This window comes from Micromonospora sp. CA-248212 (genome assembly GCF_050948405.1).
Classification (GTDB): domain Bacteria; phylum Actinomycetota; class Actinomycetes; order Mycobacteriales; family Micromonosporaceae; genus Micromonospora.
The window spans coordinates 57672-282333 of record NZ_CP192023.1; the positions used below are offsets into that span (position 1 = coordinate 57672).

The following is a 224662-nucleotide window of genomic DNA, read 5'->3' on the forward strand; positions in this document are numbered from 1 at the left end:
TTCGCCGACCCACCCGTCGAGGCGGCGTCCGGACCGGCGGCCGGGGCGGTCGGACGGCGGTCGGCGGCCCGTCGGTGGCCGGCCCTCTCGGCGAGCCGGGCGACCAGTATCGAGCCGCCGACCCCGGCGATCACCGCGTACGGGGCGATGAGCTGGGTCGAGAACTGTGCCGGGCCGGGGGTCGCCCACCTCGGCACGGTGGTCAGGTAGGCGAGCGCGACGAGCAGCGGGCCGGCCGCACCGGAGGCCGCCGCGCCCACCCGGTGTCCGCCCGGACGCGCGGCGCCGCGGGCGGCGAGGGCACCGATCAGAAGCGCGGGTACGAGTGCCAGCAGCGCGCCCGGCCAGTAGATCTGGCCCCCGATCCAGTACCGCCCGTGGTCCGGGTCGAGCTGCCAGGTGCCGAGTTGGGCACCGGTCAGCCCGCGTCCGACGCGTACACCGTCGATGACCGAGACCACGGCGAGCAGCCACAGCCAGGCGGCCGTCGCGGTGATGTTCACCGCGACCGTGCGGGAGCGCAGCGCCCAGAGCGCGACGAGGACGCCGATCAGGATTCCCAGCGCCGCGTGCAGGGCCGCGACCCGCTGCGGCGCGCCGGTGTCGGCGCCTGCGGCGACCCGCGCCGGTACGGCGACCAGCAGTACGGTGACCAGTCCACCGAGCCCGGCACCGAGCGCCAGGGACAGCCGGCGGAGCAGACCGGGGTGCTCGACGGTCACCGGTTCGGCCGGATCGATGACCGGCCGATCCTGCGGCACGTCGGCGCCCTCGGCCCAGGTCGGTTGGCCCGGCGTGAGCGCCGGCGACTGCGGCAGGTCAGCCTCGTCCGCCGCTGCGGCGCCGGTCGTCGGCGTGGGCGTGGGCGTCGCACGCTGGTGCAGTCGCTGCGCGCAGACAGCTCCCAGCACAGTGGAGCTGGCGGCGAGCCAGGTGGCCCAGGCGAGGCCGTCGGCCCAGGCCGTGCCGTTGGCCCCGGCCTCGGTGGGCGTCCAGGTGATGACGCCGAGCCCGTAGCCGAAGCCCAGTTGCGCGGCGCCCGCGCCGGCAGCGACCCCGACCGCCGTCGCGATCGATACTCCCCAGCCCCGTCTGGCCATGCCGGGCAGCGTAACGTCCCGTCGTCGGTGCGGCGAGTCGCGGCGACCCGCCGGTACGGACCGTCGGCACAACGTGGTGGGCGGCGAACGGTACGGTCGCCGGTGATGAGGCGGTGGACGGTATGACGGACGCGAACACGGGTCGGCAGGAATCCTCCGGTGGCCGGGACGGCGGTGACGGCCGCCGAGCTGGCGTGTTGCTCGGTGGCGGACTGGTCGCGGTGCTCCTCGCCGTGGTCGGCGCGACCGGCGGTTGGCTGCTGGCCGGCGAGGACGACGAGTCTCCGGGGACCCCGCAGGCGGTCGCCACCACGGCAGGTACACCGACCGAGGAGGCCACCTCGTCTCGACCGACCACCGGCCGGACCACCCCGTCCGCTCCCCGCACGACCGCCTCCGCGACGAAGGGGACCGGGCTGACCGTGCCCCCGGTGGTCGGGACCGACTTCCTCCAGGCGCGCGAGATGCTGCGCGAACAGCGGTTGGGTTGGCGGCTGGTCTTCGGCGTCGGCACCGGACGCAGGGTGGAGAGCGCCTCGCCGGCGGTGGGCACCCCGGTGACCCGGGGTACCACGGTTCAACTGCAGATCGCCGGGCCACCGCCGGCCGCCGAAGTGCCGGACGTGGTCGGCGACGACTGCGCCAAGGCAGCGGAAGAGTTGGTCGAGGAGGGGCTCTACCCGAGTTACCGCAGCGGGCGCAGTGGGAAGGTCAGTCGGCAGGAACCGGCCGAGGACGGTCCGGCACGCTGGAACGACGAGGTCAGCATCTGGTGCGGCGCGGCTGCCCCACCGAGCCAGCCGACCGCGAAGCCCACCCCCTGACCCGAGCGGCCCCGACCCGCCGGCGGCACGCGGTTCGTGCCACCGATACCGGCCGATGTCGACCTGGGCGGTTAGGTTGACGTCGAGGGCCAGGGCGCCCGCCCGGTTCGGGAAGGGACGTGCGATGAGCGACGACCGCCAGGAGCCCCCCGCCGGGACACCGGACGACGACCGCACGCGCCCTCTGCCGCCCACCGGCGGCGACCGCCCGCAACCGCCCGCGTCGACCGACGAGACGATGCCTATCGACCGGGCCGCGTCCGGCGGTGGCGCGTCGCCGGACGAGACGATGCCCATCGACCGGGCCGCGTCTGCGTCTTCGGCGGATCGGACGGCGCGGATGCCGGCCGAGCGGTCGACGCCACCGTCGTGGTCGGGGCGGGCCGAGGTACGGGCACCTCGACCGGCCGAGCCGTCCGCGGACTGGTACGTGGAGGAGCAGGGCGGCCGTCGGTGGTGGCTGCCGATCCTCTGGGGCGTACTCGCGTTGTTGTTCGCCGCCCTTCTCGGCGCGGCCCTGTGGGTGGTGTTGAGCGCGCGGGAGGACGACCCCGACGACCCGGCCACGCCGTCCGTCCCGCCGACCAGCGTCACCGCCGCGCCGACCAGCAGCGCCCCGACGTCGGCGGCGCCCACCAGCGCGACGCCGAGCAGCCCGGCGGCCACCACCGAGGGGGCGCAGCTACCGGTGCCGCCGCTGACCGGCCTCGGGCAGTCCACCGCCGAAGGACTGCTGGAGCGACTGGGCCTGAGCTACCGGGTGGTGTACCGCCCGTCCGAGCTGCCGCCGGGCACGGTGGTGCGGACCGATCCGGAGGCCGGCACCCTGGTGCCGACCGACCAGGAGGTGCTGGTGGTGATCTCCCAGGCCCGGCCGTCGCCGGGCGGCAGCTCGACCAGCCCGAGCCCGACGGCGACGGCCACGCCGTGACCGGTTCTCACCACCTACGGCGGCGGGTGCCGACGAGGCCGAGGCCGGCGAGCGAGATGGTGAGGCCGAAGATCCCGGACCAGAAGAGCGACCGGCGTACGTCGGTGCCGTGGTGGCCGCCCGACGTCGTCCCGGCGAGTGCCTGCTGACCGTCGGCCTGACCGCCGGCGCCGGAACCGGTGGCCGGGCCGGTCGCGTCGGCCGCCGCCCCGGCGTACCCGTCGGGGGTGTCGGCGCCGATCCAGCCGTACTCGTCCTCGGGAGGCTCGGAGCCGGCCACGGTGATCTCCGGCGCCGGTACCGGAACGGCCAGCCGGGTGGACGACGACGCCGGATCGTGGACCAGGACCACGACGGTGGTCAGGGCCCCGAGGAGGGCGAGCAGTCCGAGAGCGTAGGTGATACTCCAGCGGTGGTGCCGCCGCACGGCGGGCTGATTGACCATGACCATCCCAGGCTCAGGGTCCTGGACGTGCGGGTGGAACGGTGCCGGGGTGGGCGTACCGATTCTATGGCGACGGCACGCCTACCCGCGGCGGATCGCGCTGGTCAGCCGACTCTGACCGGCGTACGGGTAACCGGTCGCCGGGTCCGTACGGTGTGCGGGCGGGGCACCGGCGCGGCCTGCACCTGTTGCAGCCCTTCCCGCTGTACGAAGATCGACCGGCGGTTGACGGCGTCGCCGGCGGCGTTGAGCTCGTAGCCGTCGAGCCAGAGCCAACCGTCGTAGGTCGGCCAGTCGAGCACCCGGATCACCCGGAACATGATCGGCCTGAGGAACTGGACACTCGCCGCGCGAGTCACGTGCAGAACGTCACCGGAGCGGGGAAGCACATGGGCTCCTGGGGAGGGTAAGCCGGCGGCATGCCGGCGGTGACTGGTCTGGGATGTCTCGGCCCGGTTGCGGGATCGCGCCTCGTGGACCGTCTGGTGCTGGTGGTGGTCGGGCCGTACCCGCTGGTGGCGTGCCGCCACCCGACCATCACCTGACTGCTGCCGGGAACCGCGCCCACCGCCGCAGTCAGCTGGCTTGCAGCGGTGGGGTCATTACCCCGGCGCAGGTCCGGGTGTCGCTGGCCGGGCCTGCGTTCGGTCCGGCTGCCCGGGGTCGGTGGGTTCACCACTCCCGGAGAGCGGACCGGAACGCTGAGTGATCCGAGCCATACGGACAGAGTGCATCAGCGACGTGCTTCATGCAAGTTGCACGTCGACTTTTGCCGATACGTGAGTTCGCCACGCAAAGCGGCGCTTGAAGCGATCCGCGTGTGGGCGGCACACTGAGGGCCGGTTTCGCCCGTCGCGGCCGGCCGATGACCGGCACCATCCCTCGTCGCGAACGCTCGCCGGGCGACGGTCGCGCCCCCGGCAGGCGACAACCAGTGGCGCGGCGACCGGAGGTAGCCCGAGAGTGGGGTCGAGCAACCAGCGGCAAGAAACAGAAGTGTCGAGGCCGCGCGATGAGTGAACGGCGCAGCCCGACGATCCGACGGCGACGGCTCGGCGCGGAGTTGCGCCGGCAGCGGGAGTCGGCCGGGATCACCATAGAGGTGGTGGCCGAGCAGTTGGAGTGCTCGGCGTCCAAGGTCTCCCGCATCGAGACGGGCCACACCACGGCCACCCCGCGCGACGTGCGGGACATGCTGCGGATCTACGGCGTCGTGGGCGCCGAGAGCGACGAGCTCGTGCAGATCGCCCGCGAGGCGCGGCAGAAGGGCTGGTGGCACCCGTACAGCACGGTGCTGGTCGGGGCGTACGTCGGCCTGGAGGCGGCAGCCAGCTCCATCCGGGCGTACGAACAGCAGGTCGTCCCCGGCCTGTTGGAGACCGAGGAGTACGCCGGGGCGATGATCCGCGCCGCCCGTCCGGACTTCACGGCCGATCAGGTACATCAAAGGGTGCGTGTCCGTCTGGGCCGTCAGTCGTTGTTGACCCAGGACGATCCGGTCGATCTGTGGGTGGTGCTCGATGAGGCGGTGGTAAGTCGGCCGGTGGGCGGGGACGAGGTGATGCGCGGCCAACTCAGGCGGTTGGTCGAGGTGGCCGAGTTGCCGAACGTGACGCTCCAGATCCTCCCCTTCGAGGTGGGTGCGCACGCCGGCATGGACGGCACCTTCACGATCCTCAGCTTCCCTGAGCCCGGTGATCCGGATGTTGTGTACGCGGAGAACGCCACGGGTGGGCTTTTCCTCGAGAAAAGCGACGAACTGCAGAAGTACAGCTTCATCTTCGATCACATCCGCGCTGCGGCCATTCGTCCGGAGGAGTCCGTCGCACACATCGCAAAACTGGCAGAGGAGCCGAAATGGCGACCAAGAGGTTCCCCGTGGACCTGACGCAGGCGACGTGGTTCAAGAGCTCGAAGAGTGGGCCCAACTGCGACAACTGCGTGGAAGTGGCGTACGTGACCGGTGCGGTCGGCGTCCGGGATTCGAAGGACAAGGCCGGTCCGGCCCTGGTCTTCGCTCCCGGCGACTGGCGTGCCTTCGTTGCCGGAGCCAGGGGTGGTGTGTTGGGCTCGGCCTGACCGAGTGGTCGATGAACGTCCCCGTCCGGTCCTCGACCGGGCGGGGACGTTCCGTGTCCGCGCTCCTCGCGGCCGGCACGGCGAGGTTCCGCCGGGATTCCCGTCGCCACAGCGAGCCCGCCTCGTTGAACCCGTCGGTACGGCGTTGGTCGATGGCCCCCGCCGTACCGACCGCAACCGAGCGAGGTAGGCGAGACGGATGACGATCGGTTCAGAGAACCTCACCAACGGTCCGGGCAAGCCGGAGCGGTTCGGTGGCAAGTACCGCGGGGCGCGTCGGGACACCGTACTGACCGAGGTGGTCTCGACCGACCAGGAGTTGAACGGGCGGGACGTGTCGGCCCCGGACGCCGGGGACGCGCCGCTCTCACTGCCGTCGCTGGACCCGAACCCGCTGGTCGAACCGTCGTTCCCGCCGACCGGCTGGCCGATGGAGCCCACCGGTTCGCTCGCGGACCACCCGCTGCTGCGGGGCCTGCTGCTGGAGCTGCCGCCGAAGGGCAGCGTGCCGCCGCCCGGCTGGCTGGACCGCTGGTTCGAGGCGACCCGGGCGATCCTGGAGCTTCTATACGTGCAGGGGATCGGCCGCTCGCGCTGACCGCGTGGCGGCGGCGGTGGGCTGCGCCCGCTCGATGAGCCGGCTGTGTCGCAGCGCGTGCCGGACCCCGATGGCCGCCACCGCCAGTGCGCCGACGGTGATCGCCGGGCCGGTGATCCCGGGCTCGGCGCCGAGGTCCGTGCCGGCCGCCGCGATCACCGCCGGAAGTGTCGCCAGGGCGGTGACCTGCAACGGCACGCCGACGAGCGGGTGGGCCGCGGCGGCCCGCAGCCCGTGCGGGGCGGGTGTGCCGGGTGCGCTGTCGAACGCTCCGGCCCCGGCCCGCAGCCGGCGGATTCGCCGTATCGAGCAGACGGCCACCACGAGCGCCGGGCCGGTGGCGAGGGTGAGCCCGGCGCCGGCACGATCGATCGGCGCGGCCCCGGCGCTCGTCAGGCCGCCGACGGCCACCGCCGCGATCAGCGCGAGGCCGACCAGCGCGAGCGCCAGCAACCATCCGGTACGCCGACGGAGCGCACGCGCGTCGCGCAGCCGGGGCAGTCGGTCGGCCAGGACCCCGGCGGCCAGCCAGACGGCGGCGACCGGCAACAGGATGGTGAGCTGACTCTCCATGTCGGAGAGTCTTTCCCGTTCTTCGGTGCGGTGAATCGGGGCCGGACCCCCGTTGGCCCCGGAGGTCGGGCCCGTAGGGGCATCCCATCCGGGTGATGGACGTTTCGACATGTTTATCTGTCGCACCGGCGGACCTACTCTCAGCGAGATCGGCAGTTGTCGATCGAAGGTGCCGGTGGTCGCGCTTCGCCGCCGGTCGGAGGGAGGTAGGGAGATGGGTCTTCCACGCAGGTTCGCACTGGTCGGGGTGGCCACCGCGACCGTGCTGGCCGTCGGTGCCCCGGCTCTGGCCGCCGAGCCGGTGGGCGTCGTACGGGAGGCTGGCGGAGCCACCGCCGTGCCGGACAGCTACATCGTCGTCCTCAAGGACGGCACCGTGGCGCCCCACCAGGTCGGCGACACCGCGCAACGGCTGACCGGCCGGCACGGCGGGAAGGTCGCCCGCACCTACGGCACCGCACTGCGGGGCTTCGAGGTCACCGTCAGCGCGGCGGCAGCGGCACGGATCGCCGCCGACCCGGCTGTCGCGTACGTCGAGCAGAACCACACCGTGTCCATCTCCGGAACGCAGGCCAACCCGCCGTCCTGGGGCCTCGACCGCATCGACCAGCGCAACCTGCCGCTGGACAGCTCCTACACGTACCCGAACACGGCGAGCAACGTGCACGCCTACATCATCGACACCGGCATCCGCTTCTCCCACAACGACTTCGGCGGCCGGGCCACCTCCGGCTACGACGCCGTGGACGGCGGGTCGGCCGACGACTGCAACGGGCACGGCACGCACGTCGCCGGCACTGTCGGCGGCTCGACGTACGGGGTCGCGAAGGGCGTCCAGTTGGTCGGCGTACGCGTGCTGAACTGCTCCGGCAGCGGCACCAACGCCGGTGTGATCGCCGGCGTCGACTGGGTCACCCAGAACGCGATCAAGCCGGCCGTGGCGAACATGAGCCTCGGCGGCGGGGCGAACAGCTCGCTGGACACCGCCGTCCGCAACTCGATCGCCTCCGGCGTGACGTACGGCCTCGCGGCCGGCAACGACAACGGCGCGAACGCCTGCAACACCTCGCCGGCGCGGACCACGGAGGCGATCACGGTCGGCTCGACGACCAGCTCGGACGCCCGCTCGTCGTTCTCCAACATCGGCACCTGCCTGGACATCTTCGCGCCCGGCTCGTCGATCACCTCGGCCTGGTACACCAGCAACACCGCGACCAACACGATCAGCGGCACCTCGATGGCCACGCCGCACGTGGTCGGGGCAGCGGCCCTGGTGGCCAGCGCCAACCCGAGCTGGACCCCGGCTCAGGTACGCGACCAGTTGGTGTCCAACGCCACCCCGAACGTGGTCAGCAATGCCGGCTCGGGCTCACCGAACCTGCTGCTCTATGTGGGCAGCGGCGGCACCACCCCGCCGCCCACCGGCTGCACCGGCACCAACGGCACCGACGTCTCGATCCCGGACGCGGGCGCGGCGGTGACCAGCTCGGTCACCATCTCCGGCTGTGGCCGCAACGCCTCCTCGGCCGCCACGGTGGCGGTGAACATCGTGCACACCTACCGCGGTGACCTGGTGATCGACCTGCTCGCCCCGGACGGCAGCTCGTACCGGCTGAAGAACAGCAGCACCTCGGACAGCGCCGACAACGTGAACGCCACGTACTCGGTCAACCTCTCCGGCGAGGCGGCGGACGGCACCTGGCGGCTCCAGGTGCGCGACACCTACTCGGCGGACACCGGCTACATCAACAGCTGGACCCTGACCGTCTGACCTGTTCCCCAGGGACGAGGCCCCATCCGGACGATCCCGGTGGGGCCTCGTGTCGTCCTAGACCGCGAAGGTGGCCGGCCGCTCGGTCGCCGGGGCCGGCGGGCGGGCCTTCCACAGGCCGGTCTTCTGGCCGGCGAGCCGAGCCAGGTAGGCCGGGTTGAGGATCACGTAGCGACGCCAGAGCCGCTTCGGCTCCAGCCCGAGCCGCCAGAACCACTCCAGGCCGGCGCGCTGCATCCACGGCGGAGGTTGGCGCAGCAGCCCGGCGTGGTAGTCGAACGCGGCGCCGACCGCCATCATCGGCATGTCCAGCAGCGGGCGCATGGCGTACGTGAAGACCTCCTGGCGCGGGCAGCCGAGCCCGACCAGGACGAGCCGGGCGCCGCTGGACCGGATCCGGTCGGCGATCTCGGCGTCCTCGCCCGGCTGGACCGCGCGGAACTTCGACGGCTCCACCCCGGCGATCTTCAGGGCCGGGAACATCCGCTCCAACGCCGGGATCAGCTTCGCCAGCGTCTCCTCGGTCGAGCCGTACAGGTAGACGGGCAGCCCCTCGTCGGCGAACCGGGAGAGCACGTGCAGCGTCAACGTCGGCCCGTAGACCCGGTCGGTGAGGCCGGCGCCGTGCAGCAGGTTGAGCGCCCAGCGCACCGGCTGCCCGTCGGGGGTGACCACGTCGAAGGAGTTCAACCGGGCGTTGTGCGCCGGATCGAGCACCCCGGTCATCACGCCGTGCACGGCCAACGCCGTCAGCGCCAGGGGCCGCCGCTCGTGCGCCGCGGTCACCACCGCGTCGGTCGCCGAGGCGTAGTCGGTGGCGTCCACGAGGACGCCGAGCACGTTGCGCTTGGTCTGCGGAGTCATGGCTGCGGCACCCACTTGTCCACGTTCGCCTCGTAGATCTCCCGGAGGATCATCGGCACGTCGTACGTGATCTTCCAGTCCGGGTACTGCGCCTCGAAGCGGGCCATGCTGCTCACGTACCACTGGTGGTCGCCGGTGCGGTTCTGCTCGACGTAGTTGATCCGCGCCTCACGGCCGGTGATCTCCTGGGCGATCGCGAACGCCTCGATGTGGGAGGTGTTGGAGTGCCGGCCGCCACCGAGGTTGTAGACCTCGGCCGAGCGGGGGGCCCGGAAGAACGCCTCGAACGCGGTCAGCACGTCGTGCGAGTGGATCGCGTCGCGGACCATCTTGCCCTTGTAGCCGAACAGGTTGTACGTCCGGCCCTCCATGACGCAGCGCATCAGGTACGCCAGGAATCCGTGCAGCTCGGCGGCCGAGTGGGCCGGGCCGGTCAGGGTGCCGCCCCGGAAACAGGCGGTCCTCATGTCGAAGTAGCGGCCGTACTCCTGCACCATCACGTCCGCGGCCACCTTCGAGGCGCCGAAGACCGAGTGCAACGAGTGGTCGATCGACATCTCCTCGGTGATGCCCTCGTACCAGCGGTGGTCCTCGGGCAGCTCGTACCGGGTTTCCAGCTCGACCAGCGGCAGGCTGTTGGGCCGGTCGCCGTAGACCTTGTTGGTCGAGCAGTGGATGAACGCCGCCTCGATCGCGTGCTGGCGGGTGTTCTCCAGCATGTTGAGCGTGCCACCGGCGTTCACGTCGAAGTCCGTGTACGGCTCCTTGGCCGCCCAGTCGTGGCTGGGCTGGGCAGCGCTGTGGATCACCACGGCGATGTCCGAGCCGTACTTCTTGAACACCTGCTCCAGGCCGTCCCGGTCCCGGATGTCCACGGGGTAGTGGGTGTAGGAGTTACCGAGGTCGCGGCCGAGCCGCTCCAGGCTCCACGAGGTGGAGCCGTCCTCTCCGAAGAAGTACCGGCGCATGTCGTTGTCGATGCCGACGACGTCCAGACCGAGGCCGGCGAAGTGCCGGACCGCCTCGGAGCCGATCAGACCGCCCGACCCGGTCACCAACGCGACACTCACACGCCACTCCTGGTCCATCGGAGGCAGAAACCATCGGAGCATAGCGTGACGCCCGGCACGCCCCGATATGACGGAAGGGCCCCGCATCAAGCGGAGCCCTCGCCTTTTGGTGGGGATGGGGGGAGTTGAACCCCCACGCCCTTTCGGGCACACGGACCTGAACCGTGCGCGTCTGCCATTCCGCCACATCCCCGTGGCACGACCCGGGACACTATAGCCGCCCCGAACCCGCTGTCTCCAACAGGCCCCGGGAATACTACGCTGTCCCAGACGCTCGCCACGAGCGGTTACCGTTCGTGGCGGACGAAAGATTAGCACGGTGGTCCCGGTCCTTCCGAACGGGTCGGGAGCAGGCGGCCGAGCGGCGTGTGAGCTGCGCGCGCGCCGGCCGGATACCATCATGTCCTCGGGACCCGAGGAGGAGCCGGTGAGCGTGCTGCAACGCTTCGAGAAGCGTCTGGAAGGCCTGGTCGAAGGGGCTTTCGCCAAGGTCTTCAAAGGGGTGGTCCACCCCGTGGAGATCCTCAACGCCATGCAGCGGGAGGCCGAGGCGCACAAGGCGATCCTGGCCGGTGGGCGCACGTTGGTGCCCAACCGCTACGTGATCGATCTCTCGCCGTTCGACCACAGTCGTCTGGCGCCGTACGCCGCCGCGCTGGCCCAGGAGTTGGCCCAGTCGCAGGCGGAGTTCATCGGCGAGCAGGCCTGGACGGTCTACGGCGACGTGATCGTGGAGATCGAGCGGGGCGAGGGCCTGGACACGGGCATGTTCCGCGTCACCGCCGAGGTCTACACCGGCGGCGAGGTCGCCCCGGTGTCGGCGCCCGGCTACGACGCCGGTCCGCCCGCCTACCCCGCGTACGACCAGGGTGGCGGCTACGGCCCGCCGCCTGGGCACGGTGGCGGTCGCAACGTGCGGCTGGTCTCCGGTGACGGACGCACCTACCCCCTCCAGATGGGGTCGACGGTGATCGGTCGCGGCGACCAGGCGAACCTGCGCCTGCCCGACGTCGGTATCTCCCGGCGACACGCCCGACTGGATTTCGACGGCGGCCAGGTTGTGCTGACCGATCTGGGTTCCACCAACGGCACCATGGTCAACGGGCAGCGGGTCTCCGCCGTCGCGCTGAACCCGGGTGACATGGTCCAGCTCGGCACCACGACGCTGACCTTCCGCGTGGACGGCTGAGCCGCCTTGCCGGCACTGGTCATCACCGTTGCCCGGTTCGGGTTCCTGATCCTGCTGTGGATCTTCGTGTTCACGGTGGTCGGCGTGATCCGCCGAGATCTCTTCGCGGGAGCCCGATCCGGTCGCCTGGTGGCGGCACCGCGCGCGGTTGGCGCCTCGACGGGGCAGGCGGCCAAACCGGCGAAGGCGAAGCGGGGTAGGGCGGCCCACCAGCTGGTGGTCACCGCCGGTCAGTTGGCCGGCACCCGCATCACTCTCGGTGAAGCGCAGATCACCATCGGTCGGGCCGAGGACTCCACCCTGGTCATCACCGACGACTACGCCTCCGCGCGGCACGCGAGACTCCTACCGCGCGAGGGTCAGTGGTTCGTCGAGGATCTCGGCTCGACTAACGGCACGTACCTGGATCGCGCTAAGGTCACCGGACCAACCCCCGTACCCCTCGGCGTGCCGATCCGGATCGGCCGCACTTCCCTCGAATTACGGCCATGACTCTGACCCTGCGCTATGCGGCCCACAGCGACCGCGGTCTGATCCGTGACGGCAATCAAGACTCCGTCTACGCCGGGCCGCGGCTACTCGCCGTTGCCGACGGCATGGGCGGCATGGCCGCCGGTGACGTCGCCAGCAACATCGTCATCGGTGCCATGGCGCCGCTCGACGAGGATGTCCCCGGGGACGCCCTCGTCGACGCGCTGCGTTCGGCCGTGGGCACCGCCAACCAACAGCTCCGCGACACGGTGGACGCCAACCCGCAGCTGGAGGGGATGGGCACCACACTGACGGCGACCCTCTTCTCCGGCAGCAAGCTGGGGATGGTCCACATCGGTGACTCGCGGGCCTATCTGCTGCGCAACGGTGAGTTCGCGCAGATCACCAAGGACGACACGTACGTCCAGATGCTCGTCGACGAGGGCCGGATCAGCGCCGAGGAGGCCAGCAGCCACCCACAGCGGTCGCTGCTGACCCGCGCGCTGGACGGCCGGGACATCGACCCGGAGTACTCGGTGCGCCAGGTGCTCCCCGGTGACCGCTACCTGATCTGCAGCGACGGCCTCTCCGGGGTGGTGAGCGCCGAGACCATCGGCGAGACCCTGCGCGAGTACACCGACCCGCAGCAGTGCGTCGAGCGGCTGGTGCAGCTCGCGCTTCGCGGCGGCGGCCCGGACAACATCACGGTGATCATCGCCGATGCCACCGACCACGACATCGTCGAGGCGACCCCGATCGTCGGCGGTGCCGCCGCCCGGGACCGGGGCATGGCCACCTCCGCCGACGACTCGACCCCGGCCGCCCGGGCCTCGGCGCTCTCCGCGCCGCGCCCCGCCGCGCCCGAGGAGCCCGCCGCCGCGGACGACGAGCCGGAACCGCGCAAGCGCCGGCCGGTACGCGCCACCGCCATGGCCGTGGCCCTTCTGGTGATCCTCGGCGGCGGACTCTTCGCCGGCTGGACGTACACCCAGCGCCAGTACTACGTGGGCGCCACCGACGAGGGCCAGGTCGCCGTCTTCCGCGGCATCCAGGGGCAGATCGCCGGGATGGACCTGTCCACCGTGCACCGCACCAGCGGCACCCGGTTGGACGACCTCACCGTCGCCGCCCAGGACACGGTCAAGGTGGGCATCCGCGCCAAGAGCGAGCCGGACGCCGAGCGGCAGCTCGCGGAGCTGACCAGCGACACGCCGACCAACCCGAACCTGAAGCCGCTCTGTCTGCCCGATACGGGCGCGGTGACCGGCTCGCCGACGCCCACTCCATCCCCGACCCCGCCCGCGACGTCCCCGACGCCGGCCACCAGCCCCAGCGCGTCGGTGAACGGGGTCCTCAGCGCGAGCCCGACCACGGCGGCCACCGCCGGCGGGACCGATCCGACCACCGCACCCGACGCCACGCCCTCCGACTCGGCACCGCCGGCGCTCGACCCGGCCGGCTGCCGGTCTCCTGAGTGAGCGTCGACTGAGATCCCAAGGACTCCACCCGTGACCGTAGCGGCCACACCGGCATCCTCGCCCGCCACCACGGGCGGGGAGTCCGGCGTACGCCTGGCCCGGTCCCGGCGCAACGCCGAGCTGTCCCTGTTGCTGCTGGCCATGGTGCTGGTGGCCGCGTACATGGCGACCGTCGAGGCGAACCTCCTGGACACGGTCACTCCGGACTTCTGGATGCCCGCCGCCGCGCTCGGGGCGGTCTTCCTCGGCCTGCACCTGGTCATCCGGTTCCTCGCCCCGTTCGCCGATCCGGCTCTGCTGCCGGCGGTGGCCCTGCTCAACGGTCTCGGCGTGGGCTTCCTGCGCCGGATCGACCTGGGTGAGGCCGCGCCGGTGGACCGGGAGGACCTGGCCACGTTCGCCGGCATCGGCGGCCGGCAGCTCGCCTGGACGCTCGCCTCGGTGATCCTCGCCGCGGGCCTGCTCGCGATCATGCGCGACCACCGTTCGGTGTCCCGGTACGCGTACACCCTGGGACTCGCCGGCATCGTGCTGGTGATGCTCCCGGCGGTGCTGCCGCGCAGCATGTCCGAGATCAACGGCGCCAAGCTGTGGATCCGCCTCGGCGGGTTCTCGATCCAGCCGGGTGAGTTCGCCAAGCTGGCGCTGCTGGTCTTCTTCGCGTACTACCTGGTGCGCAAACGCGAGGTGCTCTCGCTGGCGAGCCGGCGGTTCCTCGGTATCGACTTCCCGCGCGGTCGGGACCTCGGTCCGGTGGTCGTGGTCTGGTTGATCAGCCTCCTGGTGCTGGTCTTCGAGAAGGACCTCGGCACCTCCTTGCTGTACTTCGGCATGTTCGTGGTGACCCTCTACATCGCCACCGAACGGGTCAGTTGGCTGCTGATCGGTCTACTCCTCTTCTTCGGCGGGGCCTACCTCGCGTACGTCCTCGGTTCGACGGTCGGCGGGCCGTTCGCCAACTTCTACGTGCGCGCCGAGATCTGGCTGGACCCGTTCGCCGACCCGACCGACAAGGGCTATCAGCTCGTCCAGGGCCTGCTCGCCCTCGGCACGGGCGGGCTCTTCGGCGCGGGACCGGGCGGCGGTCAGCCGGACATCCTGCCCGAGGTGCAGAACGACTTCATCTTCGCCGGCATCGGTGAGGAGATCGGCCTCTTCGGTCTCTCCGCGCTGCTGGTGGTCTACCTGCTGATCGTGGAGCGGGGTCTGCGCGCCGCGCTGGCGGTCCGTGACTCGTTCGGCAAGCTGCTCGCCGGCGGTCTCGCCTTCACCCTGGGCCTCCAGGTCTTCGTGATCGTCGGCGGCATCAGCAAACTGATCCCGCTGACCGGCCAGACCACGCCGTTCCTGTCCGCCGGTGGCTCGTCGTTGATGGCGAACTGGCTGCTCATCGCGGTCCTGCTGCGGGTCTCCGACGGGGCCCGGCGGCCGGTTACCGGTGGCGCCGGCAAGGCGGCCCGACCGGCGGGTGGTCCGCCCGAGCAGTTGCACGGTGCTCCCACGGAGGTGATCAAGCCGTGAACGCACCCCTGCGTCGTGTCGGTGTCGTCGTCATGGTCCTGTTCGGTCTGCTCTTCGCGAACCTGAACTGGATCCAGGCGTACAAGGCCGACGAGTACCGCACCAGTGACTACAACGGTCGGGTCCAGGTCGCCGACTACAAGCGCAAGCGCGGCAACATCGAGGCCGGCGGCACCGCGTTGGCCACCAGCAAGGAGACCACCGGCAAGCTGAAGTTCCAGCGCACCTACCCGGGCGGCGCCAAGTACGCCCATGTGCTCGGCTACAAGCCGGTCAACCTGGCCGACACCGGCATCGAGCAGTTGGAGAACGACTTCCTGGCCGGCACCAGCGACCAGTTGATCGGCGACCGGTTCAAGGACATGTTCACCGGCGACGAGACCGCCGGCGGCAACGTGCTGCTGACGCTCTCGAAGCGGGCGCAGGACGTGGCGTACGACCAGATGCGCAACAACCAGGTGGAGGCGAAGAGGGGCGCGGCGATCGCCATCGACCCGCGCACCGGCGCGGTGCAGGCCCTGGTGTCGATGCCCAGCTTCGACCCGAACCCGCTCGTCAGCCACGACACGACCGCGGCGGCTGCGGAGATCAACAAGCTGGAGCAGAACCCGGACGGTCCGCTGAAGAACCGCGCCCTCTCCGAGACGCTGCCCCCGGGCTCCACCTTCAAGATCGTGGTTGCCGCGGCGGCGTTGGAGAACGGCGTCACCAAGTCGACCCCGATCCCGGCCGGGTCCAGCTACACACCGCCCACCTCGGGCAGCCCGATCCGTAACGCCGCAGCGTCGATCTGCCCCGAGCCGCAGGTCACCCTCCAGGAGGCGGTCACCGAATCCTGCAACACGGGCTTCGCGCAGCTCGGCGTGCGGCTCGGCGCGGACAAGGTCAAGGAGAAGGCCCGTCAGTTCGGCTTCGAGCAGGAGGACCTCACCGTCGGCCAGCTCGGCGAGGGCGGCCTGCGGACGGCGGCCAGCCGGACCGGCGACATGCAGAACCCGGACGGCAGCACCGACCCGGCCGCGCTGGCCCAGTCCTCGATCGGTCAGAACAACGTCCGGATGACCCCGTTGCAGGGCGCGATGATCGCCGGGGCGGTCGCCAACGGCGGCAGCCAGATGCGGCCGTACCTGGTCCGGCAGCTCCTCGCCCCGGACCGGACCACCAGCTACTACACCGCGAAGGCACGGGAGCTGCGCCAGCCCGTCGAGCCGCAGGTCGCCTCCGACCTGCGCGACATGATGGTCAGCGTGGTGCAGAAGGGCACCGGCCAGAAGGCGGCGATCAGCGGTTACACGGTTGGCGGCAAGACCGGTACGGCGCAGTCGGCGCCGGACCGCCCCGACCACGGCTGGTTCATCGGCTTCGCCCTGGACAAGAACGGCAACCCGGTCTCGGCCGTGTGTGTCGTACTGGAGCAGGCCGGCAGCGGTGGCAGCGCAGAGGCGGCCCGGATCGGTGGCCAGATCATGCGGGCCGCCATCGCCGACCCGGGGGGCCGCTGACATGCTCAGCCCCGGCGTCCAGCTCGGCAACCGCTACCGCCTCGACGAGCGGATCGCAAGCGGCGGCATGGGCGACGTCTGGCGCGGCACCGACCAGGTGCTCGGCCGGACGGTCGCGGTGAAGAGCTTGCTCCCGGCGTTGCTCGACGACCCGGACTTCGCCGAGCGGTTCCGGGGCGAGGCCCGGACGATGGCCACGATCAACCACCCCGGAGTCGTCGACGTCTACGACTTCGGCAACGATCAGCAGATCGCGTTCCTGGTCATGGAGTACGTCGAGGGCGACGCCCTGTCCTCCACGCTCAGCCGGGTCGGCCGGCTCACCCCGGCCCGCACCATGGCGCTCGTCGCGCAGGCCGCGGACGCCCTGCACGCCGCGCACGAGAAGGGCATCGTGCACCGCGACGTGAAGCCGGGCAACCTGCTGGTCCGGCCGAACGGCACGCTCGTGCTGACCGACTTCGGCATCGCCCGCTCGGACATCGTCGGCCAGCTCACCGCCGCCGGCTCGGTGCTCGGCACCGCCTCGTACATCTCGCCGGAGCAGGCCACCGGGCAGGTGGCCACCCCGGCGTCCGACGTGTACGCGCTCGGCGTGGTCGCCTACCAGTGCCTCGCCGGCCGGCGACCGTTCGAGGGGGACAACCCGCTCGACATCGCCATGCGGCACGTCCGGGAGACGCCCCGCCCACTGCCCAACGACATCCCGCCGCAGGTCCGGGCGGTCGTCGAGCGGGCGTTGGCCAAGGACCCGGCCGCCCGCTGGCCGAGTGCCGCCGCCCTCGCCTCGGTCGCCCGGCAGCTCAAGGCCGCGCTGTCCCAGCAGGCCCGGTCCGGTGGTCACTCCGCGCCGATCTCCGGGGCGCCGTCCTCGCCCGCCGCCCCCGGGCGGGCGCAGGTGCCGCAGGCGCAGCAGTTCCGCCCGCCGGGCGCGCCACACCGGCAGCCGTCCGTCGGGCAGCGACCGACCGCGGTCACGCCGGCCCAACAACCCCGTCCGACCGCGGTCGCGCCGGCCGTACCGCACGCCCGGCCGCCGGTCGCCCAGGCCGGCTATCCGCGCGGCGCCGCGGCGGTGCCGCCGGCACAGACCCGGCAGGAACACCCTCCGGCGTACGCCCGGCCGGCCGGTGCGGCGTCCGAGCCCAGCCGGTCCCGACCCGGGATGGTGCTCGTCGCCATCCTGCTGGCCTTACTGGTCCTGCTCTGCTCCGGCGTGATTTCCTACAAACTGCGGAAGGCGTCGCAGACGGGTACGTCCGGGGCGACGACTTCACAAACCGTGACGTCCGGCGCGCTGCGGCTCGACGGACGCGACGATGCGACCCGGACGTCGTACCGTCGTGAGGTACGACTCCGGCCGGGTGACGGCGGGACGACGACGAGCGAAGGACGACAGACGCGATGACAGCGCAGGCCCGCCTGCTCGGTGGCAGGTACCAGGTCGGCGAGCTGCTCGGCTACGGCGGCATGGCCGAGGTGCATCGCGGTCGCGACCTCCGGCTCGGTCGGGACGTCGCGATCAAGATGCTCCGTACCGACCTCGCCCGGGACGCGACGTTCCAGATGCGCTTCCGCCGGGAGGCGCAGAACGCGGCGTCGCTCAACCACCCGGCGATCGTGGCGGTCTACGACACCGGCGAGGAGACCGCCCCGACCGGCGAGACGTTGCCCTTCATCGTCATGGAGTTCGTCAACGGACGGACGTTGAAGGAGGTCCTCGGCGTCGAGGGCCGGTTGCAGCCCCGCCGTGCGCTGGAGATCTGCGCCGACATGTGCGCGGCCTTGGAGTTCAGCCACCGGCACGGGATCATCCACCGGGACATCAAGCCGGGCAACGTCATGCTCACCCAGACCGGCCAGGTCAAGGTGATGGACTTCGGTATCGCCCGGGCACTGGCCAGCGGCGCGACCACCATGACGCAGACCAGCGCGGTCATCGGCACGGCTCAGTACCTGTCGCCGGAGCAGGCGCGCGGTGAGGCCGTGGACGCCCGCTCCGACGTGTACGCGGCCGGCTGCGTCCTCTTCGAGCTGGTCTGTGGTCACCCGCCGTTCGTGGGTGACAGCCCGGTCAGCGTCGCGTACCAGCACGTCCGGGAGACTCCGCCGACCCCGAGCGACATCAACCCGGACGTCACTCCGGCGGTCGACGCGATCGTGCTCAAGGCGCTGTCGAAGAACCCGCTGAACCGCTACCAGAGTGCCGGTGAGATGCGCGCCGACCTGCTGCGTGCCGCCGCCGGGCGACCGGTGCTGGCCACTCCGGTGCTGCGCGAGGCGGAGACGGTGGCGATGGCCCCGGCCGGCGGCGGTGCCGCCGGCTACCCGCCGGCCGCCACCGGGCAGCAGACCCGGCAGATCCCGGCCCGGGTCGGCGACCCGCGTCAGCGTAAGGCGTCCTCCTGGCTGATCGCCCTGTTCAGCGCGGTCGGCGTGCTGGCGGTGATCGCCCTGGTCGCCGCGCTGCTGTGGAGTCAGCAGCAGGACAAGGACCTGAAGGCGGTGCCGACGCTCGCCGGCAAGACACGCGACGTGGCGGTCACCGAGATCCGCAACGCGGGCTTCAACCCGGTGGTCGGCGATCCCGTCCTGGCCAACGACTGCACGAAGGGCACCGTCGCCAAGCAGGACCCGGCGGCGGGCGCCCGGCTGAAGCAGGCGAGCACGGTGACCGTCCAGATCTGCGACGGCAAACCCGACGTCACGATTCCCCCGGGCCTGGTCAACTCGCAGTTCGAGAACGTGAAGCCCCAGCTCGAAAGGTTGGGCTTGGTCGTGGAGGAGAAGGCCGTCGACAATCCCGCGCAGAAGGGCATTGTCGTCAAGGTCAATCCGCCATCTGGGTCCACCGTCGCCCAGGACACCAAGGTGACCGTCGAGGTCTCACGCGGCAATGTGAGCAAGGTGCCGAACGTCGTCAACTCCACGAAGGACGACGCCGCCGCCGAGCTCCGCGCGGCGGGTTACGTGGTCAGCTTCCGCGAAGGCGACGAGGTGCCGGCCGCCGAGGCCGGCCGGGTTCAGAAGCAGAACCCGAAGGGCGGCACCGAGCTGGCCCAGGGCAAGACGGTGACCATCGAGGTCGGCATCCCGGAGCCGGTCGAGGAGACGCCCACGCCCCCGGGGTCGCCGACGCCGACGCCGAGCGGCACGCCGACGCCGCCCGGCGGCGGTGGCGGCACGGGCCAGCCGATCTTCCCGCCGTTCCGGATGGACGGGGAATAGCCGTCCGCATCCGGGTGCCGGGCCTGTGGACACCCGTCGACGACCGCCCACCGGCGGCGGGTCGCTGGCGACGGCGGCTGCGACGCGTGGCGGTCCTGGGCGTGGTCGTGCTGGCGCTGAGCAGCGTCCCGTGGCTCTGGACGACGATCGGCGCGCACGGGCACACCCACGACGAGGCGGGGGCGCCCGCCGCCGACGTCGTGATCGTCCTCGGCACGGCGGCGGCAGCGGACGGACGGCAACCGGGTGACCGGCTCGCCGGCCGTCTGGAGACCGCCGCCGAGCTGGTGCGTACCGGTCGGGCGCGGGCGGTGTTGGTGTCCGGGGACGGGGGCGGCACCTCCGGCGATGAGCCGACGGTGATGACCGCGTACCTGACCGAGCGGCTCGGCGTCGACCCGGCACGGGTGGTGGCGGACCCGTTCGGCCTGGACACGTACGACAGCTGCGTCCGCGCCCGGGACGTGTACGGCGTCGAGCGCGCGCTGATCGTGACGCAGTCCTACCATCTGTCCCGGGCGGTGACGCTCTGCCGGCACCTCGGACTCGACGTCGACGGGGTGGCCGCCCGCTGCGACGGGTGCGGTTCCGTGATGCTCGCCGGTAAGGCGGTCCGGGACTACCTGGCCAGCGGCAAGGCGGCCTGGGACGCGTTCCGGGAGCGGCCACCCGCCGTCCGGTCACCCGCGAGCCCGGCCGTGCGGGACGCCCTCCGGAGCTGACCGGGCGTTTTCAGGTGGTGGCGAAGGCGGCGAGCCGCCGGGCGTCCACCTCGGCGGCCAGCGCCGGCGCGCGCTCCAGCGCCTCGGTGTGACCGCAGCTCGCCAGCCAGTTGGCGAGCATCAGGTGGCCGCCCTCGGTGAGCACCGACTCCGGGTGGAACTGCACACCCTCGATGGGCAGCGTCCGGTGCCGCATCGCCATCACCACTCCGGACCCGGTCCAGCCGGTGACCTCCAGCTCGTCCGGCAGCGTCTCGGGCAGGACGGCCAGCGAGTGGTAGCGGGTGGCGGTGAACGGGTCGGGCAGGCCGGCGAGTACGCCGACGGAGTGGTGGCGTACCTCGGAGGTCTTGCCGTGCAGCAGTTCGGGGGCCCGGGTGACGGTCGCTCCGAAGGCCTCTCCGATGGCCTGGTGACCGAGGCAGACGCCGAAGATCGGCAGCTTGCCCGCGTACTCCCGGATGACGTCCAGGCAGATGCCGGCGCGGTCCGGACTGCCCGGACCGGGTGAGAGCAGGACGCCCGCCGCGCCCAGCCGGCCGACGTCGGCGACGTCGATCTCGTCGTTGCGGCGCACGTCGCAGTCCACGCCGAGCTGGCCCAGGTACTGCACGAGGTTGAAGACGAACGAGTCGTAGTTGTCGATCACCAGGACGCGCATCGTCACCTGCTCGAAGGGGTCGGCTCGGGGTTGTTCCGTTCCGTGTCGTACGGCAGGTCGTGCTCGTCGTCGGTCGGCGTGTCGCCGGTCACCGCATCGCCGTCGCTCGGCTCGCCGGGAACGCCGGAGTCCTGGGTGACCTGGACGTCGTCGAAGGGCAGCAGGGGCTCGGCCCACGGGAAGGCCACATACCAGAGCAGGGCCACCGTGGCGGTCGCGAGCAGCACCGAACCGACGAGCTTGCCGGCCAGCCCGAACGGGAGCTTGCGCCAGATGAACGCGTACACCGGGTCAGCCTCCCAGCTCGGTCGGGCGACCCGCCGACTTGGGCTGGGTCCGGTCCAACTCCGCGTGGATGATCAGGCGCTGGTAGTTGTCCCACTTGGGGTTGCAGGTGGTCAGGGTGAGCATCCGCTTGGTCGGCTTCTTGTTCGGCTCGCCGGGCACGGGCGCCACCACCTCGACCTGCGTCGGCTTGACGATGCGGGTCTGTGCCACCCGGTAGACGTACCAGTCGGTCTTGCTCTCGACCACGATCGCGTCGCCGTCGTGCAACTCGTCCAGCCGCCAGAAGGTGGCCCGGTTCCGGTGGCCGGCGACGGAGAAGTTGCCGACCTGGCCGGGCAGCGCGCTGGTCGGGTAGTGGCCCGGCGCGTAGCGGATGTCGTCCTGGGTGACGCCCTCGACCACCACCCAGTTCTTGTCGAGCTTGGGGATGTAGAGGCCGGCGATCGGCTTGCCCCGCACCGGCGGGGACGGCTTGGCGCTCGGGGCCTTCGACGGGACGACCGTCGGGTCGTCGGTCGGGCCCCACTCTCGTGCGAGTTGGCTGCTGAGGTCGTTCTGGTGGGCGTCCACGACGGCGGACTTGCCCCACACCTCGTAGCCGGCGAAGAGGAGCACCACCAGGCCGAAGGTGATCAGGACTTCGCCGGTGGCCCGGATGCCGGTCCGGAGCCGGGAGGCGATGGACGGACGGGTCAGCTCCGAGTAGACGCTCTTGTAGCCCTCGCCGGTCTGGTGCGGCCGGAGTTGGACGACCCGCTCCCCCCGACGCGGCCGCGGCGGCTCGGCGGCGCTGTCGCCCTCGCCGGCCGACCCCTCCGGAGCCGGCGTACGGGGAACGGCACCCATCAGCGCCGTCGTGTCGATGGACGGGGGCCGGGGTGTCGGCCTGGCGGTCACGGTGGGGATGAGCGTGGTGGCGTTCGGGTCGGCGGTGCCGCCGGGGGCGGCCGGGGAAACCGGGGCGCCCGAGGCGCTTGCCGTACGCGTGGACCCGGGGGTGACCTTCGGAATGAACGCGGTCGGCGCATTGCCGCCTGCTGAAGGGACACCGGGGGGCGGGGAGGCGCTCGGTGGCGTGGGCGTGTTCGGGGGTGTGGAGACAGCCGGGGCGTTACCGGGCGCGGTCGGCGCGTGTGTGGGGTCGGTGCCCGGGGCTGTCGGCCGGACCGGCCCCGGTGGGGCCGCTGCGCTCGGTCGGCTGGGAGTGGCGACGAGGGGAGGCCCGGACTCGGCGCGCGGCGCCGCGTTACCCGGCCAGCGCGGCGGCGCGGTCGGCGTCGGGCGGTCGGGGCTGCCCTGCGGGTCAGGCCGTCCGGCGCTCGGTGCCTCGAAGGCGGCGGGCGGGCCCGTCGGCCGTGACCGGCTGGGCAGCACGGGATCGGGCCAGTTGCCGGTCGGCGTCCGCCCCGGAGTCGGGTCGGGCCGGGACGGCGACGACTCGGGTCGACCTCCGGTGGACTCGGCCTGGCCCGGGGAGGATTCCACCGGGCCCGCAGGCGGCTCGGCGCGACCCGGCTCGGGCCGGTTGACCTTCGGCAGGAAGGCCGTCGGCTCGTCGGCCTGGTCCCGGTGTCGGCCGTCGCGGCGCTCGTCGGGGCCGCTCACTTGGGCACCGTCGCCGAGCGCAGGGCGGTCGAGTCCTCGAAGGCCGGGACGGTCACGGTGGAGACGGACTCCTTGTAGCCGAGTTGGTAGTCGTCGACTGCGTCCTTGAACAACCGGACTCCCTCAGAGCTGGCGAGGGCCTGCTGGAGGGCAGCGGGATCGCCGATTGCTACGATCTTGAACGGTGGGGAGTACACCCGACCATGAAGCAGCAGGGTGTTACCGACGCAGCGTACCGCGCTGGTTGCGAGCACGCGGACGTTCATGATTGACATGGCCTCCGCACCACCCGCCCAGAGCGCGTTGACCACCGCCTGCACGTCGCCCTGGTGCACGACCAGGTCGTCGTTGGTGGCGTCGGAGTGGGCCTCGTCGTTGTGCTGGGGCGCGTCGTTCAGCTCGACCGTGACGGCCGTGCCCGTGACGGGAGTGAACCCGGCCGCCGCGAGGCTGCGTTGGGCTCGGTTCTGCTGGGCCTTGATCGGGGCGTCCGAGTCGGCCAGCGTGTTGGTGCGTTGCTCGACCTCGCCGCGCAGGGTGGCGGCGCGGCGCTCGCTCGCCGTGACCTGCTGCTGCCGCTCCTCGATGAGCTGGTTGAGCTGGGGCCGCCGGTCCTCCCGGAGGGCGGTGCCGCCGGCGGTGGTCGCGGTGGTGGTGAAGAGCAGTCCCGCCGCGGCGGCGATCAGGGGCACCCCGATCGACCAGCCCGGTCGCCGTTGGCGTGGCCGCCGGGGCAGCAGCCCGGCGACGGCCCGTCGGAGGACCTTCTGCCAGGAGGCGGCGCCGGATGTGTACTCCACCGAGCGTTCCTTCCGAGTGTCGGGGATCGGTTCGTGACGACTGGGCCGCGATACGAACAGTCCCGCCCTTTTCGGTCACTCCATGTACCTGCCTGACCCCATTCGTGGTCCAGGCGGCCGTTCGGGACTACGCTAGCTGTCGAACATTATTGGCCATGAACCGTCGCCTCCGCGTCCGGTTGTCAGGCCGGACGAGGTTGTCACCCCCTCTGGAGAGCGCCGTGCCCAAGTCTCAGGTCCGCAAGAAGAAGGTGTACACCCCGCCGACGGACGTCCGTCCGACGACGACGGCGGCGTCGCGCAAGCCTAGCCCGGTGTGGCTGCCGATCACCGCGGTCGCTCTGATCGTCGCGGGCATCGGCTGGCTTGTCGTCTACTACCTCTCCGAGCAGGAGTACCCGGTCGCCTCGTGGCAGTACTGGAACCTGGCGGTCGGCTTCGGCGCGATGGTCGCGTCGCTGGTGCTGCTCTCCCGCTGGCGCTGAGCCCGGTCGGGCCGCCGCCGCACCGCGCGATCCACCACCGGACCGCAGGATCTCCGTCACCCGCCATCCCCCTGCCCGGCACGACCGGGCCGGGCACCCTATGGTGTCCGCAGGCGGCGTGGCCTACTGCGAGATGACTCACGTTACTGCTGGGTAACCTTGCGCGTAGGCTGCACTGCATGACCGAGCGGAGCGAGGTCATCGACCGGTCCGGTCGCAGGTGCGGCGGCGGCGCGACGCTGTCCTACGCCTGTCCCGGCCCCGGTTGCTGAACCGCTCGACGAGCAGCAGACCGGGGAGGCCAACTCGATGGGCAGCGTCCAGATCGTCACCACGATCCTCGCGGCTGGCATCACCGCCGTGGCGGTGTGGCTGGCGGTGCGCGCGGTCATGAAGATGACGGCCGTGATCCGGCTGGGGCAACCCGCTCCGGAGCGGTTCGCCGACAAGGGCGCCCGCACCAGGAAGATGCTGGTGGAGACCGCCGGCCACACCCGGATGCTCAAGTGGGGTGTGGTGGGCGCCGCCCACTGGTTCGTGATGGTCGGCTTCATCGTGCTGTCGCTGCTGGTGCTCGAGGCGTACTTCGAGGTCGTCACGCCGACCGGTGGCCTGCCGATCGTCGGGCACTGGACCGTCTTCGGGCTGGCTACCGAGATCATCACCGTGCTGGGGTTGGTCGGCATCCTGGTGCTGATGGCGATCCGGCTGCGAAACCGGCCGAACCGGCCCGGCGGTCGCTCCCGCTTCACCGGCTCGACCATGTGGCAGGGCTACTTCGTCGAGTGGGTCGTGCTGCTGGTCCTGATCTTCGGCCTGGTGATCCGGGGCTTCAAGGTCGCCACCGACCACTTCGAGTACCCGGTCTGGGCGACCCCGGTCAGCCACGCGGTCGGCGCGATCCTCCCGGACTGGTCGGACGGGGCGAGCGTCGCCGCGCTCATCAAGATCGTCATCTCGATGACCTGGCTGATCGTCATCTCGCTGAACGTCACCATGGGCGTCGCCTGGCACCGCTTCCTGGCGTTCCCCAACATCTTCTTCAAGCGCGACCCGGAGAAGCCGGCCGGCTCCGGGCTGGGTCCGCTGCGTCCGATGACCAGTCAGGGCAAGCCGCTCGACTTCGAGGAGGCCGACCCGGAGAAGGACCAGTTCGGCGTCGCCCAGGTCGAGCAGTTCACCTGGAAGGGCCTGCTGGACTTCAGCACCTGCACGGAGTGCGGCCGCTGTCAGTCGCAGTGCCCCGCCTGGAACACCGGCAAGCCGCTGTCGCCGAAGCTGCTCGTGCTCAGCCTGCGCGACCACGCGTACGCGAAGGCGCCCTACCTGCTGGCCGGCGGCGGCAAGGACCTCACCGGCGAGGAGAAGGCCACCCAGGCGCAGCTCGCGCACCTGGACGTGCTGTCGCTCGCCGAGGGTGACAAGCCGCTGATCGGCACGGCCGAGGAGGGTGGGGTCATCGACCCGGACGTCCTCTGGTCCTGCACCACCTGTGGCGCCTGCGTCGAGCAGTGCCCGGTGGACATCGAGCACGTGGACCACATCGTCGACATGCGGCGCTACCAGGTGCTCATCGAGTCGAGCTTCCCCTCCGAGGCCGGCGTGATGCTGCGCAACCTGGAGAACAAGGGCAACCCGTGGGGTGCGCCGCAGAACACCCGCGAAGACTGGACCAAGGGCCTCGACTTCGAGGTGCCCCGGGTCGGCGAGGTGGACGACTTCGAGTACCTCTTCTGGGTCGGCTGCGCCGGCGCGTTCGAGGACCGGGCCAAGAAGACCACCCGCGCGGTCGCCACCCTGCTCAACGAGGCCGGCGTGAGCTTCGCGATCCTCGGCGAGGGCGAGACGTGCTCCGGCGACCCGGCCCGCCGGATCGGCAACGAGTTCGTCTTCCAGATGCTCGCCCAGCAGAACGTCGAGACGCTGAACGAGGCGTTCGAGGGCCGCGAGAAGACCAAGCGCAAGATCGTCGCCACCTGCCCGCACTGCTTCAACACGCTCGGCAACGAGTACGGCCAGCTCGGCGGCGAGTTCGAGGTGGTCCACCACACCCAACTGCTGGCCCACCTGGTCTCCACCGGCAAGCTGACCCCCGTACAGCCCGTCGACGGCGGTGTCACCTACCACGACCCCTGCTACCTGGGCCGGCACAACCGGGTCTTCGCCGCCCCGCGTGAGGTGCTGGGCGACTCGATCCAGGGCGAGCTGACCGAGATGCCGCGCAACAGCGAGCGCTCCTTCTGCTGCGGCGCCGGCGGCGCCCGGATGTGGATGGAAGAGAAGATCGGCAAGCGGATCAACGTGGACCGGGTCGAGGAGGCCATGGCCACCGGGGCGAAGACGGTAGCCGTCGGTTGCCCGTTCTGCTCGACCATGCTCAACGACGGCGTCAACGGCAAGGGTGCCGGCGAGCAGGTCGAGGTCATCGACGTGGCGAGCGTCCTGCTGCGCTCGGTCAAGCCCGAGCAGCCGCGCGGCGGCGACAAGGAGTCGACGCCGGTCGCCGGCTGAGGCGTACCCCTCGGTTCCGAACATCGGTGGCGGCGGCCCGCAGGGGCCGTCGCCGCCGTGCAAGAATCTCGCCGAGGTGAGGGGACATCGACGGCCTGCTCTTGATGACGCTGCTGCCGCTGGTCGGGTTCGTTGCGCTGACCGCCGGCAACGCGTTCTTCGTCGCGGCCGAGTTCGCCCTGGTCACGGTCGACCGCGCGGAGATCGACCGGCGGGCCGCCGCCGGCGACGAGGCCGCCCGGACGGTACGCACCGCGCTGCGCGAGCTGTCCTTCCAGCTCTCCGGGGCGCAGCTCGGGATCACCATCACCGCCCTGCTCACCGGCTACCTGGCCGAACCGGCGCTGGCCCGGATCTTCACCCCGCTGCTGCGTCCCGTGGCCGGGGAGAGCACCGAGCGCTTCACCCCGTTCCTGGCGCTGGCCCTGGCGACGCTCCTGTCCATGCTCTTCGGTGAGCTGGTGCCCAAGAACGCGGCGCTGGCCCGGCCGATGCCCGCCGCGCTGGCCACCGCCGGGCCGATGCACACCTTCTCCCGGACGTTCGGCTGGTTGATCCGGGGCTTGAACGGTTCGGCGAACCGGCTGGTCCGTGCGCTCGGCGTGGAGCCGCAGGAGGAGTTGGCCAGCGCCCGCTCGCCGGAGGAACTCGGGCTGCTGGCCGCCATCTCGGCCCGCGCGGGCGCGCTGCCGCCGGACACGGCGATGCTGCTGCGGCGCACCATCCGGTTCGGCGACAAGCGGGCGGCCGAGGCGATGACCCCGCGGGTCGACGTGGTCGCGCTACGGGCCACCGCGACGGTGGCCGAGCTGCTGGAGGAGTCCCGGCGGACGGGACGGACCCGCTTCCCCGTGTACGAGGAGACCCTCGACCTCGTCACCGGCGTGGCGGGCGTGCCGGACGCGCTGGGCGTGCCGCTGGCCGCGCGGGCGTCGACGGTGGTGGCAGCGGTGGCCCGTGAGCCGGTGTACGTGCCGGAGAGCCTGGACCTGGACGGCGTGCTGGCGGCGTTGAAGGCGGCCGGGGCCGACCTGGCGATCGTCGTCGACGAGTACGGCGGCACCGATGGCGTGGTGACGATCGAGGACCTGGTCGAGGAGTTGGTGGGCGAGATCGCCGACGAGTTCGACCCGGCCAGCGTGGACGATGTCGAGCCGTTCGAGCTGACCGTTCCGGGCGGCGAGCGCACGGTGCTGGTCGACGGGGTGCTGCGCTCCGACGAGTTGGTCGAGCAGACAGGCTTCCGGCTGCCCGAGGGGCCGTACGAGACGCTGGCCGGGTTCCTGCTGGCACGGCTCGGGCACATTCCGCTGCCCGGCGAGACGGTCGACGCCGACGGCTGGGAGTTCACCGTGGTGGAGGTGGAGCGGCACCGGATCGAGCAGGTCCGGGTGCTGCGACCGGCGGAGCCGGACGCCGATGACTGAGCTGCTGGTGGCCGTGCTGCTCCTGCTCGGCAACGGCTTCTTCGTGGGTAGCGAGTTCGCGCTGATCGCGTCCCGTCGGACGGTGATCGAGCCGTTGGCAGCCGGTTCGAAGCGGGCCCGCTGGGCGTTGTCGGCGATGAACCAGATCCCGCTGATGATCGCCGGCGCGCAGCTCGGCATCACGGTCTGTTCGCTGGGCCTCGGCGCGATCGCCGAGCCGGCGTTGGCCCATCTGCTCGAGTCGCCGTTCCACGCCGTCGGTCTGCCCGAGCGCGCGGTGCATCCGGTGGCGTTCGTGCTCGCGCTCGGTGTCGTCGTCTTCCTGCACACGGTGGTCGGCGAGATGGTGCCCAAGAACATCACGCTGGCCGGTCCGGAGGTCTCCGCGCTCTGGCTGGGCCCGGCCATGCTGGCGTTCTGCGTGGCCACCAAGCCGCTGCTGCTGGCGATGAAGTGGGCGGCCCGCCGGGTGCTGGCCCTCTGGCGGATCGAGGCGACGGAGGCCGTGAAGACGGTGTTCACGGCCGAGGAGTTGGCGGGCCTGGTGTCGCAGGCGCGTACGGAGGGGCTGCTCGACGCCGAGGAGCACGCCCGCATCACCGGCGCTCTGGCCCTGCACACCCGTACCGCGGCGGACGCCCTGCAACCGTGGTCGACGGTGACGACGGTCGCCGAGGACGTCTCACCGGCGTCGCTGGAGGTGCTGGCGACCCGTACCGGCCGGTCCCGGTTTCCGGTGGTGCAGCGGTCCACCCGGCGGGTGCTGGGCTTCGTGCACGTCAAGGACGTGCTCGGGTACGCCGGGCAGGGCCGCCGCGCCCCCGTGCCGGAGGCGGTGTACCGGCCGTTGGCGGTGGTCCCGCCGGACCGTACGCTCGCCGATCTGCTGCTGGCCATGCGCAGGGAACGGCGGCACATGGTGCTGGTCAGTGACGGGCGCCGACCTCTCGGTGTGGTGACGCTCGATGATGTATTGACCGCAATCGTTGGTTAATTGACCAACACCCTTGGTGTGCAAGTGGTTGCGCGACAGTGACGGTGACTCGGCTCGCCTTGAATTCGGTCCGGCGCTTCCCTAATGTGGTGCACCGACCGCTGTGGGTCGTCTGCCTCGGCCCTTCCCTCACGCGAGGCGCCCGGCGGTCGGTTGCAAAGGAGTCGGTGCCGGTGGCAACCATGCCCCCTCATCGTCACGCACCAGGGTCGCCCGTTCGACCGCGTGGTCTGCGCCGGGTCGCACGTCGCCTGATCGTGCTGGTCGCCGCCGCCGCGGTCGGTGCCGGCATGATCGCCGTGCCGGCGCAGGCCGAGCCGACGGTCGACGAGATCGAGGCGCAGATCGACAAGAAGTGGGAGGAGTTGGAGCCCACGATCGAGAAGTACAACAAGGTGCGGGCGCAACTCGCCGTCAACCGCAAGAAGTCGTCTGAGCTTCAGAAGAAGATCGAGCCGCTGGCCCTGCAGAGCGAGCTGGCACTCAACCGGGTCGGCGACCTCGCTTCCCGTTACTACATGTCGGGCCCCTCGCAGGAGATCGGCGCGCTGCTGGTCAGCGCCAAGCCGGACACGCTCACCGAGCAGCTCACCCTCCTCGACCGGCTCGCCTCCCAGGAGCGCAAGCAGGTTGAGGGTGTGCTCGCCGTCCGGGCCAAGTACGACGGCGAGAAGCAGAAGCTGGACGCGCTGATCGCCACCCAGACCAAGCAGCAGAGCGAGCTGGCGGCCAAGAAGAAGCAGATCGACGCCGAGATCAAGAAGCTCGAAGCGTCGATGCCCAAGACCACGGTCAAGACCGCCGGCTGCCCGACCATCAACGGCGTGGTCTCTGTGGCGGCGCAGAAGGCGATCAAGACCGCCTGCCAGCAGGTCGGCGATCCGTACGTCTGGGGCGCCACCGGCCCGAACTCGTTCGACTGCTCGGGCCTGACCCAGTACGCCTACAAGTCGGCCGGGATCTACCTCACCCACCACACGGGTGATCAGTGGAACGAGGGCAAGGCCGTCTCGCGCGCCGACGCCCGTGCCGGTGACCTGGTCTTCTTCTACTCGGGCCTGAGTCATGTCGGGCTGTATCTGGGCAACAACCAGATGGTGCACGCGCCACGCGCCGGTAAACCGGTGCAGGTGTCCAGCATCAACACCATGCCGGTCGCCGGGTTCCGCCGACCTGGCTGATCCCCAGCACGCACGACGACGGCCCCCGGTCACCTCGACCGGGGGCCGTCGTGGTTCCTCAGCGGGGTGCGCCCACCGGGGACGGCAGCAACTGCACGTCGGCGAGGTCGACGTACATGACGCGGTGGCCGAACTGGATCTGCGCGTACCGGTTCTGGCCCCGGATCACCGTCCAGTCGCCGGGCGAGGAGCCGTCGAACGTGCTGGCCCGGTAGTACTCGCCGGGCAGCACCGCGCCGACGGCGTACCGCTGGCCGGCGGCGAGGGTGTACTGCAACGGTGAGATCGCCTGGTACGGCACGCCGGCCGGGTAGGCCGCCTGCTCCGGGTACGCCCGCCCGTAGACGGGGATCGTGGCCCGGCCGGGCTTCGGGGTGACCACCATGCCGACCGTCCAGGTGGCCGTCGGCGCGGACGCGGGGTTGTGGAACCACGCCCGCTGCCCGAGGTACCAGATGGCCGTCCAGTCGCCCTGTCGACCGGCCAGCGCGTACGTCTGGCCGGCGGACGCGCGGGCACCGTGGTCCGACACGTCCATCGTGTTCGGGGTGCCGTCGGGGCGCAGCGCGATGTCGTTGACCAGTGGCGCGTCCGGAGCCGGCGCGGTGCGTAGCACCACCGACGAGGAACCGCGGGGCGCGCACGGTGCCCCCGGGGTGACGCATCCGGTGAACGCCGGCTGGTTTGTCGCGTAGTCGGGGTCGATCCGGACCAGCCCGGTGGCCGGGGTGCCGGTGTCCAGCCGAGGGGCGTGCAGCAGGTCGAAGTAGTGCGTCCAGTCCCAGTACGGCCCCGGGTCCCAGTGCATCCCGCGGACCGTCGCCGCCGTGGTGCCGGGCACGTTGTCGTGGCCGATGATGTGCTGGCGGTCCAGCGGGATGCCCAGCCGCAGCGCGAGGTGCCGCACGAGCTTCGCCGACGTGCGGTACATCGCCTCCGTGTACCAGGTGCCCTGCGCGGCGAAGCCCTCGTGTTCCAGCCCGATCGACTTGGCGTTGACGTACCAGTTGCCGGCGTGCCAGGCGACGTCCTTGGTGCGGACGTGCTGGGCGATGTGCCCGTCCACCGAGCGCAGCGAGTAGTGCCAGCTCACGTAGGTTGGGTCCTGGACGAGTTGCAGGGTGGTCGCCCAACTCGCCTCGGTGTCGTGGATGACGATGTACTCGATCTTCTGCCGGGCGGGCCGGTCGGACAGGTCGTGGTTGCCGTAGTCGCCGTCGCCGAACGCCGCGTAGGGTGCCGGGATCCACTCACAGGACACGGTGCTCGGGCACTCCAACCCGTCCGGGCGGGCGAGTCGCCGCAGCCCCAGTCGGTCCAGCCAGGACCGCTCGGGTCGTACCGCCCGGGCCGGCAGCGTGACCCGCTGGCCGTCGTCGGTCACCCGCGTCTCGCCCGCGCCGATCGTGGTGAAGACCTCGTCGGCGAAGGCCGCCGCGGCATCGGCGCTGTCCGCGCCGGCATAGCGGGCCACCGCGCCGTACCAGGTGCCCGGGTCGGTGCCGACTCCGACCGGGGCGCCGACCTCCCGTTGGTACGCGGCCAGCAGCGCCGCCCCACCCCGGAGGTTCGTCGTCGGGTCGGTGCGCAGCGCCTCGGCGGTGGCGCCGGTGAGCGCGGCGGCGGCGTCCACGGTCTGCAGCGCGGCGCTGGGCGGCGCGTTGCCGGTGGCGGGCGCCGGTGCGAGAGGACGACGGGACTCGTCGCCGCGCGGATCCTCTCCCGGGGCGTCGTGGTGACCGCCCCGGGGCAGGGCGGTCACGTGCCGGGCGTCGGTCAGGTGCATCGGGCCGTAGCCGCCGCTGGTGCTCGGCGTGCCGGCATTGCTGTCCCAGCGGGACTCCAGGTAGGAGACGCCGAGTAGTACGTCGATGGGTACGCCGTACTCGGTCGCCGCGGCGGCGTACTGCTGCTGGCGGTCGGCGGCGGGGGCCGCGGTGGCCGGGCCGGCGGACAGCGGCACGGCCGCCGTGGCGGTGACGAGCGCGACGGCGAGCAGGGTCGGACGTTTCATCGAACCCCCTACATGTGAACTGGTGTCGGTGCCGTCACCTTCGTCCTGCTCGGGAGCCCACGTCAATACCTTTCCATGTTTCGAAACGTACGGAAGGAAATCTTCACGTCCGCTCGATGGCCCGCCGCAATCGGTACGGAGTGTCACGGCCGCACGGGTTGCGGATCGGTAACGGCCGTCTCTACTCTGGTCATTCGTCGGCCCGGTAGCAGGTCTGCCCACCCCGGGCGGTAACGGACCGACACCGCCGAGTCGCTCGCGAGCGAGCCGGGGACCCAGGTTCCTCGGGGTGAATCCGCAGTTCCTGCGGTAGGGCGCCCACTTCCCGCCCGAACCCGTCAGCTAACCCGGTAGGCGGTCAGGAAGAAGGAGTACGGAACCCGGTGGCCCTCCAAGCCCCGCGGCCGTCGTCCGGACGGTCGGCCCCGGCCGACCCGACGTCGACCGTGCCGCGTCCACGCTGGTCCCGCTTCACCACCGCCCTCGCCGCCCTGGTCGGCGTCGCCGTCGTCCTGACCGGTAGCGCCACGGTGGCCCACGCCGACCCGTCCGTCGCCGAGATCGAACGGCAGATCGACGACGACTGGAACAAGCTCGAACCGATCATCGAGCGGCACAACGCCACCCGAGCCGACCTGGCCCTCAAGCGCAAGCAGGCCGACACGCTCGCCGCCCGCATCGCGCCGCTGGAGCGCCAGGTCGACGCCGCGATGGACAAGGTCAGCGCGCTGGCCGTCCGCGCGTACATGGGTGAAAACCTGTCGACCGTCAACACGATGCTCGGCAGCCGGTCGCCCAGTGAGATGGTCGGTCAGCTCGAAATGCTCGACCGCTTCGCCCACAACCAGCAGGAGGACGTCCGCCAGGTCGCCGACCTGCGCAACGAGCTGGCCCGGCAGAAGGCGCCGCTGGACGAGATGGTGGTCCAGCTGACCCGCACCGAGGCCCAGTTGGCGGCGAAGAAGAAGCAGATCAACGAGGAGATCGACCGGCTACAGAAGCTGCGCCTCAAGGTGTACGGCAACGGCGGCGGCGGTTCGCTGCGTCCCGCGCCCTGCCCGGCCAGCTACCCGGGTGGCGGTGCCGGCATCGCGGTCAAGTTCGCCTGCGCCCAGATCGGCAAGCCGTACGTGTGGGGCGCCGAGGGTCCGAACTCGTACGACTGCTCCGGGCTGATGCTGGCCGCCTGGGCGAAGGCCGGTGTGTCGCTGCCGCACAACGCCGCCGCGCAGAGCCGGGTGACCAAGAACGTCAGCAAGGGCGACCTGCGCCCCGGTGACCTGGTCTTCTACTACAGCGACATCCACCACGTCGGGATGTACGTCGGCGACGGCTGGGTGGTGCACGCCTCCCAGGCCGGTGTGCCCGTCAAGATGAAGAAGGTCGACGACGGGCCCATCCACAGCTACGGCCGCCCCGGCTGAGATGTAAGGAAGGGCCCCCTTCTAACGCCTCAGGTATAGAAGGGGGCCCTTCCTTACATCGCAAGGGCGGATCAGCGCGTCGGCCAGGCACGCCAGTTCTGCCAGGAGCGACTGGGCGTCGGGCCTCGCTGACCCTGGTAACGCGAGCCGTAGACCACCGAGCCGTACGGGTGTTCGGCGGGCGACGAGAGTCGGAAGATGCAGAGCTGACCGATCTTCATGCCCGGCCAGAGGGTGATCGGCAGGTTCGCCACGTTGGACAGCTCCAGCGTGACGTGCCCGGAGAAGCCCGGGTCGATGAACCCGGCGGTGGAGTGGGTGAGCAGGCCGAGGCGGCCCAGCGAACTCTTCCCCTCCAGTCGGCCGGCGAGCTGGTCGCCGAGCGAGATCACCTCCAGCGTCGAGGCGAGCACGAACTCTCCCGGGTGCAGCACGAACGGCTCGCCGTCGGGCACCTCGACCACCGAGGTCAGGTCGTCCTGCTGCATGGCCGGGTCGATGTGGGTGTAGAGATGGTTGTTGAAGACCCGGAACAGCCGGTCGAGTCGTACGTCGATGCTGGAGGGTTGGACCAGGGTGGGCTCGAACGGCTCCAGGCCCAGCGTGCCGGCCTTGATCTCGGAGACCAGGTCACGGTCGGAGAGCAGCATCGGACCACCATAGCGAGGTGGGCGGTGACCAGCGTGTCGAGGTCGCTCCTCGTACATTTGTTCGATAGAATGCTCGCATGGCTTCCTGGTCCGATTTCGCCGTCGACGAGCCCCGCCTCGCCGACGGCATCCGCGTTCTCCTGCAGCAGTACGGGCCGGGCTTCGGCTATCTGGCCACGGTCCGTGCCGACGGTGGGCCCCGGGTCCATCCGGTCTCCCCGGTCATCACCGACGAGGGTCTGTTCTGCTTCATCATCGACTCGCCGAAGCGCCGGGACCTCGAACGGGACGGCCGATACGCGCTGCATTCGTTCCCTCCGGAGGAGAGCGACGACGAGGCGTACGTGGCGGGTCACGCCTGGCCGGTCACCGATCCGGTCCGGGTGGCCCGGCTGGCGCAGAGCGCTCGGGCCGAGCCGCGGGCCGACTGGCGGCTGTTCGAGTTCACCGTCGACGTGGCGATGCTGACCCGTCGTGACCAGCACGGCCTGGGCATCGCCGTGGGGCGTCCGGCCGTCCAGGTCTGGCTCGATCCGCAGACCCCGCCCGCGGCGGCCGCGCCCGCGGCCGTACCGCAGACGCGCCCGACCCGCCGCAGCCGCGACGTTCAGTGCACGGCCGCCTGACCACGGCCCTGGGGGCAGAGACGCCGGTGCCGGCTCCGTCGTGACGGAGCCGGCACCTGGTGTACGCGAGGAGCTAGGCCGCGCGGTACGCGTTCCACGCGGTCAGCATGCGGCTCGCCTGACCCGCGGTGAACTGGTACATGCACGAGTCGTAGGTGTAGTCCATGAAGTTGGTGATCGGGTCCAGGCCGGCCGCCGAGCAGGTGTTCCGGCCGGTCGGGCACTCGTACGCGGGCGACGCCTCGGCCGGGGTGTCGCTGACGCCGTCACCTGAGCCGCCGCAGCCACCCTGGAAGGTGTGGTAGAGGTTCAGCCAGTGGCCGACCTCGTGGGTGCCGGTGTCGCCCTGGTTGTAGTTGGTGGCGGTGCCGCCCGGCAGCGACTCGTTCAGCACGACCACGCCATCCATGCTGCTGAGCCTGCGCTGCGGGAAGGTCGCCCAGCCCAACAGGTCGTCGCTCAACTCACCGAGGTAGATGTTGAGCGTGTTCTTGCCGCCCACCCGTAGCGACGACTTCATCGACCGCTCCGCCGACGAGCCGTCGACGATGGGATACCAGGACGGGTTCGTCACCCGGTCGATCGAGTCGAGTCGGAAGGCGAACGCGGTGGCCGCGCCGCCGGTCCCACCCGCGTAGGCCTGGTTCAGCACGCTGATCTGCGAGGTGATCATCGAGTCGGGGATGTTTCCGCCGGCCCGAGTGCTGTTTTCCTGGATCACGTGCACCACCACCGGGATGGTGACCGTAGCGGCCAGCGTCGTGGCGCCGGCGCCGGCCCGGTAGTTGGCCCGCTCGCGCAGCGCCGCCGCGAGGTCGGCGTCCCGCTCGCGGACCTGCTTGGCGGTCAGCTCGTTCGGCTCGTGCAGGGCCCCCGCGCCGGGCTTCGCCCGGGCGTTGGCGTGGCTGTCGACCGGCTGCGCGCAGGCGCCACCCGGTGCTGAGGAGAAGGCCGAAGCGGCCGGAACGACGCCCACCGCAGCGGTGCTGAGCAGCAGCGCGAGAGTTGTCGACGCGACACCGGCGACGCGCCGGGTCAGCAGGTTGGGACGGAGTCCCATGGGCCCACCTCTTTCTGGCGGCGCGGCAGGGGGTGTGTCACGCCGTGGCTGGGAACGTGTGGCCGACGTTACAACTCATCGATGCATTTGAGAACGGTCATATGTTGCCGTCTGGAAACTTCTTCGGGCAGGAGCGGGGGCGGTCGGCGCGTGGGGGTGGTTGGGTGCATGGCTGCGACGACTCGGGTACAGTGGTGCCGCCCGCGGGTGTAGTTCAATGGCAGAACATCAGCTTCCCAAGCTGACAGTGCGGGTTCGATTCCCGTCACCCGCTCCACGTACGGAAGCCCTGGTCAGGACAGATGTCCCGCCAGGGCTTCCGTGGTTCTAGGTCATGCTGAAACAGGGATGGGCCATCAGCGCGGCACGCGGGCTGTCGTGCCCCATCCGCGCCATGACGTCGCGCAGGCTCGCCCCGGGTGCCCGCGACGCGAGCGTGTTGCCGGTATGCCGCAGGTGACCCCCGGGGCACCTGGGCGCCCAGATGCCCCGCGGTCCGGTGCGCGGGCTACCCGGTGGCGCAGTTGACGTTGTTGAGCGTGAACGCGATCGGCACCGCGTCGCTGGCCTGCCAGGTGCCCAGGACGCCGAAGACCACCGAGGCGCCCGGCGTCACCAGGGGGTTGTAGCTGAGGTTCCGGGCCGTGACGGTGGCACCGCTCTGCTGGGCGGTGGCGGACCAGGACTGGGCGATGTGCTGGTCACCGCGGAAGGTGAAGCTGAGCGTCCAACCGTTGATCGGCGCGGTGCTGGTGTTCATGATGGTGATCTGGGCGGTGAAGCCTCCCGGCCACTCGCTCCCGGTGCGGTAGCTCACGGTGCAGGGCGCCGCCTGCGGCGGGCCGATCGGCACCGTGTCGGTCCGGGTGAGCAGGGTGCCGGTGGCGTCGTCCCCGACCCGGGCCGTGACCTCCAGGCCGGTGGCCGTACAGCCGGGGGACACCAGGTAACCCATGCTCCAGCTGAAGGTCGCGCCCGGATCGACGGTGACCGCCCGGCCAGGCAGCGGGTCGAGGGCCCGGCAGCCGGTGGGGAGGCCGGGGGTGGAGCCGACGAACCGGGCGTAGATCACCGTGGAGAACTGTTTCTGTTGGGCGGTGCAGTTCTGCCCGAGGGCCGTGGCGGTGATGGCCTGGCCCGGAGCCCCCCGCGGCGGGTCGAAGGTGAGCGACTGGAGCTGGACGGTACCGGCGCAGCCGTCGGCCGGGACGGTCGCGCCGGCCGGGGCGGTGCCGGCCGGATCGGCCTGCGCCGCCGCTGCGGGGACGGCCAGTGCACCGGCGGCGCAGACGGCGGCCGCGGCGAGGGTCAGGAGCGTACGCAAGAGGGTCCTCCTGGGTGAGCCGGGGGATACGGGCGCCGTCAGCGGACCGTATCAATCAATGTATGTCAATTTACCGGATCGGCGGTCGTCTCCACCATGCCCTGCCCTGCCCTGCCCTGGCCTGGCCTGGCCCGCCCCGGCCTGGCCTGGCCCGCCCCGGCCTGGCCTGGCCCGCCCTGGCTCAGCCCCACATCTGGGGCAGCTCGACAGGAGTCGAGGACACCGTCAGCCCTCGACGGGGAACTGTCGGTACGACGCGACCGATCGACCCCGTCCGGCAAAGGCATCTCGAACCCTCGTTCGTGACGTTGCCGCCGTGCGCCTTTGGGGGAGACATGCTGAGCCTCTTCGCCTTCCGCTGGCTCGCCGGGTTCGAGAAGTTCGCGCTGCGTCACCGCCGCCAGAACAGCAGGTGGGTGACGCCGCTGGGGCTGGGCACCGTGTCCAGGTGGAAGCGGTCGAGCAGGTCGGTGTGGCTGTCCCACAGCCGTTCGCCCCGGTGCAGGTCGACGGGGGCGACGGCGATGTGCATCGTGTCGACCAGGTCGGCGTCGAGGAACGCGCGGATGGTCGCCACCCCGCCGCCGAGGCGTACGTCCCGACCGTCGGCCGCTTCTTTCGCTCGGGCCAGCGCCTCGGCCGGGCTGGCGTCGAGGAAGTGGAACGTGGTGTCGGCGAGGGTGAACGACGGCCGTACGTGGTGGGTGAGCACGAAGACCGGCGTGTGGAACGGCGGGTTGTCTCCCCACCAACCCTGCCACTCGTGGTTCTCCCAGGGCCCACGCTGGGGGCCGAACTTGTTGCGGCCCATGATCTCCGCGCCGATGTTGTGCTCGGCGTCGCGGGTCAGGTAGTCGTCCAGGCCGCGGGTTCCGCCGGGCTCGGTGCGGTAGACGAAGCTGGCGGTGGCGGCACGCCAGGAGAACAGCGCGGTGGGGTCGGCGTGGCCGAAGGGCCGTTCCAGGCTCTGCCCCTCCCCGGTGCCGAACCCGTCACGTGAGACGTTGAAGCACTGCACCCGCAGTAGCTGTGGCATGGGAACTCCCCGATGTCAGTTGGTGGTCGCCGTCGGTCCGCCGCCGCGACCCCGGTCGTCGAGCACGAGCGGGGCGCGACCGTCCACGACGTACCGGATGTGGGTGACCTGCGGCGTAGGGATCACCCGGGTGGGCGTCAGCTCGATCGCCTCCTTGTCGCCGAGGTCGAGGTCGGCGTCGAGGAGCCGCAGGCCGGTGCCGAGCACGACCGGCACGACGTGCAGCTCCAACTCGTCGAGCAGGCCGGCCTTGAGTACCTGTCGTACGAGGCCGCCGCCGCCGGCCACGGCGACGTTCTTGCCGCCGGCCACGGCTCGCGCCTGCTTGACCGCGCTGGCCACTCCGTCGGTCACGTAGGTGAAGCTCGTGCCACCGCCGCGCAGCAGGGTTTCGCGGGGTCGGTGGGTGACGACGAAGACCGGTGCGCGGAACGGCGGCTCCTCGCCCCACGGCACCTCGCCGCCGTCGGCCATCCGCCGACCCATGACGTACGCGCCGGCCGCCTCGAACGTCTCGGCCATCACGTCGGAGTTGGCGTCCCGCTCGCCGCCGGCGAAGCCCTGTCGTTCGCGCCAGGCCGCCGCTTCGGTGGCCCAGCGGGTGATCCGGAAGAAGCCGGCGGCCTCGGCCGAGTCGATCCAGTCGCCGTCGCCGTCGAACTGCGGGCCGGCGTAGAACCCGTCGACCGAGACGGACAACTGTGCGGTCACCTTCGTCATGCGTTCGTTCCTCTGCTCGGGCGGCACCCCTCGGGTGCCTGCTCGCAACGAGGTCGGAGCCGAGCAGGACGCCCCTACGGGGGTTACCTGTGACCTGGATCACATTAGAGTCCCGGTAGGCTGGCGATCATGCGGATTGGCATCGTGATCCTGCCGGACCAGCGCTGGAGCCAGGCGCAGCACCGCTGGCGGCAGGCCGAAGAGTGGGGCTTCGACCACGCGTGGACGTACGACCACCTGGGCTGGCGGGACCTGGTCGACGGCCCGTGGTTCGACTCCATGAGCACGCTGACCGCCGCCGCCACCGTGACGTCCCGGATTCGACTGGGCACGCTCGTGGCGTCGCCGAACTTCCGCCATCCGGCCGCGTTCGTCCGTCAGATCACCACGGTGGACGACGTGTCGGGCGGTCGACTGCTGCTCGGTCTCGGTGCGGGCGGGATCGGGTTCGACTCGGCGGTGCTGGGTGGCGAGACGCTGCCGCCGCGCCAGCGGGTCGACCGGTTCGCCGAGTTCACCGAACTACTCGACCTGATCCTGCGCGAGGACGGCACCACCTGGCGGGGTGACTGGTTCGCCGCGGTGGACGCCCGCAACAACCCCGGCTGCGTGCAGCAGCCCCGGGTGCCGTTCGTGGTGGCCGCCAACGGGCCGCGCTCGATGCGGCTGGTGGCCCGCTTCGGGCAGGGGTGGGTGACCACCGGCACCGGCGACGACAACGACCTGGCGAGCTGGTGGACCAGCGTCTCGACGCTGTCCGAGCGGATGGACCGGACGCTCACCGAGGCCGGCCGCGACCCGGTGACGCTGGACCGTTACCTCCTGCTGGACTCCGCGCCGGTGTTCTCGCTGACCAGCGCGCAGTTCTTCGCCGACCAGGTCGGTCGGGCCGCGGAGCTGGGCTTCACCGACGTGGTGACGCACTGGCCGCGCGCCAGCAGTTGGTACGCCGGCGACGAGGCCGTCCTGGTCGACGTGGCGACCCGACTGCTGCCCGAGCTGCGCGGATAGCGCCGGCTCAGGTGCCCAGGTCTCCGGTGGCTACGCCGCCCTCGCCGCCGGAGACCAGCCGCAGGCGCAGGCAGACGATCGGGGTGTCGTCGTCGACGGGGGTGCCGAGCCGCGCCCAGTAGGCGGCGTGCCCCGTCCGCCACTCCTCGATCGAGCGGTCGCCCTCGCCCTCGGCGCGGGCGAACTCCCAGGGCACGTCGCCGAAGCGGACCACGTCGACACCGGTGATCTCGACCATGCCGGCCAACGCGTCGTCGTCGTCGACGAGCGCCAACCGTTCGCCGACCTGCTCCAGCTCCTCGCCCTCCTGCGCGTACTCGGCCAGCCGTCCGGCGGTCGCGGTCTTCACTCCGGCCAGCACCAACGTGTTCAGGGTCGTCCGCAGCTCGCCCGGCGTGCCGAGGGCGAGCGTGCGTAGGTCACCGATCCGAGGCCACATCCTGCCGAGGCTAGGCCAGCGCGGCCGGACGCGCCGCCGTAATCCGCCCCGCGCGGCTCAGATCAACTGCACGGCGTAGCCGGCGGCGTCGAGCAACCGCTGGTCACCGGTGGCCGCGTGGGCATCGAGGACCGCGTCGGCCAGCTTGACCACGTGCTCGTCGCCGTGCCGGACCGCCCGGGCGAAGACCTCCTCCGGGGTCCCGGCGGTCACCGACGGCGGCTTCACCGCGTCGCTCGAGGCGTACACCGAGGTCACGGCCGCCGTCGCGGCCCAGGCCGCGGCGAAGCTCGGCGCCCAGAGCCCCCGGTCGAGTGCCGGCAGGGTACGCAGCACGGCGGTCGGCGCCGTCACGGCGTGCACCAGCATGACCGGCTCGGCGTGCCCGAAGCGCAGGTAGTCGAGACCGGCGCGGTACACGAGCGTGTGGAGCCCGCGCTCCGCCTCAGCCGGCGTCCGCGCGGGGCGCAGCGCCGTGAGCGCCGGTTCCCACCGGGGTACGCTCACCAGCCGCCCCAACCGCTCGCGGATGCCCCCGGTCCGGTCGTCGATGCGGGGCAGCCCGGCCAGCGCGGCGACCACGTCCGGCTCAGCGGTGCCCGGGTGGCCCGACGGGACCGAGCTGAGCAGCCGGTCGGCGCCGGGCACCTGCTGCCAACGGGCCGCCCAGTAGCCGAGGGCCTGGCCCAGTTCGGTGAGCCGGGGCGGGTTCGCCCCGTACAGGTGCAGGGCGCGTACCGCGTGCCCGACCCGGATCACCCCGTGGGTGGCGCCCGCGGCGATGCCGGGCAGCAGTCGGGGCCACCAGGTGCCGAGCACGTCCCGCCACGGCGCCTCGCGCAACTGCCGGTCGAAGTACGCCAGCCAGTCGCCGGTCCGCTTCGCGTCGCCCAGCGCCGCCCGCCAGTCGTCGATCGGACGCAGCCCGCGCGGCAGCTCGTCCAGTCGGGTGAGGTAGTCGTCCAGCCAGCGGTGCACCTGTCGCTCGTGTCCGTGCCGGGCCAGCGCCTCGACGGCCATCGGGCCGTGGTTGGAGAGCCAGCCCTCGAACTCGGGACCGGTGTGGTGCAGCCGTTCGTACGCCTCGTCGAGGATTCCGTCGCTCATGCGTCGATCGTCGAAGGTGAAGTGCGCTTCAGGTCAACCCGGCAACTCTTCACCGCTGATCAGGCCGGTGATCCGCAGCGCGGCGGCGGTCTCCGGCGGGCAGTCCACGGCCACCACGGCCGCCCCGAGGACCTGTGCGCCGCGCAAGGCGCAGATGTCGTAGAGGGCGCGGATCTGGGCGCCGGTGCGTACCCAGTCGTCCACCACGAGCACCCGGTCTTCGGGGCCGAGGTGTCGCTCCCGGACGGCCAGGTCGACCTGCCGGCCCCGGTAGTCGGGCGGGCTCTGCGCCCAGGTGAGCGGGCCGGCCGGCAACCTGCCGTCGCCGGGTTTGTGCGCGGCCACGAAGCCGACCCCGAGGGCGGTCGCGGCCAGCGGTCCGAGCAACAGGCCGGTGACCGCCGGGGCGAGCACCACCGTCGGTCGGGCCTTCCGGTACGGGGCGACCAGGGCGGGGCCCAGCTCGGCCAGGACCGTCGGGTCGCGCCACCAGCCGGAGATGTCGCTGACCAGGTGGCTGACGTCCGGGCCGGGGTCGATCCAGCGGAACAGGTCGGCCAGACGTCCGGTCAGCTCGGTGGGCATCCGTCCATCGTGCGGCACGGGCGCTCGGCGCGTCCGCACCTGGGCCGCTCGACCCACCCCGCCTCGGATGATCGGCTATAGCTACTGGGGCAAATACTGGCATACCACCATGATCACGTTGACTTCGGAAGTGCTTCTCTCGTTACGGTCCGACCCGGTTTGTTCAATCGACGAAAGGACCGGGCCGGTGGCAGGTAGGCACTCCCGTACCCGCATCTTCTCCTCCCCGGCGGGCATCGCGGCCACCGCGGCGGTCGGCGTCGCCCTGGCCGTCGGCGGTACCGTCGGCGCCGTCCAGCTCACGTCGGGCTCCGGCCAGTCGGGGCAGGCGGCGCTGGACTTCACCCCCACCACCGCCGCCAGTCTCACCCCCGCCTCCCCGAGCGTCTCGCCGAGCGCCAGTGCCACCGCGACACCCAGCGTGACGGCGAGCCCGTCCGCCAGCCGATCGCCGCAGGCCGCCTCCCGGGGCAAGGCCCGCACCGCGTCGCCGAAGCCGAGCCCCAAGGCCAAGAAGACCACGGCGGCGGCGAAGGTCCTGGAGAGCGGATCGTGTGGCGCGTCCTTCTACTCCGACGGGCAGCTGACGGCCAACGGTGAGTCGTTCAACCCGAACGAGTTGACCGCGGCGCACAAGACCCTGCCGTTCAACACCAAGGTCCGGGTGACCAACCCGAGCAACGGCAAGTCCGTCGTCGTGCGGATCAACGACCGTGGGCCGTTCATCGACGGTCGCTGCCTCGACCTGTCCCGGGCCGCCTTCGCGACCATCGCCTCGGTCGACGTCGGAGCGCTCACCGTTCGCTACGAGGTTCTCGGCTGAGCGTATTCGAGAACGCCGATCCGGCCGCCAGCGTGGGCCGGGCGGACAGAACATCCTCGGACGACGGGCCAGGTTCATTCACCGGTTCACGTCGATCAGGCATGCTGTCCCTCGTACCCACGCGACTCCTCCAGTCGGGCCGTAGCCCGCTGAGCCCCGGATCCCGCGCCGGCATCGGCGCGGCCGTCGTCCTGCTCGCGATCGTCTCGGTGCTGGAACTGGCCGACGGCCGCCGGGCCCACTATGTCGCGCTCCTGGCCGCCGCCCCGATCCTGGCCGCCGCGCTGGCGGCCTGGCGGGTGGTGCTGGGCGTGGGCGCCGTGGCGACCGTGATCGGGATCGCCTTCGCGGCGACCGACCCGAGGATGATGTTGGTGACCTCGGTCAACATGGTGGCGGTCGGGATCGCGAGCGGGCTGGCCGTGGCGGTGGCCTGGGTACGACAGCGCCAGGCGGAGCAGATCGCCGAGCTGACCAAGCTCGCGTCGGTGGCCCAGCAGGCCGTGCTGCGGCCACTCGGACCGCAGGTCGGCATGCTCTCGGTGGCCGGCCGCTACATCTCCTCCACCGCCACCGCCGAGATCGGCGGGGACCTGTACGAGGCGATCGACACCCCGTACGGGGTCCGCATGATCATCGGTGACGTACGTGGCAAGGGTCTGGACGCGGTCCGCCTGGCCAGCATCGTCCTGGGTTCGTACCGGCACGTGGCCTACGAGCGGGCCGACCTGCGTGCCGTGGTCGCCGACCTGGACCGCGCGGTGGCCCGCAACGTCGGCGACGAGGATTTCGTGACGGCCGCGCTGGTCGAGGAGCGGGGCGGGACGCTGACGATCGTCAACTGCGGCCACCCCTCTCCGCTGCTGCTGCGCCGGGGCGCGGTGATCCCGTTGGAGCCGCCGGCGCCCGCGCCGCCGCTCGGGTTCATGCCGGCGGTCCGGCCCCGGGTGGAGCGTCTGGAGCCGGGCGACCGGCTGTTGTTGTTCACCGACGGTCTCGGTGAGGCCCGGCGGGACGGCGAGTTCTTCCCCACCGCCGACCGGGCGTGGCGGTTGCTCGGACACGGCACGGTCGCCGACGGGCTCGCGTCGCTCGAGACCGCCCTCGTCGAGTGGGTGCACGGCCGCCTGGACGACGACATCGCGCTGGTCCTCATGGAGTACGTCGGTTCCCGCACCGGGGTCACGTCGGCCGTGCCGAGCTGGGAAGTCGGCGCCGCCGAGAGCTGAGCGCGGCGACTGTGTAATCGCCGTCACTCTACTGATCGGGTTGTCGCTGCCTACCCACGAGTAATACAGTCGGGGTTACTGATCGGTAACACCTGTCCGGAAGCGGGGCCAGCGAGCATGACCCACTACAAGAGCAACCTTCGGGACCTCGAGTTCAACCTGTTCGAGGTCTTCGGGGCGGACCGGTCGTTCGGCCAGGAGCCGTACTCGGAACTGGACACCGACACGGCCCGGAGCTTCCTCGCCGAGGTGGACCGCCTGGCCCGCGAGGACCTGGCCGCCAGCTACCCGGACAGCGACCGCAACCCACCGGTCTTCGACCCGGCCACGCACACCGCGCCGCTGCCGGAGTCGTTCAAGAAGTCGTACCAGGCGTTCATGGACTCGGAGTTCTGGCGGCTGGACCTGCCGCCGGCGCTGGGTGGCACCAACGCCCCGCGTGCCCTCTGGTGGGCCCTCGCCGAGCTGGTGCTCGGAGCGAACGCGCCGGTCTGGATGTACTCCTCCGGCCCTTCCTTCGCGCACGTGCTGCACGTCGAGGGGACCGAGCGGCAGAAGGCCTGGGCCAAGCTCTTCATCGACAAGCAGTGGGGCTCCACGATGGTGCTCACCGAGCCGGACGCCGGCTCGGACGTGGGCGCGGGTCGTACGCGGGCGATCCAGCAGCCCGACGGCAGCTGGCACATCGAGGGCGTGAAGCGCTTCATCACCTCGGGCGAGCACGACCTGAGCGACAACATCGTGCACTACGTGCTGGCCCGCCCGGTCGGTGTGGAGGGCGTCGGCGGCCCCGGCACCAAGGGCCTGTCCCTGTTCGTCGTGCCCAAGTTCCACTTCGACGAGACCACCGGCGAGCTGGGCGAGCGCAACGGCGTCTACGCCACGAACGTCGAGCACAAGATGGGTCTGAAGGTCTCCAACACCTGCGAGATGACCTTCGGCGAGCACGGCGTACCGGCCAAGGGCTGGCTGCTGGGCGACAAGCACGACGGCATCCGGCAGATGTTCATGATCATTGAGTACGCCCGGATGATGGTCGGCACCAAGGCGATCGCCACGCTCTCCACGGGCTACCTGAACGCCCTGGAGTACGCGAAGAACCGGGTGCAGGGCGCCGACCTGGTCCAGCAGGCCGACAAGACCGCCCCTCGGGTCACCATCACCCACCACCCGGACGTGCGGCGCTCGCTGCTGCTGCAGAAGTCGTACGCCGAGGGTCTGCGGGCCCTGGTCCTCTACACCGCCAGCTGGCAGGACAAGGTCGCGCTCGCCGAGGCGGCCGGCGACGAGAAGGCCACCAAGCTGGCCAAGCGGGTCAACGACCTGCTGCTGCCGCTGGTGAAGGGCGTCGGTTCGGAGCGGGCGTACGAGTTGCTCGGCCACGAGTCCCTGCAGACCTTCGGTGGCTCCGGCTTCCTTGCGGACTATCCGCTGGAGCAGTACGTCCGGGACGCCAAGATCGACACCCTGTACGAGGGCACCACCGCCATCCAGAGCCTCGACCTGATCTTCCGCAAGATCGTCCGGGACAACGGCAAGGCGCTGCTGGCGGTGTCCGGCGAGATCCAGGAGTTCATCTCCACCGAGGCGGGCAACGGCCAGCTCAAGGAGGAGCGGCAGGCGCTCGGCAAGGCCCTGGCCGAGATCCAGAACATCCTCGGTGTGCTGACCGGCTGGCTGGGTGAGGCGCAGGCCGGCGACCCCCGCGCGCTCTACAAGGTCGGCCTGAGCAGCCGGCGGTTCCTGCTGGCGATCGGTGACCTGGTCGTCGGTTGGCTGCTGCAGAAGCAGGCCGACGTCGCGCTCAAGGCCCTCGCCGGCGAGGTGTCCGCCACCGACAAGGCGTTCTACACCGGCAAGGTGGCCGCCGCCCGGTTCTTCGCCCGGGAGGTGCTGCCGCGAATCGGCGCCGACCGGCGCATCATCGAGGGCACCGACCTCGACATCATGGACCTCCCGGAGGAGGCCTTCTGACCGCGCCACGGCACGCGTGAGCGGTTCCGGGTCGCACCACCCGGCACCCTCGGTGACGGCCGGTGGGGCCCACGCGCCCCGCCGGCCGTCGCCGTCTCCGAGGGCCACCAGCCGAGCGGTACGACGTGCGGCGCGTGTTGGCCGGGCGCGGTCGGGTATGCCGCTGCCGTGGCGGGTAACCCGCCTCGACCACGGGAACGCCCAGAGCCACCGCACGGGGGAGTGCAGCGCACATGGGTGTAGGAAGCGGCATCTTTCTCATCGCGCTCGGCGCGATCATGACTTTCGCGATCCGGGCCAACGTCTGGTGGATCGACCTGCGCGCGGTCGGCTGGGTGTTCATCCTGGCCGGGCTCGCCGTGCTCCTGACCACCCTCTGGTTCTGGCAGGACCGGCGCAAACGGGCCCGGACCCTCATCGTGGAGGAGAACCGGCTGTCCCATCCCACGGCGATGATGCCTCCGCCGCCGGACCCGCCGCCGCCGACCGCGCCACCGTCCTGACCCCCTGAGCGCGTACGCCTGAGCCACCCGCCGAACGGCGGGTGGCTCAGCCGCGTGCCGTGTGCCGCTGGGCGATCGGCGCTCCACCCCGGTCCCACCGGGTCCAGGTGGCCGCGCTGCGGTGCACCGCCAGTTCGGCGGTCCGCAGCCCCTCCTCGTCCGCCGTCTCCGGATCGAGAAACGCGGAGAGCAGCGAGACGCCCGGATTGTGGGCGATCAACAGCACCACCCGAGCCGCCGGATCGGCCGTCCGGGCCAGCGACAACAGCTCCTCGGGGTGGGCGTCGTACGCGCCGGGCTCGTAACGCACGCTCGGGCGGGGACCGGCCGGCCCGCCCTCCGGGGGCGAACCCGTCATTCCCATCGCCACGCCGTGCCAGGTCTGCCGGGTCCGCAGGGCGGTCGAGCAGATCACCACGTCGGGCAGCAGGTCGTGGTGGGCCAACCACGCGCCGGCCGCCGCCGCGTCGGCCTCCCCGCGGGCGCTCAACGGGCGCTGGGCGTCGTCCGTACCCTCGCTGCCCGGCTCGGCCTTCGCGTGCCGGAGCAACACCAGTGTCCGCGCCTCGGCGGGGCTGTCCGTCATGCCCCCAGCTTGCCCGATTGGCGATCTCCCTGCCGGGGTAAGTCCACGGATGCCGCACCCCCTACCAACGGCCGCGGCGGGTCGTACGCCAGGTTAGAGCCGAGGAGCGAGACATGGGCATTGGTGGCAGCATCTTCCTGATCGCGCTGGGCGCGATCTTCGCATTCGCCGTGGAGGCCGACCTCGGGTGGCTGAACCTGTCCGTGGTCGGCTGGGTGTTGATGCTCGCCGGTGTCGCCGGCTTGCTCGTCACCCTGTACTTCTGGAACGGCCGCCGTCGTACCGTGGTCGCCGCGCCGGTCCGCGAGGACGTGGTGGTCGACCGGGTGGTGCCGGTCCAGGACGACCAGGTCATGCGGGAGTACCGCGAGGTGCGTCGGCCGGGCCGTCCGGTCTGACCCGCAACCGCGTCAGCCGGGGCCCCGCAGCGTGGCGGGGCCCCGGCTCGCGTCTGCGGGGTCGGCAGCTCAGGCGAACAGCGCGAAGTAGATCGCGACGTGGTGGCACAGCGCGGCCACCAGCGTGCACGCGTGGAAGAACTCGTGGTGGCCGAAGACCGTCGGCCACGGGTTGGGCCGGCGCAGCGCGTAGAACACCGCGCCGACGCTGTAGATGGCACCACCGACGATCAGCAGCACCAACGCCGTGACACCGCCGCCGTGCAGGATGTCCGGCAGCATGGCGACCGCGACCCAGCCGAGCGCCAGGTAGAGCGGCGCGGACACCCAGCGCGGCGCGTGCGGCCAGACGAGCTTCAGCGCCACGCCGCCGAGAGCCCCACCCCAGACCAGGGCCAGCATGATGGTGGCCTGCCGGGTCGAGAGCAGCATGGTGCAGAGCGGGGTGTACGTGCCGGCGATGAACACGAAGATCATGCAGTGGTCCATCCGGCGCATCACCTGGTAGCCGCGCTCCGACCACACTCGACGGTGGTAGAGGGCGCTGGTGCCGAACAGCCCGCAGACCGTCAGGCTGTAGATGGCGCAGCTCACGAGGGGCGCCCAGCCCGGGCGGCTGGCGGCGATCGAGCAGAGCACGATGCCGGCGACCAGCGCGACGAAGAAGGCGTACGTGTGTAGCCAGCCGCGCATCCGGGGCTTACCGATGTCGACCGGCTTCAGGCGAAGCGGGGCGGAGGTGCTCACGCCCTCAGGTTACGGCACCGTAGGTTACTTTCAAGTAGTCCAACCGGTGACGCGTGGCACGCGCCGATCTTGCGGTTTCGGTGGTGGAAATGAGTGGGCAGCTCCTTTTGTCGCCACAGAAAGTGCAAGATCGCGAGGGATGGAAACGGCACCCGTCGGTGAAGATGGGGCGATGCGGATTCGGCCCGTCGGGGCGCACGCCCTTCTGATCGAGTTCGGCGCACTTGCCGACCTGCCTGCGGCTCACCTGGTCGAGGCGTGGCGGGCCGAGTTGTGGCAGCGCCGCGAACGCGGGGACCTGGCCGCAGTGGAGATCGTTCCCGCGGCCACCACGGTCCTACTGGACGGGCTACCAAACCCCACCGCGACCGCCACCCTGCTGTCCCGCTGGGCACCCGAAGTCACCACGGCGGCGCGCGAAGCCGCCCGCGCCCACCCCGCCGATCTTGCACTTTCTGTCCCGACAGAACGGTCTGATCGGGTCATGTCGACAGCAGAAACTGCAAGATCGACGCACGGGACGGGCGCGACGGAGGTCGTCGTTCCGGTCTTGTTCGACGGGCCGGACCTGTCGGTCGTCGCCGAGCACTGGGGCGTCGACGTGCCGGCGGTGCGGCGTCGCCTCACCGGCACGCCGTTTCGGGTGGCCTTTTGCGGGTTCGCCCCCGGCTTTCCCTACCTGACCGGGCTCCCCGCCGAGCTGGCGTTGCCCCGGCTGCCCACCCCACGCCCACGGGTACCGGCCGGCTCGGTCGCCCTGGCCGGCCAGTACGCCGGGATCTATCCCAGCGCGTCCCCCGGCGGTTGGCTGCTGGTCGGCCGGACCGACCTGACCCTCTTCGACGTCGACAGCGACCCGCCCGCCCGGCTCGGTCCCGGCACCCGCGTACGGATGGTGACGGCGTGACAGGTCCCGCCGAGATCGAGGTGCTACGCGCCGGGGCGCTCACCACCGTGCAGGACCTCGGCCGGCCCGGCTGGGCGCACCTCGGCGTACCCCGCTCCGGCGCTCTCGACCCCGCCGCCCTGCGGCTCGCCAACCGGCTGGTCGGCAACGCCGAGGAGGCCGCCGGCCTGGAGATCACCCTGACCGGCTGCGCGCTGCGGCTGACCCGCGCCTCCACCGTGGCCATCACCGGCGCGCCGGTGGCCGTCCGGGCCGGGGACCGGGCGGGCGACACCGGACGCCCGCTCAGCCTGCCCGCCGGTACGGTGCTGCGCGTCGGCCCGGCCCGTCAGGGCGTACGGAGCTGGCTGGCCGTGGCCGGGGGCATCGACGTGCCGGCGGTGCTGGGCAGCCGCGCCACCGACACCCTCGCCGGGCTCGGCCCGGCCCCACTGCGCGACGGTGACCGGCTGCCGCTCGGCGTACCGACCGGCGAGCCCGCACCGGTGGACGTGACCATCGGTGCGACCCCCGCACCGGAACTGCGCCTGGGCGTACGCCTCGGCCCCCGTGACGACTGGTTCACCCCGACCGCGCTCGACCGGCTGTTCGGCAGCGCGTACACCGTGAGCCCGGTCAGCAACCGGGTCGGCGCGCGGCTCGCCGGCGCGCCGCTGCCCCGCGCGGTGGCCGGCGAACTGCCCAGCGAGGGCATCGTGCTCGGCGCGGTGCAGGTGCCAGCGGACGGCCAACCCCTGATCTTCCTCGCGGACCATCCGACCACCGGCGGTTACCCGGTCATCGGGGTGGTCACCGACGTGACCCCGCTCGCGCAGGCCCGCCCAGGTACTACCGTCAGATTTCATGGACCTCAACGCTGACCTGGGCGAAGGATTCGGCATCTGGCGGCTCGGCGACGACGACGCCCTGCTGGCCCTGGTGACCAGCGCCAACGTGGCCTGCGGCTTCCACGGTGGCGACCCGTCCACGATGCGACGGGTCTGCGAGGGCGCGGTACGGCACGGGGTAGCGGTGGGCGCGCAGGTCGGCTACCGCGACCTGGCCGGCTTCGGTCGGCGACGGATCGCGTACGACTTCGCCGAGCTGCGCGACGAGATCACCTACCAGTTGGGGGCCCTGGACGCGTTCTGCCGGATCTTCCGGACCCGGGTGCGCTACCTCAAGCCACACGGCGCGCTGTACCACGCCGCCGCCACCGACGAGTCCCAGGCGGCGGCCGTGGTCGCCGCCGTCAGCGACCACAACCCCGACCTGCCCGTACTCTGTCTGCCCGGCTCCACGCTCGCCCAACTCGCCGTCGGCGCGGGCCTACCGGTGGTCGCCGAAGCCTTCGCCGACCGCGGCTACCTGCCCAACGGGTCGCTGGTGCCGCGCGGCGCGCCCGGCGCGCTGATCAGCGACCCGGAGGAGGTGGCCACCCGGGCGGTACGGATGGCCACCGAACGGACCGTCGTGGCGGTGGACGGCACCGTGATCCCCTGCCCGGTCGAGTCGATCTGCGTCCACGGCGACACCCCGGGCGCGGTGTCCGCCACCGAGCTCGTACGCGCCAGCCTGATCGACGCCGGCGTGACACTCACCCCGTTCGCGTGAAAGGAAGGGCCCCTTGTTATCGGATTTTGTATAACAAGGGGCCCTTCCTTTCACTTACGCGTCGAGGCCGCGCAGCACCAGGGGCAGCCGGGTCGCGGCGCCGTCGACCACGCGGACCGGGACCCCCCAGTCCTGCCGGGTCAGGTGGCAGGCCGCGTGCTCGACGTCCGCGTCGCAGGTCGCCGCCTGCGCGGTCACCTGGAGCACCCCGCCGGTGACCTCGCCGTTGAGCACCAGCCGGCGGGACAGTTCGGTGCCCGTACCGCCGCCGTCGAGCAGCAGCTCCGGCGGGGACGCCGAGACGACCAGACGGGTGGACGGCCCGTACGTCTCGTCCAGCTTCTGGCCCGGGGCGGGGGTGAAGACGATGTCCAGGGTGACCTCGCCGGCCGCCACGTCGGTCGGCTTGCGCTCGGTGCGGTGCCGAGGGCCGTCCACCGTGCTCGCGCCCGCCGCCGACAGGGCGCCCGGAGCGAGCCGGGTCAGTCGGTGCGCGGCGGACTCCACCACCAGCACCTCACCGGACGGGGTGAGCACCAGGTCGCTCGGCTCGGCCAACCCGTCCGCCACCGTGGAGACCTGGTTGCTGGCCGGGTCGAAGCGGCGCACCGCGCCGTTGTAGGTGTCCGCGATCAGCACCGAGCCGTCCGGCAACGCGCACACGCCCAGCGGGTGTTGCAGCAGCGCCGACTCGGCCGGCCCGTCCACGTGCCCGAAGTCGAACAGACCCTGGCCGACGGCGGTGCCCAGCACCCCGTTCTCGACGTACCGGACGGCGCTGGTCTCGCTGTCGGCCACCCAGAGCCGGACGCCGTCGGCCGAGACGGACAGCCCCGACGGCTGCGCCATCCACGCCTCGGGCAGCGGCCCGTCCCGCAGCGCCTCCACGGTGGTGCCCGCGTACATGCCGGCGGTCCGCTTGATCGGGTCGAACCACCAGAGCTGGTGGATACCCGCCATCGCGATGATCAGCTTGTCGTCGTACCAGGCCAGGTCCCACGGGGAGGAGAGGTCCACGGCGAGCGCGTCGTGGGCGTGGTCGTCGACCGCGGCACGCCACTGCCGGCCGCTGCCGGCGACGGTGACCACCTCGCCGGACTCCAGCCGTACGCCGCGCAGGAGGTGGTTGACGGTGTCGGCGACCACCAGGTCGTAACCGGCCACCTCGGCGACGTGCGTGGGCAGCAGGCACAGGCCCTGCGGCTCGGAGAAGGTCGCCGAGCCGACCGGCCCGTCGGCCCGACCCCGCTCGCCCGAGCCGATCCGGCGTACCGGCGTCTCGCCGTCCGGGGCCACCTCGACCAGCGAGTGCCGCGCCGAGTCGGAGACCAGCAGGTTGCCGTCCGGCAGCAGCACCGCCTTGCCCGGGAAGCGTAGCGCCGTCTCCGGCGCCGGCGGAGGAACGTACGGCCCGTCGCCCCGGTGCAGGGTGCCCTTCGCCTCGTGGGTGGCGATCAGCTCGTCGATCAGCCGGGCCAGCCCTTCGGCGTGACCCTCGCCGGCCATGGTGGCCACCACGTACCCCTCGGGGTCGATCACCGACAGGGTCGGCCAGGCGCGGGCCGCGTACTGCTGCCACATGTCCAGCTCAGGATCATCGAGTACGGGGTGGTGCACCCCGTACCGTTCGACGGCGGCGACCAGCGCGTCGGCGTCCTTCTCGTGCTCGAACTTCGGCGAGTGCACGCCGATCACGACGAGCACGTCGCCGTACTTCTCCTCAAGCGGCCGAAGCTCGTCCAGCACGTGCAGGCAGTTGATGCAGCAGAAGGTCCAGAAGTCGGCAAGAACGATCTTGCCACGCAGGTCCTGGAGAGTCAGATCCTTGCCGCCGGTGTTGAGCCACTGCCGGCCCCGAAGCTCGGGGGCCCGTACGCGCGCTGTCGTTCCCATGCCTGCCAGCCTGCCACGCGGCATCGGTGCGGCCGTCGTGACCCGGACGACATCACGCGCCGGGACCACCCGGACGCGAAGCGGCGGGGCCACGGTCGCCCGTGGCCCCGCCGTCGTCGGTCCTACTTGGTGGCCGGCTTGAGGCAGAGCACCCGGTTGGTGCCCTCGCCGGGTAGCACCACGTGGGGCTGCGCCGGGTCGGCGCACTTGTCCTTCGCATCCACCTTGGAGACGATCGTGAACGCGCCCGCCTCGGCGCAGTTCACCTCGGAGGCGCCCTGGCCGACCTGCTTGACGCAGGTGCCGACCGCCGGGTCGAAGGCTGGCGTGTCGTTCCCGCCACCGAACTTGCCGAGCAACATGAGCAGGCCGAGCGGCACCGCCAGGATGAGCACGGCGGCGATCAGCACCGCGGCCAGGACCCGCCCGTTGCGCACCTTCGGCGTGGGCGGTTCCACCTTGGGCTCGTCCGCGTCCGGCTTGAACGAGTCGAACCGGCCCTGGTCCGATTGGCTGGCCTCCTGGCCCCAGGACGGTGTGGGCTGCGGCGGCGGGAAGGCCGGGAACTGCGCCCCCGGCGGCTGCTCGACGGCTGGTCCGAAGCCCGCAGCGCCGTTCACCGTGGCGGTGCCGGCGGCCGGCGCGCCCGGTCCGAATCGGTCGTCCGGACGCTCGCCGCCGGACTGCGGCCGTACCCCGTTCATCGGCCGGTTGTTGCCCGGCGTGTCGACGAAGGACGGCACACCGGGCGGGAAGGCCGGCGGCGCGGCTGCGGCCGCCGCGGGCGGCTCACCGAAACCGTTCGGCGCGGACGGCGCTTCCTCGCCCCATCCGGGGAAGCCCTGCCGTTCCGGCCCGTTCTGCCAGTCCGGCGGGCTCTGGCGCTCGGGCGCCTGCGGCCAGTCGGGCACGCTGGGACGGCCGGCGTCCTGCTGCCAGTCCGGTACGGCCGGACGCTCGGGTGCCTGCGGCCAGTCGGGGGCGCTGGGGCGGTCGGCGTCCTGCTGCCAGTCGGGCGTGCCCGGGTGCTCGGGGCTCGGGTTGGCCTGGAACGCCTCGGGACCCGCCTGCTGCGGCTCGTCCTCCTCGGGCCGGGACGGACGGCCGTACACCCGGGGTTGGGGCGCGGCCGCGCTGGCCGGCCGCATCGCCTGGTCGGCCGGGGGCATCACGCGGCTGGCCAGCGGCACCGAGGCGCTCGCCGAGGCACGGCCCGCCGCGCCCGCGGCCGGTTCGGCGTCCGCCGCCGGTACGACCGCGCGGCCCGCCCCGGACTCCGGCGACGTACGCGGAGCGGGCACGAGGGCGGCACCCGGCGAGGCCTCCTCGCCCCGGCCCCAACCGACCGGCTCGGCGTCGTGCTGCACGTCCGGGGTGTCCCGCTCGGGGTACGCCGGCTGCTCGGGGAGCGCGGCGAATGGCGTCGGGGGCACGTAGTCGGCCGGTGGGGCGGCGGCGAGGCTCGCACCCGGTACACGCTGCTCCTGCGGTGGCAGCGGCACGGCGTTGGCGGGTGAGATGCCGGGTGCGGGCGCGGGCTGGTACACCGGCGGCTCGTCGCCCCGGTCGGCGTCCCAACCGCCGCGGGCCTGTGCGGATGCCTCCGCCTCGGCGCGGCCCCACACCTCGCCCGCTGACCACGGCTCGGCCTGGGCGACGCCGGGAGCGGCCGGCGCCTGGTTGTCTGGGCCGGCGGCGGCCCAGCCGGGCGTCGCGTCGTTGCCGGGCACGCTGACGCTGGCCCGGGCGGACGCGGGGCCGGCCTGCTCGGCTTGGGGCCATGCGGTCGGTTCCGGATGCTCGACGGGCTGGTCCTGGGACGGAAGCACCCAGTCCGGCTGCTGCGGACGGCTCTCTGCCGCACCCCAGGCGGTGGGCTGCGGGGCGTCGTCCTGCGCGGGCCAGGTACCGGCCGGGACCTGGGCCGCGCCGCGCGCTCCGGCCGCTTCGGCCGGCGCCCAACCAGGGGATGCCTCTTCGGCCTGCCCGGCCGGTTGGCCCCAGGTCTGGGGCAGCTGCTCGGCCGGCGTCCACACGGGCTGGTCTTCCCGGGCGGCGGCGGCCCCGACGGGCCATCCGCCCGATCCGGACGGGTCGTCCTGCTGCGCGGGTACGCCAGCGCGGCCGGCGTGCTGCGCCGGCTCGGCGTGCCACTGGGGGGCTGACGGGCTGACCGGGGCCGCCCCGCCGGCCCATCCGCCGGAGCGGGACGGGTCGTCCTGGGCGGGCCAGGCGGCGGTGGCCGGGGGCACCTGGGCAGCGCCACGCGCGGCCGGTTGGGTCTGCGCCCAGTCGGGCTGCTGCTCGGCCGAGGCGGCGGGCCAGGCGGGGGCCGGCTGCTCGGGTGGCGTCCAGGCCTGCTGCGCGGGAGTCCACTGGGCGGTCGGGGCCGGCTCCGGAGGGCCTCCGGCGGCCCAGGCGGGCTGTGCCGGATCGCTGGGCTGCGGCGCGGCGGCAGCGCCCCATGCGGGGTTCGGTTGCTGCTCCACCTGGGTCGCCCAGGACGGGTTCGGTCGCGCGGGCGGCGGGGGTGGTGCCCAGCCCAGGTCGGGGCCGGCGGCGTTGCTGCCGTTGTCCGGCTGCGCCGGGCGGTCGCCGTACGGCGCCGGTCCGCCGGCGCCCGGTGACACCTCGTCCGGCTCCTGGCCGGGACGGTGCGGGCCCTCGGACGTCATGGGTGCGCCTCCTCCATCACATGTCGGCCGCCGGTGCCGATCGGTCTCCTCGGCATGGCTGCCGGCGTCACCGGCGTACCGCCGTGCCGGCTCCCCGCACCGTATCCGGTGGCCCCTTGGGGCGTCCAAAGGAGCACCGGTCGTCACTGCCCGTCGCCGGGTGGTGTCGAGCAGCTTCTATCGGCTCGGCGTCGGCCGGGCCGGCGGGCGGCGACCGAAGCCCACCGTACCGGGCGCTGCGGCGGTGCGGAATCCCGGTGTCACGTGCGGGCGTCCCGGTGTGACGCACGGGCGGAACGCCGATGGCCCACCCGGTGGGCCGGGTGGGCCATCGATCTGGAGGAGGTGAGGAAAGTTGTGGAGCGTCAGCTCATGTGACGCTGGGCGATGACGAGAAGCTCCTCGCGAACGGCCGGCGAGTTCGCCGAGCGCAACGCGTGCTCGATGGCACGGGCGCGGCGGTTGGCGTCGCGGTGGTTGCGGATTCGCTCGATCATGCTGCTCATTGCTGGGTCCCCCTGGCTATTCGGTTGTCGGCCCCTGATGTGTCTATTCAACCGCAGAAGCCGGCCAACTTCCATCGATTATTAGGTGAGCTGAGACACCTGCCTAACAATCAAAGGTCAACAGGGCTCGCCGCCGACGGTTCCTTCGCCCAACGGACACGGCCGGTGTGCCGGGCGTTAACCCGTGGCACACCGGCCGTGGCTGGCGTCTCGAACCGTCAGGTCCAGGCGAGCAGCGCCGCCTCAGGGTCGGCGAGGAAGTCGCCGATGTCGCGCAGGAACTTCGAGCCCAGCTCACCGTCGATGATCCGGTGGTCGAAGCTCAACCCCAGGGTGGTCACCTGGCGAACCTTGACCTTGCCCTTGTGCACCCAGGGCATCTCCCGCACCGCGCCGAAGGCGAGGATCGCCGACTCGCCCGGCGGCAGGATCGGCGTTCCGGTGTCCACGCCGAACACCCCGACGTTGGTGATGGTCAGGGTGCCGCCGGACATGTCGGCGGGTGAGGTGCGGCCGGACTTCGCCGTCTGCACCAGGCCGTTCAGCGCGTCCGCCAACTCGCGCAGCGAGAGCCGACCGGCGTCCTTGACGTTGGGCACGATCAGGCCGCGTTCGGTCGCCGCCGCGATACCGAGGTTGACGTACTCCTTGACCACGATCTCGTCACCCGCCCAGGTCGAATTGACCATGGGGTGACGCTTGACGGCCAGCAGCACGGCCTTCGCCACCAGCAGCAGAGGCGAGACCCGTACGTCGCGCCACTCGCGCCGGCCCCGCAGGCGCTCCAGCGCCCGCATCGCCCGCGTCACGTCGACGGTCAGGAACTCCGTCACGTGCGGGGCGGTGAACGCCGAGCGGGACATGTTCTCGGCGGTGAGCTTGCGGACCCCCTTGACCGGGATGCGCTGCTCACGATCCGCGCCGAAGCTCGCGGCGCTCGTCGTGGTCGAGGTGGTCGCGACCGACTCGGCCGCCACGGCCCCGCGAGACGCCTGCTGTACGTCCTCCCGCGTGATCGAGCCCAACGGCCCGGACCCGACCACCGCCCGCAGATCAACCCCAAGATCCTTGGCAAGCTTCCGAACCGGCGGCTTCGCCAAAACGCCCGCCCCGCCGGACCCCGCCCCGTCGCGTCGATCATGGACTCGTGGTGTCGTACTTGCGGGAGTTGGGATGGCTTTGTCACCCACCACAATTCCATGATCGACCCCAGCGGGGGTCGCGGGGGTCGCGGCCTGCGCTGGGACGCCGTTCTTGCGGGGGCGACGCTTCGCGCTGGTCGTACGGGGGCCGTAGCCGACCAGGACCGCCGTGCGGCCGCCCGGGGCGGCGCCGCCGATGAGGCCGGGCTCGACCATGCCCTCGGCGGGGGCCACCTCCACGGCCGCCAGCGACGCCGCCGACGGAGTGGGCAGGTCACCGGTGGGCGTGGCCGTGGTGGACGGGACGTCCAGTGGACCCGCTCCCGGGTCGGTGTCGATCGCGATGATCGGCGTACCGACCTCGACCGTGGTGCCCTCGGGGTGGTGGATGGCCTGCACCTGTCCGGCCCACTTCGCCGGGATCTCCACCGCCGCCTTGGCCGTCTCGACCTCGACGATCGGTTGGTTCAGCTCGATGGTGTCGCCGACCTTGACCAGCCAGGCCAGGATCTCGCCCTCGGTCAGCCCTTCGCCCAGGTCGGGCAGGTTGAACGTCTTGATCCGGGACATGTCGCTCACCAGCCGAAGGTGCGGTCGACGGCGTCGAGCACCCGGTCGAGGTCGGGCAGGTACTCCTCCTCCACCCGGGCCGCCGGGTAGGGGGTGTCGAAGCCGGTCACCCGCAGCACGGGCGACTCCAGGGAGTAGAAGCACTCCTCGGTGATGCGGGCGGCCAGTTCGGCGCCCAGCCCGATGTTGGACGGCGCCTCGTGCACCACGACCGCGCGGCCGGTGCGCTTCACCGACTCGTAGACCGCGCCCAGGTCCAGCGGGGACAGCGTGCGGAGGTCGATGACCTCCAGCTCCCGGCCGTCCTCGGCGGCGGCCGTCGCGGCCTCCAGGCACGTGCGCACCATCGGGCCGTACGCCAGCACGGTCACGTCCGTGCCGGGCCGCACCACCCGGGCCGAGTGCAGCGGGTACGCGTCGGACAGCGACGCGTCCAGGTCCACCTGGCCCTTCTCCCAGTAGCGCCGCTTGGGCTCCAGGAAGACGATCGGGTCGTCGGACGCGATGGCCTGCTGGATCATCACGTACGCGTCCTGCGGGTTTGAGCAGGTCACGACCTTCAGACCGGCGGTGTGCGCGAAGTACGCCTCCGGCGACTCGGAGTGGTGCTCGACCGCGCCGATGCCGCCGCCGAACGGAATGCGGATCACCATCGGGATTCTGAGCTTGCCGCCGGAGCGGTAGTGCATCTTGGCCACCTGCGACACGATCTGGTCGTACGCGGGGTAGACGAAGCCGTCGAACTGGATCTCGCAGACCGGTCGGTAGCCACGGATGGCCAGGCCGACGGCGGTGCCGATGATGCCGGACTCGGCGAGCGGGGTGTCGATCACCCGTTGGTCGCCGAAGTCCTTCTGCAGTCCGTCGGTGATCCGGAAGACGCCGCCGAGCTTGCCGACGTCCTCGCCCATGATGACGACCTTGTTGTCGTTCTCCAGCGCGCGGCGCAGACCGGTGTTGAGGGCCTTGCCGAGGGTGAGCGTCTCCGTGGCCATCAGTGGGCGCTCCCCTCGAACGACTCCATGTAGCGGTTGAACTGCGCACGCTGCTCGTCGAGCAGCGGGGAGCCGTTGGGGTAGACGTGGTCGAACATCGTCACCGGCTCCGGGTTGGGCATGCTGAGCACCCGCTCGCGCAGGTGCACCGACTCGCGGCGGGCCTGCTCGTCGACCTCGACGAAGAAGGCCGCGTCGGCGATCTGCTGCTTCTCCAGGAAGGTCTTGACCCGCAGGATCGGGTCCTTCGCCTGCCACGACTCCACCTCGCTGGCGATCCGGTAGCGGGTCGGATCGTCGGAGGTGGTGTGCGCGCCCATCCGGTAGGTGTACGCCTCGATCAGGCTCGGGCCCTGCCCGTGCCGCGCGTTGTCCAGCGCCGTGCGGGTCACCGCGTACGACGCCAGCACGTCGTTGCCGTCCACCCGTACGCCGGGGAAACCGAAGCCGGCGGCCCGCTGGTAGAGCGGGACGCGGGTCTGTCGCTCCAGCGGCTCGGAGATGGCGTACTGGTTGTTCTGGCAGAAGAAGACTAGCGGCGCGTTGAACACGCTGGCCCAGACGAACGCCTCGTTGACGTCGCCCTGGCTGGTGGCCCCGTCACCGAAGTAGGCGATCGCGGCCTCGCCGTCGTCGGTGCCGACCTTGCCGTCCATGGTGATGCCCATGGCGTACCCGGTCGCGTGCAGGGTCTGCGCCCCGATGACGATCGTGTACATGTTGAACTTGAACTCGTTCGGGTCCCAGCCGCCCTGGTCGACGCCGCGGAACAGGCCGAGCGGCATGATCGGGTCGATGCCCCGGCAGTAGAGGACGCCGTGCTCCCGGTAGGTCGGGAAGGCCATGTCCTGGGTACGCAGGGCGCGCCCCGAGCCGACCTGCGCCGCCTCCTGGCCCAGCAGGCTGGCCCAGAGGCCCAGCTCGCCCTGCCGCTGCAACGCGGTCGCCTCGGCGTCCAGCTTGCGGACCAGCACCAGGTCGCGGTAGAGCCCGCGGTACTCCTCGTCGGTGAAGTCGACGCGGTACTCGGTGCCGTCCGGTCCGGTGGCGCTGTCGATCCGCTCGCCTTCGGGGGTGAGCAGCTGCACCAGCTCGGGGTTGCCGGCCGCGCCCTTTCTGGAGCGGGGAGCTGCCCGCCTGCTGCGGGTGGTGCCCCCGGGGTCGCCCTTTGCCATCGGTCTCTCCCTGTCGTGTCTGCGTCGGCACCGGGGGGTCACCCGGCCACGCAACTCGTGCGCCTGTCCGGCTGCTGCCGGACCGGTTCCTGGCGGCCGCGCCTAGCCCGGGTGGGGGTTGCCGCGCGGCGTGAGCCGGGTTCTGGCCGAACCCGGATCGGGAGCGCCGGCGCCGGGCCGCGTCTGCCGCGGGGGTGCGCGGAGGTCGCGGCTGCGTTGCCGTCGTGCTCCATATTCGCAGAGCAGGTGAGCGTGCCCACAGTACGCCCGGGTCGCATTCCGACCGTCTACGGTTTGCCGCCCTTTGTCGCCATCATGCCGCTGCGCGTCCACCGGGTGATCCGGTGCTGATTCGTCACCGTTCGGTCAGTGCCGCGTGTCGACACGCGGTGGGTGTTGGCTGACGGACCGTAACTGGGCGAGGCTGATTACGCAGGATCGCGCCGATCGGGTGATTAGCCGGATTACACCCTCGCGCGGTGCCCACAGCGACCCGCAGGGTCCGACGACGAGGGGTGTGCGGTGGACGAGTCAGGTGACGGGCCCGGCACACCCGTGCTCGGCCGCCACCGTTCGCCGGGCGGCTACCGCCGGGTGATCGGCGCGCACCGGGCATCCGGCGCGGGTGGTCCCTCCCGGGGATACCTGCTCACCGTCGCACTTCTGGCCGGCACCGCGTCGATGCCCGTGCTCGCGGCGATCAGCGCGGGCTCGGCCACTCCCGGCACCTCCGCGTTGCCGGACACCAGCACGCCGTTCATCCCGACCCCGTCGGTCGGACCGGTGGTCATCCCGATGCCGGTGACCAGTCAGCCGCCGTCGCCCGTGCTCCCGTCTCCCGGCCCGCCCAGCGCCGGCCCGACCGCGACCACCGGCTGGCTGCCCGGCGCGCCCCGGCGTGTCCCGGACGACTCGTGGTACGGCCCGCACGTCGACGACCGGGTGCCCACCCGCCGGGTGGTGTCCGCGCCGCCGGCGCCCCGGCCCACCCGCAGCGCCCCGCCGGCCGGGCCACCGGCCAGCCCGTCGCCGGTGCCGTCGCCGACCGCGCCCCCGGATCCGGATCCGGACCCGACCGAGACGTCCACCCCGAGCCCGTCGCCGACCGATCCGACGACCCCCACCGCCACCGATCCGGGAACCCCCGCCACGACCGACCCGACGACCCCCACCGATCCGACGACCCCCACCGATCCGACGACTCCCACCGCCGTCCCCACCAGCACCCTCTCCGCCCCGGCGACCACCGCCCCGCCGTCGCCCACCCCACGCCCATCCCCCACCCCACGCCCATCCCCCACCCCACCCCCATCCGCCACCTCAGCCACCTCACCCGAGCCCACCACCGCGCCGTCCCCGACGCTCGCGCCCGGTCCCGCCGCCGCACCCGGAGACCCCCGCGATCTTGCACTTCCTGTCGCGACATAAGACTCGATACGCCCATATCGACAACCCAAACCGCAAGATCGGCGCGATCGTGGACGCCCCGCCCGGACCCACGACGTCAAGCGCTCCGGCGACCCTGCGCGGCCCATCACCCGCGGAACTCCGGTGATCAAGAGCTTTGCGTCAAGGATCGTGGTCGCGATGACGCAAACTTCTTGATCACCGCGAGCGACCGCGGGGGGCGCGGGGGGTGGGGTGGGGTGGGGTGGGGTGGGGGCGTTGGGTGGGTCGGGCTGGCGGCGGCGGGACCTGTGCATTCGAGGGCCGTCTCGGCGGTACGGTGACGGGCAGGTGCCGCCGAGACGGCGCTGGTCAGCGGTGGCGAGTAGCAGGGGGTGGCGTGGGCGGCGGTGCGGAACCCCGCCCGGTCGCCCCTCGTCCCGGTCCGGGGCTGCGGGTCGCCCGGCTCGTCACCGAGCTGACCGCGCCGGCCGTGCTGGTGTCGCTACTGATCATCACCGTGAGCTGGCACAGCAGTCGGGACAGCGTTCGAGGGCTGGTGTGGGGCCTGCTCGCGACGGTCTTCGTCACCGGCATCCCGTTCGCCTACATCGTCGGTGGGGTCCGCCGGGGGCGACTCACCGACCACCACATCGGCCGTCGGGAGCAGCGCCGGGTGCCGCTGCTGGTCGGACTCGGCTCGGTCACCGCCGGGCTGGCCCTGCTCGTCGTCCTCGGCGCACCACGGCCCCTGCTGGCGCTGGCGGTGGCGGGGCTGGTCGGACTGGTGGTCGCCGTTTCGGTGAGCCACTGGTGGAAGATGTCGATCCACTCGGCGGTCTCCGCCGGCACCCTGGTCATCCTGGCGCTGACCTTCGGACGCGGGCTCCTGGTCGCCGCGCCGCTGTTGGGCGTGGTCGGCTGGGCCCGGGTACGCCTGCGGGACCACACCGTCGCGCAGGTGCTCGCCGGCGGGGTGCTCGGCGCGCTGATCGCCGCCGTCGTCTTCGGTGCCCTGCGCTGAGCGGGCGAAACCACGCGGCCGAGCGGACCCGTCGGGCGGGTGGCCTGGTGCTGCCACCCGCCCGGATGCCGTCAGGCGCCGTCGTCGGCGAGTCGGTGCCGGTTCGCCTCGATCCAGGCGTCGAGCGCGGCCGGGTCGTCCGGGTCCACGCCGTCGGCCATGAGTTGCGCGACGGCCGCCGTGGCCGGGCTACGCCGCTCGCCGGTCGAGTAGAGCCGGGCGAACTCCGGCACCATCTCCTCGATCGCCTCGTCGGTCCGTTCGGCGGCGGCCTCGGGCAGCCCGCGCTGCTGTGACGCGTACCGGGCCCAGGCGCGCAGCACCCGGGGCAGCATCGCCGCGTCGTCCATGTCGAGCACGGCACGGCGGTGCACCCAGTCGAGCAGGAAGAGCCCGGACACCGCCGGACTCCACCGCATCGGGTCGGAGTCGGGGAAGGACGCCGCGTGGTCCAGCAGCAGGCTCAGGCAGAAGTGCAGCGACGCGAGCTCGGGACCGTCGACGCTGTCGAGCCCGAACCGGGCGGCTTCTGGCGACGCCAGGAACCGCCGGACCAGGTCGGTGCGTTCGGCGGCGGACAGCGGTTCGACCTCCGCCGGGCCGGTCGGTCCGGCGGCCATGGGCAGCACCGCGAGCCGGGCGCCCACGAGCGCGCGGTCGGTGGCGAGCGAGCCCTCGCCGGGCAGTTCGCCCAGGTCGTCGGTGACCGAGAGGTGACGGGCCACCTCGCCCCGCAGGCGGGACGGGTCCTCGGTGCGGAACCAGGTCAGCTCGTCGTCCGCGCACATCTGCCGGACCTGGTCCAGGATCCGTTCGGCGGGCCCGCCGACGAAGATGTCCTTGGTGATTCCGATGTTGTGGTCGACGAGGGCCACCAGCGCGTGCTCCGGGCCGCCGGCCGAATCGTCGTACGCGAAGGTGGCGAGGTAGGAGGTCTGGTCGCCGTAGACGTCGCCGTACGCCCAACTGCCGGTGAGGTGCACCCGGGTGAGCTGGCTGGACCAGGCGGGGGCCTGGCTGCCGGGGCGTACCCGCTCGACGCCCTCGGCGGTCGGGACGAGGGCGGCGAAGACCTGGCGGATGGTGGTCGCCGCCGCGATCCGGCGGCGGGCGGTGGCGGCGAGGAAACCGGTGACGAACTCCCGTACGGCGGTGTCGCGGTCGGTCTCCGCGATTGCGTAGACACTGCCCAGCAGCGCGCTGCCGAGCATCTCGGCGTCGAGGGCGGACTCCAGCTTGGTCACGTCGCGTGCGGCGTGCAGCACCGCGTCGTAAGGGGTCTGAGGCGTGGCCATGCTTCGACCCTACGCCGCTCGGGGCGTACGCAGAGGCGTCAGCGGCGGGCAGCCTCACCGAGCGCGTCGCGCGCCTGCGCGTACGAGGTGAGCACGATCCGTACCGGGGCGAGCACGTACTCCTCGCCGACCGAGGCGACCCGGACCGTCAGCCGCTGCCGGGCGCGGGCCCGCGCACGTTGGGCCGCCCAGCGCACGACCGGTCGGGTCAGCGCCGCCGTCAGCAGCCCGGCCAGCAGGCCACCGAGCAGCAGCACGGTCGGCATCGGCACCTGCCCGACCATGGGGTTGTCCAGCGCGGGCAGGCCGAGCGCCCGCAGCGCGTAGCCGAGCGCCAGCCAGCCCAGGCCGACGGCGGCGGCCAGGGTGACCAGCCACTGCACGCCACCGACGACCCGCCACCACACCGGCTGATGGTCGAGGCCGAGGTCCGTGCCGGCGATCGCGCGGTCCAGCGCGTCCGGCAGGTCGTCGAGGCGGGACCGGGCCGCGGAGGTCACCGCCGTCGGCCAGGCGGCGGGCAGGTCGCCGCCGGCCCGGTCGGCCACCGCACGGATCGCCAGACCGAGCGCCGACCGCTGGGCGGCCGTCGGGTCGGGCACCGAGGTCGCCGCCACCAGGCTCTCGGCGGGGTCGGCGTCCGCGCCGGCCGGGCCGGGCAGGTGCAGCCGGCGCAGCGGGTCGGGCCGCAGCCGCCGCCAGCCCCGGACCACCGGCCAGCCGGTGGCCGCGCCGGCCCGATGTCGGTACGCCCGCTCCACCGCCTCGCTCACCGCCGGTACTCCGGCGGCGCCGGCCAGTGCCCGGTTCAACCCGGCGACGGTCGCGTCGTCGGGACCGCCCCCCGGCCGGGCCGAGCCGATCATCTCGTCCAGCCCGGCGACCACGGTGTCGACGTCGCCGGCCAGTCGACGCAGGGCGGCCTGCCGCTCGGCGACCGTGCGCTCCAGCGCGCTGCGCAGCCCGACCATGCCGGCCGGGTCGATGGCGGTGGTGGCGAGCAGGGGTACGCCGGTCAGCCCGTCGGAGTCGAGCAGTCGGCGCAGGTCGTCCAGGACGCGGGGCAGCTCGGCCGCCGGCAGCCGGTCGGCCTGGTTGAGCACGACCAGGGTGACGTCCCGGTGCCGGTGGAACTCGCGCAGGTAGCTGTCGTGAATGACCCGGTCGGCGTACTTCTGCGGGTCGACCACCCAGACCACCTGGTCGACCAGGCCGAGCAGCCGGTCGACTTCGAGGCGGTGGGACCGCTGGACCGAGTCGAAGTCGGGCAGGTCGAGCAGGATCAGGCCGTGCAGGGGCGTCTCGTCGTCGCCGTCGAGCGCGCTCTCGCGGACGAAGCGGTGCCGGGGCAGCACCCCGATCCAGTCGAGCAGCCGGTTGGCGTCCTCCAGTGGCCCCCACACGCACGCGTGCGTCACGCCGGTGGTGGGTCGGCGGACGCCGACCGGTGAGAGTTCGAGCTGGGCCAGCGCGTTGAACAGGCTGGACTTGCCGCTGCCGGTCGCGCCGGCGAGGGCGACGACGGTGTGGTCGCGGGACAGGGCGAGCCGGGTGCCGGCCCGTTCGACCAGGGTGTGCGCGGGCACCAGTTCGGCGTCGGGCAGCAGACCGTCGACGGCGGTCAGGAGGCGGCGTACGGCGTCCAGGCGGGCGATCAGCCCGTCCGCGTCGATCCGCTGGTTGCCGCGGAAGGCTTCGCGTACCCGGCCGGCGATGTTGCTCATCGCGAACTCTCCTCGTCACCGGCCGGCGGGTTGCCGTCGTCGCTGGCCAGGCCACTGCGGTGCCGGGCCAGCTCGACCCGCCCGGCGGCCTGGCGCAGCGTCTCGCCGGCCGCCTTCGTGGGCCGGGCGTCGGCGGTGCGGGTGAGGAAGCGGTCGGCCTCCGCGTCCAGCAGCGTCCGCACCCGCGCCAGGAGGTCGACCCGGGCCTTGGCGGCAAGGGTACGCACCGCCTGGTCGCCGAAGATCGCCTGGAGTACGGCCTGCGCGGCGACCGTCGTGCCGGCCCCCGTCGCCACCTCCAACCCGGTGGGGATGAACGCGGTCGAGGCGAACACGGCGATCATCACGGCCAGCCCGGTGGCGTTCACCGCGTACGCGGCCGTCCGGGCCACGAAGCGCTTGTCGCCGCCCTCGACGCGGACCAGCTCCAGCACCCCGCGCTGCCAGTCCCGGACCATCCGCTCGGCGCGTTCGGGCAGGTCTCCACTCGGGTGGGCGAGCGCCGGATCGAGCAGATCCGCGCCGGCCGGGTGCGCCTTCCACCCGGTGTACGCGGATTCGGCGGCCTCGGACGCCACCCCGCGCAGCAGGGTGACGAGTTGCGACTCGATGGCGTTGCGCAGTTCGGCGGAGGGCGCGGGACGGCCGGTGACGGCGGCCACCACCCGGTCCCGGAGACGCCCGATGCGGGCCTCCAGCGTGCGGAAGAACTCGCCCGTGCCGACGAACTCCTGCCAGCGGGCCAGCACCTCGCCGCGCAACAGTCGACCGTCCCGCAGACCCTGCTCCACGGTCCGTTCGGCACTGCGGTACGCCGCCCGTACCCTCTCGTCCAGCGCGTCGGCGGCGGTGACCTGCTCGTCGGCGGCGTCGGCCAGCTCCTCGACGGCGGGGTGCAGGGCGGCCAGCGCGCCGTCGAGCGTCTGCCGGACCACCGCGGCGCGGGCGTCGGCGTCGGCGGCCAGTCGGGCGAACCATTCGGCCAGCGGCGCCGTGGCCCCCTCGGGCAGCAGCCCCTGACCGTCGACCCAGGTCTCCGGCAGCACGAACAGGGGGGCGCGGTCGAGGCCCTGGGCGGCGAGCATCTCGGCGAGGTGCGCGGCGATCTCGTCGCTGGCCTCGGCGGGGACGCGGTCGAGCACCATGGCGATCACGGCACCCCGGGCCCGTGCGCTGCGCAGCAGCTCCCACGGCACCGCGTCGGCGTACCGGGCGGCGGTGGTGACGAACAACCACAGGTCGGCGGCGGCGAGTAGTTGGCTCGCGAGCGCGCGGTTGGCGTCGACCACCGAGTCGATGTCCGGCGCGTCGAGGAACGCGAGGCCCGGGGGGAGGGCCGGCGCGGTCACCAGGTGCAGGGAGCGCGGGTCATCGCTCGGCTCGGTCGTACGCGTCAACCCGGGCAGCAGGTCGCCCTGCCGGAACCAGGTCGCGTCGGCCGGGTTGCACACCAGCACCGGGGAGCGGGTGGTGGGTCGCAGTACCCCGGCGGCGCTGACCCGGGCCTTGACCAGGCTGTTGACCAGGGTCGACTTGCCCGCGCCGGTGGAGCCGCCGACGACCACGAGCAGTGGGGCGTCCAGCCGGGCGAGTCGGGGCAGCAGGTAGTCGTCGAGTTGGTCGGTGAGGGCGTTGGCGGCCTGCCGGGCGGAGGTGGCCGAGGGCAGCGCGAGCGGATAGCGGGTGGCGCCGATCGCGGCCCTCAGGCCCGACAGCGCGCCGGGGAGGCTGTCGTCCCCGCTGGTGACGGAGGGCTCCTCCGCGGCGTCCGGAGGGACGGTGCGGGCGGCGACGGCGGGCGCGCCGGAACGGGTGGCGGAGTCGCCGTGCGTCGTCACCGCTAAAGCGTGCCCGACCGATGCAAGGGAAGACAACCGGACGGTAATAACGTCTGGGTTGCGTCGGGTCGGCTCAACTCGACTTGACGATTCGCGGACGCGTGGCACTATTGAGTCAAGTTCACTCAACTTGTGGTGGGGCCCGCTGCGGGCGGCGCCCGCCGAGCAGTCGCGGGCGGTGCCCGTCACCTGCACAACCTTACGAAGCGAGGAAGCGAAGATGGCACGTGCGGTCGGTATCGACCTCGGCACGACGAACTCCTGCGTCAGCGTTCTCGAGGGCGGTGAGCCCACCGTCATCGCCAACGCTGAGGGCTCGCGGACGACCCCGTCGATCGTCGCGTTCGCCCGCAACGGCGAGGTGCTCGTCGGCGAGGTCGCGAAGCGCCAGGCGGTGACCAACCCGGACCGGACGATCCGCTCGGTCAAGCGTGAGGTCGGCACGAACTGGTCCGTCGACATCGACGGCAAGAAGTACACCCCGCAGGAGATCTCGGCCCGGACCCTGATGAAGCTCAAGCGGGACGCCGAGGCGTACCTGGGCGAGCAGATCACCGACGCGGTGATCACCGTCCCGGCCTACTTCAACGACAGTCAGCGTCAGGCCACCAAGGAGGCCGGTGAGATCGCCGGCTTCAACGTCCTGCGGATCGTCAACGAGCCGACCGCGGCCGCCCTGGCGTACGGGCTGGACAAGGGCTCCAAGGAGCAGACCGTCCTGGTTTTCGACCTTGGTGGCGGCACCTTCGACGTGTCGTTGCTGGAGTTGGCCGAGGGCGTCATCGAGGTCAAGTCGACGAGCGGTGACAACCACCTCGGTGGCGACGACTGGGACCAGCGGATCATCGACCACCTGGTCAAGACGTTCCGCGGTGAGCACGGCATCGACCTCGGTCAGGACAAGATGGCCCTCCAGCGCCTCCGTGAGGCCGCCGAGAAGGCCAAGATCGAGCTGTCCGCCGCTACCACCACCAACATCAACCTGCCGTACATCACCGCCGGTTCCGCCGGCCCGCTGCACCTCGACGTGACGCTGAGCCGCGCCGAGTTCCAGCGGATGACGCAGGACCTGCTGGACCGCTGCAAGGGCCCGTTCGAGCAGGCCGTGAAGGACGCCGGGATCAAGATCTCGGACGTCGAGCACGTCATCCTCGTCGGTGGTTCGACCCGGATGCCCGCCGTGACCGACCTGGTCAAGCAGCTCACCGGCCGGGACCCCAACAAGGGCGTCAACCCGGACGAGGTCGTCGCCGTCGGCGCCGCCCTGCAGGCCGGTGTGCTCAAGGGTGAGGTCAAGGACGTCCTGCTGCTCGACGTGACCCCGCTGAGCCTGGGCATCGAGACCAAGGGCGGCATCTTCACCAAGCTCATCGAGCGCAACACCACCATCCCGACCAAGCGCTCCGAGGTGTTCACCACCGCCGACGACAACCAGCCGTCGGTGCTGATCCAGGTGTTCCAGGGCGAGCGGGAGATCGCGGCCTACAACAAGAAGCTCGGCACCTTCGAGCTGACCGGCCTCCCGCCGGCGCCGCGCGGCGTGCCGCAGATCGAGGTCGCCTTCGACATCGACGCCAACGGCATCGTCAACGTGCACGCCAAGGACCTGGGCACCGGCAAGGAACAGAAGATGACGATCACCGGCGGCTCCTCGCTGCCGAAGGACGACATCGAGCGCATGCGCCGGGACGCCGAGGAGCACGCGGAGGAGGACAAGCGTCGCCGCGACGACGCCGAGACCCGCAACGTGGCCGAGGCGCTGCAGTGGCAGACCGAGAAGTTCCTGGCCGAGAGCGGCGACAAGCTGCCCAGCGAGAACCGGGAGCAGCTCAACGAGGCGCTCGGCGAGCTGCGGGGCGCCCTGGGCGGCCAGGACATCGAGAAGATCAAGTCGGCGCACGAGAAGCTGGCACAGGTCTCCCAGCAGGCGGGTTCGCTGCTCTACGCCCAGCAGGCCGAGCAGGGCCAGCCCGGCGGCGAGGCCGGCCCGGGTGCGACCGGCGCGACCGGTGCCACGGGTGGCGCCCAGACCGGCGGTGCGGACGACGTGGTCGACGCGGAGATCGTGGACGAGGACGGCAAGAAGTGACTGCCCACCTCCGACACGTATCCACGGCGAAGGGATGAGGTAGCCCCATGACGCAGAAGCCACGAGCCGCCGACTCGGACGACGCCGGGTCGACGCCGGGTGGCTCCGCGCCCACGGAGTCGACCACCGACGCCGAGGAGCGGGTCGTCATCCGCAACAACCGCAAGCTCAGTGACGCGACGGAGCCGGAGGGCACCGCCGCCGACGCGGAGACCGGCGCACCGGCCGAGGGTCTGGTCGAGGACGCCGAGGTCGTGGTCGACGAGATCGAGGCCGAGGTCAACGCCACCGACGGGCCGGAACCCTCCGGTCCGCCGGTGGTGGACGCCCCGGCGCAGCCGGTGGGCGGCACCGGGACCACGCTCGGCGCCGAGTTGGAGGCACTCCGCGCCGAGCTCGACGAGCGGACCAGGGACCTGCAGCGGGTGTCGGCGGAGTACGCCAACTACCGCAAGCGGGTCGACCGTGACCGTGCCCTGGTGCAGGAGCAGGCGACCGGCTCGGTGCTGGCCGCGCTGCTGCCGATCCTCGACGACCTGGACCGGGCACGGGAACACGGCGACCTGGTCGGACCGTTCGGAACGGTGGCGGACCAGCTCACCGCCGCGCTGGGCAAGTTCGGCCTGACCGCCTTCGGCGAGCAGGGCGACCCGTTCGACCCGACCCGGCACGAGGCCGTCGCGCACCAGACCTCGGCCGAGGTCGGCGAGCCGACCTGCGTGCAGGTCATGCGGCGCGGCTACCAGCTCGGTGAGCGGCTGCTGCGCCCCGCGCTGGTCGCGGTCGCGGATCCGGAATAGTGCGAGACGGTGACCGGGCCGTCCCGCCCCCCGCACTGCGGCGGGCGGGACGGCCGGGCCACGACGGTCGGAAGGGGGTGGACCGGTGAGTTCGAAGGACTGGCTCGAGAAGGACTTCTACGCCGTGCTCGGCGTGGACAAGGCCGCCTCCGCGGATGACATCAAGAAGACGTACCGCAAGCTGGCCCGGGAATCGCACCCGGATCACAATCCGGGCGACCCGAAGGCCGAGGAGCGGTTCAAGGCCGTCTCCGAGGCGTACAACGTGTTGTCGGACGCCGGCCGTCGCCGGGAGTACGACGAGATGCGTTCGCTGTTCGGTTCGGGCGCGTTCCGGCGCAACGCCCGCGCCGGCGGCCAGCCGGGCGGGATGCCGTTCGACGTCTCCGACCTGTTCGGCGGCGGAGCGGGCGGCGGCGACCGCCGTTTCGGCGGTGGCGCCGGTTTCCAGGACCTGTTCAGCTCGATCTTCTCGGGCGGGCAGGCCGGTGGGCAGGCCGCGGCGCGTGGTCCGGCCCGGGGCCGGGACGTCGAGACCGAGGTGGCGCTCGACTTCGGCGACGCGGTGCGCGGGGTGACCCTGCCGCTGACGTTGCGCGCACCCGGTGTCTGCGACACCTGTCACGGCAACGGCGCCAAGCCCGGCACCCAGCCGCGTACCTGCCCGGTCTGCCACGGGGCCGGGGTGACGACCCGCAACCAGGGGTCGTTCAGCTTCTCCGAGCCGTGCGGCAACTGCCAGGGCGTCGGGACCGTGGTGGAGGAGAAGTGCCCGGAGTGCCACGGCAGCGGCGGGGTCACCAAGACCCGCACGATGAACGTGCGCTTCCCGGCCGGGGTGGCCGACGGCCAACGCATCCGGCTGGCCGGGCGCGGCGAGCCGGGTGAGCGCGGTGGCCCGGCCGGCGATCTGTTCGTGCACGTGAAGGTTCGACCGGACGAGTTGTTCGGGCGTACCGGAGACGACCTGACGTTGACGGTGCCGGTGACCTTCCCGGAGGCCGTGCTCGGCACGGACCTGCGGGTGCCCACGCTCGACGGCGCGGTGACGCTGCGGGTGCCGCCGGGCACGCCCAGCGGGCGGGTGCTGCGGGCCCGGGGCAAGGGCGTGGTCCGCCGCGACGGGCAGGCCGGGGATCTGCTGGTCACCCTGGACGTGGTGGTGCCCGCCCGACTGACGGACGAGGCGCGGGCCGCGCTGGAGGCGTTCGCCGAGCAGAGTCCGCCGGCGGCGCGGGAACATCTCGACGCGCGTGTGCGTCGGGTCGGATAGTCCGGTGGGATGGACGCGGAGGTGAGCGGGATGTCGGGCGAGTTCCTCGGTTCGGGTGACCCTGCCTACGAGGCCAAGGTGCTCATGATCTCGGTGGCGGCGCGGATGGCGGGGATGCACCCGCAGACCCTGCGCCAGTACGACCGGCTGGGGCTGGTGCAGCCTGGCCGGGCGGCTGGTGGTGGTCGTCGCTACAGCGTCCGGGACGTGGTGCTGCTGCGCGAGGTGCAGCGGCTCAGCCAGGACGACGGGATCAACCTCGCCGGCGTCAAGCGGATCATCGGCTTGGAGCGGCTGCTGGAGCAGGCGCAGCAGCGGGTCGCGCGGTTGGAGGCGGAGTTGGACGCCGCCTACCGCCGGGTGGCCGAGCTGGAGTCGCTGGCGCGCTTCCCGGGTCGGGATCTGGTGCCGACCAACCGCACGTCCACCGCGTTGGTGGTCTGGCGTCCCCGCCGCAACACCGACCGCTGACCCCACGTACCGCTTCTTCGGCCCGGCCCGCGCTCCGATTTCCCGGCGCGGACCGGGCCGCTTCCGTTAACCTGTCGATACGGGGTACAAACGGCTTAATTCGGGCCTACCGGCATGGCGAGGGGGAGCGATGGCGGAGCCGGCGAAGAAAGTCGCTCAGCAGACGGAGGAGCGGTTGGAAAGCCTGGCTGACACCGTCCGCGAGAAGTTCGACAAGGTCACCGAGGGAACGTTCCGCGACCGGATCAAGGAGGGACGGTTCGCCGAGCAGGGCGAGCCGACCCAACCGGAACCGGACCGCAAGCGCGACTGAACCGGCGACCGACGTACGGGCCGGGACCCACGGGGGGTCCCGGCCCGTTCGCCACGCCGCCCCTACCCCGCCGATCTTGCACTTTCGTACGGTGAAATGTTCCGATTCCCGGAGTAAGTCGGCACAGAAAGTGCAAGATCGGCGCAATGAGGGGCGCGGGCTCAGCCGAGGCGGCGGTTCTCGCGGACCAGGCCGCCCTCGCACCAGTCCCGGTAGACGAAGAGATCCGGCCGGGCCAGCAGTACGCGGCCGTTGTGCGCCCAGATCTTCATCAGCTCGTCGCCGTCGCGTTCGGCCTGCTCCACGAGTTTGCGGAAGCGGCGCTTGGGATGGGCCCGGAAGTTCGTCCGGATGCCGTCGGCGGCGTAGATGTAGAGGCAGTGCAGCGCGAAGCGCCGGGCCGGGCACGTCGGGTCCATGGCCAGATCGAAGAGCGTCAACACCAGCCGGTCACCCGAGACCAGCAGGTCCCAGTCGGGTGGCATGGACGCCAACGGGACCGAATCCGGCTGGTACGCCCAAGCTCGCAACTCCGCCGGGCTCGGATCGACGGGGTTCGCGAAGCCGTGGAACGTCGACTCCTGCACGCTCACCGGCCAACCTTCCGCTCTCGCCCGCGGGTGGCAACGCTGCCTGCGGACCCTGGCTGCTGGGGCGAAACGGTAACCCGCCGTCGGTTACTGCGGTAGTACCCGTAAGGCGCAATTCGGCAACCGTTGGCCGGCCCGACCCGAACGGCCGTTCGGGTGCCCTGGCCAGCGCCGCTGTCGCACCTCACCCGGGCAGGACAGCGGCGGCGAACGTCAGTCGTGGACGGGAACCGGTTGACGCCGCTGGGCCGAGGCGCGGTTGCGCAACCACCGCTTGAACCACGGGAAGTCGGGCAGCCGGGCCAGGACCGGTCCGGTCACCACGGTGATCAGGACGTACGTCGCGGCGAGCGCGGCCAACCGCGGCTCGACGCTGCCGGCCGCGACCGCGAGGCCGGCGATGACGATGGAGAACTCACCTCGGGGTACGAGCGCCAGACCGGCCCGCCAGCGACCGGGTTCGGCGATGCCGACCCGGCGGGCCGCCAGGTAACCGGTGAGCGTCTTCGTGCCCATGGTGACCACGGCCAGCGCGAGCGCCGGCAGCAGCACCGGCGGGATGTCCTGCGGGCTGGTGGTCAGGCCGAAGAACACGAAGAACACGGCTGCGAACAGGTCCCGCAGTGGCGAGAGCAGCTCGGTCGCGTGGTGGGCCACCGGGCCGGAGAGCGCGATGCCGACCAGGAACGCGCCGACGGCCGCCGACACCTGCAGCGACGCCGCGATGCCCGCGATCAGCAACGTCAGGCCGAGTACGCCGAGCAGCAGCGCCTCCGGGTCCTTCGCCGACAGGGCGGACGAGATCAGGTGGCCGTACCGGATGGCGACCACCAGCACGATCAGCACCGTGCCCACCGCGACGGTGAGCGCGATCCCGCCGCCGAGCAGGCCGGTGCCGGCCAGTACGGCGGTGACCAGCGGCAGGTAGAGCGCCATCGCCAGGTCCTCGATGACGAGCACCGAGAGGATCACGGGGGTCTCGCGGTTACCGAGGCGACCCAGGTCGGCGAGGACCTTGGCGATCACGCCGGACGAGGAGACCCAGGTGATGCCGCCGAGTACGAGGGCGGCCACCCAGTCCCAGCCGAGCAGCAGGGCGAACCCCGCGCCGGGCAGCGCGTTGAGCACCCCGTCGATCAGACCGGCGGGTGCCGCTGAGCGCAGGTTGCCGACAAGCTCGTTGGCCGAGTACTCCAGGCCGAGCATCACCAGCAGGAGGATCACGCCGATCTCGGCGCCGACCGCGAAGAACTCCTCGCTGGCGTCCAGCGGCAGCAGCCCGCCGTGCCCGAACGCGAGCCCGGCGAGCAGGTAGAGGGGGATGGGAGAGAGGCCGAAGCGGCGACTGAGCCGGCTCAGGAGCCCGAGCAGCAGGAGGAGCGCACCAACCTCGATGAGCAGTGTGGTGAAATCGTGCATCCGCCTCAGCCGTCCGGGTCACTGTCGGCGAGGATGGCGGACACACCGTCGAGACCTCTGCGGGTCCCGACGACGACCACCACGTCACCGGCGGCGAAGCGGAACGAGGGGAGCGGCGAGACGATGACCTCGCCGTCACGCAGCACCGCCACGATGGAGGCACTGGTGCGGGTACGCGCCTTGGTGTCCGCGAGCGGACGGTTGACGTACCGCGACCCCGCCGGGATGGCGATCTGCTCGGTGAGCAGCCCAGCGGCCTGCTCGCGCAGCCCGGAGAGCTGACCGAGCATCAGCGAAGCGCCGAGGATGTCGGCCAGCGCCTCCGCCTCGTCGTCCGTCAGCGGAATGTCCGCCTGGCAGGCGTCGGGATCGTCGGGGTCGTAGAGGACAAGATCACGGCGGCCGTTGCGGTGGGAAACCACGCCGAGCCGCCGGCCGGATTCGGTCACCAGATCGTGACGCACTCCGATGCCCGGTAAGGCAGTCTGTTCCACACGTACTCGCACCCGGGCAAGGCTACCGCTTCGGAGACGCCGATGATCGGACGGATATCGGGTCGGACAGTGGTGCTGCTGCTCGTAACTCTGTTGGCTGCGTGTTCGATCGGCGATGTCCGCCGTAAACCGCCGACCGCGTCGCCCGGGGCAACCGTCACCGCGCCGTCTCCAACGGCCGCCGTCGCGCGGGAGCGCCGCGTCCGGGTCGCCGTTCCCCAGCGGTACGACCCGCCGTACGTCGAGTTCGTCGACGCCGAGCGCGGCTACGCCCTCTTCGCCAACTGCGGCGAGCCGCCGCCCGACGACGCCTGTCCGGCGCGACTGTTCAGCACCGATGACGGCGGACGGTCCTGGCGGGAGTTGCGACATCCCCACCCGGCGGCGGAGAACCACCAGCTCTACGCCGCGCCGGGGGTTCTGACGCTGTGGAGTGAGCCGCACGGCTGGTGGACCTCGACCGACGGTGGCACCTCGTTCACGCACGCGCTGGACGGGCCGCCGCCGCAGTGGGTGGGCGCCCAGAGTCGATTTCAGGTGATCGAGGGCAGTGATCAAATCGGCGAGTGGGACGGCCAACGGCTGCGCCCGCTGGCCGCGCAGCCCCGCGTACCCGGATTGAACGCGGTCGACGCGGGCGACGGCCCGCTGCTGGTCGCGACCGGGGAGAAGGACGGGAAGCTGTACGCGGCTGTCTCCTTCGACCGGGGGCGGAGCTGGCAGCAGACCCCGGTGCCGGCACCCGACGGGCAAATCGCCGCTCTGAACGCCCACGTCGAGGGGGACGGGACGGCCTGGCTGGTCGGGACGCGCCCGGACCGCAGATCCTTCCCGGCGCTCTGGCGACTGCGCCGAGGGTGGGATCTGATCCGCGTCGACGGCGCTCCGCCACAAATCCAATCCGTCGCACCGATCGGCGGCGGGCTGCTCGCGGTGACCGGCCCGGCGGGCGCCGGGGCTGTCGGGGAGGACGGTCGCTACACCGGGTTGCCCTGGCCGATCGGCCCCGACCGCAGCCTGTCCGTGCTGACCGACGGCACGATCGTGGCCATCGGCGGGGACGGTGGGATCCTGCTCGGCGTCGGCTGGGTGACCGAGCGTCGCTGGACGAAGATCATCCTCGACAACGCCTGACGTCTAGCCTGATCGACTCGACGTCACGCAAGTCGGGGTGTCCGGACCTCCAGGACACCCCAACTTCCGGGAAACCGAGTCGATCAGAGCTGCGCGAAGAACTCGCGGATGTCGTCGACCAGGACGTCGGTCGCCTGGTGGGCGGCGTAGTGGCCGCCGACGTCACCGCGCCCCTCCACGTCGGTCCCGTAGGCCGTCCAGCGGACGATGTTCGCGTGGTCGCGATCGGCGAAGCGGCGGATGGACTGGAAGTCACCGGGGAACATGGCCACCGCGGTGGGCGTCGTGGTCGGCTCGGCCGGCTGCTCGTCGGCGTGGGCGTCCTCCCAGTAGAAACGGATCGCCGAGGCGGCCGTGCCGGTGAACCAGTAGAGGGCCACGTTGGCCAGGACGAAGTCGGCGTCCAGGCTCTCGTCGAAGAGTTGCGCGTTCCAGGCCAGCAGCCCGATGGGCGAGTCGGCCAGCGCGTACGCCAGGGTCTGCGGCTGCTGGCTGTGCACCTGGTTGAAGGAGAACTTGTTCTCGTAGAACCACTGGAGGTGCCCCAGCGCCGCCTGGTCCGCCTCGGAGAGGTCGGCGAACTCGGTCGGGTCGCCGGACGGGAACGAGAAGATCTGGGTGACGTGCACGCCGAGCACGTGCTTGCGGTCGATCCGACCCAGCTCCGGCGAGATCAACGAGCCGCCGTCGTTGCCGACCGCGCCGTAGCTGTCGTACCCCAGGCGGCTCATCAGCTCGGCCCAGGCGCGGGCCGTGCGGTGCCGGTTCCAGCCGGCGCTGCGGGTGGGGCCGGAGAATCCGAAGCCCGGCAGCGACGGGATGACCACGTGGAAGGCCGGTGCGGCCGGGTCGCTCGGCTCGGTGAGCGGGCCGATGACGTCCAGGTATTCGAGCACCGAGCCCGGCCAGCCGTGGGTGAGCACCAGGGCGGTGGCGTCCGGCCGGGACGACCTGACGTGCAGGAAGTGGATCTGCTCGCCGTCGATCTCGGTGACGAACTGCGGGTGGGTGTTGAGCCGAGCCTCGACGGCTCGCCAGTCGAACCCGTCGCGCCAGCGGTCGGCGAGCGCGCGGACCCGGTCGCCGCTCATCCCGTACGTGTCGCCGACGCCGGGCAGCTCGGCGGGCCAGATCGTGCGGTCCAGGCGGGCGGCCAGGTCGTCGAGGGCGGTCTGCGGGATCTCGACGCGGAACGGGCGGATCGCGGTGCCGGTCATCTCGGGACTCCTTCGGAACGGAATGTTTCGTTCTGCAATCACGGTAGCAGACCGGAACGATCCGTTCCAGTGGTAGCCTCGACCCATGTCGACGAAGCCCCTGGCCGGCCGCCGCGCCCAGGCCGCCCGCAACGACGAGGTGATCCTCGAAGCCGCCCGCGCCGTCTTCCTCGACGACCCGAAGGCCCCGATCGCCGCCGTCGCCGACCGCGCCGGCGTCGGGATCAGCGCGCTCTACCGGCGGTACGCGGGCAAGGAGGCCCTGCTGCGCCAGCTCTGCCACGACGGGCTGCGCCGCTACATCGCGGTGGCCGAGGAGGCGCACGCCGAGCCGGACGACTGGGCCGCGTTCGCCGGGTTCCTGGCCCGGGTGGTCGACGCCGACGTGCACTCGCTCACCGTCCACCTGGCCGGCACCTTCACGCCGACCGAGGAGATGGGTCGGGACGCGGTACGCGCGGGCGAGCTGGCCTCGGCGCTCGTCGAGCGGGCGCACGCCAGTGGGCGGCTGCGCGCCGACGTGGTCGTACAGGATCTGGGGCTGGTGCTGGAGGGGTGTGCGGCTGTGCGCGTACCCGACGTGGAGCGCACCCGTGAGCTGCGCCGCCGGCAGCTCGCGGTGCTGCTGGGCGGCCTGTCGACGGTGCCGGAGGCGGGCGAGCTGCCCGGCCCGGCGCCGGCCGCCGGGGAGTTCGACTGGCGGTGGCGACCCCGCGAGTGACAGGCGTCACACGGTAAGGTTGAGTGGAATACGCTCAACTCTGGTTGCGTCCAAGACAGTGGACAACGCCGATCCGGGGGAGCCCATGAACACCGAGAAACTCACCACCAAGAGCCGCGAGACCATCACCGGTGCCGTCTCCCTGGCCAACCAGCGTGGCCACGCGACCGTGGAGCCCTGGCACCTGCTGCTGTCCCTGCTCGACACCGAAGGCTCGACCGCCGCCGGTCTGCTGCGCGCCGTCGGGGCCGACCCCGCCGAGCTGCGCCGGGCCACCGATCGTGCGGTCGACGCCCTGCCGGCCGCGCGGGGCTCCAGCATCGCCGAGCCCACCCTGGCCCGCGAGTTCGTCAACGCCATCGGGGCCGCCGAGCAGATCGCCCGCCCGCTGGGTGACGAGTACACCTCCACCGAGCACCTGCTCGCCGGTCTGGCCCGGGTGGGCGGTGCCGTGTCGGCCGCGCTGAAGTCGGCCGGGGCCACCGAAGAGGCCCTGATCGCGGCCTTCCCGACCGTACGGGGCGGAGACCGGCGGGTCACCACCGCCGACCCCGAGCAGACCTACCAGGCGCTCAGCAAGTACGGCGTCGACCTGACCGCCAGCGCCCGCGACGGCAAGATCGACCCGGTCATCGGCCGGGACTCCGAGATCCGCCGGGTCATCCAGGTGCTCTCCCGGCGTACGAAGAACAACCCCGTGCTGATCGGCGAGCCCGGCGTTGGCAAGACGGCCATCGTCGAGGGTCTCGCCCAGCGGATCGTGGCCGGTGACGTGCCGGAGTCGCTGCGCGACAAGAAGCTGGTCTCGCTGGATCTCGGGGCGATGGTTGCCGGCGCGCAGTACCGGGGCCAGTTCGAGGAGCGGCTGAAGTCCGTCCTGGAGGAGATCAAGAACTCCAACGGGCAGGTCATCACGTTCCTCGACGAGCTGCACACCGTCGTCGGCGCCGGCAAGGGTGAGGGCTCGATGGACGCCGGCAACATGCTCAAGCCGATGCTGGCGCGTGGTGAGCTGCGGATGGTCGGCGCCACCACGCTGGACGAGTACCGCGAGCACATCGAGAAGGACCCGGCGTTGGAGCGCCGCTTCCAGCCGGTGCTGGTGGGCGAGCCGACGATCGAGGACACGATCGGCATCCTGCGCGGGCTCAAGGAGCGCTACGAGGTGCACCACGGCGTACGGATCACCGACGCCGCGCTGGTCGCCGCCGCCACGCTCTCCGACCGGTACATCACCGACCGGTTCCTGCCGGACAAGGCGATCGACCTGGTCGACGAGTCCGCGTCCCGGCTCCGAATGGAGATCGACTCCCGGCCGGTCGAGGTGGACGAGATCGAGCGGGCCGTACGCCGGCTGGAGATCGAAGAGATGGCGCTGGCCAAGGAGCCCGACGCCGCCTCCGCCGAGCGGTTGGCCCGGTTGCGCCAGGAGTTGGCCGACAAGCGCGAGCAGCTCACCGTGCTCTCCGAGCGCTGGCAGACCGAGAAGAGCCACATCACCAAGCTCTCCACCGCGAAGGAGGAATTGGAGCGCCTGGGCGGCGAGGCCGAGCGGGCCGAGCGCGACGGCGAGCTGGAGCGCGCCGCCGAGCTGCGGTACGGGCGCATCCCGGCCCTCAAGGTCGAGCTGACGCAGGCCGAGGAGGAGCTGGCCCGGCTCCAGGCCGACGGCGCGATGCTCAAGGAGGAGGTCGGCTCGGACGACATCGCCGCGGTCGTCGCCTCCTGGACGGGCATCCCGGCGGGCCGGCTGCTGGAGGGCGAGACGGCCAAGCTGCTGCGGATGGAGGAGTCGCTCGGCAGCCGGGTGGTCGGCCAGGCCGAGGCCGTCGGCGCGGTCTCCGACGCCGTACGCCGGGCTCGGGCCGGTGTCGCCGACCCGGACCGTCCGACGGGCAGCTTCCTCTTCCTCGGACCGACCGGTGTCGGCAAGACCGAGTTGGCCAAGGCGCTCGCCGGGTTCCTCTTCGACGACGAGCGGGCGATGGTCCGCATCGACATGAGCGAGTACGGCGAGAAGCACTCCGTCGCCCGCCTCGTCGGTGCCCCGCCCGGCTACGTCGGCTACGAGGAGGGCGGCCAGCTCACCGAGGCCGTCCGCCGCCGGCCGTACTCGGTGATCCTGCTCGACGAGGTGGAGAAGGCGCACCCGGACGTCTTCGACGTGCTGCTCCAGGTGCTCGACGACGGTCGGCTCACCGACGGCCAGGGCCGGACGGTCGACTTCCGTAACGCCATCCTGATCCTCACCTCCAACCTCGGGTCGTCGGTGATCAGCGACCTGACGCTGGCCGAGGAGCAGCGCCGCGAGGGCGTCCTCGCCGTCGTCCGGTCGCACTTCAAGCCCGAGTTCCTCAACCGGCTCGACGACATCGTGGTGTTCGCGGCGTTGCGCGGGGACGATCTGCGCTCCATCGTGGACATCCAGCTCGACCGGATGCGAAGCCGTCTTGCGGACCGTCGGTTGGCGCTGGACATCACCGAGTCCGCCCGTGGGTGGCTGGCCGAGCACGGCTACGACCCGATCTACGGCGCCCGACCGCTGCGCCGCCTGGTGCAGACCGCCATCGGCGACCAGTTGGCCAAGGCCCTGCTCTCCGGAACCATCCGGGACGGCAACACGGTCAAGGTCGACCTCAACCCCGCCGGAAACGCCCTGACGGTCACCCCCGCCTGAGCCCCGCGATCAAGAGGTTTGCGTCATCGGGACGTCTTCCCATGACGCAAACCTCTTGATCAACAGGGTGAGAGGCGGGCCGGCGGGGAAAGGAGTGGGGCATGTTCGGGATGAGTAGGTGGGAGCGGGACCTTCGCGCGGCGGTCGACGAGCTGATGACCGCCGACACGCTGGCCTTCGGCGGTGTCGGGTTCGCCGGTGAGGTGCTGCCGGTGACCGAGGCGTACCACCGCGTCGAGGCAGCACTCGACGAGCACCCCGAGGAGGTACGCCGGCAACTCGACCACCTGCTGGCAGAGGGATCGCCCGCCGGCCGCGCGTACGCGGCGACGCTGCTGGAACGAGTCGACCCGGCCGCCGCCCAGGCGACCTGGACGTCGCTGCGCGACGACTCCACCGAGTTCACCACCTTCGTCGGCTGCGTCATGGGTCGCTCCACCCTCGGCGACTACGCCACGCAGCGACTCGCGGCGGCCTGACAATCGCCGCACACCCCCACGCGTTCCGCGGTCCGTCGTGGGTGGCTGAGCTTTCGGTCACGACGCGACTCATTTCGGTGCGCCAGGTTGTTACCGTCTGCGCCGACGTACCTGGGGAGGTGGTCGGGTGGACGGGTCGCTGGCGTCCCTGGTGGGGGCCGTTGTCGTACTCATGACGGTCGTGCTCGTGGCCGTCGTGCGCGCCCGGCGCCGGGCCGCGGCCGGGCCCACCGGCCTCCCGCCGACCCGCCGGCTGGCTCCGGGTGACCGCGTGCGGATCCGCCAGCGGGAGTACGTCGTGAGCGGCACCATCCGACTGGTCGAGGGGGGCTGGACGTGGGTGCAGCACCTCCTCGACGACGCCTCCGGCACGCCGCACCGGCTCTCTGTGGAGGGTGATGGTGGTCCCGAGCTGGAGCTGGTGCTCTGGACCGCCGAGCCCGGCGCGACAGTCACCCCCGGCGCGCCGACCATCGACCTCGGCGGGCGGCGGTACACCTGGGCCGAGACCGGGCAGGCGCGCTACACCTCCACCGGGGAGACCGGCCTGCCGGCGGCGGGGACGATGCGCTACCACGACTACGAGTCGGGCGGGCGTGACCGGCTCTCCTTCGAGGCGTACGGCGAAGAGGGCTGGCGGGTCGCGCGCGGTGACCTGCTAGATCCGGCCGACCTGGCGATCCGACCCGTCGACGACGCGCGCTGAGCGACCTCGCCGGGCGCGCCGCTTTCGGCACGGCATGCCGCAGTGGCCGGTTGCCGATACGGTGTGGGCCCAATCTAGGAAAGGAGAATCGTGGTCGACTCCCCGAGCACGCCGACCCGCCAACGGCCCTCCACCGTGACGATTTCCAGCTATCTGCTCTACCTGTTCCTGGCGTGCCAGGTGATCAGTCTCATCATCACCCTCTCCACCATCGGCAAGACCCGGGACGTGCTCCGCGACGCGTACGCGGGCAGTTCCGCCGACGGGGCGGAGCAGGTCGCGGACTTCTTCTTCGCCTTCGGCCTCGGCAGCGCGATCCTCGTGCTCCTGCTGGCCGTCGTGCTGGGCGTGCTGGCCATCTTCAACAACCAGGGTCGTAACGGCGCCCGGATCACCACCTGGATCGTCGGCGGCATCATGGTCTGCTGCACGGGTGGCACCCTGCTCAGCGGGGCGGCCGGCGGTTTCAACACCGGTGGGAGCGGCAGCGGCGACATGCCGAGCCCCGAAGAGGTCCAGCGCCGCCTCGACGAGGCGCTGCCGTCCTGGATCACCCCGGTCAGCCTCCTGCTCGGCGTGGTCAGCCTGCTCGCTCTGCTGGCGGCACTGATCCTGCTGGCCCTGCCGAAGTCCAACGAGTTCTTCCGCAAGCCCGCCGCCGCATGGGAGCCGCCGACCCCGGGCGCCAGCTACCCGGCCTACCCGCAGGCGTCCGGCCAGCCCGGCTACCCGCAGGCGTCCGGCCAGCCCGGCTACCCGTCGACTCCCGGTCAGCCGTCCAGCGGGGAGCCGGCCTACCCGTCGACTCCCGGCCAGGCGTCCGGGCCGGAGCAGCCGACCGCCCCGCCGGCCAACCCGTCCAGCTCGGACCGTCCGGACGACACGCCGCCGACGGACCGTCCCGACACGACCCCGCCGTCGACGAGTTGATCCACGGATAGGCACGACGCCGACGATCCCTCCGAGTAGGTTGCAACCCGACGCCTACCGGAGGGATCCGTCGTGTCGTACCCCGAACCGGCACCGCCCCGCCGGCCCGCCGTGGTCCCGGCGGCCACGGCCGTGCTGCTGCTGATGGCGGTCGGCGCGCTCGCGTACACCGCCGTCGACCTGGCGGTGCTGGGCCGGACGGTGGGGGAGTTCCGCGCCGTGGCGCGCAACACCTCGGCCAGCCCGCAGCAGATCGACGGTGTGGTGGCCCTGCTGCGCGCGTCGGCGGCGCTGACCGCGGTGGTCGCCGGGCTGTCCGCGCTCGTGCTCGCCGGACTGGCCCTCGGACTGTTGACGGGTCGACGGGGCGTACGCGTGGCCATCTGGGTGGTCTGCGGGCTCGGCCTGCTCGCGGGCTGTTGCAGCGTGGCGGTGCTCGTCGGCGAACGCGCCGCGCCGCTGCGGCTGGGGGCGGACGAGCGGGCCACCGCCGAGCTGTTGGGCCTGCTCTCGGACGCGTACCCGTCCTGGTGGATTCCGCTCAATGCCGGGCTTTCCGTCGGGCAGGCCCTCGGTTACCTTGTGGTAGCCGCGCTGCTGGCCCTGCCGGCGGCGAACGCCTGGTTCGGTCGACACCGCCGCACGGCACCGACCGCGCCGTCCGCGTTCCCGCCCGCGTCGCACCAACCCCCGCAGGCGCCGGCCACGCCCCCGTACCCGCCCAGGTGAGGACCGCCCGTGACGCTCGAATCCACGACCCCCGAGCGACGGGCCCTGATCACCGGCGCCACCGCCGGCATCGGCGCGGCGTTCGCCCGGCGCCTGGCGGCCGACGGCTGGCACCTGGTGCTGGTCGCCCGGGACGCGGATCGACTGGCCGCGATGGCCACGGAGCTGGGCGCCCGACACGGGCACGACGTCCAGACGCTGCCGGCGGACCTGTCCACCGATGACGGCTGCGCCACCGTCGAACAGCGGCTGGCGTCCGACGCTCCCGTTCACCTCCTGGTCAACAACGCCGGCATCAGCCTGAACAAGCCGTTCCTGCGCTCCACAGCGGAGGACGAGGCGCGGCTGCTCCGCCTCAATGTGCACGCCGTCATGCGATTGACACTGGCGGCGCTACGTCCGATGACCGAACGGCGCGATGGGGCAGTGATAAATGTCTCTTCAGTTGCTGGGTTTGGCGCGGTGATGCCCGGGTCGACCTACTCGGCCAGCAAGGCGTGGGTCACCAATTTCAGTGAGTCCGTGGGCCAGTCGGCCCGCCCTTTCGGCGTCCGGGTGATGGCTCTGTGCCCCGGTTACACCCGTACCGAATTCCACGAGCGGGCCGGCATCAACATGTCCAAAACGCCGAACTGGATGTGGCTGCGAGCCGAGGACGTCGTCGAAGAGGGCCTGCGTGACCTGCGCAAAGGCAAGTTGGTGAGTGTTCCGGCGTGGAAGTACAAGGTGGCCGTCGCCGGTCTGCGGCACGCGCCGCGCCGGCTACTCGAAGTGGTCTCGCGCGACACCCGCGGCCGGATCGGTCGCGAGGAACGCTGAGCCCTGGGCGCGTCGTCGCGCCGGAGACGCCGCCGTCGGTCGTTGGCGCACCGCGACCGAGCCAGTCGCTGAGCGTAGTCGGACATCGCCCGTCATCGGTGTCTCACCGCCCTGATTCGGCAGGCCCGTCCACACGGCGTTCAGAGTTGCGCAGTAACCTCTATCGCCATGGGGGACCACGACGACCTGCGCAAATTCATTACCGACCTGGCTGTGGTCCACGGACGGGTCACGTTGTCATCGGGGCGCGAGGCAGACTGGTACGTCGATCTGCGACGCGTCACGCTCCATCACCAGGCCGCTCCGTTGGTCGGTAAGGCGCTGCTCGACCTGACCGCCGACTGGGAGTACGACGCGGTCGGTGGCCTCACCCTGGGCGCGGACCCTGTCGCGCTCTCGATGCTGCACGCCGCCGCTGGAACCGGCCGCGCCTTGGACGCCTTCGTGGTGCGCAAGGCGGGCAAGGCACACGGTCTACAGCGACGGATCGAGGGACCGGAGGTGGCCGGCCGCCGGGTGTTGGCGGTGGAGGACACGTCCACAACGGGCGGAAGTGTGTTGACCGCCGTCGAGGCTCTTCGCGAGGCCGGAGCCGAAGTCGTGGGCGTGGCGGTTATTGTTGATCGAGGCGCCGGCGACGCGGTGCGAGCCGCCGGATTGCCGTACCGGGCGGCCTATACGTTGGCTGACCTCGGCCTTGTGGCGTAAAAGTCTGCCGATTCGTATCTGCTGATATGCAGGCGGATCGATGCTGCTGGTGGAAGGATGGAATACGTGGGAACTGCGTTGGCCGAAATGACTATGCCTCAGATCTCGCCGCTTGCCGGTGAGCCGATCGAACGTGCCGATGCCGAGCGTCTCGCGGGGGTCCTCAAGGCCCTTGCGGATCCCGCCCGGTTGCGGCTGCTCAGCCTGATCCAGTCGGCCCCCGAGGGCGAGGCGTGCGTCTGTGACCTGACCGCGCCGCTCGGCCTCTCCCAGCCGACGGTCAGTCACCACCTGCGTATCCTCACCGAGGCCGGCTTGCTGGAGCGGGAGAAGCGCGGTGTCTGGGCGTACTACCGGCTGGTCCCGAGCGCGATCGCGACGATCGCCGACCTGCTGACCCCGCCGCGTAAGCGGGCCACCAAGAAGGCCCGCTGACGTAAGGCGCTGCGCACCGTCTCGTACCCGGGGCGGTGTCCGGTGGCGAACCAGGGGTGGCGCCACCGGTAGCTGATACCTGCTCGTCCCCGGCCGCACCGCCGGAGGCCGGGTCCGACATGCCGACGGCCGACCCCCACACCAGGGGGCCGGCCGTCGTCGTACCCGGGATCAGCGCTGCTGACCGTTGCCGTGCCCCCCGCGACGGTCGTGCGGGTGCTCGTCGTGGTCGAACTTCTCACGCACCGCGTCCACGGCGCCCGCGGCGCTGGCCGCCGCGACGACCGCGACCGCCTCGCCCCGCTTGCGCGCCCGCCGGTCGCGGAGGAACTCGAAGAAGATCGGCAGCACCGAGATCAGGATGATCAGTGCGACCACCGGCAGGATGTAGTGGTCGATCTTATCGCCGATCGCCTTGTAGATCCGGTCGGCGAGCAGGTAGCCGATCAGCAGGATGCCGTCCACCCAGAGCACCCCGCCGACGATGTTCCACAGCAGGAACTGCCGGGCCGGCATGCCCAGCGCCCCGGCGACCGGGTTGAGGAACGTCCGCACGATCGGGATGAAACGCGCCAGCACCACGGCCTTGGCCGGGCCGAACTTCTGGAAGTAGTACTCGGCCTTCTCCACGTACTCCTTCTTGAAGAGCCGCGAGTTGGGCCGCTCGAACATCCGTCGGCCGTACCGCGCACCGAGCCAGTGCCCCAACTGCGCGCCGAGGATCGCGCAGATCGGTCCCCCGATCAGCAGACCGGCCAGCGAGAGGCGGGTTCCGTCGCCGAAGATAGCGTCCGCCACCGGCGAGGCGGCCACCCCGGCGAGGAACAGCAGCGAGTCGCCGGGGAAGAAGAAGCCCACCAGCAGGCCGGTCTCGGCGAAGAGGATCACCCAGACGCCGACCAGCCCGAAGGTCTGCAACAGGTCCTTGGGATCGAGCGGGTTCAGGGCGACGCTCTCCGTGAGAGCGCGGGTCTTCTCAGCTGTGTCCACGGCCACAAAGGGTACCGAAGCCCGCAGTCCGGGCCGCGCCGGACCGGTGCTCACCACCCGGTTGCCGGATACGACGGTGCCCCGCCGACCAGCGTGGTCGACGGGGCACCGGTACCGCTGGGATGGATCAGGCGACGAAGCGGGTCCGGCGGCGCTTGGCCACCAGGTAGCCGCCGACGCCCGCGGCGAGCAGCAGCGCGCCGAGGCCGGCGAGCAGGCCGGTCGACTGACCGGTGATCGGCAGCGAGCCACCGTCACCGTTGCCGCCACCCTCGCCGCTGGACGAGGCCGGGTTGATCACGATCGTCGCCGTGTTGTTGCCCTTGTTCGGGTCACCGGCGAGCACGGTGGTGACAGCACCCGAGGCGTTCGCGTCGACCTTGTCGATCCGAAGTCGGAACTCGTACGTGGTCACGTCGTCCGGCCAGGTCTCGAGGCTCAGGCACGCGTACTCCTTCGCGCCCGGCTCACCCCAGGCCGCGTCCCACGGGTCCCACGCGGTGCCCGGCTTGAACGGCACGCAGTTGGGGTCGACCTCTACCGCCGTGGTGCCGGCCGGAACGGTCACCCGAACCGGCAGGTCCTCCATCCCGAGGTCCGGCGTGCCCTGGCCGATGTACTCCAGCACCGCCGGCCCCAGGTTGGTGAAGCTCGGCGCGACGGTGACCACGTCGCCCTTCTTGCCACTTGCGGTCGCGCCCTTGGCCGCGAGGTCAGCCGAAGTGTTGCCGGTTACCCGAACGCTCCCGATGGTGACGTCGTTCGACACGTCGACGTCGGTCTGCGGCACCCGTGCTGCCTGCATCGACTGCTCGACCAGGCGGAGCTTGTCGCCGTTGCCGGGCTTGAAGTCCTCCATGGGCGAGTCCTTGGACGCCAGGTCCCAGTCGTCAGTGGTCCACCAGGACAGCGCCACTGAGAAGGTCGCACGGGTGCGTGCCTTCGCGCTCACCTTGATCGGCATGCCGTTCGAGAGCTTGTACGACTTGCCCGGCTCGATCTTCGTGTCGAACGCGCAGACGGCGACCATGCCCCACTCGTCGGACCTGCAGTTCGAGTGGTCGCCGCCGTAGGCGGCGAGTTCCTGGGCCTGCAACACGAGAACGGCGCCATCGATGGCGGTCTCGCCGGTGTTACGAACGACACCCGGCAGTCCTGCCGTGGTGCCCGGGGCGCCGCTGGCCTCGACGGTCGGGTCGCCCGCCAGGTCGACGCCCTCGGCGATGGTGACGCCTGCCGTCGCCTTGGCGGTCTTGCCCCCGGAGGTGATGCTGATCGCCAGGGATCCCTGCTGCCCCGGCTTCGCGTCGTCCTTACCCGAGACCGTGTAGTCGAACCACGGCGGCATGCCGTCCTCGGTTTCGCTCTCGCAGTGCAGCTTCGTCGGCGAGACGTCGCAGGTCCAGCCCCACATCGGCTCCACGATGGCGAAGTCCGCGACTGCGGAGAGGTCGACGTCCACCGAGGTCTCGCCGAACGTCGGCTCGGACTCGTCATCGGTCGGCCGGGCGTAGAGGTAGCCGGACGTGGAATGACCCGGTGCCACGAGCACGTCATGCGTGGCGATATCGAAACGGGCCTCGTCGGCGAGGGCCGGGCTGGCGGAGGCGGCGACGAACGCGCCTGCGACGCCCAGTCCGGCGAGCCAGCGCCGGCTGGAGTGGGTGAGCATGAGGGGGATTCCTCCAGTAGGGGGATTCAGGTGCAGCCTGTGGATCTTAAGGAACCGCTAAGGTTCGGCGTCGTCCCTGATCACCGCCTGGTCAGCAGGACGAACCGAAAGGCTGATCACCGCCACCGCAATGTTCAGCGCGTCCGCTCCCGTCAACTGAAGCAGGAACCCGGGAGGTGCAGTGACGTACGAGGAGTTCGCGGACACGCGGCTTGCCCCGCTGCTGCGGTACGCGGTGATGCTCACCGGTGATCCGCACCAGGCGCAGGATCTGGTGCAGGAGACGATGGTCCGGGTCCAACTGAACTGGCGGCGGGTCGCCCGCGCGGACTCGCCCGAGCGGTACGTGCGCCGCATGCTCACCAACCAGTACGTCGACTGGAAGCGCGGCTCGTGGATGCGTCGGGTACTGCTGCGCGGGGAGCCCGACGAGTCCCTGCCGGCGTCCGCCGACCACGCCCAGTCCGCCGTGGACCGGGACCAGATCTGGACCTGGCTGTCCCGGCTGCCGCGCCGGCAGCGCGCCACCCTCGTGCTGCGTTACTACGAGGATCTGCCCGACGCCGAGATCGCCGACATCCTCGGCTGTGCCGTCGGGACCGTCCGTTCGTCCATCTCCCGGGCCCTTGCCACGCTCCGGGCCGAGTACGTGGAGGTTCCCTCATGATCGAGGATGACCTGCGTGCCGCCTTCGCCCGGCACGAGCCGCTGACCCCGCCGACCGGCCCGCTGCGCGCGGCGATCGACCGCCTGACCATCCGCCGTCGCCGTCGGCGTCGCCGCTGGCAGGCCGGTGGTGTCGCGTTGGCGCTGCTCGGGGTGCTGGGGATCGGGGTGCCGCTGCTGACTCCGGAGCGCGGGGGGCCGCCGCCGGCCGCCGAACTGCTCGGTGAGTCCGCTCGACCGGTGCCAACCGGCGCGCTGAACATCCTGCTGCTCGGCATCGACGGCGACGGGCCGGCGGCGACGCGGGCCGACGCGGTGCTGTTGGTGCACATCCCGGCCGACCGCAGTCGCCCGTACCTGGTGTCGCTGCCCCGCGACCTGGGCGTGTCGATCCCGGGCCACGGCACCGACAAGCTGAACGCCGCTTTTCCGGCCGGCGTCGGGTCGACCCGGCCGGAGATGACCAAGGGGTACGAGTTGACCCGGCGCACGGTGGCCGAGCTGACCGGGGTACGGGTGGATGCCGGCGTGGTGCTGACGTACCGCACCGTGAGCGCGCTGACCGACGCCGTGGGCGGTGTGCCGGTCTGCCTGAGCGAGCGGGTGCGATCCGTGCACACCCGGCGGGTCTTCCCGGCCGGCTGCCAACGTCTCGACGGCGCCGCGTCGGTCGACCTGCTCCGCCAGCGCTACGGTCTGCCCGCGGGGAGCCAGGACCGGGACCGCAACGCCCGTCTCTTCGCCGCCGGTCTCGTCCGCCAGACCACCGACCGGGGCGCACTCACCGATCCGGTACGCCTCGCCAGACTGCTGGCCGCCGTCGGCCCGGACCTCGTGGTGTCACCCGACCGGGCGGCCGTGCTGGACCTGCTGCGGCTCGTGCCCACGCTGCGGTCGGTCGAGCCGGTCGGGCTCGGTCTGCCGGTGGCCCTGCCGAGCGCGAGGGACCGCTCGCTGCGGGCCGACCCGACGTTCGTGCCGGATTTCCTGAAGGCGCTGCGGGAGGACCGCCTCGGCGACTGGGCGGCCCGTCACCCGACGTTGGTCGACCAAGCCCGGTGACTCCGTGGACTGCGACGGCACCCCACCGCCAAGGGGACGAACGACGGCGGGGTGCCGGTCAGGCGGGGTCGGTCAGGCGACGAAGTGGCTGCTGCGACGTCGGGCGATCAGGTACGCGCCGAGGCCGGCGGCGAGCAGCAGACCACCGAGGCTGGCGAGCAGGCTCGTGGGGGTGCCGGTGATGGGCAGCGAACCACCGCCACCGCTGCCTCCGTCACCGCTGCCGCCGCCCTGGCCCGGGTTGACCAGGATCGTGGCCCGGTCGTTGGCCGGCTTGATGTCGCCCCTGAAGCCCCCGCCGGCGGGACACTCACACGGCGCGTTGACCCATACCGTGCCCTTGGCGTTGGGGACGACCCTGTCGATACGTAGGCGGAACTCCACGGTGTAGGTCTCGCCCGCCACCAGGAGCATTTCCGATGCGCACTGGTACGTGCGGGTGCCCGGCCGCAGTTCGCAACTGTCGGGGACTCCGACGGCTGTGGTGCCGGGCGGCAGCTCGACGACTGTGTGTGTGGCGGCCTCGTATTCCTCGCTCACGTTGTCGAGCGTCGCCGGGCCGTTGTTCCGGAAACCGACGGTGGCCGTGACGACAGCGCCAGACCTGCCCTTGAGCGTGGCGCCGATCGCCGCGAGGTCGGTGCCGTTCCTGCCGGTGACCTTGATGATCCAGCCGGTGTGGTCGTAGCCCGGGCCGACGTCGGTCTGGTCGGCCTGCCGCATCCCGCTGGGTGCCCCGGTCAGGGTCAGCTTCGGGCCGCTGCCACGCGCGCCCTCTCGCGCGCCAACGGCTTCGCGAACCCGGGTCAGGTCCGCAAAGTCGGCAACGGTCATGAACTGGGCATAGCCGGACAGGTTGCTCGGGGCGTAGGTGTCCCTGGCGAGTTCGAGGTTCAACGTGGTGGCGAGCCCCTCGCCCGCCGGGATCTCCTGGTCGAACTGGCAGGAGACCAGGTGGTCGTCGGAGTACAGGCAGTTGCTGAACCGATCCTTGGTCCGGATCGCGTACGGAAGGTCGAAGACCGCGACGAAGCCCGTGACGGTCTCGTCGCCGACGTTGGACACGGCCAGCGGCACCGAAACCTTCCCGCCCGGCTTCGAGGAAGGGTAGGTGAACGGCCCGCCGGCCAGGTCGACGCCCTCGCCGATGCGGACCCGCGAGGTGTAGCTGCCCTGCCGCCCGCCCGCTGCCTCGAAGCTGATCACCACGTCGCCGGAGTCGCCGAGCTGCGCGTCCTGAGTGGCGGTCAGGGCCACCCGTTTGGTAGCGCCTCGGTAGATCCCGCTGCCGAGCGGCGGCACCTCGTTCAGGGTGACGCCGAAGGACTCCGCGCAGACGAGAACGCCCGGCTCCGGTGTGGCGCACTCCTGCTGGTCAAAGGGGCCAATAGTGATCTTGTTGGCCAGTGAGCGGTAGTCGTACCGCACGGCGACGTCGCTGAGGCTCGTCGCCTCGTCGGCGTACAGAAACAGGCTTCTGACCTTCTCCGAGCCGCCGGCCAGGGTGGAGTCCTGGAAGTACGGCTCGATCGTTGCCGCGGCGACGGCGGGGGTTGCCGAGGCAACGATCAACGCTCCTGCGGCACCCAGCCCCGCCAGCCAGCGGATCGATTGCTTGAGCATGGGGGTCCTCCCGATGAGACAGTGGTGGCGCTCGCCCAACCTAGGGAGACCCCGACACTTTCGGTGACCCGGTGCTATCGATATTTGTCGAACGAACCGAACGGCTGGACACCTCTGCCCCAACGGACAACGGTCGTGGGGCAGGTCAGCGGTAGTCGTCCTCATCCCCGGTGACCACCCGGGCCTGCTCCATGGCGTCCCAGTCGTCGACCTCCATGCCGCGGTGTGGCTCGCCGTCGACGTAGGCGGGGTCGACCGAGGTGGCCTGCTCGACCGCGTCGGCCGGCTCCGCCTCCGGATCGCGTTCGTCCGCGGCGAGGTGGTCGCCGGGGGTGAAGTCCTCATCGGGCTGACCCATCGTCCCTCCCGGGGTCTCGGGGCACGGCTCCCACCACCGTACGGGCTGCGGCCACTCCGCGCCGGCAAGCCGAGTCGGCCGAATCACCCCGGGACGGCGGGAGCCGGTGCCAGGATGGTGCCGTGGGCTTCCTCATCCGACTGGCGATCACCGCGGTCGCGCTGTGGGTGACCACGCTGATCGTGCCCGGGGTGGACGTGCACGGCCGTTCGGGTGGCAACACCGTGCTCACGCTGATCGTGGTGGCGCTCATCTTCGGTGTGATCAACGCCGTACTCAAGCCGATCATCCGGGTGGTCGGCTGTGTGTTCTACCTGCTCACCCTCGGCCTGTTCGCCCTGGTGGTGAACGCGCTGCTCTTCCTGCTCACCGACCGGATCGCGCGCGGGCTCGACCTGCCGTTCCAGGTGGACGGCTTCTGGGCGGCGTTCTGGGGAGCGATCGTGATGACCGTGGTCACCTGGCTGATCAGCGTCATCGTGCCGGACCGTCTGGACACCCGGTGAGCGGCTGACACCCCCTCGGTTGGTCCTGCGCACCTCACCTGCGGGATACTGCCGGGCGGAGGACAGCGCGGTCCGGCGCACAGACGAACAACAGCGGCCAGCACGGCCGAGAGTGGTAAGTAAGGAGCACATCACATGCCCATCGCTTCCCCCGAGGCCTACGCGGAGATGCTGGACCGCGCCAAGGCTGGCCGGTACGCGTACCCCGCGATCAACGTGACCTCCTCCCAGACGCTGAACGCGGCGCTCAAGGGCTTCGCCGACGCGGAGAGCGACGGCATCATCCAGGTCTCCACCGGTGGCGCGGAGTACCTGTCCGGTCCCTCGATCAAGGACATGGTCACCGGCGCGGTGGCGTTCGCCGCGTACGCGCACGAGGTGGCCAAGAAGTACTCGGTGAACATCGCCCTGCACACCGACCACTGCCCGAAGGACAAGCTGGACAAGTTCGTGCGTCCGCTGATGGCCATCTCGCAGGAGCGGGTCAAGCGCGGCGAGGAGCCGCTGTACCAGTCGCACATGTGGGACGGCTCGGCCGTGCCGGTCGCCGAGAACCTGCAGATCGCTTCCCAGCTCCTCGACGAGGCCGCCAAGGCCAAGATCGTCCTGGAGATCGAGGTCGGCGTCGTCGGTGGTGAGGAGGATGGCGTCGAGAACGCCATCAACGACAAGCTCTACACCACCACCGAGGACGGCCTGGCCATGGTCGAGGCGCTCGGCCTCGGCGAGAAGGGCCGCTACATGGCGGCGCTGACCTTCGGCAACGTGCACGGCGTCTACAAGCCGGGCAACGTCAAGCTCCGCCCCGAGATCCTGAACCAGATCCAGGAGGCGGTCGGTACCAAGTACGGCAAGGAGAAGCCGCTGAGCCTGGTGTTCCACGGCGGCTCGGGCTCCCTGCTCAGCGAGATCCGTGAGGCGCTGGACTACGGCGTGGTGAAGATGAACATCGACACCGACACCCAGTACGCCTTCACCCGGCCCGTCGCCGACCACATGCTGCGCAACTACGACGGCGTGCTGAAGATCGACGGCGAGGTCGGCAACAAGAAGCAGTACGACCCGCGCGCCTGGGGCAAGGCCGCCGAGGCCGGCCTGGCCGCCCGCGTCGTCGAGGCGTGCGAGCACCTGCGCTCCACCGGCACCACGATGACCAAGTAGTTGCTTGAAAGGAAGGGCCCCTTATTAACAGACGTCTGTTAATAAGGGGCCCTTCCTTTCAAGCGGTCAGCAGGCGGACGGCCTCGCGGACGTCGTCGGTGAGGTGGATCGTCGACGACAGGTCACCGAACGGCGAGGCGGCCAGCAGCGGGCGCAGCAGCGCCTCCACCGGCAGCTCCCGCGTCCAGTAGTCACGGTCCAGGAAGATGTACGCGCCGCTGGCCCCGTGGGTGCCGTAGTAGGTCTTGGTGGCCGCCTGGAACACCTCCTGCACCGTGCCCGCCCGCCCCGGCGCGAACACGATGCCGCCCCGGGCGAGGCGCAGAATGGTGTCCTCCCGGATCGCGTTCGAGAAGTACTTCGCGATCCGCCCCGCGAACAGGTTCGCCGGCTCGTGCCCGTACAACCAGGTCGGGATGGCCAGCCCGCCGGCCCGCGCCCAACCGAGGTCGTCGCCCCGCTGGCGGGGTACGCCCGCGTACCGCTGCCGGATCGTCAACGCCACCGCCGTGTACCGGTGGTGGTCGGTGAAGTCGGGCGCGGTGGCCAGCAGGTCGATCGCCGCGGTCAGGTCCGCCGCCGGTCGGTCCGCCAGGAAGGCGCCGAGATTCGCGGCCTCCATCACCCCGGGGCCGCCGCCGGTCACCACCAGCCGGTCGGCCCGCGCCAGCTCCCACCCCAGCACCGCCGCCATCCGGTACGCGGGACTGCCGCGCCGCACCGCGTGACCGCCCATGATGCCCACCACCGACTGTGACCCGTGCGCGGCCAACCAGGCCCGGGTGGCGTCACCCAGCGCGTTGTCCACGCCGTGGTCGTGCAGCCGCTGGCCGAGCGCCTCCTTCACGTCCGGCAGCGCGCCGCCGTGTGCCCGGTAGTGCTCGTACACCCGGGTGTCGTACATCCCGGCGAACCCGCCCTCGACGAACCCGGCGGCAAGGTCGTCCGGGGTGTAGAGGTGCGCCGGCTGGGTCGGGTACGGCAGCCCGGAGAACGGCGGCACCACGTTCGCGCCGCGCCGGACCAGGTCGGCGCCGACCTCCCGGGAGGCGAACCGGCAGCCGACGAAGAGGGCGCCGGTGACCTCGATGCCGGTCAGGTCGGGCACCGGGGCGAGGTCGAGGCGTAGCCCCTGCACGGTCAGCCCGGTCAGCCGGCCGGTGACCAGTTGCCGGTCGAATTCGTCCCGGGTCTGGATCTCGTCGGCGTGCAGGTGCGGTTCGATGACGTCGGTGGGTGGTGGGGTCGGCACCGGGCCATCCTGCCCCTTCGGCGGGGTCGGCCAAACCCCGGACGGCCCCGGGACGCGACAGGAGCCCGGCGGTCGTGGCCACCGGGCTCCTGCGTAACCGGGTCCTGGGGAGGCTCCGGACCATTAGTTGTAGTGGAAAACACCTGGCGGCGGCATAGGCCGCAGGCGTGATGAACTCCTCAGCCGTTCAGCGGGACGCGTCCGCCGACCCGCTCGCATGTCGCCCTGTCCAGCGGGTTGAATGGGGCGATGCAGAACCTTTTGCCGGAGCCACCGGCCACCCTCCTGCCCGCGAACGACGAGGCCGACGCCGCCTTGGCCGCTGCCCAGGAGGCCGGCACCGACGAGGCGTACGCCGAGGTCGCGGCCCGCTTCCCGACCTTCAGCGCAGCGTGGGGCGCGCTCGCCGCCCGGGCGTTCGCGGCCGGCGCGGTGGTGACGGGCTACGCGTACGCGCGCACCGGCTACCACCGTGGCCTGGACCAGCTCCGCCGCAACGGCTGGAAGGGCCACGGGCCCGTGCCGTGGTCCCACGAGCCCAACCGGGGCTTCCTGCGCTGCCTGTACGTGCTCTCCCGGGCCGCCGACGAGATCGGCGAGGCCGACGAGGCGGCCCGCTGCGCCCAGTTCCTGCGCGACTGCGACCCGGCAGCGGCGGACGCGCTGGCCAGCAACTGACCTCATTCCGACGGCCGGCCCGACACCGGGCCGGCCGTCGGCTGCTCAGAGCCCTTCGGCGACCGCTGCGGCGATCTTCAGCCAGGCGTCCCGGGTGGCCGCGGAGAGACCGCCGTACCGGATCGGCTCGCCGCTGTCGATGAGCCGCTCGTACGGCGCCAGCAGCACCGCCCTGGTGCGAGCCGCGAAGTGCTCCTGAATGGCCGGCAAGTCGATCTCCTTGCGGGACGGCGGCATCGACACCACCGTCACCGCCTGCCGGACCAGCCGCTGCCGGCCGCTCTGCTCCAGGTGGTCGAGCATCCGGGCGGCGGTCTCCGCCGAGTCGTTACGGGCGGACATGGTGACCACGAGCTGGTCGGTGGCGTCCATCGACGCCTGCCAGTTCTGCGCCCGTACGTTGTTCCCCGTGTCCACGAAGATCAGCTTGTAGAACCGGCTGACCACCTCGCGGATCTCGGCGAACGCGGCAGCGGTCAACATCTCGCCGCCGGTGGCCGACTCGTCCGAGGCGAGCACGTCGAACATGCCCTCGCCCTGCGACCGCACGTACTGCGACAGGTCGCCGACCCGCCCGTGCGCGCCCTGGAACTGCCCGAGATCACGCAGCATGTCGCGCACCGTGCGGGCATGGAAGTCCTGCTGGGCGCGCATCCCGAGGGTGCCCTGGGTCTCGTTGTTGTCCCAGGCCAGCACGTAGCCGCCGCGCTTCTGACCGAACGTCATGGCGAGCAGCAGGATGGCCACCGTCTTACCGGCGCCGCCCTTCGGGTTGACCACGGTCACCTGCCGCAGCCCGCCGAAGTTGCGGCGCACCATCTCGATGTCCCGCTTGAGCTCCTGCTCGTGCCGGCCCGGAGAGAGCCGGAGCAGGCCCATCTTGTTGACCACCGCCCGTACGCCCATGGTGGCCACCGGGTCGGCGGGCCGGACCTGCCGACGGCGGGCGAAATCCTCCGCCGTCGGCGCGGCCGTGGTCTCCGGCGTCCACGTGGCGTCCGGGTAGCCCGTGGCCGGCACCCGTGCCACCGGGTCGGTCTCCTGGTACTGCTGCGGCGGGACCGGTGGAGCCGCCGCCGCGCCCTGCTGCCAGGGCGGCGGATACCAGCCCGGCGACGGGGGAACGGCCCCGGCGGCGGGGTCGGCACGGCGTCCTGCTGCGGTGGCTCCGCCGGGCCGGCCTGGCCAGGGATCGCCGCCTGGCCGCCGTAGACCTGCCCCGCGTACGTCTGCCCCGCCGCGCCGCCGCTGTCGACGGCGGGTGTCGGGGGTGGCGGAACCGGCGGGGTGGGGATCGGTGGCGGCGGAATGTCGACCTGCTCCGGTGCCGACGGGGTCGGGCTGGCCGGTCGCTGCGGTGGATACGCCCAGGGTGACTCGGCCGCGGGCCGAGCCGCCCCGACGGCAGGCGTGGTCTCCCCGCCACCCTGCGACACCGGTTCCGCTGCCGGCCCTGCGGCCTGGCCGGCCGTGCCGGGGTCTGCCGTTGCCGCGCCGGCTGCGGGCTGCCCTGCTGCGGGTGGCGCTGTTGCTCCGGGGCTTGCGGTGGCCGCACCGTCGGCGGGCGCGGCCACGACCGGCGGGCGATCCAGGGAGAACGGTAGATCCAGGTCGACCCCACCCGACACGCCCGATTGGCCGGGGGGCGGGACGGCGGTGGTGGCCGCCGGGTTCGGCGTGGCGCCCTCGGCGGTCGGCGTGCCGGTGGACGACGGCGACGAGTCGTTGCCGGCTCCGATGAGCCCGCCCACGGCGGGCGGCAGCGGTGGCGTCGGCGGTGCGGGCAGCGCCGGAGGAGCGGGCGACGTCGTCGACGCGGCCGGCGGGTCGGCCGGAGGCCAGCTCGGTTGCGCCGGCGCCCAGCCCGTGCCCGGCCCGCCCGGCCCGTTCGCGCCCCAGCCCGTCGGTGGCGGCACCGCCCCGGTCAGCGACGGATAGTCCGACGGAGACGGCGGCGGCAGGGCCGCCGCGCCCGGCTGCCCGGGGACGCCAGGACGGCCGACCGACGGCGCCGTGATCGGCGGTGCGGCGACCGGCGGTGACACGGCCGCAGGCGCGGACTGCGACGGGGCGACCCGCTGCTCGGCGACCGCCGCCCACGGCGGTACCACCTCTGCGCCCTGCTCGGCCGGATCCGGCGGCCACAGTGGTTCGATGTCCCGCTCCGGCACCGGCTGCTGGCCGGGCACCTGCGCCCGGTCGGCGTTCTTGTCCATTACGGTTCCTCCCCAGTCCTCCTGCGAGGATAGGCCCACCGGCCGACCGGGGCCGGTCGGCGAAACGGGGGTCAGACCACCCAGACCGCCCAGGCACCCGGTTCGACCCACCACGAGCGCTTGCGGGTCAGCTCACCCTCGACGCCGTCGTCGAGGTAGGGCACCTTTCCCTCGCGGGGCAGCACCGACACCGCCCGTCCGCGAGCCCGCCGCACTTCGAGGCGTACCCGCTTGCGACCCCACGTCGACCTGACGACCACCGGAACGGCCACCGCGACCTCGACCTGGCCGTCCGCCGGGTCCGGCGCGGCCAGCAACGTCACGTCGTCGAGCGACGCGTACCCGCCGGCGTTGCCGACCGCGCAGGCCAGCAACGGTTCGTCACCGTTCGTGAGGACGGTGTCGTCGACCTCCACCCGGGCCCGCCAGTGCAGCGGCCGACCCGCGTCGTCGGCGGCCCCGAACAGCGCGCCGTCCAGGGTCACCGAGCCGCCGTCATTGCGCAGCAGATCCAGCCGACGCGGCGTGCCGTCGAGCACCGCGGCCGCCACGGCCGCCGGGTCGCGGGGCAACCCGAACTGCGCGGCCAGGTCCCGCTGGGCGCCGCCGCGCGCCGGGTCGAGCGGGAGTACGGCGACCGGCGGCAGGTCGGGCAGGGTCCGGTCGTCACGCAGGTCCGCCGGGCGACGGCTCGGCGCTGGCGCGTACCGCCGAACGAGCCGGCGCAGCACGGCGCGCAACTGACCGTCGCTGGCCGTGGCGACGACCAGCCGGGTCTTGCCGTCCGCGTCCGGCCAGGTGAGGCCGTCCGGACGGGCCGGGCCGTCGAGCTGCGCGAGTACGGCGTCGATCTCCGCGTCCGAGCGGGCGGTGACCATCTGCACCCGGGCACCCCGGGCGGTCAGCGCGTCGGCGCAGGCCAGCACCGGCACCCGGGGCCGATCGGTGGCGCAACTGTCGGCGTCACCCGGCGTCGGTCCGGTTCCGTCGACGCCCGCGCCGGTCGCGTCCGCGCCGCCGCAGCAGGCCTCGCCGCTGCCGCACCCGCCGGAAGCGTCCCGCTCCGACGAAAGGGTGAGCAGCACCACGTCGTACACCGAAGGAGCCTCCCGCCTCTCGACGCGACCCCTGCCGGTCGCGCCGTCACTACTTGTTAACCTGACACCCCGGGCTCGCCAACCGGTCGCCATCTGGCACCCGAGCCTTCTGGAGGCGGAAGAGATGCCAGCGATCGTGCTCATCGGCGCTCAGTGGGGCGACGAGGGCAAGGGCAAGGTTACCGACCTGCTGGGTGAGCGGGTCGACTACGTCGTGCGCTACTCCGGCGGCAACAACGCCGGGCACACGGTGATCACCCCGGACGGCCAGAAGTACGCGCTCCACCTGATGCCCTCCGGGGCGCTCTCGCCGAGCGCGATGATCGTCATCGGCAACGGCGTGGTCGTCGACCCGAAGGTGCTCCTCGCCGAGATCGACGGTCTCGCCGAGCGTGGCGTGGACGTGTCCCGGCTGCGGATCTCCGGTGACGCGCACCTCATCATGCCGCACCACCGGGCACTGGACCGGGTCGTCGAGCGGTACCTCGGCTCGTCCCGGATCGGTACCACCGGTCGGGGCATCGGCCCCGCGTACGGCGACAAGGTCGCCCGGATGGGCATCCGACTCCAGGACCTGCTCGACCCGGGCATCCTGCGCAAGAAGCTGGAACTCGCACTGCGCGAGAAGAACCAGATGCTGTTCAAGGTCTACAACCGTAAGGCGATCGACCTCGAGGCCACGGTCGACGAGTACCTGGAGTACGCGGAGCGGCTCAAGCCGTACATCGCCGAGACGCGGGCGATGCTCTGGGACGCGCTGGACCGGGGCGACACGGTGCTGTTGGAGGGCGCGCAGGCCACCATGCTGGACATGGACCACGGCACGTACCCCTTCGTGACGTCGTCCAACCCGACGGCCGGTGGCGCCTGCGTGGGCGCCGGCATCCCGCCGACCGCGATCAACCAGGTGATCGCGGTGAGCAAGGCGTACACCACCCGGGTCGGCTCGGGGCCGTTCCCGACCGAGCTGTTCGACGCCAACGGCGCGCACCTGCGCAAGATCGGCGCGGAGTACGGCACCACCACCGGCCGGGAGCGCCGGTGCGGGTGGTTCGACGCGGTGGTGGCCCGGTACGCCTGCCGCCTCAACGGCGTCACCGACCTGGTCATCACCAAGCTGGACGTGCTCACCGGGCTGCCGAAGGTGCCGATCTGCGTCGGCTACGAGATCAACGGCAAGCGGGTCGACGACATGCCGATGAGCCAGACGGACTTCCACCACGCCACGCCGGTGTACGAGGAGTTGGACGGGTGGTGGGAGGACATCACCAAGGCCCGCACCCCCGAAGACCTGCCGGAGAACGCCCGTCGCTACATCGCCCGCGTAGAGGAACTCTGCAACACGAGGGTGAGCGTCATCGGCGTAGGCCCAGGCCGAGACGAAAACGTACTCCAACACCCCCTCCTCCCCTAACCCCCAAACCCCACCCCCACCCCACCCATTCGCCTCGGTGATCAAGAGGTTCGCGTCAGGAATCGGCGCGAATTTGACGCGAACCTCTTGATCGACGGGAACAAGCCTTCTGGGTTTTCCACAGGGGAACTGGGGTTATCCACAGGGGCTTGGGTGCGGGTGTGGCGGTGGGCAGGGTGTGGGGGTGGGACCACACCAGGTGCTTCGTGATGTAGCGGCCGGGCAGGACGGGATCGTCACCCTGGCCCAGGCCCTGCGCGCCGGTCTGACGAGAGACCAGGTCCGACAGTTGTGTCGGTCCGGCAGGTGGCAGGGGCTCCTGCGTGGGTGCTACGTCCCGGAGGCAGCGTCGTCCGATTCGACGCTGCGACGCGCCCGCATCCGGGCAGCGACCGCGAGCCTCGGGCCGGCTGCCTTCGCGGTCCTCGACACGGCGCTCGAGGTGCACGGCATCGCCGGCCTGCGGCGGACGTCACAGGTGCACGTATCGGTGCCGGTCGACAGGCCCCGGCCTCAGCGCGCGCTGGCGCCCTGGTTGGTCGTACACCAGGTCACCGTGGGTCCCGGCGAGATAGCAACGGTCGCGGGTGTCCGCGCGACCGCTCCGCTTCGCACGATTTCGGACGTCATTCTGCGTGCTGATCGATACTCGGCAGTCTCCGTCCTCGATTCGGCGCTCTGCCAGGGGCTCGTCACGCCGGACGACCTCGACGTGATCCCGCGTCTGATCCGGGGTCGGCGGGGTGCGGTCGCGGCACGACCCTGGCTGGCGGAAGCAGACGGCCGTGCACAGTCGCCCCTGGAAACGCGTACCCGGCTGCGATGTGTCGACGGAGGGGTGCCGCCGGACGCCTTGCAGTTGGAGGTACGCGACGACGACGGATACCTGCTCGGCATCGGTGACCTCGGGTGGCGCGCGCCGAGGGTGATAGCGGAAGCCGACGGTCGCAGCGCCCATGACACCCCGGAGGCGGCCTTCGCTGACCGCCACCGTCAGAATCGCCTGGTCAACGCCGGCTGGACGATCCTCCGTTTCACCTGGCAGGACACCCTGCGCCCCGACTACATCCCCTGGACCGTCCGCCGGGCGATCACGAAAAACCAGGACCAACGCCGGTGATCAAGAGGTTTGCGTCAAATCCGCGCCCCTTCCTGACGCAAACCTCTTGATCACCGGGGGGGGCGGGGGCTGGGGGCCGGGGCCGGGGGCGAGGGCCCGGGGGGCGGCGGGGCGGCGGGGCGGGGTGGGGGGTTGGGTGGGCAGTAGGATGGGGCGTTGTGCGGGTTCTCTTGGTGGGTGGTGGGGGGCGCGAGCATGCGCTTGCCCTCGGGTTGGTTCGTGATCCGGCTGTCGACGCGTTGATTGCCGCTCCGGGTAATCCGGGGATCGCCGACGTCGCCGAGCTGAAGGCCGTTACCGCGACCGATCCGGCCGCCGTGGCGGCGCTGGCGGTGGAGACCGCAGCCGACCTGGTGGTGATCGGCCCGGAGGCGCCGCTGGTCGCCGGTGTCGCCGATGCCGTACGAGCCAAGGGCATCGCCGTTTTCGGCCCGTCGGCCGAGGCCGCCCAGTTGGAGGGTTCGAAGGCGTTCGCCAAGGACGTGATGACCGCCGCCGGTGTGCCGACCGCCCGGGCGTACGTCTGTACGGACGAGGAGAGCACCGCGCGTGCGCTCGACGAGTTCGGCGCCCCGTACGTGGTGAAGGACGACGGTCTCGCCGCCGGCAAGGGCGTGGTGGTGACCGACGACCGGTCCGCCGCGCTGGCGCACGCCGCGGAGTGCGGCCGGGTCGTGGTCGAGGAGTTCCTCGACGGCCCGGAGGTCAGCCTGTTCGTGGTCACCGACGGCGAGGCCGCCCTGCCGCTGCTGCCAGCGCAGGACTTCAAGCGGATCGGCGACGGCGACAGCGGCCCCAACACGGGTGGCATGGGAGCGTACGCGCCGCTGCCGTGGGCACCGCCGGGCCTGGTCGACGACGTCATGCGCGACGTGGTGCACCCGACGCTGGCCGAGCTGCGCCGCCGGGGCACGCCGTTCGCGGGCCTGCTCTACGTCGGCCTGGCGATGACCGCCGCCGGCCCCCGGGTGATCGAGTTCAACGCGCGCTTCGGTGACCCGGAGACCCAGGTGGTGCTCGCGCTGCTGGAGACTCCCCTGGGTGGGTTGTTGCAGGCGGCGGCCACCGGCACGCTGGCCGAGCACCCGCCGTTGCGCTGGCGGGACGGCGCCGCCGTCACCGTGGTGCTCGCCGCGCAGGGCTACCCGGCCGCGCCGCGCACCGGCGATGTGATCACCGGCGCGGACCGGCCGGGAATCATCCACGCGGGCACCGCCCGCCGGGCCGGCGACGGCGCGTTGCTGTCCGCCGGCGGCCGGGTTCTCTGTGGTACGGCCACCGGCCGCGACCTGGCGGCTGCCCGGGAGGCGGCGTACGCGCTGGTGGACGGGGTGGAGTTGGCGGGCTCGCAGCACCGCACCGACATCGCCGCGGCCGCGATCGCCGGCCGGATCACGATCCCGGGCTGACCTCTCAGCCGTAGTAGCGGCGCAGCTCGCGGGCGAGGACCTTGCCGGTGGCGTTGCGGGGCAGGTACTTCACGTAGACCACGTCCCGGGGTACGGAGAAGCGGGCCAGGTAGTGCCGGACGTACTCGCGGACCGCCTCGGGGTCGAGCGTCTCGCCGGGGTGCAGGGCGAGGAACGCGGCGAGTCGCTGGCCGTACTCGGGGTCGGGTACGCCGATCACGGCGGCCTCGCGTACCTGCGGTAGCTGGGCGAGCAGGTCCTCCACCTCGGACGGGAACACGTTCTCGCCGCCGGAGACGATCATGTCGTCGGCCCGGCCGTCCACGAAGAGCAGTCCGTCGGGGTTGAGCCGGCCGAGGTCTCCGGTGTCGAGCAACCCGTCGCGGGTCTCCCGGGTGGCACCCGAGGTGTATCCCTCGAAGAGCATCTCGTTGCCGACGAAGATGCGCCCGACCTGTCCCGGCGGGACCGGTTGGCCGGCGTTGTCGAGCAGTTCCAGTCGGGTGCCGTGTGGTGGTCGGCCGGCCGTGGTGGGTGCCTGGCGCAGGTCCGCCGGGTTGGCGATGGACGCCCAGGAGACCTCGGTGGACCCGTACATGTTGTAGAGGACGTCTCCGTACGCGTCCATGAACTTCGGTGCGAGCCCGCCGGGCAGGGCCGATCCGCTGACCGCGACGACCTTGAGCGTGGGGCGTGGGTCCGGTGGGGGCACCTCCAGCAGTCGTTGGAGCATCACGGGTACGGCGAAGAGGGCGTCGCAGCGGTGGGTGACCAGGGCGGCGAGCGTGGCGGCCGGGTCGAAGCGGCGGTGCAGCACGATGGTGGCCCGCAGCGCGAAGCACACCTGGAGCGCGGCGAATCCCCAGGTGTGGAAGATCGGGGCGGCGATCAGCACCCGGTCCTTTGTGTGCAGGGGTATGCGGTCGATGATGGACACGAGCGGCCCGAAGCCGCTGGGTGTGGGACGGCGGGCGCCCTTGGGAGCACCGGTGCTGCCCGAGGTCAGCACGATGATCCGGCCGTCGCGCTCCGGCGGGTGCAGCTCGCCCGGTAGCGCCCCGGCCACCAGATCCTCGCGGGCGCGTTCGTCGAGGCGGGGCAGTTCGGCGGGGAGGCCGAGGACCCGTTCGGCGAACTCGTCGTCGTGCACCAACAGCCGCAGCCGCTGTTCCTCGGCGACGGTGGCGAGTTGGGCGGCGGAGAGGCCCGTGTTGACGAGCACCGCGTCGACACCGAGCAGGGTCGCCGCGACGATCGTCTCGATGAGCCCGTGGTGGTTGCGGCAGAGGACGCCGATCCGGTCGCCGGGTTGTACGCCGAGCCCGGACCGCATCGACCGGGCCATCCGCTCGGCCCGGTCGAGGAGCGCCTGGTAGGTCAGCTCGACGCCGTTTTCGTCGATGATCGCCGGTCGCCCGGGGTCGCGGGCGGCCGCCTGGCGTAGTTCGCCGGCGAGGCTCCATCCCCAGGTACGCAGCGCGTTGAGCTGCGAGGCGATTCGGACCGGGCGGCCCGGGGTGAGCAGACCGCGACGGGTCAGCGTGGTGACGACGAACGGCAGGTCCATGCCGCAGACCTCCTTGGGGGCGGTGCGCGGACAGCCCCATCCGGCGGGGCGTCTTCCTTGATCATGCACCCGACGCGCCGGGCGGCCCAGCCGACGTCGGCGTGGGGTGACGTAGTCGGCACGGTTAGGCAGAAGCAGGATCGCCGGGTACGGGTCTGGCGGCACCGACCTGGGCCCGCGCCGACCGGTCGGGCCGTCGGCCGGAGCGGCCGCCGACCCGACGCTGGTCGGGCGCGAGGAGCGGAGGGTCAGCGGATCTGCATGCCGGAGATCGCTCGGGAGATGACCAGTCGCTGGATCTCGGACGTACCCTCGAAAATGGTGTAGATCTTGGCGTCGCGGTACCAGCGCTCGACCGGGTGGTCGCGCAGGAATCCGGCGCCGCCGAGCAGTTGTACCGCCTTCTCGGTGACGGACACCGCGACCTCGCCGGCCTTGAGCTTGGACATCGAGCCCTCGCCCGCGGTGAACGGGCGGTTGTTGCGGCCCATCCAGGAGGCCCGCCAGACCAGCAGTCGCGCGGCGTCGATCTCCATGCGCATGTCGGCCAGCGTGAACGCGACCGCCTGGTTCTCGATGATCGGCCGTCCGAACTGGACCCGGTCCTTGGCGTAGTCCAGGGCGTACTCGTAGGCGGCCCGCGCCACGCCGAGTGCCTGCGCGCCCACGGTGGGTCGGGACAGTTCGAAGGTACGCATCGCGGCCTGCCCGCTGGCGCGTTGCCCGGACCGGGCTCGTGCCAGGCGTTCGTCCAGGGCGTCCTTGCCGCCGAGCAGGCAGCGGCCGGGTACGCGTACCTCGTCGAGGAAGACGTCGGCGGTGTGCGACGCGCGCAGGCCGAGCTTGCGCAGCTTGCGGGTCGCGGCCAGGCCGGGGGTGCCCGGCGGTACGACGAACGCCGCCTGACCGCGCGAGCCGAGCGTGGGATCCACGGAGGCGGTGACCACGTGCACTCCGGCGATGCCGCCGTTGGTGGCGTACGCCTTCTGGCCGGTGAGCACCCACTCGTCGGTGGCCTCGTCGTAGACGGCGCGGGTGCGCATCGCGCTGACGTCGGAACCGGCCTCGGGTTCGCTGCTGCAGAACGCGGCGACGGCGGGCGAGTCGACGTCGCCGAAGCACTGGGGCACCCACTCGACCATCTGGTCCGGGGTGCCGGTGCCGTAGATGGCGGCGACGGCGAGGGAGGTGCCGAAGATGCTCAGGCCGATGCCGGCGTCACCCCAGAAGAGTTCCTCGCTGGCGATGGGCAGGGACAGCCCGGTCGGGTCGGCCCAGCAGGTGGCGAGGAACTCGAAGCCGTAGAGGCCGACCTTGGCGGCCTCCTGGATCACCGGCCACGGGGTGTCCTCGCGTTCGTCCCACTCGGCGGCGGCCGGGCGCACGACCTCGGCGGCGAAGCCGTGCACCCAGTCGCGTAGATCCCGCTGTTCCTCGTTCAGGTCGAGCGAGAACTCGGCCATGTCAGGCCTTGGGGATGTCGAACAGGTTGGCGATGTTGGCGGCGAGGCCGAGGTCGCCCTTGGCCTTCAGCTTGCCGGTCATGAACATCATGACCGGGTTGGCGCCGCCGGAGACGATCTTCAGGAACTCGACTGGGCCCATGGTGAGGCTCAGCTTCGGGTCGTGCTGCGGGGTCTCGTTCACCTCGCACTTGCCGTCGGCGATGGCCACCTCGTAGGTGTCGCTGCCGCCGTCGGGGCGACCGGTGATGATCCAGTGGATGACCGCGTTGGTGGAGCCGGCCCGGTCCGCGCGGAACAGCGACGGCATCCGGCCGAACACCTCACCGAGGACCTTGCCGCGCAGCTCGCCGGCCATCACCTGGGCGATCTTGTCGTCCGGGGTGGACTTGACCAGCTGGGCGAACTCCTTGGGCCCGACGTTGGCGAAGTTGGCCGGGTCGAAGTCAGTCATGAGACGCGCCTTCCGGAAGATTTGGCTACTCGTGCGTAACCCTACGCACGAGTAGGTATGCTCGCAAGGTGTCCACGCCTCCCGCGTTCAAGCGCCTCCCGCGCGCCGTACGCGAGCAACAGATGCTCGACGCGGCCGTGAAGGTCTTCTCCCGGCGCGGCTTCCACGCCGCCAGCATGGACGAGATCGCGGAGGACGCCGGCATCTCCAAACCCATGGTGTACGCGTACCTCGGCACCAAGGAGGAGCTCTTCGTCGCCTGCCTGCACCGGGAGGGGACCCGGATGATGCAGGCCATCGCCGGTGCCGCCGCCCCCGACCTGCCGGCCGACGAGCGGCTGTGGCGTGGACTCAAGGCGTTCTTCGGCTTCGTGGGCGCGCACCGCGACGGCTGGGCGGTGCTCTACCGGCAGGCCCGCGGCGAGCAGCCGTTCGCCGGTGAACTGGCCACCATGCGCGCCCGGCTGGTCGAGGTGGTCGCCGGGATGCTCGACCACGCGCTGCGCGAGGAGGGTCGCGAGATCGCGCCCACCGACCTGGAGGTCGTCGCGTACGCCCTGGTCGGCGCGACCGAGTCGCTGGCCGACTGGCTCGCCGACCACCCGGAGGCCGACCCGGAGAAGACGGCCACCCGGATGATGAACGTGGCCTGGCTCGGCGCCGCCCAGCTTCTGCACGGCGTCACCTGGCGTCCGCCGGTCGACTGACGGCCTCGGCGGAGAAAGCCTCGGTGTCCGGCGTCGCACGGCGGCGGTTGCGCAGCCAGCGGACCACCTCGACGACCACCGTCACCGTCAGGGCGAGGCCCAGACCGAGCAGGAGACCGCGAAGAGGATCCTGCTCGAACGCCAGCCCGCCGACGTAGCCGACCAGCGCCGAGTAGAGCCCCCACGAGCCGGCGGCGAGCGCGTCGAAGGCCAGAAAACGTCGCCGGGGGAACCGCACCGCACCCATGGTGAGGGTGACCGCGGTCCGGCCGCCCGGCACGTAGCGGGCCACGGTGAGGATCAGACCACCGCGCGTCGCGATTCCCCGACGGGCCCGGTCGATGGCCCTTGAGCGTCGGCCGTCGGCCGGCAGCCGGCCCAGCAGTCGCGCTCCGCCGCCCCGCCCGATGGCGTACGAGACGTGGTCGCCGACGAGCGCCCCGGCGGCGGCCACCACGATGACCGCGGGCAGGTACGGCGTTCCCGAGGCGGCGAACACCCCGGCCGTGATCACCGCCGTCTCGCTCGGCACCACCGGAAAGAAGCCGTCGAGCACGGCGATGGCGAAGAGGGCCAGGTACACCCAGGGCGAGGACATCGTGTCGTGCAGCAGGTCGAGCAGATCCATGATCCTGATGCTGCTGTCCGGGGCGGCCCCCGCCATCGGCCAGTGGTCAGGCGGGCGACACTACTTAGGTAGCTGTCGGCCCGGACGACGGCTCAGGGTGTTCCCCCACCACACCCCCGTCCTGTGCCGCGAGGCGGGCCGGCCCGTCCACCAAGCCCTACGCTCGCTGCGTGGCATCCACCACCGTCGCCGTCCGGCGAGCCTTCCAGCGGTACGCCTCGCTGCTGCTCGCGGTCGTGGTCGGGGCAGCGGTGTGGGCCAGCGCGGCCGGTGACCTCGGGGTCCGCTCGCCGCTGCCGGGCGTCGTCACGCTGGTCCTCGCCGTCGCCTCCGGCTGGGCCAGCGCTGCCGTGGGTACCCGTCGCTGGCCGTTGTTCCTGGTCGCGGCGGTTGGTTGGCTGGTGCTCGCCGCCGCGGCGGCCGGGGTGGTCGCCTCGTACCAGGCGGGGGTGCGGCTGCGGGGCCGCCAACTTGCCGGCTACCTCGTCGGCGTCGCCGTGGTGCTCGGCGGTGGGGTCGTGGTCGGGCAGCAGGTGGGTGGCGTACGCCGGATCACCACCGCGACCACCGGCAACGTGCTGCTGCTCGCCGTCTGCCTGGTCGGGCTTCCGTTGCTCTTCGGCCTCTGGATCCGCGCGCGTCGGGACACTCTCGCCGCGCTGCGGGACCGGGCCGAACGGCTGGAGCGCGAGCGGGAGGCCCACGCCGACCGGGTCCGCGCCGAGGAGCGGACCCGGATCGCGCGGGAGATGCACGACGTGGTGGCGCACCGGGTCTCGCTCATGGTCGTGCACGCCGGGGCCCTGGAGGTGACCGCCGCGAACCCGGCGACCGTCGAGACCGCCGCGCTCATCAGGACGACCGGCCGGGCGGCGCTCACCGACCTGCGTGAGGTGCTGGGTGTGCTCCGCCAGGCCGAGGCGGCGTTGTTGCCGGAGCGGGGGCTCGACGCGCTGGACGAGCTGATCGGGGAGTCCCGTGCCGCCGGTCTGCGGGTGTCCCGGGAGGACGAGGGCGCGCCGACCGCACTGCCCGCGACGTTGGGGCGCACCGCGTACCGGGTCGTCCGCGAGGCGTTGACCAACGTGCGCAAGCACGCGGCCGACGCCGAAACGGTCGTTCGCCTGCGCTTCCTCCCCGACGGGCTGGAGGTCGTCGTGCGCAACGGTCCGTCCGTGGCCGGGCCGGAGCTGCCCGGTGCCGGGCAAGGGCTGCTCGGGCTGCGGGAGCGGGTGGAACTGCTCGGCGGCCGGCTGGACGCGACGTCCGTCGACGGCGGTTTCCTGGTCCGGGCCCTGCTCCCGCTGGCGGGTGTGGCGTGATCCGGGTGCTGGTCGTCGACGACGAGCAGCTCGTCCGCGCCGGGCTACGGCTCATCCTCGAGGCGGCGAAGGACATCACCGTGGTCGGCGAGGCGGCGAATGGCGCCGGCGCGCTGGAGCAGGCCCACCGGTTGCGCCCCGACGTGGTGCTGCTCGACGTGCGGATGCCGGGCGTCGACGGGCTGACCGTCGCGCCGGAGTTGGTCGCCGCCGGCCCGAGGGTGATCATGCTGACCACCTTCGACCTCGACGAGTACGTGCACGGGGCGCTGCGTGCCGGTGCGGTCGGCTTCCTGCTCAAGGACACTCCGCCCCACGAGTTGGCCGCCGCCGTCCGTACGGTGGCCGCCGGCCACGCGATGCTGGCCCCGACGGTGACCCGGCGGCTGATCAGCTCGTTCGCCGAGCGAGGTCCGGCCCGTCGGGACGCGGCTCGCGAACGGCTCGCCGCGCTCACCGGACGGGAGCTGGAGATCGTGCGGGAGGTGGCACGCGGGCACGGCAACGCCGAGATCGCCAGGCGGCTGACGATGAGCGAGGCCACCGTGAAGGCGCATGTCAGCCGGGCGCTGGCGAAACTGCACGTGGGCAATCGGGTGCGGTTGGCGATCCTGGTGCACGACGCCGACCTGCTGTGACGTGCCCCGGTGGCCGGGCGGCGATCACCGGCGGGAGGCCGCGCGCCGGTGTGCCTGGCGGCGTAGCCACCGGATCCCCTCCAGGCCGAAGGTGATGACGAGGGAGACTCCCACCCCGACCAGTACGCCCTTCACCGGGTCGCGTTCGAAGGCCAGCCCGCCGAAGTATCCGAGCAGGCCGCAGTACACGGCCCAGGTGAACGCCCCGATGCTGTCGTAGAGCAGGAACGCGCGGCGGGAGTAGCCCACCGCGCCCATGGTGAGGGTGACGGCGGTCCGGCCACCCGGGACGTACCGGCTGGTGGTCAGGATCATCCCGCCCCGGCGGTCCACCGCGCGGCGGGCCCAGTCGGAGCTGGCTCGCCGGCGGCTGCCGTCGGGCAGCCGGGCCAGCCGGCTCGCGCCACCGCCGCGCCCGATGGCGTACGAGATGTGGTCGCCGACCAGCGCGCCCACGCCAGCGCTGACGATCACGAGGGTGAGGCTGGGGTGACCGCCGCTGGCGGACAGCACCCCGGCGGTGATCACGGCGGCCTCGCCGGGCACCGCAGGGAAGAACGCGTCGACCGCGGTGAGGCCGAAGATCACCAGGTACACCCATGGCGAGGTGACCGTCCCACGGAGGAGGTCGAGCAGGGCGTCCATGCCCCCATGTTTGATGGCTCGGCGGCGGTCGGTGGCGCTTCGCCGACATTGCGCCGAATGGTCATCCGATCACCCCCTTGGCGCGGGCGACGAACTCCCGCACCTCGGGGGCATGGCCTCGCTCACTGCTTCTCGCTGCTGGGCGGAGGGTAGTGGGCGCCGTTGAAGGTGACTCGCAGCGAGTACACCGAGGTTCCGGCGGTGATGAACAGGTGGTTGCGTTTCGGCCCACCGAAGGCGAGGTTGGCTACCGGTTCGGGTAGCAGCAGCTTGCCGATCAGGGTTCCGTCGGGATCGAAGCAGTGCACACCGTCCCAGGCCCCCGCCCACACCCGCCCAGCGTCGTCGAGACGGATGCCGTCGAAACGGCCGAAGTCGCACTCAGTGAAGATCTTCCCACCGCTGAGGCTGCCATCGGCGGTGACGTCGAAGACGCGGATGTGACTCGGGTCCTGTCGGGTGTCCACCACGTAGAGCTGCTGTTCGTCGGCCGAGAACGCCAGGCCGTTGGGGCGGCTGAAGTCATTCGCGACGACGCGCATGTCGCCCGTCCCAGGGTCCAGGCGGAACACGTAACAGGCGCCGTCGAACTCGTTGTCGCCTCTGTTGCCCTCATAGTCGTTGTGGATGCCGTAACTCGGGTCGGTGAACCAGATCGTGCCGTCGGCGCGGACGACCACGTCGTTGGGGCTGTTGAGCCGCTTGCCCTGGAAGCCGTCGGCCAGCACGGTGATCGTGCCGTCGTGCTCGGTGCGGGTGACCCGCCGATTGCCCTGCTCGCACGTGACAAGCCGACCCTGGCGGTCCACGGTGTTGCCGTTGGCGTAGCCCGAGCCGTGGCGGAAGACGCCGACAGCGCCGGTGGTCTCATCCCAGCGCAGCATCCGGTCGTTGGGGATGTCGCTCCACACCAGGTAGCGGCCTGCCGGAAAATACGCCGGCCCCTCAGTCTTGCGTGCGCCGCTGTGTAGCAGTTCGACGACAAAGTCGCCGTCGCAGCCACGGAACCGCTCATCCAGCAGGCGGAATTCAGTGGGAACAGTGTCGGTCATCGCCATCCCTCCCCTTGCGCCGGAGCACCATTCGGCAAAGGCACGTGGAAACCATACCTGGTATGGTAGGCGCGCCGGTCAACCGAATTTCGTTCAACGGAGATGCCTCGGTGGTAGATGACATCGACCGCGCGCTGCTGGCGCAGCTGCAGCGCGACGCCACCCAGTCCTATGCGGCACTGGCCAAGGCGGTGGGACTGTCCGCCGGCTCCGCCCATGACCGCGTACGCAAACTGCGCGAACGCGGCGTGATCCGCCGGACCACCGTCGACGTCTCCCCGGCGCTCGTCGGCCGTGGCGTGTCGGCGTTCGTGATGGTCAGTGCCGACTCCTGGATGGGCGACGCCCGGACCAGCGACGCGCTTGCGGCTATTCCCGAGATCCAGGAAGCGCACATCATCGCCGGCGCGGCATCACTGCTGGTGAAGATCCGTACCGCGACGACCGAAGACCTGCAAGCGGCGCTGCGCCGCATCTTCGGGGTCGACGGCGTCACCGGCACCCAGGCCATGGTCGTGCTGGAGACGTTCTTCGAGCGTTCGGTGAGCGTGCTCGACCAGCCCAGCGAACCGCACCCGCCGGACGCCGACGCGCCGCTACGTTGAGACCGAGCCGACCAGGGCCGGTGGGGCGAGCAGCGGACCGCACGGGATCTTGTCGTCGGCGGTGGGCCCGTGCGAGGTCAGCACCACCGGTGTGGCCAACTCCGCGCCCACCGCCTCGGCCCAGTCGGCCGGAGCGTCGTCGTACACCGGGCGGGAGCGCAGCAGGCGGTCGGTGAGCGCGGCCTGCCGGTCCAGGTCGCCGGGCGGGCCGGGGATGAGCCGGTCGCCGGTGTCGTAACGACGGCAGATCCGCAGGTCGGGACCGGCGAGGTCGAGATGGGTCAGCGCCAGGCCGTCGACCCCGCCGGCCGCCGCGAGGGCGTACCGGTGGGCGACGGCGTCGAAGTGGCCGAACCGGAACCGGCCCTGCCACGGGTTCGTCGGGTTGTGCCCGTCGACGAAGGGCAGCGTCGGGTCCTCGGTCACCAGCGGGCCGGGACCGTGCCGGGTGGTGACGGTCCGCAGCACGCCGATCCGGGTCAGCTCGCCGGCCTGTCCCGCCTCGGCGAGCAGCCGGTCGACGTTGGTGAACGTGGTGGTGCTCCACGTCGTGTACGGGTGGAAGCCGTGCCACTCGTCGAGCAGCACCCCCTGCGCGCCCTCGAAGACGCAGGTCCCCGAGCGCAGCGCCCCGGCGAGCCAGGTCCGGTCGACGATGGCGACCCGGCCGGCGAACCCGGTGTACGCGGGCAGGCAGTCCTGCACCGGCGGCGCGTCCAGCGGGCCGAGTTCGACGGTCAGCCGGTCCCGCAGAACCGTCAACCGGCGGCGCAGCAGGGCAGGACGCCGGCAGTCGCCGACCCGGGGCGCGTCCTCGGGGTGGGCGAGGCCGTACGCGACGGTCTCGCCCACCCCCAGCCCGCAGGAGCCGTGCCGGGCGGCGCCCCGGGCGATCTCCCGGGCCCGGTTGGCGGCCTGGTGGTACGGGGTGGCGAGCAGCGCCTCGGAGTCGACGGTCAGCCGGTCCAGCGCGTCGGGCACCCCGACCGTGGCGAGATGGTCGGCCTCGGCGGCCAGGGCCAGCGGATCCACCACCACGTGCCGGGACAGGTGTGTCCCGACGCCGGGGTGGAACGTGCCCGCGCCGAACTGCGCGAACGTGTGGTGCCGCCCGTCGCGCAGGACGACGTTGTGCGCCGCCTGCGCGCCCCCGTTGAAGCGGACCACCGTGTGCACCGGGCGGGTGGCGCAGAGCCAGTCCACGACCGTGCCCTTGCCGGCGTCGCCGAAGCCGAGGTCGACCACCGCCACGTGATTCACAGCCGGGTCACCCCGCCGGTGGTGTCGTGGAACGCCGGCAGCGTCGACACCTCGGCCCGCCGACCCCGGCCGAGGCGGGCCAGCGCCTTGGACACCGTGCCGGTGGCGCCGGAGCCGGCGCGGTCCAGGTGGCGCAGGCCCTCGTCCAGGTCGATGGCCTGCTCGCCGAGGCCGATGGTGACCGCGATGGTCTCGCAGACCGCGTCCAGGTCGTCGAGCACGACGGCGTTCTGCCCGAGCAGGTCCCGCCAGAAGTCGAGCACCTTCGTGTTGCCGGCGTGGCTGCTGCCGGCGGGGAGCAGGTAGTAGGTGTCCCACCGCCGGGTCACCTCGTCGACGATCTGGCGCAGCGCCACGTCCTCGCCCAGGTTGTCACCGATCAGGCCGGCCACCTCCCGCGCCTTGACCCGCTGGTACGCCAGTTCGTCGCCGATGACGAACAGGTAGCCGCGCCGGCCGCGCTTCTCCCAGTTGTCGGTGGCGGTGTGCCGGGCCATGAAGTACAGGGCCAGCTCGTACGACTCGCTCATCTGCCCGCCGCCACCACCTTCGAGGACGATCCGGCCGAGGTCGTCGTCCATCCGGTTGTCCGACTCGAACTGGCCCACCTGCAGGGGCACCCGGTCGCAGGTGGCGTCGCCGATCGCCCCGAACATGATCTGCGGGTCGCTGGCGTAGCCCTGCCGTTGCAGCAGCCCGAGCAGTTGCGGCAGCTTGGTCTGCAGGACCCGCGGCACCATGCGCATCGAGCCGGTCACGTCGAAGAGCACCGCGACGGGCGTCGACTGGGGGTGTTCGGCGGAGTCGCGGCTCTCCCGGGTCGCGTCGCGGGGGTCGAGCGCGGGGTGCACGGTCCGTGCCCCGCTGTCGCTGTAGGAGAACGCGCTGCGGCCGGTGGAGCGCCGGTAGCGGTCGGCGGCGTCGTACACGTCGGTGGACCAGGTTCCACTGCCCATGACAGCTCCTTTAGAGGGTGAAGGGTCGGAAGGTGCGTGGCCCGTAGAGCCGGTCCAGCACCTGGTCGAGTTCGCGCAGCAGGCCCCAGGCGTCGTCGGGCCGGCCGCTCAGGGAGGTCTGCCGGCAGCCCTGCGCGAAGGCGTCCAGCTCACGGGGTGCGCGCGGCCCCATCAGCCAGCTCATGCACGCGCTGGCCATCGCGAGGTCGGTGCCCGGACCGCAGGGCTGCCTGCGCGGCACCTCCTGCGGGTACCAGTCCTCGTGGTCCGGCACGAGCGCCGGGACCCTGGCACCGGTCGGGGCCGAGAAGCACCAGTCGACGAGCACCACGCCGTGGGCGTCCGGCTCGATCAGCACGTGTCGCGGCAGCACCGCGCCGTGCACCACGCCCGCCCGGTGGGCCAGGCCGAGCACCACCAGCAGTCGCCGCCACATCCAGGCCACGTCCCGGGCGTCCAACCCGTCGGGGTACGCGCGCCGCACCGCGTCGAGGTCGTGCAGGCCGGGCGCGGTGGCGAGCACGGTGATCCGCCGTTCCGCGCCGGTCGCGGGGTCGCGGTGCGCGAATTCGTCGACGAGCCGGGGTACGTACGGCAGGTAGCGCGGGTCGCCGCGCTCGGCGATGGTGTGCAGCGCGTGTGCCTCCCGCGCCATCAGGTCGTTGTCGGTGGGGCGTCGGGGGAGCTTGAGCAGCCGGTCGTCGCCGACGTCGTACAGGTCGGCCAGGTCGCCCGAGTGCGCCGGCGTGCCGAGCCGGTAGTCGCCGAGGACGGTGGTCCGCCGGGCCTGCCACCGGGTCGTGACGTGGACGAACGCGTCGAGGGCGTCCGCGCGTACCCCCGGGTCTGTCGGCAGCCGATCGGGGTGCAGGGCCGCGACCAGCTCGCGGTAGCGGCGGGCCGGCTGGTCGGCGCCGAACAGCTCGGCGTCGGTGCGGGCGGCCGTGACCAGGTCGATGGCCTCGGCGGTCCTCATCGCACCGTCTCCTCGCGGGCCGGTCGCAGCAGCGCCGGGTGCAGCAGCCGGGCGTCACCGGCCCGGTAGAGCCGGGCGCGGGGGCCGCCTCGGGCGCCACCGCGCTCGGTGCTCGCGCCGGTGCTCTCCACGAAGCCCGGCACCGAGAGCACCTTGCGGTGGAAGTTGCCGGCGTGCAGCGGGTGACCCCAGACCGTCTCGTAGACGGCCCGCAGCTCGCTGATGGTGAACTCGGCGGCGAGAAAACGCGTGGCCAGCGGGGTGTACTCCAGCTTGGACCGGGCCCGCTCCAGCGCGTCGTCGATGATCCGGCCGTGGTCGAAGGCGAGCTGCCGGCTGGTCAGCGCCGTTACCGGCAGCCAGCTCGCCTCGTCGGCGTCCGAGCCGGCGGCGGCGTCCGGCAGGTCGGGAGCGAACGCGAGGTGCGCGATCGAGACGACGCGCATCCGCGGGTCACGGTCGGGAGCGCCGTAACTGCCCAACTGCTCCAGGTGTACGCGCCGGAGCCCTTCACCGCCGAGCCCGGTCTCCTCGGCCAACTCCCGGCGGGCGCCGGCGGTCAGGTCCTCCTCGGGGCGGACGAACCCGCCGGGCAGCGCCCAGTGCCCCGCGAAGGGCGCCTGGCCGCGCCGGATGAGCAGCAGGTGCAGTTCGCCGTCCCGGATGGTCAGCGCCACCACGTCGACGGTCACGGCGACCGCCGGGTAGTCCCGGGGGTCGTACGCGGCCAGGAAGTCCTGCTCGTCAACCATGTCTCTCTCAATCTGAGAACATCTCGCTGTGAGAACAACTTAGCGCAGACGTACGCCCCTGCCAACCCCTTGGATCGGATCGGCAGGGGCGCGTCAGCGCACGAGACCCACCAGGTGCGGCCGGCCACCCGAGTCGTGCAGGGCGAACCCGTCGTCCGGCAGGACGGCGAAGTTCACCGTGCTCGGCAGCGGTACGGGCAGCTTGAAGGTCACCTCGACGGTGTATTCGTCCGGCAGCCGCGTCTCGAGCGCGGCGAGACACCGCGCCTTGCTCCACATGCCGTGCGCGATCGGTTGGCGGAAGCCGAACAGTCGCGCGCCGAGCCGGGAGGTGTGGATCGGGTTGTGGTCCCCGGAGACGCGTGCGTACTCGGTGCCCACCCGGGGCCCGACCCGCCACCGGGCGGTGGCCGTGGGCGGTGTCGGACGTTCGCCCCGCTCGCGCCCGCCGGGTGTGCGGTCGCGACCCAGGTACGTCGAGACGCCGCGCCAGACCTCCTCCCCGTCGACCGAGCCGACCAGCACGACGTCCACCTGCCGCCCCCGGTCGTGCGGGCGCAGGTCCTGGGCGTACGTGGTGAAGTCGAGGACCTCGTCGGCGGTGATCGGGCGGTGGGTGGTGATCCGGTTGCCGACGTGCACCACGCCGGTCAGCGCGATGGGAAAGCCGGGCGTGGTCATCAGCCGCAGGGCCAGCGGAAAGCCCAGAATGTGCGGGTACGTCCCGGGCAGCCGGTCGGTGAGCCGGAACCCGCACACCCGGTCGTAGTCGGCCAGGTGGGCCCGGTCGACCCGCACGCCGCGTACGGCGAGCTCGACCGCCGGCAGGTCGTTCCCACGACGCCCCCGACCGACGCCCGGCAGCGCGCCGAGCACGGCCCGCCGGTACAGCGCGCCGGGCGCGGGCATCCGGGCCAGCTCGACGCGCTCGCGGCCACCCGTGACGGCCGGCCCGTGAGCACTGAGGTCGGTGGTCACGTCGGCGGCCGAGCCGCTCAGGTCGGTGGTCACCTGTGCGGCCGACGCGCTCAGGTCGTGCGTCCGCTCGACGCTCGGGTCGGCGTCGGCGTCGGTGGATTCCGGCCGGCGGATCGCGTCCAGGGTCTCCCGCGACAGGATCTCGGTCGGGCCCTCGATCAGCTCGTGGACCGACAGGTCATCCGGCTCTCTCTTCCTGCCCATCACGCCCCCAGCAGACTCTGGCCGCAGACCCGGACCACGTTGCCGCTGATCGCGCCGCTCGCCGGCCAGGCCAACCAACCGATCGTCTCGGCCACGTCGACCGGCAGCCCGCCCTGGGCCAGGCTGTTCATCCGTCGGCCCGCCTCGCGGACGACCAGCGGGATGCGGGCGGTCAGCCGGGTCTCGATGAAGCCGGGCGCCACCGCGTTGACGCTGATCCCCCGGTCACGCAGGGTCGGCGCGAGCGAGTCGACCAGCCCGATCACGCCAGCCTTGCTGGTGGCGTAGTTGGTCTGCCCCCGGTTGCCGGCGATCCCGGCGATCGAGGACACCCCGATGATCCGCCCGCCCGCCGGGATCAACTCCCGTTCCAGCAGTACGTCGTTGATGCGCTCCTGACTGGACAGGTTGACGTCGATGACCTGGTCCCACCGGTCGGCGTCCATCCGACCGAGCGTCTTGTCGCGGGTGATGCCCGCGTTGTGCACCACCGCGTCGACGCGCCCGTGCCGGGTGGCCAGGTGGTCGGCGAGCCGGGTCGGCGCGTCCGGGGCGGTCAGGTCGAGCTGGACCGCCGTACCGCCGATGTCGTTCGCGACCGCCGCGAGGGCGTCCCCGGCGGCCGGGATGTCCAGCGCGACCACCTGGGCGCCGTCGCGGGCGAGGACCCCGGCCAGGGCCGCGCCGATGCCCCGGGCCGCCCCGGTGACCAGCACGACCTGCCCGTCCAGCGGACGGTCCCAGTCCGCCGGGGCGGTCGCCGCACCGGGGCCGACCCGGACGACCTGCCCCGAGACGTACGCGGACCGGCCGGACAGCAGGAACCGGAGGGTCGCTTCGAGGCTGGTGGCGTTGCCGTCGCGGGTCACCTGGACGAGCTGGGCCGTGGTGCCCCGGCCGAACTCCTTGCCGATGCTGCGGACCAGCCCTTCCAGGGCCCGCTGGGCGGTCGCCTCGCGCGGGGTCGGGCACTCACCGGGCGGGGTGCCGAGCACGATCACCCGGCCGCTGGGCAGCAGGGTGCGGGCGTGCGGGTGGAAGAAGTCGTAGAGCTGGCGCAGTTGCGTCGAGTCGGTGATGCCGGTCGCGTCGTACCCGAGAGCGCCGAAGCGGTCCTGCCCCTCGACCGTGCCGCCGTCGCGCAGCTCGACCCCGGCGGCGGTCAGGATCGTCCGGACCGGCTCGGCGAGTCGGCCGCCGTCGGCCGCGCCGAGCAGCGCCGGGCCGGGCAGCAGCGGGTCGCCGGGCTCGTGCCGGCGCAGTCGCGGCGGATCGGGCAGCCCGAGACGCTTCACCAGCGTGCGGCCGGCGGCCGATTGGACGAAGCTCGCGTACCTGTCGGTCATGGGCGTAGCCTACTGGCGAGTAAGGTTCGAGCAACACTCGCGAGGAGGCGGATCGTGCAGAGCATCCGGAGGGTCGCGGTCATCGGGGGCAACCGCATCCCCTTCGCCCGTTCCAACTCCCGCTACGCCGACGCGTCCAACGCCGACCTGCTCGGCGCGGCGCTCGACGGTCTGATCGCCCGGTACGGGCTGGCCGGGCAGCGGGTCGGCGAGGTGGTCACCGGGGCGGTGCTCAAGCACTCCCGCGACTTCAACCTCACCCGCGAGGTCGTCCTCGGCTCCCGGCTCGACCCGCACACCCCGGCGTACGACATCCAGCAGGCCTGCGGCACCGGCCTGGAGGCCGCGATCCTCGTCGCCAACAAGATCGCCCTCGGTCAGCTCGACGTGGGCATCGCCGGCGGTGTCGACACCACCTCCGACGCGCCGCTCGCGGTCAACGAGGACATGCGTCGTACGCTGCTCAAACTCAACTCCGCCCGCACGGTCGGCCAGCGGCTGAAGATCGCCGCGAAGCTGCGCCCGCTCCAGCCGTTCAAGCCGGACATCCCCCGCAACGCCGAACCGCGCACCGGCCTGTCCATGGGTGACCACGCCGCCCAGACCGCGCTGCGCTGGCAGATCGACCGGCGCTCCCAGGACGAGCTGGCACTGCGCTCGCACCAGCGGCTCGCCGCCGCGTACGACAAGGGCTTCTTCGACGACCTGATGACGCCGTACCTGGGCCTGACCCGCGACCAGAATCTCCGCCCGGACACGAGCGTGGAGAAGCTCGGCGCCCTCAAGCCGGTCTTCGGCACCCGCGGCCCGGACGCCGAGCAGGCCACCATGACCGCCGGCAACTCCTCGCCGCTCACCGACGGCGCGTCCACCGTGCTGCTGGCCAGCGAGGAGTGGGCTGCCGCGCACAACCTGCCGGTGCTGGCCTGGTTCAGCTGGTCGGAGACGGCGGCCGTCGACTTCGTACACGGCGACGAAGGGCTGCTGATGGCCCCCGCGTACGCGGTGCCCCGGATGCTGGCCCGCGCCGGGCTCACGTTGCAGGACTTCGACTACTACGAGATCCACGAGGCGTTCGCCTCGCAGGTGCTGGCGACCCTCGCCGCCTGGGAGTCGCCGGAGTTCTGCAAGGACCGGCTCGGCCTGGACGCCCCGCTGGGCGCGATCGACAGCGACCGGCTCAACGTCAACGGTTCGTCGCTGGCCGCCGGGCACCCGTTCGCCGCGACGGGTGGGCGGATCGTCGCCACGCTGGCCAAACTGCTCGCCGAGAAGGGCAGCGGACGCGGGCTGATCTCCATCTGCGCGGCCGGCGGCCAAGGCGTGACCGCCATTTTGGAGCGTTGAGCGCTCGATCGTCCCTTACCGGGGTGACCGCCAGCAGGCGTTAACGGACTGTTCAGCGGGCCGTCCGCAGGCGGTGGGTTTACCACGCGACGGTGATCGCTGCCGCGTCTTCGACGCAGCGCTGATCACTCCTGCGTGCGGAACGGGGCCGTATCTCCATGGAGTCCGTCGTCCCCGGGACGACCACCCTGTCGGTGGTCATCCCGATGTTCAACGAGACCGCTGTCATCCCGGCCCTGGTGGCCCGACTGCGGCCGGTGCTCGACGCGCTCGGCGTCGACTACGAGGTGGTCGCCGTCGACGACGGCAGCGCCGACAACACCGTGTCGGTGCTCTTCGACCACGGCCGGAACTGGCCGCAGTTGCGGGTGCTCCGGCTCCGGCGCAACAGCGGTCACCAGGCGGCGTTGACGGCGGGCCTGCACCGGGCCGTCGGCCGGTGGATCGTCAGTCTCGACGCCGACCTGCAGGACCCGCCCGAGGCCATCGCCGAGATGCTGCGGGTGGCCCGGACGGACGCTGTGGACGTGGTCTACGGCGTCCGGGCGGACCGCAGCACCGACACCATCTTCAAGCGCAACACCGCCCGCGCCTACTACTGGGTGATGCGGCGGATCGTGGGCGCCGATCTGCCCGCCCAGGCCGGTGACTTCCGGCTGCTCAGCCGGGACGTCGTCGAGGTGCTGCGGCGGCTGCCGGAACGCGCACCGGTCTACCGGCTGCTGGTGCCGTCGCTCGGCTTCCCCAGCGCCGAGGTGCGCTACACCCGCGCGGCGCGGGCCGCCGGGGAGACCAAGTACCCGCTGCGTCGGATGGTCGCGCTGGCCTGGGAGAGCACGGCGAACTTCTCGGCCGCGCCCTTGCGCCTGGCCACCTGGATGGGGATGTCGAGCTTCCTGCTCTGCCTGGCCCTGATCGTCTTCGGCATGGTCGTGCACGTCTCCGGTGCCACCATCCCCGGCTGGACCTCGATGTTCGTCGCGGTGCTGTTGCTCAGTGGGGTGCAGTTGGTCTGTCTCGGCCTGCTCGGCGAGTACGTCGGCCGGATCTACGCGACAGTGCAGAACCGGCCCGCCTTCCACGTCGGGTTCGACTCCCGGGACGGGGTTCCGGGCGCGGAGGCAGATGCACGTGGTCGTGTCGGTGACGACGTTGTCCGCCTCCGTGGCTGACGCCCTGCTGGCCGAGCGGGTCGACACTCCGGCCCCAGCCTCGGCCCCGCACCGGAACGCTCTCGTGCCGATTCTCAGCACGCTTCCGTGGGTGCTCGTGATCGGCGCGCTGCTCGTGGTCTGGTCACGGGGCAGCGTGCCGGTGCCGGACCTCGCGGCGTTCTCCGCGTACTGGGCGTTCGCGCTGGTGCTGCCCGGAACCCTGGTGCACCGCGCGCTGCGCGGCGGTCGCGGCAACCTCCCCGAGGACCTCGGCTTCGGCGCGGCCACCGGCCTGCTGTTGGAGATCGTCGCCTGGGCGTTGGCAGCGGCGACCGGTCAACAGACCCTGCTGCGGTGGTGGCCGCTACCCGTACTCGTCGCGTTCGCCGCCGTGCCCAGGCTGCGCCGGCGCTGGCGGGTCGGCGAGCGCCGTCCGCTGCCGGTCGGTTGGCACTACGGCATGGGCGCGGCGCTGCTGGTGGTGCTGGCCTGGGGGTACGTCCAGTGGCGGATGGTCCCGCTGCCTCCGGTGTCCGGCGGCTACTACCAGGACGTGCTCTACCACCTGGGTCTGGTGCAGGAGTTGACCCGGGCGATGCCGTTCGAGTTGCCGCACGTCGCGGGGGAGGCGCTGCGCTACCACTACCTCTCCGACGCCCACATCGCCAGCGGCAGCATGATCACTGGCATCGCGCCGACGACGGTGCTGCTGCGACTCTGGTTGGTACCGGTGGTCGGCGTGGCGGTGGTGCTCGCGGCCGGGCTCGCCCGCGACCTGAGTGGAGCGGTCTGGGCCGGTCCGGTGGCCGCCCTCACCGCTTTCACCGGTGCGGCGGTCACGCTCGGCTCGCCCGTGGGTGCGTCCGGCGAGATGCCGCTCTCCTACGCCAGCCCCTCCCAGACGTACGTGCTGGTGCCGTTGTTGCTGCTGGCCGGGCTCGTTGTCGACGCGGCCAGGGGGCGTTCCCTCGGCCCGGCCTGGCCGCTGGTCCCGGCGCTCGGGCTGGTCTGTGCGGGGGCGAAGTCCAGCGCGTTGCCGCCGCTGATCGCCGGCCTGGGTCTCACCGCCGTGGTGTTCTGGTGGCGCAAGCGGCAGATCCCCCGACCCGCCCTGGTGGCGTTGGCCTGCCTGGTGGCGGCGATGGCGCTCGGTTTCCGGCTGTTCGCCGGTGGCGGGGCCTCCACCCTGCGCGTGCAGGCGTTGGCGTTGCTGCACTTCGTCGCCCCGTACGCCGAGACGCTCGGGCCGGGTGACGGGATCTGGCCGAGCGCACCGCTGCCACCGGGCATCAACGACGGTGGTGTCCTCGGATGGCTGCTGGCGTTCGCGGTGGTGGGCTGGTGGGTGCTGGGTCAGTCGCCACGGTGGGTGGGCATGGGCCTGCTCCGCGAGCGTGGGCACCGGGCCGATCCGGCGGTCTGGCTGCTCGCCGGCACGGTCCTCGCCGGGGCCGCCACCACCTGGGTGTTCCAGCACCCGTCGATCAGTCAGATCTACTTCTGGATGGGCGTCATCCCGATCGGCGTCGTGCTGACCACCTGGTCTCTCGCTGCGGCTCGGGCGCCCTGGCCGGTGCTGGTGGTGCCCGCCGTGGCCGGCGCGTTGGCGGGGCTCGCCACCGCCGGCACGGTGGTGGGTTTCGCCGTGCCGAGGATCAGCCGGCCCGGCACCCCCACCACCTCGACGATCGAGGGGTGGCTGCGGGTCCTGGGTCTCTCGGCCGCACGGTACGTGCTGTTCGTGGCGGTTGCCGCCGCGCTCGCCGTCGCAGTGTCGGCCCTGTGGGGGCGTCACGTTTCGGCGCCGGCAAATGCGGGAGCAGGTCGTCGGCGAACGGTGACGATCGCCGTGGCCGGGGTCACCGCGGCGCTGCTCGGTGCCAGCGCCGCCGTCGTGCTGGGCGGGACGGTTCGCTCGGTGCTGACCGAGCCGGGGCCGCCGGCCACCGGACCGCAGCCGTACGCGCTGACCGCCGCCGAGATGCGCGCGGCGCTGTGGCTTGACGACAACGCCGCCGACGATGACGTGGTCGCCACCAACGTCCACTGCCGGCCGGTGCGGACCACCCCGCACTGCGACGCCCGGGCGTTCTGGGTGACCGGGCTGGGCGGGCACCGCACGGTGGTGGAGAGCTGGGGCTACACCGACGCGGTGGTGGCCGCGCACGGCGTCGACAACCTGGGGTACGCCCGGCAGAACTTTCCCGATCAGGAGTTGCTCGCGCTCAACGACGGGGTGTTCAGTGCGCCGACCCTGGCCGACCTGGATCGGCTCCGGACGGAGTACGGGGTCCGTTGGCTCTTCGCCGACAGCAGGGCCGGTGCGGTGTCGCCGGAGCTGGCCCGACTGGCCCAGATCCGGCTGGTCGCCGGCCCGGTGACCGTCTACGAGCTCACCCGATCCTGACCGCCTCCGGGGTCCGGCCCGGTCCAGGCGCCGGTCAGCGGGTGCGGGACAATGAGGTACGTGACGACGATCCCGAACGTGCTCGCCAACCGCTACGCCTCGCCCGAGTTGGTCGCCCTCTGGTCGCCCGAGGAGAAGGTCCGGATGGAACGGCGGCTGTGGCTCGCCGTGCTCCGCGCACAGCGTGACCTGGGCGTGGCGGTCCCGGACGGCGTGGTCGAGGCGTACGAGCGGGTGCTCGACCAGGTCGACCTCGCGTCGATCGCCGAGCGGGAGCGGGTCACCCGGCACGACGTGAAGGCCCGCATCGAGGAGTTCAGCGCGCTGGCCGGGCACGAGCACGTGCACAAGGGGATGACCTCGCGGGACCTCACCGAGAACGTCGAGCAGCTTCAGGTGCGTGCCTCGCTGGAGCTGATCCGGGACCGGGTGGTGGCGACCCTGGCCCGGTTGGCGTGGCTCGCGTACGAGCACTCCGAGCTGGTCATGACCGGCCGCTCGCACAACGTCGCCGCGCAGGCCACCACGCTGGGCAAGCGCTTCGCGTCGGCGGCCGAGGAGCTGCTCATCGCGTACGACCGGCTGGAGGAGCTGATCGCCCGCTACCCGCTGCGCGGCATCAAGGGCCCGGTGGGCACGGCCGCCGACCAGCTCGACCTCTTCGACGGCGACGCCGACAAGGTGGCCGAGCTGGAGCGACGGGTCGCCGAGCACCTGGGCTTCTCGCGGGTGCTGGACAGCGTCGGGCAGGTCTACCCGCGCTCGCTGGACTTCGACGTGCTGGCCGCGTTGGCGCAGACCGCCGCCGCGCCGTCGTCGCTGGCCACCACGATCCGGCTGATGGTCGGCCAGGAGCTGGTCACCGAGGGATTCAAGCCGGGTCAGGTCGGTTCCAGCGCGATGCCGCACAAGATGAACACCCGTTCGTCCGAGCGGGTGAACGGCTTCGCGGTCATCATCCGGGGTTACCTGTCGATGGTCGGCGAACTGGCCGGCGACCAGTGGAACGAGGGGGACGTCTCCTGCTCGGTGGTCCGTCGGGTCGCTCTGCCGGACGCGTTCTTCGCCGCCGACGGGCTGTTCCAGACGTTCCTCACCGTGCTCGACGAGTTCGGCGCGTACCCGGCGGTGATCAACCGGGAGTTGGAGCGCTTCCTGCCCTTCCTGGCGACCACCAAGATCCTGGTGGCGGCGGTCCGGCGGGGCGTCGGCCGGGAGGTCGCCCACGAGGTGATCAAGGAGCACGCGGTCGCGGTGGCGCTGGCCATGCGCGAGAAGGGCGCCCCGGAGAACGACCTCTTCGACCGCCTGGCCGCCGACGGCCGCCTCGGCCTGTCCCGCGCCGACATCGACACCCTGGTAGCCGACCGCACAGCCTTCGTAGGAGCGGCCAAGTCCCAGGTGGAGCAGGTAACCCGCAGAATCACCAAGGTCGTGGAAACCCACCCCAACGCCGCCACCTACACCCCACCCCCCATCCTCTAACCCCCCCCCGGTCCCCCCCGGTCCCCCCTCTTGCGCCCCGCGCCCCCTTCTGGCCCGGTGATCAAGAGGTTCGCGTCAACTTTGATCTCCCTGGTGACGCAAACCTCTTGATCACCCGAGGTGGAGGGGAGGTGGAAGGGAGGTGGGGGTGGAAGGGAGGGGTGGGGTTTGGGCGGTCAGTCGCCGGTGGGGGTTTCGGCGGCTGTTCGTAGGGTGGGGGCGCTTGCTGGTTCGGCGATGCCGCCCAGGGACTCGGCGAAGGCGGGGTCGGTGGCGGTGTCCGCTGCCACCGCCGGCTGGTCGGGCGGCATGACCGCGGGCATCGTCGGTACGGCGACGACCGCCGTGCCGTACGCGCAGATCTCCATCCACATCTCGCCGCAGTCCCGGCTGTCGAAGCGCATACCGATCACGGCGTTCGCGCCGAGCCGCAGGGCCTCCTCGCCGAGGCGGGTCACCGAGTCGGTGCGCCACCGGGTCAGGTTGTCGGGCGCCATCGGGTCGTACGCGCCACCGCGCAGGTTCTTGACCCCCTCGCGGTACGGGTTGCGCGTCCTGGCCATCGATGACACCACCTCACCGAGAATCTGGCGGATCTCGTAGCCGGGCAGTTGCTCTGTCGTCACGACCAGCACGTTTCCGATGCTGTCAGGAGTTGCGCGACCCGATCGGGTGCCGTGTTCACCTGATCGGATGCTGCAAAACGGCGCGGCGCGGACGGCCGGCGCGGGGCCGACCATCCGCGCCGCACGGGCGCTAACCGTCAGACACCGGCCACCGAGGTGATCCAGGCCCGGTTGTACGCGACGCTGCCGTAGTTCTGGATGTTGTAGCCGTCGGCCGTGGAGGCCACGCCGACCTGCTGGCCGTTGTAGAACTGCGGGCCGCCCGAGTCGCCCCGCCAGGCGTTGCCGTTGATCCGGGTGCTGCGGATGGCCTGGCCGCCGTACGCGTCGGTGACGTTGGTGCTGGTCACCTGGACGGTGGCGGTCTTGAGCTGGCTGGACGCGGAGCAGCCGCTGTAGCAGGTCATGCCCCACCCGTAGATCGAGTTGGTCGAGCCGACCGGCGGGTTGCTGCTCGCCAGGGAGACCGTCGAGGTGCTGACGGTGCTGGACAGGCGCATGAGGGCCAGGTCGTTACGGGTGTAGGTGGCGCTGACGGTGCGGGTGACCCCACCGGAGGCGCGGTAGACGCTGCCGACCCGGACGGACATCGTGCCGCTGATGCAGTGCCGGGCGGTGAGCACCCACTGCGCGGCGATCACGCTGCCCGAGCAGGTGAACGAGCCGTTGCTCAGCACGGCGGCGGCCCAGGGGGCGGACGAGACGGTGCCGCCGCCGATGATGGGCTGGGGGCCGGCCGGGGCGGCGGACGCGCCGGACGCGGCGGCGAGGGCGCCGACCAGCGCCGTGCTGATCAGGGCGAGCAGGGGACGAACGCGCATCGGTGGACTCCTTGGGGCGGGTGGGGCCCGGGGTCGCCGGGTGCCCGGGGGCGACGACGGGAGGTCCCCATCGCCGCTGGCATCGAGCCATGTCGATGTACTGTAGGGCTGGCGGACATCGTTTTCAAGAAGCTGATCGACTTCAGTCAATGTAACGATTCGGCTACCCGCTGCGCCGTATATGCCCTGCTGAGGCGGCCTGTGCCGGGTTGCCGCGCGCGCTCGCCGCCGGTTATGTGGATCACTGCCTGAACTGCGCCCGGCCGGTGCGTCCGCGACGGAATCTGCCAGGTACGCTGGCTGCGCTCGCCCGTTGTGGGTAGGCACCCAACTGCGTACACAGTCAGGAGTGCCCAGTGCCTCGCGTCGTCGTCGACGTCATGCTCAAGCCCGAGATCCTCGATCCGCAGGGCCAGGCCGTCGCAAACGCGCTGCCCCGGCTCGGCGTCAGCGACGTCGCCTCAGTCCGGATCGGCAGGCGGATCGAGATCGACTTCACTGGTGAACCGGACCTGGACCGGGCCCGGGAAATCGCCGACAAGCTGCTCGCCAACCCGGTCATCGAGGACTTCACCGTCCGCCTGGTCGAGACCGACGAGACCGCGGACGCCCGCTCGTGACCGCCCGGGTCGGTGTGGTCACGTTCCCCGGCTCGCTCGATGACGGGGACGCGGCCCGCGCCGTCCGGATCGCCGGCGCCGAGCCGGTCCGGCTCTGGCACGGCGACGAGAACCTGCACGGGGTGGACGCCGTCGTCCTGCCCGGCGGGTTCTCCTACGGCGACTACCTGCGCTGCGGGGCCATCGCCCGGTTCGCTCCGGTGATGGAGACGATCGTCGACGCCGCCCAGGGCGGTCTGCCGGTGCTCGGCATCTGCAACGGCTTCCAGATCCTCTGCGAGGCGCACCTGCTGCCGGGCGCGCTAACCCGCAACCAGCACCTGCACTTCCGCAACCGGGACCAGGTGCTGCGCATCGAGTCGGCCGGCACCGCGTGGACCAACGCGTTCCAGGCCGGCCAGGAGGTGCTGATCCCGGTCAAGAACGGCGAGGGCTGCTACGTCGCCGACACCGCGACGCTGGACCAGCTCGAAGCCGAGGGCCGGGTCGTCGCCCGCTACGTCGGCGGTAACCCGAACGGGTCGCAGCGCGACATCGCCGCGATCACCAACGCCGCCGGCAACGTGGTCGGCATCATGCCGCACCCGGAGCACGCGGTGGAGGCGCTCACCGGCCCCTCGCTGGACGGTCTCGGGTTCTTCACCTCGGTCCTCAAGCACCTGGTGGGGACCCCAGCGTGAGCATCGGTCAGCTCAACCGCCGCTCTGGCGGGCACGAGCGCAGCGAGGAGAGGTCATGACCACCCATCCGGACCCGGTACGGGACACTCCGGAGGCGTACTCCGCCCCGGCGCAGCCGACCGAGCCGCCGGCGCAGCCCACCGCCCCGGCGGTCGCTCCCGCGCAGCCGGCGAGCGCCGACTGGACCGACGGCGTGGACACCGTGCCCCGTGCCGGTGGCACCCCGGGCGAGCTTCAGCCGTACACCGAGCTGGGCCTGCGCGACGACGAGTACGACCGGATCCGGCAGATCCTCGGCCGCCGGCCCACCCAGTCCGAGCTGGCCATGTACTCGATCATGTGGAGCGAGCACTGCTCCTACAAGTCGAGCAAGGTGCACCTGCGTCAGTTCGGTGAGAAGGCCCCGCAGAGCGACCGCCTGCTCGCCGGTATCGGCGAGAACGCCGGTGTCGTGCAGGTCTCCGACAAGCTGGCGGTGACCTTCAAGGTCGAGTCGCACAACCACCCGAGCTTCGTCGAGCCGTACCAGGGCGCGGCGACGGGTGTCGGCGGCATCGTCCGGGACATCCTCGCCATGGGCGCCCGCCCGATCGCGGTCATGGACCCGCTGCGCTTCGGCGCGGCGGACCACCCGGACACCGCCCGGGTGCTCACCGGTGTGGTCGCCGGTGTCGGCGGCTACGGCAACTGCCTCGGCCTGCCCAACATCGGCGGCGAGCTGGTCTTCGACCCGTCCTACCAGGGCAACCCGCTGCTCAACGCGCTCTGCCTGGGCGTGCTGCCGGTCGACCGGCTGCAGAACAAGGCCGCCGCCGGCCCCGGCAACGTGGTCGTGCTGATGGGCGCGAAGACCGGCCGGGACGGCATCGGCGGCGTCTCGGTGCTGGCCAGCGCCACCTTCGACGAGGGCAGCGAGGCCCGTCGCCCGGCCGTGCAGGTCGGCGACCCCTTCACCGAGAAGCTGTTGATCGAGGCGTGCCTGGAGCTGTACGACGGCCAGCTGGTCGTCGGCATCCAGGACCTTGGTGGTGCCGGCCTGACCTGCGCGCTCACCGAGACCGCCGCCGCAGCCGGCACCGGCATGCGGGTCTGGCTGGAGCGGGTGCCGCTGCGGGAGCCCTCGATGGACCCGCACGAGATCCTGGCCAGCGAGTCCCAGGAGCGGATGCTGCTGGTCGTCGAGCCGGACAAGCTCGACGCGGTGCTCAAGACCTGCGAGAAGTGGGGCGTCCTCGGCACCGCGATCGGTGAGGTCACCGCCCCGGAGCCGGACGGCCGCCCCGGTCGCCTGCTGATCACCTGGCGGGACCACCTGGTCGTCGACGTGCCGCCGGGTTCGCTGGTGGACGACGGCCCGGTGTACGCCCGTCCGATGCGTGAACCGGCCGACCTGATCCTGCTCCAGGCAGACCGTGCCGAGACGCTGCCCCGCCCGGCCGACCCGGACGCGCTGCGGGAGACCGTGCTGCGCATGATCGCGTCGCCGAACCTGGCCGACAAGACCTGGGTCACCGAGCAGTACGACCGTTACGTGCTGGGCAACACCGTGCTCGCCCAGCCGGAGGACGGCGGCGTGATCCGGATCGACGAGCAGACCGGGCTCGGCGTGGCGCTGTCGGTGGACGGCAACGGCCGGTACGCCCGGCTCGACCCGTACCAGGGCACCAAGCTGGCCCTCGCCGAGGCGTACCGGAACGTGGCGGTGACCGGCGCGAAGCCGATCGCCGTCACCAACTGCCTCAACTTCGGCTCGCCGGAGGACCCGGGCGTGATGTGGCAGTTCGCCGAGGCCGTGCGCGGCCTGGCGGACGGCTGCCTGGAGCTGGGCATCCCGGTCACCGGCGGCAACGTCAGCTTCTACAACCAGACCGGCGCCGCGGCCATCCACCCGACCCCGGTGGTCGGTGTGCTGGGCGTGCTGGACAACGTGGCCGACCGGGTGCCGATGGGCTTCGTTCCGCGTCCCAGCGGCGACCACGACCAGCTCTACCTGCTCGGTGAGACGAACGTGGAGCTGTCCGGCTCGGAGTGGGCCTGGGTGACGCACGAGCACCTCGGCGGCATCCCGCCGCAGGTCGACCTGCTCCGCGAGAAGGCGCTGGCCGACCTGCTGGCCGAGGCCGCCCGGGTGGGCCACCTCAGCTCGGCGCACGACCTGTCCGACGGTGGTCTCGCCCAGAGCCTGGTCGAGTCCTGCCTGCGGCGTGGCGTCGGCGCCCGGATCGCCGTGCCGGAGCAGTTCGCCGAGGGCTCGATGCCCTTCGTCTACCTGTTCAGCGAGTCCGCGACGCGGGCGCTGGTGTCGGTGCCGCGTGGCCACGACAAGGCGTTCGCGGCGCTCTGCGCCGAGCGGGGCGTGCCGTTCGAGCTGATCGGTGTCACCGACCCGTCCGGCGGGGCGCTCGAGGTGCACGGGCAGTTCCGGATCGGCCTGGACGAGCTGCGCGCCGCGCACACCGAGACGCTCCCGCGCCTCTTCGGTGGCACCGCCGCCGTCGAGGCTGTGCCGTCGGCTGTCACCGAGCCCGCCGTCGCCGAGGTGCCCGCCCCGGCCGCCGGCGTGGCGGGCGCGGTCGAGGCCGTGCCGCTGCCGGCCGCCCCGGCCGAGCCGGTGGACGCGTCGGAGGTGCTCTCCGAGCCGATCGCCTCGGCCGGCCCGTCGCCACAGACCGGGGCTGTCGACCCGATCGGGTCGCAGCAGCCGTCCGAGTCTGGTTCCGGTGCCACCGAGCCGTCGCCTGACGAGCGCTGAGGCGTTGACGGCGGCCGTCTACGGCCAGCCCGGGTCAGGCGCCAGGTTCGACTGGGGCCTGACCGGGGCGGCCGAACTCGGCCGGGTCTGCGCGGCGCTGGTGGTGGTGGACGTGCTCTCGTTCACCACCGCCGTGGAGGTGGCGGTCGCCCGGGGTACGCGGGTGCACCCCTTCCCGTGGGGTGAGCAGGCCGCCGAGTACGCGCTGCGGGTCGGCGCGGTGGCGGCGGTCGGCCGTCGCCGGGTGACAGCCGACCACCCGTGGTCACTCTCACCCGCCGCGCTGAGCGCCGCGCCGACCGTCGCGGACCTGGTGCTGCCCTCGCCGAACGGCTCGGCCATCAGCGCCGCCGCCAGCGCCACCGGGCTACCGGTGGTCGCGGCGTGCCTGCGTAACGCGCGCGCCGTCGGGCGTTGGCTGCGCCGCCAGGGGTACGGCACGACGGACGCCCCGATCGGCGTCATCGCCTCCGGGGAGCGCTGGCCGGACGGGTCGCTGCGCCCCTGCGTCGAAGACCAACTCGGTGCGGCGAGCGTGCTGGACGCTCTGTCCGGGGTGCCGGGCGGTCTCTCCGTGGAGGCGGCCATGGCGCTCGCCGCGCTGGCCAGCACTCCGGACGTACCCGCCGCGGTACGCGGCAGCGTCTCCGGCCGGGAGTTGACCGAGGGCGGCTTCGAAGCCGACGTCGACGTCGCCGTCCAGGTCGGCGTGTCCGACGTCGTGCCGGTCCTCCGCCAGGGCGTCTTCTCCGCCGCCTGACCCACCCCGCACAGCACCCGCCCCCCGGCAGCACCCGTCCCCGGACGCCCGCCCCGGTGGCACCCACCCCGGCGGCACCCACCCCGGCGCCCGCGGCGGTGATCATGAAGTTATTGCCCCGACACGCCGTGTGCGTGGGCAATAACTTCGTGATCGACGAGGTGGGACCGGGTGGGGGTGGGTGGGGTTATGGCGAACGGCCGCCCGGTTTTCCGGGCGGCCGTTCGCGGTGCGCTGTGGGTAGTGCTGTTGTTAGTCGTCCAGCCAGTCGAGCCGGCGGCCGCCTCGCTCGGTGGGCGGGGGACTGTCCGGACGGGCCCGGCCACCCTGCTGCTGCTGGCCGTAACCGCCCTGGTCGTAGCCCCGGTCGTCGTAGCCGCCGCGTTGCTGCGGGGGCTCCTGGCCGTAGCCGCCCTGGTCGTACCCGCCGCCAGTCTGGCCGTAGCCGCCCTGGTCGTAGCCCCGGTCGTCGTAGCCGCCGCGTTGCTGCGGGGGCTCCTGGCCGTAGCCGCCCTGGTCGTACCCGCCACCGGTCTGGCCGTAGCCGCCCTGGTCGTACGCGTTGGTCTGCTGGCCGTAGCCGCCCGTCGGCTCCGCCCCACGACCGCCGCCGTACGGGGCGGTCGGGTCGGGCTGGCCGTAGCCCTGGCCCTGCTCCGGCTGGTACACGCCGGTGGCGTACGGGTCGGCCGGCGCCGGGTACTGGGTGCTGTCGCCGGTGTACCGGCCGGTCGGCTCGTCGAAGCGCTCGCCGTAGCCGCCGGCTGCCCCACCGGCGGGAGCCGGCGGGTAGCCGCCCGCGCCGGCCGGCGCGGTGTAGTCACGGCTGCCGTAGCCGCTACCCGAGGAGGGCGCGCCGCCGTAGCCACCATCCGGGGCCGCCGCGCCGCCGTAGCCACCATCCGGGGCCGCCGCGCCGCCGTAGCCCGCGCCGGAGCCGGGTGCGGCGCCGTAGCCATCCGCGCCACCGCCGTAGCCGCCGTCCGGCGTTGCCCCGGTGCCGTAGCCGCCACCCGAGGCGGGGGCGTTGCCGTAGCCGCCGTAGCCGCCCTGGCCGGGCTCGTCGTCGTAGCCGGTCCCGCCCCAGCCCTGCTGGCCCGCCGCGCCGTAGGGCTGCGCTGGCGCGCCGTACGGGTCTGGCGGGACGTCGTCGACGACCGGGCGGTGCATCATGGTCGGCGCCTCGCTCAGCGCCGCGCCGCCGACCATGGTCGGGTCGGGCGCGCCACCGGGGCGGTTGACCACCCGGGTCTGGTCGTCGGCCCCGCGGAAGGCCCCACGGGCCGCCGGCACCGCGCCGCCGGCACCGGCAGCGCCGGCCGCCGCCGGCTCGTCATCGTCGTCGCCGCTCTCGCGGCGCTTCATCCACAGCAGGACGATCGTGCCGACGCCGGCCGCGACGAGCAGGCCGCCGAGCAGGATGATCAGGTACGAGCCGAAGCCGCCGCCGTCGTCCTCCTTGCTGGCGTTCGCCGGGGCGCCCGGGCTGGCCTCCTCGGAGGGTTGGTCCTCGGCACCCTCCTCGGTCGCCTCGTCGGTGGGGGTGGCGTCGGCGGTGGGCGACGGGGTGGCGCTCGGCGTCACCTCGACCTTGATCTCCAAGGTGATCCGCTGGCCGGTGATGGTCTGCCCGGCGTTCGCGGTGAAGCTCTTGAACGCCTTGATGTTCTCGGAGGACGCACCGAGGTCGATCCGACCGGGAGTGATCGGGCTCTGACTGCTGCCCGTGAACTTGAAGTTGCCACTGCCGTCGGCGACGGCGTCGTAGCGGTGACCGGCGGTGTCCTGGAGGAGGACGAACGCGTTCGGCACCGGCTCGCCGTCGGCCTTCTTGACCACCTTGCCGGAGACCGACTTCACCGTCTGGTTCTGCTGCGGCGGGGGCGGCGATGCGGCCTTGCCCTTAACGGTCAGGGAGACGTTGGCGGTGTCCGGGCCCGATGCGGCCTCCACCGCGACCGTGATGTTCGTGGTCGCATCGCCGGCGTTGTCGTTGGCCGCGATCCGGACCAGCACCGACCCCTTCGGGCCGCCCAGGCCGCCGCCGGAGAGTTTGACGTCGCCACAACCACTGGCGCAGCTGACGCCGGAGGGCAGCCCGGAGAGGCTGACCTTCGCGGATTCGTCATTGTCACCGCCAGTGATGCGCACGGTGATCGTGGCGTCGCTGCCGGCGTTCACGGTGACCGAGCCGGGGGAGACCTCAACGTCTGCGGCCATTGCTGGTGTGGCGGGGACGGCGAGCAGAGCGCCGGCAACCAGCGCTGCGACCACACCGGCCCGCTGCTTCCAGGCACGTCGGTGTGTTGACACGTCCACCGCCTTCCGGGCTGACGTCCCTCGACCGGCGGGGCGCCGGGCCGGGGATCATCACGGTACGAATACGCCGTCGGCCACTATGCCTTGTCTCACTGGATCGGCGCGACCCAGGGCCAACGTCAGGTGCTCCACCTGTGGGTCGTATCGTCCCGTCGTGTCCTCTCCGCACAGTAAGTCCGCCGCCGTCGTGGCGGCTCTGTCGGCGCTTGACGAGGGGCGTACGCCCGAACGGCCGGTACTCCGGGAGGCGGTCCGGTCCTTGTTGGCCGTCCTCACGGAGCGCGCCCCCGGCCGATCGGTGGAGGTGCGCGTTCCACCATACGGTGCGATCCAGTGCGTCCCCGGTCCTCGACACACCAGAGGAAACCCGCCGAACGTGGTCGAGATGTCGCCGCAGACCTGGTTGGAGCTCGCCACCGGTCGGCTCGGGTGGGCCGACGCGGTCACCGATGGACGTGTTCAGGTGAGCGGCATTCGGGCGGACATCTCGGCCTATCTGCCCCTCTAGCTGCGCCGATGTCCGAGTGATCGTGACTCTCGGCAGGGAAATCGTGACTATCTGTATTGACGCTGACTCGCGTACACTGTCAGGCGACGAGAGTGGTCCCGGCCGAGAAGTGTGGATCCGACCCGTGATCCCCGCCAGGCCGGTCCAGACCAGCATGAGGGAGCGGTAGTGCCCCGAGGCGACGGCCGGCTGAGCCACGACCTTGACCCCCAACGACCTGGCCCCCAGGATGCCTGCGGCGTCTTCGGCGTGTGGGCCCCCGGCGAAGAGGTCGCGAATCTGACCTACTTCGGCCTCTACGCCCTGCAGCACCGCGGCCAGGAGGCGGCGGGCATCGCGGTCAGCGACGGCTCGGGCGTGGTGGTCTACAAGGATCTCGGCCTGGTGGCCCAGGTCTTCGACGAGCCCACCCTGGCCAGCCTGCGCGGCCACCTGGCGATCGGGCACGCCCGATACTCCACGACCGGCGCGTCCAACTGGGAGAACGCCCAGCCGACCATCCGGTCGACCGATTCCGGCACGACCATCGCGCTGGCCCACAACGGCAACCTGGTCAACACCGCCGAGTTGGAGAAGGAGGTCGCCGAGCGCGGCCTGGTCGCGGACGGCTCGACCAACGACACCTCGCTGGTGACCATGCTGCTGGCCAGCCGCCCCGACCTGTCGGTCGAGGCCGCCGCGCTCGAGGTGCTGCCGCAGCTACGTGGGGCGTTCAGCTTCGTCTTCATGGACGAGTCGACGCTGTACGCGGCCCGCGACCCGCACGGCGTACGCCCGCTGGTGCTCGGCCGGCTGGAGCGTGGCTGGGTGGTCGCGAGCGAGACCGCCGCGCTGGACATCGTCGGCGCGAGCGTGGTGCGCGAGATCGAGCCCGGCGAACTGATCGCGATCGACGAGGAGGGGCTGCGGTCCACCCGCTTCGCCGCGCCCGAGCCGAAGGGCTGCCTCTTCGAGTACGTCTACATCGCCCGCCCCGACGCGACCATCGCCGGGCGGAACGTGCACGCGGCGCGGGTGCAGATCGGCCGCCAGTTGGCCAAGGAGCATCCGGTCGAGGCCGACCTGGTCATCCCGGTGCCCGAGTCCGGCACCCCGGCCGCGATCGGGTACGCGGAGGCGTCCGGTATCACCTACGGCGCGGGCCTCATGAAGAACCCGTACGTGGGGCGGACCTTCATCCAGCCGTCGCAGACCCTGCGTCAGCTCGGCATCCGACTCAAGCTCAACCCCCTGCGGCAGAACGTGCGTGGCAAGCGGCTGGTGGTCGTGGACGACTCGATCGTGCGCGGCAACACGCAGCGGGCCATCGTCCGGATGTTGCGCGAGGCGGGGGCGCTCGAGGTGCACGTCCGGATCTCCTCCCCGCCGGTGAGTTGGCCGTGTTTCTACGGCATCGACTTCGCCACCCGGGCGGAGCTGCTGGCCAACGGGTTGGACAACGACGGCATCCGGCGTTCCATCGGCGCCGACACGCTGGGTTACGTATCGCTTCCCGGCCTGATCGCCGCGACCGAGCAGCCGAAGACCCGGCTGTGTCGGGCGTGTTTCGATGGGGAGTACCCGATCGAGCTGCCGGCCGGCAACCTGATCGGCAAGCATGTGCTCGAAGGGATGGGCCGCCGGGTCGCCAACGCGACGCCGGAGGCCCCGGAGAGCTTCGGCTCGCTCGTCGCCACTCCGGGTGGCGTGACCGCAAACCGCCCGTAGCACCAACCGGCGCGGCCCGGCCACCGCCGGCGCGGCACCGAGAACCACAAAAGGGGAGAACCGTGACGCACGTGTCCGAGCGCAGCGGCGCAGGAAGCAGCCCGAACGGCGCTGGCAGCGACCACCAGCCGTGGACGGGCGGTGCCGGCCGCCAGCGGGGCAAGCGTTCCGTCTCGTACGCCGACGCCGGGGTCTCCATCGACGCGGGCGACCGCGCGGTCGAGCTGCTGAAGTCGAAGGTGCGCGAGACCCGGCGCCCCGAGGTGCTGGGTGACCTCGGCGGCTTCGCCGGCCTGTTCCGCCTGGACACGAAGAAGTACAAGAACCCCATCCTGGCGTCCTCGACCGACGGTGTGGGCACCAAGCTGGTCATCGCCCAGCAGATGGACATCCACGACACGGTCGGCATCGACCTGGTCGCGATGGTCGTCGACGACCTGGTCGCCTGCGGCGCGGAGCCGCTGTTCCTGCTCGACTACATCGCCACCGGCGAGGTCGTTCCGGACAAGGTGGCCGAGATCGGCGCGGGCATCGCCGACGGCTGCCGGTACGCGGGCTGCGCGCTGCTGGGCGGCGAGACCGCCGAGCACCCCGGTGTGCTGCGCCCGGACGAGTACGACATCTCCGCGACCGGCGTCGGTGTGGTCGAGGAGGCCGACATCCTCAGCCCGGAGCGCGTCGAGGTGGGTGACGTCGTCATCGCCATGCGCTCCTCCGGCCTGCACTCCAACGGCTACTCGCTGGTCCGGCACGTGCTGCTCGGCGCCGCCCGGATGCGACTGGACATCGTGATCGACGACTTCGGCCGGCAGCGGACCCTCGGTGAGGAGCTGCTGACCCCCACCAAGATCTACGCCAAGGACTGCCTCAAGCTGATCGAGGAGGCCGAGGTGCGGGCGCTGTCGCACATCACCGGCGGTGGCATCCCGGGCAACCTGGTGCGGGTGCTTCCCGAGCACGTCGACGCGGTGGTCAACCGGTCCACCTGGAAGCCGCAGCCCATCTTCGACCTGATCCAGTCGAAGGGCCGGATCGACGACCAGGACATGGAGTCGACGTTCAACATGGGCGTCGGCATGTTCGCGATCGTCTCGGCCGAGGACGCCGATCGCGCCCTGGCCACGCTGACCGGTCGTGGGGTCGAGGCCTGGCAGGCGGGCGAGATCATCGAGGGCACCGGCAACGTGCAGATGGTGGGTCAGCACACCCGCGGCTGATCACGCTCCGGTTACCGTACGGGCACCTGATCAGGGCTTCACCCGAGTGGCCGGCGCCGCCTAGCCTGAAAGGCTCGGGCTGGGCGGAGGAGGGTGATGGCTGCTGGGGAACCGACGTTCAGCGGGATGCGCGGGCTGGCCGCCGTCCCGTCGTACGTCGTCATGCAGCCCACCACGCTGTGCAACCTCGACTGCGCGTACTGCTACCTGCCGTTCCGGTCCGCCGACCGGCGGATGTCGGTGCCGGTGGCCGAGGCGGTGGCGGCGGCGGTCAACCCGTGGGCGGCCTCCGGGCGCTTCTCCGTCGTGTGGCACGGCGGCGAGCCGCTGGCGGCCGGTCGGGAGCACCTGGCCGCCCTGATCGCGCCCTTCGGGCCCGAGGTCGAACACCACGTGCAGACGAACGCCACGTTGATCGACGACGAGTGGTGCGAGTTCTTCGCCCGGCACGAGATGCGGGTCAGCGTGAGCGTGGACGGGCCGCGTGAGCGCAACGGCGACCGGGTCAACCGTGGCGGTCAGCCGGCGTACGACCGGATCCTGCGTGGTGTGGCCGCGCTGCGCCGGCACGACCTGCCCTTCTCCGCGCTGGCCGTGGTGTCCCGGCCGACGCCGGGCCTCGCCGCGGAGCTGTACGACTACTTCCTCGATCTGGGCTGCGACGTGCTGGGCATCAACATCGAGGAGACCGAAGGGGTCAACACCCGCGACAACAGCCACGACCCGGCGGCGGTGACCACGTTCTGGGCCGAACTGGTGGCGGCCTGGCGGCGGGCGCCCCGGATCCACCTGCGCGAGGTCGAGTGGTCGCTGCGGTACGCGGCGGCGGTCCTCGACCGCACGGCGGACGGTGTGCTGCCCCGCCGGCTGGATCCGATACCCACCATCGGGCACGACGGCTCGGTGACGGTGCTCTCCCCGGAGTTGGCCGGCTTCACCGACCCGCGCTACGGCGACTTCAGCAGTGGGAACGTGCTGACCACTCCGCTGGCCCGGATCCTGGCCGGTGCCGCGTCGACCTCGTGGGTCGGCGAGTTCCTGACGGGGGTGGAAGCGTGTCGGGTGTCGTGCCCGTATTTCGGCTTCTGTGGTGGCGGTCACGCTGCCAACCGTTACTTCGAGCTGGGGCGTTTTGACGGTACGGAGACCGAGCACTGCCGCAACAGCAAGATCCGCCTATTGGAGGGAGTGTTGGAGCATGCCCGAGATCACCAGTCACCGGCGGCCTGAACGCGAAGCGGACGATGCCCCGGACGACGTCACCGAGCGCGTGCGGGAGGCCGCCCCCGGGCTTGTCGCGCTGTTGCAGGAGGCCGCGGACGCACGGCGGCTACGGGCCGAGGTGGCGGGCGGAGACGGCGTCAGCGCGGTCTGCGCGTGGAACCACTTCGAGAACATCCCGACGTTCTACAACTGGAACAACCGGCCGCGCTAGGGCGGCCGTGATCAGGGGCCTGTCGGCCAGACGGGGTAGTCCCCGGCCAGGGCAGGCCCCTGATGATCGGCACCGATCTCGCTCCCGAAGGACACATGCGTGAGCACGCGGGGGTTACCGCGTGCTCAACTACGTCGAGAGGTCAGCGGGTCGGACGGACCCAGGGATCGGGGTCGTCGTCCGCGTGATTCTCATCATCGTCGTCGACGAACTCTTTTGAGTCGTCGTCGAAGTGGTGCTCAGACTTACCAGCACCCGCCAGTTCGCGCTGCAAGGCGGTGAGGTCGGTGTTCGGGGAGTGGTACTTCAACTCCCGGGCCACCTTCGTCTGCTTGGCCTTAGCACGGCCGCGCCCCATGGCTCGACCCCCTCGCACAGAATGCGGGGCAGCCCGAAGGCGGGCCCCGATGACGTCAGGCATCTCTCGTGGCTCTTACGGTACATGGGGATGCCATCGTTCGGCACCTCGGGTTACCGTCAGCCGGCTCTGCGCGTCGCGGCGATCCGGCCGTCACCCAGTGTACCTGGTAAGGAGCGGAACGGAGAGCACCCGTGACACCGGGCAAAACACGCCAAACTTGACCCGGGCCTCAGCCTACCGAGTCGGGCCGGTACAGGAGGCCCGGAGGCGGATCCCGGTCGATCCGCCTCCGGGATGCCTCAACGCAGGTGGATCGTGCGCAGCCGACCGACCTCGGCCATCCGCCGCTCGGCCAGCCGGTCCGCGGCGACCGCGGGCGGCACGCCCTCGTCGTCCGCCAGGCGCAGGATCTCCCGGGTGGTGTCGTAGATCCGGGTGGCCCGCAGCTTCGCCCGGTCGAAGTTGAAGCCCTCGATCTCGTCGGCCACCTGGATCACGCCGCCGGCGTTGACCACGTAGTCCGGCGTGTAGAGGATGCCGCGGTCGGCCAGCAGCTTCTCGATCCCCGGGTGCGCGAGCTGGTTGTTCGCCGCGCCGGTCACCACCTTGGCGCGCAGCGCCGCAACGGTGTCGTCGTTCAGCGCGCCGCCCAGCGCGCAGGGGGCGTACACATCGATGTCCGCGGCGACCAGCGCGCTGGCGTCGTCCACCAGGGTGACCTGCGGGTGGTTGGCGCGTACCCAGGCCAGGGCCTTCGGGTTGACGTCCGTGGCGACCACCTCGGCGCCGTCGTCCAGCAGGTGCCCGGTCAGGTATTTACCGACCTTGCCCAGGCCCGCCACGCCGACCCGGCGACCGTTCAGGCTCGGCGTGCCCCAGACGTGCTCGGCGGCCGCCCGCATGCCCTGGAACACGCCCCAGGCGGTGAGGATCGACGAGTCGCCGGCGCCACCGTGCTCCACGCTGCGGCCGGTCACGTAGCGGGTCTCGCGGGCGATGATGTCCATGTCGGGCACGTAGGTGCCGACGTCGCAGGCGGTGTAGTAGCGGCCCGCCAGCGACTCCACGAAGCGGCCGTACGCGCGCAGCAGCGCCTCGCTCTTGATCTGCTCCGGGTCGCCCCAGATGACGGCCTTGCCGCCGCCCAGGTCCAGGCCGGCGAGCGCGTTCTTGTACGCCATCCCACGGGACAGGTCGAGCACGTCGGCGAGGGCGTCGTCCTCGCTGGCGTACGGGTAGAAGCGGGTGCCGCCGAGCGCGGGCCCCAGCGCGGTGGAGTAGATCCCGATGATCGCCTTGAGGCCGCTCTGCTTGTCCTGGCAGAAGACGACCTGTTCGTGACCGGTCGATACCGGGTCGTCGGTGCTCGCGAATACGCCCATGACTGGCTCCTACGATGGTGTGCGTTCCTTGTGGGACGCGGACCTGGTGGACCCCGGCGGGGATGCTGCCGGTGTGATCGAGCCTAGTATCGGCCGCCGTGCGACCGCCCGACGTGCCGCCGCCGTCCCACGGTGCGGGGCGCGCGGTCCGCACCGCTGGCCGCGCCGGGGTGCGGTTCATGGGAGGATCGCGCGGTGCCGTCGCTCTTCGCTTCTTACCTGCGCGTGTACGAGCCGCTGACCGCCTTCGACCGGGACCGGCAGAGTTACTGGCGTCGCTATGTCTCGGAGGGACGGGCGATCGCCCCGGTCGAGGGACCCGGCCGGCAGCGGACGGCGGTGATCGAGGCGCTGGGCGCGGGCTGGACCCGCCTACCCGACCTGCCCGAGGAGGCGTACGTCCTGGAGACGGACGACAGCCTGCTGGTCTGCCCCTGGAACCTGCGCATCCGGGTCGCTGAGGCGGCGCTCAACGCCCGGGACGGGGTGCCCCCGGTGCTTGCCGACGCCTTCGTGCCGCCGGTGCTCGCCGGGCAGGCCCGAGCGGTCGTCGACGACTGGCGCAGCGGCGCCCGGGTTCTGGAGCACGGGGTGCCCCGGGTGCACGAGCAGATCGCAACCTGGGGCGTACCCCTGCGGTGGTTCGTGCTCTTCGACCCGACCGAGCGGGACCTCGTCACCCAGCCGGGCCGGCGGGCGCTGCGCTACCGGACGGAGATCTCCAAGGCTCGTCGTCGTTCGTCCCGGGCGTTGTCGGTGCTGCGTAAGTCGGTGGGTGAGGCGCCGATCACCGAGGCGGTCCAGGAGGCGGCGCGCTGGCTCGAGGAGTTCCACCCGGGCTCGGTGGTGGAGCTGGACTACGGCGGCCTCGTCGACCTGCTCTCCGATGAGACTCTCGCCGCCGACGACTCGCCGGAGCTGGTCGCCGGTGGCCTCGCGGGCCTGTCGCGGGGGGAGGCGGACGAGGCGTCGGCCGCGTACGACAAGTTGGTGGCCCGCTGGCGCGCGGTGCAGCTCCTGGAGCGGTGCAACTAGGGCAAATCGCCCCTAGGAGCGCTCCCAAAGCGAGGGTGTCTCGTAGTTGACGCATCACGAACCGTGATCATGAGTCCGAATAAGGTACTTTCTGCCGTGTAAAAGTCGTAAAAATCGGGCATGGTTCATCCGTCCGTCTAGGGACCTTCATCCGTTCGGCCCATGTCGGACATCGGGGACTAGCCGGACCATGGGAGACGCGTCGGCCGGCGGGACCCCGGCCGATGTCTATACATGTGGAGGAGTGACCGATGGCATCGCGAACGCACGAACCAGAGCCGCTGCTCACACCGGCCGAGGTGGCGTCGATGTTCCGTGTCGACCCGAAGACGGTGACCCGGTGGGCGAAGGCGGGCAAGCTCAGCGCCATCCGCACCCTGGGTGGCCACCGTCGATACCGCGAGTCGGAGGTCAGGGCGCTGCTACAGGGCCAGATCCCGCAGCAGCGGCAGGGCGACTGACCCGATAGAGGTTTCCGGAAAGGGGCGGTGGATTTCGATCCACCGCCCCTTTTCATGTCCGCTCGGCTCCGACGGTGGCGCGTCAGTCCGTGTCGGGGCCGGTCAACGTCACCCGGATGCCGACCGTGCCGCCCTCACCGCGACGGAACCGGCTGCCCAGCAGGCTCAGCCGACCGATCAGGCGGTACTTGTGCTTGAGCAGGTCGCGAACCCGGCCCGTGTCGCGGCCACCGTAGAGGCTCGCGTGGGCGGGCACCTCCGCGCCGTGCGGCCGGCCCCGCACGTCGCACGGCGCAACAGTCACCTCGCCGTTGTGGCGGATCCGCTTGACCTTCCCCGAGTCGGCGCGGGTCCACACCGCCAACGCGTCGCCGTCGCGGACCGCCCAGACCGGGGTCGGCACCGCCCGGCCGTCCTTGCGGAAGGTCGTGAGCAGGATGTACTTCTCGGCCGACAGTCGGTCCAGGGTGGTCACGCCGCCAGGATAGGCCGCTGCGGGCCACTGAGCGGCCAGATAGCGTGAACGGCGTGACGGGGGAGCCTGGAATTGGTGACGTGGTCGGTGAACTGCTGCGGGACACGCTCGCCGTGGCGACCGGGGTCGGGCCCCGGCCGATGGTCGGCGGTCGGCTGCCCCGGCCGGTCATCGAGATCATCGAGCGGGACGACGGCCTGATCAACGGCGCTCCGGCGGCGCACTACCTCGACGGGCCGGCCGACTGGCAGCCGTACGACCACCGGGCCGTCGACCGGGCCCGGGGCGAGACGCTTGACGTCGGCACCGGGGCCGGCCGGATCGCGCTGCTGCTCCAGGAGCGCGGCGTACCCGTCACCGGCCTCGACACGTCGGCGGGCGCCCTCGACGTGAGCCGACGGCGTGGCGTACGGCGGCTGGTGCACGCAACGGTGGACACGCACGTCGCCGACGGCCGGCGCTACGACACGTTCCTGCTGCTCGGCAACAACCTCGGGCTGTTCGAGGGGCGCGAGCGGGCCCCGGCGTTCCTCGCCGCGCTCGCCGCGCTGGCCCGACCGGGAGCACAGATCATCGCGCACGGCACCAACCCGTACGGCACCCGCGACCCCGTGCACACCGGCTACCACGAGCGCAACCGACGCCGGGGGCGGCTCGGCGGCCAGCTCCGGCTCCGGCTGCGCTACCGGGAACTCGGCACCGAATGGTTCGACTACCTGGTCTGCTCGCCGGACGAGTTCGCCGAGCTGGTGCACGGCAGCGGCTGGCGGTTGATCGATGTGGACGACCGCGACGCCCCCTACTACCTGGCCACCCTGCGCCTCGCCGGCTGAGCGACGGCTCCCGCGCCGCGACGGACGCGGGAGCCGTCGTACGACTCAGACCTGAACGGTCGGGGGCAGCGGCTCGGGCGGGAGGCCGCCGTCGCCGTCGACGACCTCGTCGGGGGTGCCGTCCTCGTCGAGGTCGACCATGGTGATGTCCACCTTGCCGTCACCGTCGGTGTCGAACTGGAACAGGTCGGCCTTGCCGTCGCCGTCGGTGTCCACCACCCACACGTCGGTCTTGCCGTCGTTGTTGGTGTCGGCGCGCAGCAGGTCGACCCGTTCGTCGCCCCGGGTCTCCACGGTTTCGGAGTCGGTCGTGACGCTCTCCGGTGCCTGGCTCATCTCGATGCGGTCCTTCCCTTGAGTTGACGGGCCGTACGTACCCGATCCCGCGCTCCCCCACGCATCGGCGGGGTACCGGGCTGTCTAGGGTCGCACCATGAGCGAGCGCAGCGGGCCGAGCACCCGGGCCGGCGTGGCGGAGACCCCGCGCGCCCACCGGGACGGACAGGGAGGCGTGATGAACGATCGTTTCGTGGTCGTCGGTGCGGGCACGATGGGGCTCGGCATCGCGTACGTGGCGGCCGGCGCCGGTCACGCCGTCGAGCTGGTCGAGGTGGACGCGGACCGGGGCGCGACCGCGCTGACCCGGCTCGCCGACCTGTGGGAGCGCGCGGTGCAGCGCGGCAGGCTGACCGCCGACGAGGCCGCCGCGTACCGGCAGCGGGTGATCCTGCGGCCGAGCCTCGCCGACGTCGCCCCCGCCCCGGGAGTGGTCGTGGAGGCGGTCCCGGAGCGGCTGGAGCTGAAGCGGGCGGTGCTGCGCGACGCCGCCGCCCTGAACCCGGCCCTGCTCGGCAGCAACACGTCCAGCATCGCCATCGGCGAGCTGGCCGCGGCTCTGGACGCGCCCGAGCGCTTCCTCGGCCTGCACTTCTTCAACCCCGTCTGGGCGATGGCGCTGCTGGAGATCGTGGTCGGCCCGGCCACCGCCGAGGAGACCACCACCGCGGCCGTCGCGCTCGCCGGCCGGCTGGGCAAGGACCCCGTCGTGGTACGCGACATGCCCGGCTTCGCGACCTCCCGCCTCGGGGTCACCCTCGGGCTGGAGGCGATCCGGATGGTCGCCGACCAGGTGGCCAGCCCCGCCGACATCGACAAGGCGATGGTGCTCGGCTACCGGCACCCGATCGGGCCGCTGGAACTCACCGACCTCGTCGGCCTGGACGTGCGCCTCGACATCGCCCGTACCCTCCAGGCCGCGTACGGGGACCGCTTCGCGCCACCGGAGCTGCTGGTGGAGATGGTGGCCGCCGGACGGCTGGGCAAGAAGTCCGGGCACGGCTTCTACCGCTGGGAAGGTGGCGTCAAGCAATGAGTGGTCTGCGGATCGAGGAGCGGTCGGACCGGCTCGTGGTGACGCTGGCCCGACCGGAGAAGCGCAACGCCATCGACGCCGACCTGATCGCCGAGCTGCACGAGGTCTGCGCCGAGTTGGAGGCCCGTCCCCGGCTGCTGCTCCTGACCGGCGGCGCGGAGGGCATCTTCGCCGGTGGCGCCGACATCGGCCAGCTCCGCGAGCGGGGCCGCACGGACGCCCTGGCCGCGATCAACTCGGCGGCCTTCGCGCGGATCAGGGCACTACCCATGCCGAGCGTGGCCGCCGTGGACGGGCCGGCGCTGGGCGGCGGCGCGGAACTGGCGTACGCCTGCGATCTTCGGGTGTGTACGGCCCGGGCGGTGTTCGGCCAGCCGGAGGTGCGGTTGGGCATCCTGGCCGGCGCTGGCGCGACCCACCGACTGCCCGCCCTCATCGGCGAAGGTCGGGCCAAGGAACTGCTGTTCACCGGCCGTCGGGTGGACGCGGCGGAGGCCCTGCGGATCGGTCTGGTGAACCGGGTGGTGGACGAACCCGGCGAGCTGCTGACGACGGCGCACGGGCTGCTGGACGAGATGGCCCAGGCCTCGCCCCTGGCGTTGCGGCTCACGAAACTGGCCGTCGACGCGCCCGCCGCCGCGCACCCGCAGCTCGACCTGGTGAGTCAGGCGGTGCTCTTCGAGGACGAGGAGAAGCACCGCCGCATGACCGAGTTCCTGGAACGCCGCCGGGCCCGCTGACGCGGCAAACGGGAACGGCCGCACCGGCTGTCGAGCCGGTGCGGCCGTACGCGGTCCGCAGGTACTGCTCAGTGCCGGATCTGCACCCCGCTGTCGGCGAGCGCCCGGATCACCTGGGCCGACTCACCGAAGCCGATGATCAGGACGGCGTCCGCACCGAACTGCTTGATCTCCTTCGCGCCGCCGGAGAAGTCCACCGGCGCGGCCTTGGCGTCTGCCGGCGGGTCGTACGTGAGCAGCTTGAGTCGGTCACCGGGAATGCCGGCCTTCTCCAACTCGTCACGGACGGTGGCCTGCAGGCCCTCACCGTAGGAGTCCTTACGGGCGACGATGACGATCTTCTGCGACCCGTCGCGGAGGACCACGTCGGCCAGCGCCCGGCCCTGGAGGCTGTCCGGTGGGGCGGTACGGAAGTAGAGGCCCTTGTCCTCGACGTCGGTCAGGCCGGCGTCGGTGTTCGACGACGAGAAGAGGATCTTCCCGGCCTTGACCACGTCCGGCAGCACCTCGCGGGAGATGCCCGACGCGCCCGCGCCGATGATGATGCTGACCCCGTCCGCCACGTGTTTGGCGACGGTCGCCTTGGCTACCGCCGGGTTGGTGCCGTCGTCGCCGTCCTTCCACGTCACCGGCTTGCCCAGCGCGCCGCCCGCGGCGTTGATCTCCCGGATGGCCAGCGCCGCGCCGGCCGCCATCGGCGGGTACGCGATCGCCAGGTCGCCGGTCTTCGGCAGCAGACCGCCCACGATCAGCGGCTTCTGGTCGTCGGCGTCACCGGGGCGCGGCTTCTTGCCCTTCGGCGGCGTCTTGGTGCTCGCCGCCGACTCGGAGCCCGCGCCGACGAACTCGGTCTTGCCGTCGTTGAGCTGCTGGCCGTCGAAGGTCAGCGTGGCGTAGCTCGCGGTGGCCGGCTCACCCTTGTCGGTGAAGCCGGCGCGGGTCAGCGAGACGCTGCGGTACTCGATGTCCTGCCCGGCCCGGGCCAGCGTGAGGCAGGCGGCCGGGGTCTCGCAGCGCTGTCCGTTGTTGGTCACGCCGACGATCTGCTTGGCGATGGCCGCCGGGTCGGTGCTGCCGGCCAGTTGGGCGGCGAGCACACCGATGACCACCGCGTCGTACGTCTCGGCGGAGTAGAGGTAGTCCGTCAGCGCCGGATTGACGGACCGTAGCCGGCCCTTGAAGTCTTCGGGCAGTGGGGTGAGTGGCGTGGTCCCCTTCATTCCGTCGACGAGGTCGGCGCGTTCCTTCAACTCCGCTGGGTAGGAGTTGAGCATGTTGCCGTCCGTGCCGTAGAGGCGCACCTGTTGGGCGCTCCCCTCCTGGGCCTTGTCATCCCCGCAAGCGCTTGTGGCGAGCAGGATCGTCGCGCAGGCAGCCAGTGTGGCCACCCGCGAGCGGCGTGATACGAGCATGGTCGTCCTTCCTCCGGCGAAGGTCCGCTGCGCACATTAGCGTGCCCGGGCCGGTCGCGGGACCGTGGAGGCGGCGCAATGCGTAGGTAGCTCACTGTGAATACACACAGTGACGGAAGTGCCGTGGCTTGACCCCCCGTCCTACTGTGCGCTGCGTGACGGACCTACCACAGCAGACGTTCGACGACGCGACCGCCGTGCTCCGATCGGCGCTGGCCGGGGACGGGGACGCCGTGACGGGTACGTTCGACGCCGTCGTCGACCGGGCCGGCCTGTCCGGGGCGTACGGGGTCGCCTGGTGCCTGGCCGCGACGATGGTCGGTGACGCGCCGACGAGCACCGGATGCGCGCTGGAGTTCCCGGGCATCGAGCAGGCGGACTACGACACCCGCTGGGTGGCCCGCTTCGTGAGCGCCTACGCCAACCGGGACGTATCGACCGGCGAGGCCCTGTTCGGCGCGGCGGCGGCCGACGGGCTGCTCTCCGACTGCCTGCTCACGCTCGCCGGCTCGACGATCGCCACCCTGCGCAGCCGCGCCGAGTGAACGCGGCACCCGCTTCGGGTGCCGCGTCCGCGCGGGCCGTTCAGAAAGCGTGGTACGCGACCAGCGGCTCGTACTCGTAGCGCAGGTTGTCGAAGCGGACCCGGAAGTTGACCCCGTCCCGGACGTTCGTCGCGACGACGGTCCAGCCGGAGTTGGCCGGCAGGTAGGTCCAGTAGTTGCAGTTGCTGGTCTTGTCGATGAAGATCACGCAGGCTTCGGTGGCGTACGCGCTGGTGTTGCGGACGTTGATGTCGCGGCAGCGGGTTGTGGTGCGGTACGGGCCGGCCTGGCCGCCGTAGCCGCCGGTCTGGAAGAACGAGCGGACCGCGCCGCCGTAGCAGGTGGCGAGCGGCGCGAAGAGGTTCGGCCCCGAGGTGAAATCGGTGGAGTCGGCGCTCGGGGTGGCCGTGGCGGCCTGGGCGGGTGCGCCGGTGGCGAGCAGCGCGGCGGCCGTGGCGACGGCGAGCAGGCGAGCGGTCGGGGATGACATGCAGGCGGCCTCCGAAAACAGTTAACTGACTGTTCGTATTGGACGGACGAGCTGACCGTGACGATGATACTGATCGATTAATCGCGGCGTGGTCCGGGATCGTCGGTCGGGTGTGATAGCTCTGGGGCATGTCCGAGGCCATGCTCAGCAAGGTGCGCAAGCTGCTCGCCCAGGCCGAGGATCCGGCCTGCACTCCCGCCGAGTCGGCGGCGTTCACCGCCAAGGCGACCGAGCTGATCGCCCGCTACGGCGTCGACAGGGCGCTGCTCGCGGTCCGCGACCCGACCAGCGACCCGGTCGGCGACCGCGTGCTCGACATCGTCGCCCCGTACGCGCGGGACAAGGTCGGCCTGCTCGCGGCGGTCGCCGAACCGCTGCGCTGCCGCTGCGTCCGGCGTAAGCAGGGCAACGGCTTCGTCGCCCACCTGTTCGGCTTCGCCAGCGACCTCGAACGCGTGGACCTGCTCTTCACGTCGCTGCTCGTACAGGCCGCACACGGCCTGGCGGCCACGGCGGTGCCGGCGGACGACCATCCGGCCGCCTTCCGGCGCTCCTGGCTCGCGGGCTTCGCGGAGGTGATCGGGGGGCGGCTCTGGGCGGCCGAGTCCGCGGCGGCCAGCGAGTCAGGCGCCCCGTCGATGGCGTTGGTGCTCGCCGACCGCTCCGACCGGGTGCAGCGACGGCTCACCGAGGAGTACCCGCGACTGCGTACCGCCCCGGCTCGTCGCCTCGGCGGCACGGGCTTCGGCTCCGGCGCCGAGGCGGGCAGCCGCGCTCACCTGGGGGGCCATAATCTCGACACCAGCCGGGTCGGTCGACAACTCGGCCACTGACCCCGGCCCGGCGCAGCGCGGCTTGGCGCGGCCGGGCCCGGCGCGGCCCGGCCTGGATCAGCCCGGCTCGGCCTGGATCAGCCCGGCCCGGCGCGGCTCAGGCGGTGTGCGGGCCGCCGCGCGACACCGTGGCGAGATAGCGGGTCAGCAACTCGTGCCAGCCCGCCGTGAGCGCCTTGCGATAGCCCTCGGCCGCCTCGCCGTGCCGGTCGAAGTGCCGGTGCTCCAGCTCGACCCGGGTCCGTTCGGGGCCGTCCGGCAGGAACAGCACCTCGACCTCGCTCGCCTTCGCCGGATCCGGCACCGGCACCCGGTCCGGCCCGAGCTGCCAGGCGAAGACCAGCCGTCGAGGCGGATCCCACGTGAGCACCCGACCCCAGTCGGCCCGGAAGCCGTACGGGCCGATCTCGTAGAGCATTCCGCCGGCCCGGGGCTCCATGCCCAGCTCGGCGAGAGCTTCCGGACCGGACCAGGTGTACTCGGTGACCCACCACTCGGTCAGCTCGTCGGTGAACACGGCGAACGCCCGCTCGGCGGACCCGGGGACGAGGAGACTGCACCGTAAGGAGAAGCGCTCCAGGTCCTGCCGAATGTCGGCCGGATCAGCCATCCCCTGTCCCATAGGCCCGGACCATACCGGCTGATGCCCGGGTGTGCAGCTTCCGCAGTGCCCTTTTCCAGACAGTGGGTTGCCGAGTCGTCACGCACGGGATGGCCCGCCGGAAAGCGGGTAACCGCGCCGGACGGCCCGGACCACCGGGTTCGGCGCACGGGCGGAGCGGGAGAGCATGAGCGAGAACGCGCAGCAGCGACGGCCGGAGCGGGACGCCGACGCCGGAGAGCCGGACGTCCTCCTCGACATCCCGAAGGTCTCGGTCGACTCGATCCGGCTGGCCGTGGACGGGCTGGACGCCGACATCTCGCTGCGTGCCCGGCTGGCCAACCTGCTCCAACTCGACGCGGGCGTACGGGTCCACCTGCACGGCGTCGAACTGGACATCGACGGGGTACACGCCGAGGCGCAGCTACGGGTACGACTGGAGCAGTTGGTGACACTCCTCGGCCGCGCGCTCGACACCATCGACAACAACCCGCAGGTCATCGAATCCCTCGCCCAGGCGGGCGGCGGTGCGCTCGACGACGTCAACCGGAGCGCCCAGCAGGTCGCTGCCGGCGCCACCGAGGTCAGCGCACTGGCACAGCACGCCCGCGTACGCGACGATCTGGCCCGACGAACGGATGCGTCCGGCGGCGACCAGCCACGAGTACGACCCGCCCGCCCGGTGAGTCCGTCGGCCGGTCCGCCCGTCTCGACCCCCGCTCCGGGCCCGTCCGGCGCTCCTACCGGTGGCCGAGGTGACCGGGAGCAGCCCGAGGGCGCTCCGAGCGGTGGTGGACCGTCCGGCGGCGGTCCGGCTGGGGCTGGTCGGGCTGGTGGCGGCCCGGCGGGGCGCGGCGAAAGCGGCCAGGGTGGTCGGGCTGGGGGCGGCCAAGCCGGCGGCGGACCCTCTGGTGGCGGGCCGACCGGTGGTGGTGCCCAGGGCGGCGGCCAGCAAGGTGGTGGTGGTGGCCAGCACGGCGGTGGACAGCAGGGTGCCGGCCAGTACGGCGGCGGACGGCAAGCCGGTGGGCAGCAGGGCGGCGGAGGCGGCGGGCAGGCTGGCGGTGGTGTCGCGGGTGGGGCGCAGGCGGCGGCCCAGAGCGCGGCGCAGCTCGCCGAGCAGGCCGGCGAGAGCCTCCGGCAGGCGGGCCGCAGCGTGTGGGAGGCGATCCAGGGTGGGATCGCCCAGCACCGCCAACAGGGCCGCGACGACCAGTGACCGGGCTGCCGTGCGCCGGCCCGTCCGACGGGGCCTCGGGCGAGAGTTGATCGACTCGACTGCGGGCGATGTGGCGCTCATCGCGTCCAGGCGACGAACCTCTCGTGCAACTCGTTCGCCGGGGTGTCCGGCATCTCCTCGAGCGCGGCGTGCAGCAGCGAACCCATGTACATCGACAGGCCGATCCGGTTGTCGTGCTCCTCGTACGTCTCGGCGAGGCGCATCCGCGCCGAGTCGCACGGCCAGGGCGTGGAAGGGTCACACGTCAGGCAGTCCCAGTCCGGCCGCCGCGGCAGGTGCTCATCTTGCAGGTGGTTCGCGAGCGCCCGGACCGAACGCTGGCCGAGCTCGATACGGACCGCGCGTACGGTGGTCGGCTCCTCGCCCATCACCAGATGCCGCCGGCACGGTGAAGCTGTCCAGGGGTGAGCAGCGGGGACGCGGTCGTCATGAGGGTGGGGCCGGCCCACGTGGGCGGAGCGGGGTACGCGCCGAAGCCGTGCGGGTAGCAGGTGGCCGGGCCGGTCTGGTCGAGCTGCGCGAGCCGGCGTCCGTGCCGGCGGAACGGATTGCGGATCCTCATCGCGGGTTGCCCTCTCTCCTCATCAGGACTGAGGTGGCCGGCCGGCCTCTCTCGGCGCGGCCGCCCCCGTCCTTCCTTGGTCGCGCCGGCTTCCCGGCGTTGGCGGGCGACGTGCCCGTCGACTAACTGGCTTGAGCCAGTAGTGGCTTAAGCCAGTTTGGTGAAGAGGCGAGCATCTGTCAATAGCTGGCTTGAGCCAGTAGCGGTAGCCTGGGATCACCTCGAGGAACGGGTGATCCGATGAGTAATCAGGAAGAACGGCAGCCGCCGAGCCGCCGCATCGCCGAGGAGCTACGGGCCGCGATCATTCGCGGCGATCTCGTAGACGGCGACCAGCTTCCTTCCGAGCGCGAATTGGCGTCCAGGTACGCCACTGCCCGCAACACGGCGCGCGAGGCGTTGGGCATCCTGCAAGCCGAAGGGCTTGCGCAGGCTCAGCACGGCCGAGGCGTCTTCGTACGTCAGCGCCGGCCGCTGGTGCGGATGGGCCGGGACCGGTACTCCCGACGAGCACGGAACGAGACCGGCCTTTCGCCGTTCCGAATCGAGGTCGAGCGACAAGGGCGAGTCCCGCACACGGAGTGCCGGTCAGTCACGACCGTGCAGCCACCGCCTGAGGTTGCCGAGCGACTCGGACTGGACGCCGGTCAAGAGGTCGTCCGGCGCGAGAACTGGTACTTCGCTGACGACGAACCGGTGCAAGTCGCGATCACCTACATCCCCACGGCGGTGGTCGAGGGGTCGCCGCTGGCGAGTGAGAAGAAGCTCGGTCGAGGCAGCATCTACCAGCGGTTCGAGGATCTCGGCTACCCGATCGTGCGTATTCGCGAAGAGGTGAGCTCCCGCATGCCGACGCCCGAAGAAGTGAAGGGCCTGGCGATGCCGCCGGGCGTGCCCGTGATCGAGGTTCTGCACACCAGCACCGACGGCGAGGGACGAGCGTTCGAGGTGACGCGGTTCGTCATGCGAGCCGACGTGAACGGATTGGACTACGAGATGCCCGTTGAAGACTGACCACCAAGGCGTCACCCGGACGGGCATCGCTCGGGTGGCTGCTCTGGCGCTGCTGTGGGGTTCCAGCTTCCTATGGATCAAGCTCGCACTGCGGGGCTTCAACCCGGTGCAGATCGTGTTCGCCCGGCTCTTTCTCGGTTTCGTGATCCTGGTGCCCATCGTCCTGTCCCGGGGGTTGCGCTTCCCGAGCGAGCGACGTGTCTGGGGGCACCTGTTCGTCGCGGCCCTGATCTCCAACGCCGTGCCGTATGTGCTGTTCGGTAGCGGGGAGGAGACGGTCGGATCGAACGTGGCAGGCGTGCTGAACGCGACCACGCCGCTGTGGACGCTGCTCCTAGCCTTCCTCGTCGGCGTCGACCGCGCCGTCACCGTGAGGAAGACCGCGGGGTTTGCCCTCGGGTTCCTTGGCGTAGTGGTCATCTTCTCGCCGTGGGAGTCCGCGGGTGAGATCGCCAGTTGGGGGGGCCTTGCCTGCCTCGCCGCCGCCGCCAGCTACGGACTCGGCTACGTCTACATGGGCAGGTTCCTGGCCGGCCGCGGAATCCCTCCGCTCATGCTGTCGGCGGCCCAGCTCGGCGCAGCCACCGTCCTGCTCGCCCTAGCCTTCCCGTTCGCAGGATTGGACACACCGACATGGCGACTCGACGCCGTCGCAAGCCTGCTCGTCCTCGGCGCACTCGGGACCGGAGCCGCGTACGTCCTGAACTACCGCATCATCGATGACGAAGGCCCGACCGCCGCATCGGTGGTCACCTACCTCTTGCCCATTGTCGCCGTGATCCTCGGTGGGATCTTCCTGCACGAAGCCGTCACCGTCGCGATCGTGGCCGGCATCGCCCTGGTCCTCGCTGGGGTCACCCTCACCCGGAAGCGGTCAGCCGAGAAGCGGTAGCAGCCTGCCTGTGGATGTCTAGTCTCACCACATCGACAATGCCTGTTGGGAGTCGAGCATGAAGGCCATGGCGTCCAGGTCATCCTCGGCGCGGCAGTCATGCCTCCACCGGTAGCGCGCGAGCGTGCGTCCTCTGCGCGGCGCGGAGGGCGGAGAGTTGGCTGTGGAACGAACTGTGGCGATTCTGGTCGAGGTTGAGCGGAAGCACGCACGACTGAATGAGTTCCTCCTCAAGCTTCCACGGCTGATCCGTGGCGCTCCACACGACCTGGGCGTGCTCGGCCATCCAGTCGGTGAGCCGTTTCTCGCCGTCTCGGCCAAAGGTCAGCCGGTTGCCGCTACCGACTCGGCGTAGCCCGATCTCAAGCTCGTCGGCGAGGAGCGAGCCGAGGGTCAGGCGTAGCGTCGACCCGGCAGCGTTGCCTCTGTAGTGATAGCGGATGCGACTGCGGATGGTCTGCCTGCTCGGGGGGCGGCCATTGCTCGGCGGTGCCTTCGGTGAGATGCCCACGTAAAGCAGCGTTGCCCCGTCCCGCTGATGGCAGCCAGGGACCGGGACCAGGGGTGGCGGCGATGCGAAATACCAGGCGTAGACGCCAGGTGCCGCCGGTATCGGACAGTTTCGTCCCTGGACATCCTCAGCCCGGTAAAGACGGGAGGGACGGAGTAATGCCTCCTCCGGGACCACTAATACTCCTCGGCACGGGATGCGCGGACGCGGGTTGGCAGGCTGAAGGCGTGCCGCTAGGGCTGTCCGGTTGACAACTCAGTGCCCACAGGAAAACCAGGGATGTCACCGTAGGTGCGGTCGGCCATGCGGCACTCTAGGGCACAGGAGCGACAGTCGGTCACGGTGTCACGTTCCGTTAAGCCGTAGTGAGACACCTTCGGTCGATGCGAGGCGCTGCAGGAAGTCAAGTTCTGAGATGACCTCGATCGAGTGGCCGGCCTCAAGGAGCGTGGCAGCCTTTTGGTGCTTGCTGCTGGTCTCGGCACCTGGCCTCAGGCGGCTGGGGTCCTGTTCGCCGATCACCAGCACGTTCGTCTTTTTCGAGACTCCAGCAACCGGCTGGCCTCCCACCTCGGCTACCAGGTGCCGTGCCTCATCGCGGCTCATGGTGAGCAGCGTGCCTGTGAAGCAGACCGTAAGCCCGTAGAAGGGACCATCTGGGTCGGCATCTGGGTTGGCGCCAGGGAGAGCAGATCGGGCCCTAGAGGTCGATGGAGGTTGGTAGCGGCAGCCCTTCCACTCGCCGCCGAAAAGAGCGCCGAACCTAGTCCTCGTAGCTTGTAGAAGCTCCGGCAGCGTGTCCACGCCGTGGGCGCGCTGCGCTGCGAGGGCGATAGTTGCCGCCGCCTGTGCGTCGGCCGCGGGATCGTGGTGGTCGAGAAACTGATGGCCAGCGGCTTCGGCGACCCAGGGGAGCGAGTACGAGATGAGCTGCCAGGTTCGACGGGCGACCACGAGGGTGCAGGCGTAGGTCAAGTTAGGCCAGGGCGAGTCCGTCAGATCGCATGCGTTCCTGATGACGCCCAAGTCGAAGGCGGCATTGTGAGCCACTACTGGCCGGTCATCGACAAAGTCAATGATCTCCTTGAGCGCTTGAGGCCAGTTGGGTGCGTTCTGGACATGCCGTGGGGTGATGCCATGCAGCGCCATGTTGAAGGGGGAGAAGTAGGCGGCCGAGGGCGGAGGCTGGATGTATGTGGTGTACCGCTCGCCAAGCATGCCGTCTTGCACTGCAACCATGGCAACGGCGCATGGGCTGCCGCGGTACTCGTTTGCCGTCTCAAAATCGATCGCCACCCATGATGTCATGATCAACGACCATAGTGTCGCTCGAAGTGCTGCTCGTTCCACCTTTCGGTCTGACCTCGGGTTCATCCACCTGCTCCATAGTCAGGCGGTCGTGCGAGGCCGCGATCGTCTGAGCGGCTGTCGCTGGTTAATCGACCGTCCAGCTGACTGGAGTCGTCGGAGGTTGTCGCTACGGTGGTCACCCCGTCGTCAATGATCAAGGACTCCCGATATGACTTCTGCCGTCGATGCCCCCGAGAACGAGCTCTCCATACCGTTGGACTACGTGCCAGGTGCACGCGGTCACGCCGTTCTGGCGATCGGACACGACGAAGCTGGTTCGGAGTCGCTGGCGGTGTGGCGACTTGGCGCGACCGGTCGTGCTGTGGGTGCCTGGGTTCTGCCGTTGAAGCAGCTGCAGCAGGATAACGAGTACTTTCAGCGGTTGATGGGCCTGCTGCGGGATAGATGCTTGGTCGACTGGGACACCGGTACTCCAGTTAGCGTGATCGATCGCCTCGCTGCCAACGTGCCGGCACAGCTGTCTGCCGCCCTCAAGCGGAACGTTGTGGCCATACCGGACCTGCTACAGGAGATGACCGAGCAACGTGCGGCCATCGTCTTGGTGGCGGACGACTACCGGCGAACTGCGAAGTCGAAGGTAGCGCCGCTGGTCTGGCCCAGCGAGGTTCCAAGTGTGGCGGAACTGAGGGAGCTCACTGCCGGGGCCCGGCGGGCGGCAGCATCGCCGGTGGCGGCTAGTGCGCTTGCCCTTAGCGCCGGCTTGGCCCGGGTCGCGCAGCTGTGGCAGGACACCGAGCAGGTGCGCTGTCGCCGGCGATATCTCCGATCCTTGAGCGAGCCGCGGCTGCTTCCGCCTCGTTGGCTGTCGATATTGCAGGCAGCTGCTGGCACGTCTGAATAAGCAGACTAGGAGCGCTGGCGCTGGCGGCACTGCGTCAGCCGTAAGTCAGCAACCGTTCAGCGAGACCCAATGCCAAGCAAGATCCGACAGTGGTAGGCAGGGCATACAACGGCATCAGACGCATCCGTTGGAGCTCAACGCGAATCAAGATCTACATCACACCAAGAGGTCGCCATGAGACTGAACCAGGGGCTTGAGGCTGTACCGACCGCGAGCGTGGACACAGCCACGCTTTGGAGCGCCGTTGGTACCGTCACCAGCGCCCTCGCGGCACTCGCCGCTCTCGTCGTTGCCTACCTGGCCTATAGGACAACGCAAACTGCCGCTAGCTCAACTGCGGCGCTGACAAGGATTGAGGCGAGACGCATCTGGGCCGAGACACTTCCGCAATTCAAGATCACGGCCGAGGCTCAGTCGGACACGTACGCCATGCTTCATGTTGAGCTGGTAGGCCCTCCCAGCCTCGACCGCCTCGACCAGATCCAGCTCTCGGTCCGAGATGACTACCACGCTCGTGGGGCGTCACAAATCGCAGGTGGCCCTAGCGCGGATCAGGTTGCGAACCATGTCTGGGGGCCGTACCGATTCAGGCACGGCATCGACGGAGGGTCGGAGAACGGCCGCGATGTCGCGCCGTTCAGCCTCCCGCTTGGCGAGGGCACCGACTTCGCCATGGATCGGCAGCTCCCGCCCCTCTGGAACACAAGTGGCACGGAAGCTTCCTGGCGGCGCGACTACGCCGGCAAGTCCGTCCGCCTACTTCTGCGGTGCACCCGCGACGGTTTCGAGCCATGGACAGTCCCTGCCGAGGTCCTCGTTACTCCACTTCCGAAGCAGGAGATCCCAGCGCAGGCTTCTGCTCGTTCCGGGAGCTGACCCCGGCCCGACCCCAACGAGAGGCCAGAGCTGCGCCCGGGGGCACGTGAACTTGCAGGCCGAAGCCAGGCAAGGACGCCGCAAGGTTCTCTGGAAAGCGCCGTGGCCGATGCGGGCCCGCTCTGCGGTCCGTGCCCAGTCCAGTGGCGGCTGAACGTGCCTGCCGAGGCAGCGGAGATACAGCAGGGAAGTACAGCAACCGATCGAGCTGCAACCGCTACCACGCGGCCCCCACGAGCCAGCCGATCTCGAGGGCAGCCGGAGCGGACTGAACCGCCCGGAGCTACGGATTAGAAGGCGTCCTGCGGAGCCTCGCGGGCACGACGAGCGGGCCGACCCGTGGCTAGCGTTACAGCGAAGAGCTGCCCTCTACCCGACTCCCGGTCACGAGAGTCGAAGCGACGTTGACCAGCAGGTTGCAGACCATCACATCCACCCCTCCCACAAGAGCCGAGACCATCAGCAGCAGCACAAAAAAGACGGCGGGCAGCGTGGCCTTCATGATCTTAGTGAGCTTCCCGCGACCGGCAGGCACCAGCCGCCCCAGAGGGCTCGGGAATCGAGTACAAGGCAGCTCTTCAGGGGCATCGTACCCGGTCCCAACAGCCTCCCAGCCGAGCCGGCGGCGTGCGGCGAGTGTGCAACTTGTGGTGGCGATCACCGGTGAGGAGCGGTCAACCGCGGGCCACGGTCATGGGTGCGGTAGGACTACCCATAGCAAGATCCCCACCTGCGAATCCGCTGGTGGGGATCTCTGTAGCCCGGCGAAAGGCTATGTGGCCAGGGGCGGGGTCGAACCGCCGACCTTCCGATTTTCAGTCGGACGCTCGTACCAACTGAGCTACCTGGCCGTGTTGCTCGGCTCATGCTACCCGCCAGCAGATCGAGCTGCTGACAGGATCACACGCTCCGATACGCAGAACGCCGCGCGAGGCGCGGCGTCAGCGCTGCGGTCCTGACGGGACTTGAACCCGCGACCTCCGCCTTGACAGGGCGGCGAGCACTCCAACTGCTCCACAGGACCTAGCTTGTGTTGCTCCGGCTTGCGCCGGTCGTGCCCCCAACGGGATTCGAACCCGTGCTACCGCCTTGAAAGGGCGGCGTCCTGGGCCGCTAGACGATGAGGGCGGCCCCGCCATCATTGCACATTCGCAACTTCAAGCGGACTTGCTCCCATCCGGCCCCGCCGGAGGCTTGGAAAGCATACGTGATGCCTGGCCGGTCGACAAAACCGGTATGGCCGGGGCCGTCGGGGAGCGCATAACCGCAGGTCAGGGTCCATCTGCCTTGAGCCGGGTGATGCCGTAGCGGTGCTTCAGGTCGGCGATCAGGTGCGGGCAGGCGGCGAGCGTCGCGGCCCGGTTTCCGCCCCCGTCGTGCAGCAGCACGATGGAGCCGGGACGTGCCGAGTTGTGGACCCGGTTGGCGATCGTGGTGGCGGTCGGCTTGTCCCAGTCCTGCGGGTCGACGGCCCAGTGCAGGGGGTGCATGCCGAGATCCTTGGCCACCGCGAGGACCTCTGGCGTCCACCGGCCACCGGGTTGGCGGTAGAAGGGCACCGGCGTGCCCGGGGCGGCCTTCTGGATGGCCTTGTTGGTGCGGGCCAGGTCGGCCTTGATGTCGGCGACCGGTCGACGGGCGAGGTCGAGGTCGTGCCGCCAGCTGTGGTTGCACAGTTGGTGGCCCTCCCGGACGATCCGCCGGATCAGCTCGGGGTGCCGCTGGGCCTCGAGGCCCACGACGCAGAAGGTGGCCGTCACGTGGGCCGCCTTCAGTTGGTCGAGCACCTTGGGCGTCCAGGCGGGGCTGGGCCCGTCGTCGAAGGTCAGCGCCACGGGCCGTACGCCGGTGTTGCGCCGGAGCCCGGCCGGGAGCTTCGCCGGCAGCGGTCGCAGCGGCGGTTTCGGCGGCTTGGTGCGGGTGGCGCTCGGGGTGGGCGTCGGCGTGGGGCTGGTGGTCGACTCGACGGGCAGCGGCGGCCCGGCGACGTGGATGGCAGTGTCTGGCTGGGCGCAACCGGACAAGACCAGCACCACGGCGAGGACGGACGCCAGGGCGGCGCGGGCTTGCATCTGTTCGCTCCCGGAGGGTCGGGGTGGGCGGACCACTCCGACGGTAGTGGAAGCGGCCGGGGAGCCGACAGGTCGGTCAGGCCTCTCGCGACTGGTCCAGCGAATCGCGGACCGCCACCGCCAGTGAGACCGCCTCGGCCAGGTCGACCGGCCGGACCACTCCGGCGGGCAGGCCATCGGCCCGCCAGCCCGGCCCGGCGGCGAGGATCAGCAGCGGGCGGCGGGGTGCGGCGAGCAGCGCGCTGAGTTGGTCCGGGTCGGCGGTGGCCCGGGTGTGTGACCAGAGGACCACGGCGGCCGGTCCGGTCCGGTTGACCGCCTCGACGAGGGCGGCCACCGGCACCCGGGCGCCCAGCATCCGGTAGCCCACCCCGGCCTCGGCGAGCGCGGCGGCCAGTGCCTCCAGGGGCAGGGTGTGCTGCTCCTCGTCGGCGCAGGAGAGCAGGATCCGGGCGGGCCCGGCGGGCGGGTTGGCCCGGCTGGCCGCGGCGAACGCCTCCGACACGCACCGGGAGACCAGGTGCTCCACCTCGATGAGGCCGGAGGTGGCGACATGCCGTTCGCCGATGCCGGCGAGCACCGGCCGCAGCAGGGTCTCCCAGGTGGCGACGACCCCGCTGGCGGCGATCGTGTGCGCGATCGTCTCGTTGATCACCGCCGCGTCCAGGCGCATGGCAGCGCGGGCCAGGCCCCGGGCCGCCGGGCCGGCGCGGCCCACCCCGATGGCGCCGCCGCCGTCGCGGCTCGCCGGACGGATCCGACCCGGGGGGACGGTGTCCAGGTGCGTGCGGTCCGGTCCCTGCCGGGCCCATTGAGCCGCCTCGGCCGGGCTGACGCCCTCGGCGGTCAGCCGCCGCATGGTTTCGAGGCGGGCCAGGTCGGCCGGCGTGTACCGGCGGTGATGGCCGGGCACGTGCTCGCTGGGCCCGAGCCCGTAGCGCTGGTGCCAGGTACGCAGCGTGGTGACCGCGACCCCCAGCCGGCGTGCCACGGCGCCCGCGCTCAACGCCTCATCGGCCACCCGACCGCTCCACCGCGTCGTCCGCCGGCGATCCGGGCGGGGTCGTGGTGGTGGAGCCGGGGGTGTCCGACGAGGACCCCGAGGGGCGCAACAGACGGTTCACCACCCCGCCCAGCCAGGGCGCGTACGAACGAGGGTCCCGGTCGAGGTCGGCTTCCAGGGCGGCCGGGTCGGCCCAGCGCAGCTCGGCCACCTCGTCCGGGTCGGGGCGCAGTGGCGCGACGGGCCGGAACTCGCCGCGCAGCACGTGGTCGTACTCGAACTCGACCCGACCGGTGGTGGGGTCCTCGGCGTAGTAGACGTAGACGCCCACCTGGGTCAGCTCGACCGGACCGGTGCCCAACTCCTCACGCAGCCGCCGGTTGGCCGCCTCGGTGAGCGACTCGCCCGGCCGGGGGTGGCCGCAGCAGGAGTTCGCCCACCGCAGCGGAAAGCGGGTCTTGACCGCGGCCCGTCGTTGCAACAGCACCTGGCCGTCCGGGTCGACGAGCATCACCGAGAATGCCCGGTGCAGTTGCCCCGGTGGTTGGTGTGCGGCGGCGACGGTGGTGTCGCCGTGGGCTCGCCCGTTGTCGTCGACCAGCTCGACGAGGTGGTCCTCGCGACTGCTCATCGTCCCTCCCCCGTGATCCGGCCGGCGGCCAGCTTGCCAGAGATCAACACCATCGGTACGCCCACGCCGGGTTGGGTGCCGGAGCCGACGAAGACGACGTTCGACAGGTGTCGGTGCAGGTTCGACGGGCGGAACGGCCCGGTCTGGAAGAGGGTGTGCGCGGCGGCGAACGGTGTGCCGGCGGCCATGCCCTGCTCGGCCCACTCGGCGGGGGTGATCGCCCGCAGCACCTCGACGCCGTCGCCGAACCCGACGTAGCCGCGCTCCTCCAGCGTCGCGATGAGCTGGTCGCCGTACCGCTGGGTCAGGTCGCCACGCCACTCGAAGGGCGCCCGATCGAGGTTCGGCACGGGCGCGAGCACGTAGTAGGTGTGCCGATCCGCTGGTGCCACCGACGGGTCGGTCCGGCTGGGATTGGTGACGAGCAGCGACGGATCGGTCATCAGCTCACCCCTGCGGATGACCTCATCGAAGGTGCCCTTCCACGCGCGTCCGAAGTGGATGTTGTGGTGGGCGATCTTCGCATAGCCCTGCCGCGAGCCGACGTGCAGGACGACGCAGGACGGCGAGTAGGTGAGGCGTCGCGCGGGCGCGGCGGGCAGCAGGTCCCGGTAGGCGACCGGCAGGTCCGGGTTGAGCACCACCACGTCCGCCGGCACCAGCTCGCCGTCGGCGGTCAGTACGCCGGTGGCCCGGCCGTTCGCGGTCTCCACCCGGGTCACCGTGGTGTCGTACCGGATCTGCACGCCGTGCTTCTCGGCCGCGCCGGCCATCGCGCGGGAGACCGCGTGGATGCCGCCCCGGGGGAAGTAGACCCCGGCAACCGAGTCGAGGTACGCGATGACCGCGTAAATGGCCAGCGCGTCGTGTGGGGCGAGCCCGGCGTACATCGCCTGGAAGGAGAAGATCCGCTGGGTGCGCGGGTCCCGGAAGAACTGGTTGATCTTGGTCTGGAGGCGGCGGAAGGCCCCACCGGTGAGCAGCTTGAGCAGGTTGCCGGTGAGCAGATCGGTCGGCGCGTCCAGGTTGCGCTCGATGAAGTCGGCCCGCTCCAGCCGCCACAGCTCGCGCGAGTAGTCGACGAAGCGCAGGTAGCCGTCGGCCTCCCGGGGACCGCAGACCCGGGAGATCTCAGCGGCCATCCGGGTGGTGTCGGTGCGTACGTCGAGGGTCGACCCGTCCGGATAGTACGCCCGGTACGCCGGGTCCAGCGGGGTCAGGTCGAGCCAGTCGCGCAGCTCCTCGCCGACGGCCCCGAGCGCCTCGGCGATGAGGTCGGGCATGGTGAGCACGGTCGGGCCGGTGTCGAACTCGTACCCGTCCACGGAGAGTCGGCCCGCGCGCCCGCCGGGGACCGGCTCGCGCTCCAGCACCGTCACCTGCCGGCCGCTGCCGGCGAGGTGCAGCGCACAGGCGAGCCCACCCAGCCCGGCGCCCACGACCACCACCCGGTCCGTCCGTCCCGTCACCGTCCGCACGTGACCACCTCCTCGAGATCCTCGGTCATCAGGCCCGCCGACTGGTGGCAGCGGTGGCCAACCCGGTCAGCGCGGTACGCGCCGTCCGGTCCACGGGCGCGCTGTCGAGCGCGGCCAGGGCATCGCCGACCCGCTCGGCGATCATCCGCTCCACCCGGGCCACCGCACCGGTCGCGGCGACCACGTCGGCGAGCCGTTCGACGGGTTCGCCGTCGGTCTGCTCCAGCGCCCGGAGCTGGCTCGGCGTGGCCAGTTGGCGGGCCAGCATGAGCAGCGTGGTGGGCTTGCCGACGCGCAGGTCGTCGCCGGCCGGTTTGCCGGTCGACTCCGGGTCGCCGTAGACGCCGAGCAGGTCGTCGCGGAGCTGGAACGCCTCGCCGACGGCCAGGCCGTAGCGGGTGTACGCGGTGACCAGCGCGTCGTCGACCGTCACCCCGGCCAGGCGGGCGCCGAACAGCAGCGGTCGCTGCACGGTGTAGCTGGCGGTCTTGTAGCGCGCTACGCGCAGCGCCCGATCGACCGACCAGCTTTCCGGGTCGTTCTCGCCGAGCACGTCCAGGTACTGCCCCGCGACCGTCTCGACCCGCATCTGGTCGTAGCAGCGGCGGACCTCGAACAGCCTCGCCGGGGTGATGGCGGTGCGGGCGAGCAGCTTGTCGGCCCAGACCATGCAGAGGTCGCCGATCAGCACGGCGGCGGCCTCGCCGAACCGGTCCGGGTCGCCCCGGTGACCGGCGGCGACGTGCTGGGCGGCGAGCGCGACGTGTGCCGTGGGCCGGCCGCGACGGGTGGTGGAGGCGTCCATCACGTCGTCGTGGACCAGCGCGAAGGTGTGCAGCAGTTCGAGCGCGGCCAGCGCGGGCAGGACTGCGGGGAGCGGTTCGTCGCCACCGACGGCCCCGCGCCAGCCCCAGTAGCCGAACGTGGACCGGATCCGCTTTCCGCCCGACAGCACGGCCGCGCGTGCGGCGGACGCGAATCCGCCCATGGCTGCGTCGATCTCGGTGAGTGTGTCGACCTCGGCGGTGAGGAAGGTGGAGAGGGTCTCGTCGACCGCAGTGATCAGGTCCTGGGTGTAAGCGGCCAGGACAGCGCGGACCGGGTCGTCCCGCTCGCCTGGCTCCGTCGGCGCCACACGTACCGCGTTGCCCGCAACTGCGTCGTTGGCCATGTGGACGAGCGTACCCTAGGGTACGAGTTGCGTCGATTGGTGCGTCGATATTTGAGGAGGGCCCGTGGACACCGATCTCACCGCTGCCTATGACCGGTGCCGTGAGCTGCACAAACGTCACGGCCGCACCTACTATCTCGCCACCCGGCTGCTCCCCGCGTGGAAACGGCGACACGTGCACGCCCTCTACGGATTCACGCGGTACGCCGACGAGATCGTCGACAGCACCGAGGCCCTCCCACCTGCCGAGCGGGCCGCCCTGCTCGACGACTGGGCCAGCCGGTTCGTGGCTGGCCTGCACGGCGCGTCGGTTGACGACCCGCTGCTGCCGGCCGTGCTGCACACGATCGCCATCTTCGATCTGGACCGGGACGACTTCGCGTCGTTTCTCAAGAGCATGGCGATGGACCTGACGGTCACCTCGTACCCGACATACGACCACCTGCTCGACTACATGGAGGGTTCGGCGGCGGTGATCGGCACGATGATGTTGCCGATCCTGGGCAGCTCCGACCCGGCGGCGGCCCGCGAGCCGGCCCGGCAGCTCGGCTTCGCCTTCCAGCTCACCAACTTCATCCGGGACGTCGCCGAGGACCTCGACCGGGGCCGCACCTACCTCCCTGACGAGGACCTGGCGAAGTTCGGCGTCACCCGCGAGGAGCTGATCGAGGCCCGCGACCGAGGGCAGGGCACGCCCCGCACCCGCGAGTTGATCGAGTACGAGGTGACCCGGGCCCAGGCGCACTACGCCGCCGCCGCGCCCGGCATCACCATGCTCGCTCCCGCCTCGCAGGCGTGCATGCGCACGGCGTACGCGCTCTACGGCGGCATCCTCGACGAGGTGGCCGCGCAGGACTACGACGTGTTCGCCCGTCGCGCCCTGGTGCCGCAGCGGCGACGGATGGCGGTGGCCGCGCGTGCTCTGCTGACGTCGACGGGTACCCCGGTCACGATCCCGGGCCCGACGGTCCAGCCGGCGGCCCCGTGAGCGGGGGCACCGCGGTCGTGCTCTTCACCCGCGACCTGCGGGTACACGACCACCCGGCGCTGGCGACGACCTGCGCGGCGTTCGACCGGGTGGTGCCGTTGTACGTGCTCGACCCGACCCTGGCCGGGTTGTCGGCCAACCGCACCCGGTTCCTGCACCAGGCGCTCGCCGACCTGCGGGACGCGCTGCGCGAGCGCGGCGGCGACCTGGTGGTGCGGCGCGGCGACCCGGTGGCCGAGACGATCGGGCTGGCCGGCAAGGTCGGTGCCACCGCCGTGGCGCTCTCCGCCGACGTCAGCCACTACGCCCGCCGGCGGGAGCGCCGACTGCGGGCCGAGTGCGAGCGGCACCGGCTGCACCTGCGGCTCTTTCCGGGGCTGACGGTCGTCGAGCCGGGCGCCCTGCGGCCCGGCGGCGGAGGCGACCACTACCGGGTGTTCAGCCCCTACCACCGGGCGTGGGCCGCCGCCCGGTGGCGCGAGGAGCTGGCCGCGCCGCGCCGCATCGTGCTGCCCGACGGGGTGAGCGTGGGCGGGTTGCCGGCGCTGCCGGCGGGGGAGTCACCGGACGCGGCCGTCGGCGGCGAACGCGTCGCCCGGCAGCGGCTCGCCGACTGGCTGCCCGAGCTGGGCCGGTACGACGACCAGCACGACGACATGGCCGGCGACGACACCTCCCGCCTCAGCCCGTACCTGCGCTTCGGTTGCGTGTCGCCGCTGTCGGTGGCCAACCGGGCCGGCGACCGGTCCGGTCCGTTCGTGCGGCAGATCTGCTGGCGCGACTTCTACTACCAGGTCACCGCCGCGTTCCCGCAGATCTCGACGGCCGCGTACCGGCGGGGCGCCACCGAAGAGTGGCGCTACGACGATGACGCCCGCACGGCCTGGGCCGAGGGCCGGACGGGCATGCCGATCGTGGACGCCGGGATGCGGCAGATGCGGGCCCAGGGTTGGCAGCACAACCGGGCCCGGCTGATCACCGCCGGTTACCTCACCAAGCACCTGGGGCAGGACTGGCGGGCCGGCGTACAGGTCTTCTTCCGCTGGCTCCTCGACGGCGACGTGGCCAACAACTCCGGCAACTGGCAGTGGGTCGCCGGCACCGGTAACGACACCAAGCCGTACCGGGGGTTCAACCCGGTCCGGCAGGCCGAGCGGTACGACCCGGCCGGCGACTACGTACGCCGGTGGGTGCCGGAGTTGGCGCAGGTGTCGGGCAAGGCCATCCACCAGCCGTGGAAGCTGCCCGACGACCTTCGCCGCGCGCTTGACTATCCGCCGCCGCTCACCGTGCCCGGCACCGATCCGGTCTGGCTGCGCTGATCAGAGGCAGGAGTGCAGCACCTCGGCCAACTCGTCGACCCGGTCGTGTTCGGCGAGCTGTGCCGTGACGTACGCGAGCGTGTAGCCGCGTACCGGGTCGGCCCAGGCGCTGCTGCCGCCGAGCCCGCCCATGCCCCAACTGAGGTCGGGTTCCCACTGCATGCCCAGCGTCCACCGGACCCGGCGGTCCAGCACCACGTCCGGGCCGTCGTACTGGACCCGGGTCGCCTCGTCGAGAAGGGCGGGGCTGAACAGCCGTACGCCGTCCAGGACGCCGCCGGCCAGCAGGCCCGCGTAGAGCCGGCCCAGGCCGACGGAGGTGGCGTGCAGGTTGACCGCCGGCATCTCGGCACCCCGCCACAGCGGACTGTTCAGCACGGCGAGGTCCAGCCCACCGGCCGGGTTGCCCAACGCCCTCGCCCGCAGGGTCTCCGGCTCGCCCAGTTTGCGGATCGGCCACTCCGGGTCGCCGTAGCGCAGGTCCGCGCAGCGCCGTTGGTCCGTCTCGGCCAGCCCGAACCCGAGGTCGAGCTGCCACGGGCCGGCGATCTCGTCGGCGAGGAAGCGGCCCACGCTGCGGCCGTCCACCCGGCGGACCAGCTCGCCCACCAGGTGGCCGTACGTCCAGGCGTGCTCGCCGGCCAGCGTTCCGGGCGGCCATTCGGGGTCGGCGGCGGCCAGGTCGCCGGCGAGCAGCGCCCAGTCCGCGACCGCGCTGGCCGGCCGGGGCACCGGGAACGCCGGCAGCCCGGCGGTGTGCGACAACACGTGCCGCACGGTGGCCGGGGTACGGAACTCCGGCCAGTACCGCTGCACGGGCGAGTCCAGGTCGACCCGGCCCCGGTCGACGAGTAGCAGCAGGCACAGCGCGGCCACCGGCTTACCGACCGAGTAGACGTTGACCAGCGTGTCCGGTCGCCACGGTTGGCCGGACGGCCCGTCACCGGCGCGGAACCCGCCCACCAGGTCGACCACCGGCTGGCCGTCGTACCAGATGGTGAGGCTGGCACCGGTCTCCCGGCCGGCGGTCAGCAGGTCGTGGAAGCAGTCCCGGACGGGGGCGAAGCGTGCGTGCATCGGATCACCGTAGGCGCTCCGGAGCGGTACGCCCGCCGACTTTCCGGACCCCGGTGGTCGGGACGGTGCCGTTGGGGGATGCTGTTCCGGTGGCGGAGCCGGAGCTGGTGGATGTTGTCGTGGTGGGCCTCGGGGTGGGCGGCGAGGAGGTGGCCGAGCGACTCGCCGAGGCCGGCCTGAGCGTCGTCGGTGTCGAGCGGGACCTCGTCGGCGGCGAGTGCCCGTACTGGGGCTGCATCCCGAGCAAGATGATGATCAGGGCCGCCAACGCGCTCGCCGAGGCGCGTCGGGTCGACGGGCTGGCGGGCACGGCGCAGGTCCAGCCGGACTGGGCGCCGGTGGCGAAGCGGATCCGCGAGGAGGCCACCGACACCTGGGACGACAAGGTCGCGGTCGACCGGTTCACCGGCAAGGGTGGCCGGTTCGTCCGGGGTAGTGGCCGGCTCGACGGCCCGGCGCGCGTCCGCGTCGGCGACCAGGTGTTCCAGGCCCGGCACGGCATCGTCCTGGGCACCGGCACCCGGCCCTCGGTGCCGCCGATCGACGGCCTGGCCGACACGCCGTACTGGACCAACCACCAGGCGATCGAGGTCGAGGAGCTGCCGGAGTCGCTGCTGGTGCTCGGTGGTGGCGCGATCGGGCTGGAACTGGCCCAGGTCTTCGCGCGCTTCGGCGTCCGCGTCACCGTGGTGGAGGCGTTGGACCGGGTGCTGGCCGTGGAGGAGCCGGAGGCTTCCGACGTGGCCGCCGCCGCGCTGCGCGCCGACGGCGTCGAGATCCACACCGGGGTACGCGCCGAACGGGTCGACCATGACGGTGACCGTTTCACGCTGCACGGCGGTGGTGGGGCGGAGTTCACCGCCGAGCGCCTGCTCGTCGTCACCGGGCGTCGGGCGCACCTGGAGGAGTTGGGGCTGGACACCGTCGGCGTCGACGCCGAGCAGCGTTACCTGCCGGTGGACGACCGGATGCACGTCACCGAGGGCATCTGGGCGGTGGGTGACCTGACCGGCGAGGGGGCGTTCACGCACATCGCCATGTACCAGGCGGCCATCGTGGTGTCCGACGTCCTCGCCCACTACCGGCAGGCGACCGCCGGCCCGGACGCGAGCGGGACCGCCAGCGTGGTCGGCGGTGCGATGGGTTCCTCCAGTTCGCTGGCCGCCAGCGGATCGAGCGGCTCGGCCGGTACCGTCCCGCGCGCCGACTACCGCGCGCTGCCCCGGGTGACCTTCACCGATCCCGAGGTCGGCGCCGTGGGGCTGACCGAGCGGCAGGCCCGCGAACGCGGGATCAACGTGCAGGTCGGGTTCACCAAGCTCAGCAGCTCGACCCGGGGCTGGATCCACCGGGTCGGCGACGAGGGCTTCATCAAGCTCGTCGCGGACGCCGACCAGGGCGTGCTGATCGGCGCGACGTCGGTCGGCCCGGCCGGTGGCGAGGTGCTGTCGGCGCTCGTGGTGGCGGTGCACGCGGCCGTGCCGCTGAGCCAACTGCGGCACATGATCTACGCGTACCCCACGTTCCACCGTGCCATCGAGGACGCGCTGCGCGATCTGTCCTGACCACGAACCGGTTGAAGCCTGGCAAGCTGCGACAGTTGCACCGCAAAATCTGACCGTTTCACGGTTCATTTCTTTCATTTCTGTGACGTACGATTGCGGCCGTGACCAAGCGGTTGACTGAAGTTGCCAAGAAGGCGGGCGTCAGCGAGGCCACCGTCAGCCGGGTGCTCAACGGTCGGGACGGTGTCTCGGAGGCGACCCGGACGGCGGTGCTGACCGCGCTCGACGTGCTCGGCTACGAGCGGCCGACCAAGCTGCGCGGTGAGCGTGCCCGGCTGGTCGGGCTGGTGCTGCCCGAGTTGCAGAACCCGATCTTCCCAGCGCTCGCCGAGGTGGTGACCGGGACGCTCGCCCAGCGCGGCTACACGCCGGCCCTGTGCGCCCGCACCATCGGCGGCGTGTCCGAGATGGACTACGTCGAGATGCTCCTCGACCACCAGGTGTCCGGCGTGATCTTCGCCGGCGGCTCGTACGCGCTCGCCGACGCCCGGCACGACCACTACCGACGGCTGACCGACCGGGGCCTCCCGGTGGTGCTGGTCAACGCCGGTGTGGACGAGCTGGGCTTTCCCCGGGTCTCGACCGACGACGCGGTGGCGGTGGAGCAGGCGTACGGGCATCTGCGCTCGCTCGGCCACGAGCGGATCGGGATGGTGCTCGGCCCGGAGGGGCACGTGCCGTCCCGCCGCAAGCTGGACGCGATGGTGCAGGCCGCCGACTGGAGTGACGCCGAACGGGAGTGCGTCGAGCGTTCCAGCTTCTCGATGGAGGGCGCCCGGGTCGCCGCGACGAAGCTGGTCGAGCGGGGCGTGACCGGCATCATCTGCGCCAGCGACGTCCTGGCTCTGGGCACGATCCGGGCCGCCCGGCGGCTGGGTCGTGCGGTGCCGACGGACATCTCGGTGGTGGGCTTCGACGACTCCGCGTTCATGACCTGCACCGATCCGCCGCTGACCACTGTCCGGCAGCCGATCGAGACGATGGGACAGGCGGCGGTGGACCTGCTGGTGACCCAGATCGAGGGTGCCGGCGTCCTGCAGGACGAGCTGCTGTTCGAGCCGGAGCTGGTGGTCCGCGGCTCGACCGCGCCCGCACCCCGCCGGTGATCGCGCTCCTGGCCCACTGACCGACCTTCCCGAAGGCCGTCGACCGCTCTCGCGGTCGACGGCCTTTGTGGTGCGCAAGTAGCCGCATAACGGGCGCAATCCCGCATCCTGTCGTCGTCTGTCGCCCCGATGTCGAGTCCTTTCAAAACCTCGTCGACACCTTGCTGAAATGAGTCGTGCTCGTTACAGTGACTCCACTCACACCTGGCTTCGGCGCAGCTACAGGGCGTCAGGTCGTATCACCGCAGATCAGCGCATCTCATGGAGACACCCGTTCCCGAAGGGATGGACAGATGTCCGTACCGCAATACCGAAGGGCTGCGACGCTGGCGCTCGTGGCCGGCCTGGGGTTCAGCCTCACGGCATGCTCCACGAAGAGTGACGACAAGGACTCGACCGCCGGCGGCAAGGTCACCATCACCGTCGACTGCCAGCCGGTCGGCGCGCAGAAAGAGCTGTTGAAGAACTGGAACGACGACGTCGCCGAGTTCCAGAAGCAGAACCCGGACATCGTCATCAAGAGCGTGAGCGTCGGCGAGCAGTGCAACAACCCGCCGGACTTCACCGCCCGCCTGGCCGGCGGCACCGTGACCGACGTGTTCTACGGGTACATGACGGATCTTCAGCAGGTGCTCGACTCCGGTCAGGCGATGGACATCTCCCAGTACGTCAACAAGGACACGATCTCCACCTGGGACAGCGTCGACCCGGCGCTCAAGGAGGTCTTCACCGACGGCGGCAAGCTCTACGCCGTACCGGTGAAGAACTACTCGATGGGCCTGGTCTACAACAAGGTCCTGTTCCAGCAGGCCGGGTTGGACGTCAACAACCCGCCCAAGACGTGGGGCGAGGTCCGGGCCGCCGCCAAGAAGATCTCGGCACTCGGCAACGGCATCGCCGGCTACTCGGAGTACAGCGCCGGCAACACCGGCGGCTGGCACTTCACCTCGCTGCTCTACTCGCAGGGCGGCCAGGTGCTCACGGCCGACGGCAAGAAGGCCGACTTCAACAACCCGATGGGTAAGCAGGTCCTGCAGAACATCAAGGACATGCGGTACGGCGACAACAGCATGGGCTCCCGTCAGCTGCTCCAGTGGGGTGACCTGCTCACCAACGCCGGCGCGGGCAAGGTCGGCATGTTCATCGGCGCGCCGGACGCCACCCAGGCGATCGTCAGCCAGTTCCAGGGCAAGTTCCAGGACTGGGCGATGAGCCCGCTGCCCGGCCAGGACGGTCCGGCGAAGGGCACGCTCGGTGGCGGCGAGGGCTACTTCTTCAAGAAGGACCTCTCTCCCGAGCAGGTCAAGGCCGGTCTGAAGTGGATCGCGTACCAGAAGCTGACCCCCGGTAAGGGCCAGTTCGACTACGTGCGCGCCAAGCCGCAGAACTACCCGGTGGGTCTGCCGCAGCCGCTGCTGTTCGCCAACGGCAGTGAGGTGCAGAAGCAGGAACTCGAGCTGCGCAAGGCCAACGCCAACGTCGACACCACGAACTTCGCCCTCTTCGAGGCGACCCCGGTGCCGATCAAGGGCGAGCCGCGTAACGCCCAGGCGATCTACGCGGTGCTCGACGCCGCGATGTCCGGGGTGCTGACGAACCCGAACGCGAACATCGACGCGCTGCTCAAGACGGCCGAAGAAAAGGTCAACCAGCTCCTCGCCGCGGAGAGCTGATCCGCAGGTGTGGGGGCCGTCGCACCGGCCCCCACACCCCGGCGCCGAACCGTCCGCCCCACCGATCTCCGCAGGAGTGTGCCGTGGCGATCACCGCCGCCCCCCAGGCCCCCGGGAAACCGGGCCGCCCGATGCCGTCGTACGCGGCAGGGCCGAAGCAGCGTACGAGCCTCGGCCGCAAGGTACGGGACAACCTCACCGGGCACGCCTTCCTGATCGGCGCCGTGCTCTGCTTCCTGGTCTTCTCCTGGTACCCGATGGTCCGTGGCGTCGTCATGAGCTTCCAGCGGACCCGGCGCGGCGAGACGACCTGGGTGGGCTGGGACAACTACACCCGCCTCCTCGCCGACCCCAGTTTCTGGCCGGCATGGAAGAACACCTTCTACTTCACGCTGCTCGCGCTCGTGCTCGGGTACGCGGTGCCGTTCTTCGTGGCGATCCTGCTCAACGAGTTCCGGCACGCCAAGGGCTACCTGCGGATCCTGGTCTACCTGCCGGTGATGCTGCCGCCGGCCTCGGCCCTGTACCTCTTCAAGTTCTACGCGTACGACCCCAGCGAGGCCGGGCTGTTCAACGCGATCCTCAAGGCGCTGCACCTGCCGACGTCGCAGTGGATGCAGTCGCCGGAGATGACGATGCCGGCCATGGTGATCGCGTCCACCTGGATGAACATGGGCGGCGCTGTGCTGATCTACCTGGCGTCACTGCAGAACATCCCCGGCGAACTGTACGAGGCCGCCGAGCTCGACGGCGCCGGGATCTTCAAGCGGATCCGCCACGTGACGATCCCGCAGACCCGGCTCATCCTCGCGCTCCTGGCGATGATCCAGATCGTCGCCACGATGCAGCTCTTCATCGAGCCACTGATCCTCGCCAACGGCGCGGGCGCGGAGGATTCCGCGACCACCGTGGCGTACCTCATCTACCAGCACGGGTTCTTCCAGAACGACCTCAACGGCGCGGCCGCACTCGGCGTGCTCATGCTCGTGGTGCTGGCCGGCTTCTCCGCCGTGTACGTGCGGCTGACTGCGAAACAGGACTAGGACGGCGCGCAATGGCACAGGACTCCGGAACCCGGACCCTCATCTCGCATGCCCAGATCAGCCGAGGGCGCGGGCGGGTTATCTACTGGACGCTGCTGGTCGTCGTCGTGACGGCGTTCACGCTCGTCTTTATCGGGCCGCTCTACTGGATGGTCACCGGCGCGCTCAAGTCCGGCCAGGAGATCGCGCAGACCCCACCCACGCTGTTCCCGAAGGACCCGCAGCCGCAGAACTACATCGACGCCTGGAACAACCTGGAACTCGCCAAGCTGCTGTTCAACACGTTCTACTACGCGATCGGCGCGGTGCTGTTCCAGCTTGTCCTCGACGCGGCCGCCGCGTACTCGTTGTCGAAACTGCGACCGATCTTCGGCAACGTGATTCTCGGGCTGATGCTCGCCACGCTGATGATTCCGGCAATGGTGCTCATCGTCCCCCAGTACGTGACCGTGATCGACCTGCCGATCCTGCACATCAACCTGCTCGACTCGCCGTTCGCCATCTGGCTGCCGCTGGTGGCGAACGCATTCAACATCTTTCTGCTGAAGCGATTCTTCGATTCGATTCCCGAAGAATTGATGGCGGCGGCCCTGGTCGACGGGGCGACGTCGCTGCGGACGCTCTGGTCGATCATCCTGCCGATGTCCCGCCCGATCCTCGGCGTCGTCGCGATCCTGGCCATGACGGCGGTCTGGAAGGACTTCCTCTGGCCGAAGCTGGTCATGCCCTCACCGGAGACCCGGACGGTCAGTGTCGGCATCTACTCCTTCGCGGGCGGTACGCCCATGAACATCGTGATCGCCGCGTCGGTCATCGCCGCCATCCCGACCGTTATCGTCTTCCTGATCTTCCAGCGGAACATCATGTCTGGCCTGACCGCCGGCAGCATCAAGGGATAGCCACCACCGAAGACAGCGGAGCGAACAACGGCCGTTCGTCCGACACACAATCGCCACCGGCGTACCCGGCGACGTACTGACGCAGAAAGCAGGTGCTCGTGTCCACAGCAGACAGCAGTCCGTGGTGGCGTGGAGCCGTTATCTATCAGGTGTACCCACGCAGCTTCGCCGACGGCAACGGTGACGGCATCGGTGACATCGCAGGTATCCGCTCCCGCCTGAACCACCTGTCCGCGCTTGGCATCGACGCGATCTGGTTCAGTCCCTGGTATCCGTCGCCGATGGCCGACGCCGGGTACGACGTGTCCGACTACCGCGACATCGATCCGGTCTTCGGCACGCTCGCCGAGGTCGAGGCGCTGATCGCGGAGGCGCACGAGCTGGGCATCCGGACGATCGTCGACGTGGTGCCCAACCACTGCTCCGACGCGCACCCGTGGTTCCAGGCCGCGCTGGCCGGCGGTCCGGGGGCGCCCGAGCGGGACCTGTTCTGGTTCCGCCCCGGGCGGGGCCCGAACGGCGACCAGCGGCCCACCGACTGGGTGGGTGAGTTCGGCGGCGAGACGTGGACCCGCACCACCAACCCGGACGGCACGCCCGGCGACTGGTACCTGCACCTCTTCGCCCCCCAGCAGCCGGACTTCAACTGGGACCACCCCCGGGTACGGGCCGAGTTCGAGGACATCCTGCGGTTCTGGTTCGACCGGGGCGTCGACGGCATCCGGATCGACTCCGCCGGCCTGCTCGTGAAGGACGGGACGCTGCCCGAGGTCGAGCCGGACCGGCCGCACCCGTTCCACGACCTCGACGGGGTGCACGACATCTACCGGGGCTGGCGGCGGGTCGCCGACTCGTACGCCGACCGCGCGCTGATCGGTGAGGTGTGGTTGCCGGACCGGCAACGGTTCGCCAACTACCTGCGCCCCGACGAACTGCACGCCGCGTTCAACTTCGACTTCCTCGGCTGCGCCTGGGACGCCTCCGCGCTGCGGGAGAGCATCGACGGCACGCTGAGCGCGCACGCGCCGGTCGGCGCGCCCGCCACCTGGGTGCTCTCCAACCACGACGTGACCCGGCACGTCACCCGCTACGGCCGGGCGGACACCACGTTCAGCTTCGCCGCGAAGCGCGAGGGGATCCCCACCGACCTGGAGCTGGGCACCCGGCGGGCGCGGGCCGCCGCGCTGCTGTCACTGTCGCTGCCCGGCGCCGCCTACGTCTACCAGGGCGAGGAGCTGGGGCTCTGGGAGGTTGAGGACATCCCGTACGCGATGCGGCAGGACCCGATGTGGGAACGCTCCGGACGGGTCGACCCCGGGCGGGACGGCTGCCGGGTGCCGCTGCCCTGGGCCGGTGACGAGCCGCCCTTCGAGTTCAGCCCGGAAGGCTCGGCGGCGCCCTGGTTGCCCCAGCCGGCCGACTGGAAGGACCGGACGGCGCTGGCGCAGACCGGCGACGCGGCCTCGATGTTGGAGCTGTACCGGGAGGCCATCCACGTCCGGCGCGCCGAGGCGGCGCTCGGCGACGGCGAGTTGACCTGGCTGCCCGCCCCGGACGGCGTGCTGGCCTTCAGCCGCGGCGGCGGCTTCCATTGCCTCGTCAACCTCACCGACGCGGCGGTGCCGATGCCCGTCGACGGGGAGGTGCTGCTGGCCAGCGGCCCCCTCGACGACGGGCTGCTGCCGTCGGACACCGCCGTCTGGCTGCGTACCCCCGACGAGGCCGACGGACCGCGCGCGGACGCCGCCGCCCTGACCTGATCCGACGTGGTGCCGGCGGTCCCGTCCCGACCGCCGGCACCACACCACCCGCCCACCGCGCCCACGAAGGGAGTACGAGGGACCGCCACACCGCACCGACACGGGGGACCTGGCCTGCCTGACGAAAGGGAGAGCGCAGCTCATGGCCAACCACACCACCGGCACTCCGCCCCACCTTCGACACCCGGCCCGGGCAGGGTTGGCCGCCATCGCCGCCACCCTGCTCGCGGCCACCACCCTGACCACCCTCGCGGTCACCGGCAGTGCCACCCCGGCCTCGGCGGCCGGGTTGTCCCCCTTCGACATCTCCGGCCGGGGCGCCACCGTCCCCTTTCTTGAGCAGGAGGCGGAGAAGGCCGCGCACAACGGCACGAAGATCGGCCCGGACCGGCGCTACGGCACGCTGCCGTCGGAGGCGTCCGGCCGGGAGGCGGTCACCCTCGACGCCGTCGGTGAGTACGTCGAGTTCACGCTCACCGCTCCGGCCAACGCGGTCACCTTCCGGTACAGCCTGCCGGACAACTCCTCGGGCACGGGCCGGGACGCCACCATCGACCTGCGGGCCAACGGCAACCTGCTGAAGTCGGTCCCGGTCACGTCGAAGTACGGCTGGTACTACGGCGGCTACCCGTTCAACAACAACCCGGGCGACACCAACCCGCACCACTTCTACGACGAGACCCGGGCGTTGTTCGGCAGCACCCAGCCGGCCGGCACGAAGATCCGGTTGCAGGTCTCCTCGACCGCCCAGTCACCCACCTTCACGATCGACCTGGCCGATTTCGAGGTGGTCGCGCCGATCGCGAAGCCCTCCGGTGTCATCGATGTGGTCACCGACTTCGGCGCGGACCCGACCGGCGCAACCGACTCGACCGCGAAGTTCCAGGCGGCGGTCGACGCTGGCAAGGCCCAGGGCCGGGCGGTCTGGATCCCGACCGGCACGTTCACCCTCTGGGACCACGTGGTGGTCGACGGGGTGACCCTGCGCGGCGCCGGCCCCTGGTACTCGGTGCTCGGCGGCCGGCACCCCACCGACCGCAAGCGGGCGGCCGGCATCTACGGCAAGTACGTCCCCGGCGGCGGCTACACCGGTGAGATCCGGTCGCACGAGGCGAACGGGCCGAGCCGCAACGTCACCCTACGGGACTTCGCCATCATCGGCGACATCCGCGAGCGGGTGGACGACGACCAGGTCAACGCGCTGGGCGGGGCGATGACCAACTCGGTGGTGGACAACCTCTGGTTGGAGAACACCAAGGTGGGCGCGTGGATGGACGGGCCGATGGACAACTTCACCATCCGCAACAGCCGGATCCTCGACCAGACCGCGGACGGGGTGAACTTCCACACCGGCGTCACCAACTCGACGGTGACCAACACGTTCGTCCGCAACACCGGCGACGACGCGCTCGCCATGTGGGCGCAGAGCGTGCCGAACGTCAACAACTCGTTCACGCACAACACCATCGGTGTGACGCTGCTGGCGAACCACCTGGTCAGCTACGGCGGCCGGGACATCAAGATCACTGACAACGTGACGGCCGACTCGCTGACCAACGGCGGCGGCATCCACGTCGCCAACCGCTACCCGGGTGTGCAGGGCGACACCGCCGTCCGGGGCACCTGGACGATCGCCCGGAACACGCTGATCCGCAACGGCAACTCGGACTACAACTGGAACTTCGGCGTCGGGGCGATCTGGTTCTCCGCCCTGAACGAGGCGTTCCAGCAGGCCACCATCAACATCACCGACACCGACATCCTGGACAGCTCGTACGCGGCGCTGCACTGGATCGAGGGTCAGACCAGCGGCATCAACCTCACCAACGTCCGGATCGACGGCGCCGGCACGTACGCGCTCCAGGTGCAGGCGCCCAGCCAGGTGTCGTTCACCAACGTGCGGGCCACCAACATCGCCCAGAGCAACCCGATGCACAACTGCGTGGGTGGCGGCTTCCAGATCACCCAGGGCTCGGGCAACTCGGGCTGGTACACCTCGACCCCGTACTGCGGCCCGTGGCCGGAACCGCAGTGGGGTGGTGGGCCCAGCACCCCGCCGACCACCGGCCCGACCACCGCGCCGCCCACGACCGCGCCGCCGACCACCGCGCCGCCGACCACCGCGCCCCCGACGACCCCGCCGCCCACCGGTGGGAACCTGGCGCTGAACCGGTCGACGGTCGCGACCAGCACCAACCAGAGCTACACGGCGGGCAACGTGGTGGACGGCAACGCCTCGACCTACTGGGAGAGCGCCAACAACGCCTTCCCGCAGTCGGTCACCGTCGACCTGGGCGCGGTCCGCTCGGTCGACCGGGTGGTGCTCAAGCTGCCCGCCGGCTGGGAGCAGCGCACCGAGACACTGTCGGTGCTCGGCTCCACGGACGGCTCGTCGTACGGCACGCTGGCGTCGTCCGCCGGTCGGGTCTTCGCACCCGGCTCGGGCAACACCGTGTCGATCGGGCTGCCCTCCGGTGACCGCCGCTACATCCGGGTCACCGTGACCGGCAACACCGGCTGGCCGGCCGCGCAGCTCAGCGAGGTCGAGGTGTACGGCGGCACGCAGACCACGGCCCCGCCCACCACCGCGCCCCCGACGACCACCCCGCCCCCGACCACGCCGGCCCCCACCGGCAACCTGGCGGCGGGGCGGTCGATCACCGAGACCAGCCACTCCGACGTCTACGCCGGGTCCAACGCGGTGGACGGCAACGCGAACACCTACTGGGAGAGCGCCAACAACGCCTTCCCGCAGTCGCTGACCGTCGACCTGGGCGCCGCCCGAACGGTGTCCCGGGTCGTACTGAAGCTGCCGCCGTCGTCGGCCTGGCAGACGCGCACGCAGAACCTGGCGGTGCTCGGCTCCACCGACGGCTCGTCGTTCAACACCCTCAAGACATCCGCCGGCTACACCTTCAACCCGTCCAGCGGCAACACGGTCACCGTGACCTTCACGGCGACCAGCCAGCGGTACCTGCGCCTGACCGTCACCGGCAACACGGGCTGGCCCGCCGGTCAGCTCAGCGAGTTCGAGGTCTACTCCAGCTAGGCCGACGGCCCCCGCCCGACCAGGGCGGGGACCACCGCACCGTCCCCCACCTGTCGCGGCACGACGGGCGTACCCCTGCGCCCGTCACCGGGCAACGCACCCCACACCACCCCCGAAAGAGGTGTAGCGACCGATGTCCAGAAACGGCCCCACCCGAGGCACCCCGCGAACCGGCTCGCCCGGTTCGACCGTCCGAGCCGACCGATCGCCGGCCCGCCGCCGACTGCTCGCCGGCACGCTCGCCGGACTGCTCCTCGCCGCCGCTCCCGCCGTCACCCCCGCGACCGCGGCCCCGGCGGCGACGCCCGCCTCCGCACCCGCGGGTTCCGCCCGCGCGGCCCTGCTCGCCGGGCTCTCGGCCACCATGAGCGCCAGCAGCTACAACCAGAACTACGTGGCGAGCAACGCGAACGACGGCAACGCCTCGACCTACTGGGAGAGCGCCAACAACGCGTTCCCGCAGTGGATCCAGGCCGACCTGGGCGCCACGGTCGGCGTGGACCGGGTCGTGCTGAAGCTGCCGCCGTCGTCGGACTGGCAGACGCGTACGCAGACGCTGTCGGTGCTCGGCTCCACCAACGGCTCGTCCTTCAGCACCCTGAAGTCGTCGGCCGACTACACCTTCAACCCGAGCAGCGGCAACAGCGCGACCGTCAGCTTCACCGCCGCCAGCACCCGCTACGTCCGGGTGCAGGTCACCGGCAACACCGGCTGGCCGGCCGCGCAGCTCTCCGAGGTCGAGGTGTACGGATCCAGCGGCAGCACCGACACCCAGGCCCCCAGCGCCCCCGGCAACCTGGCGTACACCCAGCCGGCCAGCGGTCAGATCCGGCTCACCTGGTCGGCGTCGAGCGACAACGTCGGGGTGACCGGGTACGACGTCTACGCCAACGGCGCGCTGCGCGGCAGCGTCGGCGGCTCGACGCTGACGTACACCGACAGCCAGGCGGACAGCGCCACGGTCTCGTACTACGTGCGGGCCAGGGACGCGGCCGGCAACCAGTCATCGAACAGCAACACGGTGACCCGTACCGGCACCGGCAACCCGCCCACCGGGAGCAACCTGGCGGTCGGTAAGCCGATCACCGCCTCCGGGTACGTGCACACGTTCGTGGCGACCAACGCCAACGACAACAACGTGGCCACCTACTGGGAGGGCAACGGCAACCCGAGCACGCTGACCGTGCAGCTCGGCGCGAACGCCAGCCTCAGCCAGATCGTGCTGAAGCTCAACCCGGACTCGGCGTGGGGTACGCGTACCCAGAACATCACCGTGCTCGGCCGGGACCAGGGCTCGTCGAGCTTCACCACGCTGGTCGGCGCGACGAACTACACGTTCAACCCGGGCAGCGGCAACACGGTGACCATCCCGGTCTCCGGCGCGGCGGCCGACGTACGCCTCTCGATCGCCTCGAACACCGGCGCCCCGGCCGGTCAGGTGGCCGAGTTCCAGGTCTTCGGCACCCCCGCGCCGAACCCGGACCTCACCGTCACCGGCATGTCGTTCAGCCCGTCCGCACCCGTCGAGACCAGCACCGTCACGCTCTCGGCGACCGTGCGGAACGCCGGATCGGCGGCCTCCGCCGCGACCAACGTCAACTTCTACCTGGGCTCCACCCGGGTCGGCACCGCGTCGGTCGGTGCCCTCGCGGCCGGCGCGTCGACCACGGTCAGCGCCAGCATCGGCACCCGCGACGCGGGCAGCTACCCGCTCAGCGCGAAGGTCGACGAGTCGAACACCGTCGTCGAGCAGGACGACACCAACAACAGCTACTCCAACCCCAGCCCGCTGGTCGTCAGCCCGGTCGCCACCAGTGACCTGGTCGCCTCCTCGGTCGCCTGGTCGCCGGGGAACCCGTCGGCCGGCAACACCGTCACGTTCTCGGTGTCGATCCGCAACGCCGGCAGTGTGGCGTCGGCGTCCGGTTCGCACGGCATCACGCTCACCGTTCTCAACGACTCCGGCACCGTGGTCCGTACCCTGACCGGCTCGTACTCCGGTGTGATCAACGCCGGGGCCACCGTCGGCCCGGTCAACCTGGGCACCTGGACGGCGGCGAACGGCAAGTACACCGTCCGGGTCGTGCTCGCCGCCGACGCCAACGAGCTGCCGGTCAAGCAGACCAACAACACCTCCGACCAGCCGCTCTTCGTCGGGCGTGGCGCCAACATGCCGTACGACATGTACGAGGCCGAGGACGGCGTGGTCGGCGGCGGCGCGAACGTCGTGGGCCCGAACCGGACCGTCGGCGACGTCGCCGGTGAGGCGTCCGGCCGGCGTGCGGTGACCCTGAACTCGACCGGCGCCTACGTCGAGTTCACCACCCGGGCCAGCACCAACACGCTTGTCACCCGCTTCTCCATCCCGGACGCGGCGGGCGGCGGGGGCATCAACTCGACGCTCAACGTCTACGTCAACGGCACGTTCCACAAGGCCATCGACCTGACGTCCCGCTACGCCTGGCTGTACGGCAACGAGACCAGCCCGGGGAACACTCCGAGCGCGGGCGGACCGCGCCACATCTACGACGAAGCCAACGTCATGCTCAACTCGACCGTGCCGGCCGGCAGCAAGATCCGCCTGCAGAAGGACGCGGCCAACACCACCACGTACGCGATCGACTTCATCAACACCGAGCAGGTGTCGCCGATCGCCAACCCGGACTCGGCGCGGTACGCCACGCCGACCGGCTTCACCCACCAGGACGTGCAGAACGCCCTGGACCGGGTCCGGATGGACACCACCGGCAACCTGATCGGGGTGTACCTGCCCGCCGGCAACTACTCCACCTCGTCCAAGTTCCAGGTGTACGGCAAGGCGGTCCAGGTGACCGGCGCGGGCCCCTGGTACACCCGGTTCAACGCGCCGTCCGGCCAGGAGAACACCGACATCGGCTTCCGGGCCGAGAACTCGGCGGCCGGCTCGTCGTTCAAGAACTTCGCGTACTTCGGCAACTACACCTCTCGCATCGACGGTCCGGGCAAGGTGTTCGACTTCTCCAACGTGTCGAACATCGTGATCGACAACATCTGGGCCGAGCACCAGGTCTGCCTCTACTGGGGCGCCAACACCGATTACATGACGATCCGGAACTCACGGATCCGCAACCTGTTCGCCGACGGCGTCAACATGACCAACGGCAGCACCAACAACCTGGTCAGCAACAACGACGCACGGGCCACCGGCGACGACAGCTTCGCGCTGTTCTCGGCGATCGACGCGGGCGGCGCCGACATGAAGGACAACGTCTACGAGAACCTGACGTCGACGCTGACCTGGCGGGCCGCCGGCGTGGCCGTCTACGGCGGCTACGGCAACACGTTCCGCAACATCTACATCGCGGACACGCTCGTCTACTCCGGCATCACCATCAGCTCGCTCGACTTCGGCTACCCGATGAACGGCTTCGGCGCGAGCCCGCCGACGAAGTTCGAGAACATCTCGATCGTGCGAGCCGGTGGACACTTCTGGGGCGGGCAGACCTTCCCGGCGATCTGGGTGTTCTCCGCCTCGAAGGTGTTCCAGGGCATCCGCGTCAGCGACGTGGACATCGTCGATCCGACCTACAGCGGCATCATGTTCCAGACCAACTACGTCGGTGGGCAGCCGCAGAACCCGATCACCGACACGGTCTTCACCAACATCTCCATCAGCGGCGCCCGCAAGAGCGGTGACGCCTACGACGCCAAGTCCGGCTTCGGCATCTGGGCCAACCCCATGCCGGAGTCCGGGCAGGGTCCCGCCGTCGGGTCGGTCACCTTCACCAACCTGCGGCTGAGCAACAACGCGGTGGACATCCAGAACCCCACGACGACCTTCACCATCAACCGCAACTGATTCACCCGGTAGCCGACGCCGCCGGGAGGTCCCACCCTCCCGGCGGCGTCGTGCCGTGCCGGCCCTCGCCCGCGGCGAACCGGGCCGCGCCGGCCAGCGCGTCGGTGTCCAGCGAATCCATCCCGTACGCCAGTTCGGTCGCCAGCGCCTCCGCCTCGGGCCGTCCGACGCCGGCCAGCAGGGCCGCCCGGTCGTTGCGCAGGCAGGTCTGCGGGTGCCGGGCGATCGCCGTCGCCAGTTCCTCGGCCGCCGCCCGCGCCTGGCCCGTCGGCACCACCCGGTTGACCAACCCCATGGCGTACGCCTCGTCGGCCGGCACCGCCCGCCCGGTGAGGATCAGGTCCATCGCGCGGCTCTCCCCGACCAGTCGAGGCAGCCGGACCGTGCCGCCGTCGATCAGCGGTACGCCCCAGCGGCGGCAGAACACTCCGAGCGTGGCGTCGGATTCGGCGACCCGCAGGTCACACCAGAGCGCCAGTTCCAGACCGCCGGCCACCGCGTACCCCGAGATGGCCGCGATCACCGGCTTGCTGAGCACCATCCGGGTGGGACCCATCGGGCCGTCCCCCTCCGGCTCCACCCGGTTGCCTCTCGGCGTGCCGATGGCCTTCAGGTCGGCTCCGGCGCAGAACGTGCCGCCCGCCCCCCACAGCACGGCGACCGCCGCGTCCGGATCAGCCTCGAAGGCGCGGAAGGCATCCGCCAACGCCCGAGCGGTAGCCCCGTCGACAGCGTTCCGCGCCTCCGGCCGATCCAGAATCACCGTAGTGACAGCCCCGTTGCGCTCCACCCGCACACCCATCCCGCCAGCATGCCCGCCCCCGGCAGGTTTGTCGTCAGCGACCGGTTTGGGAGGGGGATCGCCGGGAAGTCGGTACTCGTGCGAGCGCTATTGACGAAAGTTGAGCAGGACTCCCGGCTGGACCGCGCGGGTGACCGGTTGCAGAAGGCTGTCCTGGGGACGCTGCGACCGCGGCGACTGCGGGACCTGCTGCACGGCGTGACGCTGGGGCACCCGCTGCACCCGGCCATGGTGCAGGTGCCGGTCGGGGCGTGGATCAGTGCCGCCGTGCTGGACCTGATGCCAGGGCAGCGCCGACCGGCGACCGTGCTGGTCGGCTTGGGGACGGTCAGCGCCCTGCCGGCGGCGGTCGCCGGGTTGAACGACTGGGCGGCGCTCTCCCGGGACCAGCGCCGGGTCGGCCTCGTGCACGCGGCCGCGAACACCGTCGGTGTCGGCCTCTACGCCGGCTCACTGGCGGCGCGGCTCTCCGGGCGGAGCGGCGTCGGCAGGGCGCTCGGGTTCCTCGGCCTCTCCGCCGTCAGCCTCGGCGCGTACATCGGCGGGCATCTGGCGTACAAGCAGGGCGCCCAGGTCAACCAGAGCGTGTCCGAGCTGCACCGGATGAGCGACGGCTGGCACTCGCTGGCCGACATGGCCACCCTGCCGCAGCGCACGCTGATCACCCGAGAGGTAGACGACGACATCTCGGTGATCCTCTACCGCCACGGTGACGAGGTCACGGTGATGCTGGAGCGGTGCCCGCACCAGAGCGGGCCGCTGGGCGAGGGCGAGGTCCAGGAGATCGACGGCCACGCGTGCGTGGTCTGCCCGTGGCACGGCAGCGCGTTCCGTCTCAACGGCGGCGAGGTCATGCAGGGTCCCTCCGGCAACGACCAGCAGATCCTGCCCACCCGCATCCAGGACGGCGTGCTCCAGACCCGTCTCCCCTGACAGCGGTGCTGCGGGGTCGACGATGACCGGCCGCCATCAGTCTGTCCGGGGTGTCCGCTCCCGGGCGCGTGTGGGGCACGGCGCTCGGGCGTTGGCCGCGCGTGGGCCACTCGCGCTCGGACGTCGGCTGTGTGTGAGCCATGGCGCTCGGGCGTTGGCCGCGCGTGGGCCACTCGCGCTCGGGCGTCGGCTGTGTGTGGGCCATGGCGCTCGGGCGTCGGCTGTGTGTGGGCCACTCGCGCTCGGGCGTTGGCCGCGCGTGGGCCGCAGCTCCCGGGCGTCGTTCGAGCGGAACTCGGCGAGCGGGGCTGCGACCTACGCGTGCGGGTGCCGGCTCAACCCCGCCGGTGCCGACCGCCCTGGACGCCGTCGTCGTCCCATTCGCCGACCGCTCCGGCGCTACGACCGGGCAGGGCCAGCGGCGTGCCGGTCGGAGGGCCAGTGGGCGGGGCGGGCGTCTCGGTGGCCGCCGCCGCACGACGGGCGGCCCAGGCGGCGCCACTGCCCGCTCGACCCGCGTCACCGCTCCAACCCGCCTCACCGCTCCGACCAGGGCTGCCGCTCCGACCCGCGTCACCGCTCCGAGCAGTGCTGCCGCTCCGACCGGGGTTGCCGCTCCGACCAGTGCTGCCGCTCCGGGAGGCGCGGCTCTCGGTGGTGGAGCTGCCGCCCACCCGGGTTGACCGGCGTCGCGGGGTACGGGCGGCCGCAGTCAGCCGGGGTGCGGCGCCGGCCGTGGCCGGCCGACGGCGGAGACCGAGGACCGCGCCGATCTGGGCGCCGACGATGCTCGCCACGGCCAGGACGGCGGAGACGGCCAGCGGTCGGTTCACCCGGTCGGTGGTTCCGGCCCGGGCCGCGCCGACGGTCATCGTGGGTGCCTCACCCGTCGACTCCGTACCGCTGGGTGGTGCCTGCTGCGCGCGCTCCGGCGCCGACCGCTCCGGCGCCGACCGCTCCGGGGCCGGTCGCGCGGGCGGTGTGGGCGCGGCGGGTCGACCGACGAGTTTGCCGGTCGCGTGCGAGCGTGCGCCCTGGTCGGTGGCCTCCGCCGGGAGCCGGAGCAGTTGCCCGGGACGAATCCGGTCCGGGTCGTCCAGCCGGTTCAGCTTGGCGAGTTGCCGGTAGTCGTCGAACTCGTCGAGGTACCGCTCGGCCACCTCGCCGAGGTAGTCGCCCCGGGCAACGCGGTACACCGGCGCAGCCTGGTCGCCGGGGCTCGGCCCGCCCGGCGCGACAAGTCCGAGCGGCCCGCTCCCCAGGGCGTCGCGGGGCCCGCTCGCGGCCAGGCCCAGCGGGGTGCTCTCGGTGAGCCGCGTGGTGGTGGCCGACGCGCTCGGCTGGGCGTACGCCGGACCGGCGTAGACCGCGGCGGCGCTGGCGGCGGCCGGGCTGGCCGCGAGGATCAGGGCGACCGAACCGACCAGCGCGGCGGCGGCCTTCTGCTGGCGGCTCATTCCGGGCAGCTTCGGCGCCGGCCGGCGCAGGGTCTGCGCGCCCAACTCGACGAGGACGGAGAAGGTGAACGTGGCCCAGCCGAACCAACCGGCCAACGCCAGGGCCCGAAGGAAGAGTTGCCCGTCGTCCCGGCTGGTCAGGGTGGTGCCCACCTCGGCGAGGGTGGGCAGATGGTCGGGCAGGGGATTGCCGGCGAAAGCGAGCAGCGCGACCGGCGCGCCCGCCACCAGGGCGCAGAGCACGACGAGCGCGCCGAGGCCGGTGAGGACGCGTCCCGTCCGCCGTACGACGGACCGACCCGATGCGGACATGGCTGCCTTCCTTCCTATGGGACCGGGGGTGGGGCTGTGGTGATGGCCCGTGCCGTCGCCTCTCCGGTGATGGTGACCTGGTCAGCGAAGCCGAACAGGCCGAGCATCGAGCGGCGGTAGGTGATCGTGAGGCGTACCCGGACGACGACCTCCCCGGCGATCTGCGGGAAGCTCACGGTGTGGCTGGTGGTGGAGCCGACGGCGGTGAGGTATTCGGCGACCGCCACGCGGGCCTGCGGCTGGTCGATCCGCGTCGGCCCACCCTCGATCGCGGTGGCCCGGTCGATGGCCTGCCCGCCCGCGCGGGCCGCCTCAGCGGCCAGGTTGTCGGCGCGTTGCAGCGTGCGGAGCTGGCCCGCGCCGTCGAACGAGAGCCCCACGATGGCCAGTACGCCGATCATCGCCACGGCCAGGAAGATGCTGACCCGGCCGTGGTCGCCGGAGAGCGTACGGAGGTTCATCGTCGGCTCCGGTAGCGGTCCAGGGGCGAGGTGAAACTGGCCTCGATCTTGTTCTCGGTGGGCATGCCCGGTAGGGCGTTGAGCCGTAGGTCGCGGAACGACACCCGGCACTCGACCGTGACGGTGACCGTCGCGTTCTGGCCGAGCGCGCTGCGGTAGGCGTCGTCGAATCCGGTGTCGCTGTTGCCGACCCTGCCGCCGAAGGTCAGGGTCGGAGCGGCTCCGCAGTCCAGTCCGTGCCAGTCCAACTGCTCCTGGGCTGCCTTGCGGGCCTGTTCCTTCGCGTCGGTCGGGTCGCGGGAGATCGACGCGGCGCGGGCCGCGTCGTGCGCGGCGGCGTCGAGAGCCTCCGCCGCCACCGCGCTGCGTCCGGCAACGCCCGCCAGCACCATCAGCGCGATGAACGCGGGCGCGAGCACCGCCACCTCGATGGAGACCGAGCCGCGCTCGGTGGTCCGGCTCACGGCGCTGTCACCCGCTCCACCGGCCCGTGCGCGGTCTGCCCGATCTCGAAGTCCATGCCGGGTACGACCGACAGGGACCGGCCGGTGACCGTGCAGGTCACGTCGACCTCGCTGGTCACACAGCTCGGACCGCCGGCCTTGTCCCAGCCCAGCAGCCAGCTACCGCTGGTGGACAGGAACTGCTTGGCGCTGGCTACTCCGGCGCCGTCGGACGCGTTGTACCGCCGTTCGGCGTTGACCCCGCTCTGGGCGGCGTTCAACGCCGTGGCACGAGCCAGGAAGACGGCCGCCACCTGGAGCGACGCGAACAGCAGCACCAGGATCAGCGGCATCACCACGGCCAGCTCCACCGGATTCGCGCCCCCCTCCCGGTCGCCGGTCACGAGACGACGCCGGGCAGCGGAAACCGCCCGGCGCCACCTCGGGTACGTGACTCGGCGCATGCCGGCTACTTCGGGTTCGTGTGGCCCGGGATGGCCTTCATCCAGTCGTTGGCCTTGCCGAGGGCCAGGCCGGTGACGATGGTGGCCACGAAGACCAGGCCGAAGATGATCACCGCGGTCGGTACCGGGCTGTCGCCCCGCTCGCCGTCCCGGCGTAGCTCGGCGAAGCGCGTCGTCACCACGACGTGCAGGTAGGTGAGGATGGACATGGCGTACTCCTTCTCGGGGTCGGATCAGACACGGGCGATGAACGGGTAGACGACGAAACCGAGCAGCACGAAGACGAGGAGCGCGCCCGGAATGTCGAGCTTGCTGGTCACGCCCTCGGCGCGGGCCAGGTTGTCGGTGCGGATCTGGTCGCGTAGCGAGTCGGCCCGGCTGCGCAGGGTCTCGTGCACCTGCGCGCCCTCGCTGCCGGAGGAGCGCATGATCGCGCCGACGTCGCCCAACTCCGGGATACCGATCTTGTCGGCGAGGTCGCGCAGCTCGTCCCAGGGGGCGTGCATCTGCATCTGGGCGATCCGCAGCGCCTCCTGAAGGCGGTCGAACACCCAGCCGTCGCAGACCGCCGCGGCCCGCTCCAACGACTGCACGGGCCCGTGCGCGGCGGAGAGCTGCAACGCCACCAGATCCAGGTACGTGCAGACGGCCTGGCGGAACTCGTCGCGGGCGGCGTCCGCCTTGGTCAGGACCGACCGGTGCGCCAGCAGACCGGCGACGAACGCCATGCCGAGGCCCCCGAGCACCGGTACGACCAGCGGCAGCGAGATGCCGAGGACGAACAGCGCCACCCCGAGCAGGGTCGGCGTGGCCAGTCCGATCAGCGCGGACAGCAGCACCGACAGCGCGTACTGCTCGGGGGTCTGGCCGATCAGGGCGAGCTGCCGGTGCGGCGGTCGTAGCCAGCGGGACAGCCCGCTGAGCCAGTCCAACCGCCGGGAGGCGGGAGTGGCCACCCGGCCGGTACCCGGCGGCTGGTGCAGGCGGCGCAGCGCCGGGCCGAGCGCGGGAGTGGCCGGCACCAGCTCGCGGATCACCAGGAACAGGCCCAACCCGATCGCCGCCCCGCCGGTGACGGCGACGCCGAGGAGCCAGTTGACGATCATCGCGGGCCTCTTGCCGGCACCGTGGCGCTCGCGCTCACGCGACGACCTCCTGTGGGTCGGGCGCCGGCAGGAACCGGGCCGGTCGCTGCGGCTGACTCATCGAGCGGACCCAGGCCAGCAGGCCGATGAAGGCGATGCCGAGCGCGGCCATCACCACCTGACCGGTCGGGGTGCCGTACGGCTCGATGTACTCGGTGTTGATCAGGCCGTACGCCAGCGTCGCCAGCGTCATCCCGGTCAGGAACCGGACCGCGAACCGGGGCTGGGTGCGCTTGGCCTCGATCTCCCGGCGGGTCGCCACCTCGGCGGACGCCGCGCCGGCGATCGAGCCGAGTACGTCGCCCAACCGCTCGCCCCGGTCGGTGAGGTGCAGGATCAGGGCCGCCACCACCTGGTCGCAGACCGGGTCGCCGATCTCGTCGGCGAACGCCAGCAGCGCGGAGCGGGCCAGCCAGCCGGCCTGCAACCGGGCGGCGAGCAGTCGTACCTCGTCCTCGATGCCGGGTGGCACGCTGCCGATCGTGCTGATGATCGCCTGTTGGAGGCCCTGGCCCGTACCGGAGACGTCCTTGAGTCGGCGGGTCCACTCGCCGACGGCCTCGATCCGGGCGATCGCCCGCTGCTCGGCCTTGCCCACCGCGAACAGCCACGGCGTACCGGGTACCGCCACCGCCACGAGCAGCCCCACCACCGGTAGCCCGGTCAGCAGGAACGCCAACGCCCCGGCGACCACCGCGGCGAGCAACAGCGCCTGGTAGGACCGCCGCTCGGCGGGCGTGGCGCCGGAGCCCCGCCAGAGGCGACTCAGGCCGGGCCCCGCTCCCGGGCCGGGGCCCGGGGGTCGACGGGTGCCGACCAGCGCGACCACCGCCAGCAGGAGCCCCGCCACGCAGGCGGCCCCGGAGACCACCGCGATCAACTCCAGGCTGTTCCCCATCAGGTCACCGCCGGGCCAGTCGGGTCTGTCGGGGCCGCCGCCACGCGCCCGTACCGGCCTCGATCCACCGGGTCAGCAGTCGGGAGTCGTACCCCACGCGGAGCAACTGGTCGCGGACGCGTTCCGGCAGGTGCCGGGGGACCGCGCGGCCGTCCGGACCGGGACCGAAGACGGTGGTGGTGGTGATCCGTCCGGCCTCGCCGGCCCCGATCACCTCTTCCACGTGCGAGACGAACCGGTGCTTACGTCCGCCGATCGCGCTCTCGTCCTCGACGGTGACGTAGACGATCAGGTCGAGGGCGTTGCCGGCCATCCGACGTGCCTGGTCGACGGTCATCTCGCGGCCGTGCGCCAACGCCAACTCGACGATCCGCTCGCCGACACCGGCGGCCGTACGGGCGTGGATCGTGCACATCGAGCCCCGGCTGGTGGTCATCGCCTGGAGCATCGGCACGATCTCGCGGGACCGCACCTCGCCCACGATGATCCGCAGGACGCCCATCCGCAGCGACAGCGGGATCAGGTCGGCGATCGTCACCTCGCCCGCCGGACGGCCGTCGAAGCCGCGCTCGCCGTGCCCTTCCCGCGCCTCGAAGCTCATCACCGCCCGGTGCCGTTCGCGGCGGCGCGCCGGCAGCAGTTCCCGGCTCTCCTCCAGCAGCACGTACGGCTCGTCGGGCGGGATCTCGTTCATCAAGGCCCGGATGATTGTGGTCTTTCCGGCGCCGGCCAGCCCGGCGACCATGATGTTCAACCCGGCGCGCATCGCCGCGCGCAGGAAGTCACGCAGCAGCGGGTCGATCATCTCGTCCAGGTCGCCCCGGCTACCGGCGACGTCGTCGAGGCTCACGTCCAGGGTGTTGTGCTTGCGGATCACCGCGTACGGGCGGTGGCTGACCAGGAACACCGCCGCCAACCGGCTGCCGTCGGGCAGTTGCAGGTCGAGGGTGGGCTTCACGGTGGACAGGGACCGCTCGGTCGCGCCGGCCCGCCGCGCCGCCGCCTGGAGGATCTCGACCAGTTCGGCGTCGCTGTCGGCGATCGGCTCGCCCCAGTCCACCCCGCCGCCGTGTCGGGTGATGCGCACCTGGTCGCAGCCGAGGATGTGCACCTCCTCGATGGTGTCGTCGACCAGCAGGGTCTGTAGCCGGCCGAGTCCGACCAGCTCGGCGGTCACCTGGTCGAGCAGCAGACGCTCCTCGCCGGCGGCCATCGGCGTGCCGGCCCGGCGGACCGCGTCGGCGTACTCGGCGACCACCTGGACGGCCAGCCGCGCCCGCTCGGTGTCCTCCTCGTCGACGGTGAACTCCCGCCCGCGCTGCCACAGGGTGAGTCGTTCGGTGAGTTCCCGGCGCAACTCCCGGACCACCTGGAAGTCCATCCGGGGTCGAGGGGCCGTCTCGGGCGGCGGCGTGGGCGTCGGCTGCGGCATCGGCGGCACGTGGTGGTGCCGGCCGTTCGCGGGGGTCAGCGGTGGCGCGGTGGACGTCGCGCCCGGCGGCTGCTGGCGGGGGTCGGCCGAGACGGGTTCAAACCGCATCCGGCACCCCTGCTGTACCGGCCAGGCCAGCCGGGCGCGTCGCCGTTCCAGCAACGCCCCGACCGGCACCTCCAGCGCGGTCGCCGCGCGCAGCAGCGGCCGTCCGGCCCGCACGGTCCCACCGAGGCCGAGCACCCCCGCGGTACGCGGGTCGTGCGGCAGCCGGGCGATCACCGGCAGCCTCAGCCCGCGACTGATCTCGGCGCGCCCGTGCCCGTCGCCGACCAGCAGCAGCCGCAGGGTGCCCGGCGGTACCCGGTGCTCGGCGAAGTCCCGCTCGATCGTGGTGACCACCGCCCGCGTCCCGGACAGGTCGGGCAGGTTCGCCCGGGTCACCAGCAGCACCACCGAGGCGGCCCGCAGCAGTGGCCACGGTGGGCCGTTCACGTGCAGTCGGCCGCAGTCGACGAGCACGTCGTAGCCGGGTGTGCCCCGGTCCAGGGCGTTGAAGTAGTCGGCGAAGCGCTGCCAGAGCGGGGTGACGCTGCCGGCCTGCGTCGGGTCGACCAGACCGGGCAGCAGCAGCCGTTCCCGGCGCGGCGCGTCCAGGTCGACCAACTGGGACCAGAACGCGGTCTCCAGGTTGCCGTCGCGCAGCTCGCCGACGGCCAGCTCCCCGATGCCGCGCGGACCGTCCAACTGGCCGCCCAGATAGCCGGCGAGGATCGACCCGCCTGCCGGGTCGCACTCGGCGAGGACCAGCCGGCGGTGCCAGGTCAGGGCGCAGGCCAACGCCGAGGTGGTCACGCCGGGCGAACCCTTCGCGGACACCAACGCGATGATCGCCATGGTCAGGCCGCCTCGATCAGCACGACGGCGACCCGCTCCTGGGCGGCGAGCGCCACCACGGCGGGTACGTCCCGGATGAGGAGCGCCAGGTACAGCACCTTCTCGTCGTCCGTCGGGCTGACCATGTCGATGACGGTGGCCGTGAACCGGGTGCCCGCCGTGGCGGCCGCCCCGGTGGCGTCGTCGTCCGGGGTGCTGACCAGCAGCACCTTGTCGCCGGGGTGCAGCGCGCGGGCGGGCACCTGGGCGGTCTTCAGGCCGAGCGCGATCTGCTGCTGCCCCGGGCCGAGCAGCGGGTCGTCGGTCACCTGCCCGAGGGTGAGCAGGGTGCCCGGCACCAGCGCCACGGCGGCCCGCTTGCCGACCACCTCGTCCAGCCGGCCCGCCGGCACGGGGCGTAGCCCCTGGCCGCCGGCGACCTGCACGGTGATCAGGTCGGCGGCGGTGACCTCCCGGCCCACCTCCACCGGTCGGGCCACCGCGAGGTAGCTGCCGGTGGCCCGGACCGAGGTGACCGCGAATGCGGCCCCCAGCCCACCGAGGGCGATCAGGAGTACGGCGAGACCCAGCAAGCCTGGACGGACGCGGCGCTGCCGGACCACCTTGGGCGGGCTGACCGGCGCGTCCACCGGTCCGGTCGCGTTACGCGTCGCCACACTCACCGTTCGATCTCCATTCGTGGCTGGGGTGCTCGCAGAACCGGGTCGCTCACCTGGTCACCACCTGGAGCTCCCTGATCTGTACCGGCACGGTGCCGCTGGTCCGGGTCTGCGCGATCGGGTCGCCCTCGACGCCGTTGTCGGTCCACCAGCGGACCGTCCAGTACGTGGTGGCACCCACCCGGTAGGTGCCCGCCTTCGGGTAGCCGTGGTCGTAGCCGCAGTCCGGCGAGGTGCGGCCGGCGCGCTTGCCCTTCGGGTCGTACGGGGTGCCCGGCTTGGTGCAGGTGACCGTGTCGCCGTTGCCCATGTTCCAGACGATCCGGTTGACCTTCGCCTCGATCGAGACGGTCAGCCCACGGTCGGTCGCGGAGGCGTTCAGCGGCCCGAAGTAGCTGGCGCTCGGGGTGGCCCACATCCAGACCGGCAGGCCGACCAGGCCGGGGCCGATGTCCTTGCGGGGGGCGACCTTGAGCCGCGCCGGCAGCAGCTTGATCGACGCGAGCGCCCGGCGGGCCAGCTCCTCCGGGTCCGGCGGAGCGCCGAAGCCGGCCGGCGGCCCGTCGAGCGGCAAGGTCCGCTGCGCGCCGAGGTCGCCGCCGTTGCAGGTCTGGACGTACCACTGCTGGCCCTCGGGTGCCGACGGTTGCGGCACGGCGAGCTTGTAGTAGCAGCCGTCGCCGTTGTTGAACCAACCCAGCAGGTCGTCGTAGCAGGGGATCGTCCGGCCGCCCCACTGGCAGACGCCGCCACCCCCGCCGCCGCCGGAGTCTCCGCCGCCGTTGTCCCCGCCGCCCCCCGGGTCGCCGGGGTGGCCCGGCTCGTCGTCCCAGACGTTGCAGTCCGGTTGGCCGGGCGGGCACTCCACCCCCGGGCCCGCACGGCGGGCGGCGGAGGCCGGCAGGGTCGTGCCGACCACCAGCAGCATCGCCACACCGACCCCGGCGAGGAGCCGGCGGCTCAGCACGGCTGGTCCTGGTGCGCGACGCCGGAGCTGATCAGCCAGCGGCCGTCCGGATAGCGGGTGGCGGTGGCGGTCGCCAGGTGCTTGCCGCCGCCGCTGCCCGGCACCACCCGTTGGTCCTTCGTGTAGACGAGCCGGTAGCCGGTCGCGTCCAGGCAGTCCTGGATCTCCACGGTGGCCGGGTCCGAGTCGAGGTCGACGGCGATCACGGTGGGATCGGATCGCAAGGTCCCGGTACGCATCGCGCCGTGCTCCTTAGCGTCGCGAATGGACAATTGCACCCGGGTCAGCAGTGGATCAGCGAGAAATCTGGACAGTTCCGGCGCGTGCGGATCGCCGCGCCCACTCGCCGTGCGCGAGGCCGCGAGATATCCGGAGTACGCCTCGAGCGCCGCCTTTTCGGCGGCCCCGCGTTCGACATCCGAATCTGCCCGTACCCCGTCGGCACGCTCCGACGTCGGGTCGTCGACCGCCTCCGGCCCGCTGCCGCAGGCGGTGGCCGCCGCCGTCGCCACGATCGCCAGCAGGCAGGTTGTCGCTCGCCTGAACTGCCGTCCGACCACCGCCGAACCCTCCTCGTGACAGCCCGACGTGGCGACGAAGCGCCGGTGTCGAGCATGCGAAAGCGCGCCCGGATCACTTCATCCGGCCGTTCATTGGCGCTTCTGCATTCACCGTTGCGGATCTTCTACAAATGCGAGGTCCTGTGTTGTCCGATCATCGATGTGAGGCTTGCGTCACACTCAAGGGGCGAGCATAAGCTCACGCTCGCCGATGCAACAGAGGCAATTCATGCGAACACTCTGAGTGATGATGGGTGGTGGTGGCAGGTGTCCGTGCGGCGCTTCGGATGGCTGTCGGTCGAGGGGTCGCCAATGGCCCGGCCTCGTTGGCGCGGGCCGATCCGTCCTGACCCCTACGCCCCTTACGAGAATGGGACATCGCAACCGGAAGCCGGCATGTGGCCAGCGTCGCGGCTCGGCGGCGACCGCACATCGTGCGGGCCGATCCGGGGCGGACGGAGTCGGTGGGGGACGTCGCTTTCCGCGCCATCCGCTACACCCGAGCGAACGTTCAGTCACGATCCGTGTTCACCTTTCGGGGTGGTCGCGCGACGTTCGGCGGGGTCGACGTGGCGCTGACGGCCGAACCGACCGACCAACCGTCCGCCTCCGGCGGTCCTACGGTCACCGAGGTGGGGCCGGTGCCGGGTACCCGTCGTCTCCGGCTCGCACCCGTGCTGGCAGCCCTGCTCGTCACCCCGCTGGCGCGGTTGGCCGTCGTGCGTCACGCCGTACCCTCGGACGCCGCCAGCCGGACCGGGTGCGACGCCTGCGGGGCCGCGATCAGCCTGACCGGGCCGTGGCCCGCGCTCGGTCCGGCGGCCCGGTGTGGTCGGTGCCGCGCCCGGGTCGGGCCGCCGCCCGGCACGATCGAGGTGGCGGCCCTGGCCGCCGTGGCGCTGCTCGTGCTCGTCGGCCCGCCGCTGGGCGCGTTGCCGGCCGTGGCCTGGTGGCTGGGCTGGACGCTACCGGCGGTCTTCGTCGACCTGGCCGTGCACCGGCTACCCGACCGGCTCACCCTGCCCGCCGCTGGCGGAACCTGGCTGCTGCTCGGCGTGGCGGCGCTGGCCGACGCCGGGGCGGGTCCGTGGGTGCGGGCCGTCGCCGCCGGTACGGGTCTGGCCCTGTTCTTCGCCGCCAGCACGTTGCTGCTCGGTCGCCGCGGCTTCGGGCTGGGCGACGCCAAGTTGGCGCTCGGCGTGGGCGCGCTGCTCGGCTGGTACGGGTGGCCCGTCCTCGTGCTCGGGCTGCTGCTCACGTTCGGGCTGTCCGCGCTGGTGAGCCTGGGGCTGCTGGTGGCCCGACGGGTCCGCTGGACCACCCACCTGCCGTTCGGCCCGTTCCTGCTCCTCGGCACGGCGGGCGCCCTCCTGGCGACCTGAGGGTTACGGGCGGGGTCGGCCGGCCAGGTCGGGTATTCGACGGCGGGCGTCGGTGCGGCGACGTAGCGCCTCGGCGGCCGGGCGGGCCAGCAGCGGGGTCGCGACGAGGGCGACCAGGGCGCCGAGCAGCAGGCCCGCGGCCACGTCGTGCGGGTAGTGCACGCCCACGAAGACCCGGGAGAACGCGGCCAGCAGGGCCAGTGGCAGGGCGAGCAGCCCGAGCCGCCGGGAGAGCAGCAGCGTGGTGACCGCCAGCGCGCCGGCGAGGGTGGCGTGGTTGCTCGGGAACGAGTAATCACCCGGCGGTGGGCAGGTGCCGGCGATGATGGCCCGGCCCACCGTCCGGCACGGCCGGTCCTCGTCCACCACGGTCTTGAGCAATTCGCTGCCCGCGTACGCCAGGAGAGTCGGCAGCGGCGCGACGAGGGCGAGTGCCCGGTCGTGCGGGCCACCGGCCAGGCGGCGCAGCGCGGCCACCACCAGGAGCGCGCCGAGGAGCAGGATCACCCCCTCGGTGGCGTGCCCGACGAACCACTGCACCGGGTGCGGGGTGCCGGCGGCGGCATCGACGATGTCGCGGTACCACTCGGCGCTGATCTCTGGGACGTCCGTACTGCCGTTGTCGGCCATGAATCACCTCTCCACACGTTCATACCGCGTTCACCTTGGAGACATCTTGGAAACGCGAACGTGGGGCAGGTCGGTCCAGCACGCGATGGGCTGGCCGGGGCTCAGGTCGACGCGGCTCCCTCGGCCGCGCGCTGGGTCGGGCCGGGGCCGCCGGCCATGCGCTCCCGGACGGCCTCCAGCGCCTCGAAGGCGTACGCCCAGTTGTGGCACTTGAAGCTGCGCAGGCCCTCGATGACGGTGTGGCAGTCGGCGCAGTGCACCCCCGCGATGGCGTCCGGGACCTCGGTGTTGACGTACTTGTGGTCGCCGAGGATGACCTCGGCGATCATGCCCTTGTCGTGCAGTCCGGTGACCGCCGAGGAGACGATGTCGTACCAGGTGATCCGCCGGCCACACTTCGGGCAGTCCGGCTCGTCGCCGCTGACCCAGAGCGGCGCGCCGATGGTGCGCGTCGGCATACCCAGCAGCTTCTCCAGACGCCGGACATCCGACTCCGGCGTGGTCCACCGGTGTCGGCCGGGCAGTGACGCGGGCGAGTCGTACACGGCGCGGAACAGGTCTTTCTCGACCCGTACGGTCTCCCGTTGACTGGTCATCGGCGTCCCTCCTCGTGAGTGGGTGCCCCCACCGTGGTCGGCGCTGACCAGGGGTGCAGCCGGATCAACGACACGAGGGGGCGGCGGGTCGTCGGCTCAGCTGCTACACATCGAGATCCGACCGTGCGTCGAAGGGATCCCTCGTGACCGAGCAGCCGGCACCCGACACCACCGACGTCACCGCCCGCCCCAACGTCGCCCGGATGTACGACTACTTCCTGGGTGGCAGCAACAACTTCGCCGCCGATCGGGCCGCCGCCCAGCGGGTGCTGGAGATCTTCCCGGACACCGCGGCGGCCGCCCAGATGAACAGGCAGTTCCTGCGCCGGGCCGTCCGGTACGCCGTCGGGCAGGGCGTACACCAGTTCCTGGACATCGGCGCGGGGCTCCCCACCCAGGGCACGGTGCACGAGGTGGTGCGTGCGGTGACGCCGGACGCCCGGGTGGTCTACGTGGACTACGACGAGGTGGCCGTCGCGTACGCCAGGCGGTTGTTGACGGACGTGCCCGGCACCGCCGTCGTGCAGGGTGACCTGCGACGGCCCGACGACCTGCTGGCCGACCCGGGCGTGCGGGGCACGCTCGACCTGGACCGCCCGGTGGCCGTGCTGCTGCTCGCGGTGCTGCACTTCGTTCCGGACGGGGACGACCCGTGGGGCGCCGTCGCCCGGCTGCGCGACGCGACCGTGCCCGGCAGCCACCTGGCGTTGTCGCACCTGACGCTGGACGGCATCCCGGCAGAGTTGGCCGAGCGCGGTCAGGCCGTTTACCGCAACAGCAGCGCGCCGCTGGTGCCGCGCACGCACGCCGAGACGCTGCGCTTCTTCGCCGGGTACGACCTGGTGGAGCCCGGTCTGGTGGAGACCACCCGGTGGCGGCCGGACGGGGAGTCCGAGGTCGTGGAATCGCACGGGTACGCCGGGGTCGGCGTCCGCCGCTGACCCGCTCTCGCCTTCGGCGGCCGGCCCCGGGGGGAGTGGTCAGGACACGATCAGGGGACTCCGCCGTCGGCGACCCTCTGAGGTGTGAATGTTTGTCCTAATCTCGGCACGTTCCGACCTTCCCGTCCGAACCCTGACCAGGGACTTCGGGTCGGGCAGCGTCCTCGGACCGGCCTGGGTGGAGAGTGGCGATGAGCGGCAGCAGACGGATCGATCAGATGGCCCGACGGCAGTTCGTCAAGTTGTCCGGGGCCGTCAGCGCGGGCGGGCTTCTCACCCTGGCCGGGGCGGACGGCGGAATGGCCGACGGTGGTGACGGCACACCCCAACCCCCGCCACCGCCGAACCCGGGTGGCACGGCCTGCCCGACGCCGTCGGCGCTGTGCGGCTATCCCACCGACACCGGCGGCCGGTTCGACCTCTGGGACCGGGTCCAGGTCTGCCTGGGTACACGGACCTCACCGCCGACCAACTGCCTGCGCACCACGTCCACCTACGTGGTGCTCAACGGCGCGCCGCCGAACACCCACAACTATCTGCTCGTGCCGACCTGCCGGGTGAAGGGCATCGAGTGCCCGTTCATCGCCACCGCCGCCGCGCCGAACTACTGGTTGGACGCCTGGATCAACGCGCAGCCCGGGCAGCCCTCGCACGTGGTGTACCCGCACATCGGGCTCGGGATCAACTCGGCCGACGCCCGCCAGCAGGACCAACTGCACATCCACCTGGCCGGCATCCACAGTGGAATTCAAACTCAGCTCAACTCGTACGACAACGTGATCAGCAACAACCCGGCGAACTGGCGGAACCAGATCGTCCCGATCTGGGGCCTGACGAGCGGGGGCGCCCCGGCCCCCCGCTCCTACCGCGTGCTGCACGTGTCGAATCTGAACGACAACCTGTTCACGCTGCTGCGCGACTTCGTCGTACGCCCGACCGGGGCGAACATGGCCAACCAGGCGATGGCGGTCACCCCTCGCCTGGTCGGCAACGGCGGGTTCTACGTCATCAACAGCGAGCCCGCACTCCAGACCCCGCAGGGCCAGCCCGGCGGTACGGGCACCGTCGACTTCCTGCTCGCGTACACCTGATTTCCGCCGGTCAGCCCTTCACCGCCCCGGCGGTGAGCCCTTCGGTCAGGAAGCGCTGCCCGAGCGCGTACATGATCACCACGGGGATGCTGACGAGCAGCGAGGCCGCGGCGAGCTGTCCCTGCGGTACGACATCTCCGGCGATCATCGACTGCATCCCCACCGGCAACGTCTTGTACTCGTCCTTCGTGATGAACACGAAGGCGAAGAGGAACTCGTTCCAGGCGTTGGTCAGGGTGAAGAGGGCGACCGCCAGCAGTCCGGGCTTGGCCAGCGGCAACACCACCCGGCCGAACGCCTGTAGGCGGGTGCAGCCGTCGACGAGCGCGGCCTCCTCCAGCTCCACGGGGATCGAGGAGAAGTAGCCGACCAGCAGCCACGTGGCGAACGGAAGTGTGAACGTCGGGTACGTCACGACCAGCGACCACAACGAGTCGGTGAGTCGCACGCCGATGAGCATCTGGTAGAGCGGGATGAACAGCAGCGCGCCCGGCATCACGTAGGTGAGCAGCACGGTGACGGTGAACCCCTGCGCGCCACGGAACCGCAGCCGGGCCAGCGCGTAACCCGCGAGAGCGGCGCAGACCAGCGCCACCGCCGTGGACGCCGCGGACACCAGCAGGGTGTTGAGGTACCAGCGACCGAACGGCTGGTTGGCGAAGAGCCCGGTGAACTGCTCCGTGGTCCACGGCGTCGGCCACAGGTCGTCCGTACGCATGACGACCTGGCCCTCGGACTTGAAGGCCGTGACGCCGATCCAGTACAGCGGACCGAGCACGAAGAAGAGCAGCCCGGCGAGCGCGACCCAGGAGCCGAAGCCCGACACCGCCGAGGATGCCCGGCGACCGCCGCGCGACTGGAGGGTCGACACCACCCGGCCCACCGCCGCCGCGATCAGCAGGATCACCCCGAGGATCACCGCCGCCTTCCAGAAGATCTCCGGCGACGCCCAGATCAGCAGCCCGGTGACCACCGCGGTGATCACCCACGGCAGGGCCTTGCGCGCCCGCGTACCGACCCGCAGCGTCGCGCGTCGTGCCCGGGGCAGTTTCGCCCCCGAATCCTGGCGCAGCAGCCGGACCAGGAAGAACACCAGCCCGCCGATGACCGGCAGCATGACGAGCGTGACCGCCGCGCCCGCGCCGTACTGCAACTGCAGGATCGCCTTCGAGTACGCGACGAGCACGTACGGCGCGGTCACGTCACCCGGACCACCTTGGGTGAGCAGCCAGACCAGGTCGAAGTTGTTGAACGTCCAGATCGACGACAGGGTCACCGTCACGGTGATCACGTGGCGCAGGCCGGGCAGCGTCACGTTGGCGAACCGCTGCCACGCCGACGCGCCGTCGATGGTCGCCGCCTCGTACAGGTCGGCCGGGATGGCCTTCAGGCCGGCGAGGAAGCACACGGTGAAGAAGGGCACCCCCTTCCAGACGTTCACCATGATGACCGACGGCATCGCCAGCGACGGGTCGGACAGCCAGCCCGCCGGCCAGCTGTCCACCAGGTGCAGGTCGACCAGCAGCGGCCCGATTCCGGTGGCGGTGAGCAGGTTGTTGACGCTGCCGAAGATCGGGTCGAGCAGCGCGCGCCAGCTGAACGCGGTCACCACGGTCGGCACCACCCACGGCACCAGGAGCAACCCCGCCAGCACCGCCCGCCCGCGGCGTCGGTGGTGCAGCAGCAGGGCCGCGGCCAGCCCGAGCACGACCTTGAAGATCTCGGCGTACGCGGTGAAGACGAACGAGTTCACCACGCCCGTGTGGAACTGGTCGTCGCCGACGAGGTGCAGATAGTTGTCCAGGCCGACGAACACGGACTCCTGCCCGTGCCGTTCGGTGGTGCTGGTGACGATCGATCGGGCGATCGGTACGAGCACAAGGCCGCCGACCAGCACGGCCATCGGCGTCAGGAACAGCGCCGCCATTCGCCAGTCACGACCCAGCCGGCGCTGGGTCGGCGTGAGGGAGCCGGATCCCGGCGGCGAGGAAGCCCTCGCCGCCGGGACCCGCGCGGGACGGAGCGTCCTCACTGCGGCAGCCCCTGCTGGTTGAAGATCTGCACCATCTTCGTGTGGGCCGCCTTGACGGCCTGCGCGGGCGCGGTGCCCTGCACGACCTGCTGCATCATGTCGGTGAGAACGTAGGCCGAGCCGACGGCCTGCTGGCCGGCGCTGGCCTTCTGCGGGAAGGTCAGGCCGTTCTTCGTGTTCAACGGCAGCTGCAACTGGGTGATCTTGCGCAGCATGGGGAACGCCGGGTCGCCGCTGGTGAAGAACGGGTCCGCGTCCCAGACCTTCTCCCAGGCGGGCATCACCAGACCGGGTGCCTCCTTCGCCACTCCGAGCAGCGCGGGCGCGCTGACCAGGTACTGCGCCAGGAGCTTGGCGAGCGCGGGGTTCTTGGCGCCCTTGAAGATGACGAAGCCCTGTGACTGGCCGAGGAGCAGGGGGTTGTTGGTGGCCGGTCCGATGCAGTCGGAGAACACGTGGGTGTTGGCGTGCACCGGGTTCTTCTTGGTCCGCGAGTCCGCGTAGACGCTGAACTGGTTGCGGGTGTAGCCGAGGATGCCGGCGAGCCAGTTCTCGTTGTTGCTGGTGTCGGTCCAGCTCGCGATTCCCGGCGGCAGCATCGGCTTGTACTTGGAGTTCGTGTAGATGTCGCCGAGGAAGGTCACCGCCTGCACCGTCTCCGGCGACTCGAACGTGACCTTGCGGCCGTCGTTGGAGGCGATCGACCCGCCGTACGCGTTGATCAGCGCCTCGATCATGCCGTTGGCGTCGCCGGACCGGTTGATCGTCATGCCCCAGCCGAACCTGCGCTTGCCGGGATCGGAGATCTCCAGGCAGACGTCCCGCAGCTCCTCCCAGCTGTAGATGTCCTTGGGCGTGATGCCCTTGTCCTGCATCCAGTCCTTGCGCAGGAACGACCCGATCCCGATGAAGTGGTACGGGATCGCGAACCACTTGCCGTCGAAGACGCAGTAGTTCTTGGCCTCCGCGCACGGCTCGCCGTACTTGGCGGTCAGCGCCTGGACGACGTCCGTGACGTCCTCCAGGTCGCCCAGCGCCTGGAACTGCGCGACGAACCGGGAGTCGGTCATGAACGCCAGGTCACGAGCCACCCCGCCCTTGACCTCGGCATCGATCTTGGCGACCACGTCGCCCGCGTCGGCCTGCACAAGGCTGTTCTCGATCTTGGTGCCGGTGGTGTCGGCGAACTTCTTGATCGAGCTGTCGAGGGCGTCGTTCGCCGCCGTCGAGTACAGCTTCTGCGACAACATCCCCATCGAGGAGCCCTTCATCGACGCGGCGGCGTCGATCAGCTCCTGCGGAACCTCGGCCTGCACCTTGGTCGGCGATTCGGAGGTGCCCCCACACGCGGCCAGACCCGCCGCGCCGAGCACTCCCACCCCCATCCCCAGCACGCCGCGTCGAGACCAACCCGATTTGTCCTCCATGGACACCCGCCTCCTTCATCTCGCCGCGCACGGCCGCACGCCGAAGGCGTACCCGGCGAACGCCGCGATCGTCGTGTTTCCAGTTGGGCTTCTGTGGTGGCGACCACGGAGGGTCGCCTGTCGAGATCAGTTCGCTCGTCGGTCGCCGTCACGGCGAGCGGGCCAGCCGGCCGCCGCGGGACGTCCGCTCACGCGTGCTCCGTCCGAGCCACCCGAGATCTGTCGGGTGCCGCACCTCGGATGGCGCGACGTGGTCGAGGCGGTCGGCGACAGGGTCGAGACAGGGGCGCTGACGTTCCGGTTCGGTCGTGTCACGAGACCACCGCCGTTCGAGATTTCGAACTAGGTTCGATATACCGCATCGAGTGGTGCGACGCTAGAGCAGCCCGGTCACCGATGTCAATGTTTCGATGCTGTTTCGAACCGAAAGCGGGAGGTTTGCTACCGGGACTGGGCCCGATAGCCCATGCGCGTCGACAGCGCTGCCGCGCCCTCGCGAACCAACCCGGTCCACTCCACCTGCACCTGCGGCGTCCACCGGATGATCGGCGCGGACAGGCTCATCGCGGCGATGACGGCCCCGGAGTGATCCCGGATCGCCGCCGCGACGCAGCGCATCGCGCTGTCCGACTCGCCGACGTCGACCGCGACGCCCTCCGCCCGGACCTGGTCGAGATGCGCCCGCAGGAGGTCCGGGTCGGTGATGCTGTCCGACGTCATGCCCGGCAGGGGATCCTTCAACAGGACCGCGTCCAGGTCCTCCGGATCGAGGGCCGACAGCAGCACCTTGCCGACCGCCGTGCAGTGGGCGGGCAGCCGCAACCCGACTCCGGACACCATCCGAACGGGGTGGATGCTGTCGAACTTGACGAGGTAGACGACATCCGCGCCGTCCAGCACCGCCACGTGAACCGCCTCGTCGCAGGCGGCGGCCACGTCCCGCGCGACACCCTGCGCCTCGCGTACCAGATCGAGCCGACCCGCGAACGCCGCGCCCAGCTGGAACAGCGGCATCCCGAGCCGATACTGCACCGGTTGACCCGGCACGGAGATCAGGTACGAGCGAGCCTCGAGCGTCACGAGCAGCTCGTGGACGGTCGTGCGCGGCAGGTCGAGCCGCTCCATCACCTGGCGGGCCGACAGTTGGGGGCAGTCCAGGAACAGTTCGAGGACGTCGAGTGCGCGGATAACTGCCGGTACCACACGGGCCATGTCGCTAGTCCCTTCGAAATGCCGGACCCGCGTCAACGATCTCCACACGGACCAGCACCTGAAGAGGATAGCCACGTGAGCCGTCCGCGCCAGGCTCCGGACCAGGCGGGGACGGCAGGCGCCACCTTCCGGGCGCGCCGCGGCGCACTTCCGGAAGGTGGCGGCGGGCGTCGTTGTCAGCTGGTGTGTTGCAGCACCGGGACGATCCGGAAGTCGACCGTGGCCTGGTCGATGGTGGCGTGCACCGGGGAGCCGGCCATCTCGGTCATGATCCCCGAGGCGCTGCGCCGGCCGTCGGCGGCCGAGTCCCAGGCGACGATGTCGGTGATGGTGCCGTCGTCGGCCTGCATGATCCGACGCCACCGGAAGCCGGGCTGCCGTCGCAGGTACTCGTTGATGTCCTCGTTGGCGTCGACGAAGTCGGCGCCGGTGAGGCCGGCGACGAGCCGGAACGTGGTCATCTCGAGCGCTTCGCTCATGGGTGCCCTCCTCGTGGTGTGCGCTCAGCCCTGCACGGTGGATCGCATGGTGATGTCGTTGACGTCGACGCTGTCCGGCTGGGCGATCGCGTAGGCGATGGCGTCGGCGACCGCCGAGGCCGGCATCCCCAGTTCCTGGGCCGCCGCGTGGACGGCGGCGCGCACCTCGGGGGAGCCGCCGTGCTCGGTGAGCTCCGAGTGGGTGTAGCCGGGGCTCACCAGCGTCACCCGGACGTCCCGGCTCTCCTGGCGTAGCCCCTCGGTGAGGGCCCGGACCGCGTACTTGGTGGCGCAGTAGACGGCCGCCGTCGCGTCGACGCGGTACGCCGCTGTCGAACCGATGTTGATGATGTGTCCCGTACCGCGCGCCCGCATCAGTGGCAACGCGGCGGCGATGCCGTAGAGGGTGCCGAGCAGGTTCACCTCGACCATCTGCTCCCACTCGTGCACCCGCAGCGCGTCGAGGGTGGAGAGGGCCATCACGCCGGCGTTGTTGATCAGTACGTCGACGCGGCCGTGCCGATCGTGAGCGGCCTTGACGAAGGAGAGCATGCTGTCCCGGCTCGTCACGTCCAGCTCGTGGTGGTCGGCTGCGCCACCGGCAGCGCGCAGCTCGTCGACGAGCGCGGCGAGCCGGTCCACCCGCCGGGCGCCCAGCACGACGTGATGGCCGTCGGCGGCCAGTCGGCGAGCCGTCGCCGCGCCGATGCCGCTGCTGGCCCCGGTGATGAGAATGATCTTCGAGTCGGTGCTGTCTGCCATTGCTTCCCCCGTCGTCCTTCGGACCTGCGGCCGAGCGCCGCTGCTCAACGATGCGGCCCGTGCACGACCCCTGGAAGGGTGTGGCTTCCTGGGTGCGCGACACCTCGGCGGCGCATACGTCCTCGTCCAACTTCGGTCCGCTCTGTCCCGTACGCCCTCGGCCGGAAGCTGTACGGCGCGGCGACCGGCCCCGCGAAGCCGGCGGCTGGCCCGGTGTCGCCGGGTTCTAGGCTGGTCGACATGTCCGATTCAAACCGGCTTGGGGAATTCCTTCGGGCCAACCGCGCCCGAGTGGACCCGAAAGGGGTCGGGCTGCTCGGGAGTAGCGACCGCCGGGTACCGGGACTGCGCCGCGAGGAGATCGCGGTCCTGGCCGGGGTGAGCGCCGACTACTACGCCCGCCTGGAGCAGGGCCGGGAGCGCAATCCCTCCGCACAGGTGCTCGACGCGATCGGCCGGGCCCTACGCCTCGACCAGGAGGCGCGCGGTCACCTCTTCCGGCTCGCCGGGCTCCATCCGCGCCCCGGCCCGGAAAATGCTCGGGCGTCCGTCCACCCCGCCCTACTGCGGCTGTTGGACGCCTTCCCCATCTCCGCCGCGTACGTGCTCAGTCCCGCGTTCGACGTGCTGGCCACCAACGGCGTGGCGGCGGCCCTGCTGTCCCCGTTCACCGGCCCGACCAACATGGTCCGGGTGCTGTTCCGGCATCCGCAGGCCCGTACCGTCTTTCCCGACTGGCCGACCCTAACCGAGAACGTCGTACACGCCCTGCGACTCAACGCCGGTCTCTTCCCGAGCGACCCCCGGATCGAGGCGCTCGTCACCGACCTGCGACGGGACTCGCCAGAGTTTCGCGCCCTCTGGGCGGACCAGACAGCGCAGGGCCTGACCCGCATGTTCAAGGTCATCCAACACCCCGAGGTGGGGCGGATCGAGCTGACCTACCAGACCTTCGACGTCCGGGACGCTCCCGGTCAGCAACTGCTGGTCGGCACGCCCGAACCGGGCAGCCGCAGCGCCAAGGCGCTGGCCACACTGCCGGCATCAGATAGCCGAGCAGAGTGACGACGGTCACAGGAGTGGGGGACCCGATCGCGCGGGGACGGTCGTCTTACCTCACGTGAGACGAAGCCTGGACGCGACGGACGAGCAGGAGCTCGTCCGTCGCGTGGCCCGCGGTGACCGGCGGGCCTTCGACGAGCTGTACCGGCGTACCGCGCCCTGGTTGGAGGTGCGCCTGCGCCGCCGGTGCGCGGACCCGGACGTGGTCGCCGACGTCCTCCAGGAGACCTACCTGACGGTGTGGCGGGCAGCCGGCAGCTTCGCCGGCGACCAGGTCAGCGGCAGCGCCGTCGGTTGGTTGTGGACCATCGCCGCGCACCGCCTGGTGGACGCGTTCCGGCGTCGTTCGCGGCAGGCCCGGGTGCCGCAGGTGCATCCGGTCGAGACGGTCGTGCCCGCCGCCGAGGACGAGGCGCTCGCCGGCCGGGTCGGGCAGGAACTCGAACAGGCCCTCGCCGTGCTGCCGCCCGAGGTCCGCGCGGTGCTCCGCGCCACTGTCCTGGACGGCTTCACCGTCCGCGAAACGTCCGTGCTGCTGGGCGTACCCGAGAACACCGTCAAGTCCCGGATCCGCCGCGCCCGGATCGTCCTGCGGGAGGCCCTGTCGTGACCACGCATCCCACCCTGAACGACATCGACCGCTACGCCGACGGCGATCCCGGTCTCGACGAGGCGACCGTCTGGTCGATCGAAGTGCACCTGGAGAGCTGCGCCGACTGCCGCGCCCGCCTCGCCGGCAGCACCACCATCGAGTCGCGCGCCCTGGTCGCCGAGGTCGCGGCAGCCGTCGACCGCGCGATCGCCGCCGGCCCCACCCCACGATCAAGGGCCTTCCTCCGTACGCCGCTGCGGCAGCGCTGGTTCGTGGCGGCGCTGCTGCCCTGGGTCGCCATGACCGCCGGCGTGCTCGGCACCGCGGCCGTGCTCACGTACTTCCTGTCCGAGCTGCCGTCGATCGTGCTGCTGCTCGCGCCCCTCGCGCCGCTGCCCGGGGTCGCCGCGGCCTGGAGCAGACGCGGCGACCCGGCCTGGGAACTCGTCGTCGGCACCCCCTCGGCCGGTCTGACGATGCTCCTGCGCCGTACCGCCGGGGTGCTCGTCCTCGTCATCCCGGTGCTCGCCGTGCTCGCCGCCTACGGGGCCAGCCGGGTGAACCCCGCGCTGATGCTGCTGCCGTGCCTCGCCTTCACCGCCGCCACGCTGCTGCTCGGCTCCCTCGTCGGGGTCCGCCGCGCCGCAGTCGGGCTGATGGCCGCCTGGGCCGCCGCCGTGATCGCACCCAGCCTCGCCACCGCCGAGTTGCCGGTGCTCCTGGAACCGGCGGCCATCGGTGGGTGGGCCGTCGTCACGGTCGTGCTGGCCGCCCTGACCCTCCTGCGCGCCAACAGCTTCCGGCGCCTCACCTCGTTCTGAAGGGAACCACCATGCGAGCGGTGAGCCTGGCCGAGACGGCCACCACCATCCACCCCTGGGCCATCCACGCCGAGGCGCTGAAGGTGCGGGCCGGCCGACACCTGGCCGTCGACGGGCTCGACCTGAGCCTCGGCACCGGCGTCCACGGCCTGCTGGGGCGCAACGGCGCGGGCAAGACGACGTTGATGCGTGCCCTGGCCACCGTGCTCAAGCCGTCCGGCGGCCGGCTCACCCTGCTCGGCAGTTCGGTGGACGGCCGCGCCGACCTGCGCCAGGCCCGGCGTTCGCTGGGTTACCTGCCGCAGCACTTCGGCTACTACCCGCGCTTCACTGTGCGCGAGTTCGTGTCGTACCTGGCCTGGTTGAAGGAGATGCCGAAGTCCGACATCCCAGCGGCCACGCAGCGCGCGATCGACCGCGTCGGGCTCAGCGCCAAAGCCGACGCCCGGCTCCGCACACTCTCCGGCGGGATGCTCCGCCGGGCCGGCGTCGCCCAGGCCATCGTCAACGATCCGCGGGTGCTGCTGCTGGACGAGCCGACCGTCGGCCTCGACCCCGAGCAGCGCCTCGACCTGCGCGAGCTGCTGCGCGACCTGGGTACGGACGCCTGCGTGCTGGTCTCCACCCACCTCGTCGAGGACGTGGTCGCCGCCTGTACCGAGGTGGTGCTGATCAACGAGGGTCGGTTGGTGTGGCAGGGCACGCCCGCCGGTCTGGCCGCCGAGGGCGACGAGCGCCATCCGGGTGACAGCCCCGCCGAGCGCGGCTACTCGGCGCTGCTCCGTCGCCACGAGGCGGCCAGCCGATGAGCGTCCTGCGGATCGAACTCCGGCGCTCCGCCGCAGCCGGCGCCGCGCTCCTCGTGGTGGCGGTCGGCGTCGCCGCCCTCTACCTCGCCCCGGGCCGCTGGTCGGAGGGGTGGATGTCCCTCACGCTCGCCGTCAAGGAGTACCTGCTCCTGCTCTGGCCGATCGCCCTCGCCGCCGGAGCGTGGCAGGGCCGCCGCGAACACCGGGCCAAGGTCGGGGAACTGTTCGCCACCACACCCCGATCCCGCGCCCGCCGGATGCTTCCGGTCCTCGTCGCGATGGGGGCCGCGCTCGGGCTCGCCTTCCTGCTGGTGGTCGGCGCGGGCGGCATGCGGATCGCGTCCACCGCCGCGTACTTCCCGCCGGACGTCGTCGCCATCACGCTGGTCGGCGCGTTCTCCCTGGTCGCGGCGGCCTGGCTCGGCCTGGGCATCGGGCGGCTGCTACCCGCCCTGGTGACCGCGCCCGTGCTCGCCGTGGCCGGTGTGCTGCTGGTCTTCTTCACCGCGATCATGCGGCCGGACTGGATGGGCGCGATCCTGTCTCCCGCGTACGGCAGCAGCACGTTCTACCCGTTCCAGACCATCGACCCCCGGGTCACCGCCGTGCTCGCCATCTTCCTGGGCGGGCTGGCGCTGACCGGCGTACTCCTGCTGGTCGCGCAAGGTCCCCGTACGTCGGTGGCCGCCGTGCTGCCGGTGTTGCTCGGCTTCGGTGTCGCGGCGGCGCTCGTCCCCCGTGACGAGGCAACCCTCGTCGCGCCGATCGATCCCGTGGCCCGCGAACTCGTCTGCACCGACGACGCCCCGAAGGTCTGCGTCACCCGGGTCAACGCCAACGTGCTGGACACGCTGACCCCGCTCGCCCGCCAGGGCCTGGCCGCCCTCGCCAAGATGCCGGACGCCCCCACCCAGGCGCACGAGGACACGCGGGCCTACCTCATCGGGGACGTGCCCCTCCGCGACGCCGACACCGTCACGATCGACGTTCGGATCGACGACCACGGCGGCCTGGCTCATCCCGACGCCGTGGTCCCCGAGATGGTGTTCGGCCTGGGCACCGGATACGGCGGCCCGGACTGCGAGCGCAACGGCGCGGTCGAACGAGCCGCCGCATACCACCTGCTCGGCCGCGAGCCGGTCTCCGACGTCGGCGTCATCCCCGAAATGATCGAGGAGGATCCGCAGCTCAACGCCGAGGCGGTCACCCTGTGGCGGGACCTCCAGAAGCTGCCCGCACCGGAGGCGCTCTCCCGCGTGACGGCGGTACGCGACGCCATCCTGGCCTGCCAGGACCCCACCGGACTGCTGTCGCGATGATGCTGCACCTACGCGCACGACGCGTACCCGTGGCACTGGCCGCGTCCGTCAGCGCCGCCGCCCTGATCTGGGCGCTGTGGCTGACGCTGTCCACCGAGCGCGACGTCATCCTCCTGCTCGTCGTCCTGACGGTCACGCTGATGGTGGCGACCCTGTCGACCACCCTGGCCGCCCCCGACGAGGACCTGGAACGCACCGCCGCACTGCGCTGGCCGTGGCGGCGAGCCGTGCACCTGCTGGCCGCGCTGGCGCTCGTACTCGTCGTGCTGCTCGCCACCCAACCCACCGGCGCCCGTTTCGGCCCCACCGCGCTGCTGGTCCGCGACTCCGCCGGCCTGCTGGGCCTGACCGCGCTCTGCGCGACGGTCGCGGGCGCGGCCCGCGCCTGGTTCCTCCCCGTGGGCTGGGCGATCGCCGCCGCCATGTTCCCCCAACCGGGCACGTGGGGCGCGCTCGCCACCTGGCCGGGCCAACCCCTTGACAGCCGGCCGGCGGCCGTGGTCGCGGCCGTCCTGGCGGTCGCGGGCGTGGTGGCGTACGCGCTGCACGGAGCCGCCCGACGCGAGTGACGGAAGCGCCGACCCGCGCCGCAGTGGTCTCGCGGTCACTCAGCGATCGGCGATGCGTCGCCACCACCACTGGCCGTCTTGTGGCCAGCTCGGATCGTGCAGGGTGCGGGCGCGGTACCGCTCAGCAAGGGGATCCACGATCGCCTGGATCTCGCGCCTGCCGGTCGGAGGGACCGCCCTGGCGATCGTGTGCAGGGTGTCCATCGCCTGACGCGGGTCACAGCAGGGGCAGTCGGCGTCCTGATCGAGCGTCAACACCGCGCCGGATCGCCGGAGAAACCGGGCTCGTTGATCCGTCAGGTTATGCGTGACGGGGTTCGGCGCTCGGGTGGCGGCTCGGGCGGCGGCTCGGGCGGCGGCTCAGCGGCCTGCATGTCGAGTTGAGCGCACTCGATCTATTGCCGGGTATGAGCAATGATCGGCGGCGTGAACACTGTCATCGCCATCTCCCAGGTCGTCTCCACTTTGATCGTCGCCCTGGCGTTGCTGGTCGGAGCTCGCCAGGCCCGGCACGCTGGGCGGCAGGTCGAGGCGGCATACCGTTCACAAGAGGTCCAAGGCACGATGGAAGTGGTCAAATTGATCACCTCGCCCGAAATGCGGTCCGCCGCCCGGGTGCTGCCGTCGGTCCTCGAAGTTCCTTACAGTCAGTGGACCGAGGAGCAGAAGACAGCAGTCATGGTCCGTTGTAACGGCTTCGATGTGGCGGGCATGTTCGTTCGTGCCAATATGGCCGACGAGAACTTCATCGTCGACAACTGGGGAGCGTCCATCCTGGAGATCCGCGAGATAGCGAGCCCGCTTATCGCCGAGCTGCGGCACAGATACCGGGTCGAAAGCTACTGGGGGAACCTGGTGTGGCTGGCAGGTCGTTGGGAGTCCCGGCGGGCAGTACGGTCAACGCGTGAGCCGGCCGCCGCCGATGCAGCTTGATCTTCCTTTCGAGTTTTAGCGAGCATCATTTCGGCCAGCCGGACCTGTCATCCACGGATGTGGCTGTCACCCTTGCTGTCGACAGTCGTCGTCGGCGGCGGCTCGATTCCGTGGATGGCTGTCCCGAGGCGTCGGCAGCCGGGTACGTCCCCGATGAGGAGCCCGAGGTTCGTCGTGGCCTAACCGCTTAGTCCACGGCCGTCCGAGCGGCGTCGAGGAAGGCTAGCCGATGATCTTCCAAATAGTCCCTTACGCTTTGCCCGTCGGGTAGCACTTCCCATACAGCCCGGTTGAGGTCAAGGAAGTAGGCCCGAGCCGCGGTATGAACCGGAAGTGGAAACGTCAGGCGGATCATCCGCTCAGCCACCCATACACGGTTCATGATCGCTTGCGTTTGGACTTGCCACTCATCGCCGTCCTGCCAGCTGAATGGACGCGTGAATGCGCATCGCTCAGCCTCGGCCGTGACCTCGATGAAACTCTGCAACTGGGCCAGCCGCTCCGTTCGGCGGCTCTCGCCAAGAGCCATGGCCTGCCGTCGTTCCTCTGCTCGCTCAGCCGACCGTTGAGTCATGCGTTGGACCCAGAACGACAAGCCCCCGCCCAGTGCCACCCCGCCCAGCGAGGTCAACGACACCCAGACGTCGCTCGGCATGGCCCCATCATGGCACCGACCCTCGTGGGCTGTCGATCAAGCGTGACCTCGACAAACGTCGTCGCCAAGGGTCGTCCCTGGTCGCTGCTGTTCGGCGCCCGACGGCCTGGCGCACATCGGGCCGTTGAAAGAGCGGTTGGGCGGACCGCATGACCAAGGGTGAAGCGACACGGCAGCTCGCGGCCAGGACCGCCATCGAAGTCGGCACGGTTGGCATCTGCCGTACCGGCCCGACGCACGGCAACAGCGGCCTCTAAGTGTCGCTGACCTGCGCGAGAGTGGGCCGCCAGGGACTCGAACCCTGAACCTATGGATTAAAAGTGGCCAGGAAACGACAAAACGCTATGAAGTCTTTTTGCCGTCGTGACCTTGGCTTGCCGTCCGAGTAACGGCAGTGCTGTCCCGTTGTGTCCGCGCTGGTCCAGGGCCTGGTTGCGGTGCACGACGCGGCGGTGTGCGGCCCGCCTCGTGGTGATGTCCGGGGTTGCGTCATGGGTCCGTCCTCGGTTGGGGACGTCCGAGCACCCGGGGAGCGGCCCATCGGTGGTACGACACGGTTCCCGCCGTCTCCTTGAGCCGATCGTCTGCACCTGTGGCGAGCCCAAGGGGGCCGACAGGACTGGGATGAAATTGGGGCGCGGCTTTGATCTTCGCTGGCCATACTGGTGCCCATGAAGCTTGCTGAGGCCCTGGCGCTGCGCGCGGACGCGGCGCGCCGCGCCGAACAACTCCGTGCCCGCATTACGGCCAGTGCCCGCTACCAGGAGGGCGAGGCACCCGCGGAAGACGCCTCGGCTCTCCTGACCGAGGTGGGCGAGGCCCTCGGTGAGCTGGAGTCGCTGATCCGGCGAATCAATCGCACCAACGCCGCAACCACCGTCGATGGCGCCACGCTTACTGACGCGCTGGCGCGTCGCGACGTTCTCCGTCTGCGGCACAGCGTGGTCAACTGGGCGGCGGACGCCGCCGCAGGTGAGGGCCAGCGCGGATATCGGCAGCTGCGGTCGGAGTTGAAGATGATCCCGGCGTTGCCGGTGGCCGAGCTGCGCCGGCAGGCCGACGACTTCGCCCGGCAGTTGCGCGAGGTCGACACGCTGATCCAGCGGACGAACTGGGAGGTCGAGCTGCTGGACTGAGGGGGTTGCGGAGCAGGTAGCCGACGTGGAGGCGTGCACGAACCCGCGAGCCGGCGGGTATTCCGGCTCACTCCTGGCGCGCCGAGGGCAGGCGTTGGGGTTCGATTCCCCGGCACACATCGCATGCCCAGCACAGCACACAGGTGACGGCGCACAGGGCACGGCACACTACCGGGTGCAGATCCACGACGGTGAGGGTGGGACAGGGGACTTCCGCAACCTCTTGCAGCAGGCTCAAAGGTGGCACCTGACGGCTATCGATCGCGTCGCCGCCACCCCTGCCGTCCGAGGAGCGCGTTCAGGCGCTGCTCGCCTACAGCAGCAGCCGTGCGCTCCCGGCGGCGTCAGGCTCGACGACAACGGTCATGAAGCTCGGCAATGACTTCTTTCTCAGGCGCGGTGATGTCGCCATCGACCGTGGCCACCCGGCTGGCGACGTCAAGGAGCTCGGTCAGGTCTCCGGGCTCGGCGTCCAGACGCCTCCACACCTCGTTAGGGTCAATTTCGACAACGTCAGCTAGTTGATCATCGACTACCCCGTGCAGTTCGCGGACGGTGCGCGCCAGGTGCTTCATCAGCAGCGCTTCATCGTGGCCGATCTTGTTGTCCGCTGTGATGACGAGCCACGCGACCCACAGCAGCAGCCTCGGGTGCTGACTCCGGCTGCTCAGCCTCTCGGCGAGCTCAGTCACCCGCGCCTCGTTACGGAAGACGGTTCGCGCGTGCCGGCCCGCGAACAGCGTCGTGTAGCGGTTCAGCACGACGGTGAGGGGAATGCCGACCAAGGGGATGCCGACCTTGATGACGTTGCGCTGCAGGAGGTGCTTCCCGACGACGGGAAGCCCTTTCGCCGCGGTCAGGACGCTCTTGGAGTAGAACCGCTTGACCAACGGGCGCACCACGAGCGGGACCGACTTGGTCAGGCTCTCCCGCGCGAGCTCCCCGCCTTTGATCGTGAAGGCCACACGGATGAGCTTCCACATGTCGTCTGGGTCGTCTAGGTCGAGCGGGACCCGATAAAGCACGGAGATGTCGTAGGCCAGGCGCAGCTGAAGCTGGGTGATGTAGGTGAGGTCGACCATGAGGGTCACCGCGGCGGCCGGCAGAGTCAGCGACGAGGCTCCGCCGGCACTGCCGATAGTGGCAGCGACGGCCGCTGAGTATGCCCCGGCCGAGAGTCCACCTTCAAGCGCGGCATATCGTGATGCCATCGTGATCCGCTGTTCAACGATGCCATCCGCCGGCACGCCCTTGTATTTCTCCTGGAAGTACAGCCAGTCGACCTTGTTAGTGTAAGAAGTTAGGGCCTGCGCGACCAATTTCGTGAACCAGTTGCCTGATTTGACGTCGTCCGGGTTCAAGCCCCTAATGAACTCCCGCAGCTCGGTCCGCTCCCGCTCGACAGCCTCCCGGGCAGCACCGTCGTCGGAGTCGCCGGCGTCGTTCGGAGCTTCGGTCATAACTATTTCTCCCAGGATGTTCAGCGTTGATCTTCTCGGTGGCCGACAGATGGGTTTTCAATCGGCGATGACCCTGCTCGGCTGCGACTGTCGGGTCGCGTCATTGTGCCGGCGAGTGGCACGACTGGGTAGTCGGTCGTGGTCTACGTCGTGGTGGCAGCGGGCTCTCGCACCACTCAGCCCGGCGGCGGAGCTGTGTAGACGCCCGTGAGGCCCGTATCCTTGCGTGCTTCGTGCACGGTCTGCTGGACCTCGCGCCGGGTGCGTTCCGCGCCCTTTATGATCAGTTGGTCGACAGGCCGGTATCGGCTTCGTAGCGGTCGCGTCGTTCGAGTATGGGATCGCGGATCGCGGCTAGATCCAGTAGTCGGCTTCGTCTGCCTTGACCACAAAGGCGACGCTGTGCCTGGCTCGCGTGACGGCAACGTAGAGCCGGTCGGGTGCTTTGAGAGCTGAGTGGTCGGCCGTCCGTAGATAGCTGAGCATCGGCTTGGTGGGGAAGATCAACACGCGGTCGTAGGTGCTGCCCTTGGAGACACCGATATTGAGGGCTGCTAGTCCGAGCGTTGGCGTCCTGACCGAGTCACGCAGCACCTGGGGAGAATATTTCGCCACATAGGCGGGCACGCCCTCTCCGGTGATCTTGAAGATGCCGTCGTGTCCCGTCTCAGCAAGGTTCCGGGACGTCGTGGTTGGCATCTGGGGGTAGAGCCGGTCGGACCAGTCGCAGATGAGCTGGTGGCAACGCCAGCTTTCGGTACGCATCTCCACCGGGCAGGCCGCTCGTCGGCGCTGGAACCAGTCCAGGATCCCGGCTCCGCGGTACTTCTTGTTACGTGGTCCGTTGTTCGTGGCGAGGGTGTGCTGACGGGGATCGCCCACGACGGTGACGCCCATGCTCGACCCGAAGAGCTTGTCGACGAAGTCGAGGTCGTAACCTACGAGGTCTTGGAACTCGTCGATGTAAATGTGGTCGTACATCGCTTCCAGTCGGTGCATCACGGCACCGTCGGAGGCGCTGTCGGCGCAGCAGACAAAGTCGGAGACTCCGTCGCGGTACATGTCGCCATTGCGGTCGAAGTAGTACGCGAGAGGTTTGTCGCGGGGGGCGAACCGTGGCCGCCGGCCGTTGAAGTTGAGCGACCGGATGTGGTCAATCCTGCCGGTGACGCAGGCCTGGAACGGCTTCGCGCCCTGACGAATGAGGAATTGAAACCAGGTGATGGTGGTGATATGGGCGGGAATCACTCCCGTGACCTCGACCAGGCGCCGACGGATCTGGGCGAGGTTCTCTTGGGTGTAGGTGGTGATGAGCACGCGCTGCGATGGGTCGGCGAGCGCGGCGTCGATGATCAGCTGAGTTTTGCGTGACCCGGCGGCAGCGATCACCGCGCGGTTACCGGCGGACGGCATGGCGAATGTACTCCGGCATGGTGATGGTCTGCTCGGACTCGAAGACCGCGAGCGCCCAGCCAGTCTTGTTGGCCGTCATGTGGGTGAGCAGCTCTTCGTCGGTCGCGAAGTTCTTGCCGAGGATCTCGTTCAGGCGCGCGAGACCGTTGGCGGCTAGTACCTGGGGTTCCAAGGTCTTGGCGTCCCCGGTGCCCACGTGAATGGAGATGAAGTCGTATTCGGCGAACTCCGCGTAGCGCTGATGCATCTTGGCGGCGTCGCCGTCGTTGTCGTTGACGACGGCGACGGGCTTGGCCAGTGGCACGGCCAGGTCCAGGAAGCGGGCGGCCGACAGGCCACGGACGTTGATGATGTCGACGCCGTCGGCGATGGGTTCGCGTCCATGTTCATCGAGGTAGGCGCGCGTCAGGATTAGTTCATCCGAGGGCCCTTCCACCAGGATTGCGCGTTTGGCCAAGACCAGGCGCAGGGTGTCGTAGCCGGAGAGCTTCTTGAAGTAGTCGACGGTGTCCCTGCGCAGGTCGGTGATGCGCTGCCCACCCGCGTTGGTCAGCAGGATCAGCTCGTCGAGGCCGAGCTTGTTGAGGATGAAGGCGCTGTGAGTGGTCGCTAGGACCTGCTTGCCGGCGCACTTCTCGTTGATCTTGTGGACGAGCTGATTCAGTGACGAGAACGAGAGGTGGTTTTCCGGCTCCTCGATGAGCACGACGTGTGTGTCGGCGATTTTTTCGGTCAACGCCAGGAGGATCTTGAGTGAACTCTGTTCGCCCTTGCCGACGTAGGGGAAAGGCAGTTCGTCGAGATGCGGTACGAGGCTGCGCTCCCAGCCTGCCCGTTGGGAGATGTCGATGGACAGTGTCAGCTCTCGATCGCTGATCTCGCCGCGTTCCCCGGCAAGCCTGGTGTTGATCTCCTTGACCGCTGCGATGTCGCCGAAGGTCTCCCGCAGACTGCGATAGGCCAGCGACAGCTCGACCCGCTGACGGGGCCCCAGGGAGTCAGCAATGATCGACTGCAGGTAGGCATCTGCCCCGTTCGGAAGTCGGATCGCGGTCGCGTCAATCAGCGTTGCGGCCGCCGGAACCCCGCGCGCCGTGATGGCCTCACCAGCGAAGTTGGTCCAATGGACCTGGTAGTACTCCGTCGGCACCCAGGCGATGCGGCCCGGTTCGGCAATGTACGTGGCGTACTCGTCGATGAAATCGAGGTTGAAGGCTATCCGGATCTTGACGCCGGGCGTGAACTCCCGCAGCGAGTTGTTCGCGCCTCTGAGCGTGGCCAGGTTGTCGGCGTCGTCGAAATAGAGCTCGATCAGAATTTCCGGTGGCTCCGCCGGGCCGCGTGCGCGCAGCGCTGCTACGTACTCACGGGTGGCTTGCAGATTCATCAGGAACGGCGACAGCTCCGCGGCCGCCGGATTGCCGCGTAGCCTGCCGGTCAACGCAAGGTTGATGGCCTCTAGCAGGTTCGACTTGCCTGCGTCGTTGTCGCCGACGATCACGTTCACGCCGGGGTTGAGGTCCAGCGCGAAGTTCCGGAACACTTTGTAGTTTTTGATCGTGATCTTCTTCAGCATGCGTGGCCGTAGAAGTCGCGTGGCTGTTCCGCCTGGTACGGATTGGTCAAGGCCGTCTCCTCACGTCACGGTACGTGTCGATGATGGTTGGCGGCGTACCGATATCCATTCCGCTGTCGCGTAGTTGACCATGGTTGTAGCCGGTCAGAGAGTGCGGACCGACCGGAACGTGGCGACGAAGGCGGCGGTGTCGCGGTGCGTACCAGGACGGACGTGTAACGGTCGTCGTCTGGCAGGAGCCCGTTTCACTCCGTGAGGGTGACTTGCCACGCTGTGGCTAGTCGTGCTACCTCGGGGTGTCGATCTACGGGCGCCGCGCGGGTGGCGTGGGTGGCAAGCCGAGCCTGGGACGGGGTGCCTCGCCAGCCGTGTGGGGAGTCGAGCAGGTGCCAGATGGTGCGGCCGAGGGTGTACACGGTGGTCCGTTGGTCGATGACGGCACCGCGGACGAATTCTTCTGGGGCCATGTAGCGGCGGGATCCGGGCAGGCGGTCGGCGTCGAGGACGAAGGGGCCGGGCCGGTACTCGTCTAGGTCGATCAGCCGCATCTGTCGAGTGTCGAAGTCGTAGAGGAAGCAGCCGTCGTACAGGTCGACCGCGACGTGGCCAGCCGCTGCGACGGCCTCGTGCGCGTCGAGGATCGTGGTGATCGCTGCCTCGACGTCGGGGAGGGGCAGCTGTTGGAACCGGGTAAGCGCGGCTCGGTCCGAGCCGTGCGTGGTGGCGTGGTTGAGTACTGACCCGTCGTGCCAGGGGTAGACCAGCACTGGCCCGTCTGGGCTGTTGAGGATCTGCTCGGGGCGGACGATCGCTGGGTGCTGAACCGCGGCATGGAATCGTTTGGCCCGGATCAGTGAGAGGCGGGCCGGCACGGTGGTGGCCTTCTTGACAAACCAGCGGCGCCCGGCATTCTCGACGCCGTAGGACAGGCATCCCGAGTCTTGGTCGTTGAAGACCGTGAACGCGGACGCGAGCGGCAGGTCGGACATGTTGGCGAACCTACGCCCCCACGTGGCCGTCGGGTCCTTCGCTTGTGCCGGTCCGCCGGCAGATGCCCGTCTGCTCCGGGGACCAGGCGGGTTCGCGGTGGTTGCCGGCGGCTTCCACGAGTGCTGCCGGTACACGTGCAGCGAGTTGTTCCGCCTGGTTCAGGGTGAGCATCCCGCTCTGGCGGAACGCGTCGTAGTCGCACAGCAGATCCGTGAGCTGCTTGCCCGGCCAGTGACGGAGAGCTTCCGCCACCTCGGGGAGCCGCAGGGGTGCCTTCGGCTGCCGCTGAACGACTAGAAGCCGAGCTGCGCATGAGAGCACGGACAGAACGTGGCGGGCGGCGTCCTCGCGCCGGGTACTGCTGTCGTATCTGGCGCTGAGGCCACTCACGGCGATGTCGTGAAGCACGCCGATGTCCTCGGCAAGATTGGTTGCTGCTGGAGTTGTGGTGTGCGTCGGGCCCGCGCCTGCGATCACGGCGGTGTCGAGGCCGACGCGGTCCAGCGCCACCCGCATCGTCATGTCGTGCAGAGCGCCGAGGCTGCGGACGTCGTCAGCGTGTTCGCCGGTGAGATGTAGCGAGGCTCGTATGCCGTGAAGCTTGGAGGCTTCGGCGACGATCTCGTTGATCTTGGCTGCTGTCCGTGAGGACGCGGGGAGATTCCAGGCGACAAAGCCGACGTCGCTCCAGCCGTCGATGAAGTCGCCGCGGGCGGCCGAGCCGCACAGCCCTATGCCCGCTTCAGGGTGCCCGGCGATGGCGGCCTGAACGTCCGTTGCGACTTCGGTTATGAGTTGGCTGAGGCTTCGGCTGAATGGGAGTGGCCCTGCCGAACGCCAGGCGATGATGGCGAGGGCGCGGTCCAGGATCGGCTGGAACTCAACGTGGGTGGCCGCTCGTCGGGCGGCGGGGGCGTCAAGCCAACGAGCTTGGACGAAGCCCTCGTCTCGGGCTGGCGTTGTAGCGGTGGTCGCGGTGGTGAAGAGGAACCAGTCAACGGTCTTCGCCGCAGGCGAGCCGTCGCTGTCGGTGAAGACGTACTTCTCCTGTCCGAGGTACGCGCCGTACTGAGTACCGGTCAGACCGGTCTCCTCGGCCACCTCCCGCACGGCTGCCTGCAGGGGTGCCTCGCTCGGATCGAGGCGACCCTTCGGGGCTACGGTCTGTCGTTCGCCGTTCCCCCGGACCTGATCGAGAAGCAGGATCGAAGGAGCGCCCAGATCGTTGGTCGTGACGACCGCGCCGGCGGAGGAGTATCGACGAATCACGGCTGGCTTCCTCCGGAGGGCTGCCTGGATGGATTCAAGCGCGTCGCGGGAACGAGCTGAACGGTCCTGCGGGGCAGGCACGTTCGTTGGTACCTGGCATTCCACTACGCCCTGGGGTGGGCATCCCAACTCGCGGGCTTCTACTCAGGCGGGACGATGGTCGAGGCCATAGTTGTTCCACCACGACGGTCGGTGCCTTCGAAGGGTTCCTGCGACTCGGGTCAGTAGCAGCCAGTTACCGTTCAGTGTCAGTGCCGCGTCCTCCGGCCTGCTGGCGAGCAGCCGGTCGACGGCCGCGACCATGTCGGGGACCGCCCTGCCGGACGTGTCGTCCTTGAGTATGTGGAAGACGATGTTGACGTACGGGTCGGGTTCCCATTCCCATTGGGAGCCGTCGTCGTCCTCGGCGTCGTAGTAACCGTTTCTGCCGGCATAGACGCTGACGGTGTAGCCGGACTCGTCACCGAGGTCGGCGCCGAGTAGTCGGGGGTATCCGGGCAGAGTTGACTCCTCGACGTTCCCAGGAGCCGCGATTTCGGCCACTTGTTCCAGCGGGATGTCGCCCGCCAGCGTCAGTCGGTACTCGATACCCACGTGCTGCCTGCCTTCTCAGTCTCGTCGGACGATTTGAATGATCTCACCGCTGCGGGTCAGCGCTGTGAGTTCTTTGAGGTGGTGGATGGGCCAGTCGTCGAACTGCTTCTGCAGGGTGCCGAGGTCGCCACGCCAGTCCTGCAGGTTGAGCATGATCCGTTGGGTCTGCTGGCTGGCCACCTTCCCCGACACTTCCGTCCAGACGCCGCGCGTGGCTTTCGCGGGGGTCGGCGAGTAGCAGTCGAAGACATGGCCTTCGATCAGGTAGTCCGGGTCCTTGTCCGGCTTCCCGCCGTCGCCCGTGTTCCTCCGCGCCTCGGCGATCTCCTGTCTGGTCGGGTTCTGGTGCAAGCGGTAACCCTTGCCGGCGACGGTGTCGGCACACGCGTTTTCCAACTCCAACGCACGCTGCACCCTCTGATCCGCCCGTGGCGGAATTTTGGTTCGGGGCCCGGTGGGTGATCCGCCGAGGACGCCGGTCGGGTGCCGGCTCCACGGCGTGGGGTTGCGGTCACCGGAGGCATCGCCGCCGGAGGCGGGAGGCGGCGGGTTCGGATTGGTGGTGGCAAGAGGGGGCGGGCTGGCCGGTCTGGGACTGCCAGCCCCGATCAGTTTCCCGAGGACCCGATCTGCCGTGCTTCAGTGATCGCGGCTTCGATGAGTTGCCGAGTGGTGCTGGTGCGCTGGACTACCAGTACCAGGACCTGCTTGATGCTTTCCAGCGCCTGTAGCAGGGGTCCGGGCTGCCCGCCCTGAAGGATCATGGTGACGAGCCGCTGTGCCTCACCAACCTGAGCGATCGTCGCTGCCGTCGCGTCTCGGGTGCTGTCTACCGCGGCGTGGACGGGTGTCAGCCCGGCGATCGTCTCCTGCGGAGTCGCCCCGTGTGGAACGGCCGCGGTTGCCTTCGTCGCCTCACCGATCGAACCGCCGAGGCTACCCAGGCCGCCTTGAATATCGGTGATCGCACTGCGCACTCGCGTTACGCCCACCGCCACCACCGCGAAGCCAGCGCCCGCAGCTCGCAGGGCCACCTCCTGTGCCTGACTGTCTGCCGCGGCTGCCAACCCCTGCGCGCGCTCGACGCCTGCCGCCAGGGCTCGGAGTTCAGCGGTGACCTTCTCGATGTGCGACACGTAGCCGACTCCCCAATCGAAGACCGTGATGATGTCCGGCAGCCGAAACTACCGGGGTATCCGGGAGGCCCGCCAGACATCGGCAGTCGACCTGGGTCCCGGGCATGACGTAGATCGGCGGTGGAACCTCGACATAGCTGGTGGTGGAAGTTGATCTCGTTTCAAAGTTCTCGCGCAACAAGCGGTCGACCCTCGCTCCGTAGCCTCGGGCTACCCCTGGGTCCTGGCGCCGATGATGACCTCGGTGCGGACGAGTTCATCGAACAAGCCGGTGGGGCTGTACTTGATGAGGGCGTCTCGAAGGTCGGCTTCGAATCCCGCCTTGTCTGGTCCTAGTTGCGCTTGGCTGCTGTATGAGTAGGAGAACTGCAGCCCAATGACCTCGTCGAGGGTCCGCGTAATGGTGCGATCCCAGGTGTGGATCTCGAGATGGCGGAACGTTGACTGGGCGAGGACATCTTGGTGGCGTTCTGTGGGGTGCTGGTAAGTACCGCTGCTGGCACGCCGGCTGGGACCGAGGTAGCGGGTTCGTACCTCGGCGATGACGTCGGTCCAGGGGGCCGGTTCGATGTCGCCCGGTGCGCCACCGGAGGCGAGGACGACGGCACCGGCGGGCTCGATGATCTTTTCGATGTCGCGCAGGGTCTGGTGCCGGTCGGTCCAGTGAAACGACGCCCCCATGACGGTGAGCAGGACTGGGCCGATGTTCATCGCGGGTAGGGTCGTGGAGTCGCCGAGCCGCCAGGTGATGTTGCCTGTGCGCTGTGCTTCGGCGAGTGCGCGGCCCTCTTGCAGCATGCCGGGTTCCGGGTCGACGGCAATGACTTCACCGACAAGCGCCGCGAGCGGCAGCGCGATCGTGCCCGTGCCGGTCCCCAGGTCCACGACGCGCTGAGTGCCGTCGAGGCTGAAGCGCAGGCGAAGATGCTCGTACATGGCGGGGTCGTAGCCGGGCCGATATTTGGCGTAGTACGGGGCAGTGGAAATGAACAGTTGGTTGGGCTGCTTGGGCATAGGCACGTTCTCCTTGTCGGTCCGCATGCTGGGCTTTAGAGGCTGGTCGTGGGCGTTGAGCGGAGAGGCCCGAAGGGCTCGATTTCGGCCTGTCAGACTGATGGCTGTCCGTCCATGCTCACCATGAGCGCGAGGATGCCGTCATGGAATTCCGACCGATCGAGCGCAACTCCGAGTCATTTCAGCAGTCGGTGACCGCCGACGAGATCGAGGCGGTCTGCCGGCGGGTTTTCGGTGCCGACGCACACGTCGTGTCGGCCATCGAGCTGGGCTCGGGGATGTACAACAACACCTATCGGGTCGTCGTAGCGGGGCGGGGGCGGCCGGTAGTGCTGCGGGTCGCCCCGGAGCCGGACAAGCAGTTCCGTAGCGAGCGACAGCTGATGCGAAACGAGTTCGCCAGTGTGCCTTGGCTGACCGTGCTCGCGCCGCTGATGCCGCAGGTCATCGCCGCGGACTGGTCTCACGAGGTGATCCCCCGAGACTATCTGGTGCAAACGTTCCTTGATGGCGTTCCCGCGCCGGATCGTCTCGGCGCCTACCCCCGATCGTCCTGGCCTGGCTTTTTCCGACAGTTGGGCACGATCGCTTCCCGAGTTCATGGGGTGCGGGGACCATCCTTCGGTCCCGTCGCAGGTCCGGCGTTTGCGACGTGGAGCCAGGCAGTGGTGGCCTCGTTGTACGACATTGCCGCCGATCTCGACGGCGTCGGCTTGGACGCTGCCGACGTGCGTGAGGTTGCTGCGGTGGCAGGCCAGCACTGCGCCGTCCTCGACGAGATCACCGAGCCGCGAATGCTTGCGGGCGACCTGTGGACCGTCAACGTGATGCTCGACCCCGTCGCCGACGAGCCGACCATTACCGGAGTGCTCGACCTGGACCGCACATGGTGGGGTGACCCGGCTGCGGACTGGACGATCCGCATGGCCGCGGCGAAGCCAGGCACCGAACGTGACGCGTTCTGGGACAGCTACGGGCACCCGGATCGCTCCGCGTCTGCGGTGTTGCGCTCGTTGATCTACGAGGCGCGGCACATCGGCGCCATCCGCTTGGAGCGTCATCGACTCGGCAAGGCCGACGGTGTCCAAGGCACCTTCGAAGCCATGGCCGCCGTGTTGGCCGAGCTCACCTGAGAGCGCCGCCCCGAGGAGGCCAACCGGCGGTTGCGGTGACAAGTACCCGGTGCAGCAGGTGGGCGGTCGGGAGGCGGCTTCGGGCCTCCGCCTGGAGACCCGCCAGCGCGCGATCCCCGTCCGGGTCGCCCAAATCCAGCGCTGTTCGGTAGCTCCGCAGGTAGACCTCGGTCCAGTCAGGCCGTTCGGTGCACTCCACATCGACGAAGCCGGCATGGGTAAGAACTCGGGGCCAGTTGCTGAACCGGTGCCGCTCGGGTAATCGACTGTCACCCGGATGCCGTGGATGCCAGCCGGTGAGGATAAGGCGTCCTCCGGGACGGAGGATGCGCCGCGTTTCGACAGCGGCCGCGGTCCGATCGGAGGCGTACTGTAGCGCATCAACGGAGATCGCCGAGGTTACGGCGTGGTCGGCAAGTCCCGTGGCACTCAGGTCGGCCACCACGAAGTGGGCGTTCGCCTTCATACCAGAGGTTGCGGCACGTTGCCTTGCCAAGGTTGTCGCGACCGGGGAGAAGTCGATGCCGATCAGGATGGCACCTGTGGTGCGGGCCAGCCACAGGCCAGGGCCACCGCGCCCACATCCTAGATCGGCAAGAATCGCGCCCTCGTCGATTGCGAGCTGCTGTCGGATGTGGAAGAGGAGGTTGGCCGAGAGGAAAGAGAACGGTTCGATCTCCGACGGCATCGCCGGGTCGACCATCCGTACCACTCTGGCGAAGCCCTTGCCGTTATGGGCCTCGCTCCGGAACAGTTCGTCGAACTCATCCGCTAGGGGCGGTGCGGAGTGCCCCCGCTCGGGTGCCGGTTTGCTGGGCATGGTCATCGCGCCTTTCGGCCGGCCAAGTTACGGGAGCGCTGGTGATGTGGTGACTCGCCGTCAGCGTCCTCCGGGTCGATCGTGATGGTGATTCCGGCGAGCAGTTGCTCCGCGCGGGTATCGACGCTCTCTCGGTCTGCGCCCGTGACGAGGAAGTAGCCGAGACGTCCGCGATTTGCCTGAGCCGGTCCTACGACATCGCCAACCGCGACGCGCAGCCGTACGTCCGGAATCCCGGCGCCGGCTTCGGGGAGGCCGGTGACCGAACGGAGACGCCCGGCTGTCGGACTGGTCAGGAACCGTACGGTGGCATGGCGGCGACGGGTGGCGGTGAGCTTGACGGGGCGGCCGAGCGCGACGTCCAGCAGCGCCGACCACGGATCCACGCCGAGGGCATGGTGGATGAGGAAACCGATCTGGCCGGCCCCGACGCGGGCACCGATCTCGATCACAGAGCACCTGCCGTCCGAGCCGAGGATCATCTCGGTGTGTGAGGCGCCGTTGCGGATACCGACGGCGTCGATGGCGCGCTCCACCTGCTGATGGACGGCCTGCATTACCGCAGGTGGAAGGGTTGCAGGCAGGCTGTGGCCCACCTCCACTCGGTGCGCTCCGGCAGTGACGTTCTTACGGGTGACGCAGAGGTGCGCCGTCGTTCCGTCCTGCGTCAGCGACTCGACGCTGTACTCGGCGCCCTCGACGTGTTCCTGGACGAGGACTCGCGGGTCGAGCGACATGCCGTACATGCCGCTCAGGGTGCGGGCGGCCCGCCAGGCACCGGTGGCGGCGGCCGCCTCGCAGACGACCGTGACGCCGACGGCACCAGCGGCCTCGCTGGGCTTAATGACACAGGGGAAGCCGACCTGACCCATGTTGCATCGGCTGCGGAGCTGTTCCTCGTCGTTGACGACGAGGGTGTGCGGGGCGCTCACGCCGTGGCGGGCGAAGGCCTTACTCATCGCGATCTTGTTGCGGGCGGCGTCGGCTCGGGCCGGATCGTTGCCGGGCAGGCCGAGTGCGGCACTCGCCTGAGCGAGCAGCGGGGTCAGGTATTCGTTGGTCGTCAGTACCGCGTTCGCGCCAATCCGGCTTGCGTAGTCAACGACGTCGCACAGGGCCTGCTCGGCGTGGGAGAAGTCGGTCTGCAGAATGCCGGACCAGCGTCGGCGCAGATCGGGACCGTAGGCGGCGTGCTGGTCAGGCATGATGGCGGCGTGAATCCCGTAGCCGCGGGTTGCCGCAGCATCGATAAGAGCACCGGACTCGGGCCCGCCCGGCTCTAGCAGCAGGATGCGCGGGGTGCTGCTCACAGGTAGTCCTCAAGCCGGCCGTTGCGGTGGGTGTCGAGGGTGAAGCAGTGGAACCCGCCGCCAAACAGCCGTCGGTGTCGGTGCCGTACTGGAATGGCGATGAAGCCGTTGGCATCGAGGGTCTTGAGCAGACCTGGGCAGTCTTCGTTGACCAGAACGGTGTCCGGGTCGACGGACAGGACGTTGAGATCGATGTAGGGGCTGGTGAGGACCAGGTCGGCGTCGTCGTAGGCGGGGAATGCGCCGCGGTCGGGTTGCGGCGGGACGATGAACTTCCATGACCTCAGCGGCGCGGGCAGTTGGTCACGGATCCCGTCGTGGCGGGCGAGGAACACACCGGGTTTCAGCGCCAGGAGCATGCTGTCGATGTGGTTGTCGGCCAAGCGGTAGACCCGGTGAATTCGGTAGCGGCCGTCGAGGTGCCGCTCGAGCCAGTCGACTGCCATCCGGTGGTTGTCCTGCGCGATGTTGACGACCAGGTCACGGCCGAGGCGCAGGACTTGGGCGCCGTCCAGCATCATCTCGAGCCCGACGTCGTACGGGCTTGGTCGGGCGTCGGCGATCGGTTCGGTTGGGCCGCCCAGGGTCGTAGCGCTGTCCCGGGCGTAGGAGAGGTCGAAGGATTGATCGGTGAGAGTAGGCCGGGGCATCGTCGTCCACCTGGCTCCAGCCTCGTAGTAGCGGCGGAAGACAGGGGCCAGCAGACGGGTCTCCAGGTGACGAGAGCGGATGGCGGGTGGCGTCTCGATGATCTCGTCACCGAGGATGAGAGTGTTGTCGCGGATGTTCAGAGCCGGCGTGGGTGCGGCCTGCCAACCCAGACCCGCGATGGGTTCGCTGTCCGGTGGCAGAGGCAGCGGCCGGTGCACCGTGACGCCGAGACCGACGAGGGTAGTGGCCAGGTCCTCGACGTCCTCGTGGAGTTCCTCGGTGTAGCGCTGGCTGATCGCCCACCTTCGCCCCGTGCCGGCGCTGCCAGCCACGGTCAGGCGGGGATAGGCCCAGTCCGATCGGAAACCCCCCAGAATGTCGTGGTGGAAGAGCTCAAAGGTGACGTCGCGGTCGTGACTGAGGTAGTTGGCTGCGGATCCCACGATGATCTCGCGCAGCGGTGTGAAGTCGTCGTGGCTGTTCAGCTTCATGATGAACCTCCTTTGTGTGCGTGGATCGGGCGCTGTTCGGGAAGGCACCGTGCCCGTCATCGGAGGTTGGCTGGGAAGGGCAGGCGGTGCTGCTCTCGCGACCGACCACGACGCGCATAGAGCACCGTCTCGCCGGGGGTGAGTTGCAGGCTGCGCTGTTCGCTCCAACCGACGAAGCGGTACTCGTCCGGGCCGACCGGTGTCAGGGCGAAGACGCGACCGGCGGCGGTGAGCGTCAGCCGTCCGTCGGGCTCGCCGACCCGTGCGAGCTGTGGTGGACCGTCCAGCGGCTGGTCGTTTTCGAAGTCAGTGAAGCCACGGGGAACATGCACTGTGTGCGGCAGAGTGACCGGGCAAGGTGCCGGCGGCGGCGTCGGCCGGTTGAACAGGATGTCTGTATCGGCGAAGGCGACCTGCCAGGCCGTGGGAAACAGGGCGGCCAGCTTGGCGGTGAACAGGGCGTCGATTACTGCATGTATCCGGGTGACT

Annotated in this window: 211 protein-coding genes, 5 tRNA genes, 9 pseudogenes and 1 riboswitch (2 of these 226 only partly in view); of the genes and pseudogenes, 111 read left to right on the top strand and 114 right to left on the bottom strand. The window is 71.1% G+C overall.

Translation table 11 applies throughout. From position 1 onward, the window contains the following. Positions 1-1100: the 5' portion of a hypothetical protein gene (locus tag ACQP03_RS00270; RefSeq protein ID WP_433459796.1), read on the bottom strand. Its footprint begins 439 nt before the window's first position; only the first 1100 of its 1539 coding nucleotides appear in the window; the start codon lies at positions 1098-1100; its stop codon lies beyond the left edge, outside the window. A 122-nt stretch (positions 1101-1222) separates the two neighbouring features. Between ACQP03_RS00270 and ACQP03_RS00275 the strand changes: the two genes are divergently transcribed. Both ACQP03_RS00275 and ACQP03_RS00280 read left to right on the top strand, forming a co-directional pair. After that, complete coding sequence (locus ACQP03_RS00275) at positions 1223-1924, top strand: PASTA domain-containing protein (RefSeq protein WP_357129411.1); 702 nt, start codon at positions 1223-1225, stop codon at positions 1922-1924. A 124-nt stretch (positions 1925-2048) separates the two neighbouring features. Next, positions 2049-2855 carry a PASTA domain-containing protein gene (locus ACQP03_RS00280; RefSeq protein ID WP_357129415.1) on the top strand — a complete coding sequence of 269 codons (807 nt, stop codon included), beginning with the start codon at positions 2049-2051 and terminating at the stop codon, positions 2853-2855. A gap of 7 nt (positions 2856-2862) precedes the next feature. Here ACQP03_RS00280 and ACQP03_RS00285 read toward each other — a convergent pair whose 3' ends face one another. Beyond that, positions 2863-3306: a hypothetical protein gene (locus ACQP03_RS00285; protein ID WP_357129418.1), complete on the bottom strand. Its 444-nt coding sequence runs from the start codon at positions 3304-3306 to the stop codon at positions 2863-2865. A gap of 98 nt (positions 3307-3404) precedes the next feature. Further along, positions 3405-3689, bottom strand: coding sequence for a hypothetical protein (locus tag ACQP03_RS00290; RefSeq protein WP_355048524.1), 285 nt, complete (start codon positions 3687-3689; stop codon positions 3405-3407). 623 nt (positions 3690-4312) lie between these two features. Here ACQP03_RS00290 and ACQP03_RS00295 point away from each other — a divergent pair. The 3 genes from ACQP03_RS00295 (at position 4313) to ACQP03_RS00305 (ending at position 5977) form a co-directional block, all read left to right on the top strand. Continuing rightward, complete coding sequence (locus ACQP03_RS00295; protein ID WP_234584497.1) at positions 4313-5188, top strand: helix-turn-helix domain-containing protein; 876 nt, start codon at positions 4313-4315, stop codon at positions 5186-5188. Next, a complete protein-coding gene (locus ACQP03_RS00300; RefSeq protein ID WP_355048523.1) occupies positions 5158-5379 on the top strand; it encodes a DUF397 domain-containing protein in 222 nt (73 codons plus the stop codon). The genes ACQP03_RS00295 and ACQP03_RS00300 overlap by 31 nt, the downstream gene beginning before the upstream one ends. Positions 5380-5578: 199 nt before the next feature. Beyond that, entirely contained in the window at positions 5579-5977 is a 399-nt protein-coding gene (locus ACQP03_RS00305; RefSeq protein ID WP_357129423.1) for a hypothetical protein, read from the top strand. Here the strand turns inward: ACQP03_RS00305 and ACQP03_RS00310 are convergent. After that, a complete protein-coding gene (locus ACQP03_RS00310) occupies positions 5945-6550 on the bottom strand; it encodes a hypothetical protein (RefSeq protein WP_357171717.1) in 606 nt (201 codons plus the stop codon). The two genes, ACQP03_RS00305 and ACQP03_RS00310, sit on opposite strands and share 33 nt — an antisense overlap. A gap of 214 nt (positions 6551-6764) precedes the next feature. Here ACQP03_RS00310 and ACQP03_RS00315 point away from each other — a divergent pair, with 214 nt between their 5' ends. Beyond that, entirely contained in the window at positions 6765-8321 is a 1557-nt protein-coding gene (locus ACQP03_RS00315) for a S8 family peptidase (RefSeq protein ID WP_357129429.1), read from the top strand. A 57-nt stretch (positions 8322-8378) separates the two neighbouring features. Here the strand turns inward: ACQP03_RS00315 and ACQP03_RS00320 are convergent, their stop codons facing one another. From ACQP03_RS00320 to ACQP03_RS00330, 3 genes are all read right to left on the bottom strand, one after another. Next, positions 8379-9185, bottom strand: coding sequence for a WecB/TagA/CpsF family glycosyltransferase (locus ACQP03_RS00320; protein WP_355048519.1), 807 nt, complete (start codon positions 9183-9185; stop codon positions 8379-8381). Continuing rightward, positions 9182-10297 (bottom strand): NAD-dependent epimerase/dehydratase family protein, encoded by a 1116-nt coding sequence (locus ACQP03_RS00325; RefSeq protein ID WP_357129432.1) that lies wholly within the window; start codon positions 10295-10297, stop codon positions 9182-9184. The genes ACQP03_RS00320 and ACQP03_RS00325 overlap by 4 nt, the downstream gene beginning before the upstream one ends. Before the next feature lie 65 nt (positions 10298-10362). Then, positions 10363-10448, bottom strand: a tRNA-Leu gene (locus ACQP03_RS00330). A gap of 207 nt (positions 10449-10655) precedes the next feature. Here ACQP03_RS00330 and ACQP03_RS00335 point away from each other — a divergent pair. The 8 genes from ACQP03_RS00335 (at position 10656) to ACQP03_RS00370 (ending at position 20366) form a co-directional block, all read left to right on the top strand. Next, positions 10656-11444, top strand: coding sequence for an FhaA domain-containing protein (locus tag ACQP03_RS00335; RefSeq protein WP_007454122.1), 789 nt, complete (start codon positions 10656-10658; stop codon positions 11442-11444). Positions 11445-11450: 6 nt separating this feature from the next. Then, a complete protein-coding gene (locus ACQP03_RS00340) occupies positions 11451-11936 on the top strand; it encodes an FHA domain-containing protein FhaB/FipA (protein ID WP_355048517.1) in 486 nt (161 codons plus the stop codon). Further along, positions 11933-13393: a PP2C family protein-serine/threonine phosphatase gene (locus ACQP03_RS00345; protein WP_357129436.1), complete on the top strand. Its 1461-nt coding sequence runs from the start codon at positions 11933-11935 to the stop codon at positions 13391-13393. The genes ACQP03_RS00340 and ACQP03_RS00345 overlap by 4 nt, the downstream gene beginning before the upstream one ends. A 30-nt stretch (positions 13394-13423) precedes the next feature. Continuing rightward, positions 13424-14914 (top strand): FtsW/RodA/SpoVE family cell cycle protein, encoded by a 1491-nt coding sequence (locus tag ACQP03_RS00350; protein WP_355048515.1) that lies wholly within the window; start codon positions 13424-13426, stop codon positions 14912-14914. Continuing rightward, entirely contained in the window at positions 14911-16416 is a 1506-nt protein-coding gene (locus ACQP03_RS00355) for a peptidoglycan D,D-transpeptidase FtsI family protein (RefSeq protein ID WP_357392193.1), read from the top strand. The genes ACQP03_RS00350 and ACQP03_RS00355 overlap by 4 nt, the downstream gene beginning before the upstream one ends. Position 16417: 1 nt before the next feature. Beyond that, positions 16418-17824, top strand: coding sequence for a serine/threonine-protein kinase (locus ACQP03_RS00360; protein WP_357129442.1), 1407 nt, complete (start codon positions 16418-16420; stop codon positions 17822-17824). Beyond that, positions 17821-19644, top strand: a complete 1824-nt coding sequence (pknB, locus tag ACQP03_RS00365; RefSeq protein ID WP_357392191.1) for a Stk1 family PASTA domain-containing Ser/Thr kinase — start codon at positions 17821-17823, stop codon at positions 19642-19644. The genes ACQP03_RS00360 and pknB overlap by 4 nt, the downstream gene beginning before the upstream one ends. Positions 19645-19730: 86 nt before the next feature. Then, complete coding sequence (locus tag ACQP03_RS00370) at positions 19731-20366, top strand: SanA/YdcF family protein (RefSeq protein WP_357129448.1); 636 nt, start codon at positions 19731-19733, stop codon at positions 20364-20366. A gap of 10 nt (positions 20367-20376) precedes the next feature. Here ACQP03_RS00370 and ACQP03_RS00375 read toward each other — a convergent pair whose 3' ends face one another. From ACQP03_RS00375 to ACQP03_RS00390, 4 genes are read right to left on the bottom strand one after another with little or no spacing between them, the layout of a single operon-like run. Beyond that, complete coding sequence (locus tag ACQP03_RS00375; RefSeq protein ID WP_357129451.1) at positions 20377-21027, bottom strand: aminodeoxychorismate/anthranilate synthase component II; 651 nt, start codon at positions 21025-21027, stop codon at positions 20377-20379. Between the two features lie 2 nt (positions 21028-21029). After that, positions 21030-21314: a hypothetical protein gene (locus ACQP03_RS00380; protein ID WP_357129454.1), complete on the bottom strand. Its 285-nt coding sequence runs from the start codon at positions 21312-21314 to the stop codon at positions 21030-21032. Positions 21315-21318: 4 nt separating this feature from the next. Then, positions 21319-22920, bottom strand: a complete 1602-nt coding sequence (locus tag ACQP03_RS00385; protein WP_357392189.1) for a class E sortase — start codon at positions 22918-22920, stop codon at positions 21319-21321. Beyond that, entirely contained in the window at positions 22917-23720 is an 804-nt protein-coding gene (locus ACQP03_RS00390; RefSeq protein WP_355048507.1) for a DUF881 domain-containing protein, read from the bottom strand. Before ACQP03_RS00390 ends, ACQP03_RS00385 begins: the two co-directional genes overlap by 4 nt. A gap of 221 nt (positions 23721-23941) precedes the next feature. On the opposite strand from ACQP03_RS00390, the gene ACQP03_RS00395 reads away from it, so the two are divergent. From ACQP03_RS00395 to ACQP03_RS00415, 5 genes are all read left to right on the top strand, one after another. Further along, positions 23942-24205, top strand: a complete 264-nt coding sequence (locus tag ACQP03_RS00395; RefSeq protein WP_007454145.1) for a cell division protein CrgA — start codon at positions 23942-23944, stop codon at positions 24203-24205. Positions 24206-24514: 309 nt separating this feature from the next. Further along, positions 24515-26716 (top strand): (Fe-S)-binding protein, encoded by a 2202-nt coding sequence (locus ACQP03_RS00400; RefSeq protein ID WP_357129461.1) that lies wholly within the window; start codon positions 24515-24517, stop codon positions 26714-26716. A 104-nt stretch (positions 26717-26820) separates the two neighbouring features. Then, positions 26821-28143, top strand: coding sequence for a hemolysin family protein (locus ACQP03_RS00405; protein ID WP_357129464.1), 1323 nt, complete (start codon positions 26821-26823; stop codon positions 28141-28143). Further along, the gene (locus ACQP03_RS00410; protein ID WP_357129467.1) at positions 28136-29137 is read left to right on the top strand and encodes a hemolysin family protein; all 1002 of its coding nucleotides are present in this window, start codon (positions 28136-28138) and stop codon (positions 29135-29137) included. Before ACQP03_RS00405 ends, ACQP03_RS00410 begins: the two co-directional genes overlap by 8 nt. Positions 29138-29304: 167 nt before the next feature. Then, positions 29305-30318 carry a C40 family peptidase gene (locus ACQP03_RS00415; RefSeq protein WP_355048503.1) on the top strand — a complete coding sequence of 338 codons (1014 nt, stop codon included), beginning with the start codon at positions 29305-29307 and terminating at the stop codon, positions 30316-30318. A 58-nt stretch (positions 30319-30376) separates the two neighbouring features. Here the strand turns inward: ACQP03_RS00415 and ACQP03_RS00420 are convergent, their stop codons facing one another. Next, positions 30377-32332: an N-acetylmuramoyl-L-alanine amidase gene (locus tag ACQP03_RS00420; protein WP_357129470.1), complete on the bottom strand. Its 1956-nt coding sequence runs from the start codon at positions 32330-32332 to the stop codon at positions 30377-30379. Between the two features lie 235 nt (positions 32333-32567). Then, positions 32568-32703: riboswitch (cyclic di-AMP (ydaO/yuaA leader) on the top strand. A 12-nt stretch (positions 32704-32715) separates the two neighbouring features. Between ACQP03_RS00420 and ACQP03_RS00425 the strand changes: the two genes are divergently transcribed. After that, positions 32716-33756 carry an NlpC/P60 family protein gene (locus ACQP03_RS00425; RefSeq protein WP_357392187.1) on the top strand — a complete coding sequence of 347 codons (1041 nt, stop codon included), beginning with the start codon at positions 32716-32718 and terminating at the stop codon, positions 33754-33756. A 71-nt stretch (positions 33757-33827) separates the two neighbouring features. Here the strand turns inward: ACQP03_RS00425 and dcd are convergent, their stop codons facing one another. Then, positions 33828-34406, bottom strand: coding sequence for a dCTP deaminase (gene dcd / locus ACQP03_RS00430; protein WP_266247661.1), 579 nt, complete (start codon positions 34404-34406; stop codon positions 33828-33830). A gap of 77 nt (positions 34407-34483) precedes the next feature. Here dcd and ACQP03_RS00435 point away from each other — a divergent pair, with 77 nt between their 5' ends. Further along, positions 34484-35032, top strand: a complete 549-nt coding sequence (locus tag ACQP03_RS00435; protein WP_357129478.1) for a pyridoxamine 5'-phosphate oxidase family protein — start codon at positions 34484-34486, stop codon at positions 35030-35032. Between the two features lie 73 nt (positions 35033-35105). On the opposite strand, the gene ACQP03_RS00440 is transcribed toward ACQP03_RS00435, so the two are convergent. Next, on the bottom strand, positions 35106-36092 hold the full coding sequence (locus ACQP03_RS00440) for a zinc metalloprotease (protein ID WP_396832048.1): 987 nt from the start codon (positions 36090-36092) through the stop codon (positions 35106-35108). Between the two features lie 203 nt (positions 36093-36295). On the opposite strand from ACQP03_RS00440, the gene ACQP03_RS00445 reads away from it, so the two are divergent. Beyond that, positions 36296-36369 (top strand) — tRNA-Gly (locus ACQP03_RS00445). 77 nt (positions 36370-36446) lie between these two features. Here ACQP03_RS00445 and ACQP03_RS00450 read toward each other — a convergent pair. The 4 genes and pseudogenes from ACQP03_RS00450 to ACQP03_RS00465 form a co-directional block, all read right to left on the bottom strand. Further along, positions 36447-36554: pseudogene (locus ACQP03_RS00450) on the bottom strand (site-specific integrase); the annotation flags it as partial. Positions 36555-36600: 46 nt separating this feature from the next. After that, positions 36601-37416 (bottom strand): cellulose-binding domain-containing protein, encoded by an 816-nt coding sequence (locus ACQP03_RS00455; protein ID WP_357129484.1) that lies wholly within the window; start codon positions 37414-37416, stop codon positions 36601-36603. A 391-nt stretch (positions 37417-37807) separates the two neighbouring features. Next, positions 37808-38452 (bottom strand): dihydrofolate reductase family protein, encoded by a 645-nt coding sequence (locus ACQP03_RS00460; protein ID WP_357129487.1) that lies wholly within the window; start codon positions 38450-38452, stop codon positions 37808-37810. A gap of 15 nt (positions 38453-38467) precedes the next feature. After that, the gene (locus ACQP03_RS00465) at positions 38468-39172 is read right to left on the bottom strand and encodes a dihydrofolate reductase family protein (protein ID WP_357392159.1); all 705 of its coding nucleotides are present in this window, start codon (positions 39170-39172) and stop codon (positions 38468-38470) included. A gap of 129 nt (positions 39173-39301) precedes the next feature. Between ACQP03_RS00465 and ACQP03_RS00470 the strand changes: the two genes are divergently transcribed. Beyond that, positions 39302-40183 carry an LLM class flavin-dependent oxidoreductase gene (locus tag ACQP03_RS00470; protein WP_357171703.1) on the top strand — a complete coding sequence of 294 codons (882 nt, stop codon included), beginning with the start codon at positions 39302-39304 and terminating at the stop codon, positions 40181-40183. A gap of 7 nt (positions 40184-40190) precedes the next feature. Here ACQP03_RS00470 and ACQP03_RS00475 read toward each other — a convergent pair whose 3' ends face one another. The 3 genes from ACQP03_RS00475 to ACQP03_RS00485 are packed head-to-tail and all read right to left on the bottom strand — an operon-like array spanning position 40191 to position 42314. Continuing rightward, positions 40191-40622 (bottom strand): ASCH domain-containing protein, encoded by a 432-nt coding sequence (locus tag ACQP03_RS00475; RefSeq protein ID WP_357129497.1) that lies wholly within the window; start codon positions 40620-40622, stop codon positions 40191-40193. Positions 40623-40679: 57 nt separating this feature from the next. Beyond that, positions 40680-41729, bottom strand: a complete 1050-nt coding sequence (locus tag ACQP03_RS00480; RefSeq protein ID WP_357129499.1) for a questin oxidase family protein — start codon at positions 41727-41729, stop codon at positions 40680-40682. 33 nt (positions 41730-41762) lie between these two features. After that, the gene (locus ACQP03_RS00485; protein ID WP_357129502.1) at positions 41763-42314 is read right to left on the bottom strand and encodes a phosphoribosyltransferase; all 552 of its coding nucleotides are present in this window, start codon (positions 42312-42314) and stop codon (positions 41763-41765) included. Between the two features lie 187 nt (positions 42315-42501). On the opposite strand from ACQP03_RS00485, the gene ACQP03_RS00490 reads away from it, so the two are divergent. The 5 genes and pseudogenes from ACQP03_RS00490 (at position 42502) to ACQP03_RS00510 (ending at position 46843) form a co-directional block, all read left to right on the top strand. Next, positions 42502-43137 carry a septal ring lytic transglycosylase RlpA family protein gene (locus tag ACQP03_RS00490; RefSeq protein ID WP_357171700.1) on the top strand — a complete coding sequence of 212 codons (636 nt, stop codon included), beginning with the start codon at positions 42502-42504 and terminating at the stop codon, positions 43135-43137. Between the two features lie 101 nt (positions 43138-43238). Next, positions 43239-43488: pseudogene (locus tag ACQP03_RS00495) on the top strand (serine/threonine-protein phosphatase); the annotation flags it as partial. 65 nt (positions 43489-43553) lie between these two features. Next, positions 43554-44366: pseudogene (locus ACQP03_RS00500) on the top strand (PP2C family protein-serine/threonine phosphatase); the annotation flags it as partial. A 117-nt stretch (positions 44367-44483) separates the two neighbouring features. Then, on the top strand, positions 44484-46340 hold the full coding sequence (locus ACQP03_RS00505; RefSeq protein ID WP_357392151.1) for an acyl-CoA dehydrogenase: 1857 nt from the start codon (positions 44484-44486) through the stop codon (positions 46338-46340). Positions 46341-46573: 233 nt separating this feature from the next. After that, the gene (locus tag ACQP03_RS00510) at positions 46574-46843 is read left to right on the top strand and encodes a DUF6458 family protein (RefSeq protein ID WP_007454197.1); all 270 of its coding nucleotides are present in this window, start codon (positions 46574-46576) and stop codon (positions 46841-46843) included. 46 nt (positions 46844-46889) lie between these two features. On the opposite strand, the gene ACQP03_RS00515 is transcribed toward ACQP03_RS00510, so the two are convergent. Beyond that, a complete protein-coding gene (locus tag ACQP03_RS00515) occupies positions 46890-47429 on the bottom strand; it encodes a SixA phosphatase family protein (protein WP_357392149.1) in 540 nt (179 codons plus the stop codon). A gap of 113 nt (positions 47430-47542) precedes the next feature. On the opposite strand from ACQP03_RS00515, the gene ACQP03_RS00520 reads away from it, so the two are divergent. Beyond that, positions 47543-47827 carry a DUF6458 family protein gene (locus tag ACQP03_RS00520; RefSeq protein ID WP_357129517.1) on the top strand — a complete coding sequence of 95 codons (285 nt, stop codon included), beginning with the start codon at positions 47543-47545 and terminating at the stop codon, positions 47825-47827. 69 nt (positions 47828-47896) lie between these two features. On the opposite strand, the gene trhA is transcribed toward ACQP03_RS00520, so the two are convergent. Next, positions 47897-48574 carry a PAQR family membrane homeostasis protein TrhA gene (gene trhA / locus ACQP03_RS00525; RefSeq protein ID WP_357129520.1) on the bottom strand — a complete coding sequence of 226 codons (678 nt, stop codon included), beginning with the start codon at positions 48572-48574 and terminating at the stop codon, positions 47897-47899. 172 nt (positions 48575-48746) lie between these two features. On the opposite strand from trhA, the gene ACQP03_RS00530 reads away from it, so the two are divergent. Genes ACQP03_RS00530 through ACQP03_RS00540 form a run of 3 tightly spaced genes read left to right on the top strand, consistent with a single transcriptional unit; the run spans position 48747 to position 51074 of the window. After that, positions 48747-49481: a 5-oxoprolinase subunit B family protein gene (locus ACQP03_RS00530; protein ID WP_357392147.1), complete on the top strand. Its 735-nt coding sequence runs from the start codon at positions 48747-48749 to the stop codon at positions 49479-49481. Then, a complete protein-coding gene (locus tag ACQP03_RS00535; protein WP_357392145.1) occupies positions 49478-50341 on the top strand; it encodes a biotin-dependent carboxyltransferase family protein in 864 nt (287 codons plus the stop codon). Before ACQP03_RS00530 ends, ACQP03_RS00535 begins: the two co-directional genes overlap by 4 nt. Next, entirely contained in the window at positions 50325-51074 is a 750-nt protein-coding gene (locus tag ACQP03_RS00540; RefSeq protein ID WP_357129529.1) for a LamB/YcsF family protein, read from the top strand. The genes ACQP03_RS00535 and ACQP03_RS00540 overlap by 17 nt, the downstream gene beginning before the upstream one ends. Positions 51075-51128: 54 nt before the next feature. On the opposite strand, the gene ACQP03_RS00545 is transcribed toward ACQP03_RS00540, so the two are convergent. The 6 genes from ACQP03_RS00545 to pdhA form a co-directional block, all read right to left on the bottom strand. After that, positions 51129-52967, bottom strand: coding sequence for an NHL domain-containing thioredoxin family protein (locus ACQP03_RS00545; RefSeq protein ID WP_357129532.1), 1839 nt, complete (start codon positions 52965-52967; stop codon positions 51129-51131). Between the two features lie 122 nt (positions 52968-53089). Next, positions 53090-55642: a hypothetical protein gene (locus tag ACQP03_RS00550; protein WP_357171695.1), complete on the bottom strand. Its 2553-nt coding sequence runs from the start codon at positions 55640-55642 to the stop codon at positions 53090-53092. A gap of 365 nt (positions 55643-56007) precedes the next feature. Then, positions 56008-56148 (bottom strand): hypothetical protein, encoded by a 141-nt coding sequence (locus ACQP03_RS00555; RefSeq protein WP_357129538.1) that lies wholly within the window; start codon positions 56146-56148, stop codon positions 56008-56010. A 218-nt stretch (positions 56149-56366) separates the two neighbouring features. Next, complete coding sequence (locus tag ACQP03_RS00560; RefSeq protein WP_357129541.1) at positions 56367-57869, bottom strand: dihydrolipoamide acetyltransferase family protein; 1503 nt, start codon at positions 57867-57869, stop codon at positions 56367-56369. Next, on the bottom strand, positions 57866-58855 hold the full coding sequence (locus tag ACQP03_RS00565) for an alpha-ketoacid dehydrogenase subunit beta (protein WP_357129543.1): 990 nt from the start codon (positions 58853-58855) through the stop codon (positions 57866-57868). The genes ACQP03_RS00560 and ACQP03_RS00565 overlap by 4 nt, the downstream gene beginning before the upstream one ends. Next, positions 58855-60030: a pyruvate dehydrogenase (acetyl-transferring) E1 component subunit alpha gene (pdhA, locus tag ACQP03_RS00570; protein ID WP_357129546.1), complete on the bottom strand. Its 1176-nt coding sequence runs from the start codon at positions 60028-60030 to the stop codon at positions 58855-58857. The genes ACQP03_RS00565 and pdhA overlap by 1 nt, the downstream gene beginning before the upstream one ends. A 522-nt stretch (positions 60031-60552) precedes the next feature. On the opposite strand from pdhA, the gene ACQP03_RS00575 reads away from it, so the two are divergent. Both ACQP03_RS00575 and ACQP03_RS00580 read left to right on the top strand, forming a co-directional pair. After that, positions 60553-61458, top strand: a complete 906-nt coding sequence (locus ACQP03_RS00575) for a hypothetical protein (protein ID WP_357392143.1) — start codon at positions 60553-60555, stop codon at positions 61456-61458. A 358-nt stretch (positions 61459-61816) separates the two neighbouring features. Continuing rightward, on the top strand, positions 61817-62440 hold the full coding sequence (locus ACQP03_RS00580; RefSeq protein WP_355048472.1) for a phosphoesterase PA-phosphatase: 624 nt from the start codon (positions 61817-61819) through the stop codon (positions 62438-62440). Positions 62441-62511: 71 nt separating this feature from the next. Here ACQP03_RS00580 and ACQP03_RS00585 read toward each other — a convergent pair whose 3' ends face one another. From ACQP03_RS00585 to ACQP03_RS00595, 3 genes are read right to left on the bottom strand one after another with little or no spacing between them, the layout of a single operon-like run. Beyond that, a complete protein-coding gene (locus tag ACQP03_RS00585) occupies positions 62512-63735 on the bottom strand; it encodes a hypothetical protein (protein WP_357392141.1) in 1224 nt (407 codons plus the stop codon). 38 nt (positions 63736-63773) lie between these two features. Further along, positions 63774-65459: a GTPase gene (locus ACQP03_RS00590; protein WP_357392139.1), complete on the bottom strand. Its 1686-nt coding sequence runs from the start codon at positions 65457-65459 to the stop codon at positions 63774-63776. After that, positions 65456-67297 carry an ABC transporter gene (locus tag ACQP03_RS00595; RefSeq protein WP_357392137.1) on the bottom strand — a complete coding sequence of 614 codons (1842 nt, stop codon included), beginning with the start codon at positions 67295-67297 and terminating at the stop codon, positions 65456-65458. Before ACQP03_RS00595 ends, ACQP03_RS00590 begins: the two co-directional genes overlap by 4 nt. Positions 67298-67517: 220 nt before the next feature. Between ACQP03_RS00595 and dnaK the strand changes: the two genes are divergently transcribed. The 5 genes from dnaK (at position 67518) to ACQP03_RS00620 (ending at position 72243) form a co-directional block, all read left to right on the top strand. Next, entirely contained in the window at positions 67518-69386 is a 1869-nt protein-coding gene (gene dnaK, locus ACQP03_RS00600; protein WP_357129564.1) for a molecular chaperone DnaK, read from the top strand. A gap of 47 nt (positions 69387-69433) precedes the next feature. After that, a complete protein-coding gene (gene grpE / locus ACQP03_RS00605) occupies positions 69434-70186 on the top strand; it encodes a nucleotide exchange factor GrpE (protein WP_357392135.1) in 753 nt (250 codons plus the stop codon). An 85-nt stretch (positions 70187-70271) separates the two neighbouring features. Beyond that, positions 70272-71459 (top strand): molecular chaperone DnaJ, encoded by a 1188-nt coding sequence (dnaJ, locus tag ACQP03_RS00610; RefSeq protein WP_357129570.1) that lies wholly within the window; start codon positions 70272-70274, stop codon positions 71457-71459. Positions 71460-71489: 30 nt separating this feature from the next. After that, the gene (locus ACQP03_RS00615) at positions 71490-71930 is read left to right on the top strand and encodes a heat shock protein transcriptional repressor HspR (protein WP_355048782.1); all 441 of its coding nucleotides are present in this window, start codon (positions 71490-71492) and stop codon (positions 71928-71930) included. Between the two features lie 130 nt (positions 71931-72060). Further along, the gene (locus ACQP03_RS00620; RefSeq protein WP_357129573.1) at positions 72061-72243 is read left to right on the top strand and encodes a hypothetical protein; all 183 of its coding nucleotides are present in this window, start codon (positions 72061-72063) and stop codon (positions 72241-72243) included. Positions 72244-72404: 161 nt separating this feature from the next. Here the strand turns inward: ACQP03_RS00620 and ACQP03_RS00625 are convergent, their stop codons facing one another. From ACQP03_RS00625 to ACQP03_RS00635, 3 genes are all read right to left on the bottom strand, one after another. Beyond that, positions 72405-72836 (bottom strand): hypothetical protein, encoded by a 432-nt coding sequence (locus ACQP03_RS00625; RefSeq protein ID WP_357129576.1) that lies wholly within the window; start codon positions 72834-72836, stop codon positions 72405-72407. Between the two features lie 210 nt (positions 72837-73046). After that, the gene (locus ACQP03_RS00630) at positions 73047-74252 is read right to left on the bottom strand and encodes a cation:proton antiporter (protein WP_357129579.1); all 1206 of its coding nucleotides are present in this window, start codon (positions 74250-74252) and stop codon (positions 73047-73049) included. Positions 74253-74257: 5 nt separating this feature from the next. Then, positions 74258-74758: a cation:proton antiporter regulatory subunit gene (locus ACQP03_RS00635; RefSeq protein WP_355048462.1), complete on the bottom strand. Its 501-nt coding sequence runs from the start codon at positions 74756-74758 to the stop codon at positions 74258-74260. Positions 74759-74788: 30 nt separating this feature from the next. Between ACQP03_RS00635 and ACQP03_RS00640 the strand changes: the two genes are divergently transcribed. After that, positions 74789-75880, top strand: coding sequence for a hypothetical protein (locus ACQP03_RS00640; RefSeq protein WP_357129583.1), 1092 nt, complete (start codon positions 74789-74791; stop codon positions 75878-75880). Between the two features lie 83 nt (positions 75881-75963). Here ACQP03_RS00640 and ACQP03_RS00645 read toward each other — a convergent pair whose 3' ends face one another. Next, positions 75964-77097, bottom strand: a complete 1134-nt coding sequence (locus ACQP03_RS00645; RefSeq protein WP_357129586.1) for an epoxide hydrolase family protein — start codon at positions 77095-77097, stop codon at positions 75964-75966. A gap of 85 nt (positions 77098-77182) precedes the next feature. On the opposite strand from ACQP03_RS00645, the gene ACQP03_RS00650 reads away from it, so the two are divergent. The 9 genes from ACQP03_RS00650 to ACQP03_RS00690 all read left to right on the top strand — a co-directional run bounded on the left by ACQP03_RS00650 (position 77183) and on the right by ACQP03_RS00690 (position 85301). Further along, a complete protein-coding gene (locus tag ACQP03_RS00650; protein WP_357129589.1) occupies positions 77183-77818 on the top strand; it encodes a TetR/AcrR family transcriptional regulator in 636 nt (211 codons plus the stop codon). An 85-nt stretch (positions 77819-77903) separates the two neighbouring features. Beyond that, entirely contained in the window at positions 77904-80495 is a 2592-nt protein-coding gene (gene clpB / locus ACQP03_RS00655) for an ATP-dependent chaperone ClpB (RefSeq protein WP_357129592.1), read from the top strand. Positions 80496-80596: 101 nt separating this feature from the next. Beyond that, positions 80597-80974 (top strand): hypothetical protein, encoded by a 378-nt coding sequence (locus ACQP03_RS00660; RefSeq protein ID WP_357129595.1) that lies wholly within the window; start codon positions 80597-80599, stop codon positions 80972-80974. Positions 80975-81101: 127 nt separating this feature from the next. After that, positions 81102-81680 (top strand): DUF4178 domain-containing protein, encoded by a 579-nt coding sequence (locus ACQP03_RS00665; protein ID WP_357129598.1) that lies wholly within the window; start codon positions 81102-81104, stop codon positions 81678-81680. Positions 81681-81770: 90 nt separating this feature from the next. After that, complete coding sequence (locus ACQP03_RS00670) at positions 81771-82610, top strand: hypothetical protein (protein ID WP_357392131.1); 840 nt, start codon at positions 81771-81773, stop codon at positions 82608-82610. A 72-nt stretch (positions 82611-82682) separates the two neighbouring features. Next, positions 82683-83339 (top strand): hypothetical protein, encoded by a 657-nt coding sequence (locus tag ACQP03_RS00675; RefSeq protein ID WP_357392129.1) that lies wholly within the window; start codon positions 82683-82685, stop codon positions 83337-83339. A 9-nt stretch (positions 83340-83348) separates the two neighbouring features. Beyond that, complete coding sequence (locus ACQP03_RS00680) at positions 83349-84158, top strand: SDR family NAD(P)-dependent oxidoreductase (RefSeq protein WP_357129607.1); 810 nt, start codon at positions 83349-83351, stop codon at positions 84156-84158. A gap of 168 nt (positions 84159-84326) precedes the next feature. Beyond that, positions 84327-84866 (top strand): orotate phosphoribosyltransferase, encoded by a 540-nt coding sequence (gene pyrE, locus ACQP03_RS00685; RefSeq protein WP_355048453.1) that lies wholly within the window; start codon positions 84327-84329, stop codon positions 84864-84866. Positions 84867-84923: 57 nt separating this feature from the next. Continuing rightward, positions 84924-85301 carry an ArsR/SmtB family transcription factor gene (locus ACQP03_RS00690; RefSeq protein WP_007454255.1) on the top strand — a complete coding sequence of 126 codons (378 nt, stop codon included), beginning with the start codon at positions 84924-84926 and terminating at the stop codon, positions 85299-85301. 171 nt (positions 85302-85472) lie between these two features. On the opposite strand, the gene ACQP03_RS00695 is transcribed toward ACQP03_RS00690, so the two are convergent. Together ACQP03_RS00695 and ACQP03_RS00700 are read right to left on the bottom strand one after the other, a co-directional pair. Continuing rightward, a complete protein-coding gene (locus ACQP03_RS00695; RefSeq protein WP_357129610.1) occupies positions 85473-86297 on the bottom strand; it encodes a DedA family protein in 825 nt (274 codons plus the stop codon). 121 nt (positions 86298-86418) lie between these two features. Next, positions 86419-87963: an LPXTG cell wall anchor domain-containing protein gene (locus ACQP03_RS00700; RefSeq protein WP_357392127.1), complete on the bottom strand. Its 1545-nt coding sequence runs from the start codon at positions 87961-87963 to the stop codon at positions 86419-86421. A gap of 181 nt (positions 87964-88144) precedes the next feature. Here ACQP03_RS00700 and ACQP03_RS00705 point away from each other — a divergent pair, with 181 nt between their 5' ends. Both ACQP03_RS00705 and ACQP03_RS00710 read left to right on the top strand, forming a co-directional pair. Next, the gene (locus tag ACQP03_RS00705; protein WP_357129616.1) at positions 88145-88630 is read left to right on the top strand and encodes a SigE family RNA polymerase sigma factor; all 486 of its coding nucleotides are present in this window, start codon (positions 88145-88147) and stop codon (positions 88628-88630) included. Further along, complete coding sequence (locus tag ACQP03_RS00710) at positions 88627-89691, top strand: LCP family protein (protein ID WP_357129619.1); 1065 nt, start codon at positions 88627-88629, stop codon at positions 89689-89691. Before ACQP03_RS00705 ends, ACQP03_RS00710 begins: the two co-directional genes overlap by 4 nt. A gap of 72 nt (positions 89692-89763) precedes the next feature. Here ACQP03_RS00710 and ACQP03_RS00715 read toward each other — a convergent pair whose 3' ends face one another. Beyond that, on the bottom strand, positions 89764-91314 hold the full coding sequence (locus ACQP03_RS00715) for an LPXTG cell wall anchor domain-containing protein (protein WP_357392125.1): 1551 nt from the start codon (positions 91312-91314) through the stop codon (positions 89764-89766). Positions 91315-91459: 145 nt separating this feature from the next. Continuing rightward, positions 91460-91672, bottom strand: coding sequence for a hypothetical protein (locus ACQP03_RS00720; protein ID WP_357129625.1), 213 nt, complete (start codon positions 91670-91672; stop codon positions 91460-91462). Between the two features lie 122 nt (positions 91673-91794). On the opposite strand from ACQP03_RS00720, the gene ACQP03_RS00725 reads away from it, so the two are divergent. Both ACQP03_RS00725 and fbaA read left to right on the top strand, forming a co-directional pair. Then, entirely contained in the window at positions 91795-92178 is a 384-nt protein-coding gene (locus tag ACQP03_RS00725) for a phage holin family protein (RefSeq protein WP_354860252.1), read from the top strand. Positions 92179-92313: 135 nt separating this feature from the next. Further along, complete coding sequence (gene fbaA / locus ACQP03_RS00730; RefSeq protein WP_357392123.1) at positions 92314-93339, top strand: class II fructose-bisphosphate aldolase; 1026 nt, start codon at positions 92314-92316, stop codon at positions 93337-93339. Between the two features lie 58 nt (positions 93340-93397). Here the strand turns inward: fbaA and ACQP03_RS00735 are convergent, their stop codons facing one another. Then, positions 93398-94591: an LOG family protein gene (locus ACQP03_RS00735; protein ID WP_433459840.1), complete on the bottom strand. Its 1194-nt coding sequence runs from the start codon at positions 94589-94591 to the stop codon at positions 93398-93400. A gap of 249 nt (positions 94592-94840) precedes the next feature. On the opposite strand from ACQP03_RS00735, the gene ACQP03_RS00740 reads away from it, so the two are divergent. Further along, positions 94841-95269: a DUF3151 domain-containing protein gene (locus ACQP03_RS00740; RefSeq protein WP_355048444.1), complete on the top strand. Its 429-nt coding sequence runs from the start codon at positions 94841-94843 to the stop codon at positions 95267-95269. Between the two features lie 45 nt (positions 95270-95314). On the opposite strand, the pseudogene ACQP03_RS00745 reads toward ACQP03_RS00740, so the two are convergent. After that, a pseudogene (locus tag ACQP03_RS00745) lies at positions 95315-97020 on the bottom strand (chromosome partitioning protein). Here ACQP03_RS00745 and ACQP03_RS00750 point away from each other — a divergent pair. After that, positions 96929-97207, top strand: a complete 279-nt coding sequence (locus tag ACQP03_RS00750) for a hypothetical protein (protein ID WP_433461246.1) — start codon at positions 96929-96931, stop codon at positions 97205-97207. The pseudogene ACQP03_RS00745 and the gene ACQP03_RS00750 sit on opposite strands and share 92 nt — an antisense overlap. Positions 97208-97556: 349 nt before the next feature. Here the strand turns inward: ACQP03_RS00750 and ACQP03_RS00755 are convergent, their stop codons facing one another. Beyond that, entirely contained in the window at positions 97557-98582 is a 1026-nt protein-coding gene (locus tag ACQP03_RS00755) for a hypothetical protein (protein WP_357171682.1), read from the bottom strand. Between the two features lie 124 nt (positions 98583-98706). On the opposite strand from ACQP03_RS00755, the gene ACQP03_RS00760 reads away from it, so the two are divergent. The 3 genes from ACQP03_RS00760 to purD all read left to right on the top strand — a co-directional run bounded on the left by ACQP03_RS00760 (position 98707) and on the right by purD (position 102525). Then, positions 98707-99996 (top strand): adenylosuccinate synthase, encoded by a 1290-nt coding sequence (locus ACQP03_RS00760; RefSeq protein WP_433459844.1) that lies wholly within the window; start codon positions 98707-98709, stop codon positions 99994-99996. Positions 99997-100195: 199 nt separating this feature from the next. Then, positions 100196-101116 carry a type IV toxin-antitoxin system AbiEi family antitoxin domain-containing protein gene (locus tag ACQP03_RS00765; RefSeq protein ID WP_433459846.1) on the top strand — a complete coding sequence of 307 codons (921 nt, stop codon included), beginning with the start codon at positions 100196-100198 and terminating at the stop codon, positions 101114-101116. A gap of 158 nt (positions 101117-101274) precedes the next feature. After that, positions 101275-102525 carry a phosphoribosylamine--glycine ligase gene (purD, locus tag ACQP03_RS00770; protein ID WP_433459848.1) on the top strand — a complete coding sequence of 417 codons (1251 nt, stop codon included), beginning with the start codon at positions 101275-101277 and terminating at the stop codon, positions 102523-102525. Between the two features lie 4 nt (positions 102526-102529). Here the strand turns inward: purD and ACQP03_RS00775 are convergent, their stop codons facing one another. From ACQP03_RS00775 to ACQP03_RS00785, 3 genes are all read right to left on the bottom strand, one after another. After that, on the bottom strand, positions 102530-104092 hold the full coding sequence (locus ACQP03_RS00775; RefSeq protein ID WP_433459850.1) for an AMP-binding protein: 1563 nt from the start codon (positions 104090-104092) through the stop codon (positions 102530-102532). A 248-nt stretch (positions 104093-104340) separates the two neighbouring features. Further along, entirely contained in the window at positions 104341-105555 is a 1215-nt protein-coding gene (locus ACQP03_RS00780; RefSeq protein ID WP_357171679.1) for an acyl-CoA dehydrogenase family protein, read from the bottom strand. A 1-nt stretch (position 105556) separates the two neighbouring features. Next, positions 105557-106009: an SCP2 sterol-binding domain-containing protein gene (locus ACQP03_RS00785; protein ID WP_355048433.1), complete on the bottom strand. Its 453-nt coding sequence runs from the start codon at positions 106007-106009 to the stop codon at positions 105557-105559. A gap of 68 nt (positions 106010-106077) precedes the next feature. Here ACQP03_RS00785 and ACQP03_RS00790 point away from each other — a divergent pair, with 68 nt between their 5' ends. Then, on the top strand, positions 106078-106716 hold the full coding sequence (locus ACQP03_RS00790; protein ID WP_355048432.1) for a TetR/AcrR family transcriptional regulator: 639 nt from the start codon (positions 106078-106080) through the stop codon (positions 106714-106716). Here ACQP03_RS00790 and ACQP03_RS00795 read toward each other — a convergent pair. Then, positions 106691-107344 (bottom strand): DedA family protein, encoded by a 654-nt coding sequence (locus ACQP03_RS00795; RefSeq protein WP_433459854.1) that lies wholly within the window; start codon positions 107342-107344, stop codon positions 106691-106693. The genes ACQP03_RS00790 and ACQP03_RS00795 overlap by 26 nt on opposite strands. A gap of 170 nt (positions 107345-107514) precedes the next feature. On the opposite strand from ACQP03_RS00795, the gene ACQP03_RS00800 reads away from it, so the two are divergent. Further along, complete coding sequence (locus ACQP03_RS00800; RefSeq protein ID WP_357171677.1) at positions 107515-108666, top strand: sensor histidine kinase; 1152 nt, start codon at positions 107515-107517, stop codon at positions 108664-108666. Beyond that, positions 108663-109304 (top strand): response regulator transcription factor, encoded by a 642-nt coding sequence (locus ACQP03_RS00805; RefSeq protein ID WP_357132182.1) that lies wholly within the window; start codon positions 108663-108665, stop codon positions 109302-109304. Before ACQP03_RS00800 ends, ACQP03_RS00805 begins: the two co-directional genes overlap by 4 nt. Positions 109305-109328: 24 nt before the next feature. Here the strand turns inward: ACQP03_RS00805 and ACQP03_RS00810 are convergent, their stop codons facing one another. Together ACQP03_RS00810 and ACQP03_RS00815 are read right to left on the bottom strand one after the other, a co-directional pair. Next, positions 109329-109949 carry a DedA family protein gene (locus ACQP03_RS00810; protein WP_355048429.1) on the bottom strand — a complete coding sequence of 207 codons (621 nt, stop codon included), beginning with the start codon at positions 109947-109949 and terminating at the stop codon, positions 109329-109331. Between the two features lie 122 nt (positions 109950-110071). After that, positions 110072-111001, bottom strand: coding sequence for an SMP-30/gluconolactonase/LRE family protein (locus ACQP03_RS00815; RefSeq protein WP_433459857.1), 930 nt, complete (start codon positions 110999-111001; stop codon positions 110072-110074). 110 nt (positions 111002-111111) lie between these two features. Here ACQP03_RS00815 and ACQP03_RS00820 point away from each other — a divergent pair, with 110 nt between their 5' ends. Then, positions 111112-111606 (top strand): Lrp/AsnC family transcriptional regulator, encoded by a 495-nt coding sequence (locus ACQP03_RS00820; RefSeq protein ID WP_357171827.1) that lies wholly within the window; start codon positions 111112-111114, stop codon positions 111604-111606. On the opposite strand, the gene ACQP03_RS00825 is transcribed toward ACQP03_RS00820, so the two are convergent. The 6 genes from ACQP03_RS00825 to ACQP03_RS00850 form a co-directional block, all read right to left on the bottom strand. Further along, positions 111598-112866, bottom strand: coding sequence for an adenylosuccinate synthetase (locus ACQP03_RS00825; protein ID WP_357132178.1), 1269 nt, complete (start codon positions 112864-112866; stop codon positions 111598-111600). The two genes, ACQP03_RS00820 and ACQP03_RS00825, sit on opposite strands and share 9 nt — an antisense overlap. Beyond that, positions 112863-113822 carry a hypothetical protein gene (locus tag ACQP03_RS00830; protein WP_433459859.1) on the bottom strand — a complete coding sequence of 320 codons (960 nt, stop codon included), beginning with the start codon at positions 113820-113822 and terminating at the stop codon, positions 112863-112865. Before ACQP03_RS00830 ends, ACQP03_RS00825 begins: the two co-directional genes overlap by 4 nt. Positions 113823-113832: 10 nt before the next feature. After that, a complete protein-coding gene (locus tag ACQP03_RS00835) occupies positions 113833-114798 on the bottom strand; it encodes a serine/threonine protein kinase (RefSeq protein WP_433459862.1) in 966 nt (321 codons plus the stop codon). Next, on the bottom strand, positions 114795-115550 hold the full coding sequence (locus ACQP03_RS00840) for an NUDIX hydrolase (RefSeq protein ID WP_433459864.1): 756 nt from the start codon (positions 115548-115550) through the stop codon (positions 114795-114797). Before ACQP03_RS00840 ends, ACQP03_RS00835 begins: the two co-directional genes overlap by 4 nt. 93 nt (positions 115551-115643) lie before the next feature. Continuing rightward, entirely contained in the window at positions 115644-116459 is an 816-nt protein-coding gene (locus ACQP03_RS00845; RefSeq protein WP_433461113.1) for a MaoC/PaaZ C-terminal domain-containing protein, read from the bottom strand. 272 nt (positions 116460-116731) lie between these two features. Continuing rightward, the gene (locus tag ACQP03_RS00850) at positions 116732-118078 is read right to left on the bottom strand and encodes a 3-oxoacyl-ACP reductase (RefSeq protein WP_433459867.1); all 1347 of its coding nucleotides are present in this window, start codon (positions 118076-118078) and stop codon (positions 116732-116734) included. 54 nt (positions 118079-118132) lie between these two features. On the opposite strand from ACQP03_RS00850, the gene ACQP03_RS00855 reads away from it, so the two are divergent. The 4 genes from ACQP03_RS00855 to purB all read left to right on the top strand — a co-directional run bounded on the left by ACQP03_RS00855 (position 118133) and on the right by purB (position 124471). Next, a complete protein-coding gene (locus ACQP03_RS00855; RefSeq protein WP_357132160.1) occupies positions 118133-119425 on the top strand; it encodes an acetyl-CoA C-acetyltransferase in 1293 nt (430 codons plus the stop codon). Between the two features lie 158 nt (positions 119426-119583). Then, a complete protein-coding gene (locus ACQP03_RS00860) occupies positions 119584-120597 on the top strand; it encodes a glycosyltransferase family 2 protein (protein ID WP_357395041.1) in 1014 nt (337 codons plus the stop codon). After that, positions 120551-122986 carry a hypothetical protein gene (locus ACQP03_RS00865; protein WP_433459870.1) on the top strand — a complete coding sequence of 812 codons (2436 nt, stop codon included), beginning with the start codon at positions 120551-120553 and terminating at the stop codon, positions 122984-122986. The genes ACQP03_RS00860 and ACQP03_RS00865 overlap by 47 nt, the downstream gene beginning before the upstream one ends. 60 nt (positions 122987-123046) lie before the next feature. Further along, positions 123047-124471: an adenylosuccinate lyase gene (purB, locus tag ACQP03_RS00870; RefSeq protein WP_357132151.1), complete on the top strand. Its 1425-nt coding sequence runs from the start codon at positions 123047-123049 to the stop codon at positions 124469-124471. A gap of 176 nt (positions 124472-124647) precedes the next feature. Here the strand turns inward: purB and ACQP03_RS00875 are convergent, their stop codons facing one another. Together ACQP03_RS00875 and ACQP03_RS00880 are read right to left on the bottom strand one after the other, a co-directional pair. Further along, positions 124648-125211, bottom strand: a complete 564-nt coding sequence (locus ACQP03_RS00875) for a YbjQ family protein (protein WP_357132148.1) — start codon at positions 125209-125211, stop codon at positions 124648-124650. Between the two features lie 23 nt (positions 125212-125234). Continuing rightward, on the bottom strand, positions 125235-125918 hold the full coding sequence (locus ACQP03_RS00880) for a S1 family peptidase (RefSeq protein ID WP_355245595.1): 684 nt from the start codon (positions 125916-125918) through the stop codon (positions 125235-125237). A gap of 356 nt (positions 125919-126274) precedes the next feature. On the opposite strand from ACQP03_RS00880, the gene purS reads away from it, so the two are divergent. The 4 genes from purS to ACQP03_RS00900 are packed head-to-tail and all read left to right on the top strand — an operon-like array spanning position 126275 to position 130730. Next, entirely contained in the window at positions 126275-126538 is a 264-nt protein-coding gene (gene purS / locus ACQP03_RS00885; protein ID WP_007454310.1) for a phosphoribosylformylglycinamidine synthase subunit PurS, read from the top strand. After that, the gene (purQ, locus tag ACQP03_RS00890; protein ID WP_355048413.1) at positions 126535-127218 is read left to right on the top strand and encodes a phosphoribosylformylglycinamidine synthase subunit PurQ; all 684 of its coding nucleotides are present in this window, start codon (positions 126535-126537) and stop codon (positions 127216-127218) included. Before purS ends, purQ begins: the two co-directional genes overlap by 4 nt. A 55-nt stretch (positions 127219-127273) precedes the next feature. Continuing rightward, on the top strand, positions 127274-129970 hold the full coding sequence (purL, locus tag ACQP03_RS00895; RefSeq protein ID WP_357132140.1) for a phosphoribosylformylglycinamidine synthase subunit PurL: 2697 nt from the start codon (positions 127274-127276) through the stop codon (positions 129968-129970). A 4-nt stretch (positions 129971-129974) separates the two neighbouring features. Next, complete coding sequence (locus tag ACQP03_RS00900; RefSeq protein ID WP_433461114.1) at positions 129975-130730, top strand: 2-phosphosulfolactate phosphatase; 756 nt, start codon at positions 129975-129977, stop codon at positions 130728-130730. Between the two features lie 252 nt (positions 130731-130982). Here ACQP03_RS00900 and ACQP03_RS00905 read toward each other — a convergent pair whose 3' ends face one another. Beyond that, positions 130983-133043, bottom strand: coding sequence for a carboxypeptidase-like regulatory domain-containing protein (locus ACQP03_RS00905; protein ID WP_433459875.1), 2061 nt, complete (start codon positions 133041-133043; stop codon positions 130983-130985). 160 nt (positions 133044-133203) lie between these two features. Here ACQP03_RS00905 and ACQP03_RS00910 point away from each other — a divergent pair, with 160 nt between their 5' ends. The 5 genes from ACQP03_RS00910 (at position 133204) to amcA (ending at position 137916) form a co-directional block, all read left to right on the top strand. Continuing rightward, positions 133204-133557: a sterol carrier family protein gene (locus tag ACQP03_RS00910; protein WP_357132134.1), complete on the top strand. Its 354-nt coding sequence runs from the start codon at positions 133204-133206 to the stop codon at positions 133555-133557. Positions 133558-133725: 168 nt separating this feature from the next. Then, positions 133726-135264, top strand: coding sequence for an amidophosphoribosyltransferase (gene purF / locus ACQP03_RS00915; protein WP_355048409.1), 1539 nt, complete (start codon positions 133726-133728; stop codon positions 135262-135264). A 62-nt stretch (positions 135265-135326) separates the two neighbouring features. Then, positions 135327-136481 (top strand): phosphoribosylformylglycinamidine cyclo-ligase, encoded by a 1155-nt coding sequence (purM, locus tag ACQP03_RS00920; protein WP_355048408.1) that lies wholly within the window; start codon positions 135327-135329, stop codon positions 136479-136481. Between the two features lie 126 nt (positions 136482-136607). Beyond that, positions 136608-137711, top strand: coding sequence for a cyclophane-forming radical SAM peptide maturase AmcB (gene amcB / locus ACQP03_RS00925; RefSeq protein ID WP_433461115.1), 1104 nt, complete (start codon positions 136608-136610; stop codon positions 137709-137711). Next, on the top strand, positions 137680-137916 hold the full coding sequence (gene amcA, locus ACQP03_RS00930) for a multiple cyclophane-containing RiPP AmcA (protein WP_357132129.1): 237 nt from the start codon (positions 137680-137682) through the stop codon (positions 137914-137916). Before amcB ends, amcA begins: the two co-directional genes overlap by 32 nt. Positions 137917-138058: 142 nt before the next feature. Here amcA and ACQP03_RS00935 read toward each other — a convergent pair whose 3' ends face one another. Both ACQP03_RS00935 and ACQP03_RS00940 read right to left on the bottom strand, forming a co-directional pair. Beyond that, positions 138059-138274: a DUF3073 domain-containing protein gene (locus ACQP03_RS00935; RefSeq protein ID WP_007454329.1), complete on the bottom strand. Its 216-nt coding sequence runs from the start codon at positions 138272-138274 to the stop codon at positions 138059-138061. Positions 138275-138576: 302 nt separating this feature from the next. Continuing rightward, positions 138577-139659: a Glu/Leu/Phe/Val family dehydrogenase gene (locus ACQP03_RS00940; protein WP_357132126.1), complete on the bottom strand. Its 1083-nt coding sequence runs from the start codon at positions 139657-139659 to the stop codon at positions 138577-138579. A 195-nt stretch (positions 139660-139854) separates the two neighbouring features. Here ACQP03_RS00940 and ACQP03_RS00945 point away from each other — a divergent pair, with 195 nt between their 5' ends. Next, positions 139855-140694 carry a hypothetical protein gene (locus ACQP03_RS00945; RefSeq protein ID WP_357132123.1) on the top strand — a complete coding sequence of 280 codons (840 nt, stop codon included), beginning with the start codon at positions 139855-139857 and terminating at the stop codon, positions 140692-140694. Positions 140695-140945: 251 nt separating this feature from the next. Beyond that, a complete protein-coding gene (locus tag ACQP03_RS00950; protein ID WP_007073996.1) occupies positions 140946-141155 on the top strand; it encodes a BldC family transcriptional regulator in 210 nt (69 codons plus the stop codon). Between the two features lie 82 nt (positions 141156-141237). On the opposite strand, the gene ACQP03_RS00955 is transcribed toward ACQP03_RS00950, so the two are convergent. Next, complete coding sequence (locus ACQP03_RS00955; RefSeq protein ID WP_357132120.1) at positions 141238-141630, bottom strand: PPOX class F420-dependent oxidoreductase; 393 nt, start codon at positions 141628-141630, stop codon at positions 141238-141240. Between the two features lie 53 nt (positions 141631-141683). Between ACQP03_RS00955 and ACQP03_RS00960 the strand changes: the two genes are divergently transcribed. Continuing rightward, on the top strand, positions 141684-142463 hold the full coding sequence (locus ACQP03_RS00960) for a class I SAM-dependent methyltransferase (RefSeq protein WP_357132117.1): 780 nt from the start codon (positions 141684-141686) through the stop codon (positions 142461-142463). Between the two features lie 45 nt (positions 142464-142508). On the opposite strand, the gene ACQP03_RS00965 is transcribed toward ACQP03_RS00960, so the two are convergent. Next, positions 142509-142799 carry a hypothetical protein gene (locus ACQP03_RS00965; RefSeq protein ID WP_357132114.1) on the bottom strand — a complete coding sequence of 97 codons (291 nt, stop codon included), beginning with the start codon at positions 142797-142799 and terminating at the stop codon, positions 142509-142511. A 178-nt stretch (positions 142800-142977) separates the two neighbouring features. On the opposite strand from ACQP03_RS00965, the gene ACQP03_RS00970 reads away from it, so the two are divergent. Next, entirely contained in the window at positions 142978-143835 is an 858-nt protein-coding gene (locus ACQP03_RS00970) for a 3-hydroxyacyl-CoA dehydrogenase family protein (RefSeq protein ID WP_357132261.1), read from the top strand. Continuing rightward, positions 143832-144575 (top strand): enoyl-CoA hydratase/isomerase family protein, encoded by a 744-nt coding sequence (locus ACQP03_RS00975; RefSeq protein ID WP_357132111.1) that lies wholly within the window; start codon positions 143832-143834, stop codon positions 144573-144575. The genes ACQP03_RS00970 and ACQP03_RS00975 overlap by 4 nt, the downstream gene beginning before the upstream one ends. 68 nt (positions 144576-144643) lie before the next feature. Here the strand turns inward: ACQP03_RS00975 and ACQP03_RS00980 are convergent, their stop codons facing one another. After that, positions 144644-145987: an ABC transporter substrate-binding protein gene (locus tag ACQP03_RS00980; protein WP_357132108.1), complete on the bottom strand. Its 1344-nt coding sequence runs from the start codon at positions 145985-145987 to the stop codon at positions 144644-144646. A 155-nt stretch (positions 145988-146142) separates the two neighbouring features. Between ACQP03_RS00980 and ACQP03_RS00985 the strand changes: the two genes are divergently transcribed. After that, on the top strand, positions 146143-146532 hold the full coding sequence (locus ACQP03_RS00985) for a hypothetical protein (RefSeq protein WP_357132105.1): 390 nt from the start codon (positions 146143-146145) through the stop codon (positions 146530-146532). Positions 146533-146572: 40 nt separating this feature from the next. On the opposite strand, the gene ACQP03_RS00990 is transcribed toward ACQP03_RS00985, so the two are convergent. Continuing rightward, entirely contained in the window at positions 146573-147022 is a 450-nt protein-coding gene (locus ACQP03_RS00990; RefSeq protein ID WP_357171662.1) for a hypothetical protein, read from the bottom strand. Between the two features lie 128 nt (positions 147023-147150). Between ACQP03_RS00990 and ACQP03_RS00995 the strand changes: the two genes are divergently transcribed. Further along, complete coding sequence (locus ACQP03_RS00995) at positions 147151-147855, top strand: DUF2786 domain-containing protein (protein WP_357132100.1); 705 nt, start codon at positions 147151-147153, stop codon at positions 147853-147855. Between the two features lie 97 nt (positions 147856-147952). On the opposite strand, the gene ACQP03_RS01000 is transcribed toward ACQP03_RS00995, so the two are convergent. After that, positions 147953-148477 (bottom strand): SRPBCC family protein, encoded by a 525-nt coding sequence (locus tag ACQP03_RS01000; RefSeq protein WP_355048395.1) that lies wholly within the window; start codon positions 148475-148477, stop codon positions 147953-147955. Between the two features lie 166 nt (positions 148478-148643). Between ACQP03_RS01000 and ACQP03_RS01005 the strand changes: the two genes are divergently transcribed. Next, positions 148644-149675, top strand: a complete 1032-nt coding sequence (locus ACQP03_RS01005) for a hypothetical protein (RefSeq protein ID WP_357132096.1) — start codon at positions 148644-148646, stop codon at positions 149673-149675. Positions 149676-149752: 77 nt separating this feature from the next. On the opposite strand, the gene ACQP03_RS01010 is transcribed toward ACQP03_RS01005, so the two are convergent. Beyond that, on the bottom strand, positions 149753-150064 hold the full coding sequence (locus tag ACQP03_RS01010; RefSeq protein WP_357132093.1) for a hypothetical protein: 312 nt from the start codon (positions 150062-150064) through the stop codon (positions 149753-149755). After that, on the bottom strand, positions 150064-150258 hold the full coding sequence (locus tag ACQP03_RS01015; RefSeq protein WP_357132090.1) for a hypothetical protein: 195 nt from the start codon (positions 150256-150258) through the stop codon (positions 150064-150066). Before ACQP03_RS01015 ends, ACQP03_RS01010 begins: the two co-directional genes overlap by 1 nt. Positions 150259-150498: 240 nt before the next feature. On the opposite strand from ACQP03_RS01015, the gene ACQP03_RS01020 reads away from it, so the two are divergent. Together ACQP03_RS01020 and ACQP03_RS01025 are read left to right on the top strand one after the other, a co-directional pair. Continuing rightward, on the top strand, positions 150499-151272 hold the full coding sequence (locus ACQP03_RS01020; protein ID WP_357132087.1) for a GntR family transcriptional regulator: 774 nt from the start codon (positions 150499-150501) through the stop codon (positions 151270-151272). Further along, on the top strand, positions 151262-152164 hold the full coding sequence (locus ACQP03_RS01025; protein ID WP_357132084.1) for a DMT family transporter: 903 nt from the start codon (positions 151262-151264) through the stop codon (positions 152162-152164). Before ACQP03_RS01020 ends, ACQP03_RS01025 begins: the two co-directional genes overlap by 11 nt. Positions 152165-152261: 97 nt before the next feature. Here ACQP03_RS01025 and ACQP03_RS01030 read toward each other — a convergent pair whose 3' ends face one another. Both ACQP03_RS01030 and ACQP03_RS01035 read right to left on the bottom strand, forming a co-directional pair. Further along, positions 152262-152852, bottom strand: coding sequence for a GIY-YIG nuclease family protein (locus ACQP03_RS01030; RefSeq protein ID WP_357132081.1), 591 nt, complete (start codon positions 152850-152852; stop codon positions 152262-152264). 168 nt (positions 152853-153020) lie between these two features. Then, the gene (locus tag ACQP03_RS01035; protein WP_357132078.1) at positions 153021-153983 is read right to left on the bottom strand and encodes an exonuclease domain-containing protein; all 963 of its coding nucleotides are present in this window, start codon (positions 153981-153983) and stop codon (positions 153021-153023) included. A 211-nt stretch (positions 153984-154194) separates the two neighbouring features. Here ACQP03_RS01035 and ACQP03_RS01040 point away from each other — a divergent pair, with 211 nt between their 5' ends. Further along, positions 154195-154887 carry a DUF6218 family protein gene (locus tag ACQP03_RS01040; RefSeq protein ID WP_433459891.1) on the top strand — a complete coding sequence of 231 codons (693 nt, stop codon included), beginning with the start codon at positions 154195-154197 and terminating at the stop codon, positions 154885-154887. A 174-nt stretch (positions 154888-155061) separates the two neighbouring features. Further along, on the top strand, positions 155062-155763 hold the full coding sequence (locus ACQP03_RS01045) for a hypothetical protein (protein ID WP_433459893.1): 702 nt from the start codon (positions 155062-155064) through the stop codon (positions 155761-155763). A 349-nt stretch (positions 155764-156112) separates the two neighbouring features. On the opposite strand, the gene ACQP03_RS01050 is transcribed toward ACQP03_RS01045, so the two are convergent. From ACQP03_RS01050 to ACQP03_RS01090, 9 genes are all read right to left on the bottom strand, one after another. Further along, the gene (locus tag ACQP03_RS01050; protein WP_357132072.1) at positions 156113-156265 is read right to left on the bottom strand and encodes a hypothetical protein; all 153 of its coding nucleotides are present in this window, start codon (positions 156263-156265) and stop codon (positions 156113-156115) included. A gap of 275 nt (positions 156266-156540) precedes the next feature. Then, positions 156541-156614, bottom strand: a tRNA-Phe gene (locus tag ACQP03_RS01055). A 99-nt stretch (positions 156615-156713) separates the two neighbouring features. Beyond that, positions 156714-156787, bottom strand: a tRNA-Asp gene (locus ACQP03_RS01060). 31 nt (positions 156788-156818) lie between these two features. Further along, positions 156819-156891 (bottom strand) — tRNA-Glu (locus ACQP03_RS01065). Between the two features lie 143 nt (positions 156892-157034). Next, the gene (locus ACQP03_RS01070) at positions 157035-157835 is read right to left on the bottom strand and encodes a polysaccharide deacetylase family protein (protein ID WP_357171659.1); all 801 of its coding nucleotides are present in this window, start codon (positions 157833-157835) and stop codon (positions 157035-157037) included. A gap of 76 nt (positions 157836-157911) precedes the next feature. Continuing rightward, on the bottom strand, positions 157912-158856 hold the full coding sequence (locus ACQP03_RS01075; RefSeq protein ID WP_433459897.1) for a MerR family transcriptional regulator: 945 nt from the start codon (positions 158854-158856) through the stop codon (positions 157912-157914). Further along, the gene (gene idi, locus ACQP03_RS01080; RefSeq protein WP_357132063.1) at positions 158846-159469 is read right to left on the bottom strand and encodes an isopentenyl-diphosphate Delta-isomerase; all 624 of its coding nucleotides are present in this window, start codon (positions 159467-159469) and stop codon (positions 158846-158848) included. The genes ACQP03_RS01075 and idi overlap by 11 nt, the downstream gene beginning before the upstream one ends. Beyond that, positions 159466-160947 (bottom strand): phytoene desaturase family protein, encoded by a 1482-nt coding sequence (gene crtI, locus ACQP03_RS01085; RefSeq protein ID WP_357132060.1) that lies wholly within the window; start codon positions 160945-160947, stop codon positions 159466-159468. The genes idi and crtI overlap by 4 nt, the downstream gene beginning before the upstream one ends. A 28-nt stretch (positions 160948-160975) precedes the next feature. Next, on the bottom strand, positions 160976-162118 hold the full coding sequence (locus ACQP03_RS01090) for a polyprenyl synthetase family protein (RefSeq protein ID WP_357132057.1): 1143 nt from the start codon (positions 162116-162118) through the stop codon (positions 160976-160978). A 64-nt stretch (positions 162119-162182) separates the two neighbouring features. On the opposite strand from ACQP03_RS01090, the gene ACQP03_RS01095 reads away from it, so the two are divergent. Both ACQP03_RS01095 and ACQP03_RS01100 read left to right on the top strand, forming a co-directional pair. Continuing rightward, positions 162183-163106 carry a phytoene/squalene synthase family protein gene (locus ACQP03_RS01095; RefSeq protein WP_357132054.1) on the top strand — a complete coding sequence of 308 codons (924 nt, stop codon included), beginning with the start codon at positions 162183-162185 and terminating at the stop codon, positions 163104-163106. Continuing rightward, positions 163103-164428 carry a cryptochrome/photolyase family protein gene (locus tag ACQP03_RS01100; RefSeq protein ID WP_433459901.1) on the top strand — a complete coding sequence of 442 codons (1326 nt, stop codon included), beginning with the start codon at positions 163103-163105 and terminating at the stop codon, positions 164426-164428. The genes ACQP03_RS01095 and ACQP03_RS01100 overlap by 4 nt, the downstream gene beginning before the upstream one ends. On the opposite strand, the gene ACQP03_RS01105 is transcribed toward ACQP03_RS01100, so the two are convergent. After that, the gene (locus tag ACQP03_RS01105; protein ID WP_433459903.1) at positions 164429-165505 is read right to left on the bottom strand and encodes a serine hydrolase domain-containing protein; all 1077 of its coding nucleotides are present in this window, start codon (positions 165503-165505) and stop codon (positions 164429-164431) included. A gap of 89 nt (positions 165506-165594) precedes the next feature. On the opposite strand from ACQP03_RS01105, the pseudogene ACQP03_RS01110 reads away from it, so the two are divergent. The 9 genes and pseudogenes from ACQP03_RS01110 to ACQP03_RS01150 form a co-directional block, all read left to right on the top strand. Further along, a pseudogene (locus tag ACQP03_RS01110) lies at positions 165595-166579 on the top strand (dihydrolipoyl dehydrogenase family protein); the annotation flags it as partial. A gap of 113 nt (positions 166580-166692) precedes the next feature. Then, positions 166693-167070, top strand: a pseudogene (locus ACQP03_RS01115) (NAD(P)/FAD-dependent oxidoreductase); the annotation flags it as partial. A gap of 101 nt (positions 167071-167171) precedes the next feature. Further along, positions 167172-168176, top strand: a complete 1005-nt coding sequence (locus tag ACQP03_RS01120) for a LacI family DNA-binding transcriptional regulator (protein WP_357171652.1) — start codon at positions 167172-167174, stop codon at positions 168174-168176. Between the two features lie 293 nt (positions 168177-168469). Next, a complete protein-coding gene (locus tag ACQP03_RS01125; RefSeq protein WP_357132038.1) occupies positions 168470-169849 on the top strand; it encodes an ABC transporter substrate-binding protein in 1380 nt (459 codons plus the stop codon). 83 nt (positions 169850-169932) lie between these two features. After that, complete coding sequence (locus tag ACQP03_RS01130; protein ID WP_357132035.1) at positions 169933-170892, top strand: carbohydrate ABC transporter permease; 960 nt, start codon at positions 169933-169935, stop codon at positions 170890-170892. An 11-nt stretch (positions 170893-170903) separates the two neighbouring features. Then, a complete protein-coding gene (locus ACQP03_RS01135; RefSeq protein WP_357132032.1) occupies positions 170904-171791 on the top strand; it encodes a carbohydrate ABC transporter permease in 888 nt (295 codons plus the stop codon). A 98-nt stretch (positions 171792-171889) separates the two neighbouring features. Beyond that, entirely contained in the window at positions 171890-173551 is a 1662-nt protein-coding gene (locus ACQP03_RS01140) for a glycoside hydrolase family 13 protein (protein ID WP_357132029.1), read from the top strand. Between the two features lie 142 nt (positions 173552-173693). Continuing rightward, on the top strand, positions 173694-176600 hold the full coding sequence (locus tag ACQP03_RS01145; RefSeq protein WP_357392558.1) for a galactose-binding domain-containing protein: 2907 nt from the start codon (positions 173694-173696) through the stop codon (positions 176598-176600). 133 nt (positions 176601-176733) lie between these two features. Continuing rightward, positions 176734-180438: a discoidin domain-containing protein gene (locus tag ACQP03_RS01150; RefSeq protein ID WP_433459910.1), complete on the top strand. Its 3705-nt coding sequence runs from the start codon at positions 176734-176736 to the stop codon at positions 180436-180438. A 1-nt stretch (position 180439) separates the two neighbouring features. Here ACQP03_RS01150 and ACQP03_RS01155 read toward each other — a convergent pair whose 3' ends face one another. After that, positions 180440-181240, bottom strand: coding sequence for a crotonase/enoyl-CoA hydratase family protein (locus tag ACQP03_RS01155; RefSeq protein WP_357171647.1), 801 nt, complete (start codon positions 181238-181240; stop codon positions 180440-180442). 78 nt (positions 181241-181318) lie between these two features. Here ACQP03_RS01155 and ACQP03_RS01160 point away from each other — a divergent pair, with 78 nt between their 5' ends. Further along, positions 181319-182173, top strand: coding sequence for a DUF2231 domain-containing protein (locus ACQP03_RS01160; RefSeq protein WP_357132017.1), 855 nt, complete (start codon positions 181319-181321; stop codon positions 182171-182173). Positions 182174-182898: 725 nt separating this feature from the next. On the opposite strand, the pseudogene ACQP03_RS01165 reads toward ACQP03_RS01160, so the two are convergent. From ACQP03_RS01165 to ACQP03_RS01220, 12 genes and pseudogenes are all read right to left on the bottom strand, one after another. Further along, positions 182899-183942 (bottom strand): annotated as a pseudogene (locus tag ACQP03_RS01165) (LysM peptidoglycan-binding domain-containing protein); the annotation flags it as partial. A 14-nt stretch (positions 183943-183956) separates the two neighbouring features. Continuing rightward, positions 183957-184403: a pilus assembly protein TadG-related protein gene (locus ACQP03_RS01170; protein ID WP_357132014.1), complete on the bottom strand. Its 447-nt coding sequence runs from the start codon at positions 184401-184403 to the stop codon at positions 183957-183959. Continuing rightward, on the bottom strand, positions 184400-184867 hold the full coding sequence (locus tag ACQP03_RS01175; RefSeq protein ID WP_357132011.1) for a TadE/TadG family type IV pilus assembly protein: 468 nt from the start codon (positions 184865-184867) through the stop codon (positions 184400-184402). Before ACQP03_RS01175 ends, ACQP03_RS01170 begins: the two co-directional genes overlap by 4 nt. Further along, positions 184864-185310 (bottom strand): TadE family protein, encoded by a 447-nt coding sequence (locus tag ACQP03_RS01180; protein WP_357171646.1) that lies wholly within the window; start codon positions 185308-185310, stop codon positions 184864-184866. The genes ACQP03_RS01175 and ACQP03_RS01180 overlap by 4 nt, the downstream gene beginning before the upstream one ends. 5 nt (positions 185311-185315) lie before the next feature. Then, the gene (locus ACQP03_RS01185; RefSeq protein ID WP_357132005.1) at positions 185316-185519 is read right to left on the bottom strand and encodes a hypothetical protein; all 204 of its coding nucleotides are present in this window, start codon (positions 185517-185519) and stop codon (positions 185316-185318) included. Between the two features lie 24 nt (positions 185520-185543). Then, positions 185544-186413 carry a type II secretion system F family protein gene (locus ACQP03_RS01190; protein WP_357132258.1) on the bottom strand — a complete coding sequence of 290 codons (870 nt, stop codon included), beginning with the start codon at positions 186411-186413 and terminating at the stop codon, positions 185544-185546. A 37-nt stretch (positions 186414-186450) separates the two neighbouring features. After that, a pseudogene (locus ACQP03_RS01195) lies at positions 186451-187397 on the bottom strand (type II secretion system F family protein). Beyond that, on the bottom strand, positions 187358-188893 hold the full coding sequence (locus ACQP03_RS01200; RefSeq protein ID WP_357131999.1) for a CpaF family protein: 1536 nt from the start codon (positions 188891-188893) through the stop codon (positions 187358-187360). Before ACQP03_RS01200 ends, ACQP03_RS01195 begins: the two are co-directional and overlap by 40 nt. Then, a pseudogene (locus ACQP03_RS01205) lies at positions 188883-189682 on the bottom strand (ParA family protein). The gene ACQP03_RS01200 and the pseudogene ACQP03_RS01205 overlap by 11 nt, the downstream one beginning before the upstream one ends. Before the next feature lie 2 nt (positions 189683-189684). Continuing rightward, positions 189685-190344, bottom strand: coding sequence for an SAF domain-containing protein (locus ACQP03_RS01210; RefSeq protein ID WP_355048367.1), 660 nt, complete (start codon positions 190342-190344; stop codon positions 189685-189687). 46 nt (positions 190345-190390) lie between these two features. Then, on the bottom strand, positions 190391-191269 hold the full coding sequence (locus ACQP03_RS01215; protein WP_357132255.1) for a hypothetical protein: 879 nt from the start codon (positions 191267-191269) through the stop codon (positions 190391-190393). A gap of 32 nt (positions 191270-191301) precedes the next feature. Beyond that, positions 191302-191868: a hypothetical protein gene (locus tag ACQP03_RS01220; RefSeq protein WP_363660402.1), complete on the bottom strand. Its 567-nt coding sequence runs from the start codon at positions 191866-191868 to the stop codon at positions 191302-191304. Positions 191869-192500: 632 nt separating this feature from the next. Between ACQP03_RS01220 and ACQP03_RS01225 the strand changes: the two genes are divergently transcribed. Next, complete coding sequence (locus ACQP03_RS01225) at positions 192501-193250, top strand: prepilin peptidase (protein ID WP_357132249.1); 750 nt, start codon at positions 192501-192503, stop codon at positions 193248-193250. Between the two features lie 3 nt (positions 193251-193253). On the opposite strand, the gene ACQP03_RS01230 is transcribed toward ACQP03_RS01225, so the two are convergent. After that, the gene (locus tag ACQP03_RS01230; RefSeq protein WP_357131993.1) at positions 193254-193880 is read right to left on the bottom strand and encodes a phosphatase PAP2 family protein; all 627 of its coding nucleotides are present in this window, start codon (positions 193878-193880) and stop codon (positions 193254-193256) included. A 101-nt stretch (positions 193881-193981) separates the two neighbouring features. Then, on the bottom strand, positions 193982-194476 hold the full coding sequence (locus ACQP03_RS01235; protein ID WP_357392551.1) for a hypothetical protein: 495 nt from the start codon (positions 194474-194476) through the stop codon (positions 193982-193984). Positions 194477-194679: 203 nt separating this feature from the next. On the opposite strand from ACQP03_RS01235, the gene ACQP03_RS01240 reads away from it, so the two are divergent. Both ACQP03_RS01240 and ACQP03_RS01245 read left to right on the top strand, forming a co-directional pair. Continuing rightward, positions 194680-195417: an SAM-dependent methyltransferase gene (locus tag ACQP03_RS01240; RefSeq protein WP_433461116.1), complete on the top strand. Its 738-nt coding sequence runs from the start codon at positions 194680-194682 to the stop codon at positions 195415-195417. A 191-nt stretch (positions 195418-195608) separates the two neighbouring features. Beyond that, positions 195609-196508 (top strand): CDP-diacylglycerol diphosphatase, encoded by a 900-nt coding sequence (locus tag ACQP03_RS01245; RefSeq protein ID WP_357171640.1) that lies wholly within the window; start codon positions 195609-195611, stop codon positions 196506-196508. Between the two features lie 10 nt (positions 196509-196518). On the opposite strand, the gene ACQP03_RS01250 is transcribed toward ACQP03_RS01245, so the two are convergent. The 5 genes from ACQP03_RS01250 to ACQP03_RS01270 form a co-directional block, all read right to left on the bottom strand. Then, a complete protein-coding gene (locus ACQP03_RS01250) occupies positions 196519-198435 on the bottom strand; it encodes an ABC transporter permease subunit (RefSeq protein WP_357131981.1) in 1917 nt (638 codons plus the stop codon). 101 nt (positions 198436-198536) lie between these two features. Continuing rightward, positions 198537-199967: an extracellular solute-binding protein gene (locus tag ACQP03_RS01255; protein ID WP_357171639.1), complete on the bottom strand. Its 1431-nt coding sequence runs from the start codon at positions 199965-199967 to the stop codon at positions 198537-198539. A 441-nt stretch (positions 199968-200408) separates the two neighbouring features. Beyond that, positions 200409-201179 carry an IclR family transcriptional regulator gene (locus ACQP03_RS01260; RefSeq protein ID WP_357131975.1) on the bottom strand — a complete coding sequence of 257 codons (771 nt, stop codon included), beginning with the start codon at positions 201177-201179 and terminating at the stop codon, positions 200409-200411. A 176-nt stretch (positions 201180-201355) separates the two neighbouring features. After that, on the bottom strand, positions 201356-201658 hold the full coding sequence (locus tag ACQP03_RS01265) for a hypothetical protein (RefSeq protein ID WP_357131972.1): 303 nt from the start codon (positions 201656-201658) through the stop codon (positions 201356-201358). A gap of 24 nt (positions 201659-201682) precedes the next feature. Then, positions 201683-202420: an SDR family oxidoreductase gene (locus tag ACQP03_RS01270; protein ID WP_357131969.1), complete on the bottom strand. Its 738-nt coding sequence runs from the start codon at positions 202418-202420 to the stop codon at positions 201683-201685. 240 nt (positions 202421-202660) lie between these two features. On the opposite strand from ACQP03_RS01270, the gene ACQP03_RS01275 reads away from it, so the two are divergent. From ACQP03_RS01275 to ACQP03_RS01300, 6 genes are read left to right on the top strand one after another with little or no spacing between them, the layout of a single operon-like run. Then, the gene (locus tag ACQP03_RS01275; RefSeq protein WP_433459918.1) at positions 202661-203485 is read left to right on the top strand and encodes a helix-turn-helix transcriptional regulator; all 825 of its coding nucleotides are present in this window, start codon (positions 202661-202663) and stop codon (positions 203483-203485) included. 55 nt (positions 203486-203540) lie between these two features. After that, complete coding sequence (locus ACQP03_RS01280; protein ID WP_363660398.1) at positions 203541-204092, top strand: RNA polymerase sigma factor; 552 nt, start codon at positions 203541-203543, stop codon at positions 204090-204092. Beyond that, positions 204089-204895 (top strand): zf-HC2 domain-containing protein, encoded by an 807-nt coding sequence (locus tag ACQP03_RS01285; protein ID WP_357131960.1) that lies wholly within the window; start codon positions 204089-204091, stop codon positions 204893-204895. Before ACQP03_RS01280 ends, ACQP03_RS01285 begins: the two co-directional genes overlap by 4 nt. A gap of 11 nt (positions 204896-204906) precedes the next feature. Further along, positions 204907-205704 carry an ATP-binding cassette domain-containing protein gene (locus tag ACQP03_RS01290; protein WP_357131957.1) on the top strand — a complete coding sequence of 266 codons (798 nt, stop codon included), beginning with the start codon at positions 204907-204909 and terminating at the stop codon, positions 205702-205704. Then, positions 205701-207023 carry a hypothetical protein gene (locus ACQP03_RS01295; RefSeq protein WP_357131954.1) on the top strand — a complete coding sequence of 441 codons (1323 nt, stop codon included), beginning with the start codon at positions 205701-205703 and terminating at the stop codon, positions 207021-207023. Before ACQP03_RS01290 ends, ACQP03_RS01295 begins: the two co-directional genes overlap by 4 nt. Further along, positions 207020-207592: a hypothetical protein gene (locus tag ACQP03_RS01300; RefSeq protein WP_433459921.1), complete on the top strand. Its 573-nt coding sequence runs from the start codon at positions 207020-207022 to the stop codon at positions 207590-207592. The genes ACQP03_RS01295 and ACQP03_RS01300 overlap by 4 nt, the downstream gene beginning before the upstream one ends. A 39-nt stretch (positions 207593-207631) precedes the next feature. On the opposite strand, the gene ACQP03_RS01305 is transcribed toward ACQP03_RS01300, so the two are convergent. Next, a complete protein-coding gene (locus tag ACQP03_RS01305; RefSeq protein ID WP_357171633.1) occupies positions 207632-207796 on the bottom strand; it encodes a hypothetical protein in 165 nt (54 codons plus the stop codon). 222 nt (positions 207797-208018) lie between these two features. On the opposite strand from ACQP03_RS01305, the gene ACQP03_RS01310 reads away from it, so the two are divergent. Continuing rightward, positions 208019-208525, top strand: coding sequence for a DUF4760 domain-containing protein (locus ACQP03_RS01310; RefSeq protein WP_357131945.1), 507 nt, complete (start codon positions 208019-208021; stop codon positions 208523-208525). 187 nt (positions 208526-208712) lie between these two features. Here the strand turns inward: ACQP03_RS01310 and ACQP03_RS01315 are convergent, their stop codons facing one another. Next, a complete protein-coding gene (locus ACQP03_RS01315) occupies positions 208713-209180 on the bottom strand; it encodes a hypothetical protein (RefSeq protein ID WP_357131942.1) in 468 nt (155 codons plus the stop codon). Positions 209181-209851: 671 nt separating this feature from the next. On the opposite strand from ACQP03_RS01315, the gene ACQP03_RS01320 reads away from it, so the two are divergent. Continuing rightward, entirely contained in the window at positions 209852-210316 is a 465-nt protein-coding gene (locus ACQP03_RS01320) for a DIP1984 family protein (protein ID WP_357392545.1), read from the top strand. Positions 210317-210660: 344 nt separating this feature from the next. Here the strand turns inward: ACQP03_RS01320 and ACQP03_RS01325 are convergent, their stop codons facing one another. The 9 genes from ACQP03_RS01325 to ACQP03_RS01365 all read right to left on the bottom strand — a co-directional run bounded on the left by ACQP03_RS01325 (position 210661) and on the right by ACQP03_RS01365 (position 219768). Then, positions 210661-211776 (bottom strand): hypothetical protein, encoded by a 1116-nt coding sequence (locus ACQP03_RS01325; RefSeq protein WP_357392544.1) that lies wholly within the window; start codon positions 211774-211776, stop codon positions 210661-210663. Between the two features lie 354 nt (positions 211777-212130). Continuing rightward, entirely contained in the window at positions 212131-213189 is a 1059-nt protein-coding gene (locus tag ACQP03_RS01330; protein WP_357392543.1) for a UvrD-helicase domain-containing protein, read from the bottom strand. Beyond that, on the bottom strand, positions 213173-214765 hold the full coding sequence (locus tag ACQP03_RS01335; RefSeq protein ID WP_357392542.1) for an ATP-dependent nuclease: 1593 nt from the start codon (positions 214763-214765) through the stop codon (positions 213173-213175). Before ACQP03_RS01335 ends, ACQP03_RS01330 begins: the two co-directional genes overlap by 17 nt. 245 nt (positions 214766-215010) lie before the next feature. Further along, the gene (locus ACQP03_RS01340; protein ID WP_357392541.1) at positions 215011-215754 is read right to left on the bottom strand and encodes a serine/threonine-protein kinase; all 744 of its coding nucleotides are present in this window, start codon (positions 215752-215754) and stop codon (positions 215011-215013) included. Between the two features lie 10 nt (positions 215755-215764). Then, on the bottom strand, positions 215765-217024 hold the full coding sequence (locus tag ACQP03_RS01345; protein WP_357392540.1) for an NUDIX domain-containing protein: 1260 nt from the start codon (positions 217022-217024) through the stop codon (positions 215765-215767). A gap of 144 nt (positions 217025-217168) precedes the next feature. Beyond that, positions 217169-217618, bottom strand: a complete 450-nt coding sequence (locus ACQP03_RS01350; RefSeq protein ID WP_357392539.1) for a SitI3 family protein — start codon at positions 217616-217618, stop codon at positions 217169-217171. Positions 217619-217633: 15 nt separating this feature from the next. Further along, the gene (locus ACQP03_RS01355; RefSeq protein WP_357392538.1) at positions 217634-218032 is read right to left on the bottom strand and encodes a hypothetical protein; all 399 of its coding nucleotides are present in this window, start codon (positions 218030-218032) and stop codon (positions 217634-217636) included. Positions 218033-218226: 194 nt separating this feature from the next. Next, the gene (locus ACQP03_RS01360; protein ID WP_357392537.1) at positions 218227-218754 is read right to left on the bottom strand and encodes a DUF6244 family protein; all 528 of its coding nucleotides are present in this window, start codon (positions 218752-218754) and stop codon (positions 218227-218229) included. Positions 218755-218964: 210 nt separating this feature from the next. Next, on the bottom strand, positions 218965-219768 hold the full coding sequence (locus tag ACQP03_RS01365) for a class I SAM-dependent methyltransferase (RefSeq protein WP_357392536.1): 804 nt from the start codon (positions 219766-219768) through the stop codon (positions 218965-218967). A gap of 143 nt (positions 219769-219911) precedes the next feature. Between ACQP03_RS01365 and ACQP03_RS01370 the strand changes: the two genes are divergently transcribed. Next, positions 219912-220901, top strand: a complete 990-nt coding sequence (locus ACQP03_RS01370; RefSeq protein ID WP_357392535.1) for a phosphotransferase family protein — start codon at positions 219912-219914, stop codon at positions 220899-220901. On the opposite strand, the gene ACQP03_RS01375 is transcribed toward ACQP03_RS01370, so the two are convergent. The 4 genes in view from ACQP03_RS01375 to ACQP03_RS01390 are tightly spaced (at most 2 nt apart) and all read right to left on the bottom strand, a layout consistent with a single transcriptional unit that may run on beyond the window. Next, a complete protein-coding gene (locus tag ACQP03_RS01375) occupies positions 220894-221721 on the bottom strand; it encodes a class I SAM-dependent methyltransferase (protein ID WP_363660396.1) in 828 nt (275 codons plus the stop codon). The genes ACQP03_RS01370 and ACQP03_RS01375 overlap by 8 nt on opposite strands. A gap of 2 nt (positions 221722-221723) precedes the next feature. Next, positions 221724-223031: an ATP-grasp domain-containing protein gene (locus tag ACQP03_RS01380; RefSeq protein WP_357392533.1), complete on the bottom strand. Its 1308-nt coding sequence runs from the start codon at positions 223029-223031 to the stop codon at positions 221724-221726. Beyond that, positions 223028-224233 carry a glycine amidinotransferase gene (locus ACQP03_RS01385; protein WP_357392532.1) on the bottom strand — a complete coding sequence of 402 codons (1206 nt, stop codon included), beginning with the start codon at positions 224231-224233 and terminating at the stop codon, positions 223028-223030. The genes ACQP03_RS01380 and ACQP03_RS01385 overlap by 4 nt, the downstream gene beginning before the upstream one ends. Then, positions 224230-224662 carry the 3' portion of an aspartyl/asparaginyl beta-hydroxylase domain-containing protein gene (locus ACQP03_RS01390; RefSeq protein ID WP_357392531.1) on the bottom strand. 530 nt of this gene lie beyond the right edge of the window, so only the last 433 of its 963 coding nucleotides appear in the window; its start codon lies off the right edge, out of view; the stop codon is at positions 224230-224232. Before ACQP03_RS01390 ends, ACQP03_RS01385 begins: the two co-directional genes overlap by 4 nt.

What these genes read in the sequence shown, in the direction of transcription:
- ACQP03_RS00275 (WP_357129411.1), top strand. Translation starts at nt 1,223, where the DNA reads ATGACGGACGCGAACACGGGTCGGCAGGAATCCTCCGGTGGCCGGGAC.
- ACQP03_RS00280 (WP_357129415.1), top strand. Translation starts at nt 2,049, where the DNA reads ATGAGCGACGACCGCCAGGAGCCCCCCGCCGGGACACCGGACGACGAC.
- ACQP03_RS00285 (WP_357129418.1), bottom strand. Translation starts at nt 3,306, where the DNA reads ATGGTCATGGTCAATCAGCCCGCCGTGCGGCGGCACCACCGCTGGAGT.
- ACQP03_RS00295 (WP_234584497.1), top strand. Translation starts at nt 4,313, where the DNA reads ATGAGTGAACGGCGCAGCCCGACGATCCGACGGCGACGGCTCGGCGCG.
- ACQP03_RS00300 (WP_355048523.1), top strand. Translation starts at nt 5,158, where the DNA reads ATGGCGACCAAGAGGTTCCCCGTGGACCTGACGCAGGCGACGTGGTTC.
- ACQP03_RS00305 (WP_357129423.1), top strand. Translation starts at nt 5,579, where the DNA reads ATGACGATCGGTTCAGAGAACCTCACCAACGGTCCGGGCAAGCCGGAG.
- ACQP03_RS00310 (WP_357171717.1), bottom strand. Translation starts at nt 6,550, where the DNA reads ATGGAGAGTCAGCTCACCATCCTGTTGCCGGTCGCCGCCGTCTGGCTG.
- ACQP03_RS00315 (WP_357129429.1), top strand. Translation starts at nt 6,765, where the DNA reads ATGGGTCTTCCACGCAGGTTCGCACTGGTCGGGGTGGCCACCGCGACC.
- ACQP03_RS00320 (WP_355048519.1), bottom strand. Translation starts at nt 9,185, where the DNA reads ATGACTCCGCAGACCAAGCGCAACGTGCTCGGCGTCCTCGTGGACGCC.
- ACQP03_RS00325 (WP_357129432.1), bottom strand. Translation starts at nt 10,297, where the DNA reads ATGCTCCGATGGTTTCTGCCTCCGATGGACCAGGAGTGGCGTGTGAGT.
- ACQP03_RS00335 (WP_007454122.1), top strand. Translation starts at nt 10,656, where the DNA reads ATGTCCTCGGGACCCGAGGAGGAGCCGGTGAGCGTGCTGCAACGCTTC.
- ACQP03_RS00345 (WP_357129436.1), top strand. Translation starts at nt 11,933, where the DNA reads ATGACTCTGACCCTGCGCTATGCGGCCCACAGCGACCGCGGTCTGATC.
- ACQP03_RS00360 (WP_357129442.1), top strand. Translation starts at nt 16,418, where the DNA reads ATGCTCAGCCCCGGCGTCCAGCTCGGCAACCGCTACCGCCTCGACGAG.
- pknB (WP_357392191.1), top strand. Translation starts at nt 17,821, where the DNA reads ATGACAGCGCAGGCCCGCCTGCTCGGTGGCAGGTACCAGGTCGGCGAG.
- ACQP03_RS00375 (WP_357129451.1), bottom strand. Translation starts at nt 21,027, where the DNA reads ATGCGCGTCCTGGTGATCGACAACTACGACTCGTTCGTCTTCAACCTC.
- ACQP03_RS00400 (WP_357129461.1), top strand. Translation starts at nt 24,515, where the DNA reads ATGGGCAGCGTCCAGATCGTCACCACGATCCTCGCGGCTGGCATCACC.
- ACQP03_RS00405 (WP_357129464.1), top strand. Translation starts at nt 26,821, where the DNA reads ATGACGCTGCTGCCGCTGGTCGGGTTCGTTGCGCTGACCGCCGGCAAC.
- ACQP03_RS00410 (WP_357129467.1), top strand. Translation starts at nt 28,136, where the DNA reads ATGACTGAGCTGCTGGTGGCCGTGCTGCTCCTGCTCGGCAACGGCTTC.
- ACQP03_RS00420 (WP_357129470.1), bottom strand. Translation starts at nt 32,332, where the DNA reads ATGAAACGTCCGACCCTGCTCGCCGTCGCGCTCGTCACCGCCACGGCG.
- dcd (WP_266247661.1), bottom strand. Translation starts at nt 34,406, where the DNA reads ATGCTGCTCTCCGACCGTGACCTGGTCTCCGAGATCAAGGCCGGCACG.
- ACQP03_RS00435 (WP_357129478.1), top strand. Translation starts at nt 34,484, where the DNA reads ATGGCTTCCTGGTCCGATTTCGCCGTCGACGAGCCCCGCCTCGCCGAC.
- ACQP03_RS00440 (WP_396832048.1), bottom strand. Translation starts at nt 36,092, where the DNA reads ATGGGACTCCGTCCCAACCTGCTGACCCGGCGCGTCGCCGGTGTCGCG.
- ACQP03_RS00460 (WP_357129487.1), bottom strand. Translation starts at nt 38,452, where the DNA reads ATGCCACAGCTACTGCGGGTGCAGTGCTTCAACGTCTCACGTGACGGG.
- ACQP03_RS00465 (WP_357392159.1), bottom strand. Translation starts at nt 39,172, where the DNA reads ATGACGAAGGTGACCGCACAGTTGTCCGTCTCGGTCGACGGGTTCTAC.
- ACQP03_RS00470 (WP_357171703.1), top strand. Translation starts at nt 39,302, where the DNA reads ATGCGGATTGGCATCGTGATCCTGCCGGACCAGCGCTGGAGCCAGGCG.
- ACQP03_RS00475 (WP_357129497.1), bottom strand. Translation starts at nt 40,622, where the DNA reads ATGTGGCCTCGGATCGGTGACCTACGCACGCTCGCCCTCGGCACGCCG.
- ACQP03_RS00480 (WP_357129499.1), bottom strand. Translation starts at nt 41,729, where the DNA reads ATGAGCGACGGAATCCTCGACGAGGCGTACGAACGGCTGCACCACACC.
- ACQP03_RS00485 (WP_357129502.1), bottom strand. Translation starts at nt 42,314, where the DNA reads ATGCCCACCGAGCTGACCGGACGTCTGGCCGACCTGTTCCGCTGGATC.
- ACQP03_RS00505 (WP_357392151.1), top strand. Translation starts at nt 44,484, where the DNA reads ATGACCCACTACAAGAGCAACCTTCGGGACCTCGAGTTCAACCTGTTC.
- ACQP03_RS00510 (WP_007454197.1), top strand. Translation starts at nt 46,574, where the DNA reads ATGGGTGTAGGAAGCGGCATCTTTCTCATCGCGCTCGGCGCGATCATG.
- ACQP03_RS00515 (WP_357392149.1), bottom strand. Translation starts at nt 47,429, where the DNA reads ATGACGGACAGCCCCGCCGAGGCGCGGACACTGGTGTTGCTCCGGCAC.
- ACQP03_RS00520 (WP_357129517.1), top strand. Translation starts at nt 47,543, where the DNA reads ATGGGCATTGGTGGCAGCATCTTCCTGATCGCGCTGGGCGCGATCTTC.
- ACQP03_RS00530 (WP_357392147.1), top strand. Translation starts at nt 48,747, where the DNA reads ATGCGGATTCGGCCCGTCGGGGCGCACGCCCTTCTGATCGAGTTCGGC.
- ACQP03_RS00540 (WP_357129529.1), top strand. Translation starts at nt 50,325, where the DNA reads ATGGACCTCAACGCTGACCTGGGCGAAGGATTCGGCATCTGGCGGCTC.
- ACQP03_RS00545 (WP_357129532.1), bottom strand. Translation starts at nt 52,967, where the DNA reads ATGGGAACGACAGCGCGCGTACGGGCCCCCGAGCTTCGGGGCCGGCAG.
- ACQP03_RS00550 (WP_357171695.1), bottom strand. Translation starts at nt 55,642, where the DNA reads ATGACGTCCGAGGGCCCGCACCGTCCCGGCCAGGAGCCGGACGAGGTG.
- ACQP03_RS00555 (WP_357129538.1), bottom strand. Translation starts at nt 56,148, where the DNA reads ATGAGCAGCATGATCGAGCGAATCCGCAACCACCGCGACGCCAACCGC.
- ACQP03_RS00565 (WP_357129543.1), bottom strand. Translation starts at nt 58,855, where the DNA reads ATGGCCACGGAGACGCTCACCCTCGGCAAGGCCCTCAACACCGGTCTG.
- pdhA (WP_357129546.1), bottom strand. Translation starts at nt 60,030, where the DNA reads ATGGCAAAGGGCGACCCCGGGGGCACCACCCGCAGCAGGCGGGCAGCT.
- ACQP03_RS00585 (WP_357392141.1), bottom strand. Translation starts at nt 63,735, where the DNA reads ATGGCCACGCCTCAGACCCCTTACGACGCGGTGCTGCACGCCGCACGC.
- ACQP03_RS00590 (WP_357392139.1), bottom strand. Translation starts at nt 65,459, where the DNA reads ATGAGCAACATCGCCGGCCGGGTACGCGAAGCCTTCCGCGGCAACCAG.
- dnaK (WP_357129564.1), top strand. Translation starts at nt 67,518, where the DNA reads ATGGCACGTGCGGTCGGTATCGACCTCGGCACGACGAACTCCTGCGTC.
- grpE (WP_357392135.1), top strand. Translation starts at nt 69,434, where the DNA reads ATGACGCAGAAGCCACGAGCCGCCGACTCGGACGACGCCGGGTCGACG.
- ACQP03_RS00615 (WP_355048782.1), top strand. Translation starts at nt 71,490, where the DNA reads ATGTCGGGCGAGTTCCTCGGTTCGGGTGACCCTGCCTACGAGGCCAAG.
- ACQP03_RS00620 (WP_357129573.1), top strand. Translation starts at nt 72,061, where the DNA reads ATGGCGGAGCCGGCGAAGAAAGTCGCTCAGCAGACGGAGGAGCGGTTG.
- ACQP03_RS00630 (WP_357129579.1), bottom strand. Translation starts at nt 74,252, where the DNA reads ATGCACGATTTCACCACACTGCTCATCGAGGTTGGTGCGCTCCTCCTG.
- ACQP03_RS00640 (WP_357129583.1), top strand. Translation starts at nt 74,789, where the DNA reads ATGATCGGACGGATATCGGGTCGGACAGTGGTGCTGCTGCTCGTAACT.
- ACQP03_RS00645 (WP_357129586.1), bottom strand. Translation starts at nt 77,097, where the DNA reads ATGACCGGCACCGCGATCCGCCCGTTCCGCGTCGAGATCCCGCAGACC.
- ACQP03_RS00650 (WP_357129589.1), top strand. Translation starts at nt 77,183, where the DNA reads ATGTCGACGAAGCCCCTGGCCGGCCGCCGCGCCCAGGCCGCCCGCAAC.
- clpB (WP_357129592.1), top strand. Translation starts at nt 77,904, where the DNA reads ATGAACACCGAGAAACTCACCACCAAGAGCCGCGAGACCATCACCGGT.
- ACQP03_RS00660 (WP_357129595.1), top strand. Translation starts at nt 80,597, where the DNA reads ATGTTCGGGATGAGTAGGTGGGAGCGGGACCTTCGCGCGGCGGTCGAC.
- pyrE (WP_355048453.1), top strand. Translation starts at nt 84,327, where the DNA reads ATGGGGGACCACGACGACCTGCGCAAATTCATTACCGACCTGGCTGTG.
- ACQP03_RS00690 (WP_007454255.1), top strand. Translation starts at nt 84,924, where the DNA reads ATGGAATACGTGGGAACTGCGTTGGCCGAAATGACTATGCCTCAGATC.
- ACQP03_RS00700 (WP_357392127.1), bottom strand. Translation starts at nt 87,963, where the DNA reads ATGCTCACCCACTCCAGCCGGCGCTGGCTCGCCGGACTGGGCGTCGCA.
- ACQP03_RS00710 (WP_357129619.1), top strand. Translation starts at nt 88,627, where the DNA reads ATGATCGAGGATGACCTGCGTGCCGCCTTCGCCCGGCACGAGCCGCTG.
- ACQP03_RS00715 (WP_357392125.1), bottom strand. Translation starts at nt 91,314, where the DNA reads ATGCTCAAGCAATCGATCCGCTGGCTGGCGGGGCTGGGTGCCGCAGGA.
- ACQP03_RS00720 (WP_357129625.1), bottom strand. Translation starts at nt 91,672, where the DNA reads ATGGGTCAGCCCGATGAGGACTTCACCCCCGGCGACCACCTCGCCGCG.
- fbaA (WP_357392123.1), top strand. Translation starts at nt 92,314, where the DNA reads ATGCCCATCGCTTCCCCCGAGGCCTACGCGGAGATGCTGGACCGCGCC.
- ACQP03_RS00740 (WP_355048444.1), top strand. Translation starts at nt 94,841, where the DNA reads ATGCAGAACCTTTTGCCGGAGCCACCGGCCACCCTCCTGCCCGCGAAC.
- ACQP03_RS00760 (WP_433459844.1), top strand. Translation starts at nt 98,707, where the DNA reads ATGCCAGCGATCGTGCTCATCGGCGCTCAGTGGGGCGACGAGGGCAAG.
- ACQP03_RS00775 (WP_433459850.1), bottom strand. Translation starts at nt 104,092, where the DNA reads ATGGACCTGCCGTTCGTCGTCACCACGCTGACCCGTCGCGGTCTGCTC.
- ACQP03_RS00780 (WP_357171679.1), bottom strand. Translation starts at nt 105,555, where the DNA reads ATGGCCGAGTTCTCGCTCGACCTGAACGAGGAACAGCGGGATCTACGC.
- ACQP03_RS00785 (WP_355048433.1), bottom strand. Translation starts at nt 106,009, where the DNA reads ATGACTGACTTCGACCCGGCCAACTTCGCCAACGTCGGGCCCAAGGAG.
- ACQP03_RS00795 (WP_433459854.1), bottom strand. Translation starts at nt 107,344, where the DNA reads ATGGATCTGCTCGACCTGCTGCACGACACGATGTCCTCGCCCTGGGTG.
- ACQP03_RS00810 (WP_355048429.1), bottom strand. Translation starts at nt 109,949, where the DNA reads ATGGACGCCCTGCTCGACCTCCTCCGTGGGACGGTCACCTCGCCATGG.
- ACQP03_RS00815 (WP_433459857.1), bottom strand. Translation starts at nt 111,001, where the DNA reads ATGACCGACACTGTTCCCACTGAATTCCGCCTGCTGGATGAGCGGTTC.
- ACQP03_RS00830 (WP_433459859.1), bottom strand. Translation starts at nt 113,822, where the DNA reads ATGGGCAGTGGAACCTGGTCCACCGACGTGTACGACGCCGCCGACCGC.
- ACQP03_RS00835 (WP_433459862.1), bottom strand. Translation starts at nt 114,798, where the DNA reads ATGAGGACCGCCGAGGCCATCGACCTGGTCACGGCCGCCCGCACCGAC.
- ACQP03_RS00840 (WP_433459864.1), bottom strand. Translation starts at nt 115,550, where the DNA reads ATGGTTGACGAGCAGGACTTCCTGGCCGCGTACGACCCCCGGGACTAC.
- ACQP03_RS00845 (WP_433461113.1), bottom strand. Translation starts at nt 116,459, where the DNA reads ATGCCCGCGCCCGGCGCGCTGTACCGGCGGGCCGTGCTCGGCGCGCTG.
- ACQP03_RS00850 (WP_433459867.1), bottom strand. Translation starts at nt 118,078, where the DNA reads ATGACCGACAGGTACGCGAGCTTCGTCCAATCGGCCGCCGGCCGCACG.
- ACQP03_RS00860 (WP_357395041.1), top strand. Translation starts at nt 119,584, where the DNA reads ATGGAGTCCGTCGTCCCCGGGACGACCACCCTGTCGGTGGTCATCCCG.
- ACQP03_RS00865 (WP_433459870.1), top strand. Translation starts at nt 120,551, where the DNA reads ATGCACGTGGTCGTGTCGGTGACGACGTTGTCCGCCTCCGTGGCTGAC.
- ACQP03_RS00875 (WP_357132148.1), bottom strand. Translation starts at nt 125,211, where the DNA reads ATGGTCGGCCCCGCGCCGGCCGTCCGCGCCGCGCCGTTTTGCAGCATC.
- ACQP03_RS00880 (WP_355245595.1), bottom strand. Translation starts at nt 125,918, where the DNA reads ATGCGCGTTCGTCCCCTGCTCGCCCTGATCAGCACGGCGCTGGTCGGC.
- purL (WP_357132140.1), top strand. Translation starts at nt 127,274, where the DNA reads ATGACCACCCATCCGGACCCGGTACGGGACACTCCGGAGGCGTACTCC.
- amcB (WP_433461115.1), top strand. Translation starts at nt 136,608, where the DNA reads ATGCGCGGGCTGGCCGCCGTCCCGTCGTACGTCGTCATGCAGCCCACC.
- amcA (WP_357132129.1), top strand. Translation starts at nt 137,680, where the DNA reads ATGCCCGAGATCACCAGTCACCGGCGGCCTGAACGCGAAGCGGACGAT.
- ACQP03_RS00935 (WP_007454329.1), bottom strand. Translation starts at nt 138,274, where the DNA reads ATGGGGCGCGGCCGTGCTAAGGCCAAGCAGACGAAGGTGGCCCGGGAG.
- ACQP03_RS00940 (WP_357132126.1), bottom strand. Translation starts at nt 139,659, where the DNA reads ATGGGCGTATTCGCGAGCACCGACGACCCGGTATCGACCGGTCACGAA.
- ACQP03_RS00950 (WP_007073996.1), top strand. Translation starts at nt 140,946, where the DNA reads ATGGCATCGCGAACGCACGAACCAGAGCCGCTGCTCACACCGGCCGAG.
- ACQP03_RS00965 (WP_357132114.1), bottom strand. Translation starts at nt 142,799, where the DNA reads ATGAGCCAGGCACCGGAGAGCGTCACGACCGACTCCGAAACCGTGGAG.
- ACQP03_RS00970 (WP_357132261.1), top strand. Translation starts at nt 142,978, where the DNA reads ATGAACGATCGTTTCGTGGTCGTCGGTGCGGGCACGATGGGGCTCGGC.
- ACQP03_RS00975 (WP_357132111.1), top strand. Translation starts at nt 143,832, where the DNA reads ATGAGTGGTCTGCGGATCGAGGAGCGGTCGGACCGGCTCGTGGTGACG.
- ACQP03_RS00980 (WP_357132108.1), bottom strand. Translation starts at nt 145,987, where the DNA reads ATGCTCGTATCACGCCGCTCGCGGGTGGCCACACTGGCTGCCTGCGCG.
- ACQP03_RS00990 (WP_357171662.1), bottom strand. Translation starts at nt 147,022, where the DNA reads ATGTCATCCCCGACCGCTCGCCTGCTCGCCGTCGCCACGGCCGCCGCG.
- ACQP03_RS00995 (WP_357132100.1), top strand. Translation starts at nt 147,151, where the DNA reads ATGTCCGAGGCCATGCTCAGCAAGGTGCGCAAGCTGCTCGCCCAGGCC.
- ACQP03_RS01000 (WP_355048395.1), bottom strand. Translation starts at nt 148,477, where the DNA reads ATGGGACAGGGGATGGCTGATCCGGCCGACATTCGGCAGGACCTGGAG.
- ACQP03_RS01005 (WP_357132096.1), top strand. Translation starts at nt 148,644, where the DNA reads ATGAGCGAGAACGCGCAGCAGCGACGGCCGGAGCGGGACGCCGACGCC.
- ACQP03_RS01010 (WP_357132093.1), bottom strand. Translation starts at nt 150,064, where the DNA reads ATGGGCGAGGAGCCGACCACCGTACGCGCGGTCCGTATCGAGCTCGGC.
- ACQP03_RS01015 (WP_357132090.1), bottom strand. Translation starts at nt 150,258, where the DNA reads ATGAGGATCCGCAATCCGTTCCGCCGGCACGGACGCCGGCTCGCGCAG.
- ACQP03_RS01020 (WP_357132087.1), top strand. Translation starts at nt 150,499, where the DNA reads ATGAGTAATCAGGAAGAACGGCAGCCGCCGAGCCGCCGCATCGCCGAG.
- ACQP03_RS01035 (WP_357132078.1), bottom strand. Translation starts at nt 153,983, where the DNA reads ATGACATCATGGGTGGCGATCGATTTTGAGACGGCAAACGAGTACCGC.
- ACQP03_RS01040 (WP_433459891.1), top strand. Translation starts at nt 154,195, where the DNA reads ATGACTTCTGCCGTCGATGCCCCCGAGAACGAGCTCTCCATACCGTTG.
- ACQP03_RS01045 (WP_433459893.1), top strand. Translation starts at nt 155,062, where the DNA reads ATGAGACTGAACCAGGGGCTTGAGGCTGTACCGACCGCGAGCGTGGAC.
- ACQP03_RS01050 (WP_357132072.1), bottom strand. Translation starts at nt 156,265, where the DNA reads ATGAAGGCCACGCTGCCCGCCGTCTTTTTTGTGCTGCTGCTGATGGTC.
- ACQP03_RS01070 (WP_357171659.1), bottom strand. Translation starts at nt 157,835, where the DNA reads ATGCAAGCCCGCGCCGCCCTGGCGTCCGTCCTCGCCGTGGTGCTGGTC.
- idi (WP_357132063.1), bottom strand. Translation starts at nt 159,469, where the DNA reads ATGAGCAGTCGCGAGGACCACCTCGTCGAGCTGGTCGACGACAACGGG.
- ACQP03_RS01090 (WP_357132057.1), bottom strand. Translation starts at nt 162,118, where the DNA reads ATGGCCAACGACGCAGTTGCGGGCAACGCGGTACGTGTGGCGCCGACG.
- ACQP03_RS01105 (WP_433459903.1), bottom strand. Translation starts at nt 165,505, where the DNA reads ATGCACGCACGCTTCGCCCCCGTCCGGGACTGCTTCCACGACCTGCTG.
- ACQP03_RS01125 (WP_357132038.1), top strand. Translation starts at nt 168,470, where the DNA reads ATGTCCGTACCGCAATACCGAAGGGCTGCGACGCTGGCGCTCGTGGCC.
- ACQP03_RS01135 (WP_357132032.1), top strand. Translation starts at nt 170,904, where the DNA reads ATGGCACAGGACTCCGGAACCCGGACCCTCATCTCGCATGCCCAGATC.
- ACQP03_RS01145 (WP_357392558.1), top strand. Translation starts at nt 173,694, where the DNA reads ATGGCCAACCACACCACCGGCACTCCGCCCCACCTTCGACACCCGGCC.
- ACQP03_RS01150 (WP_433459910.1), top strand. Translation starts at nt 176,734, where the DNA reads ATGTCCAGAAACGGCCCCACCCGAGGCACCCCGCGAACCGGCTCGCCC.
- ACQP03_RS01155 (WP_357171647.1), bottom strand. Translation starts at nt 181,240, where the DNA reads ATGGGTGTGCGGGTGGAGCGCAACGGGGCTGTCACTACGGTGATTCTG.
- ACQP03_RS01170 (WP_357132014.1), bottom strand. Translation starts at nt 184,403, where the DNA reads ATGAACCTCCGTACGCTCTCCGGCGACCACGGCCGGGTCAGCATCTTC.
- ACQP03_RS01180 (WP_357171646.1), bottom strand. Translation starts at nt 185,310, where the DNA reads ATGCGCCGAGTCACGTACCCGAGGTGGCGCCGGGCGGTTTCCGCTGCC.
- ACQP03_RS01185 (WP_357132005.1), bottom strand. Translation starts at nt 185,519, where the DNA reads ATGTCCATCCTCACCTACCTGCACGTCGTGGTGACGACGCGCTTCGCC.
- ACQP03_RS01200 (WP_357131999.1), bottom strand. Translation starts at nt 188,893, where the DNA reads ATGCGGTTTGAACCCGTCTCGGCCGACCCCCGCCAGCAGCCGCCGGGC.
- ACQP03_RS01215 (WP_357132255.1), bottom strand. Translation starts at nt 191,269, where the DNA reads ATGCTGCTGGTGGTCGGCACGACCCTGCCGGCCTCCGCCGCCCGCCGT.
- ACQP03_RS01230 (WP_357131993.1), bottom strand. Translation starts at nt 193,880, where the DNA reads ATGGCCGACAACGGCAGTACGGACGTCCCAGAGATCAGCGCCGAGTGG.
- ACQP03_RS01235 (WP_357392551.1), bottom strand. Translation starts at nt 194,476, where the DNA reads ATGACCAGTCAACGGGAGACCGTACGGGTCGAGAAAGACCTGTTCCGC.
- ACQP03_RS01240 (WP_433461116.1), top strand. Translation starts at nt 194,680, where the DNA reads ATGTACGACTACTTCCTGGGTGGCAGCAACAACTTCGCCGCCGATCGG.
- ACQP03_RS01245 (WP_357171640.1), top strand. Translation starts at nt 195,609, where the DNA reads ATGAGCGGCAGCAGACGGATCGATCAGATGGCCCGACGGCAGTTCGTC.
- ACQP03_RS01250 (WP_357131981.1), bottom strand. Translation starts at nt 198,435, where the DNA reads ATGGCGGCGCTGTTCCTGACGCCGATGGCCGTGCTGGTCGGCGGCCTT.
- ACQP03_RS01255 (WP_357171639.1), bottom strand. Translation starts at nt 199,967, where the DNA reads ATGGAGGACAAATCGGGTTGGTCTCGACGCGGCGTGCTGGGGATGGGG.
- ACQP03_RS01260 (WP_357131975.1), bottom strand. Translation starts at nt 201,179, where the DNA reads ATGGCCCGTGTGGTACCGGCAGTTATCCGCGCACTCGACGTCCTCGAA.
- ACQP03_RS01265 (WP_357131972.1), bottom strand. Translation starts at nt 201,658, where the DNA reads ATGAGCGAAGCGCTCGAGATGACCACGTTCCGGCTCGTCGCCGGCCTC.
- ACQP03_RS01270 (WP_357131969.1), bottom strand. Translation starts at nt 202,420, where the DNA reads ATGGCAGACAGCACCGACTCGAAGATCATTCTCATCACCGGGGCCAGC.
- ACQP03_RS01275 (WP_433459918.1), top strand. Translation starts at nt 202,661, where the DNA reads ATGTCCGATTCAAACCGGCTTGGGGAATTCCTTCGGGCCAACCGCGCC.
- ACQP03_RS01290 (WP_357131957.1), top strand. Translation starts at nt 204,907, where the DNA reads ATGCGAGCGGTGAGCCTGGCCGAGACGGCCACCACCATCCACCCCTGG.
- ACQP03_RS01295 (WP_357131954.1), top strand. Translation starts at nt 205,701, where the DNA reads ATGAGCGTCCTGCGGATCGAACTCCGGCGCTCCGCCGCAGCCGGCGCC.
- ACQP03_RS01300 (WP_433459921.1), top strand. Translation starts at nt 207,020, where the DNA reads ATGATGCTGCACCTACGCGCACGACGCGTACCCGTGGCACTGGCCGCG.
- ACQP03_RS01305 (WP_357171633.1), bottom strand. Translation starts at nt 207,796, where the DNA reads ATGGACACCCTGCACACGATCGCCAGGGCGGTCCCTCCGACCGGCAGG.
- ACQP03_RS01315 (WP_357131942.1), bottom strand. Translation starts at nt 209,180, where the DNA reads ATGCCGAGCGACGTCTGGGTGTCGTTGACCTCGCTGGGCGGGGTGGCA.
- ACQP03_RS01320 (WP_357392545.1), top strand. Translation starts at nt 209,852, where the DNA reads ATGAAGCTTGCTGAGGCCCTGGCGCTGCGCGCGGACGCGGCGCGCCGC.
- ACQP03_RS01325 (WP_357392544.1), bottom strand. Translation starts at nt 211,776, where the DNA reads ATGACCGAAGCTCCGAACGACGCCGGCGACTCCGACGACGGTGCTGCC.
- ACQP03_RS01330 (WP_357392543.1), bottom strand. Translation starts at nt 213,189, where the DNA reads ATGCCGTCCGCCGGTAACCGCGCGGTGATCGCTGCCGCCGGGTCACGC.
- ACQP03_RS01335 (WP_357392542.1), bottom strand. Translation starts at nt 214,765, where the DNA reads ATGCTGAAGAAGATCACGATCAAAAACTACAAAGTGTTCCGGAACTTC.
- ACQP03_RS01340 (WP_357392541.1), bottom strand. Translation starts at nt 215,754, where the DNA reads ATGTCCGACCTGCCGCTCGCGTCCGCGTTCACGGTCTTCAACGACCAA.
- ACQP03_RS01365 (WP_357392536.1), bottom strand. Translation starts at nt 219,768, where the DNA reads ATGCCCAAGCAGCCCAACCAACTGTTCATTTCCACTGCCCCGTACTAC.
- ACQP03_RS01370 (WP_357392535.1), top strand. Translation starts at nt 219,912, where the DNA reads ATGGAATTCCGACCGATCGAGCGCAACTCCGAGTCATTTCAGCAGTCG.
- ACQP03_RS01375 (WP_363660396.1), bottom strand. Translation starts at nt 221,721, where the DNA reads ATGCCCAGCAAACCGGCACCCGAGCGGGGGCACTCCGCACCGCCCCTA.
- ACQP03_RS01385 (WP_357392532.1), bottom strand. Translation starts at nt 224,233, where the DNA reads ATGACGGGCACGGTGCCTTCCCGAACAGCGCCCGATCCACGCACACAA.